The sequence below is a fragment of the Janthinobacterium sp. JF4 genome, from assembly GCF_059617925.1.
The window spans coordinates 170,978-400,290 of record NZ_JCAQAV010000002.1; the positions used below are offsets into that span (position 1 = coordinate 170,978).

Annotated in this window: 210 protein-coding genes, 5 tRNA genes, 1 pseudogene and 2 riboswitches (2 of these 218 running past the window's edge); of the genes and pseudogenes, 65 read left to right on the plus strand and 151 right to left on the minus strand. The window is 62.3% G+C overall.

The features are described 5' to 3' along the window. Window positions 1-415, plus strand: partial view of a Spy/CpxP family protein refolding chaperone gene (locus tag AC54AF_RS02560; RefSeq protein WP_496635183.1) — the 3' portion only. It extends 131 nt beyond the left edge of the window; only the last 415 of its 546 coding nucleotides appear in the window; its start codon lies beyond the left edge, outside the window; it ends in the stop codon at window positions 413-415. 87 nt (window positions 416-502) lie between these two features. Here AC54AF_RS02560 and dsbD read toward each other — a convergent pair whose 3' ends face one another. The 33 genes from dsbD to creB all read right to left on the minus strand — a co-directional run bounded on the left by dsbD (window position 503) and on the right by creB (window position 21,158). After that, the gene (gene dsbD, locus AC54AF_RS02565) at window positions 503-2,449 is read right to left on the minus strand and encodes a protein-disulfide reductase DsbD (protein WP_496635185.1); all 1,947 of its coding nucleotides are present in this window, start codon (window positions 2,447-2,449) and stop codon (window positions 503-505) included. 171 nt (window positions 2,450-2,620) lie between these two features. Continuing rightward, entirely contained in the window at window positions 2,621-3,013 is a 393-nt protein-coding gene (gene rplQ / locus AC54AF_RS02570; RefSeq protein WP_131688284.1) for a 50S ribosomal protein L17, read from the minus strand. A gap of 133 nt (window positions 3,014-3,146) precedes the next feature. Next, window positions 3,147-4,124: a DNA-directed RNA polymerase subunit alpha gene (locus tag AC54AF_RS02575; RefSeq protein ID WP_008444343.1), complete on the minus strand. Its 978-nt coding sequence runs from the start codon at window positions 4,122-4,124 to the stop codon at window positions 3,147-3,149. 111 nt (window positions 4,125-4,235) lie between these two features. Beyond that, complete coding sequence (gene rpsD / locus AC54AF_RS02580) at window positions 4,236-4,859, minus strand: 30S ribosomal protein S4 (RefSeq protein WP_010394478.1); 624 nt, start codon at window positions 4,857-4,859, stop codon at window positions 4,236-4,238. A 257-nt stretch (window positions 4,860-5,116) separates the two neighbouring features. Further along, window positions 5,117-5,521: a 30S ribosomal protein S11 gene (gene rpsK, locus AC54AF_RS02585; protein WP_010394475.1), complete on the minus strand. Its 405-nt coding sequence runs from the start codon at window positions 5,519-5,521 to the stop codon at window positions 5,117-5,119. A 17-nt stretch (window positions 5,522-5,538) separates the two neighbouring features. Next, window positions 5,539-5,904 (minus strand): 30S ribosomal protein S13, encoded by a 366-nt coding sequence (rpsM, locus tag AC54AF_RS02590; RefSeq protein ID WP_046681666.1) that lies wholly within the window; start codon window positions 5,902-5,904, stop codon window positions 5,539-5,541. Window positions 5,905-5,918: 14 nt separating this feature from the next. Then, window positions 5,919-6,032 carry a 50S ribosomal protein L36 gene (gene rpmJ, locus AC54AF_RS02595; RefSeq protein WP_010394471.1) on the minus strand — a complete coding sequence of 38 codons (114 nt, stop codon included), beginning with the start codon at window positions 6,030-6,032 and terminating at the stop codon, window positions 5,919-5,921. A gap of 42 nt (window positions 6,033-6,074) precedes the next feature. Next, window positions 6,075-6,293 carry a translation initiation factor IF-1 gene (gene infA, locus AC54AF_RS02600; protein WP_005663428.1) on the minus strand — a complete coding sequence of 73 codons (219 nt, stop codon included), beginning with the start codon at window positions 6,291-6,293 and terminating at the stop codon, window positions 6,075-6,077. An 18-nt stretch (window positions 6,294-6,311) separates the two neighbouring features. After that, the gene (secY, locus tag AC54AF_RS02605) at window positions 6,312-7,646 is read right to left on the minus strand and encodes a preprotein translocase subunit SecY (RefSeq protein ID WP_010394438.1); all 1,335 of its coding nucleotides are present in this window, start codon (window positions 7,644-7,646) and stop codon (window positions 6,312-6,314) included. A gap of 32 nt (window positions 7,647-7,678) precedes the next feature. Next, the gene (gene rplO, locus AC54AF_RS02610; RefSeq protein WP_034753211.1) at window positions 7,679-8,110 is read right to left on the minus strand and encodes a 50S ribosomal protein L15; all 432 of its coding nucleotides are present in this window, start codon (window positions 8,108-8,110) and stop codon (window positions 7,679-7,681) included. Between the two features lie 30 nt (window positions 8,111-8,140). Continuing rightward, window positions 8,141-8,320 carry a 50S ribosomal protein L30 gene (gene rpmD / locus AC54AF_RS02615; protein WP_010394435.1) on the minus strand — a complete coding sequence of 60 codons (180 nt, stop codon included), beginning with the start codon at window positions 8,318-8,320 and terminating at the stop codon, window positions 8,141-8,143. A 10-nt stretch (window positions 8,321-8,330) separates the two neighbouring features. Continuing rightward, the gene (gene rpsE, locus AC54AF_RS02620; RefSeq protein ID WP_010394433.1) at window positions 8,331-8,849 is read right to left on the minus strand and encodes a 30S ribosomal protein S5; all 519 of its coding nucleotides are present in this window, start codon (window positions 8,847-8,849) and stop codon (window positions 8,331-8,333) included. A gap of 9 nt (window positions 8,850-8,858) precedes the next feature. After that, entirely contained in the window at window positions 8,859-9,221 is a 363-nt protein-coding gene (gene rplR, locus AC54AF_RS02625) for a 50S ribosomal protein L18 (RefSeq protein ID WP_071079767.1), read from the minus strand. Between the two features lie 13 nt (window positions 9,222-9,234). Then, window positions 9,235-9,768, minus strand: coding sequence for a 50S ribosomal protein L6 (gene rplF / locus AC54AF_RS02630; RefSeq protein WP_034778281.1), 534 nt, complete (start codon window positions 9,766-9,768; stop codon window positions 9,235-9,237). A 10-nt stretch (window positions 9,769-9,778) separates the two neighbouring features. Further along, complete coding sequence (rpsH, locus tag AC54AF_RS02635) at window positions 9,779-10,174, minus strand: 30S ribosomal protein S8 (RefSeq protein WP_034753208.1); 396 nt, start codon at window positions 10,172-10,174, stop codon at window positions 9,779-9,781. Window positions 10,175-10,188: 14 nt separating this feature from the next. Further along, window positions 10,189-10,494, minus strand: a complete 306-nt coding sequence (gene rpsN, locus AC54AF_RS02640) for a 30S ribosomal protein S14 (RefSeq protein ID WP_010394423.1) — start codon at window positions 10,492-10,494, stop codon at window positions 10,189-10,191. A 2-nt stretch (window positions 10,495-10,496) separates the two neighbouring features. Beyond that, entirely contained in the window at window positions 10,497-11,036 is a 540-nt protein-coding gene (gene rplE, locus AC54AF_RS02645) for a 50S ribosomal protein L5 (protein ID WP_010394421.1), read from the minus strand. A gap of 6 nt (window positions 11,037-11,042) precedes the next feature. Continuing rightward, entirely contained in the window at window positions 11,043-11,357 is a 315-nt protein-coding gene (gene rplX / locus AC54AF_RS02650; protein ID WP_034753204.1) for a 50S ribosomal protein L24, read from the minus strand. A gap of 9 nt (window positions 11,358-11,366) precedes the next feature. Then, window positions 11,367-11,735, minus strand: coding sequence for a 50S ribosomal protein L14 (rplN, locus tag AC54AF_RS02655; RefSeq protein ID WP_008444317.1), 369 nt, complete (start codon window positions 11,733-11,735; stop codon window positions 11,367-11,369). 253 nt (window positions 11,736-11,988) lie between these two features. Next, the gene (gene rpsQ, locus AC54AF_RS02660) at window positions 11,989-12,261 is read right to left on the minus strand and encodes a 30S ribosomal protein S17 (RefSeq protein ID WP_010394415.1); all 273 of its coding nucleotides are present in this window, start codon (window positions 12,259-12,261) and stop codon (window positions 11,989-11,991) included. Next, on the minus strand, window positions 12,258-12,449 hold the full coding sequence (gene rpmC, locus AC54AF_RS02665) for a 50S ribosomal protein L29 (RefSeq protein WP_010394412.1): 192 nt from the start codon (window positions 12,447-12,449) through the stop codon (window positions 12,258-12,260). The genes rpsQ and rpmC overlap by 4 nt, the downstream gene beginning before the upstream one ends. Window positions 12,450-12,461: 12 nt before the next feature. After that, a complete protein-coding gene (gene rplP / locus AC54AF_RS02670) occupies window positions 12,462-12,881 on the minus strand; it encodes a 50S ribosomal protein L16 (protein ID WP_034753201.1) in 420 nt (139 codons plus the stop codon). A 2-nt stretch (window positions 12,882-12,883) separates the two neighbouring features. Continuing rightward, on the minus strand, window positions 12,884-13,708 hold the full coding sequence (gene rpsC, locus AC54AF_RS02675) for a 30S ribosomal protein S3 (RefSeq protein ID WP_034753199.1): 825 nt from the start codon (window positions 13,706-13,708) through the stop codon (window positions 12,884-12,886). Between the two features lie 9 nt (window positions 13,709-13,717). Further along, entirely contained in the window at window positions 13,718-14,050 is a 333-nt protein-coding gene (rplV, locus tag AC54AF_RS02680; RefSeq protein WP_170840583.1) for a 50S ribosomal protein L22, read from the minus strand. Beyond that, on the minus strand, window positions 14,047-14,322 hold the full coding sequence (gene rpsS, locus AC54AF_RS02685; RefSeq protein WP_008444295.1) for a 30S ribosomal protein S19: 276 nt from the start codon (window positions 14,320-14,322) through the stop codon (window positions 14,047-14,049). The genes rplV and rpsS overlap by 4 nt, the downstream gene beginning before the upstream one ends. A gap of 10 nt (window positions 14,323-14,332) precedes the next feature. Further along, window positions 14,333-15,160 carry a 50S ribosomal protein L2 gene (rplB, locus tag AC54AF_RS02690; RefSeq protein WP_034753198.1) on the minus strand — a complete coding sequence of 276 codons (828 nt, stop codon included), beginning with the start codon at window positions 15,158-15,160 and terminating at the stop codon, window positions 14,333-14,335. Further along, a complete protein-coding gene (gene rplW / locus AC54AF_RS02695) occupies window positions 15,160-15,477 on the minus strand; it encodes a 50S ribosomal protein L23 (RefSeq protein ID WP_010394398.1) in 318 nt (105 codons plus the stop codon). Before rplW ends, rplB begins: the two co-directional genes overlap by 1 nt. Further along, window positions 15,474-16,094 carry a 50S ribosomal protein L4 gene (rplD, locus tag AC54AF_RS02700; protein ID WP_034753197.1) on the minus strand — a complete coding sequence of 207 codons (621 nt, stop codon included), beginning with the start codon at window positions 16,092-16,094 and terminating at the stop codon, window positions 15,474-15,476. Before rplD ends, rplW begins: the two co-directional genes overlap by 4 nt. 3 nt (window positions 16,095-16,097) lie before the next feature. Further along, entirely contained in the window at window positions 16,098-16,754 is a 657-nt protein-coding gene (gene rplC / locus AC54AF_RS02705) for a 50S ribosomal protein L3 (RefSeq protein ID WP_010394393.1), read from the minus strand. Window positions 16,755-17,079: 325 nt separating this feature from the next. Continuing rightward, the gene (locus AC54AF_RS02710; protein WP_496635188.1) at window positions 17,080-17,268 is read right to left on the minus strand and encodes a hypothetical protein; all 189 of its coding nucleotides are present in this window, start codon (window positions 17,266-17,268) and stop codon (window positions 17,080-17,082) included. A gap of 247 nt (window positions 17,269-17,515) precedes the next feature. Continuing rightward, the gene (gene creD, locus AC54AF_RS02715; protein ID WP_496635190.1) at window positions 17,516-18,907 is read right to left on the minus strand and encodes a cell envelope integrity protein CreD; all 1,392 of its coding nucleotides are present in this window, start codon (window positions 18,905-18,907) and stop codon (window positions 17,516-17,518) included. A 101-nt stretch (window positions 18,908-19,008) separates the two neighbouring features. After that, the gene (creC, locus tag AC54AF_RS02720) at window positions 19,009-20,430 is read right to left on the minus strand and encodes a two-component system sensor histidine kinase CreC (protein ID WP_496635192.1); all 1,422 of its coding nucleotides are present in this window, start codon (window positions 20,428-20,430) and stop codon (window positions 19,009-19,011) included. After that, complete coding sequence (gene creB / locus AC54AF_RS02725; RefSeq protein ID WP_496635194.1) at window positions 20,427-21,158, minus strand: two-component system response regulator CreB; 732 nt, start codon at window positions 21,156-21,158, stop codon at window positions 20,427-20,429. The genes creC and creB overlap by 4 nt, the downstream gene beginning before the upstream one ends. 175 nt (window positions 21,159-21,333) lie before the next feature. Here creB and AC54AF_RS02730 point away from each other — a divergent pair, with 175 nt between their 5' ends. Then, window positions 21,334-21,882: a tetratricopeptide repeat protein gene (locus AC54AF_RS02730; RefSeq protein WP_496635196.1), complete on the plus strand. Its 549-nt coding sequence runs from the start codon at window positions 21,334-21,336 to the stop codon at window positions 21,880-21,882. Window positions 21,883-21,900: 18 nt separating this feature from the next. On the opposite strand, the gene AC54AF_RS02735 is transcribed toward AC54AF_RS02730, so the two are convergent. The 6 genes from AC54AF_RS02735 to rpsL form a co-directional block, all read right to left on the minus strand. Then, entirely contained in the window at window positions 21,901-22,746 is an 846-nt protein-coding gene (locus AC54AF_RS02735; RefSeq protein ID WP_496635198.1) for a DUF817 domain-containing protein, read from the minus strand. A gap of 215 nt (window positions 22,747-22,961) precedes the next feature. Continuing rightward, window positions 22,962-23,279: a 30S ribosomal protein S10 gene (gene rpsJ, locus AC54AF_RS02740; RefSeq protein WP_010394389.1), complete on the minus strand. Its 318-nt coding sequence runs from the start codon at window positions 23,277-23,279 to the stop codon at window positions 22,962-22,964. A 179-nt stretch (window positions 23,280-23,458) separates the two neighbouring features. Continuing rightward, window positions 23,459-24,649: an elongation factor Tu gene (tuf, locus tag AC54AF_RS02745; RefSeq protein WP_034753125.1), complete on the minus strand. Its 1,191-nt coding sequence runs from the start codon at window positions 24,647-24,649 to the stop codon at window positions 23,459-23,461. A 72-nt stretch (window positions 24,650-24,721) separates the two neighbouring features. Next, the gene (gene fusA, locus AC54AF_RS02750; protein ID WP_131689162.1) at window positions 24,722-26,827 is read right to left on the minus strand and encodes an elongation factor G; all 2,106 of its coding nucleotides are present in this window, start codon (window positions 26,825-26,827) and stop codon (window positions 24,722-24,724) included. A 108-nt stretch (window positions 26,828-26,935) separates the two neighbouring features. Then, on the minus strand, window positions 26,936-27,406 hold the full coding sequence (rpsG, locus tag AC54AF_RS02755; protein ID WP_010394377.1) for a 30S ribosomal protein S7: 471 nt from the start codon (window positions 27,404-27,406) through the stop codon (window positions 26,936-26,938). Window positions 27,407-27,558: 152 nt separating this feature from the next. After that, on the minus strand, window positions 27,559-27,942 hold the full coding sequence (gene rpsL, locus AC54AF_RS02760) for a 30S ribosomal protein S12 (protein ID WP_010394376.1): 384 nt from the start codon (window positions 27,940-27,942) through the stop codon (window positions 27,559-27,561). 425 nt (window positions 27,943-28,367) lie between these two features. Between rpsL and AC54AF_RS02765 the strand changes: the two genes are divergently transcribed. Continuing rightward, complete coding sequence (locus AC54AF_RS02765; RefSeq protein ID WP_496635201.1) at window positions 28,368-30,293, plus strand: phosphoethanolamine transferase; 1,926 nt, start codon at window positions 28,368-28,370, stop codon at window positions 30,291-30,293. Between the two features lie 10 nt (window positions 30,294-30,303). Here AC54AF_RS02765 and AC54AF_RS02770 read toward each other — a convergent pair whose 3' ends face one another. Further along, window positions 30,304-31,890, minus strand: a complete 1,587-nt coding sequence (locus tag AC54AF_RS02770) for a MutS-related protein (protein ID WP_496635203.1) — start codon at window positions 31,888-31,890, stop codon at window positions 30,304-30,306. A gap of 241 nt (window positions 31,891-32,131) precedes the next feature. Here AC54AF_RS02770 and AC54AF_RS02775 point away from each other — a divergent pair, with 241 nt between their 5' ends. The 8 genes from AC54AF_RS02775 (at window position 32,132) to AC54AF_RS02810 (ending at window position 41,056) form a co-directional block, all read left to right on the plus strand. Further along, window positions 32,132-33,397, plus strand: a complete 1,266-nt coding sequence (locus AC54AF_RS02775; RefSeq protein WP_496635205.1) for an efflux RND transporter periplasmic adaptor subunit — start codon at window positions 32,132-32,134, stop codon at window positions 33,395-33,397. 27 nt (window positions 33,398-33,424) lie between these two features. Then, window positions 33,425-34,141: an ABC transporter ATP-binding protein gene (locus tag AC54AF_RS02780; protein ID WP_496635207.1), complete on the plus strand. Its 717-nt coding sequence runs from the start codon at window positions 33,425-33,427 to the stop codon at window positions 34,139-34,141. A gap of 9 nt (window positions 34,142-34,150) precedes the next feature. Further along, window positions 34,151-35,473, plus strand: a complete 1,323-nt coding sequence (locus AC54AF_RS02785; protein WP_496635209.1) for an ABC transporter permease — start codon at window positions 34,151-34,153, stop codon at window positions 35,471-35,473. A gap of 28 nt (window positions 35,474-35,501) precedes the next feature. Then, complete coding sequence (locus AC54AF_RS02790; protein ID WP_496635211.1) at window positions 35,502-36,740, plus strand: ABC transporter permease; 1,239 nt, start codon at window positions 35,502-35,504, stop codon at window positions 36,738-36,740. Window positions 36,741-36,768: 28 nt separating this feature from the next. Further along, window positions 36,769-38,121, plus strand: coding sequence for a sigma 54-interacting transcriptional regulator (locus AC54AF_RS02795; protein WP_131689167.1), 1,353 nt, complete (start codon window positions 36,769-36,771; stop codon window positions 38,119-38,121). 14 nt (window positions 38,122-38,135) lie between these two features. Then, window positions 38,136-39,452 carry a sensor histidine kinase gene (locus tag AC54AF_RS02800; protein WP_496635213.1) on the plus strand — a complete coding sequence of 439 codons (1,317 nt, stop codon included), beginning with the start codon at window positions 38,136-38,138 and terminating at the stop codon, window positions 39,450-39,452. A gap of 239 nt (window positions 39,453-39,691) precedes the next feature. Next, on the plus strand, window positions 39,692-40,216 hold the full coding sequence (locus AC54AF_RS02805; protein ID WP_496635215.1) for an FxDxF family PEP-CTERM protein: 525 nt from the start codon (window positions 39,692-39,694) through the stop codon (window positions 40,214-40,216). Window positions 40,217-40,276: 60 nt separating this feature from the next. Beyond that, window positions 40,277-41,056, plus strand: a complete 780-nt coding sequence (locus AC54AF_RS02810; protein ID WP_496635217.1) for a spermine/spermidine synthase domain-containing protein — start codon at window positions 40,277-40,279, stop codon at window positions 41,054-41,056. Between the two features lie 10 nt (window positions 41,057-41,066). On the opposite strand, the gene pdxR is transcribed toward AC54AF_RS02810, so the two are convergent. After that, window positions 41,067-42,551 carry a MocR-like pyridoxine biosynthesis transcription factor PdxR gene (gene pdxR, locus AC54AF_RS02815; RefSeq protein ID WP_496635219.1) on the minus strand — a complete coding sequence of 495 codons (1,485 nt, stop codon included), beginning with the start codon at window positions 42,549-42,551 and terminating at the stop codon, window positions 41,067-41,069. Between the two features lie 109 nt (window positions 42,552-42,660). On the opposite strand from pdxR, the gene AC54AF_RS02820 reads away from it, so the two are divergent. Together AC54AF_RS02820 and AC54AF_RS02825 are read left to right on the plus strand one after the other, a co-directional pair. Then, the gene (locus tag AC54AF_RS02820) at window positions 42,661-43,320 is read left to right on the plus strand and encodes a pyridoxamine 5'-phosphate oxidase family protein (protein WP_496635221.1); all 660 of its coding nucleotides are present in this window, start codon (window positions 42,661-42,663) and stop codon (window positions 43,318-43,320) included. 85 nt (window positions 43,321-43,405) lie between these two features. Beyond that, window positions 43,406-44,236 (plus strand): class I SAM-dependent methyltransferase, encoded by an 831-nt coding sequence (locus AC54AF_RS02825; RefSeq protein ID WP_496635223.1) that lies wholly within the window; start codon window positions 43,406-43,408, stop codon window positions 44,234-44,236. A 58-nt stretch (window positions 44,237-44,294) separates the two neighbouring features. Here the strand turns inward: AC54AF_RS02825 and AC54AF_RS02830 are convergent, their stop codons facing one another. From AC54AF_RS02830 to AC54AF_RS02845, 4 genes are all read right to left on the minus strand, one after another. Continuing rightward, on the minus strand, window positions 44,295-44,489 hold the full coding sequence (locus tag AC54AF_RS02830) for a hypothetical protein (protein WP_496635225.1): 195 nt from the start codon (window positions 44,487-44,489) through the stop codon (window positions 44,295-44,297). A gap of 277 nt (window positions 44,490-44,766) precedes the next feature. Further along, window positions 44,767-46,404, minus strand: a complete 1,638-nt coding sequence (locus AC54AF_RS02835) for a serine hydrolase (RefSeq protein WP_496635227.1) — start codon at window positions 46,402-46,404, stop codon at window positions 44,767-44,769. 22 nt (window positions 46,405-46,426) lie between these two features. Next, complete coding sequence (locus AC54AF_RS02840) at window positions 46,427-48,286, minus strand: M1 family metallopeptidase (protein WP_496635229.1); 1,860 nt, start codon at window positions 48,284-48,286, stop codon at window positions 46,427-46,429. A 118-nt stretch (window positions 48,287-48,404) separates the two neighbouring features. Further along, window positions 48,405-50,798 (minus strand): M1 family metallopeptidase, encoded by a 2,394-nt coding sequence (locus AC54AF_RS02845; protein ID WP_496635230.1) that lies wholly within the window; start codon window positions 50,796-50,798, stop codon window positions 48,405-48,407. Between the two features lie 145 nt (window positions 50,799-50,943). Next, a riboswitch (yybP-ykoY riboswitch) is annotated at window positions 50,944-51,113 on the plus strand. 21 nt (window positions 51,114-51,134) lie between these two features. On the opposite strand from AC54AF_RS02845, the gene AC54AF_RS02850 reads away from it, so the two are divergent. Together AC54AF_RS02850 and AC54AF_RS02855 are read left to right on the plus strand one after the other, a co-directional pair. Then, entirely contained in the window at window positions 51,135-51,710 is a 576-nt protein-coding gene (locus AC54AF_RS02850) for a TMEM165/GDT1 family protein (protein ID WP_496635232.1), read from the plus strand. Window positions 51,711-51,822: 112 nt separating this feature from the next. Next, entirely contained in the window at window positions 51,823-52,050 is a 228-nt protein-coding gene (locus AC54AF_RS02855) for a hypothetical protein (RefSeq protein WP_496635233.1), read from the plus strand. Here AC54AF_RS02855 and AC54AF_RS02860 read toward each other — a convergent pair. After that, window positions 52,036-60,663, minus strand: coding sequence for a glycoside hydrolase family 94 protein (locus tag AC54AF_RS02860; protein WP_496635437.1), 8,628 nt, complete (start codon window positions 60,661-60,663; stop codon window positions 52,036-52,038). The two genes, AC54AF_RS02855 and AC54AF_RS02860, sit on opposite strands and share 15 nt — an antisense overlap. A gap of 406 nt (window positions 60,664-61,069) precedes the next feature. Then, window positions 61,070-63,109, minus strand: a complete 2,040-nt coding sequence (locus tag AC54AF_RS02865; protein WP_496635235.1) for an aminotransferase class V-fold PLP-dependent enzyme — start codon at window positions 63,107-63,109, stop codon at window positions 61,070-61,072. A 153-nt stretch (window positions 63,110-63,262) separates the two neighbouring features. Here AC54AF_RS02865 and AC54AF_RS02870 point away from each other — a divergent pair, with 153 nt between their 5' ends. Together AC54AF_RS02870 and AC54AF_RS02875 are read left to right on the plus strand one after the other, a co-directional pair. Beyond that, window positions 63,263-63,760 (plus strand): Lrp/AsnC family transcriptional regulator, encoded by a 498-nt coding sequence (locus AC54AF_RS02870; RefSeq protein ID WP_046682091.1) that lies wholly within the window; start codon window positions 63,263-63,265, stop codon window positions 63,758-63,760. 196 nt (window positions 63,761-63,956) lie between these two features. After that, window positions 63,957-65,865, plus strand: a pseudogene (locus AC54AF_RS02875) (methyl-accepting chemotaxis protein). Here the strand turns inward: AC54AF_RS02875 and AC54AF_RS02880 are convergent. Continuing rightward, the gene (locus tag AC54AF_RS02880; protein WP_496635237.1) at window positions 65,828-66,340 is read right to left on the minus strand and encodes a thioredoxin family protein; all 513 of its coding nucleotides are present in this window, start codon (window positions 66,338-66,340) and stop codon (window positions 65,828-65,830) included. The pseudogene AC54AF_RS02875 and the gene AC54AF_RS02880 overlap by 38 nt on opposite strands. A 165-nt stretch (window positions 66,341-66,505) precedes the next feature. Here AC54AF_RS02880 and AC54AF_RS02885 point away from each other — a divergent pair, with 165 nt between their 5' ends. From AC54AF_RS02885 to AC54AF_RS02900, 4 genes are all read left to right on the plus strand, one after another. Further along, window positions 66,506-66,796, plus strand: coding sequence for a DUF3349 domain-containing protein (locus tag AC54AF_RS02885; protein ID WP_496635438.1), 291 nt, complete (start codon window positions 66,506-66,508; stop codon window positions 66,794-66,796). 80 nt (window positions 66,797-66,876) lie between these two features. After that, complete coding sequence (locus AC54AF_RS02890; RefSeq protein ID WP_496635239.1) at window positions 66,877-68,043, plus strand: HPP family protein; 1,167 nt, start codon at window positions 66,877-66,879, stop codon at window positions 68,041-68,043. Next, window positions 68,040-69,137 (plus strand): M48 family metallopeptidase, encoded by a 1,098-nt coding sequence (locus AC54AF_RS02895; protein ID WP_496635241.1) that lies wholly within the window; start codon window positions 68,040-68,042, stop codon window positions 69,135-69,137. The genes AC54AF_RS02890 and AC54AF_RS02895 overlap by 4 nt, the downstream gene beginning before the upstream one ends. A gap of 262 nt (window positions 69,138-69,399) precedes the next feature. After that, on the plus strand, window positions 69,400-71,211 hold the full coding sequence (locus AC54AF_RS02900; protein ID WP_496635243.1) for a DUF885 domain-containing protein: 1,812 nt from the start codon (window positions 69,400-69,402) through the stop codon (window positions 71,209-71,211). 71 nt (window positions 71,212-71,282) lie between these two features. On the opposite strand, the gene AC54AF_RS02905 is transcribed toward AC54AF_RS02900, so the two are convergent. The 19 genes from AC54AF_RS02905 to AC54AF_RS02995 form a co-directional block, all read right to left on the minus strand. Next, window positions 71,283-72,122: an HDOD domain-containing protein gene (locus tag AC54AF_RS02905; RefSeq protein ID WP_131689193.1), complete on the minus strand. Its 840-nt coding sequence runs from the start codon at window positions 72,120-72,122 to the stop codon at window positions 71,283-71,285. A gap of 76 nt (window positions 72,123-72,198) precedes the next feature. Beyond that, window positions 72,199-72,888 (minus strand): ArsR family transcriptional regulator, encoded by a 690-nt coding sequence (locus AC54AF_RS02910; RefSeq protein ID WP_496635244.1) that lies wholly within the window; start codon window positions 72,886-72,888, stop codon window positions 72,199-72,201. 422 nt (window positions 72,889-73,310) lie between these two features. Continuing rightward, window positions 73,311-77,552 carry a DNA-directed RNA polymerase subunit beta' gene (gene rpoC / locus AC54AF_RS02915; RefSeq protein ID WP_034753138.1) on the minus strand — a complete coding sequence of 1,414 codons (4,242 nt, stop codon included), beginning with the start codon at window positions 77,550-77,552 and terminating at the stop codon, window positions 73,311-73,313. A 108-nt stretch (window positions 77,553-77,660) separates the two neighbouring features. Further along, window positions 77,661-81,767: a DNA-directed RNA polymerase subunit beta gene (gene rpoB / locus AC54AF_RS02920; protein ID WP_496635246.1), complete on the minus strand. Its 4,107-nt coding sequence runs from the start codon at window positions 81,765-81,767 to the stop codon at window positions 77,661-77,663. Window positions 81,768-82,011: 244 nt separating this feature from the next. Continuing rightward, window positions 82,012-82,383 (minus strand): 50S ribosomal protein L7/L12, encoded by a 372-nt coding sequence (rplL, locus tag AC54AF_RS02925; protein WP_010394320.1) that lies wholly within the window; start codon window positions 82,381-82,383, stop codon window positions 82,012-82,014. 67 nt (window positions 82,384-82,450) lie between these two features. Then, window positions 82,451-82,990: a 50S ribosomal protein L10 gene (gene rplJ, locus AC54AF_RS02930; protein WP_034753621.1), complete on the minus strand. Its 540-nt coding sequence runs from the start codon at window positions 82,988-82,990 to the stop codon at window positions 82,451-82,453. A 320-nt stretch (window positions 82,991-83,310) separates the two neighbouring features. Further along, window positions 83,311-84,006, minus strand: a complete 696-nt coding sequence (gene rplA / locus AC54AF_RS02935) for a 50S ribosomal protein L1 (RefSeq protein ID WP_034753134.1) — start codon at window positions 84,004-84,006, stop codon at window positions 83,311-83,313. Further along, window positions 84,006-84,440, minus strand: coding sequence for a 50S ribosomal protein L11 (gene rplK / locus AC54AF_RS02940; protein WP_034783246.1), 435 nt, complete (start codon window positions 84,438-84,440; stop codon window positions 84,006-84,008). The genes rplA and rplK overlap by 1 nt, the downstream gene beginning before the upstream one ends. A gap of 115 nt (window positions 84,441-84,555) precedes the next feature. Beyond that, complete coding sequence (gene nusG / locus AC54AF_RS02945) at window positions 84,556-85,182, minus strand: transcription termination/antitermination protein NusG (RefSeq protein ID WP_034753130.1); 627 nt, start codon at window positions 85,180-85,182, stop codon at window positions 84,556-84,558. Then, entirely contained in the window at window positions 85,182-85,565 is a 384-nt protein-coding gene (gene secE, locus AC54AF_RS02950; protein ID WP_010394308.1) for a preprotein translocase subunit SecE, read from the minus strand. The genes nusG and secE overlap by 1 nt, the downstream gene beginning before the upstream one ends. Window positions 85,566-85,597: 32 nt before the next feature. Next, window positions 85,598-85,673 (minus strand) — tRNA-Trp (locus AC54AF_RS02955). Between the two features lie 66 nt (window positions 85,674-85,739). Further along, on the minus strand, window positions 85,740-86,930 hold the full coding sequence (tuf, locus tag AC54AF_RS02960) for an elongation factor Tu (protein ID WP_034753125.1): 1,191 nt from the start codon (window positions 86,928-86,930) through the stop codon (window positions 85,740-85,742). 88 nt (window positions 86,931-87,018) lie between these two features. Next, a tRNA-Thr gene (locus AC54AF_RS02965) sits at window positions 87,019-87,093 on the minus strand. A 43-nt stretch (window positions 87,094-87,136) separates the two neighbouring features. After that, window positions 87,137-87,210, minus strand: a tRNA-Gly gene (locus AC54AF_RS02970). Between the two features lie 63 nt (window positions 87,211-87,273). After that, a tRNA-Tyr gene (locus AC54AF_RS02975) sits at window positions 87,274-87,358 on the minus strand. Between the two features lie 233 nt (window positions 87,359-87,591). Beyond that, on the minus strand, window positions 87,592-89,238 hold the full coding sequence (locus AC54AF_RS02980) for a response regulator (RefSeq protein ID WP_496635249.1): 1,647 nt from the start codon (window positions 89,236-89,238) through the stop codon (window positions 87,592-87,594). Window positions 89,239-89,371: 133 nt separating this feature from the next. After that, complete coding sequence (locus tag AC54AF_RS02985) at window positions 89,372-90,967, minus strand: DUF3369 domain-containing protein (RefSeq protein WP_496635251.1); 1,596 nt, start codon at window positions 90,965-90,967, stop codon at window positions 89,372-89,374. A gap of 63 nt (window positions 90,968-91,030) precedes the next feature. Next, window positions 91,031-92,113, minus strand: a complete 1,083-nt coding sequence (locus AC54AF_RS02990) for a J domain-containing protein (protein ID WP_496635253.1) — start codon at window positions 92,111-92,113, stop codon at window positions 91,031-91,033. Window positions 92,114-92,262: 149 nt separating this feature from the next. Continuing rightward, complete coding sequence (locus AC54AF_RS02995; protein ID WP_496635255.1) at window positions 92,263-93,414, minus strand: class I SAM-dependent methyltransferase; 1,152 nt, start codon at window positions 93,412-93,414, stop codon at window positions 92,263-92,265. A 102-nt stretch (window positions 93,415-93,516) separates the two neighbouring features. Between AC54AF_RS02995 and AC54AF_RS03000 the strand changes: the two genes are divergently transcribed. From AC54AF_RS03000 to pepF, 4 genes are all read left to right on the plus strand, one after another. Next, on the plus strand, window positions 93,517-94,302 hold the full coding sequence (locus AC54AF_RS03000; RefSeq protein ID WP_496635257.1) for an SDR family oxidoreductase: 786 nt from the start codon (window positions 93,517-93,519) through the stop codon (window positions 94,300-94,302). A 213-nt stretch (window positions 94,303-94,515) separates the two neighbouring features. After that, a complete protein-coding gene (locus tag AC54AF_RS03005) occupies window positions 94,516-94,914 on the plus strand; it encodes a dihydroneopterin aldolase (RefSeq protein ID WP_046682033.1) in 399 nt (132 codons plus the stop codon). 5 nt (window positions 94,915-94,919) lie between these two features. Continuing rightward, window positions 94,920-95,882, plus strand: coding sequence for a tRNA 2-thiocytidine(32) synthetase TtcA (ttcA, locus tag AC54AF_RS03010; RefSeq protein WP_496635439.1), 963 nt, complete (start codon window positions 94,920-94,922; stop codon window positions 95,880-95,882). Window positions 95,883-96,055: 173 nt separating this feature from the next. Further along, window positions 96,056-97,933 (plus strand): oligoendopeptidase F, encoded by a 1,878-nt coding sequence (gene pepF, locus AC54AF_RS03015; RefSeq protein ID WP_496635259.1) that lies wholly within the window; start codon window positions 96,056-96,058, stop codon window positions 97,931-97,933. A 43-nt stretch (window positions 97,934-97,976) separates the two neighbouring features. On the opposite strand, the gene kefC is transcribed toward pepF, so the two are convergent. The 8 genes from kefC to hppD all read right to left on the minus strand — a co-directional run bounded on the left by kefC (window position 97,977) and on the right by hppD (window position 113,186). Then, the gene (kefC, locus tag AC54AF_RS03020) at window positions 97,977-99,803 is read right to left on the minus strand and encodes a glutathione-regulated potassium-efflux system protein KefC (RefSeq protein ID WP_496635261.1); all 1,827 of its coding nucleotides are present in this window, start codon (window positions 99,801-99,803) and stop codon (window positions 97,977-97,979) included. Between the two features lie 62 nt (window positions 99,804-99,865). Next, on the minus strand, window positions 99,866-100,438 hold the full coding sequence (locus AC54AF_RS03025) for a dual specificity protein phosphatase family protein (protein WP_496635263.1): 573 nt from the start codon (window positions 100,436-100,438) through the stop codon (window positions 99,866-99,868). A gap of 10 nt (window positions 100,439-100,448) precedes the next feature. Next, on the minus strand, window positions 100,449-101,582 hold the full coding sequence (locus AC54AF_RS03030; RefSeq protein WP_496635440.1) for an MGDG synthase family glycosyltransferase: 1,134 nt from the start codon (window positions 101,580-101,582) through the stop codon (window positions 100,449-100,451). A 123-nt stretch (window positions 101,583-101,705) separates the two neighbouring features. Next, on the minus strand, window positions 101,706-103,481 hold the full coding sequence (locus tag AC54AF_RS03035; protein WP_496635265.1) for a M14 family metallopeptidase: 1,776 nt from the start codon (window positions 103,479-103,481) through the stop codon (window positions 101,706-101,708). A gap of 125 nt (window positions 103,482-103,606) precedes the next feature. After that, window positions 103,607-106,330 (minus strand): TonB-dependent receptor plug domain-containing protein, encoded by a 2,724-nt coding sequence (locus AC54AF_RS03040; protein WP_496635267.1) that lies wholly within the window; start codon window positions 106,328-106,330, stop codon window positions 103,607-103,609. Window positions 106,331-106,493: 163 nt separating this feature from the next. After that, complete coding sequence (locus AC54AF_RS03045) at window positions 106,494-107,996, minus strand: S41 family peptidase (RefSeq protein ID WP_496635268.1); 1,503 nt, start codon at window positions 107,994-107,996, stop codon at window positions 106,494-106,496. Between the two features lie 118 nt (window positions 107,997-108,114). Further along, the gene (locus AC54AF_RS03050; protein WP_496635270.1) at window positions 108,115-111,711 is read right to left on the minus strand and encodes an indolepyruvate ferredoxin oxidoreductase family protein; all 3,597 of its coding nucleotides are present in this window, start codon (window positions 111,709-111,711) and stop codon (window positions 108,115-108,117) included. A 347-nt stretch (window positions 111,712-112,058) separates the two neighbouring features. Then, window positions 112,059-113,186, minus strand: coding sequence for a 4-hydroxyphenylpyruvate dioxygenase (gene hppD / locus AC54AF_RS03055; protein ID WP_034783523.1), 1,128 nt, complete (start codon window positions 113,184-113,186; stop codon window positions 112,059-112,061). 125 nt (window positions 113,187-113,311) lie between these two features. Between hppD and AC54AF_RS03060 the strand changes: the two genes are divergently transcribed. Beyond that, the gene (locus AC54AF_RS03060; RefSeq protein ID WP_034753092.1) at window positions 113,312-113,836 is read left to right on the plus strand and encodes an Lrp/AsnC family transcriptional regulator; all 525 of its coding nucleotides are present in this window, start codon (window positions 113,312-113,314) and stop codon (window positions 113,834-113,836) included. Here AC54AF_RS03060 and AC54AF_RS03065 read toward each other — a convergent pair. The 4 genes from AC54AF_RS03065 to AC54AF_RS03080 form a co-directional block, all read right to left on the minus strand. Beyond that, window positions 113,828-114,532 (minus strand): GNAT family N-acetyltransferase, encoded by a 705-nt coding sequence (locus tag AC54AF_RS03065; protein WP_496635272.1) that lies wholly within the window; start codon window positions 114,530-114,532, stop codon window positions 113,828-113,830. The genes AC54AF_RS03060 and AC54AF_RS03065 overlap by 9 nt on opposite strands. 87 nt (window positions 114,533-114,619) lie before the next feature. After that, complete coding sequence (locus AC54AF_RS03070) at window positions 114,620-115,717, minus strand: tRNA nucleotidyltransferase/poly(A) polymerase-related protein (protein ID WP_496635274.1); 1,098 nt, start codon at window positions 115,715-115,717, stop codon at window positions 114,620-114,622. A 10-nt stretch (window positions 115,718-115,727) separates the two neighbouring features. Then, window positions 115,728-116,444 carry a glutathione S-transferase family protein gene (locus AC54AF_RS03075; RefSeq protein ID WP_496635276.1) on the minus strand — a complete coding sequence of 239 codons (717 nt, stop codon included), beginning with the start codon at window positions 116,442-116,444 and terminating at the stop codon, window positions 115,728-115,730. Between the two features lie 22 nt (window positions 116,445-116,466). Next, window positions 116,467-118,413: a lytic transglycosylase domain-containing protein gene (locus tag AC54AF_RS03080; protein ID WP_496635278.1), complete on the minus strand. Its 1,947-nt coding sequence runs from the start codon at window positions 118,411-118,413 to the stop codon at window positions 116,467-116,469. A gap of 65 nt (window positions 118,414-118,478) precedes the next feature. Here AC54AF_RS03080 and AC54AF_RS03085 point away from each other — a divergent pair, with 65 nt between their 5' ends. Next, window positions 118,479-119,078 carry a 5-formyltetrahydrofolate cyclo-ligase gene (locus AC54AF_RS03085; protein WP_496635280.1) on the plus strand — a complete coding sequence of 200 codons (600 nt, stop codon included), beginning with the start codon at window positions 118,479-118,481 and terminating at the stop codon, window positions 119,076-119,078. A gap of 15 nt (window positions 119,079-119,093) precedes the next feature. On the opposite strand, the gene metF is transcribed toward AC54AF_RS03085, so the two are convergent. From metF to metK, 4 genes are all read right to left on the minus strand, one after another. Beyond that, entirely contained in the window at window positions 119,094-119,924 is an 831-nt protein-coding gene (gene metF / locus AC54AF_RS03090; protein WP_131687971.1) for a methylenetetrahydrofolate reductase [NAD(P)H], read from the minus strand. After that, window positions 119,911-120,267, minus strand: a complete 357-nt coding sequence (locus tag AC54AF_RS03095) for a phage holin family protein (protein WP_131687970.1) — start codon at window positions 120,265-120,267, stop codon at window positions 119,911-119,913. The genes metF and AC54AF_RS03095 overlap by 14 nt, the downstream gene beginning before the upstream one ends. An 81-nt stretch (window positions 120,268-120,348) precedes the next feature. Continuing rightward, window positions 120,349-121,773: an adenosylhomocysteinase gene (gene ahcY / locus AC54AF_RS03100; protein ID WP_496635283.1), complete on the minus strand. Its 1,425-nt coding sequence runs from the start codon at window positions 121,771-121,773 to the stop codon at window positions 120,349-120,351. A 24-nt stretch (window positions 121,774-121,797) separates the two neighbouring features. After that, a riboswitch (S-adenosyl-L-homocysteine riboswitch) is annotated at window positions 121,798-121,866 on the minus strand. Between the two features lie 296 nt (window positions 121,867-122,162). Further along, on the minus strand, window positions 122,163-123,329 hold the full coding sequence (gene metK, locus AC54AF_RS03105) for a methionine adenosyltransferase (RefSeq protein WP_034783537.1): 1,167 nt from the start codon (window positions 123,327-123,329) through the stop codon (window positions 122,163-122,165). Between the two features lie 188 nt (window positions 123,330-123,517). Here metK and AC54AF_RS03110 point away from each other — a divergent pair, with 188 nt between their 5' ends. From AC54AF_RS03110 to dapF, 3 genes are read left to right on the plus strand one after another with little or no spacing between them, the layout of a single operon-like run. Next, entirely contained in the window at window positions 123,518-124,387 is an 870-nt protein-coding gene (locus tag AC54AF_RS03110; RefSeq protein WP_496635285.1) for a lysophospholipid acyltransferase family protein, read from the plus strand. Continuing rightward, window positions 124,384-125,259, plus strand: a complete 876-nt coding sequence (locus AC54AF_RS03115) for an LpxL/LpxP family acyltransferase (RefSeq protein ID WP_077398734.1) — start codon at window positions 124,384-124,386, stop codon at window positions 125,257-125,259. The genes AC54AF_RS03110 and AC54AF_RS03115 overlap by 4 nt, the downstream gene beginning before the upstream one ends. An 11-nt stretch (window positions 125,260-125,270) precedes the next feature. Next, complete coding sequence (gene dapF / locus AC54AF_RS03120) at window positions 125,271-126,134, plus strand: diaminopimelate epimerase (RefSeq protein ID WP_496635287.1); 864 nt, start codon at window positions 125,271-125,273, stop codon at window positions 126,132-126,134. Between the two features lie 24 nt (window positions 126,135-126,158). On the opposite strand, the gene AC54AF_RS03125 is transcribed toward dapF, so the two are convergent. After that, a complete protein-coding gene (locus AC54AF_RS03125) occupies window positions 126,159-127,661 on the minus strand; it encodes a tetratricopeptide repeat protein (protein ID WP_496635289.1) in 1,503 nt (500 codons plus the stop codon). A 415-nt stretch (window positions 127,662-128,076) separates the two neighbouring features. On the opposite strand from AC54AF_RS03125, the gene AC54AF_RS03130 reads away from it, so the two are divergent. The 8 genes from AC54AF_RS03130 (at window position 128,077) to AC54AF_RS03165 (ending at window position 135,525) form a co-directional block, all read left to right on the plus strand. Beyond that, on the plus strand, window positions 128,077-129,096 hold the full coding sequence (locus AC54AF_RS03130; RefSeq protein WP_496635291.1) for a porin: 1,020 nt from the start codon (window positions 128,077-128,079) through the stop codon (window positions 129,094-129,096). A 179-nt stretch (window positions 129,097-129,275) separates the two neighbouring features. Next, entirely contained in the window at window positions 129,276-129,953 is a 678-nt protein-coding gene (locus AC54AF_RS03135) for a DUF484 family protein (protein WP_131687963.1), read from the plus strand. A 7-nt stretch (window positions 129,954-129,960) separates the two neighbouring features. Continuing rightward, window positions 129,961-130,908: a tyrosine recombinase XerC gene (locus tag AC54AF_RS03140; RefSeq protein WP_496635293.1), complete on the plus strand. Its 948-nt coding sequence runs from the start codon at window positions 129,961-129,963 to the stop codon at window positions 130,906-130,908. A 139-nt stretch (window positions 130,909-131,047) separates the two neighbouring features. Further along, complete coding sequence (locus AC54AF_RS03145) at window positions 131,048-132,130, plus strand: CobW family GTP-binding protein (RefSeq protein ID WP_496635295.1); 1,083 nt, start codon at window positions 131,048-131,050, stop codon at window positions 132,128-132,130. Window positions 132,131-132,611: 481 nt separating this feature from the next. Further along, a complete protein-coding gene (gene dksA, locus AC54AF_RS03150) occupies window positions 132,612-133,064 on the plus strand; it encodes an RNA polymerase-binding protein DksA (RefSeq protein WP_034753066.1) in 453 nt (150 codons plus the stop codon). Between the two features lie 222 nt (window positions 133,065-133,286). Further along, the gene (gene hslV / locus AC54AF_RS03155) at window positions 133,287-133,823 is read left to right on the plus strand and encodes an ATP-dependent protease subunit HslV (protein ID WP_034753065.1); all 537 of its coding nucleotides are present in this window, start codon (window positions 133,287-133,289) and stop codon (window positions 133,821-133,823) included. Between the two features lie 136 nt (window positions 133,824-133,959). Further along, window positions 133,960-135,312, plus strand: a complete 1,353-nt coding sequence (hslU, locus tag AC54AF_RS03160) for an ATP-dependent protease ATPase subunit HslU (RefSeq protein ID WP_131687960.1) — start codon at window positions 133,960-133,962, stop codon at window positions 135,310-135,312. Between the two features lie 18 nt (window positions 135,313-135,330). Next, window positions 135,331-135,525 carry a hypothetical protein gene (locus tag AC54AF_RS03165; RefSeq protein ID WP_496635298.1) on the plus strand — a complete coding sequence of 65 codons (195 nt, stop codon included), beginning with the start codon at window positions 135,331-135,333 and terminating at the stop codon, window positions 135,523-135,525. Window positions 135,526-135,678: 153 nt separating this feature from the next. On the opposite strand, the gene AC54AF_RS03170 is transcribed toward AC54AF_RS03165, so the two are convergent. After that, entirely contained in the window at window positions 135,679-136,293 is a 615-nt protein-coding gene (locus tag AC54AF_RS03170; protein WP_496635300.1) for an outer membrane protein, read from the minus strand. 167 nt (window positions 136,294-136,460) lie between these two features. On the opposite strand from AC54AF_RS03170, the gene AC54AF_RS03175 reads away from it, so the two are divergent. Continuing rightward, window positions 136,461-137,246, plus strand: coding sequence for a helix-turn-helix domain-containing protein (locus AC54AF_RS03175; RefSeq protein WP_034783557.1), 786 nt, complete (start codon window positions 136,461-136,463; stop codon window positions 137,244-137,246). Here AC54AF_RS03175 and AC54AF_RS03180 read toward each other — a convergent pair. The 17 genes from AC54AF_RS03180 to gpmA form a co-directional block, all read right to left on the minus strand. Beyond that, window positions 137,219-139,474, minus strand: coding sequence for a patatin-like phospholipase family protein (locus tag AC54AF_RS03180; protein ID WP_496635302.1), 2,256 nt, complete (start codon window positions 139,472-139,474; stop codon window positions 137,219-137,221). The genes AC54AF_RS03175 and AC54AF_RS03180 overlap by 28 nt on opposite strands. A 58-nt stretch (window positions 139,475-139,532) precedes the next feature. Next, a complete protein-coding gene (locus tag AC54AF_RS03185; RefSeq protein ID WP_496635304.1) occupies window positions 139,533-140,093 on the minus strand; it encodes a type II secretion system protein N in 561 nt (186 codons plus the stop codon). 16 nt (window positions 140,094-140,109) lie between these two features. Further along, window positions 140,110-141,330 (minus strand): type II secretion system inner membrane protein GspF, encoded by a 1,221-nt coding sequence (gene gspF / locus AC54AF_RS03190; protein WP_496635306.1) that lies wholly within the window; start codon window positions 141,328-141,330, stop codon window positions 140,110-140,112. Between the two features lie 10 nt (window positions 141,331-141,340). Continuing rightward, on the minus strand, window positions 141,341-142,762 hold the full coding sequence (gspE, locus tag AC54AF_RS03195) for a type II secretion system ATPase GspE (protein WP_077398708.1): 1,422 nt from the start codon (window positions 142,760-142,762) through the stop codon (window positions 141,341-141,343). 10 nt (window positions 142,763-142,772) lie between these two features. Continuing rightward, window positions 142,773-145,019, minus strand: coding sequence for a type II secretion system secretin GspD (gspD, locus tag AC54AF_RS03200; RefSeq protein ID WP_496635308.1), 2,247 nt, complete (start codon window positions 145,017-145,019; stop codon window positions 142,773-142,775). Beyond that, on the minus strand, window positions 145,016-145,792 hold the full coding sequence (locus AC54AF_RS03205) for a type II secretion system protein N (RefSeq protein ID WP_496635310.1): 777 nt from the start codon (window positions 145,790-145,792) through the stop codon (window positions 145,016-145,018). Before AC54AF_RS03205 ends, gspD begins: the two co-directional genes overlap by 4 nt. Then, a complete protein-coding gene (locus AC54AF_RS03210; protein ID WP_496635312.1) occupies window positions 145,789-146,322 on the minus strand; it encodes a type II secretion system protein M in 534 nt (177 codons plus the stop codon). Before AC54AF_RS03210 ends, AC54AF_RS03205 begins: the two co-directional genes overlap by 4 nt. Continuing rightward, entirely contained in the window at window positions 146,319-147,548 is a 1,230-nt protein-coding gene (gspL, locus tag AC54AF_RS03215) for a type II secretion system protein GspL (protein WP_496635314.1), read from the minus strand. The genes AC54AF_RS03210 and gspL overlap by 4 nt, the downstream gene beginning before the upstream one ends. 19 nt (window positions 147,549-147,567) lie before the next feature. Then, window positions 147,568-148,536 (minus strand): type II secretion system minor pseudopilin GspK, encoded by a 969-nt coding sequence (gene gspK, locus AC54AF_RS03220; RefSeq protein WP_496635316.1) that lies wholly within the window; start codon window positions 148,534-148,536, stop codon window positions 147,568-147,570. Beyond that, window positions 148,533-149,156, minus strand: a complete 624-nt coding sequence (locus AC54AF_RS03225; RefSeq protein WP_496635318.1) for a PulJ/GspJ family protein — start codon at window positions 149,154-149,156, stop codon at window positions 148,533-148,535. The genes gspK and AC54AF_RS03225 overlap by 4 nt, the downstream gene beginning before the upstream one ends. Then, a complete protein-coding gene (gspI, locus tag AC54AF_RS03230; RefSeq protein ID WP_034783570.1) occupies window positions 149,156-149,539 on the minus strand; it encodes a type II secretion system minor pseudopilin GspI in 384 nt (127 codons plus the stop codon). Before gspI ends, AC54AF_RS03225 begins: the two co-directional genes overlap by 1 nt. Continuing rightward, window positions 149,536-150,030 carry a GspH/FimT family pseudopilin gene (locus AC54AF_RS03235; protein WP_046681998.1) on the minus strand — a complete coding sequence of 165 codons (495 nt, stop codon included), beginning with the start codon at window positions 150,028-150,030 and terminating at the stop codon, window positions 149,536-149,538. The genes gspI and AC54AF_RS03235 overlap by 4 nt, the downstream gene beginning before the upstream one ends. 12 nt (window positions 150,031-150,042) lie before the next feature. Continuing rightward, a complete protein-coding gene (gene gspG, locus AC54AF_RS03240; RefSeq protein ID WP_035823835.1) occupies window positions 150,043-150,495 on the minus strand; it encodes a type II secretion system major pseudopilin GspG in 453 nt (150 codons plus the stop codon). 93 nt (window positions 150,496-150,588) lie between these two features. Then, entirely contained in the window at window positions 150,589-151,350 is a 762-nt protein-coding gene (locus tag AC54AF_RS03245) for a HesA/MoeB/ThiF family protein (protein WP_496635321.1), read from the minus strand. Window positions 151,351-151,438: 88 nt separating this feature from the next. Next, window positions 151,439-152,932, minus strand: coding sequence for a S41 family peptidase (locus tag AC54AF_RS03250; RefSeq protein WP_496635323.1), 1,494 nt, complete (start codon window positions 152,930-152,932; stop codon window positions 151,439-151,441). Window positions 152,933-152,979: 47 nt separating this feature from the next. Continuing rightward, the gene (locus tag AC54AF_RS03255; protein WP_496635441.1) at window positions 152,980-154,437 is read right to left on the minus strand and encodes a murein hydrolase activator EnvC family protein; all 1,458 of its coding nucleotides are present in this window, start codon (window positions 154,435-154,437) and stop codon (window positions 152,980-152,982) included. 77 nt (window positions 154,438-154,514) lie between these two features. Then, entirely contained in the window at window positions 154,515-155,261 is a 747-nt protein-coding gene (gene gpmA / locus AC54AF_RS03260; RefSeq protein ID WP_496635325.1) for a 2,3-diphosphoglycerate-dependent phosphoglycerate mutase, read from the minus strand. Between the two features lie 106 nt (window positions 155,262-155,367). Between gpmA and AC54AF_RS03265 the strand changes: the two genes are divergently transcribed. The 5 genes from AC54AF_RS03265 to AC54AF_RS03285 all read left to right on the plus strand — a co-directional run bounded on the left by AC54AF_RS03265 (window position 155,368) and on the right by AC54AF_RS03285 (window position 158,373). Continuing rightward, window positions 155,368-155,784, plus strand: coding sequence for a rhodanese-like domain-containing protein (locus AC54AF_RS03265; RefSeq protein ID WP_131687945.1), 417 nt, complete (start codon window positions 155,368-155,370; stop codon window positions 155,782-155,784). Between the two features lie 31 nt (window positions 155,785-155,815). Beyond that, entirely contained in the window at window positions 155,816-156,082 is a 267-nt protein-coding gene (gene grxC / locus AC54AF_RS03270) for a glutaredoxin 3 (protein WP_034753025.1), read from the plus strand. A 160-nt stretch (window positions 156,083-156,242) separates the two neighbouring features. Further along, window positions 156,243-156,719 (plus strand): protein-export chaperone SecB, encoded by a 477-nt coding sequence (gene secB, locus AC54AF_RS03275; protein ID WP_076565035.1) that lies wholly within the window; start codon window positions 156,243-156,245, stop codon window positions 156,717-156,719. A gap of 83 nt (window positions 156,720-156,802) precedes the next feature. Continuing rightward, on the plus strand, window positions 156,803-157,264 hold the full coding sequence (locus AC54AF_RS03280; RefSeq protein ID WP_131687944.1) for an SH3 domain-containing protein: 462 nt from the start codon (window positions 156,803-156,805) through the stop codon (window positions 157,262-157,264). Between the two features lie 68 nt (window positions 157,265-157,332). Then, window positions 157,333-158,373 (plus strand): NAD(P)H-dependent glycerol-3-phosphate dehydrogenase, encoded by a 1,041-nt coding sequence (locus AC54AF_RS03285; protein ID WP_496635328.1) that lies wholly within the window; start codon window positions 157,333-157,335, stop codon window positions 158,371-158,373. A gap of 24 nt (window positions 158,374-158,397) precedes the next feature. Here the strand turns inward: AC54AF_RS03285 and AC54AF_RS03290 are convergent, their stop codons facing one another. The 4 genes from AC54AF_RS03290 to mscL are packed head-to-tail and all read right to left on the minus strand — an operon-like array spanning window position 158,398 to window position 161,122. Next, the gene (locus AC54AF_RS03290; RefSeq protein WP_496635330.1) at window positions 158,398-158,742 is read right to left on the minus strand and encodes a cupin domain-containing protein; all 345 of its coding nucleotides are present in this window, start codon (window positions 158,740-158,742) and stop codon (window positions 158,398-158,400) included. A 15-nt stretch (window positions 158,743-158,757) separates the two neighbouring features. After that, window positions 158,758-159,450 carry a DUF2461 domain-containing protein gene (locus AC54AF_RS03295; protein ID WP_496635332.1) on the minus strand — a complete coding sequence of 231 codons (693 nt, stop codon included), beginning with the start codon at window positions 159,448-159,450 and terminating at the stop codon, window positions 158,758-158,760. Between the two features lie 21 nt (window positions 159,451-159,471). Continuing rightward, window positions 159,472-160,632 (minus strand): Do family serine endopeptidase, encoded by a 1,161-nt coding sequence (locus tag AC54AF_RS03300; protein ID WP_496635334.1) that lies wholly within the window; start codon window positions 160,630-160,632, stop codon window positions 159,472-159,474. Between the two features lie 40 nt (window positions 160,633-160,672). After that, window positions 160,673-161,122 carry a large conductance mechanosensitive channel protein MscL gene (gene mscL / locus AC54AF_RS03305; protein WP_131687941.1) on the minus strand — a complete coding sequence of 150 codons (450 nt, stop codon included), beginning with the start codon at window positions 161,120-161,122 and terminating at the stop codon, window positions 160,673-160,675. A 413-nt stretch (window positions 161,123-161,535) separates the two neighbouring features. On the opposite strand from mscL, the gene petA reads away from it, so the two are divergent. The 9 genes from petA (at window position 161,536) to AC54AF_RS03350 (ending at window position 168,308) form a co-directional block, all read left to right on the plus strand. Then, entirely contained in the window at window positions 161,536-162,144 is a 609-nt protein-coding gene (petA, locus tag AC54AF_RS03310; protein WP_034783594.1) for a ubiquinol-cytochrome c reductase iron-sulfur subunit, read from the plus strand. Between the two features lie 2 nt (window positions 162,145-162,146). Beyond that, window positions 162,147-163,559, plus strand: a complete 1,413-nt coding sequence (locus AC54AF_RS03315) for a cytochrome b N-terminal domain-containing protein (RefSeq protein WP_131687940.1) — start codon at window positions 162,147-162,149, stop codon at window positions 163,557-163,559. A gap of 36 nt (window positions 163,560-163,595) precedes the next feature. After that, window positions 163,596-164,360, plus strand: coding sequence for a cytochrome c1 (locus AC54AF_RS03320; RefSeq protein ID WP_496635337.1), 765 nt, complete (start codon window positions 163,596-163,598; stop codon window positions 164,358-164,360). 120 nt (window positions 164,361-164,480) lie between these two features. Continuing rightward, a complete protein-coding gene (locus AC54AF_RS03325; RefSeq protein WP_010394154.1) occupies window positions 164,481-165,092 on the plus strand; it encodes a glutathione S-transferase N-terminal domain-containing protein in 612 nt (203 codons plus the stop codon). 234 nt (window positions 165,093-165,326) lie between these two features. Then, the gene (locus AC54AF_RS03330) at window positions 165,327-165,839 is read left to right on the plus strand and encodes a ClpXP protease specificity-enhancing factor (protein WP_131687938.1); all 513 of its coding nucleotides are present in this window, start codon (window positions 165,327-165,329) and stop codon (window positions 165,837-165,839) included. A 26-nt stretch (window positions 165,840-165,865) separates the two neighbouring features. Then, a tRNA-Thr gene (locus AC54AF_RS03335) sits at window positions 165,866-165,941 on the plus strand. Between the two features lie 414 nt (window positions 165,942-166,355). After that, the gene (locus AC54AF_RS03340; RefSeq protein WP_496635339.1) at window positions 166,356-166,619 is read left to right on the plus strand and encodes a helix-turn-helix domain-containing protein; all 264 of its coding nucleotides are present in this window, start codon (window positions 166,356-166,358) and stop codon (window positions 166,617-166,619) included. Window positions 166,620-166,621: 2 nt separating this feature from the next. After that, window positions 166,622-167,953 carry a type II toxin-antitoxin system HipA family toxin gene (locus tag AC54AF_RS03345; RefSeq protein WP_496635341.1) on the plus strand — a complete coding sequence of 444 codons (1,332 nt, stop codon included), beginning with the start codon at window positions 166,622-166,624 and terminating at the stop codon, window positions 167,951-167,953. 148 nt (window positions 167,954-168,101) lie between these two features. After that, a complete protein-coding gene (locus tag AC54AF_RS03350; protein ID WP_070258640.1) occupies window positions 168,102-168,308 on the plus strand; it encodes a dodecin in 207 nt (68 codons plus the stop codon). Window positions 168,309-168,336: 28 nt separating this feature from the next. Here AC54AF_RS03350 and AC54AF_RS03355 read toward each other — a convergent pair whose 3' ends face one another. After that, a complete protein-coding gene (locus tag AC54AF_RS03355; RefSeq protein WP_131687935.1) occupies window positions 168,337-168,648 on the minus strand; it encodes a hypothetical protein in 312 nt (103 codons plus the stop codon). A gap of 161 nt (window positions 168,649-168,809) precedes the next feature. Here AC54AF_RS03355 and AC54AF_RS03360 point away from each other — a divergent pair, with 161 nt between their 5' ends. Both AC54AF_RS03360 and AC54AF_RS03365 read left to right on the plus strand, forming a co-directional pair. Then, the gene (locus AC54AF_RS03360; RefSeq protein ID WP_496635343.1) at window positions 168,810-169,184 is read left to right on the plus strand and encodes a hypothetical protein; all 375 of its coding nucleotides are present in this window, start codon (window positions 168,810-168,812) and stop codon (window positions 169,182-169,184) included. Between the two features lie 210 nt (window positions 169,185-169,394). Continuing rightward, the gene (locus AC54AF_RS03365) at window positions 169,395-170,384 is read left to right on the plus strand and encodes an EDSAP-1 family PEP-CTERM protein (RefSeq protein WP_496635345.1); all 990 of its coding nucleotides are present in this window, start codon (window positions 169,395-169,397) and stop codon (window positions 170,382-170,384) included. Window positions 170,385-170,451: 67 nt separating this feature from the next. On the opposite strand, the gene AC54AF_RS03370 is transcribed toward AC54AF_RS03365, so the two are convergent. From AC54AF_RS03370 to AC54AF_RS03435, 14 genes are all read right to left on the minus strand, one after another. Then, the gene (locus tag AC54AF_RS03370) at window positions 170,452-171,534 is read right to left on the minus strand and encodes a LytR C-terminal domain-containing protein (RefSeq protein ID WP_496635347.1); all 1,083 of its coding nucleotides are present in this window, start codon (window positions 171,532-171,534) and stop codon (window positions 170,452-170,454) included. Between the two features lie 11 nt (window positions 171,535-171,545). Further along, window positions 171,546-172,484 carry a type II secretion system F family protein gene (locus AC54AF_RS03375; RefSeq protein WP_496635349.1) on the minus strand — a complete coding sequence of 313 codons (939 nt, stop codon included), beginning with the start codon at window positions 172,482-172,484 and terminating at the stop codon, window positions 171,546-171,548. Between the two features lie 13 nt (window positions 172,485-172,497). Further along, complete coding sequence (locus tag AC54AF_RS03380; protein ID WP_496635351.1) at window positions 172,498-173,475, minus strand: type II secretion system F family protein; 978 nt, start codon at window positions 173,473-173,475, stop codon at window positions 172,498-172,500. 11 nt (window positions 173,476-173,486) lie between these two features. Continuing rightward, window positions 173,487-174,833 carry a TadA family conjugal transfer-associated ATPase gene (locus AC54AF_RS03385; RefSeq protein ID WP_077408925.1) on the minus strand — a complete coding sequence of 449 codons (1,347 nt, stop codon included), beginning with the start codon at window positions 174,831-174,833 and terminating at the stop codon, window positions 173,487-173,489. A gap of 50 nt (window positions 174,834-174,883) precedes the next feature. Further along, window positions 174,884-176,053, minus strand: a complete 1,170-nt coding sequence (locus AC54AF_RS03390) for an AAA family ATPase (protein WP_131687929.1) — start codon at window positions 176,051-176,053, stop codon at window positions 174,884-174,886. Window positions 176,054-176,105: 52 nt separating this feature from the next. Continuing rightward, entirely contained in the window at window positions 176,106-176,711 is a 606-nt protein-coding gene (locus tag AC54AF_RS03395; RefSeq protein WP_496635353.1) for a TadE/TadG family type IV pilus assembly protein, read from the minus strand. After that, entirely contained in the window at window positions 176,701-177,183 is a 483-nt protein-coding gene (locus AC54AF_RS03400) for a TadE/TadG family type IV pilus assembly protein (protein ID WP_496635355.1), read from the minus strand. Before AC54AF_RS03400 ends, AC54AF_RS03395 begins: the two co-directional genes overlap by 11 nt. Next, window positions 177,180-178,604, minus strand: a complete 1,425-nt coding sequence (locus AC54AF_RS03405; protein WP_496635357.1) for a TadE/TadG family type IV pilus assembly protein — start codon at window positions 178,602-178,604, stop codon at window positions 177,180-177,182. The genes AC54AF_RS03400 and AC54AF_RS03405 overlap by 4 nt, the downstream gene beginning before the upstream one ends. After that, window positions 178,594-178,896, minus strand: a complete 303-nt coding sequence (locus AC54AF_RS03410; protein WP_496635359.1) for a hypothetical protein — start codon at window positions 178,894-178,896, stop codon at window positions 178,594-178,596. Before AC54AF_RS03410 ends, AC54AF_RS03405 begins: the two co-directional genes overlap by 11 nt. Before the next feature lie 16 nt (window positions 178,897-178,912). Further along, window positions 178,913-180,355 (minus strand): type II and III secretion system protein family protein, encoded by a 1,443-nt coding sequence (locus AC54AF_RS03415; RefSeq protein ID WP_496635361.1) that lies wholly within the window; start codon window positions 180,353-180,355, stop codon window positions 178,913-178,915. A gap of 27 nt (window positions 180,356-180,382) precedes the next feature. Beyond that, window positions 180,383-181,240, minus strand: a complete 858-nt coding sequence (gene cpaB / locus AC54AF_RS03420) for a Flp pilus assembly protein CpaB (protein ID WP_496635363.1) — start codon at window positions 181,238-181,240, stop codon at window positions 180,383-180,385. Continuing rightward, complete coding sequence (locus AC54AF_RS03425; RefSeq protein WP_496635365.1) at window positions 181,237-182,610, minus strand: ATP-binding protein; 1,374 nt, start codon at window positions 182,608-182,610, stop codon at window positions 181,237-181,239. Before AC54AF_RS03425 ends, cpaB begins: the two co-directional genes overlap by 4 nt. Before the next feature lie 93 nt (window positions 182,611-182,703). Next, the gene (locus tag AC54AF_RS03430; protein WP_131687921.1) at window positions 182,704-183,237 is read right to left on the minus strand and encodes a prepilin peptidase; all 534 of its coding nucleotides are present in this window, start codon (window positions 183,235-183,237) and stop codon (window positions 182,704-182,706) included. A 54-nt stretch (window positions 183,238-183,291) separates the two neighbouring features. Next, a complete protein-coding gene (locus AC54AF_RS03435; protein WP_034752975.1) occupies window positions 183,292-183,474 on the minus strand; it encodes a Flp family type IVb pilin in 183 nt (60 codons plus the stop codon). Window positions 183,475-183,955: 481 nt separating this feature from the next. On the opposite strand from AC54AF_RS03435, the gene AC54AF_RS03440 reads away from it, so the two are divergent. Continuing rightward, window positions 183,956-185,002: a GGDEF domain-containing protein gene (locus AC54AF_RS03440; RefSeq protein ID WP_496635367.1), complete on the plus strand. Its 1,047-nt coding sequence runs from the start codon at window positions 183,956-183,958 to the stop codon at window positions 185,000-185,002. On the opposite strand, the gene AC54AF_RS03445 is transcribed toward AC54AF_RS03440, so the two are convergent. Continuing rightward, window positions 184,999-186,225 (minus strand): HD-GYP domain-containing protein, encoded by a 1,227-nt coding sequence (locus tag AC54AF_RS03445; RefSeq protein ID WP_496635369.1) that lies wholly within the window; start codon window positions 186,223-186,225, stop codon window positions 184,999-185,001. The genes AC54AF_RS03440 and AC54AF_RS03445 overlap by 4 nt on opposite strands. 137 nt (window positions 186,226-186,362) lie before the next feature. Between AC54AF_RS03445 and AC54AF_RS03450 the strand changes: the two genes are divergently transcribed. After that, on the plus strand, window positions 186,363-187,304 hold the full coding sequence (locus tag AC54AF_RS03450; RefSeq protein ID WP_496635371.1) for a LysR substrate-binding domain-containing protein: 942 nt from the start codon (window positions 186,363-186,365) through the stop codon (window positions 187,302-187,304). A 193-nt stretch (window positions 187,305-187,497) separates the two neighbouring features. Further along, the gene (locus AC54AF_RS03455; RefSeq protein ID WP_496635373.1) at window positions 187,498-191,094 is read left to right on the plus strand and encodes an indolepyruvate ferredoxin oxidoreductase family protein; all 3,597 of its coding nucleotides are present in this window, start codon (window positions 187,498-187,500) and stop codon (window positions 191,092-191,094) included. A 53-nt stretch (window positions 191,095-191,147) separates the two neighbouring features. Here AC54AF_RS03455 and AC54AF_RS03460 read toward each other — a convergent pair whose 3' ends face one another. Beyond that, on the minus strand, window positions 191,148-192,158 hold the full coding sequence (locus tag AC54AF_RS03460) for a substrate-binding domain-containing protein (protein WP_496635375.1): 1,011 nt from the start codon (window positions 192,156-192,158) through the stop codon (window positions 191,148-191,150). Window positions 192,159-192,602: 444 nt separating this feature from the next. On the opposite strand from AC54AF_RS03460, the gene AC54AF_RS03465 reads away from it, so the two are divergent. Then, entirely contained in the window at window positions 192,603-192,935 is a 333-nt protein-coding gene (locus tag AC54AF_RS03465; RefSeq protein WP_496635377.1) for a hypothetical protein, read from the plus strand. A gap of 1 nt (window position 192,936) precedes the next feature. Here the strand turns inward: AC54AF_RS03465 and AC54AF_RS03470 are convergent, their stop codons facing one another. Beyond that, window positions 192,937-193,992, minus strand: a complete 1,056-nt coding sequence (locus AC54AF_RS03470) for an MBL fold metallo-hydrolase (protein ID WP_496635379.1) — start codon at window positions 193,990-193,992, stop codon at window positions 192,937-192,939. A 157-nt stretch (window positions 193,993-194,149) separates the two neighbouring features. Between AC54AF_RS03470 and AC54AF_RS03475 the strand changes: the two genes are divergently transcribed. Then, window positions 194,150-194,773 carry a TetR/AcrR family transcriptional regulator gene (locus tag AC54AF_RS03475; RefSeq protein WP_496635381.1) on the plus strand — a complete coding sequence of 208 codons (624 nt, stop codon included), beginning with the start codon at window positions 194,150-194,152 and terminating at the stop codon, window positions 194,771-194,773. On the opposite strand, the gene AC54AF_RS03480 is transcribed toward AC54AF_RS03475, so the two are convergent. Both AC54AF_RS03480 and AC54AF_RS03485 read right to left on the minus strand, forming a co-directional pair. Further along, window positions 194,746-195,843 (minus strand): WD40/YVTN/BNR-like repeat-containing protein, encoded by a 1,098-nt coding sequence (locus AC54AF_RS03480; RefSeq protein WP_496635442.1) that lies wholly within the window; start codon window positions 195,841-195,843, stop codon window positions 194,746-194,748. The genes AC54AF_RS03475 and AC54AF_RS03480 overlap by 28 nt on opposite strands. 14 nt (window positions 195,844-195,857) lie before the next feature. After that, the gene (locus tag AC54AF_RS03485; protein ID WP_496635383.1) at window positions 195,858-196,127 is read right to left on the minus strand and encodes a ubiquitin family protein; all 270 of its coding nucleotides are present in this window, start codon (window positions 196,125-196,127) and stop codon (window positions 195,858-195,860) included. Between the two features lie 92 nt (window positions 196,128-196,219). Between AC54AF_RS03485 and AC54AF_RS03490 the strand changes: the two genes are divergently transcribed. Then, the gene (locus AC54AF_RS03490) at window positions 196,220-196,528 is read left to right on the plus strand and encodes a hypothetical protein (RefSeq protein WP_436479090.1); all 309 of its coding nucleotides are present in this window, start codon (window positions 196,220-196,222) and stop codon (window positions 196,526-196,528) included. A gap of 25 nt (window positions 196,529-196,553) precedes the next feature. Here the strand turns inward: AC54AF_RS03490 and AC54AF_RS03495 are convergent, their stop codons facing one another. From AC54AF_RS03495 to AC54AF_RS03555, 13 genes are all read right to left on the minus strand, one after another. Then, complete coding sequence (locus tag AC54AF_RS03495; RefSeq protein WP_496635385.1) at window positions 196,554-198,221, minus strand: outer membrane protein assembly factor BamB family protein; 1,668 nt, start codon at window positions 198,219-198,221, stop codon at window positions 196,554-196,556. A gap of 118 nt (window positions 198,222-198,339) precedes the next feature. Beyond that, window positions 198,340-198,630, minus strand: coding sequence for a 2Fe-2S iron-sulfur cluster-binding protein (locus AC54AF_RS03500; protein ID WP_496635387.1), 291 nt, complete (start codon window positions 198,628-198,630; stop codon window positions 198,340-198,342). 16 nt (window positions 198,631-198,646) lie between these two features. Beyond that, window positions 198,647-199,795 (minus strand): Gfo/Idh/MocA family protein, encoded by a 1,149-nt coding sequence (locus AC54AF_RS03505; protein ID WP_496635389.1) that lies wholly within the window; start codon window positions 199,793-199,795, stop codon window positions 198,647-198,649. Between the two features lie 9 nt (window positions 199,796-199,804). Next, window positions 199,805-200,857: a sugar phosphate isomerase/epimerase family protein gene (locus AC54AF_RS03510; RefSeq protein ID WP_496635391.1), complete on the minus strand. Its 1,053-nt coding sequence runs from the start codon at window positions 200,855-200,857 to the stop codon at window positions 199,805-199,807. A gap of 93 nt (window positions 200,858-200,950) precedes the next feature. Beyond that, window positions 200,951-201,886 (minus strand): substrate-binding domain-containing protein, encoded by a 936-nt coding sequence (locus AC54AF_RS03515; RefSeq protein ID WP_226938862.1) that lies wholly within the window; start codon window positions 201,884-201,886, stop codon window positions 200,951-200,953. An 88-nt stretch (window positions 201,887-201,974) separates the two neighbouring features. After that, on the minus strand, window positions 201,975-202,994 hold the full coding sequence (locus tag AC54AF_RS03520) for an ABC transporter permease subunit (protein ID WP_131687905.1): 1,020 nt from the start codon (window positions 202,992-202,994) through the stop codon (window positions 201,975-201,977). Next, window positions 202,975-204,462 carry a sugar ABC transporter ATP-binding protein gene (locus AC54AF_RS03525; RefSeq protein WP_496635394.1) on the minus strand — a complete coding sequence of 496 codons (1,488 nt, stop codon included), beginning with the start codon at window positions 204,460-204,462 and terminating at the stop codon, window positions 202,975-202,977. The genes AC54AF_RS03520 and AC54AF_RS03525 overlap by 20 nt, the downstream gene beginning before the upstream one ends. After that, window positions 204,462-205,487, minus strand: a complete 1,026-nt coding sequence (locus AC54AF_RS03530; protein ID WP_496635396.1) for a LacI family DNA-binding transcriptional regulator — start codon at window positions 205,485-205,487, stop codon at window positions 204,462-204,464. The genes AC54AF_RS03525 and AC54AF_RS03530 overlap by 1 nt, the downstream gene beginning before the upstream one ends. A gap of 190 nt (window positions 205,488-205,677) precedes the next feature. After that, the gene (locus tag AC54AF_RS03535) at window positions 205,678-206,589 is read right to left on the minus strand and encodes a glycerophosphodiester phosphodiesterase (protein ID WP_496635398.1); all 912 of its coding nucleotides are present in this window, start codon (window positions 206,587-206,589) and stop codon (window positions 205,678-205,680) included. Next, window positions 206,564-208,168 (minus strand): hypothetical protein, encoded by a 1,605-nt coding sequence (locus AC54AF_RS03540; protein WP_496635400.1) that lies wholly within the window; start codon window positions 208,166-208,168, stop codon window positions 206,564-206,566. The genes AC54AF_RS03535 and AC54AF_RS03540 overlap by 26 nt, the downstream gene beginning before the upstream one ends. 1 nt (window position 208,169) lies before the next feature. After that, the gene (locus AC54AF_RS03545) at window positions 208,170-209,027 is read right to left on the minus strand and encodes a hypothetical protein (protein ID WP_496635402.1); all 858 of its coding nucleotides are present in this window, start codon (window positions 209,025-209,027) and stop codon (window positions 208,170-208,172) included. A 33-nt stretch (window positions 209,028-209,060) separates the two neighbouring features. After that, window positions 209,061-210,086 carry a hypothetical protein gene (locus AC54AF_RS03550; protein ID WP_496635404.1) on the minus strand — a complete coding sequence of 342 codons (1,026 nt, stop codon included), beginning with the start codon at window positions 210,084-210,086 and terminating at the stop codon, window positions 209,061-209,063. After that, entirely contained in the window at window positions 210,083-210,847 is a 765-nt protein-coding gene (locus AC54AF_RS03555) for a hypothetical protein (RefSeq protein WP_496635406.1), read from the minus strand. The genes AC54AF_RS03550 and AC54AF_RS03555 overlap by 4 nt, the downstream gene beginning before the upstream one ends. 187 nt (window positions 210,848-211,034) lie before the next feature. Here AC54AF_RS03555 and AC54AF_RS03560 point away from each other — a divergent pair, with 187 nt between their 5' ends. The 4 genes from AC54AF_RS03560 to AC54AF_RS03575 all read left to right on the plus strand — a co-directional run bounded on the left by AC54AF_RS03560 (window position 211,035) and on the right by AC54AF_RS03575 (window position 215,387). Continuing rightward, complete coding sequence (locus AC54AF_RS03560; RefSeq protein WP_496635408.1) at window positions 211,035-212,405, plus strand: caspase family protein; 1,371 nt, start codon at window positions 211,035-211,037, stop codon at window positions 212,403-212,405. Between the two features lie 85 nt (window positions 212,406-212,490). After that, entirely contained in the window at window positions 212,491-213,315 is an 825-nt protein-coding gene (locus tag AC54AF_RS03565; protein WP_496635410.1) for a hypothetical protein, read from the plus strand. Between the two features lie 31 nt (window positions 213,316-213,346). Further along, window positions 213,347-214,075, plus strand: coding sequence for a hypothetical protein (locus AC54AF_RS03570; RefSeq protein ID WP_496635412.1), 729 nt, complete (start codon window positions 213,347-213,349; stop codon window positions 214,073-214,075). A 46-nt stretch (window positions 214,076-214,121) separates the two neighbouring features. Continuing rightward, window positions 214,122-215,387 carry a DUF6445 family protein gene (locus AC54AF_RS03575; RefSeq protein WP_496635414.1) on the plus strand — a complete coding sequence of 422 codons (1,266 nt, stop codon included), beginning with the start codon at window positions 214,122-214,124 and terminating at the stop codon, window positions 215,385-215,387. Window positions 215,388-215,445: 58 nt separating this feature from the next. On the opposite strand, the gene AC54AF_RS03580 is transcribed toward AC54AF_RS03575, so the two are convergent. The 12 genes from AC54AF_RS03580 to AC54AF_RS03635 all read right to left on the minus strand — a co-directional run. Then, window positions 215,446-216,387 (minus strand): LysR family transcriptional regulator, encoded by a 942-nt coding sequence (locus AC54AF_RS03580; protein ID WP_131689644.1) that lies wholly within the window; start codon window positions 216,385-216,387, stop codon window positions 215,446-215,448. 93 nt (window positions 216,388-216,480) lie between these two features. Continuing rightward, window positions 216,481-217,455, minus strand: coding sequence for a glycoside hydrolase family 43 protein (locus AC54AF_RS03585; protein WP_496635416.1), 975 nt, complete (start codon window positions 217,453-217,455; stop codon window positions 216,481-216,483). Between the two features lie 4 nt (window positions 217,456-217,459). After that, the gene (yjfF, locus tag AC54AF_RS03590; protein ID WP_496635417.1) at window positions 217,460-218,434 is read right to left on the minus strand and encodes a galactofuranose ABC transporter, permease protein YjfF; all 975 of its coding nucleotides are present in this window, start codon (window positions 218,432-218,434) and stop codon (window positions 217,460-217,462) included. Then, window positions 218,431-219,510 carry an ABC transporter permease gene (locus AC54AF_RS03595; RefSeq protein ID WP_496635418.1) on the minus strand — a complete coding sequence of 360 codons (1,080 nt, stop codon included), beginning with the start codon at window positions 219,508-219,510 and terminating at the stop codon, window positions 218,431-218,433. The genes yjfF and AC54AF_RS03595 overlap by 4 nt, the downstream gene beginning before the upstream one ends. Next, window positions 219,507-221,048: a sugar ABC transporter ATP-binding protein gene (locus AC54AF_RS03600; protein ID WP_496635419.1), complete on the minus strand. Its 1,542-nt coding sequence runs from the start codon at window positions 221,046-221,048 to the stop codon at window positions 219,507-219,509. Before AC54AF_RS03600 ends, AC54AF_RS03595 begins: the two co-directional genes overlap by 4 nt. 9 nt (window positions 221,049-221,057) lie before the next feature. Continuing rightward, complete coding sequence (locus AC54AF_RS03605; protein ID WP_496635420.1) at window positions 221,058-222,032, minus strand: ABC transporter substrate-binding protein; 975 nt, start codon at window positions 222,030-222,032, stop codon at window positions 221,058-221,060. A 158-nt stretch (window positions 222,033-222,190) separates the two neighbouring features. Next, window positions 222,191-223,216 (minus strand): arabinan endo-1,5-alpha-L-arabinosidase, encoded by a 1,026-nt coding sequence (locus AC54AF_RS03610; protein ID WP_496635421.1) that lies wholly within the window; start codon window positions 223,214-223,216, stop codon window positions 222,191-222,193. A 65-nt stretch (window positions 223,217-223,281) separates the two neighbouring features. Then, window positions 223,282-224,826, minus strand: coding sequence for an alpha-N-arabinofuranosidase (locus AC54AF_RS03615; protein WP_496635422.1), 1,545 nt, complete (start codon window positions 224,824-224,826; stop codon window positions 223,282-223,284). Window positions 224,827-225,038: 212 nt separating this feature from the next. After that, entirely contained in the window at window positions 225,039-225,806 is a 768-nt protein-coding gene (locus tag AC54AF_RS03620) for an SDR family NAD(P)-dependent oxidoreductase (protein ID WP_496635423.1), read from the minus strand. 34 nt (window positions 225,807-225,840) lie between these two features. After that, window positions 225,841-227,418, minus strand: coding sequence for an aldehyde dehydrogenase (NADP(+)) (locus AC54AF_RS03625; protein WP_496635424.1), 1,578 nt, complete (start codon window positions 227,416-227,418; stop codon window positions 225,841-225,843). Next, window positions 227,415-228,407, minus strand: a complete 993-nt coding sequence (gene araD1, locus AC54AF_RS03630; RefSeq protein WP_496635425.1) for an AraD1 family protein — start codon at window positions 228,405-228,407, stop codon at window positions 227,415-227,417. The genes AC54AF_RS03625 and araD1 overlap by 4 nt, the downstream gene beginning before the upstream one ends. Before the next feature lie 12 nt (window positions 228,408-228,419). Further along, on the minus strand, window positions 228,420-229,313 hold the 3' portion of the coding sequence (locus AC54AF_RS03635) for an IlvD/Edd family dehydratase (protein WP_496635426.1). Its footprint extends 849 nt past the window's final position; only the last 894 of its 1,743 coding nucleotides appear in the window; its start codon lies beyond the right edge, outside the window; the stop codon is at window positions 228,420-228,422.

Below are 229,313 nucleotides of genomic sequence, written 5' to 3' on the forward strand. Positions count from 1 at the left end.
GCAACATGACGGCCAGCGCGGCCAGCACCGCGGTGGCAACCCGGCCGAGCGCATGGCCAAGTACCAGGCCCGCCTGCACGACAAGCTGAAGCTGACGGCCGCGCAGGAACCGGCCTGGGCCACTTTCACGGCCGCCAATGCGCCGAAAAAACCGATGGGCGACTGGAAAGCCAGGCGCGAAGCGATGGCCAAGCTGTCGGCGCCGGAACGCATGGAGCAATGGATCGCCATGTCAAAGGAACGCATCGCCGGCCAGGAAAGCCGTCTGGCCTCGCTGAAAACCTTCTACGCCGTGCTGACGCCGGAGCAAAGGAAAGTGTTTGACGACAGCGTGCCTGGCGGCAAGCACGGCGGCCATCGCGGTGGCCACCATGGCGGTCACCACGGCATGCAGCAGCATCCCAAAGCCGGGTAGGTCGGATTAGGTCCGCAGGACCGTAATCCGACAACTTTGTTGGCGTGTACGGTGGTGTCGGGTTACGCCCTTACGGGCTAACCCGACCTACTCGTCGAGCTTGCGCAAGGAAGTCAGGAACGTCGATGCATTCTGGAAGCCGATCACGCGCGACTGGGCGATTTCCTGCCCCTGCCGGTTGAACATGATGATGCCCGGCGGGCCGAACAGCTGGAAGCGTTTCAGCATGGCCTTGTCGTCCGCGTCATTGGCCGTCACGTCCACCTGCAGCAGCACGGCTTGCCCCATCTTCTCGCGCACGGCGGGATCGACGAAGGTCAGCTTTTCCATCTCGATGCACGACACGCACCAGTCCGCATAAAAATCCAGCAAGGCCGGCTTGCCATTCAGCTGCGCCAGCGCCGCATCGAGCTGCGCCACGGTCTTTACGCGCGTAAACGGTTGCGCGTGGACTTGGCCACCACCGAGGTGGGCCAGCGGCGCCAGCGGGTCGCGGCCACCGCTGGCAACGCCCACCAGCTGCATCGCGCCCAGTACGGCAAAGACGAGGCCGAAGGCCTTGCCGATCCAGGCGTTCTGCGCGCCGCTCTTACCCATCAGCAAATACATGCCGTAGCCGACGAACAGCACCGTCCAGCCCAGCATCTGCACGGCGCCCGGCAGCACGGGCGAGACCAGCCACCAGGCCACTCCCAGTTGCAGCACGCCAAAGAAGCGCTTGACGGCATCCATCCAGGCGCCGGCACGGGGCAGCAAGGTGCCAGCCGACACGCCCACCAACAGCAAGGGCACGCTCATGCCCACCGCCATGGCAAACAGGGCACTGCCGCCGATGACGACGTCGCGCGTCTGGCTGATGTACAGCAAGGCGCCGGCCAGCGGCGCAGCCACGCATGGCCCCACGATCAGGGCGGAAATGGCGCCCATGACGAACACGCCTGCCAGGCGGCCCGACGATTGCTGGTTCGATACGGACGTCAGCTTGCCTTGCAGGAAAGCCGGCACCTGCAGTTCATACAAACCGAACATCGACAGCGCCAGGCCGGCCATCAGCAGGGCAAAGAAACCCAGCACCCAGGGGTTCTGCAGCTGGGCCGCCAAGCCTTCGCCCGCCAGCCCGGCCGCCACGCCCAGCGCCGTATAGACGATGGCCATGCCCAGCGCGTATGTCAGCGACAGCAGCAAGCCGCGCGAGCGGCTGACCTTGGCGCCATCGCCGATGATGATCGATGACAGGATAGGCACCATCGGCAGCACGCACGGTGTAAACGCCAGGCCCAGGCCCAGCAGCATGAACAGGGGCACGATGACGAGCAGCTTGCCGCCCTTCAGTGCCGCTTCGATCTTGCCCATCTCGCTTTGCGCGGGCGCGGCGCTTGCCGCCACGGGGGCCGCCGCTACCGTCTCGGGCATGCTGGTGATATCGGCCTGCGGAATGCTCAGCACGGATACCCCAGGCGACGCTTGCGCCTGCGGCCCGTTGACGGCTGCCGTGTCGACTGCCGGCGCGGAAGGCAAGGCAAATTTCGACGGCAAGCCGCCCGGCGCCATGCTCTGGCCGCCGCCACCGCCCACCAGCTGGGCCGTCGCATCCTGCGGCGCATAGCACAAGCCCTTGTCGGAGCATCCCTGTCCCGTCGCCTTCAGGGTGAACGCCCCGGCCGCCTCCACGGGAATCGTGATGGTGAGGGTCTTGCGGAACGTTTCCACGTTCTTCTGGAAGGTGTCGTCGAACTTGACCTTGCCAGCCGGATACACGGGCGTGCCCAGCTTGGCGCCCACGGCCTCGAACTTGAAGCGCTCGTGGTACATATAGTAGCCATCGGCAATTACATAGGTGACGGCGATGGTGGACGGATCCTGCATGCGGGCAGAAAATTTGAAAGCCAGCTCGGGATCGAGGAATTCATCGTCGGCAAGGGCATGATTGCTGCCAAAGACGGCCATGGCCAGCAGCAAGCAGGTGGCAAACCAGATCAGCAGTTGATGCAGGGGAGCGGCGCGCGCGGTGGCGCTGGAGGGGAAACGGGACATGAACGACCTTTTTCTGCGGCATCAGCTGTGCCATTCAACAAGAGACGCGCGGGGCGTGCAGTGGCTGCAGGGCCGGCGCGAAAGAAGAATAGTACACCGCAGCAAAGATAGCTGCAGCAGAAAACAAAAAAGCCAGGCTAGGCCTGGCTTTCTTAGATGCAATTGCCGGGATTACTCGCCAGCAACTTCAACTGCTTCGGTCGTATCTGGACGATCCATCAGTTCAACGAACGCCATAGGAGCGTTATCGCCGACGCGGAAACCCATTTTCAGGATACGCACATAGCCGCCGTTACGGTTGGCGTAACGTGGGCCCAGTTCAGCGAACAGCTTCAAGACCATTTCACGATCGCGCAGGCGGTTGAAGGCCAGACGCTTGTTTGCCAGGCAGTCAGTTTTGCCCAAGGTCAGAATTGGCTCGACAACGCGACGCAGTTCTTTTGCTTTTGGCAGGGTGGTTTTGATCGCTTCGTGACGCAGCAGCGATACTGTCATGTTGCGCAGCATTGCCAGACGGTGGGACGAGGTACGATTCAGTTTACGGAGGCCGTGACCGTGACGCATGATAAATCCTTTCGGTGAGTGTTTAAATTCCAGCTCTTCGATCGATGAAGCTAGTGCAACATCGCGGGCCGGTTTGGTGCTTCAAAATAAAAGCCTGGGACACCTGTCCCAGGCAGTTTGCTACAACTACGAATTACTTTTCCAGGCCGGCAGGCGGCCAGTTTTCCAGCTTCATGCCCAAGGTCAAGCCGCGCGATGCCAGCACTTCCTTGATTTCGTTCAGGGACTTGCGGCCCAGGTTTGGCGTTTTCAGCAGTTCGTTTTCCGAACGTTGGATCAGGTCGCCGATGTAGTAGATGTTTTCCGCTTTCAGGCAGTTCGCCGAACGCACGGTCAACTCCAGGTCGTCGACTGGACGCAACAGGATAGGATCGACCAGCGGAGCACGCGATGGCGCTTCGGCGGCAGCTTCCGTGCCTTCCAGGGCAGCGAACACATTCAACTGGTCCACCAGGACGCGGGCCGACTGGCGGATCGCTTCTTCCGGCGAGATCACGCCGTTGGTTTCGATGTTGATGATCAGCTTGTCCAGGTCGGTACGCTGTTCGACGCGAGCCGATTCAACGAAGTACGAGACACGGCGCACTGGCGAGAACGACGCATCCAGAATGATGCGGCCGATGGTCTTGTTCGTGTCTTCCGACAGGCGACGCACGTTGCCAGGAACGTAGCCGCGGCCTTTTTCAACCTTGATCTGCATGTCCAGCTTGCCACCAGCGGTCAGGTGGGCGATCACGTGGTCAGGGTTGATCAGTTCGACGTCATGCGGCAGGTCGATGTCGGAGGCCAGGATGGCGCCTTCGCCTTCTTTTTTCAGGGTCAGGGTTACCGAATCGCGGTTGTGGACTTTGAAAACCACACCCTTCAAGTTCAGCAACAGATCGACGACGTCTTCTTGCACGCCATCGAGGGAAGAATATTCGTGGACGACGCCAGCGATCGTCACTTCGGTCGGCGCGTAGCCTACCATCGACGACAGCAGAACGCGGCGCAACGCGTTACCCAATGTGTGGCCGTAGCCGCGCTCGAACGGTTCCATCACGACCTTGGCGTGACCTGCCCCGAGAGCTTCAACATCGATAATACGTGGCTTCAACAAACTGTTTTGCATGAAATGTCCTTTTCAATACCCTCGGCTCATTACACCGATAAGGCTGATGGCATTAGTGAAACGCCCACTTTACAAAAGCAAAGTGGGCGGAGATCTTGCTACTGACTACTATTAACGCGAGTACAGCTCGACGATCAGCGATTCGTTGACGTCGTTAGCGATTTCGTTACGCTCTGGCAGGGACTTGAAGGTGCCTTCCATTTTCTTGGCATCAACCGAAACCCAGCTAGGCATGCCAACTTGTTCAGCCAGCGACAGTGCTTCAACGATACGCACTTGCTTTTTCGATTTTTCACGAACAGCAACGATGTCGCCAACTTTGACCGCGTACGAAGCGATGTTCACAACGATACCGTTCACGGTAAACGCTTTGTGGCTGACCAATTGACGCGCTTCAGCGCGGGTCGAGCCAAAGCCCATGCGGTAGCAAACGTTGTCCAGACGCGTTTCCAGCAACTTCAACAGCGTTTCGCCGGTGTTGCCTTTACGACGGTCTGCTTCAGCGAAGTAGCGGCGGAATTGACGTTCCAGCACGCCGTACATGCGCTTGACTTTTTGCTTTTCGCGCAGTTGGTTACCGTAGTCCGAGGTGCGGGCGCCGGATTTGACACCGTGCTGGCCTGGTTTGACGTCCAGTTTGCACTTGCTGTCCAGCGAGCGACGTGCGCTCTTCAGGAACAGGTCAGTACCTTCACGGCGGGAGAGTTTTGCTTTAGGTCCGATATAACGTGCCACGATACTTCCTTTTTTTAATGATAACGCCCCAGCCACATGCATGATCAAACACGCTGCTGCGGTTAGGCGCTAGTCTGACTCAGCTTCAATCAGACGGTGGCTGAAAACGAAAAACCCGCCAAATGGAATTTGACAGGCAAGAACAGCCGGGCAGTATAACCGTTTCCGGCTCCCTGCTCCAGCGATTTCACACAACTGTACTGAGTTACAACAGATAGCAAAGCAGCTGGCGCCGAAGCGCCCTCTGCAGCACTATCTTAGATACGACGACGTTTCGGTGGACGGCAACCGTTGTGCGGTACCGGCGTCACGTCCTGGATCTCGGTGATCTTGATGCCCAGGTTGTTCAGCGCGCGAACGGCGGATTCACGACCAGGACCTGGGCCCTTGATACGTACTTCCAGGTTCTTGACGCCACACTCAACAGCCACTTTACCAGCGGCTTCCGCGGCGACCTGCGCTGCGAACGGGGTCGATTTACGCGAACCCTTGAAGCCTGCACCGCCGGAGGTAGCCCACGACAAGGCATTGCCTTGACGATCGGTGATGGTAATGATGGTGTTATTGAACGAAGCGTGGACATGTGCAATGCCTTCAGCGACGTTCTTTTTAACTTTTTTACGCACGCGTGCTGATGCGGCGTTATTTTGCGACTTAGCCATAATTATTCCCTAGCGGATTATTTTTTCAGCGATTGAGCGGCTTTACGCGGTCCCTTGCGGGTACGTGCGTTCGTACGCGTACGCTGGCCACGGCAAGGCAGACCCTTACGATGACGCATGCCGCGGTAGCAACCCAGATCCATCAAACGCTTGATGTTCATGGACAGTTCACGACGCAGATCGCCTTCGACGATGAATTTACCTACTTCATCGCGCAGTTTTTCCAGTTCGCTGTCATCCAGATCTTTGATCTTTTTGTTGGTTGCTACACCGGTCGATGCACAGATTTTCTCTGCGCGTGGACGGCCCACACCGTAGATGGCCGTCAGGCCGATAACGGTATGCTGATGATTTGGGATATTAACCCCTGCAATACGTGCCATTTGTTATTCCTCGATTAACCTTGACGCTGCTTGTGACGTGGTTCCACGCAGATTACGCGGACTACGCCTTTGCGCTTGATGATCTTGCAGTTGCGGCAGATCCGCTTGACTGATGCGAGAACTTTCATTTTGGGGCTCTTTCTTTCGCTTCTTTGGTTTGATTCAGTGTGTTACTTGGTACGGAACACAATGCGGGCTCGGCTCAGGTCGTACGGCGTTAACTCCACCGTCACCTTGTCTCCAGGGAGAATGCGAATATAATTCATCCGCATTTTACCTGAAATATGCCCGAGCACCACGTGTCCGTTCTCCAGCTTCACTCGAAATGTTGCATTTGGGAGATTCTCAAGAATCTCGCCCTGCATCTGTATGACGTCGTCTTTTGCCATTCGGTATGTTTACCGCGCTTAACGCGTCGGAATTCCGCCCTTGAAATTTGCTTTGCGCAGCAGCGAATCATATTGCTGCGACATCACGTAGTTCTGTACTTGCGCCATGAAATCCATGGTGACAACTACAATAATCAATAAAGAAGTACCGCCGAAATAGAATGGTACTTTCCACTGGGCTTGCATAAATTCCGGCAATAAACACACCAGGGTGATGTAGACTGCGCCGGCAAGTGTCAAGCGTGTCAGGATCTTGTCGATGTAACGGGCTGTCTGCTCGCCTGGACGGATCCCGGGAATGAACGCACCGCTTTTCTTCAAGTTATCCGCTGTTTCCTTGCTGTTAAACACCAGCGCTGTATAGAAGAAACAGAAAAACACGATCGCCACTGCGTACAACAGCGCATGGATAGGCTCACCAGGCCCCATCGATGCTGCCAAATCTTTCAAGAACCGCACCGCAGGGTTAGCGTTGTCGGCGCCCTTTGAAAACCAGTCCACGATAGTGGCCGGAAACAAGATGATCGAAGAAGCAAAGATCGGCGGGATCACGCCGGCCATGTTCAGCTTCAACGGCAAATGGCTGGTTTGACCGCCATAAATCTTGTTGCCTACCTGGCGCTTCGCGTAATTGACCAATATTTTGCGCTGACCACGTTCGACGAATACAACGAAGTACGTTACCAGTGCTACCAGGATCACGATGAAAATCGCGCTGAAGCTGCCGATCGAACCATTCGACACCTGAGTGAACAAGCCACCCAACGCCGACGGCAGACCTGCTGCAATCCCGGCAAAAATGATGATCGAGATGCCATTCCCCAAGCCACGCTCGGTAATTTGCTCACCCAACCACATCAAAAACATTGTTCCGGTCAACAAAGTGACGACCGTCACGAAGCGGAATGCAAGACCAGGTTCCAACACCAGACCAGCTTGCGACTCCAGTGCGACTGCAATGCCCAACGCTTGGAACAGTGCCAGGGCAACCGTGAAATACCGGGTGTACTGGGTGATCTTGCGACGACCTGCTTCGCCTTCTTTTTTCAACGCTTCCATCTGCGGTGACACGATCGACAGCAATTGCATGATGATCGAGGCCGAGATATAAGGCATGATACCCAGCGCAAACACTGTAAAACGAGACAAGGCACCGCCCGAGAACATGTTGAACATGCCCAGGACGCCGCCTTCGTGCTCCTTGAACAGCGAGGCTAATTGTGTCGGGTCAATCCCGGGAACCGGGACGTGAGCACCGATACGATAAACCACCAATGCGCCAAGCAAAAACCAGAGCCGTCCCCAAGGGAAACCGGCCGCTGCACTTTTAGCAAGTTGTGGATTAGTCGCCAATTTTCGCTCCGATCAAGCTGTTAGCGGTCAACTCAGGCTACCGAGCCGCCGGCTGCTTCGATGGCGGCTTTCGCGCCAGCGGACACTTTCAAGCCCTTCAAATTCACCGCTTTGGTGATTTCGCCGGACAAGATCACGCGCACGTCACGGGCCAACACGCCCAGAACGCCAGCTTGCTTCAAGACCAGAATGTCGACATCGCCAACAGCCAGGTTGTTCAGATCGGACAGGCGCACTTCAGCTTTGAAGGTTGCGTGCATCGATTTGAAACCGCGCTTAGGCAGACGGCGTTGCAGAGGCATCTGACCGCCTTCGAAACCGACTTTATGAAAGCCGCCCGAACGCGATTTCTGACCTTTGTGACCACGACCCGAGGTTTTACCCAGGCCGGAGCCGATACCGCGACCGACGCGACGCTTGTAGTGCTTAGCGCCTTCGGCTGGTGCAATAGTATTCAATTCCATGATTTGCTCCGTTCGTGTAAGCCCGAAGGCTTACCCGACAACTTTAACGAGATACGATACTTTATTGATCATGCCGCGTACGGATGGGGTGTCTTGCAATTCGGAAACCGAATTTACACGACGCAGACCCAGACCGCGCACGGTAGCGCGATGCGATTCGCGCGTACCGATCAAGCCCTTGACCAATTGCACTTTGACTGTGTTTGTCATTTTGTCCACCTTAAGCCAGAATGTCTTCGACCGACTTGCCGCGTTTGGCAGCGATATCGGAAGCAGTGCTCATTTTCGACAGGCCGTCCAGCGTAGCGCGTACCAGGTTGTATGGGTTGTTCGAACCGGTGGATTTCGCCACCACGTCCGTCACGCCCATCACTTCGAAGATAGCGCGCATGGCGCCACCAGCGATAACGCCAGTACCAGGCTTAGCTGGGTTCATCAGGACCTTGGAGGCGCCGTGACGACCAACAACCGTGTGATGCAAGGTGCCGTTTTTGAGCGGTACTTTGATCAGGTTGCGACGGGCTTCTTCCATTGCCTTCTGCACGCCAACTGGCACTTCTTTCGATTTGCCCTTGCCCATGCCGACGCGGCCATCGCCATCACCAACTACGGTCAGCGCGGCGAAACCCATGATACGACCACCCTTGACCACTTTGGTCACGCGGTTGATCGCGATCATTTTTTCGCGCATGCCATCATCCGGCTTGTCGCTTTGCATTTTTGCTTGCATTTTTGCCATGATTGATCCTTAGAACTTCAGACCGGCTTCGCGTGCGGCTTCTGCCAACGCTTTCACACGGCCGTGGTAACGGAAACCGGAGCGGTCAAACGCAACTTCGGTAATCCCTGCTTTCAACGCTTTTTCAGCGACGCGCTTGCCGATCAAGGCTGCAGCAGCGGCATTGCCGCCTTTGCCGGATTGGCCTGCCAGTTCAGCGCGAACTTCCGCTTCAGCCGTCGAGGCCGAAACCAGGATTTTTGCATCCGGGCTGATCAGGTTGGCGTAAATGTGCAGGTTGGTGCGATGCACCGACAAGCGATTTACTTTCAATTCCGCAATCTTGATGCGGGTTTGGCGTCCGCGGCGAAGCCGTGATTCTTTCTTATCCATCGTCAGCCCCTAATTACTTCTTCTTGGTTTCTTTAAGCTTAACCACTTCGTCCGCATAGCGAACGCCCTTGCCTTTATAAGGCTCAGGAGCGCGGTAAGCACGAACTTCAGCGGCTACCTGGCCAACCTGTTGACGGTCGATACCTTTAATCAGGATCTCGGTCGGGGTTGGTGTTGCGCAGGTAACGCCAGCTGGCATGTCATGCACTACAGGGTGCGAGAAACCCAGGGACAGATTCAACTTGTCGCCTTGAGCTTGCGCCTTGTAACCCACGCCTACCAGGTTCAGCTTTTTCTCGAAACCCTTGGTGACGCCAACAACCATGTTGTTGACCAGTGCGCGCAGCGTGCCGGACATGGCATTGGCTTCGCGGCTGTCGTTCGCCACGTCGAAACTCAGGGTTCCTGCATTGTTTTCCACTTTGACCTGGCCGGTGAGGGCCTGGGAAAGTACGCCCAGCGGGCCTTTTACGGTGATCGCTTGTGCGGAGATGGCGACTTCGGCGCCAGCTGGCACTACGATAGGCATTTTAGCTACTCGAGACATGTGTAACTCCTTAAGCCACGTAGCAAATAACTTCGCCGCCGACACCGGTAGCGCGTGCTTTGCGGTCAGTCATGACGCCTTGCGGAGTCGACACGATCGCCACACCCAAGCCATTCATCACAACAGGGATCTCGTCTTTACCCTTGTAGACGCGCAGACCCGGACGGGACACGCGCTCCAAGCGCTCAATAACGGGACGGCCAACATAATACTTCAAACCGATTTTCAGTTCCGCTTTGCCACCAGCTTCGGCAACAGCGAAATCTTCAATGTAACCCTCGTCCTTCAGGACGCTGGCAATCGCAATTTTGACTTTCGACGATGGCATGGCCACGGTCGTCTTTTGCACGCCTTGTGCATTGCGAATGCGGGTCAGCATATCGGCGATAGGATCGCTCATACTCATTGCATATTCTCCTATTACCAGCTTGCTTTTGTCATACCCGGAATTTCACCACGCATGGCGAATTCACGGAGCTTGATACGACCCAGACCGAATTTACGGAATGTGCCGCGCGGACGACCAGTGATGGCGCAACGGTTACGTTGACGCGTCGGGTTCGAGTTACGTGGCAGCGCCTGCAATTTCAGGCGAGCTTCGTAGCGCTCTTCTTCCGATTTCGATTGGTCATCGACGATGGCCTTGAGAGCTTCGCGCTTAGGGGCGAATTTCGCCACCAGGTCAGCACGCTTGATCTCACGATTAATCAGTGACAGTTTGGCCATGATCAGTTCCTGAAAGGGAATTTAAAGGCGGCGAGCAAAGCTTTGGCTTCGTCATCGGTCTTAGCGGTTGTCGTGATGCTGATATTCATACCGCGCAACGCGTCAATCTTGTCGTATTCGATTTCAGGGAAAATGATCTGTTCCTTGACACCGATGTTGTAGTTGCCACGACCATCAAATGCACGGCCGTTCACACCACGGAAATCGCGTACGCGCGGCAGAGCCACGGTAATGAAGCGATCCAGGAACTCGTACATGCGAGCGCCGCGCAGGGTGACCATCGTACCGATCGGGTAACCTTCACGGATTTTGAAGCCTGCGATCGCTTTGCGGGACTTGGTGGTCACTGGCTTCTGGCCGGCGATCTTGGTCAAGTCAGCAACTGCGTGCTCGAGAACTTTTTTATCCGCGATAGCCTCACCAACACCCATGTTCAGGGTGATCTTGGTCAGGCGTGGAACTTCCATTACCGACTTGTAACCAAACTTGCTGGTCAGGTCGGCAACGACTTTTTCTTTATAGAATTCTTGGAGACGTGCCATGATTTCTTAAGCCTTCACTACTTCGCCGGAGGATTTAAAGATGCGGACTTTCTTGCCGTCCACTTCTTTGAAACCCACGCGATCTGCCTTGCCAGTCGCTGCATTAAACAATGCAACGTTGGACACGTGAATTGGCATGGTCTTATCGACGATACCACCAGTTACGCCAGTCATCGGGTTTGGCTTAGTCGCTTTTTTAGCGATGTTAATGCCGTCAACCACGATATGTTCAGCATCGATACGCTGCTGTACCACACCACGTTTGCCCTTGTCTTTCCCGGTCAGAACGATGACTTCGTCGTTTTTACGAATCTTATCCATTACGACTCCTTACAGGACTTCCGGTGCCAGGGACACGATTTTCATGAACTTCTCAGTACGCAGTTCGCGTGTGACAGGTCCAAAAATACGGGTACCGATCGGTTCCAGCTTGGCGTTCAACAGAACGGCGGCATTGCCGTCGAACTTCACCAGGGAACCGTCTTGGCGGCGAACACCTTTAGCGGTGCGCACAACCACGGCGTTATAAATTTCACCTTTTTTGACACGGCCACGTGGCGCAGCAACCTTAACGGTTACCTTGATCACATCGCCAATGCCAGCATAACGGCGCTTGGAGCCGCCCAATACCTTGATGCACATTACTTCTTTGGCACCGGTATTGTCAGCCACTTCGAGCCGGCTTTCAGTTTGAATCATAGTATTCTCTTTCCCAACTTAAGCCGAAGAATCCACACAATGTAGACCCACGGTCAGTCTTGGTCCCGCCAGAGCCGCCCTGCTGGGCTTCACTGTTTGGGTGCATGACCTTCATACATCAACTGACCGCGAATGCTACTGTCTGTGGCCAGACACTTTGCGGCGTTACATGAACGAAGCCCGCAAGTATTACATACAATTTGCGGGCCTGCAAGTACTAATTAAAAGCCACCGCCGAAACGGTGGTTTTTATTTAAACGGTTGGTGCGGCTTGAACCACACGTGTCACCGTCCATGCCTTCGTTTTGGAGATCGGGCGACCTTCCTGGATCTCGACCGTATCACCGGCCTTGACTTGGTTGGTCTCGTCATGCGCGTGATACTTGTTCGAGCGCATGATGATCTTGCCATACAAAGGATGTTTTACGTGGCGCTCGATCAGAACGGTAACGGTCTTGTCCATCTTGTCCGAAACCACTTTACCGATCAGCGTGCGCTTGAGCGACTGTTTCACTGGTTCGTTCATTTGGCTTCCTTCAGATTCATTACCGTCTTCACACGCGCGATATCGCGGCGTACCTTCTTGAGCTGCGAAGTGTTGCTCAGCTGCTGCGTAGCGATTTGCATGCGCAGGCCGAACTGTGCCTTCAACAGGTCATTCAGCTCTTTTTGCAGAGCTGGCTGGTCCTTGCCGCGGAGTTCAGATGCTTTCATATACAACTCCAATTATTGGCCGACTTGGCGGATGACAAACGTCGTCGCCAGTGGCAGTTTAGCGGCGGCAAGACGGAATGCTTCCCGTGCCAGCGCTTCATCAACGCCATCCATTTCGTACAGTACTTTGCCTGGCTGAATTTCAGCGACGTAGTACTCAGGATTACCTTTACCGTTACCCATACGGACTTCAGCCGGTTTGTTCGAAATCGGTTTGTCCGGGAAAATACGGATCCAGATACGGCCACCGCGCTTGATGTGACGCGTCATTGCACGACGCGCCGCTTCAATTTGACGCGCAGTGATACGACCGCGCGCAACTGCCTTCAGACCGAATTCGCCAAACGACACGGCGGTGCCGCGGCTGTGCGAAATACCGGTATTACGGCCTTTCTGCTCTTTACGATACTTTCTGCGTGCTGGTTGCAGCATGATTATTCTCCTGCTTTCTCAGCTGGTGCTGCTGCGGCGGCCGGTTTAGCGGCGGTACGCACACGTGCACCTGGTGCTGTGGATGGTTTCGCACCGGCACCGGCTGGACGTGGACGGCCAGCTGGCTTGCCATCGTCACGGCGTGGGCCGCGGCTTTTCTTCTCGTCAGCTGGGGTATCGATGACTGGTGCATCGCCGTTAGGCGCGCGGTCACCCTTGTATACCCACACCTTGACACCGATGATGCCGTAGGTGGTCGACGCTTCGCTGGTACCGTAGTCGATATCGGCGCGCAGGGTATGCAGAGGCACGCGGCCTTCGCGGTACCACTCTTTACGCGCGATTTCGATACCGTTCAGACGGCCGGACGACATGATCTTGATACCGAGAGCACCCAGGCGCATTGCATTTTGCATTGCACGCTTCATGGCGCGGCGGAACATGATCCGTTTTTCCAGCTGCTGAGCGATCGAATCGGCGATCAGTTGCGAGTCGATTTCTGGCTTGCGAATTTCTTCGATGTTCACGTGAACAGGTACGCCCATGATCTTGGTCAGCGCGGACTTCAGTACTTCGATGTCTTCGCCTTTTTTACCAATGACCACGCCTGGACGCGAGCTGTAGATCGTGAAGCGCGCGTTCTTGGCTGGGCGCTCGATAACGATGCGGCCAACGGAAGCGTTCTTCAGTTTCTTTTTCAGGTAAGCACGTGCTTTCAAGTCTTCGTTCAGCATGGCAGCGAAATTACCGTTGCCTGCATACCAGCGCGAAGCCCAGTTACGGGTGACCGCCAGACGGAAACCGGTTGGATGAATTTTCTGACCCATCGTGGCTCCTTAGTTACCGACAGTCACGTAAACGTGACAGGATTGTTTCGAAATACGGTCGCCACGGCCTTTTGCACGCGCGGTGAAGCGCTTCAGGACGGGGCCCTTTTCGACGTAGATCGTTTTCACGAACAATTCGTCGATGTCCGCACCATCATTGTGCTCGGCATTCGCAATAGCGGATTCCAGAACGCGTTTGATGATCGCAGCACCTTTTTTCGGGCTGAATTGCAAGATGTTGAGTGCAGCGTCAACTTTCTTGCCACGGATCAGGTCAGCAACCAGGCGGCCCTTTTGGTCCGACAGGCGCACACCTTTGAGGATAGCTTTAGTTTCCATTATTTCTTAGCCTTTTTGTCAGCTGCATGGCCCTTGAACGTACGGGTCAGTGCGAATTCGCCGAGCTTGTGACCAACCATGTTTTCGGAAACATAAACCGGCACGTGCAGCTTGCCGTTATGAACCGCGATCGTCAGGCCGATAAAGTCAGGCATGATTGTCGAACGACGCGACCAGGTTTTGATTGGCTTTTTGTCTTTGGCTGCTTGCGCGGCTTCAACTTTTTTCACCAGGTGGGCGTCACAGAACGGCCCTTTTTTCAATGAACGTGTCATGTGCTACCCCTTATTTCTTGCCGCGGCGCGAGACGATCATGGAAGTAGTACGCTTGTTGCTGCGTGTTTTCTTACCCTTAGTCTGTTGGCCCCAAGGCGAAACTGGATGACGACCAGCTGCTGTTTTACCTTCACCACCACCGTGCGGGTGATCGACCGGGTTCATGACCACACCGCGAACGGTAGGACGAACACCGCGCCAGCGCATCGCGCCAGCCTTACCGATTTTACGCAGGCTGTGCTCGGCATTGCCGACTTCACCAACCGTTGCACGGCACTCGATGTGCACGCGACGTACTTCACCCGAGCGCAGACGCACTTGAGCGTAGGTACCTTCACGTGCCATCAGCACAACGCCAGCGCCGGCGGTACGTGCCATTTGGGCACCTTTACCTGGCAGCATTTCGACGCAATGCATCACGGTACCGACTGGGATGTTACGGATTGGCAAGCAGTTACCCGATTTGATCGGTGCCTCCGAACCGTTCATCACGCTGTCGCCAACGGCCATGCCTTTGGTTGCGATGATGTAGTGACGTTCGCCGTCGGCGTAGCACAGCAGAGCGATATTCGCGGTGCGGTTTGGATCGTATTCGATACGTTCCACTTTCGCTGGAATACCATCTTTGGTGCGCTTGAAGTCGATCAAGCGGTAGTGTTGCTTATGACCACCACCGATATGACGGGTGGTGATGTGACCGTTGTTGTTACGACCAGCGGTCTTGGATTTCTTTTCAACCAGGGCAGCGAACGGACGACCTTTGTACAGGTCGGCATTCACCACCTTCACCATGCCGCGACGGCCTGGCGAGGTTGGTTTCATCTTAACGAGTGCCATTATGCAGCCTCCTCGGAGAAGTTGATTTCCTGGCCAGGCTTCAGGCACACGAAAGCACGCTTGGTATGGTTACGACGACCGTTGAACTTGCCGGTGCGCTTTTGCTTACCTTCGCGGTTTGCAGTTTGCACGGACAGAACTTCAACCTTGAACAGCAGTTCGACCGCTGCCTTGATTTCAGGCTTGGTTGCATCCGGCAGTACGCGGAATACAATTTGCTCGTTCTTTTCCGCGACCATGGTGGCCTTTTCGGAAATCACGGGCGCCAACAGCACCTTCATCAAGCGTTCTTCGCTATGTTTCAAAATCGCGCTCATGCCAGCATCTCCTCAATCTTGGCCAATGCAGCTTTGGTGACCAGGATCTTCTTGTAGAACACCAGGGACATCGGGTCTGCGTGACGTGGCTCAACGACGAGTACGTTAGGCAGGTTGCGCGATGCCAGTTCCAGGTTTTCGTTCAGAACGTCGGTGATGATCAGAACCGAATCAAAGCCCAGGCCGTTCAATTTTTGCGACAGCAGCTTGGTTTTTGGCGCGTCGATCGTCAGATCGTCGATGACGATCAGGCGCTCTTCGCGAGCCAGCTGCGACAGGATCGAGCAGATACCTGCGCGATACATCTTTTTGTTCACTTTGTGGGTGAAGTTTTCGTCAGGCGAGTTCGGGAAAATCCGACCACCGCCGCGCCACAGTGGCGACGACGACATACCAGCACGAGCGCGGCCGGTACCTTTTTGGCGCCATGGCTTTTTCGTCGTGTGGTGAACTTCTTCACGGTCTTTTTGCTTGCGGTTACCACTACGTGCATTCGCTTGATAAGCGATGACGACTTGGTGGATCAGCGCTTCATTGTAGTCACGGCCGAAAATCGTATCGGCTGCAGCAACGTTCGAGGCGGCTTGACCTTGCGCATTCAGAAGCTTGAGTTCCATCGTTTAAGCTCCCTTCTTGGCTTTGGTTTTGATGGCTGGCGAGACAACTACCTGGCCATTTTTCGCACCTGGAATCGCGCCTTTGACCAGCAACAGCTGACGGTCGGCATCGATACGGGCGATCACGAGGTTCTGGATCGTACGGTTAACGTCACCCAGATGACCGGTCATGCGCTTACCAGGGAAAACGCGACCTGGATCTTGTGCCATACCGATGGAACCTGGAACGTTGTGCGAACGCGAGTTACCGTGCGTTGCACGGCCAGAAGCGAAGTGGTAACGTTTGATAACGCCTGCATAGCCTTTACCGATGGTAACGCCTTGCACGTCGATCTTTTGACCGACTTCGAACAGGGAAGCAGCGACAACATCGCCAGCTTTCAGTTCAGCGGCTTTAGCAGCGTCGACACGGAACTCTTTCAACAGAGTACCGGCTTCAACACCAGCTTTAGCGTGATGACCAGCAACAGCTTTGGTCACGCGGGAAGCGCGACGTTGACCGAATGCGACCTGAACAGCGGAGTAGCCATCTGTTTCAGGGGTTTTGATTTGCGCAACACGGTTGTTCGATACGTCCAACACGGTGACCGGGATCGAATCCCCTTCATCCGTGAAAATGCGCATCATACCAACCTTGCGACCGAGAAGGCCTAGGCTCATTTTTTCTCCATTCCCACCTGCGATTGGGCGGGGCTTGTTTAACTACAAAGTAACGTAGGACTCAAAAAAGACGAATCCATACCGAAGCCGGCTAGTATATAGCACAAAAACCCTTGACGCAACAAGTTAACACGAGGTATGTCAAAGTGTTGCGCGACGCCCCTGCGGGAGTTGTCGGCGCGCCGGGAAAACGCTGCCGCAAGGCAACTTGAGGGACGCAAAGCACGGCGGCATGCGGCCTCGCGGGCGATGGCGGAAACACACAGGGCGCGCCATGGCATGCGCGCCCTGCTCTTCTCATCCCGGGCTTGGCGCCCGGAAAAACTTATTGCTGACAATTGATCAGGCAATGCTCGTACAGGTCCTCGCAAATGGGGCTGCCACCGAGGTGCGCCCGGCAATTCGCCACTTTTTGCCCGCACTCGCTGTAGCACTGCGTGACATCGCCGGCAGCAAACGCATACGAGGCGCCCAGGCCGAGCGCAAACAGGAAAGCCATCGTCTTCTTGATCATATTTCATCTCCGTTTATCAGATGGAAGAACAACCTGGGCGACACGCCATCCTCGTACCGCCCCGGGCAGACGCTGCGGCGCCGGCAATTATTTAAAAAGCAATGCCAATAGCATACCGTAAACAATACCAACTAACTACCAATTAATGATGCCGCGTGCTTCCTATCCCAAAATTGAAAAAGCCAGCCCGGACACATCACCGTCCGGGCTGGCTGCAAGCATGGCGGCCCGTGGAGCCCGATTCCCCCTACTCTTGCGGCACCCCTTTGCCGATCTGATACCAGTCCACCTTGCGCGTCGCCACCATGATGGCTGCCAGCACGGCGAACAACAGGATACTGCCCATCACCAGCGCATTGTTTTCCGAGCTGAGCAAACCATACAGGGCGCCATACAGCACGGTCAGGGCCACACCGAAGCCGATGCCGCGCCAGGCGTTGTGCAGCACGTGCACCAGATAAAAGCTGGTCAGAACGATACAGGCGGCGCTGGCGATCAGGTAGGCGGCCAGGAAGGCGATGTGCTCGGCCAGGCCTACCAGTAGCAGGAAGAAGATGACCAGCGACAAACCCACCAGCAGATACTGCACCGGGTGGATGGGCAGGCTTTTCAGGATTTCAAAGATGAAGAAGGCGGCAAAGGTCAGCGCCACGAACAGCAAGCCATATTTCGTGGCCCGGTCCGATTGCGAGTACACGTTCACCGGCTCGATGAAACCGACACTGAAGCGATCGATCTGGCCCAGCGGCGCGCTGTCGGGCACCTTGAATTCCCCCTCGATGGTGCTCAGCTGCGTTTGCGCATTGGTGGCCAGCGACGAGATATTCCACGCCACATTGAACCCCCGGGCATCGATCTGGCGGTTCTTCGGCGACGGCAGGAAGCGCCCGCCAAACTGCGGATGGGGCCAGTTCGACTTGATGCTGATCTGGCTGTTCTTGGCCACCGGCACGAAGTGCTGGCGTTCGATGCCATCGAGCCCCAGGTCAAAGCTGAAGCGCACCTGCTGCGGCGCCGCCAGAGGCATGGCGCCCAGCGGCGCATGCAGGCCGCTGCGGAAGGCAAACAGGTCGGTGCCCTGCTCGAACTCGATCTTCCGGCCGCCCCAGTCGATTTTCGGGATATTGCGGATGCCGCGCACGTCCTCGATGGACAGGGCCACGAAAGGCGTGCCCAGGGTCACGCGCGAGTCCGGCGTCTTGCGCGGCAGCTGGCTGCTGGCCGGCACCGTAAAGTCGCCCTTGAACGCATGCTGGCCGCTGTAGACCAGCACCTGGTGAATGCCGCGGTAGCGCCGATCCGTCTCAATGTTGCCGTTGATCTGCAGATCGTTCGGATACACGAGCAGGCGGCGCTGCACCATACGGCGCAGCAACTCCGTGCGCACAGGCGATTTCGCTTCCTTGTCATCGCCCCTGGCCACTTCCACGCGCTCTTCGTACTGCTCCGTGTAGGGAATCACCAGGATGGGGCCGATGATGGTTTGTTCGCGCACCGAATCGGCGGCGATGCTGTTGACGGCTTCCTGGCGGAATTCCATCCGCTCCTTGATCGTTTCCTGAATCATCAGCAAAGGCAGGCCGATCAGCAACATCAGGCCGAACACGATCAACGCTTTGACGAATAGAGTTTTTTGCATGGCGCATCCTTGAAGTAAGGATGACAGTGTAAAAAAACCATGTGCGCTGAATGTGCGTTGCGTGTGAAGTCCGGAAATAAATACGGTTAAATGCCGCCCAACTACACCAGCGGCAGGCACAGGCGCGCGCAGGCGCCGCCCTCGGCATGATTGAGCACCTCGACCGTGCCACCATGCAGGGAAGCGACTTCGCGCACGAAGGGCAGGCCCAGGCCCGTGCTCTTGCCGGCGCTCGGGCGCGGCAAGGAATAAAAGCGCTCGAAGACGCGCTCGAGCGCATACGCGGGGATGCCTGCGCCCCGGTCGCGCACGGCAATTTCCACCTGGCTGCCCTGGCGCCGCGCCGTCAGGTCGATGCAGCTACCCGGTGGCGCAAAGCCGGCCGCGTTGTCAAGCAGGTTGCCCAGCGCCTGGCGCAGCAGCAGGGCGTCCCCGGCCACGCTCCCCTCTTCCGCCTGCAATTGCAGGCGCACGCCGCGCGCCGTCAGGGTGGCGGCCGCGTCCTGCGCCACTTGCGCCAGCAGGGGCGCCAGGGCGATGCGCTCGGGGCTATCCAGGCGCTGCTGCTTTTCCACGCGCACGAGGGCCAGCAGCTTGTCGATCAGCTGCCGCTGGCGCGCATTCTGTTCCAGGATGCTGGCCAGGAACTGGCGGCGCTCGGCCGGCGGCATGTCTTCCTGCAGCAGTTCGGCCGAGGCCTGGATGGCAGCGATCGGGCTTTTCAATTCATGCGCCAGGGTGTGCATCAGCTGCTCCACATATTCCTTCCCTTCCAGGCGCGTGCGCATGGCGTCGAGCGCCCGCCCCAGGGTGCCGATCTCGTTCCTGCCCAACGCCGGCAGCGCCACCTTGCGTCCCGCCTCCACGTCGCCGATGTAATGCATCAGCTTGCCCAGCGCATGGTGCAGCCACCAGGCGAATGCCAGGCCGATCAGCAGCGATAGCAACAGCAGCACGGCGCCACGCTGCAGGATCTTGCGCTGGCTGCGTTCGACAAACGCTTGCACGCTGGCATTCGGCTTGGCCACCGTCAGCACGCCGATCACCTCATTGCCGTCACGGATCGGCGCGGCCACGTGCATCACCGTCGACATCTCGTCGTCGGGCCGGCTGCGCGTGCTGCGCGCGCCATACTTGCCCTGCAAGGTCAGATACACGTCATTCCAGCGCGAATAGTCGCGCCCCACGTCGCGCCCGCTGGAATCGAACAGCACGATGCCGCGCCGGTCCGTGATATAGATGCGGTAGTCGAGCGTGCGCTTGCGCACGCCATTGATATTGACGTCCACGCCATGGCGCGCGTAGTCCTGCATGCGTTCGGCCACGGGCGACTGCGCCAGCGTGTCCGCCTTCAAATCGGGCGCAACCAGGCTGGCCAGCAGTTGCGAGGTATCGACCAAGGTATCTTCCAGGGTCGAGCGCACGCCCGGCTTGACCTGCTCCATGAAGACGTTCAGCAAGAACCACGCGGCCAGACCCACGATCAGGAAGTAGCCCAGCAGGATGCGCAGGCCGATCTTCATGTACCGGCCAGGCTGTAGCCGAGGCCACGGTGGGTGTGGATGGGGTCGACCTGCGCATCGACGGCGCGCAGCTTGGCGCGCAGGGATTTGATGTGCGCGTCGACGGTGCGCTCGAGCGTGTCGGGCGCACCGCTCCACACGCGTTCCATCAGTTGCGCACGCGACAGCACGTGGCCTGGATGCGCGAGCAGGGTTTTCAGCAACAGGTATTCATAGCGGGTCAGGTCCAGCGGCTGACCGTGAAACAGTACTTTCGCCTCCAGCGCGCGCAACTCGAAGCGCGCCGGCGCGGTCACGGCAACAGGCGCGGCTATCGTCATGCCAGTCTCGCGCGGCACCTGGGCGACGCCTGCGCGGCGCAAGATGACGCGGATGCGCGCCACCAGTTCGCGCGGCGAAAACGGTTTGGTGACGTAATCGTCGGCGCCGATTTCCAGGCCGACGATACGGTCGATCTCGTCGCTGCGGGCCGTCAGGAAGATCACCGGCACCTCGGAAAACTGGCGCAGCCGGCGGCACACCTCCAGCCCGCTCATGTCGGGCAAGCCCACGTCGAGCACCACCAGAACGGGCATCTGCGCGGCTTCGCCGGGCGTTGGGCGCAACGCGGCCAGGGCTTGCTCGCCCAACATCACATGGCGCGGCGTCAAGCCGTCCGTGCGCAAGGCATAGGCGATGCTGTCGGCAATCGCCTGTTCATCTTCCACGATCAGGACAGTCTTGGACATGGTGGCGGCACGCAATAGTGGACAGACCCGGAGTATCCCTGAAGCACGCAAGCGGCGTCAATCGCGCGCCTTGCCGTGCGCCGGCAAAAAGCCACCCGCCCCAAAACACTTATAGTATATTTATCACAGCATGACTCCACTGATACACCGTGTCCAGCACCCGTCCGAGGAGACTATGAAGAACCATACCATCAGCCTGCTATGCGCAGTCAGCCTGCTGGCCGCCTGCGCGGCGCCAGCGACGCTCACCACCTCCAACGCGCAACAAGACGCCTGCAACGCGGCCGAACTCAAAGGCCAGTTTGGCGAAGCGGAACTGGCTTGCGTACAGGCGCTGCGCAGCGCCGAGCAGGCCGGGGCCAGCGCGGATATCCTCTCGCAGCGCCAGTACAACCTGGGCCGCATCAAGCGCCTGCAGGGCAAGAATGCCGAAGCGGAGCAGCTATACCGGCAAGCCCTGGCCACGGAAGAAACGGCGCAGCCGCGCAGCGATGCGCGCGTCGGCCGCCGCATGGTGGAACTGGCGTCGGCGCTGGCCGCGCAAGGCAAGTGGCAGGAAGGCACCGGCTATCTGGAACGCGTGCTGCCGCTGCTGCCGAAGCTGTCGCCCGCCTCGCGCACGTATTCGGCGCAAGTGCTGCGCCAGTACGCCAGACAGCTGCAAGGCGGTCCGCAGGCGACACTGGGCAATCGCTTTGAAGCAGTGGCCGCCAGCCTGCAATAAGAGACTCCCGGACCCGGCCTAGGGTTGGGCGACGTGGATGCTGGCCTTGATGTGCTTGAGGTGGGCCACGATGGTGAACGTCATCACCACCAGCAGCGACCATGAACTCCATTTGCTGACATGCACCACCGACCAGGCGCCAAGCTGATTCGGATAGCGCCACACGCCCCAGAAGGTGCTGATGTTTTCAGCCAGCCAGATGAAAAAGCCGACCAGCACGAAACCGAGCAGCAAGGGCATGCTGCGGTCGCGGTCGAGCGGGCGGAACACCACGGTCGTGCGCGCGTACAAGCCCAGGGCGCAGGCGGCCAGATACCAGCGATAGTCGCCGATGTAGTGATGGGTGAAGAAGTTGGCGTAGATCAGCAGCGCGATCAGCACCGCCATCCAGTATGGCGGATGGTGGCGAATCCGCATGTCGAGCAGGCGCCATGTCTGGATGATATAGCTGCCGACGGCCGCATACATGAAGCCGGAAAACAGGGGCACGCCGAACACCTTGGTATAGGCGAAGTCGGGATAGCTCCATGACTGGATCGCCCCCGATACCTTGAATACCTCCAGCGCGAAGCCGACCGCATGAAACAGGCAGATGGCTTTCAATTCATCCCACGTTTCCAGTCCGCTCCACAGCATCGCGCCCTGGATCGCCAGCGCCGCCAGCAGCAGCACGTCATAGCGCGGCAGGCCGAACAGGCCGGCGCGCGGCACCAGGAACACGGTAGCGAAAAACAGTCCCACGAACAGGCACGACCTCGCCTCCTTGATGCCGAAATACAAAAATTCGGCCAGGAAGCGCGACCAGCCGCGCAAGCGCTGACGGGGAGTCGCATTTAACAGGTGGGTATCGAGGACATTAAGCATGCAGCAACTTTATCGGCCGTCCGCGGCGCTGTAAAGCGATTTTGCACCGGCACGCAGGGGCCGCCAGTGCTGGGCAGGCACCAATAGCAATGGGGCCGGGCGCACTCACGATCGTGAGCAGGCCCGGCCCCATCATCAGGCAGCGGGACACCCCGCCGGCCTGGAACAGCTGTCAACACCTGGCGCTACGGTGTTGTCAGCTGCCCTGGAAACTCTTATTGCAGTTTGATTTCGACATCAACACCAGCTGGCAGGTCCAGCTTCATCAGCGCGTCAACGGTTTTATCCGTTGGGTCAACGATGTCCATCAGGCGTTGGTGCGTACGGATCTCGAACTGATCGCGCGAAGTTTTGTTGACGTGCGGGGAACGCAGCACATCGAAACGTTGAATACGGGTAGGCAGTGGTACTGGGCCTTTGACGACAGCGCCGGTGCGCTTCGCGGTTTCAACGATTTCCAGAGCGGACTGGTCGATCAGTTTGTAATCGAAAGCCTTCAGGCGGATACGGATTTTTTGGTTTGGTGCCGACATGATATTTCCTTAAAAGAACGAACCGCGCGGTCTGCACGGCAATGAGGTCATACGGGAATTTCTGACGCAACAACCGTCAGGGTCGACATGATAGCACCAAAATGCTTGCCAACCCCGGCAGTTGGATAAAAAGAAGGGCGCCGGGCGACGACGCGTCTTCTTTTATGCAGGCTTAAGAATTAAGCCAGGATTTTTGCAACAACACCAGCGCCGACGGTACGACCGCCTTCACGGATAGCGAAGCGCAGACCTTCTTCCATCGCGATCGGGTTGATCAGCTTGACGGTGATCGACACGTTATCGCCTGGCATGACCATTTCTTTGTCTGCTGGCAACTCAATCGAACCGGTTACGTCCGTCGTGCGGAAGTAGAACTGTGGACGATAGTTGTTGAAGAATGGCGTATGACGGCCGCCTTCGTCTTTCGACAGAACATAGATCTCGCCGGTGAAGTGAGCATGCGGCTTGATCGAGCCTGGCTTTGCCAGAACTTGACCACGTTGCACGTCTTCACGCTTGGTGCCGCGCAGCAGCAGACCAACGTTGTCGCCTGCTTGACCTTGGTCCAGCAGCTTGCGGAACATTTCCACGCCGGTGCAAGTCGTTTTGACGGTATCGGTGATACCGACGATTTCGATCTCTTCGCCGACTTTGACGATGCCGCGCTCGATACGACCGGTTACAACCGTACCGCGACCCGAGATCGAGAACACGTCTTCTACTGGCATCAGGAACGCACCGTCAACAGCGCGCTCTGGCGTTGGGATGTAAGCATCCAGCGCATCGGCCAGACGCAGCACTGCGTCAACGCCCATTTCGCCTTCTTTGCCTTCCAGCGCCATACGTGCCGAACCTTTGATGATTGGCAGGTCGTCGCCTGGGAATTCGTACTTCGACAACAGCTCGCGCACTTCCATTTCAACCAGTTCCAGCAGCTCTGCGTCGTCGACCAGGTCGCACTTGTTCAGGAACACGATGATGTACGGAACGCCAACTTGGCGGGCCAGCAGGATGTGTTCGCGGGTCTGTGGCATTGGGCCGTCAGCTGCGGAGCACACCAGGATCGCGCCGTCCATCTGGGCAGCACCGGTAATCATGTTTTTGATGTAATCGGCGTGGCCTGGGCAGTCAACGTGCGCGTAGTGACGCGTTTCCGTTTCGTACTCGACGTGGGCGGTGTTAATCGTGATACCGCGCGCTTTTTCTTCTGGTGCCGCATCGATCTGGTCGTATGCTTTAGCTTCGCCGCCGAATTTCTTCGACAGAACCGTTGCGATTGCAGCGGTCAGCGTGGTTTTACCGTGGTCGACGTGGCCGATGGTGCCGACGTTGACGTGCGGCTTGGTCCGTTCGAATTTACCTTTTGCCATTTTATTCTTCCTTAGAACAATGATTTAAATGTAGGGACCGGCATTCTCGTGAAAGCCGGCCCGGAACTTCTATTACTTAGCTTTCGAGCTTACGATTGCTTCAGTCACATGCTTAGGTGCTTCAGCATAGTGCTTGAATTCCATCGTGTAAGTCGCACGACCTTGGGTCGACGAACGCAACGACGTGGCGTAACCGAACATTTCCGACAGAGGCACTTCGGCCTTGATGATCTTGCCGCCACCGCCAGCAATTTCATCCATACCTTGCACCATGCCGCGACGCGACGACAGATCGCCCATCACGGTACCGGCGTAATCTTCCGGCGTTTCCACTTCCACGGCCATCATCGGCTCCAGGATGACTGGCGATGCTTTGCGGCAGCCATCTTTGAATGCCATCGAAGCGGCCATGCGGAATGCATTTTCGTTCGAGTCAACATCATGGTACGAACCGAAGAACAGCGTGACTTTCACGTCAACGACTGGGTAGCCAGCCATCACGCCCGAAGTCAGCGTGTCGCGCACACCTTTTTCAACTGCAGGGATGTATTCGCGAGGAACGGTACCGCCCTTGATCGCGTCAACGAATTCGAAGCCCTTGCCCGGTTCTTGCGGTTCGATCTTCAGAACCACGTGACCGTATTGACCACGACCACCCGATTGCTTGACGAATTTGCCTTCCGACTCTTCGCACACTTTACGGATCGTTTCGCGGTAAGCCACTTGTGGCTTGCCGACGGTCGCTTCAACGTTGAATTCGCGCTTCATGCGGTCAACGATGATGTCCAGATGCAACTCGCCCATACCGGCGATGATGGTCTGGCCCGATTCTTCATCGGTACGCACGCGGAACGATGGATCTTCTGCAGCCAGACGGTTCAGCGCCAGGCCCATTTTTTCCTGGTCGGCCTTGGTTTTTGGCTCGACTGCCTGCGAAATCACCGGCTCAGGGAAGACCATGCGCTCCAGAACTACGCTGGCTTTTTCGTCGCAAAGCGTATCGCCAGTGGTGGTGTCTTTCAGACCCACAACGGCGGCGATGTCGCCAGCGCGCATTTCCTTGATTTCTTCGCGTTCGTTCGCTTGCATCTGCACGATACGGCCGATACGCTCTTTCTTCTGCTTCACGGAGTTCAACACCGAGTCGCCCGAATTCAGGGTACCCGAGTAGCAACGGATGAAGCACAACTGACCGACGAACGGATCGGTTGCGATCTTGAACGCCAATGCCGAGAATTTCTCATTGTCGTCAGCTGCGCGCTCGACTGGCTGCTCGTCCTCGTCCAGACCTGGGACAGGTGGAATGTCGATTGGCGATGGCAGGTACTCGATGACCGCGTCCAACATGGCTTGTACGCCCTTGTTCTTAAAGGCGGTACCGCACAGCATTGGAACGATTTCGCTGGCGATGGTACGCTGACGCAGAGCAGCCTTGATCTCGGCTTCCGACAGGTCGCCTTCTTCCAGGTACTTGTTCATCAGGTCTTCCGACGCTTCAGCAGCGGCTTCCACCATGTTTTCGCGCCACTTGGCAGCTTCAGCCGCCAGGTTCGCTGGAATTTCGCCGTATTCAAACTTCATGCCTTGCGAAGCGTCGTCCCAGATAACCGCTTTCATCTTGACCAGATCGATAACACCGGTGAAGACGTCTTCAGCGCCGATAGGCATCTGAATAGGTACTGGGTTGGCTTTCAGACGCGAACGCATCTGATCGTAGACCTTGAAGAAGTTGGCGCCGGTACGGTCCATCTTGTTCACGAAGGCCAGACGTGGCACCTTGTACTTGTTAGCCTGACGCCATACCGTTTCCGATTGTGGCTGCACGCCGCCGACTGCACAGTAAACCATGCAGGCGCCATCCAACACGCGCATCGAACGTTCCACTTCAATGGTGAAGTCAACGTGGCCTGGGGTGTCGATGATGTTGATGTGGTGCGCTGGGAAGTTGTTTGCCATGCCTTTCCAGAAGCACGTAACAGCAGCCGAGGTAATCGTGATACCGCGCTCTTGCTCCTGTGCCATCCAGTCGGTGGTGGCAGCGCCATCATGGACTTCGCCCAGCTTGTGGTTCACGCCTGTGTAGAACAGGACGCGCTCGGTCGTGGTCGTCTTACCTGCATCGATGTGAGCGGAGATACCGATATTACGATAGCGCTCAATGGGGGTCTTGCGGGCCATAATTAATCCTAAATGAATGGACAAAACCGAGCAGCATTTTTTTGCAAAAATGAGCCCGGCCTCGAACAACAGATGCTTGACAGCCGCCTTGCGGTAGCTGGCTTTATATTAGAAGCGGAAATGCGAGAACGCTTTGTTCGCTTCAGCCATACGATGGACTTCGTCGCGTTTTTTCATCGCGCCGCCGCGGCTTTCAGCCGCTTCCATCAGCTCACCGCCGAGGCGTTGTGGCATCGATTTTTCGCTGCGCTTGTTAGCAGCTTCACGCAACCAACGCATGGACAGAGCCATACGACGGACTGGGCGAACTTCGACCGGCACCTGGTAGTTTGCACCACCGACGCGACGGGATTTCACCTCAACCAACGGCTTGGCGTTGTTGATTGCGGTAGCAAAAACTTCGAGTGGATCTTTGCCCGATTTTGCTGCGATGTGCTCGAAAGCACCGTAGATGATGTTTTCTGCAACCGATTTCTTACCGGACAGCATCAGCACGTTTACAAATTTAGCGACATCAGTGTTGCCGAATTTTGGATCTGGCAAAATTTCGCGCTTGGGTACTTCACGACGACGTGGCATATCAATTCCTTTCAATCTTCAGTTGAGCGCGCGTTCTTCGCACACTCGCGGACGACCATCATAGTCTTCCACTTACTCGACCAGATGCGGTCGACTACATTCACTTAGCTAGTTGCCACTGAGCGAAACTTGGGTTTGCTGCGTACAACTTATTACTTCTTGCCTGCTTTAGCGCGCTTGGTACCGTACTTCGAACGCGATTGCTTACGGTCTTTAACGCCTTGGGTATCCAGGGCACCGCGAACCATGTGGTAACGCACACCCGGCAAATCCTTGACGCGGCCGCCGCGCAACAGCACAACACTATGCTCTTGCAGGTTATGGCCTTCACCGCCAATGTACGAAATGACTTCGAAACCATTGGTCAGACGAACTTTAGCGACTTTACGCAGAGCCGAGTTTGGCTTCTTTGGAGTCGTGGTGTAAACACGTGTGCAGACGCCACGTTTTTGCGGGCTGTTTTCCAGCGCCGGCGATTTGCTCTTCACGGTCAAAGCGACGCGTGGATTGCGAATCAATTGATTGATGGTTGGCATCGTTATAAATCCAACAAAAAACTACGATTAATAACCCGGGCAAGATGCCCGGCGACTAAAACCTCGTCCCGCGTTCATCTACTGCGCACCGGAGGCGCCCGCAGCCACTCGATAAGGAGCGGCCATGAAATGCCAAGCAATACGTAAACGATGAGCAGAATAAAATCGAGAACTCGCTAGTTTAGACCTTGTGTTACAGGGGGTCAATCAGTTTACCGCTTTTTGCTATAAAAAAAGGCAAAAAAGCGGCACTTTTGTGGCATTTTGACTAATTTTTGGCCGCGGCACGCAGACGCCGGCACCTCGCGACGCTTGACGATTTGGCATTCTTTCTCTGCAACCAAGCATCAGGCGCGCACATTCTTGTATGACCGCAAGACAACAAAAGGATTGATAATAGCGGACATTTTTCGCTGCCCTCCCTTATGCCCTCCTTGCTTCGCCCCGCCAATCTGTTCCTGCTCCTGACGTATGCCTTGCTGACGGCCGTGCCCTTCATCCCGGTGCTGCTGGGGCGTGCGCTCGAGCATCCGTGGCAGATGCTCACCTTCGAGCTGCTGGCCTGGCTGGCCGTCTGGAGCGTGTTCAAGCGCCCCGCCTACTTCCACTGGCTGCTGGTGCCCGCCTTCCTGGCCCTGCCGACGGAAATCTACCTGTTCATCTTCTATGGCCAGGGCATTTCCACGCACCACCTGGGCATCATCTTCGAAACCAGCCCCAAGGAAGCAATGGAATTCCTCGGGCAAAAAGTGTGGCTGATGGGCGCCGTCATGCTGGGCGTGATCGCCTGGTGCGTGCTCGGCTGGTTTGCGGCCACGCGCACGCGCGACCTCGACTGGCGCGGCAAGACGCGCCCGGCCGCCTTCGCGCTGCTGATCCTGCTGGGCGGCTTCTGGTGGTATGGCTACGAATTCGGCTTCGACGCCAAGGTCCTGCACAGCGCTCCCGCGCCCGCCAAGGCCAGCCTACCGGCGGCCAGCGGCAAGGCGGTCGCCTCCGGCTTCGGCGACGCCAGCTCGGCCGGCGATGAAACGGCCGAGGAAGACGAGGAAAGCAGCAAGCCGGAGAACGCCAGCATCGCCGGCGCCGACGAAACGGGCCTGGGCTGGCCCAGCCTGCCCCACTGGGCGCGCCTGCCCTACGACGTCGACACCATCAGCAATTCCTGGCCCTTCGGCCTGGCCGCGCGCGGCTTCGATTTCTACAAGGAACGCACATACCTGGCCGAACTGGGACAGAAGAGCAGCAACTTCCGTTTCGGCGCACACCAGCAACAGCCCGATCCCAACCCGGAAGTGGTGGTCATGGTGATCGGCGAATCGTCGCGCTACGACCGCTGGAGCCTGAATGGCTATGAGCGCGACACCAATCCCCTGCTGAAGCAGGAAGCCAACCTGGTGCCGCTGGCCGACGTCATCACGGCCGTTTCCGCCACGCGCCTGTCCGTGCCCGTCATCATCTCGCGCAAGCCGGCCACGCAAAGCCTCAAGGATGGCTTCTCGGAAAAATCCTTCCTCACCGCCTACAAGGAAGCGGGCTTCAAGACCTACTGGCTGTCGAACCAGATTTCGTTCGGCCAGTTCGACACCCCCGTGTCCGTATTTGCCAAGGAAGCAGACGTGGTGCAATTCCTGAACCTGGGCGGCTTTACCAACAATTCGAACTTCGACCAGATCCTGTTCGATCCGTTCAGGAACGCGCTGGCCGACCCGGCGCCGAAAAAACTGATCGTGCTGCACACGCTGGGCAGCCACTGGAACTACAGCCAGCGCTATCCGAAATCGTTCGACAAGTGGCAACCGTCGCTGTTCGGCGTCGACAAGCCCGTCTACACGGACACGGCCATCAAGCCACAGCTCAACAACAGCTACGACAGCTCCATCCTGTACACGGACTGGTTCCTGTCGAACGTGATCGGCATGCTGAAGGACGGTGGCCAGCGCACCGCCCTGCGCAGCTCGCTCGTCTACGTGGCCGATCACGGCCAGACCCTGTACGACGGCACCTGCCGCCTGGCCTTTCACGGCCACAACACGCAGTTCGAATTCCACGTGCCCGCCTTCGTCTGGTACTCGCCGCAATTCCAGCGGCACTATCCGGACAAGGTGACGCAGCTGCAGCGCCATCAGAAGGCGCGCCTGTCGACGGAAAACATGTTCCACACGCTGCTCGACCTGGGCGACATCCGCTTTGCGGGCGAACAGCCCGAATGGAGCATCGCCAGCCCCCGCTTCAAGCAGCACAAGCGCTACGTCGACAGCTACGGCTGGACCAACTACGACAACGCCATCATCCGCGGCGATTGCCGCGAAGTGATCGACAAGAGCACGCCGGAAAAGCAGGAAAAGTAGCGCACGGCCATCAGGCCCGTTCGAGCACACCGCCGCAATCGGCCGGTTGCGCCATGTGCGTGCTGAGCCAGTCGAAGACGCGTCCGGCCTTGTCCGCGATGCCGGCGTCAAAACCGCGCTGCGCCAGCAAGGCGATGCCGTTGGTGGCCTGCAGCACGCCGGGCGCCAGCAGCAGTGCGCCAGTGTCGTCGCGGCGCACGCACCACGGCGCCAGGCAGTCTTCCAGCAACGGTCCCAGCACCAGGTTGTGCGACGAGACGATCACCAGGTGGCGCGCGGCCAACGAGTGCAGCACGGCGGCCGCCGCTGCCACCGATTCGAGGTGGTTCGTGCCGCGGAAGATTTCATCGATCAGGAACAAGGCCGGCGCACCACCCTCGGCCAGCGCCAGCAATTCGCGCGCGCGCCGCAGCTCGGCGATATAGAGACTTTCGCCGCCATCGAGCGAGTCTTCATTCTGCATGCTTGAATACAGGGGCAGCATGGGCACCTGGGCCGCCTGCGCATAGCAAAAGCCGAAGGCGCGCGCACTGATCAGATTGAGGCCCACGCCGCGCAACAGGGTACTTTTTCCCACCGCATTCTGCCCCGAAATGAAGGCGCCGCGGCCATCGAGCCGCAGCGACAGGGGCATGGCGCCCTCCAGCAGAGGATGCACCATGGCATCGAGCGACAACTGCAGCGCATCGGCTTCCTGCGCCCAGCAAGACTGCGCGCGACCCCGCATGTGGCGCGCCAGGGCCAGGTCCGCCTCCAGGTCGGCCAGCAGCAGGAAACTCTGGCGCAAGAAGGCGCGTTCGCGCCGCACCACGCGCAGGCTGTGAAAGTAGCGCCGGATATTGCCCAGCATGAGCCAGTCGTCATATTCGCTCAGCAGGGGAACCATCTTGATCCAGCGCACTGGCGTGATCTGCCGGTTGATCACGCCGGCAGCCCGCCCACCTGCTTGCAGGTCCGTCGTGAACGGAGTATCGAGCGCGCCCAGGCGGCCATGCACCAGCAGTATCTGCTGCAAGGTAAAGACACTGCGCTCCCACGGTTTGCAACGGTCGTAAAAGCGCATCTGCAACGCCATCAGCAAGAACCAGACGGGCAGCGCGACGGCCCATGCCAGCGGCGCAAACAGCCACGCGGCCAGCAGCGACACCAACAGCGCCAGGGTCGGCAGCAGCAGCCAACGGCTCCACCACGGTGGCGCTGGCGGCGGTGCGCCGCACAGCAGCGACGCCACTTCCATGTCTGCCGTGCGCAGCGGCTGCATGGCTTGCTCGATCGCCGTCTGCTGTGCCGGCGCGGCCAGCAAGGCCGCGATGCGCGCCCGCGAGGCGGCGCCCGCCGTGCCGCTTGCCAGGCGCTGATGCAATCGCTGCTGGCCAAGAATGCTGGTCTGCGTGGCAAGTTGCGCGTGGTAGGCGTCCAGCAGCATTTCATCCCACGTCTGTCTATCGAGCTGGGGCAAACCACCCTCGAGCCGCTGCAGCATGGCGATGTCGCTGGCGACAAATGGATAATCGAGTTCCGCCGGTTCGGGCAGGCTGGCAAACTGGCGCAGCCAGGGGCTCAGGCGGGCAAAAAGGGAGGGCGAAGGCGACATCATGCTCCAAAGAAGGGACCAGCATGGCGCCGCGCGCCATCACTGCCTGAGCCGCAGATCAGGTCGATTGACAGAATATCAAGATCCCTGGGCAACCGCCGCGGCCTTGCGGCGCGCGGACACCGCCTGGACGGCGCGGACACGGCGGACAGCCGGACACCAGAATGTTTCCCATTTAAAATCAACGGCTTAATAACTGGCACGGATCGTGCATTGGAAAAGGCATCCTTCACGAGACCTGACCATGATCCGCGATACTTCCTCCCAAGACGCCGTCCTGTCCGCCCCGCCGGGCCAGCGCCACAAGCAACGCGCCCTGCTGCTGGCCGGTGCCGTCATCGTCATCGGCGCTGCCATCGCTGTCGTGGCCGGCTGGCGCAACAGCGAGCATTCCGTCAACAGCAGCCGCCTGCGCATCGCCGACGTCACGCGCGGTACCCTGATCCGCGACGCGGCCGTCACTGGCCGCGTGGTCGCCTCGATCAGCCCCACCCTGTATTCGACCACGGTGGCCACCGTCACGCTGAAAGCGAAGGCGGGCGACACCGTGAAAAAGGGCGACATCCTGGCCGTGCTGGAGTCGCCGGACCTGTCCGATGCCCTCAAGCGCGAACAATCGAGCGTGCAGCAACTGGAGGCGGAAGTGGCGCGCCAGCAGATCCTGGCCAAGAAGCAGAAACTGCTGGCGCGGCGTGAAGCCGATACGGCCGAGATCGAGCGCCTGTCCGCGCAGCGCACGCTGGAACGCTATGAAAGCGTGGCGCAGGTGGGCATCATCGCCAAGATCGATTACCAGAAGGCCAAGGATGCCTTGAATTCGGCCGATATCCGCAGCAAGCACGCCTCGCAGGCGGCGGGCCTGGAAAGCGAAGACGTAAGCCTGGCGCTCAAGACCAGGGTGAATGAACTGGAACGCCAGCGCCTGGTGCGCGACAACGCCCAGCGCAGGGTCGATGAACTGACGGTGCGCGCGCCCGTCAACGGCTTTATCGGCACCCTGTCCGTGGCCAACCGCAGCGTGGTGCAAGCCAATACGGCCCTGATGACACTGGTCGACCTGTCGCAGCTGGAAGTCGAGCTGGAAGTACCGGAAACGTATGTGGCCGACATCGGCCTGGGCATGCGCGCCGAGATCGAAACGGGCGTCATCAAGGCGACCGGCAAGCTGTCGGCGCTGTCGCCCGAAGTGGTGAAAAACCAGGTGCTGGCGCGCGTGCGTTTCGACGGCGAGCAGCCGGCCGGCCTGCGCCAGAACCAGCGCGTGGCGGCGCGCCTGCTGATCGATGAAAAACCGAATGTGCTGATGCTGGCGCGCGGCTCCTTCGTCGAAGCCGAAGGCGGCCGTTTCGCCTACGTCGTGCGCGACGGCGTGGCGATGCGCACGCCGATCAAACTGGGCGCGACAAGCGTCACGGCAGTGGAAATCCTCGACGGCCTGAAGCTGGGCGACAAGGTGGTCGTCGCCGGTACGGAAAACTTCGCGAACGCGGCCCGCGTCTCGCTCAACTAACAACACTCATCCAACCAGGAGCCCTCCATGCTGCGCATGCAAAACCTGAGCAAAGTCTACCGCACCCACATGATCGAAACCCACGCGCTGCGCGGCTTTGACATCCATGTGCAACAAGGTGAATTCGTCACCGTCACGGGGCCGTCCGGCTCGGGCAAGACGAGCTTTCTGAACATCGCCGGCCTGCTCGAAGAATTCACGGACGGCGAATACCTCCTTGATGGCGTCAACGTCAGGGGCATGGACGACAATGCCCGCTCGCGCCTGCGCAATGAAAAACTCGGCTTCATCTTCCAGGGTTTTAATCTGATCCCCGACCTGTCGCTGTTCGACAACGTCGACGTGCCGCTGCGCTACCGGGGCTTCAACCGCGCCGAGCGCAAGGAGCGCATCGAGGAGGCACTGGCCAAGGTCGGCCTGGCGTCGCGCATGAAACACTATCCGGCCGAACTGTCGGGCGGCCAGCAGCAGCGCGTGGCAATCGCGCGCGCGCTGGCAGGCTCGCCCAAGCTGCTGCTGGCCGATGAACCGACGGGCAACCTGGACACGCAGATGGCACGCGGCGTGATGGAACTGCTGGAAGAAATCAACGCGCAGGGCACCACCATCCTGATGGTCACGCACGATCCGGAACTGGCGCTGCGCAGCCAGCGCAATGTGCACATCATTGACGGCCAGGTGTCGGACCTGGTGCAGCACCGCGCCTCGCTGTCGGCCAGGCCGCAGCACGCCGTGAGCGCGTAAGGAGAGACCATGTTCCGCTACTATTTCACGCTGGGCCTGCGCAGCCTGCGCCGCAACGGCGCCCTGACCGCGCTGATGGTGCTGACCCTGGCCGTCGGCGTGGCCGCCAGCGTCTCCACCGTCACCATCCTGCACGCCATGTCGGGCGATCCGTTGCCGCACAAGAGCGACCGCATGTTCGTGCCGTTGATCGACATCCTGCCCGTCAAGGGCTATGTGCCCGGTGAAAAACCGGGCTTTGCGCAAATGCAGATGAGCTATATCGATGCGCGCAATTTCATGGCCAGCAAAATCGGCGTGCGCCGCACCGTCATGTACGGCGTGGCCGGTCCGGTCGAGCCGGCGCGCAAGGATATCGGTTCCTTCCAGGCCCAGGGCATGGCGCCCACGCGTGATTTTTTCAGCATGTTCGAAGCCCCCTTTTTGTACGGCCAGCCGTGGAGCGAAGCCGATGACGCCAGCGGCGCCGACGTGATCGTCCTGAGCCGTGCACTGGCCGAAAAACTGGTTGGCACGAACAACCCGGTCGGCCAGCGCGTCACGGTGCTGGGCCGCCCCTACATGGTAACGGGCGTGCTGGCGACCTGGGACGTGGTGCCGCGCCCACACCGCATCATCGGCAGCAAGGGCGCTTTCGGCGCGGAAGACGAATTCTTCATCCCGTTTGCCAGCGCGATTCGCCACGAGACGGGACACGACGGCGGCATGAGCTGCAACGGCGAGCAGAACGCCCCCGGCTTCCAGGGCCGGCTCGGCTCAGGCTGCACCTGGCTGCAGTTCTGGTTCGAAATGGCCGGCAGCGGCGAGCGTGGCCAGTTGCAGCAGTATCTGGATGCCTATGCGGGCGAGCAGCGCAAGCTGGGACGCATGATGCGCAATGCGCCCAACAAGCTGTATGACCTGAACGAATGGATGGCCTTCCTGAAGGTGGTCGACAACGACAACAAACTGGCGGCCTGGCTGGCGTTCGGCTTTCTGTTGCTATGTCTGGTCAACACCATCGGCCTGCTGCTGGCGAAGTTTTCCGTGCGCGCCAGCGAAGTCGGCATCCGCCGCGCGCTAGGCGCCACGCGGCGCGACATCTTCCGCCAGTTCCTGATCGAAAGCGGCGTGATCGGCCTGGCTGGCGGGGTGCTGGGTCTGCTACTGGCGTTTGGCGCACTGGCCGTGGTCAGCCAGCAGTCGAAGGAACTGGGCACCGTGGCGCACATGGATGTGCCGATGCTGCTGCTGACGTTTGCCATGTCGGTGCTGGCGGCCCTGCTGGCCGGCCTGCTGCCCACCTGGCGCGCCTGCCAGGTGACGCCGGCGATCCAGCTCAAGTCCCAATGACACCCACTTATTCACTATGAGGTCCAGCATGGAAATCCGTCCCATCCTGTCGGCGCTGATGCGCAGCAAAACCGGCGCCATTCTGGTGGCCGTGCAGATCGCGATCAGCCTGGCCATCCTGGCCAACGCCCTGCACATCGTCAACCTGCGCCAGGCCGTGGCCGCACGGCCCACCGGCGTGGCCGCTGAAAACGACATTTTTTATGTCCATATCCAGAACATGAACCGCGGCAACCACCAGCGCCAGCTTGCCGAGCAGAAGCGCCAGACGGCCCTGCTGCGCGCTCTGCCGGGCGTGCTGTCGGTGGCGCAAACGTCGCAGGCCGTGCTGTCGCGCTCCGGCAACTCCACCGGCGTGTCGGCCAAGCGCAACCAGGTCACGTCCAGCGCCACCATCTCGACCTATGTCACCCCCGATTCGCTGGTCAAAACTTATGGCTTGAAGCTGGTGGAAGGACGCGACTTCCTCGCCGACGAAGTGCCCGAGATCGATGAAGATGTCGACGACAGCTACCCCAAGGTGGCCATCGTGACGCGCGCGGCGGCGCAAAAAATCTGGCCGGGCGAAACCAGCTTTGTTGGCAAGACGCTGTACCAGGGCACCGGCGCCGATGATCCCGAGCTGCGCGTGGTCGGCGTCGTCGAGCGGCTGCAGACACAGGTCGGCCAGGTCAGGGCTGAAGGCGAATACTCGATCCTGCTGCCGGCGCGCCTGACGGGTGGGCGCGATTCGCTGCTGTATGCGGTGCGCGCCGAGCCGGGCCAGCGCGACCGCCTGATGCAGGAGGCCGAGCAAGCCATCCGCACTTCCAGCAGCGATCGCCTGCTGGTCCGCACCGATACCCTGGAACAGCACCGCACGTCACGCTACCGGGCCGACCGCGGCCTGTCGTGGATGCTGATCGCCGTATCGACCCTGCTGCTGCTGGTCACGGCCAGCGGGATCGTCGGCATTGCCAGCCTGTGGGTAACGCAGCGCAGAAAACAGATCGGCGTGCGGCGTGCGCTCGGTGCCCGCCGCATCGACATCCTACGCTATTTCCTGACGGAGAATTTCATGATCACCAGCGTCGGCGTGGCGTGCGGCGTGCTGCTGGCCCTGGGCTTGAATCAGCTGCTGGTCAGCCAGCTGGAAATGGCGCGCCTGCCACCTGGCTACCTGCTGGCCGGCGCGCTCGTGTTCTGGCTGCTGGGCGTGGGCGCCGTGTACGGCCCGGCATGGCGCGCGGCGAGTATTTCGCCGGCCACTGCCACCCGCAGTACCTGAGCCGGCACCTGAATGATATGCTGCGCGCATGCCTACCGTACTGATTATTGACGACAATGCCGCCGTGGCCATCGCGCTGGACGTGCTGCTCTCCCTGCACGAAATCGACGCCGTGCGCGCCGCTTCGCCCGAGGAAGGCCTGCAGCTGCTCGAGCGCCACGCCATCGACCTGGTGGTGCAGGACATGAACTTCACGGCCGACACCACCTCGGGCGAGGAAGGCAGCGCGCTGTTCCACGCGATCCGCGCGCGCTACCCCGACCTGCCCGTGATCCTGCTGACGGCATGGACCCAGCTCGACGCGGCCGTCGACCTGATCAAGTCCGGTGCGGCCGACTACCTGGCCAAGCCATGGGATGACCGGCGCCTGATCGCTTCCGTGCAAAACCTGCTGGAACTGGGGCAGGCCAACCGCGCGCTGCGCCAGCGCGTGGTGGCCGAGCAGCGCCAGCGCCACGCCCTGGAACACGACTTCGACTTGCGCGGCATGGTGTGGCAAGACCCGGCCACCGAAAGAGTGGTGCACCTGGCGTGCCAGGTGGCGCGCGCCGACGTGCCCGTGCTCATTTCCGGGCCGAACGGCAGCGGCAAGGAACGCATCGCCGCCATCGTGCAAGCCAATTCGCAGGTCGCCAGCGGTCCCTTCGTCGTGCTCAATTGCGGCGCCGTGCCGGTCGAGCTGATCGAGGCGGAACTGTTCGGTGCCGAGGCGGGCGCCTACACCGGCATCACCCGCGCACGCGATGGCAAGTTCGACGCGGCCGACGGCGGCACCCTGTTCCTCGACGAAATCGGCAACCTGCCGCTGGCCGGGCAAATGAAACTGCTGCGCGTGCTGGAAACGGGACGCTTCGAGCGCCTCGGCTCGAACCGCGAGCGGCAAGTGAAAGTGCGCGTCATCAGCGCCAGCAACGCCGACCTGCCGGCGATGATCAAGGCCGGCACGTTTCGTGAAGACTTGTTCTACCGCCTGAACGTGATCGAACTGCGCCTGCCGCCGCTGGCCCAGCGCCCGCTCGACATCCTGGTGCTGGCGCGGCATTTCCTGGGCAGCGAAAAAACCCTGGACGCCCAGGCGCAGGCCACCCTGCTGGCCCACGGCTGGCCAGGCAATGTGCGCGAACTGAAAAACGTCATGCAGCGCGCCAGCCTGTTGACGGCCGGCTCGCTGATCGGCGCGCAGGAAACGGGCTTGCCGCTGGCGGGCGTGCCATCGCTGCATGCGCCGCAGGATGGCGCCGCGACGGAGCCGGACCGCGACAGCGTCGCCGCGGCCCTGGCACGCGCCCACGGCGTGGTGGCGCAGGCGGCACAGGAACTGGGGCTGTCGCGCCAGGCCCTGTACCGGCGCATGGAACGCCTGGGCATCGCGCGCGGCTGATGGCATACCGCCCCATGCGCCTTTCCCTGCTCACGCGCTGGACGTCGCTGATCGTCACCTTGCTGGTGCTGGGCATCGTCATCGCCCTGCTGCTCGGGCATTTTTTGCCTGGCCAGCCGCTGCTGGTGCTGGCGGGTACCCTGCTGTGCGTGCTGCCGGTGGCCGTCATCACCATCCGCGCGCAGCTGCAAGCGATGCTGTCGCTGTTTCGCGCCTTGAGCGGCACGGTGACGAGCTACCAGGACGGCGACTTCGGCTTCAGCTTGCGCTGGCCGCAGAACGATGAACTGGCCGACCTGGTGGCGGCCCACAATGCGCTGGGCGACGTGCTGCGCAAGCAGCGCCTGGACCTGGTGCAGCGTGAACTGCTGCTCGACACCATGGTGCAAAACACGCCGGTGGCCATGCTGCTGGTGGCCGAGGGCAGCGCCATCGTCTACGCCAACCTGGCCGCGCGCCAGTTGCTGCACCACGGCCGCCGGCTCGAAGGACGTCATCTGGCCGACATCGTGCGCGAGGCGGCGCCGGCCCTGGCCGAAGCGCTGGCACGCCGCAACGACGGCTTGTTTACCAGCGGCGAAGGGGAACAGGAAGAGGTGTATCACCTGGCGCGGCGCAGCTTCAGCCTGAACGGGCGCAAGCACGAACTGCTGCTGTTGCGCCAGCTGACCCTGGAACTGCGGCGCCAGGAAGTGCAGACCTGGAAAAAAGTCATCCGCGTCATCAGCCATGAACTCAACAACTCACTGGCGCCGCTGGCCTCGCTGGCCCATTCCGGCGCCGAGCTGGTGCGCCGCGGCCAGACGGAGCGCCTGCCGCAGATCCTGGCCACCATCGAGGAGCGCACGCGCCACCTGGAAACCTTCATCCTCGGCTATGCACGCTTTGCCAAGCTGCCCGCGCCGCGCCTGGCGCCGTGCGAATGGCAACCTTTCCTCGACGGCCTGGCCTCGCAGGCGGCCTTCACGCTGGACGGCGTACCGCCCGCACAGGCGGCCGTGTTCGATGCGGCGCAAATGCAGCAGGCGCTGCTGAACCTGCTCAAGAATGCGCTGGAATCCGGTTCGCGGCAAGAGCATATCGGCCTGCACGTCAGCCAGGCGCAAGGGCAGCTGCGCATCGAAGTGCGCGACCGCGGGCCGGGCATGAGCGGCGCCGTGCTGGAAAACGCCCTGGTGCCGTTTTATTCCACCAAGCGCAGCGGCACGGGACTTGGCCTGGCGCTGGCGCGCGAAATCGCCGAAGCGCATGGCGGACGCATCACCCTCGCCAACCGCGAAGGTGGCGGCCTGGCGGTAACCTTGATTCTTCCCTTGCTGGACAGAAATTAGTTACTGGCGTAACGATTTTTTCATCACACACTGCGCAATTATTTTTCGGTGCAATATTGATAATTAGAGTTTTTAATATTGCAACTTCGCGAGCACCATGCCCGTGTGTTAGAAATAAGCTATTTAAGTTTTCATAATGATATAAAAATAGCTGATTGACAATGAAATGTCTTGGCGATAATTTGTCAACGCGGTACGGTTTTTTTTGAAACATTAATCGTTTTTTCGCGGGGATAAACATGAAACTAAAATCACTCATCGCAGCGGCAGTACTGAGCGCTGCTTCCATCGGTAGCGCCAACGCCACCGCCTACGTGGTCAATCTCGTCAATACCACCGGCGATCTGTGGACAAGCGGTTTCAACGCCGTGCCCAGCCCGCTCGGCGACTTCACGGATACCTTTACGTTCACACCCAACGCGGTCTTCGGTTCCACCGCGCAAGCCTTCCTGGCCAACCTGTCCGTCACGGGCTCGGACAGTTCCTCCATCAGCTTCACCAGCGCCGACCTGAACGGCATAGGACTGACCGGCTTTGGTGGACCTACCGTCTTTGGCTATGCCCAGGGTGAAGTACTCGCACCAACGAGCATCCTGTTCAATGGCCCGCTGGTCCTGACCGTGATGGGCAACACCAAGGGCGGCAGCTATGGCGGCGTCTTCAACCTGAACCTGGCTCCCGTTCCTGAACCGGAAACCTATGGCATGCTGCTGGCCGGCCTGGGCATACTGGGCTTCCTGGCACGGCGCCGCAAGCAATCTTGATCGCCCCACCCAAAAGACGCCTCGGCGTCTTTTTTTTCATCCGGCTGCTAAACTGGCGCCATGACGACCGACTTTACCTCTACCAGCCATACCGCTTTCAGCCACCCGGGCCACCCGCCTGCCACCACCACCGAACACCGCGGCATCCGCTACCTGCACCTGGGGACCAAGTGGGTGCAGGGCGCCATGCGCCTGGACAAGCCCGACGCCATCGAGCTCGAATACGTGCAGATGATGATGATGTGGATGCTGTTCAAGACGCAGCCCAAACGCATCGTGCAGCTGGGCCTGGGCAGCGCCGCGCTGACCAAATTCAGCTACCGCCGCTTTCCCGACGCCGCGGTCACGGCCATCGAACTCAATCCGAACGTGATCGCCATCTGCGGCGCCCAGTTCGCGCTGCCGCCGAACGACGCGCGCCTCGACGTGCGTGAAATGAATGCGCTCGACTTCGTGCTCGATCCGGCCAACCACGGCACGGTCGATGCGCTGCAAGTGGACCTGTACGACGAGGACGCGCGCGGTCCCGTGCTCGACAGCCCCGAGTTCTACCAGGCCTGCCACGACTGCCTGACGGACGACGGCATCATGTGCACGAATGTCTTCGGCGACTTCCCCAACTACGACAAGAATTTGCAGGCGATGGAACTGGTCTTCGACGCCGTCGTCTGGGTGCCGGAGATGGAAGATGAAAACATCGTCGTTCTGGCCTTCAAAAAATCGCCATCGCTCGACTTCAGCGATTTATACGAACGCGCCGCCGCCATCAAGAAGCAGTTCAACCTGCCCGCCAAGAACTGGGTCAACGGCTTGAAGCAGTGGATGCAGAACCAGCAATAAGGTAGCTGCATCACGCCGGCAGCAGCGCGCCCAGGCGGCGCACCAGGCCATCCATGTTCTCGGCCGGCACCTGCGCATAACCGAGCAGGAAACCGTTCCAGCCGGCGCCCTCGCTCCTGCTCTCGCCCGTGCCATGCGCGGACAGGGCCAGCGCCACGATGCCGTCTTGCGCGGCGCGGCGGCTCAGCGCCAGGTCATCCCATGCGCTGTCGTGAAAACGCAGCGCCAGGTGCATGCCAGCCGTGCCGCCATGGATGGCCGCGCCCCCGCACGCATGGCGCTGCAAGGCCTCGCTCAAGGCGTCGCGCCGCTGGCGGTACAGGCGGCGCATGCGCCGCACGTGACGCGCAAACAGGCCGCTGCGCAGGAACTCGGCCAGCGCCAGCTGTTCGGCCACGCGGCCCCGCGCTGCGCCCTGCGCCTGCATCTGCGCGAAGGCCCCGGCCAGCGTGGCCGGCACGACGATAAAGGCGATGCGCAAGGCGGGAAACATGGTCTTGCTGAAGGTGCCCAGGTACACGACGGGCGCGTCGGCAACCAGTCCCTGCATGGCGGCCAGGGGCGGCCCGCCGTGGCGAAATTCGCTGTCATAATCGTCTTCGATGATCAGGGCGCCTGCGGCACGCGCGCGTTCGAGCAGCGCCATGCGGCGCGCGGGACTGAGCACGCTGCCCGTCGGATACTGGTGCGATGGCGTCGTGTAAATCAAGCGCGGCGGCGTATCGCGCCAGTCCTCGTCCGTCGGCGCGATGCCATCCATGTCGACGGCGATTCCGGTAACCTGCAAGCCGGCGCCACGGCCCGCCGCCAGCGCGCCGCCATAGCCGGGATGCTCGATCCATAAGGTATCGCCCTGGTCGGCGAAGGCGCGCAGGCAGACATCAAGGCTGCTTTGCGTGCCGTCCGTGATGAACACCTGGCCCGCATCGCAGACGACGCCGCGCGCGGCGCGCAGATGCTCGGCAATGGCCATGCGCAAGGACGGTTCTCCTGCAGGGTTGCCGTAATTGAGCTGGCGCGGCGTCAGCGCGCGCCATGCGCGGTCCAGCATGCGCCGCCACTGCGCCAGCGGAAATTCATCGAGCGCCGGCACGCCAGGCGCGAACGCGCCCATGGCGTCGGCAGGAAACACCACCGTCGCATTCCTGTCCTGTCCCGCCACGCCGCGTAAATGTTGTGCGCGGCGCGACAAGCCATCCTCGCTGCCGGCTGGCGGCGCCACCACCGGCTGGCCAACGTTGCCGGCGACGACGGTGCCGCGCCGGTCCGGCAAGACAAACCCTTCACTGGCCAGTTGCTCGTAGGCGTACAGCACGGTATTGCGCGCCAGTCCCAGTTCTGCCGCCAGCACGCGCGTGGCGGCCAGCCGCGTGCCTGGCGCCAGCTGGCCACCGCGGATCGCCGCGCGCAGGCATTCATGCAGCAGGCGCTGGCGCGGCCAGCCCCGCTCGCGGTGCGTGCGCTCGAATGCATTCAGCAGCAAAGCGAAATCCATGCGCCTCCCTTCATCGTGGCTCTACATTATTTATCAGTTCTGGATCTTTTTTCAGGGCCAGATGCCGATTATAGTGCGGCCTGTCTCTTCAACCAACCGGATTTCCGCCATGACCGCTACCGCCCTGCCTCCCAGCCCCCGTACCCGCGTGCGCCGCGTCGCCGAACTGGCCAGCTACGAGCAAGCCACCCTGTACGCCATCCTCGATGCCGCCTACCTGTGCCATATCGCCTTCCAGGACGAGCACGGAAACCATTGCATCCCGACCGCCTGCTGGCGCATCGGTGGCCACCTGTATATCCATGGCTCGAACGGCAGCCGCATGCTCAAGCAACTGCTGCGCGATACGGACGTGTGCGTGACGGTGAGCCATCTCGACGGCCTGGTACTGGCGCGCTCGGCCTTCAATCACACGATGAACTACCGCTCGGCGATGGTGTACGGGCAGTTTGAAAAAGTAAGCGATATCGGCCAGCAGCACGCGGCCATGGATGCGCTGATGGAAAAGCTGGCGCCGGGACGCCTGGCGCACGTGCGCGGCGGCAGCGCCAAGGAGTACGCGGCCACCACTGTGCTGCGCATCGCGCTCGACGAATGCGCCGTCAAGCAGCGCAAGGGCGGCCCGCTCGACGACGCGGGCGACATGGCGCATGCCGTCTGGACGGGCGAACTGCCTTTTACGCACGGCCGTGGCGCGGCCATCGCCGATGCGCTCAATACCAGCGCGCTGCCCGCGTATGCGGCCGCATGGAGTACGGAATCCGCTTGACCGGCCAGCGTGCTTGCCCGATGATCGGCGTTGATGGCGATCGCCACCAATTGAGCAACCGATCCAATGACGCATGGAGCATATGATGATGAAGCGAGTATCCCTGGCCGCGGCCCTGACGGTCATGCTGGCCTGCGGCGGCAGCGGTGCGGCACTGGCCGCCGATGCGGGCGACGCGGCCCTGAAGGCTGCCATCGCCGGCAGTGCGCGCACGCCGGCCAACGCGCTGCGCGACAGCGCCCGCCACCCGTATGAAACGCTGACGTTCTTCGGCATCAAGCCGACCATGACGGTGGTGGAACTGGCGCCCGGCGGCGGCTGGTACACGGAGATTCTGGCGCCCTACCTGCGCGATAACGGCAAGCTGATCGCCGCCGGCAACGACCCGCGGTCAAGCAGCGAAGGCGCACGCCGGGGCGCGGCGCGCTTCCAGCAAAAGCTCGATGCCAATCCCGCTGCTTTCGGCAAGGTGGAACTCGGCGCATTCGCGCCACCCACCACCTACCGCATCGCGCCCAAGGGCACGGCCGACATGGTGCTCACCTTCCGCAATATCCACAACTGGATACCGATCGGCGAAGCAGGCATGCAGACCCTGTTCAAGGAAGTCTATGACAGCCTGAAACCGGGCGGCGTGTTCGGCGTCGTCGAGCACCGCCTGCCAGCGAACAAGGCGCAGGACGCCACGGCCAGCAGCGGCTACCTGCACGAAGCGTATGTGATCAAGCTGGCCGAAGGCGCAGGTTTCAAACTGGCGGCCAAGTCGGACATCAACGCCAATCCGAAAGACACGGCGGACCACCAGGGCGGCGTCTGGGCGCTGCCGCCGACCTACGCCAACAAGGATGTCGATCGGGCCAAATACACGGCCATCGGCGAGAGCGACCGCATGACCCTGAAGTTCGTCAAGCCATAAAGAAAACGGCGGCGGGCCGATCCGGCGCGCCGCCATTGTCTTGTGCGCGCAACGCGCCTTACAGGTAAATGCCGTACACGCCGCACAGGCGCTTGACCAGGGTGCAGGAGCTGGCATCGCCGTCCACCACGCACGCGGTATAGGCTTCCTCGCAGGTTTCGCGGGTTGGCAAGGCATATGCGGAAGAACTGATGGCGCCGGCAAAACCGACGGCGGCACAAAAGACAAATACGGCTTTTTTCACATTGATCATTTTTATCCCATTCCCAAGAGTTGAGTCGTTCTAAAAACCACTGGAAGACAAAGACGCCAGCCGCCAGAAAGCGCCGGTCGACAGACGAATTTCATGGCGCACGAAAATAGTACCACCTAAAAAAGTTAGTAAATACGCAAACAAGAAAACAAGATAACGTTTCTTTTTCGTCCCATTTCATGGAATAAAAACCGGCCCGCCGCCTTCCTGCCGCACATTTGCATGGAAACAGGCGAAAAAAAACCGCAGCACAAGCTGCGGTTTTTGTATCGACACCTTATTTCTTCACTTCCTTCGGCTTCACCGGCACCAGGCTCAGGTCCTGGAAGTCGTAGCTGAAATCCGTCTCGGCCGACACGGGCGCCATTTTGACCCGGTCGATGCTGCCATCGGGATTGAGCGAGAACGTCACGTAGGCGTCGGCGTTGAAATTGCGCTCTTTCCAGCGCACGATGAAGGTGTCGTGCTGCCAGTGTTCCAGCTCGCCCGTCAGGTCCGGCGTGCGCGTGAAAGTGAGGATGTGTTTTTTCCCCTCCGGCTTGATGACGACCTTGCCATACCAGGCGTCTTCATACTCGCCGTCGTACGCCGCCAGCGGCAGCGATGGCTGCGATCTGGCCGCGCGCGCGCTCGATGCCTTGCCCTGCTTTTTCACTTCTTCGGCATGCTGGTCCTGCTCCACCTTGGCCACCAGCGCCAGCCAGTCCGACGGCGCCGCCTGCAGGTAATGGTCGAGGATGCGCCATTGCAGCGCCGTCATGGAACCGCCATTTTCCGCATTCGTGAGAATGGCCACGCCCAGCTTGGCTTCCGGCACCATCACCACGCGCGAATAAAATCCCTGCAGCGCGCCGCCGTGCATGGCGACCTTCATGCCCTTGTAGTCGCGCAGCTGGAAACCCAGGCCATACGCGCTGAAGTTCGGTTTTGTGGCGGCCAGCGGCGGTTTAGGCTCGGCAATCTTGATCGGCGTTTGCGCCGTCCACATCTCACGGGCCTGCTTTTCGCTGAACAGGCGCGCGTCCTTGCCATCCTTGTCTTTCACGCCGGCGATCTTGCCTTCGTCGAGCAGCACCATCATCCACTTGGCGATATCTTCCGCATTCGTGTTGATGCCGACGGCGCCCACGGCGTTCGGCACGGGCATGGATTTGACGGCGGCGATCTTGCCGTCGATCTTGCTGTGCGCATTGGCGACGTCGGGATTACCCACGTTTTCCGCCAGGCTGGTGGTGGTGCCCGTCATGCCCAGCGGCGCCAGGATGCGCTCATGCATGGCCTCGCCCCAGCTCTTGCCCGCCTTGTCGGCGATGATCTTGCCGGCCACGATATACAGCAGGTTATCGTAGGCATAGCTGTTGCGAAAACTCGTGGCCGGACGGATGTAGCGCAGCTTCTCGATGATCTCGTCGGTGGAAAACGTGGTGGTCGGCCACCACAGCAAGTCGCCCGCCCCCAGGCCCAGGCCACTGCGGTGCGTCAGCAAGTCGCGCACGGTCATGGCGCCCGTCACGTAGGAATCGTGCATCTGGAAGCCGGGCAAATGTTTGGTGACGGGATCGTCCCAGGCCAGCTTGCCATCGTCGACCAGCATGGCCAGCGCGGCAGCCGTGAAACCCTTCGAGTTCGATGCCACTTCAAACAGGGTCTGCGCATCGACGGCCGCCGGTTCGCCCAGCTTGCGCACGCCAAAGCCCCTGGCGGTGATGACCTTGCCATCCTTGACGATGGCGATCGCCATGCCGGGCACGTCGAACACTTTCAAGGCGGTGGCGACGTCACGGTCAAGATCGAAGGCGGGTGCCGGCACCGGCGCAGCGGCAACGACGGGTGCGGCGTCAAAAGCCAGCGCCGGCACAGTGATGCCGGAAAAAGCCAGCACGATGGCGGCAGCAAGACGGTTCATGGTATGCATGGTCAGGATGTCCAAATAAGGTTCAATGCGCTTGCGCGGCCATCAATTTATCGACGCTTTCCTGCGTCACCGGGTGGTAGCGCTCGCGCGCCTGCGCATACACGTCCTTGGCCCAGGCATGGCCTTGCGGCGTCTTCATCAAGGCGCTGTACAGGGGCACGACGAACTTCTGGCGGCCCACGCTCATCAGGAATGCCTGCAAGGGCTGGCGCACATCGTAGCCGGCGTTCACGGAGGCCAGGTAGAAGCGGTAAGCGACTTCATTGTTGCCGCTCTTGCCCACGCCGTAGACCTGGTCCAGTTCGCGCAATTGCGCCGCGCTGGCCTTGTTGTTGATGTCGTTCAGGAAGTGCATCGATTCGATGGCGATCCACTTGTCCATGCCCAGGTCCCTGGTGGACAGCTCGCCCTTGAGCCAGGCGTCGCGGTGCTGGTCGAGCAGCGCCAGGCGCGGCGAAACGACGCGCTGCGCGCTGGCCGGCACGCCGGTGCCATACAGCCATTCGTCGAGTTCCGCTTCCGGCATCACGTCCGGATGCTGCGCCAGCAGGTTCTTGCGCAGGTAGGCGATGAACTGCTCCGTCGTCACGCTCTGGAACGCGTGCTGGTCGAACCAGCCGCGCAGGAAGGGGTCGAACACGGCACGGCCGGCACGGCGCTCCATGGTGGCCAGGAACCAGGCGCCTTTCGGGTAGATGATGCCGTCGTCCGTGTACGTTTCGGCGGGATTGGCATCCGCTTCGCGCGTGATCAGCGCCGTTTTCGCCGCCGGCAATTCGCGGATCGAGGCGGCCAGTTCTTCCTGGTCGACCTGCACGCCCATCTGCGCCACTTCGCTGCCATACAACTGCTCGACGATGCGCGTGGTGACGTAGGTGGTGAAACCTTCGTTGAGCCACATGTGCTTCCACGAGGCGTTGGTGACCAGGTTGCCCGACCACGAGTGGGCCAGTTCATGCGCGATCAGGTCGACCAGGCTGCGGTCGCCCGCGATCATGGTCGGCGTGAGGAAGGTCAGGCGCGGGTTCTCCATGCCGCCGTAGGGGAACGATGGCGGCAGCACAATCATGTCGTAGCGACCCCAGCCATACGGGCCGTACAGCGCCTCGGCCGCCTGGATCATCTTTTCCGTGTCGGCCAGCTCGTATTCGGCCGCCTTGATGCGCGGCGGCTCGGCATACACGGCGGAGCGGGGGCCAAGTTTGCGCACTTCCAGTTCGCCGATGGCGATCGCCAGCAAGTACGAGGGAATCGGCTGCGGCATCCTGAATTTCCAGCCGCCCTTGCCCGTCGCCTTTTCATCATTCTCGGCGCTCATCACGACGCGCATGCCCGCTGGCGCATCGATGCGCGCGCTGTAGGTAAAACGCACGGCCGGCGTGTCCTGCGATGGCACCCACGAGCGGGCGTTGATGCTTTGCGACTGGCTGAACATGAAAGGCAGCTTGCCCGACATGGTCTGCTGCGGCGTGAGCCACTGCAGCGCGATGGCGTTCGGGGCCGTGTGATAGTAGACGCGCACCTTGCCCGGCTGGCCCGTGGTGGCGATGCGCAGCGCCTGGCCCTTTTCCGGGTCGGCCTTGTCGAGCTGGTACGGCGCCATCTGCCACGCGCCGCGCTTGTCCTGCACCTGCACTTTCGCGATCGACAGATCGCGCGTATCGAGCACCAGCGTGCGCGCCGCCGGATCGATCCAGTTCAAGGACAGCTCGGCATAGCCGGACAGGGTCTTTTGCTTGAAATCGGCTTTCAGGTCCAGCTGCAGGTCGCGCGTGCGCACCTGGTCGTAGCGCGCGTAGCTGAGGGGGTCGGCGTGCGCGGCCAGGGTCACCTGGCAAAGTAGCGCACAGCCCAGCGCGCGCAGGAAGGTCAAAGTTTGCATGGTCGTCTTTTGAATGATTTGCGAAAGCCCCGGTCCGTGTGCGCCGGGGCGTCGCGCAGAATAGCACTTCCGGCGCAGGCCGGCAGAAAAAAGCGCCGGACTGGCCGGCGCTGTTTCCCTATTTTGCTTCCGGCCTGGCCTCGGCCTTGGCCTCGGGCGTTTTCAGCGGCGTATTGAAATCCTTCATCAGGTTGTTCTTGTCGCGGTCCTGCTTGAACAATTCCAGGCGCGATGGCGTGATTTTTCTCGGCCAGGCGTTGTTGCTGGTGTCGATGTCGGCCGTCTCCCAGTACGGGTCCTGCACCAGCCCCACCATCGGCTCGTCCGTGATGATGACCTTGCTGATCTTGTGCGGCGCATGGCGCCACACTTCGGCCGGCACGCGCTCGACGATCTTCTTACCGCTTTTGAGTTCGATTTCCAGGATCAGCGGCATCACCAGGCCGCCCAGATTCGAAAAGTCGACCAGGTACAGGTGCTTGCCCATGTTGCGCTGTTCCAGCAGCTTTCTCTCCCACGACTCCAGCGTTTCCTGCTCTTCCGCATAGCTGTTGCGGTCCTTGTTGGTGACCGTGAATTCATCGTGGCGGTTATAGAAATCCTTCAGCGCCGGATCAACGTCGACCTTCTTCGGCAGCGCCTTGTTGCGCTGGTCCGAGATCGAGATGGGCTGCGCCGCCTTCTGCGCCTTCTTCCACGCTTTCTCGTCTTCCGGATTCTTCGTGCTCACGCCATATTCGCTGATGCCGTCGATGCTGATGTCGACCGCGTCGGTGGTATAGAACCAGCCGCGCCAGAACCAGTCCAGGTCCGTGCCGGAAGCGTCTTCCATGGTGCGGAAAAAGTCGGCCGGCGTGGGGCGCTTGAACTTCCAGCGCAAGGCATACTGCTTGAAGGCGAAGTCGAACAGTTCGCGCCCGAGGATGGTTTCGCGCAGGATGTTGAGCGCCGTGGCCGGCTTGTCGTAGGCATTCGCCGTGAACTGCAGCAAGGACTCGGAGTTGGTCATGATGGGCACCTGGTTCTGGCTGCGCATGTAGTCGACGATCTTGCGCGGTTCGCCATTCCAGGAAGGGAAATGCTCTTCCCACGCCTGCTCGGCCAGGTACTGCAGGAAGGAATTGAGGCCTTCGTCCATCCACGTCCACTGGCGCTCGTCCGAGTTGACGATCATGGGGAAATAATTGTGGCCCACTTCGTGGATGATCACGCCGATCAGGTCGTACTTGGCCGTCTTCGAGTAGGTGAGTTCCCCCGTCTTCTTGTCCTTCACGGGGCGCCCGCCATTGAACGCAATCATCGGGTACTCCATGCCGCCCACGGCGCCATTGACGGAAATCGCGTTCGGATACGGATAGTCGAAACTGTACTTGTTGTATTGCTCGATGGCGTGTACGACGGCGCGCGTGCTGTACTGCTGCCACAGCGGATTGCCCTCGTTCGGATAGTAGGACATGGCCATCACGCGCTTGCCGCCGCTATTCAGACCCTGCGCATCCCAGATGAACTTGCGGCTCGACGCCCACGCCACGTCGCGCACATTGGCCGCCTTGAAGTGCCAGGTTTTCATGCCCGTGGCGTTGCCCTTTTCCGCCGTCAGCGCCTCTTCCGGCGTGATCACCAGCAGCGGCGTATCGCTGCTCTTCGCCCGCGCCAGCCGCTCGCGCTGCACCGTGCTCAGCACGGCGGCAGGATTTTGCAGCTCGCCCGTGGCGGCCACCACGTGGTCGCCCGGCACCGTCAGGTACAGCTCGTAGTCGCCAAATTCCAGCGTGAATTCACCGGAGCCGAGGAACTGCTTGTGCTGCCAGCCGACGGCGTCGTAATACGCGGCCATGCGCGGGAACCACTGCGCGATCTGGAAAATCGCGTTCTTGTCGTCTTCAAAATATTCATAACCGGAGCGCTCGACCAGCACCTTCTGGTCATTGATCTGATACGACCAGTCGATGTTGAACGTGACGCTCTGGCCGGGCGCCAGCGCCACCGGCAGATCGATGCGCAGCATGGTCTGGTTGACGACATGCTGCAGCGACTTGCCGTTGGCCGCTTTCACGGCGGTGAGCTTGAAGCCGCCGTCAAATTCGCGGCCCGCATGGATGGCGCGCAAGTCCTCGAATTTCAGCGCTTCGTCTTCGTTGCCGCTCAACCAGGCCTGGCGCGAGGGTGCGCTCAGTACGCGGCGCTGGTCGGCATCCTGGCGCAAGCCATTCTGGTCCAGCTGCAGCCACAGATACGCGAGGCTGTCGGGCGAGCGGTTGTGATAGGTGATCTGTTCGCTGGCCGTGATGGCGCGCCCTGCCTCATCGAGCGTGGCGCGGATTACGTAATCGGCGCGCTGCTGCCAGTAGGCGTGGCCCGGCGCGCCGGACGCGGTGCGGTAGCTGTTCGGCGTGGGCAGCAGTTCTTCGAGCTGGCGGAACTTGTCGTCGAAGGGCGCGGCAGCGCACAGGCCGGGCAAGGGAGCAAACAAGGTCAGGCACAAGGCAAGCAGGCGAACGAGGAGCGGCATGGCGCATTCCATCTGGGAGTCGTGGACAGACTGCATTCTAAGTCGAGTCTGTTTTCAAATCGATCACTGTTGTCGAAGTCCCACACACCTGGCTGGGCCGCGCCCCGGCGGTAGTGGCGCCGGCGCGGGCATTGGCGTATGATGCGCCTCGAACATTGGGGAGTAGTCGTCCTGCGGTCCTGCCGTGGGAACCTGTATCAACATGATTGGCCCGCAGGCCATGGTGCAGGTGGTTGCAGAACTTGACGAGACCATTGATCCAGGGCGGCCGCATGGGCCGGAGTCGCCCGTGGATCATTGGTTAATTCGTCCGGCCCACGTACCTCTTGCAATCTCATGGAAGCATTCCTCATCTCCACCGGCATCGTCGGTCTCGCTGAAATCGGCGACAAAACCCAACTCCTGGCCTTTCTGCTGGCCGCCAAATTCCGCAAGCCCTTGCCCATCGTGCTGGCCATTCTCGTCGCCACCATCGCCAATCACGCGTTTGCCGCCGCCGTCGGCGCCTGGATCACCAGCATGCTGGGGCCCGACGTGCTGCGCTGGGTGCTCGGCGTCTCCTTCCTGGCGATGGCCGCCTGGACCCTGATCCCCGACAAGCTCGATGAAGACGAGACGAAGCTGGCCAGGTATGGCGTCTTCCTGACCACCCTGATCGCCTTCTTCATGGCGGAAATGGGAGACAAGACGCAGGTGGCCACGGTGGCGCTGGCGGCGCGCTACCACGACACCGTCTCCGTCGTGCTGGGCACCACCTTCGGCATGATGCTGGCCAACGTGCCGGCCGTCTACCTGGGCGACAGGATCGCCAACCGCGTGTCGCTGCGCCTCGTGCATGGCATTGCGGCGCTGGTGTTTGCCGTGCTGGGCGTGGCCACCCTGCTGGGCGCGGGCGCGGCCCTGGGCTTCTGACATCGCCTAAATAATTTCCCATTTACAATGTTCATGTCTATATTTACAATGTCGTCGACATGAACACTGGCGCGGTGCCACCTGGTGGCCGCCGCGCTGTCTTGAGGAATGTATGTATTTGAATGGAAACATGGCGGCGCTGTGCCTGGCCGCCTGCGCCTGCCTGCCCCACGCCGCCATGGCGGCACCCGCGAATCCTCCGACGGCATCGCAATCCGAACCCGAAGTAAGCACGCGCGACCTGCTGCTGTCCGGCGCCGGCCTGATCCTGCTGGCGGGCCGGCGCCGGCCCGAACACGCTACGTGGCAAGACCCGGCGCCAGATTTACACCAGCAATAACACCGCATACTCGCGGCCCTCGTCGCGCAGGGCGATGCTGTCGCCCTCCTGCGCCACGCCATCGAGCGACAGGCCCGCAGGCCGCCCCTGCGCCCGTTCCACCGTGATGGCATAGCTGCTGGCGCCGAAACGGTAATGCAGCTTGAAGCTGTCCCACTCGGCCGGCATGGTCGGCGCCATGCGCAGCACATTCGCTTCGCGCGTCAAGCCGAGCAGGGATTCGACGATCAGGCGGTACAGCCAGCCCGACGAGCCCGTGTACCAGCTCCAGCCGCCGCGCCCCACGTGCGGCGCCACGGCATACACGTCGGCCGTCACCACATACGGTTCCACCTTGTAGCGCGCTACCGCCTGCGCGTCAACGCCATGGCGCACGGGATTGATCATGCGCAGCAATTCCCACGCCTTTTCGCCATCGCCCATGCGGGCAAACGCCATCGCCGTCCAGATGGCCGCATGCGTGTACTGGCCGCCGTTCTCGCGCACACCCGGCACATAGCCACGGATATAGCCGGGATTGAGATCGGATTTGTCGAACGGCGGATCGAGCAGCTGGATCACTCCAGAGTCACGGCGCACCAGACGCGCATCGACCTGGCGCATGGCGCCGGCGACGCGCTCCTGGTTGGCCGCCCCCGACAGCACGCCCCAGCTTTGCGAAATCGAATCGATCTGGCATTCCTCGTTCGTGTGCGAACCCAATGGCGTGCCATCGTCGAAGTACGCGCGCCGGTACCATTCGCCATCCCACGCATGTTCCTCGACGTTGGCCGCCAGCTTCACGGCTTCGTCGCGGCAGAACCGGGCAAACGCCGCATCGCCGCGCAGCACAGCCACTTCGGCGAAACGCTGCAGCACTTCGTACAGGAAGAATGCCAGCCACACGCTCTCGCCCTTGCCATGCTCGCCCACCTTGTCCATGCCGTCATTCCAGTCGCAGGAACCCATCAGCGGCAAGCCGTGCACGCCCAGGCGCAGGCCATGGCGGATGGCGCGCACGCAGTGCTCGTACAGGTCTGCCGACTCGCCCGAGCGCACGGGCAAATCGTAATATGAATCCTCTTCCGGCTTGACGGCCCGCCCCTCGATGAAGGGCGCCACCTCCGACAGCACATTGACGTCGCCCGTGGCGATCACATAGCGGCAGGCGGCCAGCGGCAGCCACAGATAATCGTCGGAGCAATGCGTACGCACGCCCCGGTCCGACGGCGGATGCCACCAGTGCTGCACGTCGCCTTCGATAAACTGGTGCGCCGCGCACAACAGCAAGTGACCGCGCAGCAGCTGCGGCGCCGTGTGGATCATCGCCATCGCGTCTTGCAGCTGGTCGCGGAAACCGTAGGCGCCGCCCGACTGGTAATAGCCGCTGCGCGCCCACAGGCGGCAGGCGATGGTCTGGTACATCAGCCAGCCATTGGCGATCACGTCGAGCGACGGATCGGGCGTCTCGATGCGCACGGCCCCCAGGGTACTTTCCCAGTGCGCGCGTACCGCATCGAGCGCACCGCGGGCCGCTTCCTTGCCCGCATGGCGCTGCACCATGGTGCTGGCGTCGGCATTGCGGCGCCCGCCCACGCCGAGCAGGAAGACGATTTCGCGCTCCTGCCCGGGCTGCAGCTCGAACGGTACCTGGATCGCCGCGCACGGGTCCAGCCCCGTGCCCGCCTTGCCGGACAGGCGCACGCGGCGCAAGGCGGCCGGCTGCGCCAGACTGCCATTGCGGCCGATGAATTCATTGCGGTCGCAGGTAATCGAACGGATGCTGGCATCCGTATTGAAGAAGCCGACCCGGCCCGAAAACTCCGTATTGTAGTTATTGCGCGCAAACAGGGCGCCGCTGATCGTGTCGACCTCGGTGGCCACGTGCATGCCGGACTTGGCGCGCAAATCGGCCATCACCCATTCCACATAACCGGTGACGGACAGGCGGCGCGGCACGCCGCTGTCGTTGCGCACCTTGATCACCGAATACTTGACGGCCGCATCGAGCGCCACATACGTGCACAGTTCCGTGGCGATGCCGCCCTCGCTGTGTTCAAACACGCTATAGCCGAAGCCGTGGCGCGTCACGTAGTCGCCGCTGCCGCGCGCGGGCAGGGACGAGGGCGACCAGAACTGGCCAGTTTGCTCGTCGCGCACATAAAACGCTTCGCCGGACAGGTCGGACACAGGGTCGTTCTGCCATGGCGTGAGGCGGAATTCATGCGCATTCTCGCTCCACGTATACGCCTGGCCGGCTTCGGACACCACCGTGCCGAATTGCGCATTGGCCAGCACGTTCGACCACGGCGCCGGCGTCTGCTTGCCTTCTCCCGTGGTGATCACATATTCGCGCCCGTCGGGCGTGAAGCCGCCGAGGCCATTTTCCAGGATCAACTCGCGCTTTGTCGCCCGGTGCGGCACGCCGCCCTGTTCGCGGGCCGGATCCTGCAGCAGCGGCGGCATGCGCAGCACGGGGCTCGGTGGACGCTTGACCTGCTCGGCCAGGGTGCCGCGCAAGTCGCTGATGATGGCGCGCGCCACCGACTGCAGCAAGATGCGGTCTTCGTTGGCGATCTGCTCGGCCAGGCGCACGAAGATGCCACCCGGGCGGTCGATCGCCTGCGCATCGATGCCCGAGGCGATCAAACCCATGATCTGGTCGTGCAGCAGCTGGCGGTAGCCCGATTGTTCTTCGTACCAGATCACCAGATCCACGATCAGCCCCTTCAGGCGCCAATAGGCATGCGCCTGCACCATCTGGCGCGCCAGTTCGATATTGGCCGCGTCGCGTATCTGCAGCAGCACGATGGGCAAGTCGCCGGAAATGGCATACGCCCACAGCCCGGACTGGCCGCGCTGGTTCTTGATCAGGATGCTGGCCTCGGCGCGCAGGGTCGCATTCGGGTAGATCACGGCATTGGCCAGGCGCGCATACAGCTGCGCGTCCGCTTCGCTGGCATTCAACTGGCGCAGCACCACCTGGCTGTGCGTCCAGGCCAGTTCGAACACGCGGTCGGCCAGATGGCGGTCCTGGTATTTGTCGATCAGGTGCAGCGCCGCCTCGCGCTGCTCCACCATGCCGGTCACGCTGTCGACGGTGACGGCCTGGTCGGGTTCGAGGGTGATGACGTAGCGGATGGCCACGATGGGGTCGAGCACGGAGCCGTGGCCGCCACTGAGTGGCCCGCTGTCCTGCAGCGCCTGCGGCAGCTGCGCCGTGTTGCCGCGGCCGACGAAGCGCGCGCGGTCCGTCTCGAACGATACTTCGTAGCGGTCGATATCATGCACGGTCATCACATGCAGCAGCCACGGCATCTGCTCATCTTTCGAGCGGGGACGCCGCGTGCATAAAATCGCATTTTCATGCGCAAGGATTTCCGTCTGCACGAACAGCTTGCTGAACGCGGGATGGGCCGCATCGGCCGCTGCCGGCGCCATCACCACTTCGGCAAAACTGGTGATCTCGATGCGCCGCTGGCGGTTCGAATTATTGCTGATGCGCGTGCGGCGGATTTCAATATCGTCCTCGGGCGAGACGACAATTTCCGTGTACAGGTCCAGGCCATGGTCGGCCCGGCGAAATTCCGCCCGCCCCTCGGAAAAAATCACTTCGTATTTCTTCGGTTCCACCAACGTCGGCTGGTACATGGTGGACCAGACGGCGCCGTCGTCGAGGTCGCGCAGATAGCAGAAATTGCCCCAGTTATCGCGCGTGCAGTCCTCGCGCCAGCGCGTCACGGACAGGTCTTTCCAGCGGCTGTAGCTGCCGCCCGCATTGCTCACCATGACGTGGTAGCGGCCATTCGACAGCAGCTGCGTTTCCGGCACGGCGCTGTTGGCTTGCGTGAGGATGCGCATCGGCATGGCCTGCTCGGACGCGCCGCTGCGCAGCACGGCCAGCTCGGCCGTGTTCGAGTAAAACGCGCCGGCCTGCGGCGTGCGTTCCTGCAGCACCAGCAAGGCCGATTGCAGCAGCGGATCGGACTCGAAGCGGCGCTGCATCGGGCGATCGTGCAGCAGATAGCTGAGGGCCAGGAAACCCATGCCTTGGTGATGCACCATGAAGGAACGGATGATGGCGCTGCCCTGCCCGCGCGGCAGGCGCGCGGTGGTGAAATCGATGGCTTCAAAAAAGCCGTAGCGGCCCATGTAGCCGGCTGCCTGCATGCGCTGCAGGTTCTGGCACGACGCTTCCGGCTGCACCATCAGGCCCATCATGCTGGCATACGGCGCCACCACCAGGTCGTCGGCCAGGCCCCGCTTCAGGCCCAGTCCCGGCACGCCAAAGGCGCGGTATTGGTAATTCAGGCTGGCGTCGACCGTGTTGTAGCCGGACTCGGAAATCCCCCATGGCACGTCGCGCTGGCGGCCATAGTCGATCTGCGCCTCGATGACGGAGTGGTAGGTCTGGTCAAGCAGGGTATTCGGGTAGTTCGGCATCACCAGCAGCGGCATCAGGTACTCGAACATCGAGCCGCTCCACGACAGCAGCACGGGCTGGCCGGCCACCATGCACAGCTGGCGGCCGAGGGCAAACCAGTGTTCCTGCGGCAGCTGGCCCTGGGCGATGGCGATGAAGCTGGCCAGGCGCACTTCGGAAGCGAGCAAATCGTAGTAGCTGGGGTCGAGGCGCCGCTCGCTGACGTTGTAGCCGATGGCCAGCAGTTTTGTCGATGGGTTGTACAGGAACGCGTATTCGATCTGCGCGAAGTCGCGCGCCTGGCCCGCCGCATGGGCGATGTCGCGCATGTGGCGGCCCGCCTGTTCGCGGCCCTGCGCCAGCAAGGCTGCCAGCTCGGAAGGCAGGCCTTCCGGCGCCTCCAGGCTCGCCAGTTCGCGCAGGGTCGGCACGCGCATCAGCGCCGCATCGATACCCGCCTGCGCCGCCCACGGCGCCAGTTGCAGCAATTCGGCCAGCGCCGCGCGGCACTGGCGCGCCAGCGCGCCGCTCCACATGGACAGCTCGCCATCCTCGCTTTGCAAGGTCAGCGACAGCAGCGCGTCGGCGGCGCCATTCGCGGCGCCCAGGTAGGCATGCCATTCGGCCAGGCTGGCGGGCGCGGCCTGCGCCTGCAGCAGGCTCATGCTCTCGCGCATGGCCTTGCCTTCGCCTTCGGCGGCGATGAATTCCTGCAGCACCTGCGCCGTCGTGCGGATGCCCTGCACCACCTGCGCGCCGATGATGGGCGCGTCGTACAGTTCCACCAGCCCAGGCTGCAAGGTCAGCAGATGGCCGGCCAGGTTGCCACTGTCGACCGTCGAGATGTACATCGGTTGCAGCGCCGTCAGGGTCTGCGTGTCGTACCAGTTGTAGAAGTGGCCCTGGAAACGCTCCAGCTCACCCATGCTGTGCAGGGTGGCGCGGCTGCGCTCGATCAACTGGCCCAGCGTGAGATAGCCGAAATCGTAGGCCGTCAGGTTGGCCAGCAAGGCCAGGCCGATGTTCGTCGGCGAGGTGCGGTGCGCCACGACCAGGTTCGGATGCTCCTGCATGTTATCGGGCGGCAGCCAGTGGTCATCGGGCCCGACGAAGGTGTCGAAATACGCCCAGGTCTTGCGCGCCACGCCATGCAGGAAACGTCCCTGTTCGGCCGACAGGCGCGCCACGGCGCGCTCGATGGGGCGGCTGATCCACCAGGCGATGGCGGGCGCGGCCAGCCACAGCAGCAGCACCACGGCCGCCGCTGGCAACGCTTCAGGGCGCCAGGTCAGCAGGGCGCCGAAGGTGGCCAGCGCCAGCGCGGGCGAGCACCACATGGCGCGCCAGCTGTCGGCCTGCGAACCTGACGATACATGCAGGTTCGAGGCGCGCCAGTCGAGCAAGTGCTTGTGCGACACGCCCAGGCGCCACAGCGTGCGCGCGATGGCGTCCAGGCTGATCCACGCTTCGTACGGCAGGAAGACGAGGGTCAGCATGGCGTGCGAAAACTGCACGCCGCAGCGCCGCTCGAAAGCGGCCAGGTGCTGGCGCCACAGGGTGTCGCGTGGTTTACGCAGCAAATCGTACAGGGCCGAGAAGACGGGCGGCAGGAAGATGATGGCCAGCACGGCCGCGCTCCAGAAGGCCACGTGTGGCAAGAATCCCCACGCCAGCAGCAGCGACAGGGTGGTGGCCGGCGCCACGATGCTGCGGCGCAGGTTGTCGAACAGCTTCCAGCGCGACAGCATCGACAGGGGATTGCGTTCGCGCTTGCCGGCGCGGCCCGGCACCCTGCCCAGCAGCCAGCCCACCAGCTGCCAGTCGCCGCGGATCCAGCGCTGGCGCCGGCTCACGTCGGCGTCGTAGCGGGCCGGGTACTCCTCGTACAGCTGCGAGTCACTCAGCAGGCCGGCGCGCAGGTAGCAGCCTTCGAGCAGATCATGGCTGAGGATTTTATTGTCGGGCAGGCGCTGCCCCAGCACGCGCTCGAACATGTCGAGATCATAGATGCCCTTGCCGATGAAGGAGCCTTCATAAAACACGTCCTGGTACAGGTCCGAGACGGTGCGCGTGTAGGGGTCGATGCCCGGCTCGCCGCCGCACAGCAGCTCGTAGCGCGAGGCGTTCGCGCTGGGCAGCGCCACGGCTACGCGCGGCTGCAGGATGCCGTAGCCGGCCACCACGCGCGTGCCGGCCGCGTCGAGCACGGGGCGGTTCAGCGGGTGCATCATGGTGGCGATGAATTCGCGCGCCGCGTCGCGCGGCAGTTGCGTATCCGTGTCGAGCGTGATCACGTATCTGATCGTGCGCAGGCCGCGCAACTCGCCTTCCACCAGCGAGAATTTGTCGCGCGCGCCGCCGCGCAGGAAGGCGTGCAAGTCGGACAATTTGCCGCGCTTGCGCTCCTGTCCCATCCACGCATTCTGCTGCGAATTCCACAGCCGTGGGCGGTGCAGCAGCAGGAACGGCGCTACCTGGCCCAGTTCTTCGGGATCGGCCCGGCCGCCGTTGTCATTGACCTCCGCGCCCTCGACGCGGTATTTCTCGTTCAAGCCATGGATGGCCTCCTGCGCCTGGCGCAGCAAGGCTTCGTCGCCGGGCATCGTTTGCGCATCGGCGTCGACAAAGTCCGTCAGCAGGCAGAAACGCAGGTTCGGATCGCGGTTGGACAGGTAGCGTACTTCCAGCGCCTCGCACAGGGCCGCCACGTTCTGCTGGCTGTAGATCAGGGTAGGCACCACGACGATGCCGCACGCGTCCGACGGAATGCCGGCCTGGTAATCCATGCGCGGCAGCGGATGCGGCGCCGTCATCAGGGTCGCCAGCCAGTTCACCACGGCCACGGCCAGCTGGCTGCTGCCCAGCAGCGCCAAGGCGCCCAGCGCCGCCAGGGGCCAGCCCTGCACGCCATGGCGCACGGCGCGTTCGAGCAGCAGCGCGCTCGTCGCCAGGGTCAGGAAGCAGATGGCGCCCAGGTAGACGGCCAGCGGCGCGGCGCGCGCCGTCTGCTGCAGCGCCTCGCTGAAGGGCAGCTTCGCGCCGGCCTGCTTTTCCAGCACCAGCACGCCGCGTCCCACCAGGTAAAAGCCGATGTGGCCGCGGCGCGCATCGTTGCCGTTGCCATGCGTGTGCGCCAGTTGCACCACCATCTCGGCCACGTCCACTTCACTGCGCGCGCTGCGCTTGGCGATGCGTTCGATGGCGTGACGGTAGCTGTCGCGCGTGGCGAAATCCATCAAGCCATAGGTACCGGCCGGGTCCAGGCGCAAGGTTTGCTCGACCACGCTCATGGTTTCGACGAATTCCTGCCAATCCATGGTGCCGAGAAAACGCAGGCTGCCGATACTGTTGGCGATCGATACCTGGTCGGCCGCCTGCTGCCCGATCTCGGATTGGATCTGCTGCTCGATGGTGAGGCCCGACTCGGCCAGCTTGTGCGTCAGCCAGGACAGCGCCAGGGTCAGCGAGGAACTTTGTCCCTGCAGGCGGCGCGACAATTCGGCCACGAAGGCGCTGGTCATCGGCGGATTCGAGCGGGCCATGTCGGCTACCAGCAGGATCAAGCCGCTGGGATTGCGCTCGGCGATGTCCGTCATCTGGTCGGCCCAGGTATTGGCCAGGTCGCGCTGCATGCGGTCGTCGGCCACGCGCGCGGCGACACGGCGCAGGTTTTCGATCAGGGCCAGGCGCAGCATGATGGGCACGGCCCACAGTTCACCCAAGGTCAAGGTGGCCACGTCCTGGTAAGCCTCGATGAAATGGCACAGGTTTTCCAGGTCGACCCGGCCATCGCCATGCGAGATGATTTCCAGCGCGATCTTGTACACGCGCGGACAACCGGCGTCGGGACCCGACGTCAACCGTGGCAGCTCCTTGCTGTAGTTCTTCGGCAAATGGCGCCGCGTGGTGCGGATCTGCTCTTCGATCAGGTAAAAATTATCGAGCAGCCATTCCGAGGCGGGCGTGACCTGCCGCCCGCTCTTCACAGTGGCCGTCAGCTCGTTGACGGTGGCCGTGATCAGGGCCGCATTGTCGGCCAGGCGCGCCAGCAGGCGGTCGCGGCCGTGATGCCGTCCTACCGCATGGCCTGCGGCCACGTGCTTGCCGTGGGCGGCCATCTGCATGGCGCTGAATAATTCGGAACGCAGAGGCAAGGCATCGTCGCGCGCGGCGTCGAAGGTGTCCGGTGCAAGGGAATGCTCGCGGAAGATTTCCTTGAATTTGGAAATCTGTTGTTTGATCTGCTGCGTGACAACTGCTGTGTACTCTTTCAACTTGGCCTCGCTAGGTGCGCGCAGGCAGCCAGCGGCCACCGTCACGCAGGCCCAGTCTGGAAGAACACGATCGGACACTGGCGAAGACGGAAAGCGAAGCGCCGGAGCGTTGCGATGAATCTCAGGGTGCAGGGAGATTTTCTGAACTTCATCGTAGGTGGGCCATGCATGCAACACCGTGCGCTAGCGTACATACCCGGCGCTTTAGGGGCGTCCAGGCAAAGAAATCGGCGCATGGAATGGCAGAAACGTGCCGGAAGGAAATGAATGGGAGAAAAGGCACGACAGGCACCGTGCCGATGATGGCACGGTGCAATATTTCAAGGAGGAAATTTCAATCTGTTCAGGCCGCAATCGCCAGCGGGTGGCGCGTCGCATCGGCCATCGCCATGCCGCCGTTGAGTTGCCATGCCGCGCCGTGACCGAGGCGGCGCAGGCAGGCAGCGGCACGCGCGCTGCGGTTGCCGCTGCGGCAGAAAAAGACCAGCGGGCGCTGCGGCTGCTGCAACCATGCGGCCACCTGTCCCGCCAGGCGGCTCAGCGGTACGCTGCGCACCTCGCATCCCTCGAATACCGTGCCGGCGCAGGCCGCGTGTTCATACGCTTCGCGCACGTCGACGAGGATGGCGTCGGGATGCTGGCGCAGGAAGGCGGGCAAGGCAGCCGCATCGAGCTGCAGTTCGGCGGCCGGCACGCTACCGTCCCGCACGGTGCGCACGCTAGCGCAGATGCTGCCGTCATCGCCTGACGCGCACAGCACGGTGTCTTGCGTCATCAGCGCCGCATCGAGCAAGGGCGTCAGCGCCCCGGGCGCCAGCTTGCCGATGAAGGCGAAGCGCTGCTCCAGCAGGTACACATGGGTTTCACCACATTCGACGCGGCGCAGGCGCTGCTGGCCCAGTGCCAGCTCACCGTCGATATCGATGCGGCCCACCTGTTCGATGGCGAGTTCCTGCAGCAAGGCCAGGCGCGCCACGCCATGGTCGGTTGGCGGCGCCGTGTGCACGATGGCGCCCAGCGCCAGGTGCTGGCAACGGATGAAAGCGGCCAGGCGCGGCACCAGCGCGGCAACGGGATCGATGACGACACAACTGGCGCTGGCAGCGTCACTGAACAGCCAGGTGCACTGGCCATCAACGCTCAGCTGGATTATGCCGTCCTGCGCGCCGTCCTGCGGCGATGGCGCCAGCGCCGACGGCAGCAGGCAGCTGCTGCGCAGCGCTGCGCCGCAGCGCTCGATGCGCGCACAGGCGGTAATTATCGTCGCCGCGTCGATCAGGGGACCGAACGACAGGCGGATGGCCGAACTGGCGCGCCATTGCGGCACGTGCATCGCTTCCAGGACATAGCTGGGCAGGGCCTTGGCGGCGGAGCAGGCGCTGCCCGAGCTGACGCGCACGCGCGCCGCGTCGAACAGGTCCAGCAGCTCTTTTGAGGACAGGCCCGGCACGGAAAAATTGAGCGTCGTCGGCAGCGACAAGTCAAACGGCATGTTGAAAACAATGCCGGGGAAAGCGCGTTCCAGGCTGGCCACCAGCTGCTCGCGGAACGCGGCCAGGTCGGCGTGGCTGCGGAAGGTCTTGCCATCGTCGAGCGCGGCCAACACGGCGCCCAGCGCGGCGATACCGGCCATGTTCTCCGTGCCCGAGCGCAGGCCCGCTTCCTGGCCACCGCCCATCATCAGGGGCGTAAACGGCGCGCCGGCGCGCACATACAGCATGCCGATGCCCTTGGGCGCATACAGCTTGTGGCCGGAAAACGGCGCGTAGTCGATGCGCGTGGCGGCCAGGTTCAGCTTCAGCTTGCCCAGCGCCTGTACGCAATCGACCATCCAGTAGGCATCCGCGCCGCGTTCCTGCAGCAGTTGCGCGATGGCGGACAAGTCGCTGACGACGCCCGTTTCATTGTTCGCCGCCATCGTGCACAGCATGGCCGCGTCGCCGATCAGCGCATCGAGCGCCTGCAGATCGTGGCGCCCTTGCGCATCGACTGGCAGCTTGCGCACTTCCAGGTTCAGGCCCAATAGACGGTTCCAGTGCGCCAGGCTTTCCGGCACGGCCTTGTGCTCGGTCGCGCCATACAACAGCAGGCTGCCGATGCGCTTGCCCGCAGCGCGACGTTCGCGCAGCGCGCACAGGGCCGACAGCACGGCCGTCTGGATGCCTTCGGTGGCGCCGCTATTGAACATCAATCGCCCATCGCCCACGCCCAGCAGACGGCTGGCGCGCTGGCGCACGCCATCCATCATGGCCTTGGCCTGCAATCCCGTGGCGTGGGTACTGCTGGGATTGCCATAGCCCTGCTCCATCGCTTGCCGGGCGGCGGCAACGGCGGCGGGCAGCACGCAGGTGGTGGCATTGCTGTCGAGGTAGATTTCTTTCATGATGGCAGTCTGAGTATTCTATAAAAAGGGGGCAGCGCGGACGGCTGGAACGTCTGGATAGTCTACCGACCTGCCTCCGTTAAGATATGCCAAAAGACACTGCAACTACGCTACTATGCAGCATGTTCATACCATAAAAACCGGAAAAACAAAATGAATTCACCAAATGCTTCGCTCGACAAATTCGACTGCGCCATCCTGGCCGCCCTGCAGCAGGACGGCACCTTGTCGATCGCCGCCCTCAGCGAGAAGATCGGCCTGTCCAGCACGCCGTGCTGGAAGCGGGTCAAGCGCCTGGAGGAAGAGGGCTATATCGAGAGCCGCGTGGCCATCGTCAACCGGCAAAAAGTGGGCTTGCCCGTGACCGTCTTCGTCAGCGTGCGCACGGGACAGCACGATGAAAAATGGCTGCGCCGCTTCGCCGCTGCCGTCATCGTCTTGCCCGAAGTGCAGGAATTTCACCGCATGAGCGGCGACATCGACTACCTGCTGAAAGTCGTCACCACCGACATCAAAGGCTACGACACCTTCTACAAAAAACTCATCAAGGCAGTGCAACTGACGGGCGTGTCGTCCGCCTTTTCCATGGAACAGATCAAGTGCAGCACGGAATTGCCGCTGGAATTGATCGCCCACGGCTTGCCTGCCTGAACGTTTTTCCGCACTGCACGGGGGCGCATGAAAACTGCGCATGTTAACACCCCGTCATCGTTGCCATACGGCAACACTTCGGCATTAAATACGGCATTCCTGCCCTATATTCCCCCTATCCGTCGCTATACTGCGCACTGCCTGTGCCTGTTTGGCAAGCTCTGCCAGTCGCGCAGGCCCATTCCCAGGGTCGTCCATGCATCTGCTTCGCCACCTTTCCATCCAGAAAAAATTGATGTTCAGCATGGGTTTATGCCTGCTGCTGTTCATGGGCATCTCCTCGTTCCTCAGCGTACGCATGAGCAGCGATTATGTGCGCGAGCGCGTCGTCGGCCAGGAACTGCCAGCACAGGTGGGCGAAATCCGCAACGACGTGCTGCGCCAGATCAGCCAGCCGCTGGCGGTGGTGCAGACGATGGCCAATGATGTCTTCCTGCAAGACTGGGAAGACGCGGCGCTGGCCGAAAGCGGCATGGCCACCTTCCAGCGCTATGCCAGAATGCTCAAGGAAAAAAACAAGGCGGCCGTCGTCAGCTGGAGTTCACAAGCTGCGTCCAGGTACATGACCGATGCGGGCCTGATCCGCACGCTGGACAAGCAACAGCCCGCCGATCACTGGTTTTTCAGCATGCTCGACGAAAACAAACAGCACACGGTCAATCTGGACCGCGATCCGGCCTCGGGCAGTTTCATGCTGTTCCTGAATGCGCGTGGCCAGACGGCGGGGGACAAGGCCGTCATTGCGGGCATGGGCTTGAGCGTCGATGCCATGGCCGAGACCATCCGCAGCTACAAGGTCGGCCAGACCGGCCACGATCTACCTGGTGCGCGCCGACGGCAACCTGCTGATCCACCGCGATCCGGCCCTGGCTGACGGCAAGCATCAATTGAAGGACTTGCCCGGCTTTAGCACAGCACTGAGCAAGACCCTGCTGACAGGCAGCAAATACGCGCATGCCAGTTACGCGGCGCCCGCCGGCAAGCAGCTCGTGGCGGCCTCCTTCGTGCCGGAATTGAATTTGTACGTGATGGCCGAAGTGCCGGAAGCGGAAGTGCTGGGCAATGTCACGCGGTCGGCCCTGCTTGCCGCCCTGATCGCCGGCCTGGTCGGCGGCGGCATTGCCCTGTGCATCATTTATGTCATCAGCCGCGCCATCGCCGCCCCCGTCGCGCGGGCGGCCGACATGCTCGGCGAGATCGCCAGCGGGAATGGCGACCTGAGCCGCCGCATGCCCGTCGAATCGGAAGACGAGGTCGGCGCGCTGGCCGCCGCCTTCAACCGCTTCGTCGCGTCGCTGAACGTGACGATACGCGAAGTTAGCGACAGTACCGGGTCAATTGCCAGCGAATCGAGCCAGATCGCGTCGGGCAACCTGGACCTGTCGGCGCGCACAGAAACCCAGGCATCAAGTCTGGAAGAAACGGCGGCGGCCATGGAAGAGCTGACGTCGACCGTGAAACAGAACGCGGACAACGCGCGCCAGGCGAACCAGTTGGTGGTGTCGGCGTCGAGCCACGCCGTCAAGGGCGGCGAGGTGGTCGGACAAGTGGTGCAGACGATGGGCGCGATTACAGAAAGTTCGCGCAAGATCGCGGATATTATCGGCGTGATCGATGGCATTGCCTTTCAAACCAATATCCTCGCGCTGAACGCGGCCGTCGAGGCGGCGCGCGCGGGCGAACAGGGCCGCGGCTTTGCCGTGGTGGCGAGCGAGGTGCGCACCCTGGCGCAGCGATCAAGCCAGGCGGCGAAAGAAATCAAGGACTTGATCGTCGACTCGGGCCGCCAGGTGGAGGCGGGCAGCAAGCTGGTCGACTCGGCCGGCGCCACCATGCAGGACATCGTCGTCTCCGTGCAACGGGTCGCCGACCTGATGGGAGAAATCGCTTCGGCCAGCCAGGAACAAAGCCAGGGCATCGCGCAAGTCAATGCCACGATCACGCAGATGGATGACGCCACCCAGCAAAATGCGGCCCTGGTGGAGGAAGCGGCGGCGGCAGCCCAATCCTTGCAAGATCAGGCTGGCAGGCTGGCGCAGGTGGTCAGCGTCTTCAAGCTGGAAGAGCTTACAGCGCCGGCGCTTTCACGCTCGCTGCTTGCTTGAAGAAATCATAAATGCCGCTCTCGCTCATGCGGCGCGCATTCGCCAGTTCGCCGCCCTTGGTGGCGTACAGCACCTGCTTGCTGTCGCTCGATACGAGCACGGCAGCCGGGATGCCCTTCTTGAGCGGATTGCCATAGGCTTGCGCCACGTCCAGGTTATGGTCGAAGTTACCCACGTCGACCTTGACGACCTTGAACTGCTGCTGCATCAATTCGGCGTTCTTGCCTTCCTTCAAGGCCTTGTCGAGCGCGCGGCAATCCTCGCACCAGTTGGCGCCAAAGATCAGCAAGACAGGCACGTGGGCCGCCTTGGCCTCGGCCAGCGCGCGGGCCACGTCGGCCTTGGCATCGGCCGCCGCGTTGTACGGAAAATGCGGCGTGGCGACAGGGTTGCTTGGCGTCGGGGCGGCGGCAACGGCGGTGCCGGCAAGCAGCAGGCTGGCAAAGAAAAGGGAAACGAAACGGGAAACGCGCATGCGGGGCTCCTGAGAGAAATCGTGGGGCCAGCTGAACAGCAGCCAGCGGGCGTGATTGTTTAGAATATGCGTACCTGTAGGAAATATCCACCATTAAATTGCACTGTGCTTATGCGGAAAACGTATAAGCACGCATAAGCGCCACCACGGAGAAGCCGCTTGAGCATGCCAGATACCCTGCCCCAAACGCTGTCCTGCGCCGCGCGCATGCTGCGCAGCGCCTATCCCGGCGGCATGCCGGACACGGCGTATGTCGCCGTACTGGCCCTGCTGTATGAACACTTTTCCGACCGCAACCTGGCCGAGCTGATGGCCGCTGTCACGGGCAAGGATGCGACGCTGGTTCTGAACGATATTTATGCCTGCGCCAGCAGCAAACCGGCGCCGTCCGCCATCGCAGCGACCAGGACGCTGCTGACGCGGCACGGCTTGCAAGCCGTCTGCGCCGAGGATTAATGCCCTCCGGCAGCGAAATGGAACGCATGGGATAATATCGGGCTCAGACTGAGCAACGCGGCCCGAACGCGCCCTCCCCCATGACGACTTCTTTCCTGGCACGCTGGTTGCCGCAACCGAACAACGGCAGCCGCCGCGAACAAGCGCGCGCCTGCGCGGGCGCCATCTGCGGCTTGCTGTTGACCGGACTCATCTGCCATTTCCTGCTGGCCCCGGACAGCGCCAGCGTCTACCTGATCGCGCCCATGGGCGCTTCGGCCGTGCTGCTGTTCTGCCTGCCGGCCAGCCCGCTGGCGCAACCGTGGTCGGTGGTGGGCGGCAACGTGGTCTCCGGCCTGGTCGGCATGGCCTGCGTGAAATGGCTGGGATCCAGCGTGGGCGTGGCGGCGCTGGCTGCCTGCCTGGCCATCGGCGCCATGTTTGCCCTGCGCTGCCTGCATCCGCCGGGCGGCGCCGTCGCCCTGACCACCGTGGTCGGCGGCGCCAGCGTGCATGCGGCCGGCTTTGAGTTCGTCTTCATCACCGTGCTGTTCAATTCCGCCGTGCTGGTCGCCTGCGCCGTGCTGTACAACAACCTGACGGGGCGCCGCTACCCGCACATCCAGCAACTGGTGGCGCCGCATCCGCACGATACCAGGGATGAGGTGCCCAGCAACCGCCTGGGCTTTTCGTCCGATGACCTTGATGCCGTCTTGCGCCAGCACAGCGAAGTGCTCGACATCAGCCGCGACGATTTGCAAGCCATCTTCCTGCAAACGGAAATGCGCGCCTACCAGCGCCGCTTCGGCGTCGTCACCTGCGCCGACATCATGTCGAAGGACGTGCTCAGCGTGGAATTCGGCACGCCGCTCGATGTTGCCTGGCGCACCATGCGCGAGCACCAGGTGGGCGCCCTGCCCGTGCTGAACCGGGCGCGCCGCGTCATCGGCATCATCACGCAGACGGATTTCCTGCGCCATAGCGGCCTCGACGATTATCAGGGCATGCGCCAGCGCCTGCGCGGCCTGCTGCAGCGCAGCGGCCTGTCCCACAGCGACAAGCCGGAAGTGGTGGGCCAGCTGATGACGCCGTCGCCGCACACGGCCCGCCTGGGCACGCCCATCATCGATCTGGTCCCCCTGATGGCCGACGCCGGCTATCACCATATTCCCATCCTCGACGATGCAGAACGCCTGGCCGGCATCATCAGCCAGTCCGACCTGATGGCGGCCCTGTACGAAAGCCGCTTTGCCGAGGTGGCCGCATGAGGCCATTCCAGGCACTGCTGAGCGGCTCCGATGGCGGCCCGGCCGGCACGGTCGTCAGCGCGCATTTTTTCGGTGCGCAGCTGGCCATCGACGCCCCCGGCTCCAGCATCGACGTGGCGCGGCTGGTCGTCAGCGTGGGCGGCGTCGACGGCCCCGAACTGTTCCTGAACTGGCTCGACGAACAAGGACGGCAAGCGTCGCTGAAACCGCTCGGAGCGGAGGACATCGCCATCGTCTTGAAGGAAGCGCCGGCCGCGCTGCAGCCGCAACTGCAGCGCCAGTGGAGCGAGCGCCAGCGCAACCGGCGGCAAGTATCGGGCTGGCTGGCCGGTTTGACGGGAGCTGCCGTCGTCGCGGCCGCCCTGCTGTGGTGGCAAGGCGGCCATGCCGTCGGCGCGCTGGCGCGATGGATCCCCCTGTCGACAGAAAAACAGCTGGGCGAACTGGCCCTGTCGCAAGTGCGCGCGCAGGGCGGCATCAGCGAGCACGGCGTGGCGCAGCAAACGGTGCAGGAGATCGGCCGCAAGCTGACGGCCGGTTCGCGCTACGAGTACCGCTGGCTGGTCAAGCAGGACGACACGGTCAATGCATTTGCCATGCCGGGCGGCATCATCGTCGTGCATACGGGCTTGCTGCGCCAGGCGGGCGATCCGGGCGAACTGGCCGGCGTGCTCGCGCATGAAGTGCAGCACGTGGAGCAGCGCCATTCGCTGCGGCAAATGATCAGCAGCCTGGGCTGGGGCGCCCTGGTGGGCGTGACCATCGGCGACATCAGCGCCGTGGCCGCCATGCTGGCGCACCAGGCCGGCACCCTGTATTTCAGCCGCGACATGGAAGAAGAGGCAGACCGCCTGGGCTTGCTTGCCTTGCAGCGCGCACAGATCCGTCCCGACGGCATGCTGCGCTTTTTCCAGAAGCTCGATGACAAGGACAAGGCCAGCGTGCCGGGATGGATTTCCTCGCACCCGCAGACGGCGGCGCGCGCGCAGCACATCCGCAGCCTGATCGCCGCCACGCCCTGCCCCGCCTGCGTCCCATTGGCCAGTTCGCACTGGCCGGCCATGAAAGCGGCCCTGCCGCCTACGGCAAAATAGCAACATTCCTCCCGCACAATTTGTCCAAACGCACTGGGCAATGGCGTATGCTTACGCCCCGGCTGTTCCTTCGCGACCGGCCACCCCGACCCCGCCAAGAACGCCTATCAAAACCTACTGCGCGTCGTAATTTGCGGTCTGCGATGCTCACTGTACCTTCGTACAGTTGCGCTTCTCGACCACAACTTCCTTCCGCTCGCTACGGTTTTATTAGGCGTTGTAAGCCTCCGTTCATTCTCCTTCCTTACAAAGGACATCGCGCATGAAGCATCGTATTGCCGCCGGCACCCTCGGCACCCTGGCCATCTCCCTGTTGCTCGCCCATGCGCCCATGGCGCAAGCGGCCCGGCCCGCTGCAAACACCGTGGCCGTCAGCGCGCCGCAAGCCAAACAGCGATTGCAGGTCGTGGCCGATCAGTACTACGATGCGCTGGCCCGTTTCGAGCCGATCAACGCCACCGAGAGCGGCGACAACCGTTTTGACGACCAGCTCGGTTCAGCCATCGTGCCCGCCGCGCGCGCAAAACAGTTCGCCCTGTACCGCCAGTACCAGAAGACGCTGCGCAGCATTGGCCGCGCGCAGCTGTCGCACCAGGACCAGATCAACTACGATATCCTCGACTATGAACTGGCCACGGCACTGAGCTTCGAGCGCTTCCCCGAATACCTGCTGCCCTTGAACCAGATGGACAGCATGCCCGTCACCCTGGCCAATTATGCGGGCGGCGAGGCATCGCAGCCGTTGACCACGGTCAAGGAGTATGACGCTTACCTGAGCCGTATCGGCCAGTTGCCGGGCTGGATAGACCAGGCCATCGCCAACATGAAAGTGGGCATGCAAAAGGGTATCGTGCTGCCCAAGGCGCTGACGGAATCGGCCTTGCCGCAATTCAAAAAGCTCGTCAGCGCCACGCCGCAAGACAGCGTTTACTACACCCCCATCAAGAACTTGCCGGCCAGCTTTTCCGATGCGGACAAGGCGCGCCTGACGCAAACCTACACCGTCATCATCGGGGCCAAGCTGATGCCCGCGCTGCAGCGCCTGTCCACCTTCATGGAACGCGATTACCTGCCGGCCGGACGCACGAGCAGCGGCTGGAGCGCCCTGCCCGATGGCGCGGCCTGGTACCAGGCGCGCGTGGCCAGCAGCACCACCACGGATCTGAAACCGGAGCAGATCCACGCCATTGGCCTGAAGGAAGTGGCACGCATCCAGGAACAATATGCGATCGTCGGCCCGAAGATGGGCTACAACGGCCCGGCCGCCGGCTTGCCCGTGTGGGTCTCGCAGCAGGCGAAATACCGCCCGTTCAAGACGGAGCAGGAAGTGCTCGACGTCTACCGCAAGCTGAATGTGCTGCTCGACAGCAAATTACCTGCCCTGTTCACTCTGGTGCCGAAGGCGCCGCTGGACTTGCGCCTGGAACCTGAACTGAGCCGCGACACGGCCGCCGACCACTACACGGCGCCTGCCGCCGACGGTTCGCGCCCCGGCGTGTTCTGGTCCGTCGTCACGGATCCGAAACTGTATGGCGACACGGGCATGACCACCTTGTTCCTGCATGAAGGCAAGCCTGGCCACCATTTCCACCTGGCGCTGGTGCAAGAGATGGACTTGCCGAACTTCCGCCGTTTCGGCGGCAACAATGCCTTCTCGGAAGGCTGGGCCCTGTATGCGGAAACCCTGGGCAAGGAAATGGGCCTGTTCGACGACCCGGCCCAGTATTTCGGCCATTTGAACGACGAGATGCTGCGCGCCGTGCGCCTGGTGGTCGACACGGGCTTGCACACCAAGGGCTGGACGCGCGAGCAGACGATCAAGTACATGCGCGACACCCTCGGCTATGACGCCGTGGCGAAAAGCGAGACGGAACGCTACATGGCCTGGCCGGGCCAGGCGCTGGGCTACAAGATCGGCTCGCTGAAGATCGTCGAGCTGCGCCAGCGCGCGCAGCAGGCATTGGGAGACAAGTTCAGCCTGCCGAAGTTTCATGAAGTGGTGCTCGGCGACGGCACCCTGCCTTTGAAACTGCTGGAAGCCAAGGTCGACCGGTGGATCGCGCAGCAGAAGTAAAACGCAGCGCCTGAAGGCAAAACGGCAGCTCCTTGACGGGGTTGCCGTTTTTTTCGCCTGAGCGTTTGAGATTACACCAGCAGCGCGGCACTCATCGAGCGCACTTCCTCGTTTGACTCGGCCAGGATGCTTTGCAAGGTCTCGTTGTCGATAATGAAATCGATGACGGAATCGGAGGGCGTGAGCATTTCCACGTACGTCACCTGCAAGGGCGAGGGCACGGGCGACAGTTGCTTGGCCAACAATAAGGTGTCGAGCAGGGAGTCCGGCGGGATCGATAGCAAGCCGTCGCGCAAGCCTTCGATGGCTTCCCTCACGGCCAGCGGGATCAGCAGCTTCTTCATGACTTCGCGGGAGATGATCTCTTCGGCGGACTCCATCCAGTGATCCGCATCGTCGTCGAGCAGGCCGGGGAATTCATCGGCACGCGACAGCAGGTAAAAGCCGCCCACTTCATGCACGATGCCCGCGAACAGCGCCGTGTCGGCATCGACGTGCGTCACGCGGCGGGCAAGCACGTGCGCCAGCGCCGCCACGTGGGCCGTGTGCTCCCACAGCTGGGTCGCCTTCTGGCGCAGGACGGGATCGATGATCTTGCTGCCGAACTGGCGCACCACCATGGCTGCCACCAGCGCGTACAGATTGCGGTAACCCATGCGCATGACGGCAGCGCGCACGCTGGTCACGGGCGCCCCATCGCCACGGCTGTACACGGCCGAATTGGCCAAGGCCACAGTGCGCGCCGCCAGCAGGGGTTCGCCCAGGACCAGCTTGATGGCATGATCGATATGGCAATCCGGTTCAGCCAGGGCCAATTGCAATTGCAATGCGGAATTAACACTCGTGGGAAACGTTAATTCTCCGCGCACTGCCTGTGAAACAATTAAACCGAAAGCCTGTAATTTTTTCATCATACGCTCAATCCGCCTCAGATATTTTTCTGACTAGCAATTTCATGCATCAGAAATTGCATGCCATGCCCGGCCTTTAGAATACAGATGGCATGTCATTCGCTTGTATTGAAGAATCAGGTAATGCCAGCGCATGTAATAGCGATTCATCGCCGATGACAAACAATTTCGGCTGCTGTAGTACCTGCAGTAGAAATGGCTGGCCTTCACGCAGACGCCGGCGATAATCGGCCAGCGTATATAAATTGGGATTGATTTTACGCCTTAAGGTTCGCTCGGCCGGGGCCAATCCCGTCAACAGATCGCCATAATTGGCGTCTTCTCCCACCAGCAACAAATCGATGGCACTGCCAGGCATGTCCTGTCCCTTCGCCGTGGCGCCCGACACGAATGCCAGGTGCAACTGGGCACGCAAGGGTGCCAGGGTCATGCTGAGCACGCCGACGATGCCGAAGGTTTTCTGCACCAGTCCGCTCAACTCCGGATACACGAGGCTTTCCTTGTTGGGCCAGAAGCGCCGCACATTGCCGATCCGCTCCGACGTGATCAATCCGGAATCATGCAGGCGGCGCAGTTCCCGCTGCGCCGACGCGCTGCCCAGTCCCGTCAGGCGCATGATCTCGTTCAAGTGAAAGCCTTCATTCACGCGGACAAAGAGCAGTCCCAGCAGTTTCTGCTGGGCGGGAGTAAACAGGGCTTGGGCAATCATGTGCCAGATATTAGCATGAGCGCGCCGGAAATTGGCGTGGCAAGCGTGCTTTGCCACATGCCAACGGAGTGTGGCTGCGTGACGGCATCATGCATCATTGCCATGGTTTGCGCGCTCCAGCTCGATCGGAAAAACCGGCGGGCCATATCGCGCCGCTTTCTCTTTGCGTTCGCGCTGGAAGGCCACGGTAACGAATATAAAAAATGGCCCCAGGAATTTCTCCCTGGTGCCGTTCTGTTCAGCTAAGCACAGATGAATATACTTAATAGATTAAATAGTTAACGGATGACCGCTGCATGGCATACGCAATACTTTTTCTGATTAATTGAAATTTGTATCAATTAAATAATTGCAAATTCCCGGACAAATAAAGCGGACGGCGTCCATGCGATGGTAATTAATTGCAAATTGCACGCTGCTTGATAAAAATTAAAAAAGGCACCCGAAGGTGCCTTTTTGAAATCAGCTAGCAGCGCAGATTACGCTTCGTCGCCGTGGTGTTGCTGGGTCTCGATATCCTGCAGCGCTTCGGCAGCTTCGCCAGCCATCGAGGCTTTCTCGGCCAGCAGCAGCGCTTGACGCTCTTCCACTTCCCACGCTTCCTTCTCTTTGCGTGCGCGGTGGAAAGCCAGGCCCGTACCGCCAGGAATCAGACGACCGACGATGACGTTCTCTTTCAGGCCACGCAGACCATCGCGCTTGCCCATGATCGCCGCTTCCGTCAGCACGCGGGTAGTTTCCTGGAACGATGCGGCCGAGATAAACGAATCGGTCGACAGCGATGCCTTGGTAATACCCAGCAAGACGTTTTCGTAGGTCGCAGGAATCTTGTTCTCAACGGCCATGCGATCGTTCTCGTCCAGCAGTTCCGAACGCTCAACCTGCTCGCCAACGATGTAGTTGGTGTCGCCGGCATTGACGATCTGCACGCGGCGCAGCATCTGACGCACGATCACTTCGATGTGCTTGTCATTGATCTTCACGCCTTGCAGACGGTACACGTCTTGCACTTCGTCAACGATGTAACGTGCCAGCGCTTCGATACCCAGCAGGCGCAGGATGTCTTGCGGATCGGCCGGGCCGTCCACGATCATCTCGCCCTTGTTCACGACTTGGCCGTCATGCACCAGCACTTGTTTGTCCTTGGTGATCAAGAACTCATGCTTGTTGCCGTCCATGTCCGTGATTTCCAGACGCTGCTTGCCCTTGGTTTCTTTACCGAACGCAACCGTACCCGTGACTTCCGCCAGCATACCGGCATCTTTCGGCGAGCGCGCTTCGAACAGTTCTGCAACGCGTGGCAGACCACCGGTAATATCGCGCGTTTTTTGCGATTCGGTCGGGATACGTGCCAGCACTTCGCCCACCGATACCTGTTGACCGTCCTTGACCATGATCAGCGCGCCGACCTGGAAGCCGATCGCCACCGAGTGTTCGGTGCCGGCGATCTTGACTTCTTCGTTCGCGTCGTTGATCAGCTTGACTTGCGGACGCAACGTTTTCGTCAGCGAACCGCGACGTTTCGCATCGATCGCCACCAGGGTGGACAGACCGGTCACTTCGTCGACCTGACGGGCTACGGTGACGCCTTCTTCGACGTTCTCGAAACGCACTTGACCGGCGTATTCGGTAATGATCGGACGGGTCAGCGGATCCCACGTTGCCAGGGCCGTACCGGCCTTGATGACCATGCCGTCCTTGACGATCAGGGTCGCGCCGTACGGTACTTTATGACGCTCACGCTCACGGCCATGGTCGTCGGTGATCAGCACTTCGCCGGAACGGGAAATGACGATTTGCGCGCCCTTACCGTTCGTCACGTAACGCATGGTTGCCGTGAAGCGGATGGTACCGTTCGATTTGGCTTCCACCGACGATGCCACTGCTGCACGCGATGCCGCACCACCAATGTGGAACGTACGCATGGTCAGCTGGGTACCAGGCTCACCAATCGACTGCGCTGCCACCACACCGACGGCTTCGCCGGCGTTGACCAGCATGCCGCGGCCCAAGTCGCGGCCATAGCACTTGGCGCACAGGCCGAAGCGCGTGTCGCAAGTCAGTGGCGTGCGGACCTTGACTTCATCGATGGACAGACGCTCGATCTCTTCGACCATGTCTTCATCCATCAGGGTGCCGGCTTCGTACAGCGTTTCCTGGGTTTCAGGATTGACGACGTCATGCACCACCACGCGGCCGAGGATACGGTCACGCAACGGTTCGATGACTTCACCACCTTCGACCAGTGCCTTCATGACGGCGCCGTTCATGGTGCCGCAATCGTCCTCGATCACCACCAAGTCTTGCGTCACGTCAACCAGACGACGCGTCAGGTAACCGGAGTTAGCCGTTTTCAGCGCCGTATCGGCCAGACCTTTACGCGCACCGTGGGTCGAAATGAAGTACTGCAAAACGTTCAGACCTTCGCGGAAGTTCGCGGTAATCGGCGTTTCGATAATCGAGCCATCCGGTTTGGCCATCAGACCACGCATACCGGCCAACTGGCGAATCTGGGCTGCGGAACCGCGCGCGCCGGAGTCGGCCATCATGTAAATGGCGTTGAACGATTCTTGCGTCGACTTGGTGCCGTCGCGGCGGATCACGTCTTCAACTTTGAGCTGGTCCATCATGGCCTTGCCGACTTCATCCGAGGTTTTGCCCCAGATATCGACGACCTTGTTGTAACGCTCGCCGGCGGTCACGAGACCCGACGCGTATTGCTGTTCGATCTGCTTGACTTCCGATTCGGCCGTCGCGATCAGGGTCACTTTTTGCGGCGGTACCAGCATGTCGTCGACGCAGATCGAGATACCGGCGCGTGTCGCCAGGCGGAAACCCGATTGCATCAGTTTGTCTGCGAACACCACGGTGGCGCGCAGGCCGCACTTGCGGAACGACGTGTTGATCAGTTTGGAAATTTCTTTCTTTTTCAGCGCGCGGTTCAGGACGGAGAACGGCAGGCCTTTAGGCAGAATTTCCGACAGGATCGCACGGCCGATCGTCGTTTCGTAACGCGTTACCGTTTTCTCGAATTCGCCCGTTTCGGCGTTTTTCGGGTATTCGGTAATACGCACGGTGACGCGGGTCGTCAGTTCGACTTCCTTGTTGTCGTAGGCGCGGATCACTTCCGACACGTCAGGGAACATCATCCCTTCGTTCTTCGCATTGATCGCTTCGCGGGTCGCGTAGTACAGACCCAGCACGATATCCTGGGAAGGAACGATCGACGGTTCGCCGTTCGACGGGAACAGGATGTTGTTCGATGCCAGCATCAGGGTGCGTGCTTCCATCTGCGCTTCGATCGACAGAGGAACGTGGACCGCCATTTGGTCACCGTCAAAGTCGGCGTTGAATGCGGCGCAGACGAGCGGGTGCAACTGGATGGCCTTGCCTTCAATCAGGACTGGCTCGAACGCCTGGATACCCAGACGGTGCAGCGTCGGTGCGCGGTTCAACATGATCGGATGTTCGCGGATCACGTCTTCCAGGATGTCCCACACGACCGGCTCTTGAATCTCGACCAGCTTCTTCGCCGCCTTGATCGTGGTCGCCAGACCCATCAGTTCCAGTTTATTGAAAATGAAGGGCTTGAACAGTTCCAGCGCCATCAGTTTCGGCAAGCCGCACTGATGCAGTTTCAATTGCGGGCCCACGACGATGACGGAACGACCGGAGTAATCGACGCGTTTGCCCAGCAAGTTTTGACGGAAACGGCCGCCCTTGCCCTTGATCATCTCGGCCAGCGACTTCAGCGGACGCTTGTTGGCGCCGGTCATCGCTTTGCCGCGACGGCCGTTGTCCAGCAGCGAATCGACCGCTTCTTGCAGCATGCGCTTTTCGTTGCGCGTGATGATCTCTGGAGCGCGCAGCTCCATCAGGCGTTTCAGACGGTTGTTACGGTTGATGACGCGGCGATACAGATCGTTCAGATCCGAGGTCGCGAAACGGCCACCGTCCAGCGGTACCAGCGGACGCAGTTCCGGCGGCAGCACTGGCAGCACTTCCATGATCATCCAGTCAGGCTTGATGCCCGAACGTTGGAACGCTTCCAGCACTTTCAGGCGCTTCGCGTATTTCTTGATCTTGGCTTCGGATTTCGATTCCTTCAGTTCCACGCGCAGCGTTTCGGCATCGCGGTGGATGTCGATCGAGCGCAGCAGTTCACGGATACCTTCGGCGCCCATGAAGGCGGTGAAGTCGTCGCCGTACTCTTCGTACTTGGCGGCGTAGTCGTCTTCCGACATGATCTGGCACTTCTTCAGCGGGGTCATGCCTGGATCGGTCACGACGTATGCTTCAAAGTACAGCACGCGTTCGATATCCCGCAGGGTCATGTCCAGGACCATGCCCAGACGCGACGGCAGCGACTTCAGGAACCAGATGTGCGCGGTCGGCGAGGCCAACTCGATGTGGCCCATGCGCTCGCGGCGCACTTTGGCCAGCGTGACTTCGACGCCGCACTTTTCGCAGATGACGCCGCGGTGTTTCAGGCGCTTGTACTTGCCGCACAGGCATTCGTAATCCTTGATCGGGCCAAAGATCTTGGCGCAGAACAGGCCATCGCGCTCAGGCTTGAAGGTACGGTAGTTGATGGTTTCCGGCTTCTTGACTTCGCCGTAGGACCACGAACGGATTTTCTCAGGCGAAGCGAGACCGATCTTGATTGCATCGAAGGTCTCGTTGGTCTGTACTTGCTTGAATAGATCGAGCAGTGCTTTCATGTATCACTCCAGAGGTGATTAAATTTCTATATTCCTGAGACTACATTGCCCGGCGTGGTTTCCCAGCCGGGCTTTGTGTTTCCCAAACCAAATGACAAGTGCTGTCGTTTAGTTGCGTTCGAGGTCGATATCGATACCCAGCGAACGGATTTCCTTGACCAGCACGTTGAACGATTCCGGCATGCCGGCGTCGATCACGTGGTCGCCCTTGACGAGGTTCTCGTACACTTTGGTACGGCCATTCACGTCATCGGACTTGACGGTCAACATCTCTTGCAAGACATACGACGCGCCATACGCTTCCAGTGCCCAGACTTCCATCTCACCGAAACGCTGACCACCGAACTGGGCTTTACCGCCCAGTGGCTGTTGCGTTACCAGCGAGTAAGGACCGGTCGAACGCGCATGCATCTTGTCATCCACCAAGTGATGCAGTTTCAGCATGTGCATGACGCCGACAGTGACCTTGCGCTCGAACGCTTCACCGGTGCGACCGTCATACATGGTCACCTGGTTTTTCGAAGCGGTCATGCCCAGGTTCTTGGCGATGTCGTCCGGATACGCCAGGTCCAGCATGCGGCGGATCTCTTCTTCATTGGCGCCGTCGAACACTGGCGTGGCGAATGGAACACCTTTTTTCAGGTTTTCCGCCAGCTTCATGATCTCTTCGTCGTCGAAGTTATCCAGATCTTCCGCGCGGCCGTTGTCGTTGTAGATCGTCGTCAGGTACTTGCGCACTTGCTCGACCTTGGTTTGCGCCTTCAGCATTTCGCCGATGCGGATACCCAGACCCTTGGCAGCCCAGCCCAAGTGCGTCTCGAGAATCTGACCAACGTTCATCCGCGAAGGAACGCCCAGCGGGTTCAGCACAACGTCGGCTGGCGTGCCGTCGGCCATGTATGGCATGTCTTCCACAGGAACAATACGGGAAACCACACCCTTGTTACCGTGGCGACCTGCCATCTTGTCGCCCGACTGCAGGCGGCGTTTCACGGCCAGGTATACCTTGACCATTTTTTGCACGCCTGGTTGCAGCTCATCGCCTTGCGTCAGTTTCTTGCGCTTCTCTTCGAAGGCCAGATCGAACTGGTGACGCTTCTCGTTGATCGATTCCTTGATCGCTTCCAGCGCTACGGCTGCATCGTCGTCCGCAGGGCGGATGTCGAACCAGTGGTATTTGTCCAGATCGGCCAGGTACTCCTTGGTGATCTTGGCGCCTTTGGCCAGCTTTTTAGGGCCGCCGTTGACAACTTTGCCGATCAGCATTTTTTCCAGACGCTGGAAGGCATCGCCCTCCACGATACGCATCTGGTCGTTCAGATCCAGACGGAAGCGTTTCAGTTCGTCATCGATAATTTGCTGGGCGCGTTTGTCGCGCACGATGCCTTCACGGGTGAAGACTTGCACGTCGATCACGGTACCGATCATGCCCGAAGGCACGCGCAGCGACGTATCTTTCACGTCCGACGCTTTTTCGCCGAAGATCGCGCGCAGCAGCTTCTCTTCCGGGGTCAGCTGGGTTTCGCCTTTTGGCGTCACTTTACCGACCAGGGTGTCGCCGGCTTGCACTTCAGCGCCGATGTAGACGATACCGGACTCATCCAGACGTGCCAGCTGATTTTCAGCCAGGTTCGAGATGTCGCGCGTAATTTCTTCCGCGCCCAGTTTCGTGTCACGGGCCACCACCGACAACTCTTCGATGTGAATCGAGGTGTAGCGGTCGTCCTTGACGACGTTTTCCGAGATCAGGATCGAATCTTCGAAGTTCAGACCATTCCATGGCATGAAGGCCACGGTCATGTTCTGGCCCAGCGCCAATTCACCCAGGTCGGTCGATGCGCCGTCGGCGATCACGTCGCGCTTGGCAACACGGTCGCCCACTTGCACGATAGGACGCTGGTTGATGTTGGTGTTCTGGTTCGAACGGGTGTACTTGATCAGGTTGTAGATGTCGACGCCCACTTCACCAGCGGTGGCTTCGTCATCGTTGACGCGAATCACGACACGGCCCGCATCGATGTAATCGACGATACCGCCACGCAGCGCTTGCACGGTGGTGCCCGAGTCGACCGCAACGGTGCGTTCGATACCGGTACCGACCAGCGCTTTTTCCGGACGCAAGCAAGGCACAGCCTGGCGTTGCATGTTGGCGCCCATCAATGCACGGTTCGCATCATCGTGTTCAAGAAACGGAATCAGCGAGGCAGCGACGGAAACGATCTGGCCTGGCGCCACGTCCATATACTGGATGCGCTCTGGAGAGACCAGGATGGTTTCGCCGGCTTCACGGGCCGAGACCAGTTCATCGGACAGCATGCCTTCATCGCTGATGGTCGCATTCGCCTGAGCGATGATGTAGCGGCCTTCTTCGATGGCGGACAGGTAGTCGATCTGATCGGTAATCTTGGAGCCTTCGACCTTGCGGTATGGGGTTTCCAGGAAGCCGTATTCATTCAGGCGGGCATACAGAGCCAGCGAGTTGATCAGACCAATGTTCGGACCTTCCGGTGTCTCGATCGGGCAGACGCGGCCGTAGTGGGTCGGATGCACGTCGCGCACTTCAAAGCCGGCGCGTTCGCGTGTCAGACCGCCGGGTCCCAGAGCCGATACACGGCGCTTGTGGGTAATTTCCGACAGAGGATTGGTTTGGTCCATGAACTGCGACAGCTGGGACGAACCGAAGAACTCGCGAATCGCGGCCGAAATCGGCTTCGAGTTGATCAGGTCGTGCGGCATCAGGTTGTCCGCTTCGGCTTGGCCGAGGCGTTCCTTGACGGCGCGCTCAACACGCACCAGGCCGGCGCGGAATTGATTCTCGGCCAGTTCGCCCACGCAACGTACGCGACGGTTACCCAGGTGATCGATATCGTCGACTTCGCCGCGGCCATTGCGCAGTTCCACCAGGATCTTGATCACGGCCAGCACGTCTTCGTTCGACAGGGTCATGGCGCCGGTCAGTTCATCGCGGCCAATGCGGCGGTTGAACTTCATGCGGCCCACGGCCGACAGGTCGTAGCGGTCCGAGTTATAGAACAGGCCATTGAACAGCGCTTCAACGGAGTCTTCCGTTGGCGGTTCGCCTGGACGCATCATGCGGTAGATCGCCACTTTCGCAGCCATCTGGTCGGCGGTGTCGTCGATACGCAGGGTTTGCGAGATGTAGGCGCCCTGATCCAGGTCGTTGGTGTACAAGGTCTGGATTTCGGAAATGTTGGCATCGCGCAAGCGGCCCAACAGGTCTTCCGTCAGCTCATCGTTCGCGGACGCGACGACTTCGCCGGTGTCGCCATCGACGATGTTCTTCGCCAATACGCGGCCCAGCAGGTAGTCTTCCGGTACGGAAATGTGCTTGATGCCGGCAGCTTCGATATCGCGCACGTGTTTCGCGTTGATACGCTTGTCTTTCAGCACCAGGGTCTTGCCCGACTTGTCGACGATGTCGAAACGCGCCACTTCGCCGCGCAGACGCTCGGAGACGAATTCCATTTCCGCGCCTTCGGAGCGCAGGTTGAAATTGTCGAAGACGAAGAAGTTCGCCAGGATTTGCTCATGCGACATGCCGATGGCTTTGAGCAGGATCGTCACAGGCATCTTGCGGCGGCGGTCGACGCGGAAGAACAGGATGTCTTTCGGGTCGAACTCGAAGTCCAGCCACGAACCGCGGTAAGGAATGATACGCGCGGAGAACAGCAGTTTGCCGGACGAGTGGGTCTTGCCGCGGTCGTGCTCGAAGAACACGCCAGGCGAACGGTGCAACTGGGAAACGATAACCCGCTCCGTGCCGTTGATCACGAACGAACCGGTGGTCGTCATGAGCGGCAATTCGCCCATGTAGACTTCCTGTTCCTTCATCTCTTTGACGACGGGCTTGGTTGGCGATTCCTTGTCCAGGATCACCAGGCGCACTTTCGCGCGCAGCGGCGACGCGAACGTCAGGCCACGTTGTTGACATTCTTTGACGTCAAAGGCAGGATCGCCCAGAACGTACGACAAGAATTCGAGACGCGCAAAACCATTGTGCGACACGATAGGGAAAATCGAGGTGAAAGCCGACTGCAGGCCATCATTCTTGCGGCCGGACGGTGCTATGTCCTCTTGCAAGAAGCTATGATAAGACTCGAGCTGGGTCGCCAGCAGGAACGGAACGTGGTGAACGTTGGCGCGCTTCGCGAATGATTTGCGAATGCGTTTCTTCTCAGTAAATGAGTAGTGCATGGACACTCCGTGAGTGACAGAAAGGATAGAAAATTCAGGTTTTGCAAGTGTTCGTTTGCACCGCTGCGTGTGACACAGACGAAACCTCAAGGCTCTGCTTTCCGGCTTGAATCGAATAAAAACTGCTGCTACAACTACATGACAAATACGATGCAGACGACAAAGGAGCCAAAGTCGGATTCCCCCCCTTGCGAGGGGGAACCTCAGACTTTGACTCGGGCGCTAACTGCCGCCGGTACAGATATTACTTGATCGAAGCGGTTGCGCCGGCTTCTACCAGTTTCTTCTGTGCTGCTTCAGCGTCAGCTTTCGACACTGCTTCTTTCACAGTTTTTGGTGCGCCATCGACCAGGTCTTTAGCTTCTTTCAAGCCCAGGCCGGTGATTTCGCGAACTGCTTTAATGACGCCAACTTTGTTTGCGCCGAAGCTGTCCAGGATGACGTTGAATTCGGTTTGTTCTTCAGCAGCTGCTGCTGGGCCTGCTGCAGGACCGGCCGAAGCCATCGCTGCTGCGGACACGCCGAATTTTTCTTCGAATGCTTTAACCAGGTCGTTCAGGTCCATTACGGACATGGCGCTAACTGCTTCCAGGATATCGTCTTTGCTAATTGCCATTTTGAAACTCCTAAATTTATTACGTTAGTTACATCAGATTGGTACTGAGAGAAAAAAGCGCGCGCAATTAAGCGGCTGCTGGGGCTTCTTCTGCTGCTGCTTCTGCAGGAGCTTCGGCGCCTTCGCCTTTTTTCGCTGCCAGGGCAGCCAGACCACGTGCAAAGCCCGAAACCGGAGCCAGCATAACGCCCAACAACTGCGAAATGAGGACTTCACGGCTAGGAATGCTCGCCAACGCGGTGACAGCAGCTGTATCCAGCGGCTTGCCTGCGTAGTTACCTGCTTTGATGACCAGTTTGTCGTTGGTTTTAGCGAAGTCAGCGATGACTTTAGCTGCTGCAACGGCATCGGCCGAGATCGAGTAGATCAACGGGCCGGTCATGGCATCTGCCAGGCTGGCGAATGCGGTACCTTCAACGGAGCGACGAGCCAGAGTGTTTTTCAACACACGCAGGTACACGCCTTGGGCACGCGCTTTAGCACGCAGTTGCGTCAAGTGACCAACCTGGATGCCACGATATTCGGCCACGACGATCGTTTGCGCATTTGCTACTTGTGCGGAAACTTCGGCGACGACGGCCTTTTTGTCATTCAGATTGAGACTCACGGTCAACCTCCTTAAATGATGTTCGGCAATCACAACCGAGTGGTTGAGCGCCTTGCATCGGTTCGAACACGGCGTCCGAAGTCAAGAAGTACTAAACTGAGCGGATGGATTCACGCAGCATGAGGACTACAAAACTTGTTCGGGTACACCATCTGCGTTGGGCACTTGCCGTTGCCGGCAAGCCTATTAACCTTCTGCATGTGCGATCGCAGTCGGCCCAACGGTCTTTGATTGTCTGCCTGCCTGGTGCGAACACCGGGCAGACAGCCCAAAGATGCGCCCGCAGCGCCCGAAGGCGCTACAGGACTTGATTCTGTTACTTAAGCTGCCAGGCTAGCCTGGTCAACACGGACGCCAGCGCCCATGGTCGACGACAGCGAAACTTTGCGCAGGTACACGCCTTTGCTCGATGCTGGCTTGGCTTTGTTCAGTGCGTCGATCAGTGCGACCAGATTCGACTTCAGATCTGCGTCAGCGAACGATTTACGGCCGATGGTAGCGTGGATGATACCGGATTTGTCGGTGCGGTACTGAACTTGACCGGCTTTCGCGTTTTTCACGGCGGTAGCGACGTCAGGAGTAACAGTGCCAACTTTCGGGTTAGGCATCATGCCGCGTGGGCCCAGGATCTGACCCAGGGTACCAACGATACGCATGGTATCTGGCGAAGCGATAACGATGTCGAAAGGCATGTCGCCGGCTTTGATCTGCTCAGCCAGGTCTTCCATACCAACGATGTCGGCGCCAGCTGCTTTAGCAGCTTCCGCTTTTTCGCCCGACGCGAATACTGCCACGCGTACGGTTTTGCCGGTACCAGCTGGCAGCACGACGGAGCCGCGCACCACTTGGTCGGATTTCTTAGGATCAACACCCAGTTGTACCGATACGTCGATCGATTCATTGAACTTGGCCGTTGCGCACTCTTTGATCAGAGCGACAGCGTTGTCGAAAGCGTACACTTTGGTACGGTCGACTTTGGCTTTCAAAGCCTTGATACGTTTGGATAACTTAGCCATTATACAACACCTTCCACCGTGATACCAATCGAACGAGCGGAACCAGCGATGGTGCGTACAGCAGCATCCATGTCGGCAGCGGTCAGATCAGGGGTTTTCAATTTAGCGATTTCTTCAGCTTGTGCGCGGGTCAGCGTACCGACTTTGTCGGTATGTGGCTTCGGCGAACCTTTGGTGATCGCAGCAGCTTTTTTGATCAGGTAGGTTGCTGGAGGCGTCTTCATCACGAACGTGAAGGACTTGTCCGCAAACGCGGTGATCACGACTGGGATCGGCATGCCTGGTTCCATACCTTGGGTCTGCGCGTTGAACGCTTTGCAGAATTCCATGATGTTCAGACCGCGTTGACCCAGAGCTGGACCGATTGGTGGGGATGGGTTTGCTTTACCAGCTGGCACTTGCAGCTTGATAAAACCAATGATTTTCTTTGCCATGATGGCTCCTATCTTGGATTGAGTAGTAGCGCCCCGCCGATCCTACCCTGGCGGGGCTCCTCTGACCGGATTTTGCTGTTACTACCGCAACGCTCCTGGTGGCGCTTGATAATACTTAGACTTTTTCGACCTGGCCGAATTCGAGCTCTACCGGAGTAGCGCGGCCGAAAATGGTGACCGAGACGCGCACTTTGGATTTCTCGTAATTGACTTCTTCGACATTGCCGTTGAAATCGGTGAACGGACCATCCTTGATACGGACTTGCTCGCCCACCTCGTACAAGGTTTTTGGACGGGGCTTTTCAACACCCTCTTGCATCTGCTTCATGATGCCGTCGATTTCGCGCGCGGAGATCGGCGTCGGCTTGTTCGACTTGCCACCAATGAAACCGGTAACCTTGCTGGTGTTCTTGACCAAGTGCCAGCTCTCGTCCGTCATTTCCATTTCAACCAGCACATAGCCAGGATAGAAACGACGTTCGGTGACGGACTTCACGCCATTCTTGACTTCGACGACTTCTTCGATCGGCACCAGGATCTGGCCGAACTGGTCTTGCATGCCCGCGCGCTCGATGCGCTCGGTCAGTGCGCGCATGACGCTTTTTTCCATGCCGGAATAAGCATGCACGACATACCAGCGCTTGCTGCTGACTGGCACGCTCAGCGCTGCACCAGTGTCCGCTACCGGAGCGTCGCCCGGAACGGACTCGTCCGCCGCTTCATCATGCACATTTTCGCTCATTATTTTTTCCAACCCAGAATTACGTCATACAACAAAAACTCGAGCAATTTATCCGTGCCCCACAGGAAAATCGCCATGACCAGCACAAAGGCAAACACGATCGCAGTAATCTGCGTGGCTTCTTTGCGGGTAGGCCAAACGACTTTCTTGGTTTCGCGCACAGCTTCTTTGGCGAAATTGAGAAATTCACGGCCGGTCGTCGAGACATACAAGAGCGCAACAGCAATAACCAAACCAGCCACAAGCGCGCTTGCACGCACCAGAGCTGGTTGGCCTGCCAGGTAATAAAACCCGACTACTCCTGCAATCGCAGCCACTATTGCCAGCGCGACTTTTATCTTGTCACTCGACGTGCTAACGGTTTGCACGGATTGATTTGACATTTTTCTACTTTCGGTGCCCTGCACCTTGACGGTGGCAGGGACGGAGGGCATCGAACCCCCAACCTTCGGTTTTGGAGACCGACGCTCTGCCAATTGAGCTACGTCCCTACGTAAAACTTTCGAGGAGTGCTATTCTACCACCCAGGACGCCCCGGGTGGAAGCATAACATTTCCTTATGCGAGGATTTTTGCAACCACGCCGGCGCCGACGGTACGGCCGCCTTCACGGATAGCGAAGCGCAGACCTTCTTCCATCGCGATCGGGTTGATCAGCTTGACGGTGATCGACACGTTATCGCCTGGCATGACCATTTCTTTGTCTGCTGGCAACTCAATCGAACCGGTTACGTCCGTCGTGCGGAAGTAGAACTGTGGACGATAGTTGTTGAAGAATGGCGTATGACGGCCGCCTTCGTCTTTCGACAGAACATAGATCTCGCCGGTGAAGTGAGCATGCGGCTTGATCGAGCCTGGCTTTGCCAGAACTTGACCACGTTGCACGTCTTCACGCTTGGTGCCGCGCAGCAGCAGACCAACGTTGTCGCCTGCTTGACCTTGGTCCAGCAGCTTGCGGAACATTTCCACGCCGGTGCAAGTCGTTTTGACGGTATCGGTGATACCGACGATTTCGATCTCTTCGCCGACTTTGACGATGCCGCGCTCGATACGACCGGTTACAACCGTACCGCGACCCGAGATCGAGAACACGTCTTCTACTGGCATCAGGAACGCACCGTCAACAGCGCGCTCTGGCGTTGGGATGTAAGCATCCAGCGCATCGGCCAGACGCAGCACTGCGTCAACGCCCATTTCGCCTTCTTTGCCTTCCAGCGCCATACGTGCCGAACCTTTGATGATTGGCAGGTCGTCGCCTGGGAATTCGTACTTCGACAACAGCTCGCGCACTTCCATTTCAACCAGTTCCAGCAGCTCTGCGTCGTCGACCAGGTCGCACTTGTTCAGGAACACGATGATGTACGGAACGCCAACTTGGCGGGCCAGCAGGATGTGTTCGCGGGTCTGTGGCATTGGGCCGTCAGCTGCGGAGCACACCAGGATCGCGCCGTCCATCTGGGCAGCACCGGTAATCATGTTTTTGATGTAATCGGCGTGGCCTGGGCAGTCAACGTGCGCGTAGTGACGCGTTTCCGTTTCGTACTCGACGTGGGCGGTGTTAATCGTGATACCGCGCGCTTTTTCTTCTGGTGCCGCATCGATCTGGTCGTATGCTTTAGCTTCGCCGCCGAATTTCTTCGACAGAACCGTTGCGATTGCAGCGGTCAGCGTGGTTTTACCGTGGTCGACGTGGCCGATGGTGCCGACGTTGACGTGCGGCTTGGTCCGTTCGAATTTACCTTTTGCCATTTTGAACTCCTAATGATTTGATTAGATTGCTCAGGCACACGCCCGACGGTCTGGTTTGAATTGCTTCTGTGCTGCCTGCTGCGAATTCTGGTGCCCTTGACGTGGATCGAACACGTGGCCTCTCCCTTACCAAGGGAGTGCTCTACCACTGAGCTACAAGGGCTGTAATTTGTTGCATGCGATGCATCAAGCATCTGAACGGAAACTGGAGCGGGTGAAGGGAATCGAACCCTCGTCGTAAGCTTGGAAGGCTTCTGCTCTACCATTGAGCTACACCCGCGAGGTATCGTTCACTTTATCTTCACTTGCTTTTTGCTACTACCCAGTTTTCCTTGCAAAAACTTGGTGGAGGGGGCTGGATTCGAACCAGCGTACTCATAGAGAACAGATTTACAGTCTGTCGCCTTTAACCACTCGGCCACCCCTCCGCGGGAACCGCAGAGTATGAAGCATCTACTCACAACTGTCAACCTTATTTTCTGATGCCTGACTGCTGCATTTTCGTATAAAGAAGAAGTTGGCTGCTTCGGGGCGTGATTATAAGCTCCCGATTTGAGAATGTGCAAGGGTTGGCGCGAAAAAGTCGACTTTTTTTCGCATTTTTTTATCGCCCCTGCCCGCAAGCCGCATTTTCCCGTCATTCGCCCCGCATTTTCCTTCTTTACCGGGCGTCAGGCGGATGCATCCAGGAGTTGCCCAGAGGCTTATATTTACGCAATAGCTGCTGATGCAGGCCCGACAGTACGGGCAATTTGGGGTTGCGCGGGTCCAGGCGGCGCACGCCGGCGATAAACGTCAGCGCCTGCTGCCCCATGCGTTCATCCCAGCCTTCGTGCTCCAGGCATTTCAGCACGGCCACAGCCGCATTGAAGACCACTTGCGGATTGTCGGGCAGGCGCGTGACGGCTTCGCCCATCAGATCGACGGCGCCGCGGAAATCGCCCTCTCCCGCCCTGGCGGCGCCGGCCGCCACCATGTCGGCCACTTCCTGGCGGCTTTGCCGCGCCAGCGCCTTGGCCAGCTCTTCGCGCCCCGCCTGCTCGAACACGGCCATGGCGCGCGTCATGGCCGCGCTGTCGGGCGCATTGCGCATGACTTCGCGCATCACCTCGGCGGCGCCATCCTCGCGCCCGTGCGCCAGGCAGTGGCGCGCCAGTTCTGTTTTCAGCATGGTCGAGCCGCCCACGCTGTGGCGGTTGGCAGCCAGTGCCACGTCCAGCGATTGCTGCAGGCGCTCCTCGTTGCCCGTCTGCGCATGCAGCATGGCGCTGCACAGAGCGCTGCACAGCTCCGTATTCTTTTGCCCGCCCATCGACTTGTCGAGGTCGCGGATCACGGCGCCTGCCTGCAAGGGATCTCCCTTGCGCACCAGGGTCTGCACCAGGCGTACATGGTCTTCCGGATCGCGGAATTCCGAATACTTGGCCTTGCTGACCACCAATTTGAGGGATTTCTCCGCCATCTCGATATCGTCGGCCGCCAGGGCAGCCTCGCCCAGGCGGCGCAAGCGGCGCACGGCGTGCGGCGACAGGGCCACCGCTTCGCTCAAGGCCGCCTGCGCCAATTCCGGCTTGCCTTGCGCCAGATGCGTGCGCGCCAGCCAGTCATAGGCGTCGAGAAAACGCTTGTTGTTTTCCAGTAGCCCTTCCAGCGTGCCCTGCGCCGCTGCGTACTCGCCCAGCAGGAATTGCGTCTTGGCCTGGCCCAGGCGCGCCCAGCCGATGGACTTGGCTTGGTACAGGGCTGCGTAGATCGGCTCGGCGTCGGCCGCCTCGCCCAGCAGCAAATGCAGTTCCGCGCGCAGGCGCAGGAAATCGGTGGCGTAGCGGGGATACAGGCTGGCGCCCTCGGCGCAGGCGGCAATCGCCGCGCGCTCATTGCCCACGTCAATCAGCTCATACACGGGCACGAAGGCATTGCGCTTGTCCAGCGCGCGGCCGATGCGCTCAAGCATATTGTCAGCGGTGAACGGCTTGAGGATGTAATCGGTGGGCAACAGCTCGACGGCACTGACCACCTTGGCAAAGCTGCCTTCGCCCGTCACCATGAAAAACATGGTCGACGCGTGCATCAATTTGTGGTGGCGCAAGTCTTCCAGCATCTGCTGGCCATCCTGCCCGCCGTCGAGATCGTATTCGCACAGGATCAAATCATACGCTTTGCTGCCCAGCATGCGGATCGCCTGACCCGAACTGGCCGCGTCATCGATCTTCGCCAGGCCGCACAGGTTGAGCATATTGTGCAGGCTGGCGCGCATGCCCGGATGCGGCTCGATGATCAGTGCGCTAAGGCCCTTGAGTTCTTTCATGTCGTGATGTCCGAAAACTCCGCGGCGCGCCACACTGGTGCGTGGCGCCAGCCAGCATGAGGCTGCCGAGTATATGACGGCGCCGCGCGCAAGGGAATGGCGGCGCGCCGAAAAAGGCCAACGACGTTGCCGCTCAGGCGACGGCGCGCTCCGGATGCCACAGTTGCGGCTCATGGTCGATCAGTTCCAGCAACGCCGTCACCACTTCCGGATCGAACTGGCTGCCGCTGCGCTGCGCGATGTATTCGCGCACCTGCGGATACGGCCACGGTTCCTTGTACGGCCGCTCGCGCAGCAAGGCATCGAAGACGTCGACCACGGCGACGATGCGCGCGGCCACGGGAATGTCGCGCCCCTTCAGGCCATTCGGGTAGCCGGCGCCATCGAAGTGTTCGTGGTGGCCGCCGGCGATCTGCGCGCCATAGGTCAGGTAGCTGACGCCGTCGACCATGTTGGCGGCCCGCTCGAGGATGGTGCGCCCGACGCCGGCATGCAGCTGCATCTGCGCCCGCTCCTCGTCCGTATGCTTGCCCGGCTTGAGCAGCACGGCGTCCGGCGTGGCCACCTTGCCCACGTCGTGCAGGATGCTGGCCAGGCCGATCATGTCGAGCAGCTGCGGCGTCAGTTCATCCGGGTACACGCCGCGCTGCTGCATGCACCGGGCGATGGCGTCGGACAAGAGCTGCACGCGCCGCACATGGCCGCCCGTGTCGCTGTCGCGGAACTCGGCCAGGTCGGCCAGCGCCACCACGGTCGCTTCCTGCGCCTTGCGCAGCTGGCCGAACATGTACAGGTTGTCGAAGGCGGCGGCGATGCGCTGGCAAAACACTTCCAGCAAGTCGCGCTGGATCTGCGCCAGCGGCCACGGCGGCGTGACGGAGATGGCCAGCTCGCGGTTGCCTTCCGTGTGGATGAACAGCACATTGGCCGGATGCTCGAACTGGCTGCGCTTTTCCGCGAACGCCTTGGCGATGGTGGCGGTGAGCGCATGGTCGGCCGGCATGGCTTCCGCCTCGGCCAACATGGCATAGGTGCCCGTGGCGGCGACCACCTCGGGCCGCCCGGCGCCGCCCTGCATCAGGCACAGCACGCCGTCGGCACCCACGTCGAGGATGGCGCTGACCTGGTTGAGCACGCCGGAAGCGAATTCGCGCAGGGAATGGATCTGGTACAGATTGGTGGCGCCGGCGAGGATCTTGCCCAGGCCGATGCGGCTGCGCTCGAGCATCATCAGGCTCTCGTAGGCGCGCAGGGCCGAGATGACGGTGGTAAACAGCTTTTGCGTCGTCAGTTCCGTCTTGGCCTTGTAATCGTTGATGTCGTATTCGATGATGACGCGCTGCTCGGGCGCCTGGCCCGGCTGGCCCGTGCGCAGCACGACGCGCACGATGGAGTTGTTCAGGTCGGCGCGGATGCGCTTGGCGAGGATCAGGCCGGCATCATCCGTTTCCATCACCACGTCGAGCAGCACCAGCGCGATATCGGGCGTGTCGCGCAGGATGTCGTACGCTTCGCGGCCGCTGTAGGCGGAAAACAGTTCCAGTTCGCGGCCCTTGAAGCTGACATTGCGCAGCGCCAGCCGCGTGACCGCATGCACATCGACGTCGTCATCGACGATCAGGACACGCCACAGGCGCTGGTCGGGCGCGGCCAGCCCGGCAGGACTGGCCACCGGCTCATCTTCGTCGAGCAGCCAGTTATCATCTGCGTCGGCTTTGAGGTCGGTCATGAATACTCCTAAGGGATAAGTTCGATGTGGACGCTGCGTTAACGCCTATCAAGCATAATCAGATTAGATGCCGCTTACAACAGGATTCTGCGTACCGCCTTCGCCGGCGGACGGCACCGGCGCCGAGGCGCCGCCGCGCGTGGCGCCGCCACAATTGTCCTGGCCCGGCCCGACGGCCTGGTAGCGCACTTCATACTTGCCGGCGCTGAGCTGCTCCACCGTCAGCTTGTCATTGGCCAGGATGTACAGGTAGCGCACATTCGAGCGCCGCTCCTGGTCATACAGCTTGACGAAGACGGGCGCCGCATTGTTGCTGTTGTCGATGGTCAAGCTCAGTTCGTCGCCCTTGTTACCGATCGGGAAGCCATCCACATAGCCGGACTGCGCCGGCCAGGGCTCGCCATTCGGCGCCACCAGCGCCACGGACTGGCCCACGCCATCGCAGACGGGCTGGCTGGCTTTCAGGCTCAGTTGCGCCACGGCCAGCACGCGGATCTCGGGCGTCTTCGCTTGCGGAGGCTCGGGCGCATACGGCTTGCCCACCGCCCAGCTATCGACTGCCACGGCCTCGCCTTTCGATGGCGGCGACACGGCACTGGCCGCTGGCGCGGCCATTTCCCCATGGGGTGTGGCGCCATCGCGGGCCAGGCCGCTCCAGGCCGACGCCAGCGCGGCCGGCATGGGTTGCGAAGTATCGAGCATCAGCAAGGCGCCCAGCCAGCCCAGCAACAGGCAGACAAGCAAACTCAGCCACCAGCGCCAGTTGCGCCAGATGGGCTGCAAGCCGCGCCGCTGCTTGCCCTTCGGTGGCGGCACATCCTGCGCCCAGGCGTGCTCATGCGGCTGGGCATGGCCTTTCGCGCGGCCATCGCGGCTCTTGCCTTCTTCCTGGTGGGTGCTTTCCAGCCATTCGATTTCCCACTCCTCGGCGGCGATCCACTCGTCGTGCTCCTTGCGGCGTTGTGGATCGGATAAGGTGCCATAGGCGCTGTTGAGGATCGCCATGATGCGGGCGGCCTTTTCGTCGCCGGGATTCTTGTCCGGGTGGTATTTCTGGCTGAGGGCTTTGTACGCGGCACGTATGACTTCCTGCGGCGCCAGGCGCGCCACTTTCAGGTTGTCATAGTGTGTATGTATCTTTCCCATCGTTCTATCTTGAAATCGGTGCGCGGCGACGGGTTCTTGCAGGATGGAACCGTGCTGTGTCGGTCATCATATACGATATGACAAGATAATAACCACCGGCGGACAGGAAATTGCAGGGCGACACTGCCCTGCCTTGATATTGCAGGCGCTTACAGGCGGTGACTGCGGTCACTGGACAACAGGACTTCCGGCAATGCCACGCGGTGCCCCACTACCAGCACCTTGAACAATTCCCCCATCTCGGCGGGCGACACCAGCTTTTGCACGGCGCTCGCTTGCGGCAAATACGTTTTGACCTGCTCGGGATCAGTGCGCAACAGCAAGTCGCCGAGGCCGGAGCCCAGCAGGAAGGACGCCTGGTTCATGTAGGCGAGCACATCGAGACCCGCATCCTGCGCCGCCACCGCCATGGCCGTGAAATCGACATGGGCCGTGATGTCCTGCAAGCCGGGCAGATAAAACGGTTCCGCGTGGGCATGGTGGCGGTAATGGCACATCAGGGTGCCCGTGGCGCGCAAGTCCAGGTAATACTCGTGTGCAGGGAAACCGTAATCGAACAGCACAGCCGCGCCGCCCCTGCCATTGGTCAGCATGCGCGCCAGCGAACGCATGAAGCCGCAGGCCACGCCATGAATTTCCGTGACATAGCCGACCGGCAAGGCATCGGCGTCCGGCACCTGGGCGGCGATCTGCGCGGCCACGTCGGCGCCGGCCGGGCGTTCGACAAACACGAACTGGCCGTCGGCGATGCTGACGTCGAGTTCGCACCAGCCGGCGGGCGTCTTGCTGATCAGGTTGACGGGCATGGCGTCGAGCACTTCATTGCCGAATACGGCGCCCTCGAAACTGTCGGGGAAGCCGTCGAGCCACACCACTTGCGGGAAGCCAGCCAGCGCCAGCTCCTGGCGCGCGCGCAATTCGCCGGACAATTCGACGATCGCGTACTGTTCCACAGGGATGCCGGCCTTCGCCGCTTCCGTCAGGATATCAAAGGCCAGCTTGCCCGTGCCGGCGCCGAATTCGAGGATGCGCGGGGCCGTTTGCGCCATAATAGCGGCTGCCACATGGGCCAGCGTGGCGCCGAACAGGGGAGATATCTCCGGCGCGGTTGTAAAATCGCCATCTTTCCCCAGCTTGGCGGCACCGCCGCTGTAATAGCCGAGGTCAGGCGCATACAGCGCCAGCTCCATGAAGCGGACAAAGGGAATGGCGCCGTCATTGCGCGCGATTTCGGCGGCAATCTGGTGCTGCAAGGCATGGGACGCGGCCAGCGCGTCGCTATCGGGTGCGGGAAGAGACATACCCGCATTGTAGCGAATCGGCGGGCCACGGCGCCAGTATCAGCCTGAGTATCGGCCATGGCGGCCAGGCGCACTTCACACACAAGCACAGCAAATATAGACATGACTCCAGCATCGACACTGCCACACAGCACTCCCCGCGTCGCCCTCGTCACGGGCGCCGCGCGCCGCATCGGCCGCGCCATCGCGCTGGGCCTGGCGCGCGACGGCTGGGATATCGCCGTCCACTACCGCGACTCGCGCGAGGAAGCGCTCAGCCTCGTGGCCGAAATCGCCGCGCTGGGCCGCCGCGCGCAAGCGTTCCCCTGCGACCTGGCGCAGGAAGACGCCGTGCGCCAGCTGCTGCCGCAGGCGCAGGCGGCGCTGGGGCCCGTCACTTGCGTGGTCAACAACGCATCGTTGTTTGCATACGACAATGCGGGCGATTTTTCCTTCGCCGCCCTGGACGCCCACATGCACGCCAACCTGGCCGCCCCCATCCTGCTGGCGCAAGCGCTGTACCAGGCCACCCCGGCAGACGGGCAAGCCGTGGTCATCAACTTGCTGGACCAAAAACTGTACAATCTCAATCCTGATTTTTTGTCGTACACCCTGTCCAAGGCGGCGCTGCTGTCGGCGACCACCATGCTGGCCCAGGCGCTGGCGCCGAAAGTGCGCGTGGTGGGCATTGCCCCCGGCATCACCATGGTCTCCGGCGAGCAGACGGAAGCGAACTTTGCCAAGGCGCATGAGAACACGCCGCTGGGCCGCTCCAGCACGCCCGAGGATGTGGCCGACAGCGTCTGTTACGTGGCCGGCGCGCGCGCGCTGACGGGCACGACCCTGCTGGTCGATGGCGGCCAGCATTTGATCGGCTTGCCGCGCGACGTCATGTTTTTAACCAAATAATCAGCAGTCCTAAGTAATCCTCAGGAAATTATTGTGAATTTATGACGAACAGAACCGGATGCTATGCAAGGCGCCCGCTGCGACGCAGTGCGAGCACTGCTAGCAGCGGGCAACGCCGCAGAGCGCCGGTTATGGAAGTCAGAAATCACAATAATTTATTGGGGGTTACTTAGCAAACAACCAGCATTCCAGCATCCCCTAAAAGGTAAAACTATGTCGTCCGCCCTGTCTCACCCTCGCCTGGCCGATTGCCGCCGCCTGTTCCTGCGCAATTACGAAGTCCTCATCAACATCGGCGTCTACGACTTCGAGAAAAAGGGCGAGCAGCGCGTCCTCATCAACGTCGACCTGTACATTCCCCTGGCCCTGTCGACACCGAAGGATGACCAGCTGGAAGAAGTGGTCGACTATGACTTCATGCGCGAAACCATCGCCAAACGCATGGCGCAAGGCCATGTGCAGCTGCAGGAAAGCCTGGTCGACGACGTGCTCGCGGCCATGCTGGCGCACCCGCGCGTGCGCGCCGCGCGCGTGTCGAGCATGAAACCGGACGTGTATCCCGACTGCGAAGGCGTGGGCGTGGAAGTATTCAAGATCAAGGATGAAGCATGAGCAACATGAGCAATAGCGCAGTGATGGAAACGACGACGACGGCCGTGGAATTCCCGGCCAATGTGGAAGCGCAGAAACTGGCGCGCAAGAAGGCGGAAAAGATCGCCCTGGAAAACAACAAGCTGCACAAGCGCTTGTGCCGCCTGGTGGGGCAAGCCATCGGCGACTTCAACATGATCGAAGACGGCGACAAGGTGATGGTGTGCCTGTCGGGCGGCAAGGATAGCTACGCGCTGCTGGATATCCTGATGACCTTGCGCGAACGCGCGCCGATCCACTTCGACATCGTCGCCGTCAACCTGGACCAGAAGCAGCCGAACTTCCCGCCGGAAATCCTGCCCGCCTACCTGACGGAACTGGGCGTGGCCTTCCACATCGAAAACCAGGATACCTACAGCATCGTCAAGCGCCTGATCCCCGAAGGCAAGACCACCTGCTCGCTGTGCTCGCGCCTGCGCCGCGGCATTTTGTACCGCGTGGCCGACGAGCTGGGCGCCAACAAGATCGCCCTGGGCCACCACCGCGATGACATCCTGGAAACCTTCTTCCTGAATATGTTCTTCGGTGGAAAATTAAAGGGCATGCCGGCCAAGTTGCAGTCGGACGACGGCAAGCACATCGTCATCCGCCCGATGGCGTATGTGAAGGAAGAAGACACGCAGCGCTATGCGGAAGTCAAGGGCTTCCCCATCATCCCATGCGACCTGTGCGGTTCGCAGGAAAACCTGCAGCGCAAGCAGATCAAGGGCTTGATGCGCGAATGGGACAAGAAATTCCCCGGCCGCGTGGAAAGCATCTTCTCGGCCCTGTCGAACGTGGCGCCATCGCATTTGATGGACCCGAAACTGTTCGGCTTCAAGGATTTGAAGGCCGACGGCGTGGCCAGCCCCATGGGCGACATCGCCTTTGACGAAGAGCCATGCTCGACGCCGACGACGTTTGGCACCATTCCGTTGCAGCCGCTGTAAGCTCCTGTTGTTTCGCCGCCACCTTCCCGGTGGCGCAGCATCTTCCCCTGCCTCTTTCCCCGTGCGTGCATTTGATGTACCGTAGTCAGCTCTGCCGGTACGCGATGTGTCACGCGCGCATTCCTGCCCGGCAGTCAGCAAGCATTCTTCCGACAAACTCACTGGAATGAACCATGACGCCATCCACGCTCAAGCGCCCCCTGCTGTTCTCCCTGCTGGCCCTCAGCCTCTCCACCGCCTTTGCCGCCCCCACGCCGGTCGACCGGCAAGCCGACCGCTGGGACCTGACGGCGCTATATGCCAGCGACGCCGCCTTCGGCGCCGACGCGAAAAAGCTGTCGTCCCAGTTGCGGCAACTGGGCGCCTGCAAGGGGCAACTAGGCGCGTCGCCGGCCCGCCTGAAAAGCTGCCTCGACCTGTACGCGGAGGCGCGCAAGCGCGTCAACACGCTCAGCACCTATGCGGCGCAGTATTACGACCAGGATACGGGCGACAGCAAGGGCAACCAGCTGAACCAGCGCGCCGCCCTGCTGGGCAACGACTTCACCCAGGCGAGCACCTTTTTGCAGCCGGAAATCCTCGCCCTGGGCGGCAAGCGCATCGATGCCATGCTGGCCAAAGACCAGGGTTTGCAGCTGTACCGTTTTCAATTGAGCAACATGCTGCGCAGCGCGCCGCACACGCTCGACGCGGCTGGCGAACAGCTGGTGGCGCAGTTCGGCCTGGCAACAAGCTCGGCCGCCAGCGTCTACCGCACCCTGGCCAATGCGGAAATCCCGTGGCCGACCGTCACATTATCGGATGGCACGCAAGTACGGCTCGACCAGGCGGCGTATACCAAATACCGCGGCGACGACAAGCGCGCTGATCGCAAGCTGGTGTTCGACGCCTTCTTCGGCAAGTGGAAAGAGTATGAACGCACGTTCGGCGAAACCCTGTACGGCCAGCTGAAGACGGACGCCGCGTATGCGAAGGTGCGCCGCTATGCCGACTCGCAAAGCGCCGCGCTGGACGCCGACAACCTGCCGCCGGCCGTCTACCAGACCCTGATCGCGCAAACCAATGCCAACCTGCCCACCCTGCACCGCTACTTCAAGCTGCGCGCGCGCATGCTGGGCGTGAAGGACCTGGCGTATTACGACATCTATGCGCCGCTGCTGAAAAGCGAGCGCACCTTCCCCCTGGCCGAGGGCAAGCAGATGATGCTGGCCTCCGTCGCGCCGCTGGGCCCCGACTACGTCAAGGCGCTGACTGCCGCCGTGGACGCGCGCTGGATGGATGTGTACCCGCGCCCGCGCAAGGCGGCGGGCGCTTACATGAATGGCGATGCGTATGACGTGCATCCATTCGTGCTGCTCAACTACACGGACAATTACGAAGCCGTCAGCACCCTGACGCACGAATGGGGCCACGCCATGCACTCGGTGCTGGCCAACAAGGCGCAGCCGTCGATCTATGCGCCGTACAGCATCTTTGTGGCGGAAATCGCCTCGACGACGAACGAGGCGCTGCTGCTCGACGCGCGCCTGAAGCAGGCCAGGGACGACGACGAGCGCCTGCTGTACCTGGGCGCGGCGCTGGAAAACCTGCGCGGTACCTTCTTCCGCCAGGCCATGTTTGCCGAATTCGAGGCGGCCATCCACGCCAAGGTGGATCAAGGCGAATCGCTGACGGGCGAGCAGATGACGGCCATCTATGCCGATATCCTGAAGCGCTACCACGGCGAAGCACAGGGCGTCATGACCATCGATCCCGCCTACGCGCTGGAATGGGCGTACGTGCCGCATTTTTATCACGGCTTCTATGTGTTCCAGTACGCCACCTCGATCGCGGCGGCGCAGGATTTCGCGCAGCGCATCCTCGACAAGGAACCGGGCGCGCTGGCCGCCTACCTGAAGATGCTCAGTTCCGGCGGTTCGGCCTATCCGTACGATCTGGTGAAGGCGGCCGGCGTCGACCTGGCGTCACCGAAACCGTACCAGGCGCTGGCGGCGCGCATGAACGGCATCATGGACCAGATCGAGGCGATTGAAGCGAAGCGGGGGAGATAATGCTGGGGTCAGACCCCCTCTATTGTTAGCGCAAGCCTCTGTGTTAGCGGTGTTGAGGGTCTGACCCCGGAGTTTCCGCTCCTGCCGCCGCAAACGCCGCCGCATCGCTCTCGAACATGTCTTCCAGCTCCTCGCGCGCCTGGCGCGTGAGCGACATGACTTTTTGCTGGTCCTGGAAGTGCGGCGCCACTTCCAGCAGGGTCTTGAGGTTATGCCGGCCAAAGATGCCGGCCGCGCGCTGCGCGCGCTCCGCGCTGAAACCCACCTGCTGCAAGGTCTGCTCGCCCAGCAGCAAGGCCGCGGCGAACGTTTCGCGCTCGATCAGGGTCACGCCCCGCTTCATCAATTCATAGTAATGCGTGACGTTGCGCGCGCGCGCCAGAATCGTCAGTTGGGGCAGGCGCAGGCGCACGGCGTCGACCAGGGCCAGGCTGTCATCCACGTTGTCGATGGCGATCACCAGCGCCCTGGCCTTTTCGATGCCGGCCGCCACCAGCAGGTCCACGCGCGTGGCGTCGCCATAAAACACCTTGAAGCCGAACTTGCGCAGCAACTCGATCTGGTCCGGATCGTGGTCGAGCACCGTCACGCCGATTTTATTGGCCGCCAGCAGGCGGCCAATGATCTGGCCGAAACGGCCGAAACCGGCGATGACGATGGGGTTGTCCTGCGCCTCGATAGGGTCGTCAGGACGGCGCTTCTTGTCGCCTTGCAGGCGCGGCGCGACGAATTTGTCGTGCGCCAGCAGCAGCAAGGGCGTGGCCACCATCGACAGGGTCACCACCACGACCAGCAGCGCGGCCGTCTGCGGCGCGAACACATGCGCGGCCTCGGCGGCAGCAAACACGACGAAGGCGAATTCGCCGCCCTGCGACAGCAGCAGCGCGAAGAACAGCTGCTGGCCGCGGGGAATGTCGACAAACTTCGACAGCCCGTACAGCAAGGCGATTTTCACCGCCAGCAGGCCGGCCACCAGGGCCAGGATCAGCATCGGCTGGGCGCGCAGCACGCCGAAATCGACGGACATGCCCACGGCAATGAAGAACAGCCCCAATAACAGGCCCTTGAACGGCTCCAGGTCGGAAATGAGCTCATGGCGGTATTCGGAGTCGGCCAGCAGCACGCCCGCCATGAAGGTGCCCAGCGCCATCGACAGGCCCACCGATTCCATCAGCACGCAGATGGCGATCACCAGCAGCAGGGCGAAGGCCGTGAAGATTTCGCGCAAATCCGTTTTGGCGATGAAGCGCAGGATGGGGTTCACCAGAAAGCGTCCGCCGATCACCAGGGCGGCCAGCACGGCGGCCAGCTTGGCCACGCGCAGCCAGCCCGGCTCTCCGCTATGCGTGACCAGGCCGCCCAAGAGCGGTACCAGCGCGATCATGGGTATGGCGGCGATATCCTGGAACAGCAAAATCGAAAAGCCGGCGGAACCGGCCGGCGTAGCCATCAGCTTGCGTTCGCCCAGGGTGGCCAGCACGATGGCCGTCGACGACAGCGACAACCCCAGTGCACCGACCAGCGCCGTGCGCCAGTCCACGCCGAAGGCCATGGCCACGGCGCACAGCCCCGCGCTGACGACACCCACCTGCGCCCCGCCCCAGCCGAAAATCGGGCGGCGCAGCAGCCACAAGCGTTTGGGTTCAAGCTCCAGGCCGATCAGGAACAGCAGCAGCACCACGCCGAATTCGGAGAAGCTGAGGATCACCTCGACATTCTTGATCAGGCCCAGGCCCCAGGGACCGATGACGACGCCGGCCACCAGATAGCCCAGCACGGCGCCCATGCCCAGGCGCTTGGCCAGCGGCACCATGATGATGGCGGCCACCAGGTAAAACAGTATGTTGATGAGAAAGCTGTGGTGTTCCATGCGGATTCCGGAAAAACGTGATTGGAATCGCAATCATGCCTGAAGTGGCGCACCGGCGGGGGTCAAGGCTGCGGAGAGTCGATGCGCGCGCGTAGTTCGTCGACATTCACGCGCGACAGATAGCGTTCGATGTTTTTCCACACGGCGTGGTAGCCGTAACCGCCATTTTTCAGCTCGTCGATCGCCTTCTCGCGCGGCCAGCCCTGATACAGCATGCGGTACATGGCGGCCATCATGCCCGTGCGGTCGGCGCCATGCAGGCAATGCAGCAGCACCGGACCCTGCTGCCCGGCGGCGCGGATGGCACGCATGGTCGCTATCACATGCCGGTCGCCGATGGCCCAGGTATTGATGGGAATGCGGACGGCGCGAATGCCGCTGCCTTCCAGCACCTGCGTATCGGCGTGGAAGGAGCGCAGGCTGATCACGGTCTTCACGCCCAGCGCCTGCAGCTGGGCCACGTCGGCACTATCGAGCATGGCGCTGCGGTACAGGACGGGCGTGACCTGGTGCAGGTTGGACACCTGCGGCAGCGGCGTCGCCCAGTCCGGATGGCGTGGCGGCGATGATTGTGCCCCGGCAGGCGCGGCAGCCAGCCCCAGGGCGAGGGTCAAGAGTACTGCATGCAACATCATGGCTTCCTTGTTATTGAAGAACGGCGCCAGCGCGCAGCACCTGCGCCAGCACGTCCAGGGCGGCGCGCGGGCGGCCCAGCGCCAGCGCTTTTGCGCGCATGGATTGCAACTGCTCAGGATGATCGAGCAACAGGCGCACGCGGTATTCGAGGGTGACGGCATCGAATGCCTTCAGGGCCACGCCCTGCTCCAGCAGATAGTCGGCATTGCGCTCTTCCTGCCCGGGGATTGGCGAGTTGACGATCATGGGCAAGCCCAGGGCCAGGCATTCCGAGGTGGTCAGCCCGCCCGGCTTGGTGATCACCAGGTCGGCGCACGCCATCAGGCGCTCGACTTCGCCGGTAAAGCCTTGCGCCAGCAGGCGGCCCGGATACCGGCCGGCCAATGCCTGCAGCGCCGCCAGCGCGGCGGCGTTTTTCCCCGCCAGCACGATCAGCTGGAAGTCGCCTGGCAGCGCCAGCAGGCGCGCGGCGACCGTTTCAAGGCTGCCCAGTCCCGCCCCGCCGCCCATCAGCAAGATCGTCGTGCGCTGCGGATCGAGGCCGAATGCCTGCGCGCTGTGTGCCCGATCGGGCGCCTGCGCGAAGGCGGGCATGATGGGAATGCCCGTCACGTGGATGCGGTCGGCGGGGATGCCTTCGTGGCGCATGCGGAACGCCACTTCGTCGGTGGCGGCGAAATAGCCCTGCATCTGTTCGTGCACCCACATGCGGTGCAGGTCGAAATCCGTGACTTGCACCCATACGGGGCAGGCCAGCTGCCGCTGGCGCAGCGCGCGCGACAGCAGTTCGGCCGGCAGGAAATGCGTGCAGATGATGGCGTCGGGCTGAAAGGCGGCGATCCGCGCCATCAGCGCGCGCGTATTGAGGCGCTCGACGGCGCGGCGCAGGCGCTGCATCGAGCTGTCGCGCGGCGCATCGTGGGTGGCGTGATACAGGTAGCCCCACAGCGCGGGCGCCTTGTTGACCAGCTTGATATACAAATCCGTGTACAGCTTGCGAAATGCAGGCGTGACGAAATCCATCACATCGAGATGCAGGGCCAGTGCCGCGGGCCCGGCACCGTCATCGCGCGCCGCATACGCCGCGATGGCTTGCGCCGCGCGCAGGTGGCCGGCGCCGGCCGAGACGCTCAGGAGAAGAATTTTTTTTCGGTGTTTGCTGGGGCATGCGCTGGCGCTCCACGGGAATTTCTGACCTGGAAAGCAGGCACAATAGCATTTTCCGCGCCGCGCACATTGCCATTTCACAAGGCGGCGCGGCTTTCCCTATTTCTGCACCGGCGCGATATCCGTGCGCAGCACCGGATACAGGTTCAGGCGCTCATCCCAGGAAGCGTGGCGGCGGGCGAAGAACTCCAGGCGCGCGGCCGGGTTACTGGCGAACGCGGGATCGCTGGCCAGCTTCTGGTGGAACTGCGCCGCCAGCGCAGGGTCGGCCGCCAGCTGCGCGCGCGCCACGTCTTCGGCCACATATTCTTCCATGTACTCCTTGCGCTCGAAGGCCGTATTGAAACTGCCCCAGGCCAGCAGGGAATCGGGCGCGCGCGGCTCGAGCAGGGCCACGACCAGGCGCGCCTTGGCCTGGTTGACGGGCACGTACAGCGCGCCTGCGGCGACCACGCGCTCCTCTTTCTGCCACTCGCCCTGCACGGCCGCCGTCTGGCGTCCTTCGAACGACTGCGCGCCAAATTTCACCGTCGTGGCGCGGAAGGTTTCGACCGGCAGCTTGCCCTGCGCGGCAGCGAGCACCTGGTAGGACACGCCATGCTGGCGCAGTTTGGCCGCCACCATCTGCGCCTGCGCGGCGGGCACCAGGTAGCCGGCCTGCGGCGCGGCCTGCTGCAGGTCGGGCACGATCTCGTCGCGCAGGGGCACGTTCCAGATCTGCGGCGTGGTTTCATCGTAGCGCGTCATCAGCGCGCCCGACACTTCGGACGGCGTGCGCGTGTAGGCGTAGCCGCGAAAGGCGATCATGCGGCTCTTCTCGGTGGTTTTATACGTGAGCGGCAAGGTGCTGCCGGCCAGCTTGGCGGCGCGCGCGTCCGCCTCGAGCGCCGTTTGCCGCCACTGCGCGCCATGCTGGGCCACTTGCGACAGCAGCGAGACGATGGTGTTGCGGGTGATGCGCACGCGGGTCGGGTAATCCTTCCACGAATGGGTTTCTACCAGCATGCCGAAGCGATTGCGCAACAGGAAATATCCATGCGAGAAGCGCGGGTTCGGTGCCGAATCGACAAAGCCCGATTGCGGATTGTCGTTCTCGGCAAACGAAATGTAGAACGGCTTCGGGTCCGAGCCCTGCCTGGCCAGGTCGGCCAGGACCTGATCGCGCAAGGCCGTGCCGGCCACGCGCAGGGCCGCGTCGCCCGCATGCACGGGTTCGACCTGGATCGAGATATCGGGTTCGAACTGGGCGCCATCGGTGACGTGCAGGTCGACATAGGCCAGCGGATCCCAGGCGTTCACCAGCGCCAGCATGTGCTGCATCTCGGGCGTATCGGCCTTCATGTATTCGCGGTTCAGATTATAGTTTTGCGCCGTGCTGCGCCAGCCCATTTCCACGGGTCCGCGCTGGTTCGGCCGGTTCCACTGGCCGAAGCGCTCATGGCCATCGACATTGAAGACGGGGACGAACAGCAGCACCTGCTTGTCCAGCGCGCCGGGCGCCGCCTTGCCTTCCAGGACTTCGCGCAGGGCCAGGAAGCCCGCATCCTTGCCATCGATCTCGCCCGCATGGATGCCGCCCTGCACCAGCAGCACGGGCAGCTTGCGGCGCGCCGCCTCGGCCGGCGTCAGCGCGCCCGTGTTGGAAACGGCCAGCGCCAGCATGGGGCGGTTTTCCGGCGTGCGGCCAAATTCCACGCAGCGCACCTGCTTCGGATAGCGCGCCTGGAACTGGCGGCACAAGGCTTCCACTTCCGCATAGCGGCCCGTATTCAAAAAGCCCGAGCGCTCGGCCACCGTCGTCAGGGCGGGAGCGGCGTGCGCGCTGGCGGCAAACACGGTAAACAGGGCGGCGGACAGCAAGGCGTGGCGTAGCATGGGTCAAATTCCATCGAGAGAGGACAAGCGGGCAATTATAGAGTGGCCGTCGGATAAGAAGGCGCCGAAAAATAAAAAAGCCGGAACAGCATCCGCTGCTCCGGCCTGGCTCTGGCAAGCGTGAATTATGAACCGAAATGATAGTTGAATTCGACCCATCCCTGGCGGCCTTGCGGGCTGTAGCTGCCGACCGGATAGTACGGCCAGCCGCCGCTGTCGTCGCGCTTGATCTTGTCGAACACGTTGTTGACGATCAGCGACAAGGTGGCGCGGTCGCTGATGCGGTACACGGTGCTGATATTGGCCAGTGCCGTCGGCGTCAGGTAGCCGGTACCGGCGCCGTTCGGGATCTTGCTGTAGCGGCTGACCAGCAAGGTGTTCGACCAGTCGCCCGCAGCCCAGTTGACGCTCAGGTTCAACTTGTCGCGCCAATCCGAATTGTTCAGCGATTTGAGCTCGTCGATCTCTTCGTCGCCGGAAAATTGCTGCGATTTATTGCTCAGCACCTTGGCGTAATTGGCCTTGAAGGCAAAGCGGCCATAGTCCGCCGTGCGCAGCAAATACTTCACGCTGACGTCGATGCCGCTGCTGCTCTGCTTGGCCGCGTTGATCGGGTTGACGGTGATGGTCTTGATCTCGCCGGCGCGGTTCAGGGCATTGGCCGCGAAACGCTCAACGCGGCCCAGGGTATCGGCGCAGGTAGGCGAATTGATGTCGAGCTTGCCCAGGCGGCAATCGGCTTCGTCGCGCAGGATCTTGTCGGCGCTCAGGTTCGTCACCAGGTCATCGATCTTGATGTTCCAGTAGTCGAGCGAGACATCGAAATTGGCACTCGGCGACCAGACGGCGCCGACGCCGAACGACTTGCCTTTTTCCGACTGCAGATCGCGGCTGCCATTCTGCACGTAATCAGCGCCCGGCGACTTGTTTGCAAATTCACACTTGTCGATACTTTGACCGGCAGCGCCGCAGCGATAGTAATCGGTGGTGCTCGAGTAGTAACCGGTGCCGCGCGCCTTGTAGATATAGTTCATGTCTGGCGCGCGGAAGCTGGTAGCGTAGTTGGCGCGGAACAGCAGCTCAGGCGCGGGACGCAGTTCCAGGCCGCCGTTGTAGGTGAACTTGCCCTCATGGCGGCCGGCAAAGCTGTAGCGGTCGTAACGGCCGGCCAGGGTACCGGTCAGCTTTTCATGCAGCGGCAGGTTCACTTCCGCCCCCAGCGCATAGCGGGTACGCGTGCCGGCCGTGATATCGGATTTGGTGGCGACGTTGAAATAACCGTCGTTCAGGCGCGCATCGGGCACATTGCTGAAGCCCTGCTTGCCCACTTCGGCGATGGTGGCGATCTTCGCCGCGCCAGCGGGCAGCTGGAACAGGTCGCCATTCGTGGCCAGGCTCAGGGTATTCGTCCAGGCCTTGTCATCGCTGTCGGAATTGCCCGTGATGCTGTCGAATTCGGCCGCCGTCACGCGGCGCGACAAGCGGGCCGGATCCGGTGCGTAGATCGGCACGCCGGCAGCGTCGGTGCCCAGTTTCGGCCCAAGGAAGAAGCTGTCGATATTGGCCAGCGCGCGCGGCGTGTGGCTTTCGCTCTTGTACACCGAGGCGTTGTAGTTCGCCTCATACTGCCAGGATGACGTGCCGGGAATGCGGCCCTTGGCGCCCAGCGAAATGGCCGTGGCCAGGTCGTCCCACTTGCGGTTGTAGCGCTCCACGCCGCCCATTTCCTCGGGCGAGATATAGCGCGTCCACGCTTCATAGCGATTCGTATTCTGGTTGCGGAAATAGCTGCTGCCCGTCGACGACGACGTCCACGTCGGGCCGCGCGTATTGTTCTCCGTCGAGTTCTTGCCGATCAGGAAGTCGGCGAACAGGGTCGTTTCCGGCGACAGCTCATAGTTGGCGCTGCCAAACACGTTCTGGCTGCGGTTCTTGGTTTGCGTGGTCCAGTAGGTGGGGCCGACTTTCGGGCTGGCGCAATAGCTGCCGTTCTTCGCCTGGTACTTGACGACGCTGCCGCCAAACATGTCGCCGAACTGGCCGCAGGTGTCGCCCAGGTCCACATAGCTGCCGGAGGTGCCAGCCTGTACCACGCGGCGCGACGCAATATTCGTCGGCGCGCCCGAACGGGTGGCCATGAAGTCGCGCTGCAGGCTCGACAGCGGATCGCGCTGGCTCAGCTCCACGCTGAACAGGGTATGCAGCTTGTCGAAATTGCCGCCGCCCGTCAGCTGCACGCGCTGGTTGCCGGCGCCGCCACGCGAGGTACCGCCCAGCTTGACGTTGATATCGACGCCTTCCGTCTGTTTTTTCAGGATCACATTGACCACGCCGGCGATCGCGTCGGAACCATAAATGGCCGAGGCGCCGCCGTTGAGTATCTCGATACGGTCGACGATGCTCGACGGGATGTTCGCCAGGTTGGTGAAGTTGACCGTGCCTTCGTAGGCGACGGGAAAGTCGGCCAGGCGGCGGCCGTTCAGCAGGATCAAGGTGTGGTTCGGGCCCAGGCCGCGCAAGCTGATGGTATTGGCCGACGGCGTGAAGGTATTGCCGTAATCCTCGCCTTGCGTAAAGCCGCTGTTCTGCACCTGGTTGGTCAGCGCATCGAAGACGTTCTTGTACCCTTGTTTGGTGATTTCATCGCCCGTCAGGATGGTGACGGAAGACGGGCCTTCCAGGCTGGCGCGGGGAATGCGCGAACCGGTGACCACGACGGCTGGCGGGGTGGACGCCGGCTGCTGATCCGCTGCGGGCGCTTGCGTTTGCGCGTGCGCCTGCCATGCGGAACCGCCCAGGATGGCCAATACGGCTACAGTGAGAGGTGGTAACTTGAATTGTATAGGCATCTTTGCGCTTCTCAAGGTTAGGGAGAAGGCGAAAGATATCAAGATGCCAGCAATTACAGAACGAATGGATTCATCTTTCTATATATCAAAATTGTTATATAGAAATATTCTTGAGCAGGAAAATGCCAGGCACCCTGTCTGGCTCATGGCAGAAACATGCGCTTTAACGACGCATGATGGCAATTTCCTTGTAGGCCGGGCGCAGCAGGCGCGTGGCCGTATCGGCCGGACTCTCCACCGAATTCAACAACCTGAGCGCGCCCATGGCCGGTGTGCAGCTGCCGCTGCTGCGGTAGCGCAGCGCCGCCGCCAGCATGCCTTCGGCCGCGTCGCCCAGCTGGTGCTGGTAATCGTCCGCCACGTCGCAGGTCGGCGCCATGCCATCGGCAAAGTCGCCAAAGCCCTTGGCATTGACGCCCTGGAACTGCACCGCAAAATACGTGGTGCCGCAATTCGGCGCGGGAAAGAAACCGTAGGGCTTGCCGCACGTCGTGCCGCCGATCAGGTTGACTTGCACGCCCACCCCGCGCAAGCCGTTGATGATCGCTTCGCTGGCCGAACAGGTATTGGCGGTGGTCAGCAAGGTCACGCGCTTGAGGCCCAGGGAAGGCAGCGGCGTTCCCTTGGGCAGCGGGTTTGGCCCAAGAAAGCCCTGGCTTTGCGCATGGAATGGCACGGGCGCTGCCGGCCGCGTCTTGTCATTGGCCAGCACCTGCTCGAAGGTCTTGCCAGCGGTAACTTGCGGGCCGGCAATCATGTAAGCGAGTTCACTGGCGACATCCAGGTAGCCGCCGCCGTTGTAGCGCACATCGAGCACCAGGTCGCTGATGCCGGCCGCCTGGAAGCGGCGCATGGTCTCGACCAATTGGCGCTCGGCCACATTGTTATGCGTATTGAAGGTCAGGTAGCCCACCTTGCCCGTGGGCGTATCGATGATGCGTTCGTTTTGCACGGCGCTGGTGCTGACTTCCACCGCCTGCAGGCTCACGGAGATGGGCGCCCCGTTACGGCTGAACGACAGCGTGTGCGTGCCTTGCGCTGCAGGGAACAGGCCCGCGTAGATGATATTTATGCTGGCAGCATCGGGGGCATGGACGAAATCGACGCCATCGATGGTTTGCAGCAGGTCGCCGCGCTGCAAACCCGCCAGTGCCGCCGGCGAGCCCGGCTCGACGATCGAGATCACCGCCTTGCGCGGTGGCGCTTGCCGCGTCATGGCCAGCAGCATGCCGTAGCCCAACTCAATGCCGTTCTGCGCATTCTCCCACTCGGCCGTCGTATACGTGAAATGAAACCGGTCCTTGGGCTTGCCGGACGCCGTCGTGGCCGTGGATTTCAGCACGTCGAAATACGCGATGGGCGTGGTGAAGCTTTGCGGCAGGTAGGTGGTCGGCACTTCGCGATACCACAGATACGTTTCATCGATCCAGCTGCGCACCCACGTCTGTTCATTGAGCAAGGTGCCCGGCTTGTCGATGCTGCTGCCGCTGCGCGGCGCCTCGCAGCGGTTCGCCACCGTGGAGGAAGCGACCAGCGCCGTGGGGCCTGTCGGCGTCACGGGAGGGACGGCGGAAGCGCTGTCGCTGCTGCTACCGCCGCCTCCGCCGCAGGCACTCAACAACAAGACGAGAGGAACCGCCAGGGCGGAAAAGCGCAGGGAAGACATGACAAACTTTCCGAAAAGAAATTATCGAAAAATTATAATGTGTTTTGCAGGCAGGCGTTGTTTTCTTTGACACAATGGCGCCCGCAGGCGCCATTGCTACAGCGTGGAGTTCACCCCATCACGCCACGGTGGCCGCCACGGGCGCAGCCACGACGGGCGGCAGCGGCATCGGCGCGTTGAAGGCGATCAGCAGACTGGCTTCCTTCTCTTTCGCCGCCTTCAAATGACGCTCCTTCACGTGGCCATAGCCGCGGATGTCTTCCGGAATGCTGGCGATCGCCACGGCTTGCGCCAGCTTGGCCGTCGTCAGTTTCGGCAGCAAGCCGCCCACCGTCGCACGGTATTCCAGAATCAGCGCGCGCTCCATCTTGCGCTCGGCCGTATGACCGAACACGTCGAAGGCCGTGCCGCGCAAGCCCTTGAACTTGGCCAGCACGCCGAACGCCTTCAGCATCCACGGGCCGAATTCCTTCTTCACCAGATGGCCCTGGGCATCCGTCTTCGCCATGATCGGCGGCGCCAGGTGGAACTTGAGCTTGATGTCGCCTTCGAACATGGCGGCGATCTTCGCCTGGAAGGTGCCGTCCGTGTACAGGCGCGCCACTTCGTACTCGTCCTTGTAAGCCATCAGCTTGTATAAGTAGCGGGCCACGGCTTCCGTCAGGCGCAAGTGCGGGCCATTCAGGGCGCTTTCGGCGGCGCGCACCTGTTTGATGAAGTCCAGGTACTGCTGCGCATACGCGCGGTCCTGGTAGGCCGTCAGCAGGGCCACTCTTTTTTCGATGATGTCGTCGAGCGTGTCGATGCGCTTGAATTCCACCACTTTCGCTGGCGTCGTCATGCGCACCAGGCTGGCCGTATCGTGGGCGCCCGCGCGGCCCCAGTTGAAGGCGGCCTTGTTGAACGCCACCGAGACGTTGTTCAAGTCGATGGCCTTCATGATGGACGCTTCGGTGAGCGGCACTTTGCCCTTTTGCCAGGCATAACCGAGCATGAACATGTTCGTCGCGATCGAGTCGCCCATCAGCGCCGTGGCGATCTGCCCCGCGTCGATGAAGTCCACGTGGTCGCTGCCGCAGGCCTTTTCGATTTCCATGCGCGCGGAAGCACCGGGAAATTGCCAGTCCGGGTTTTTCACGAACGCGGCCGTCGACGAGCTGGTCGAGTTGATCATGGCCCAGCTGCGCCCTTCTCCCATGCGCGACAGGGCGTCGCGGCTGGCCGTGACGATCAGGTCGCAGCCGATGACGAGATCGGCAGCACCGGTGCCGACGCGCGTCGAGTGGATGTCTTCCTGGCGGTCCGCCAGGCGCACGTGCGACATCACGGGGCCGCCCTTTTGCGCCAGGCCGCTCATGTCCAGCACGGAACAGCCCTTGCCTTCCACGTGCGCCGCCATGGCCAGGATCTGGCCGACGGTGACCACGCCCGTGCCGCCGATGCCGGTAACCAGGATGCCGAACGGCTCGGCCGTCGAGGGAATGGTGGGTGTCGGCAAGGCCGGCGCGGCGGGCGCGTCCTTGTCGGCGGCAGCTGCCTTCTTCGGCTTTTTCAGGCCGCCGCCTTCCACCGTCACGAAACTGGGGCAGAAGCCCGTCGTGCACGAGAAGTCCTTGTTGCAGGACGACTGGTTGATCTGGCGCTTGCGCCCCAGTTCCGTTTCCAGCGGTTCCACCGACAGGCAGTTCGATTGCACGGAACAGTCGCCGCAGCCTTCGCAGACGGCTTCGTTGATGACGGCGCGCTTGGCCGGGTCCGGGTATTCATTGCGTTTGCGGCGGCGGCGTTTTTCCGAGGCGCAGGTCTGGTCGTAGATCATGGCCGACACGCCGGGCATGTCGCGCAGTTCGCGCTGCACGTCCATCAGTTCCGAGCGGTGGCGCACGGTGACGCCTTCGGCCCAGGCGTAATCGTCCGGGTATTTTTCCGGTTCATCCGTGACGACGATGATCGGACCGACGCCTTCGGCGGCGATCTGGCGTGAAATGATGGCCGGAGACAGAGGCCCGTCGAATTCCTGGCCGCCCGTCATGGCCACCGCATCGTTGAACAGAATTTTATAGGTGATGTTCACCTTGGCCGAGACGGCCGCGCGGATGGCCAGGATGCCCGAGTGGAAATACGTGCCGTCGCCGAGGTTGGTAAACACGTGCTTTTCATTCGTGAACGGCGCCTGCCCCACCCACGTGACGCCTTCGGCGCCCATGTGGGTAAAGGTCGACGTTTCGCGGTCCATCCACAGCACCATGTAGTGGCAGCCGATGCCGGCCAGCGCGCGCGAACCTTCCGGCACCTTGGTCGAGGTATTGTGCGGGCAGCCGGAGCAGAAGAATGGCGTGCGGTCCTTTTGCGGATCGGGTTTCACGCTGATGGCCTTGAGGACGTTTTCCTTCGCTTCCAGGTAGGCGATGCGTTCCTTCACGCGCTGCTCGACCGGGTGGCCCGCGTAATAGCGCGAGATGCGGCTGGCGATGGCGCGGGCGATCATGGCCGGGTTCAGCTCATACGTGGCCGGCAGCAGCCAGTCGCCATGACCGGTCCCCTTCTGGTTGCTCCATTCGCCCGTGTCGTCGAACTTGCCGACCACGCGCGGACGTTCGCCATCCTTGAGGTTGTACAGTTCTTCCTTCAGCGCGTATTCGAGGATCTGGCGCTTTTCTTCCACCACGAGGATTTCATCGAGACCCTTGGCGAATTCGTGCACGCCGTCCGCTTCCAGCGGCCAGGTCATGCCGATCTTGTACAGGCGGATGCCGATATCGGACGCCGTCTGTTCGTCGATGCCCAGATCTGCCAGCGCCTGGCGCGTGTCCAGGTAGGATTTGCCGGCCGTGATGATGCCGATGCGCGCCTTCGGGCTGTCCCAGATGATTTTATTGAGCTTGTTGGCGCGCGCATACGCCAGCGCCGCGTACCATTTGTAGCTGTTCATGCGCACTTCTTGTTCCAGCACCGTGTCGGGCCAGCGGATGTTCAGGCCACCGGCCGGCATCTCGAAGTCGGTCGGCAGCACGATCTGCACGCGGTCCGGGTCGAAGTCGACGGCGGCGCCCGACTCGATGATGTCGGTCACGCATTTCATCGACACCCATAGCCCCGTATAGCGGCTCATGGCCCAGGCGTGCAAGCCGTAGTCGATGTATTCCTGCACCGACGACGGGTACAGCACGGGGATGCCGCAGGCGTTCAGGATATGGTCGGACTGGTGCGCCGTGGACGACGACTTGGCCGCATGGTCGTCGCCGGCCAGCACCAGCACGCCGCCATGCTTGGCGGAACCGGCGTTATTCGCGTGCTTGAACACGTCGCCGCAGCGGTCGACGCCGGGGCCCTTGCCGTACCACATGCCGAACACGCCGTCGTATTTCGCGTCTTCGAACAGATTCGTTTGCTGCGTGCCCCAGACGGCCGTGGCGGCCAGGTCTTCGTTCAGGCCCGGGTGGAATTTGACGTGGTGTTCATCGAGGTATTTCTTGGCCTTGATCGCCGTCATGTCGACGGACGTCACAGGCGAACCGCGGTAACCGGTGATGTAGCCGGCCGTATTCAGGCCAGCCTTCAGGTCGCGCTCGCGCTGCAGCATCGGCAGGCGGATCAGCGCTTGCGTGCCCGTCATGAAGGCGCGGCCACGCTCAAGCGTGTATTTGTCGTTCAGGGAAATTTCGGACGCGTGCGCGCCCGGCTCAAGACTCGAGCCCTTGATTGGTGCATTCATTACTTGTCTCCATTATTCTCTGTGCTACGCGTGCAAAGTCGGTTGAACTCACACGTACCGGCTGTGCCTTGTGGACCATGCCGGTGCGGAAAAATGACTTGTTTGTCGTAGACTACCACAGGAAGGCGCGCAGTTCTTTGCTGCACTGCACTCCCGTGTTTTTACCTTTTGCTGCTTTTAGGCATGTCGGATTACGCTACGCTAATCCGACCTACCGGGCTGCTTTTTGCTGGCAATGTCGGATTACGCTGCGCCTCGGCGGCCCCGCTAATCCGACCTACCTGAGTGGCACGGGACGCGTAGGTCGGCTTAGCCGGAACGGCGTAAGCCGACAAACAGCGCCGAGCTTACGCCGCGTTCGTATCTTTCAGCACGCCGCGCTTGATCTGGTCCAGCTCGATCGACTCGAACAGGGCGCGGAAATTGCCTTCGCCGAAGCCCTGGTCGCCCTTGCGCTGGATGATCTCGAAGAAGATCGGGCCGATCACCGTCTGCGTGAAAATTTGCAGCAGCAGTTCGCGTTCGTTTTCCGTGCTGTGGCCATCGATCAGGATGCGCAGGCGGCGCAGTTCCTCCAGCTGCTCGCCATGGTTCGGCAGGCGGCGGTTGACCAGCTCATAGTAAGTTTCAATCGTGTCCTGGAAATCGATACCCGTGTCGCGCATGCCTTGCACGGAGCCGTAGATATCGTCGGTGCCCAGCGCGATATGCTGGATGCCTTCGCCATGATACTGGTCCAGGTATTCGGCGATCTGCGACTTGTCATCCGACGATTCGTTGATCGGGATGCGGATCTTGCCGCAGGGCGAAGTCATGGCTTTCGACTTCAGACCCGTATGCTTGCCTTCGATATCGAAGTAGCGCACTTCGCGGAAGTTGAACAGATTTTCATAGAAACCGGCCCATTCCTTCATGCGGCCACGGTGCACATTGTGCGTCAGGTGGTCGATATAGGTCAGGCCATGGCCGACGGGGTTGGCAACGGCGCCGGGAATGGCGACGAAGTCGACGTCATAGATGCTGATGTCGCCGATGCCGCCGGGAGCGGCCGCGTCCGGCTTGTCGGCGCCCTTGCCGCGCCAGCGGTCGACGAAGTACAGCAGCGAATCGCCCACGCCCTTGATGGCGGGAATGTTCAGCTCCATCGGACCCGTTTTATTGTCGAAGCCCCAGGCGCCCAGTTCCAGCGCGCGGCGGTACACGAAGGCCGCGTCGTCGACGCGGATGGCGATGGCGCACACGGACGGGCCGTGATGGCGGGCAAAACGTTGCGCGAACGAATCTTGTTCGGCATTGATGATGAAATTGATGTCGCCCTGACGGTACAGGGTCACATCCTTGTGGCGGTGGCGCGCGATGGCCGTGAAGCCCATGTTCTCGAACAGCTTGCCCAATGCTTTTGGGTCTGGTGCTGCATACTCGACGAACTCGAAACCATCGGTACCCATCGGGTTATCCCAAGGCTGAAATTGCATGATGTCTCCTCCAAGAAGTAGCGCACAGTATAGGCGTGGGTCACGGGCATTAAATGCCAAAGATCTCCCGAACAATCATGATTTGCGCAATAATATTGCGTGAAACAAGAACCACCGGAGGAAGCATGAGCAAAATTACGCTGGATAAAACGGATCGCAAGATCCTCGCCGTCCTGCAGGCCGATGGCCGCCTGTCGAATCAGGACGTGGCCGAGCAGGTCAGCCTGTCGCCGTCGCCATGCTTGCGCCGCGTCAAACGGCTGGAAGAAGCGGGCGTGATCCGCCAGTACGTGGCCCTGCTGGACCCGGAAAAGATCGGCCTGGGCTTGCTCGCCTACGTGAACGTGCGGCTGGAAAAGCACAGCGACGCCACCGCCCACAGCACGGCACGCGTGCTGGCGCCCAATCTGGTGACGAACACCTCGCCGCGCGCCGATTTTGCCGTGGCCGTGGCGCAATGGCCGGAAGTGGTGGCCTGCTATGCGATGACGGGCGAAATGGATTATCTGTTGCGCGTGCACGTGGAAGACATGGAACACTTTTCGCGCTTCATGATGGCGACCCTGCTGCGCCACCCGGCCGTGCTGGATGTGAAATCGAGCTTCGCCTTGCAGCGCATCAAGGATACGACGGCCCTGCCCTTACTGTGATGGCGGCCCGGGCTTCTTCTTGCGCCCCGGCAAGCGATCCCACAGTTTGAATGCGGCGCGCGCGTTCGCCTTGAACGTGTAGTCGAACATGGCAAACTGCTCCTGCACGGCTTCCTGCAGCATGCTGGTCGGGTTCGGCGGCAATAGTTTCAAATAAGCATCAGTTTCGCCATAATCGCGCTGGATTTCCATGCCCGCCTTCTTGGCGATATGCATCATCGTCTTGTTCGACGACAAACAATGCATGTACAGGGTATCGACATCGTTGTTGCGGCAGTGAATCGCCGCCCGCTCGAACAGTTTTGAACCGACACCCATGCCGCGCATGGATTTCGACACGGACACGCCAAACTCGGCCACCTGCTCCTTGTCCGTGACGACACTTTTCGCCGGCGACTTGTCCTTCGGCGCGAACGCCAGATGCCCCACGCCCACCAGCTTGAACAGGCTGTTGTAGACGCCGTAGATCATGTCGCGCGAGAAATCCATCTTCTGCACGTACTGGGCCACCAGTTCATCGGGCAAGGCACTGCCGAAGCGCAGCAGCCGGTCGCTTTTCTCCAGATTCAGGAAATGCTTCATCATGCGGCGCCGGTCGCGCTCATGCAACTGCTTGACGAGCACGCTCGGACGCCCTCCGCCGCTACGGCTGAGCCAGCGGCGAAACGGGTTTTGAAACAGCTTGGGTAAGGTCACGTCGACTCCTGGAAGCGGTGCTGCGGCACGTCAGGCCAATATTGTGCAGTGCAGCATTATGGCGCCATTGTAGCCTATTCCCGCCATTCAAGCCTGGGCCAGGAATGCCTGCACGGCCGCCACCCGCGCCGCATGGATGACTTCGGGGATGCGTTTCGGCTCCGTACACGCTTGCGCCAGCGCGCCCGCATTCACGCCGCGCGCCGCGTCGAGGCTACCCTGCAGCCGTGCCCCAGGCGCAAAGTCGCCGCTGGCCAGCCTGTCGCAAGCCACGGCCTGCAGCAGTTGCGCAAAGCGCTGCGGCTTGCGCCAGCCATCGCAGCGTTCGCACAAGGCGACGATGGCTTCGGCGCTCAGCGTCAACGCGCCATTGATATGCTCCAGCTCGCGCGCCGCCATGACGGCCAGCTCGCGGCACTCGTTGGGCACGCGCAGGCGCTCGCTCAGTTGTTCAATGGCATCTTTCGGCAGGTGCAGCAGCAGGGCGGCGAAGCGCACGGGCAAGTCAACGCCTTGCGCGGCGGCATGGTCGATCACCTGCAGCAAGCGCTCGCTGATGGCAATTTCGCCCATGATGCGCGCCAGCGCGCCACAGTCCCGCAGCACCGTCAGCATGCGCGACGGCCGCGCTTCCATCAGCCCCTTGGCCACTTCCTGCCACACGCGCTCGGCCACCAGGGCATCGACTTCGCCATCGGCCACCATCTGGCGCATCAGGTCCATGGTGGCGGGCGCGACAGTGAAAGTATGAAAACGGGCGGCGAAGCGGGCCAGGCGCAAGATGCGCACGGGGTCTTCGCCAAACGCGCCGGAAACGTGGCGGAAGATTTTGTTGCGAATATCCTCAATGCCGCCGAACGGGTCGGTCAACGTCCCGTCCCCGGCTTGCGCGATGGCGTTGATGGTGAGGTCGCGCCGCACCAGGTCGTCTTCCAGCGTGACGTCGGGCGCCGTGTGGAAGACAAAGCCCCGGTAGCCGGGGGCCGTCTTGCGCTCCGTGCGGGCCAGCGCGTATTCCTCCTGCGTCTGCGGGTGCAGGAAGACGGGGAAATCCTTGCCGACGGGGCGAAAACCCTGGCGCAGCATGTCTTCCGGCGTGGCGCCAACGACGACGTGGTCGTGGTCTTTCACGGGCAAACCCAGCAGTTGGTCGCGCACCGCGCCACCGACCGTGTAAATCTTCATAGAGCTTCTCTTATTCAGGTAATTCCGCGTCGTGCTTAGGCGCCACTTCCGTCTCCGCCAGCGCTTCCGTGATCCAGCGGGCCACGGCCGGGTGCGCCTGCACGCGCTCGCAATACGCGTTCAGCGCCGGCGCCAGGCTCACGCCATACGTGCGAAAACGCATGACGACGGGAGCAAAGTACGCATCGGCGATGGAAAAGTCGCCGAACAGGAACTGGTGGTGGCCAAAGCGAGACAGACACTCTTCCCAGATTTCGCTGATGCGGCCAATGTCGGCCTGCGCGGCGGCCGTGCGGCCCCGTCCCGGCAACTTCGCCTTGATGTTCATCGACATATCCGTGCGCAAGCCGGCGAAACCGGAATGCATTTCCGCGCAGACACAGCGCGCCATGGCGCGCGCGGCCACGTCTTGCGGCCACATGTGTTTATCGGGAAACTGCTCGGCCAGGTATTCGCAGATGGCCAGGCTGTCCCAGATCGTCATCTCGCCCGCCAGCAGCACGGGGACCCGGCCGCAGGCCGAATATTCGGCAATTTTCGTGGCCGTGTCGCTCTGGTCGAGCAGCACGCGCACTTCCTGGAACGGGATGCCGAAGGCCGTCATGGCCACCCACGGGCGCATCGACCACGATGAGTAATTCTTGTTGCCGATGATGAGGGTCAGACCCGGCTCGCGGGCGCTGGCCAGGGTTTGCGCCAGGCTGGGATCAAGGATGGTCGTTTGCATAATCAGCTATTCCAGGAAAGGTTCAAGGCAAGTCAGCCGCGATGGCGCCGTTTTTCGGTCCGACGGTGCCCAGGCGCGCTTTCAGCGACTGCGGGCGCTTCTCGAACAGGGCCGCATAATACGTGGCGTTGGCCATCACGTTTTTCACGTAACCGCGCGTTTCCGTGTACGGAATGATCTCGGCGAAAATGGCGCCTTCCAGCGGACTCTTCACGGTGGCGCGCCAGATGCGCAAGCGCCCCGGCCCCGCGTTGTAGGCGGCGCTGGCCAGCACTTGCGAACCGTCGAGGCCACCGAGCACCATGTTCAGGTAGTTCGTGCCCAGCAAGACGTTGGTGCGCACGTCGCTCAAAGTTTCCGTGACGAAATCGGTGAGGCCGATCTTCTTGGCCACATAACGGGCCGTCGACGGCATCACCTGCATCAGACCGGACGCGCCCACGTGCGACTGCGCATCCATGATGAAGCGCGATTCCTGGCGGATCAAGCCATACACCCAGGCTTTATCGAGGCCCAGGGTTTGCGTGGCCGGATGCATAACGTCGTCGTGCGGCGTCGGATAGCGCTGCGTATAGTCCACTTCCAGGCGCGTGCGGTCCGAAGTATTGACCATGCGGTCGAGCACATTGTTCTGGCGCGCAAATTCCGCGGCCGCCAGATGCTGGCGGTCCGTCATCGAACGCAATTCCCAGTTCCACTCGCGCGTGCCTTCGAAGCGCAAGCGCATGTTGAAAAATTTCAAGGCCCGCTGCAGTCCCGGATTGGCAGCCATGGCGGCGATTTCCGTCGGCGAGATCGGCTGGCCCGGCGGCGGCAGCACCAGATGGTTGCCCAGCTCTTCATTGGCCAGCAAGCCATAGAAATTCGATTGCTCGCTGATCGTGCGGTACAGCGTATCGGCCTGCACGTTCGGCCGGCCCGGCGTTTCCGCCTGATGTGCGCGCGCCAGCCAGTAGACCCAGGTGGGATCGGCACGCAGGGACGCCGGCATGGCCTGGATGCTGGCCTTCACCACGGGCCAGTTACCTTCACGCAAGGCGATACGCGTTTTCCACTGCATCTGCTCCTGCGTCAACGGGGCGCCATTGGTTTTTTGCCAATATTCAAACGCTTCCGGCGCCAGCGAATATGACGCCTGCAGGGCCAGGCTGGCCCAGCCGATGGCTTGCTCTTGCGGCGTCAGTTGCGAACTCGCCTTTTGCAGGGCCACGACGCCCAGCTTCAGGGTGCTTTTCGCCATGCGGCCCACGGCCACTAGGTACATCTCGTGATCGGCACGGCTGGCGCCCACGCCCTTCGCCAGCACCAGCGCCGGCAAATCGATGGCTTGCGCCATCTTCGCGTCGGACGCGCCCAGCAGCAGCGCGATGCGGCGCGCCGGGCCCGTGGCGTTGGTTTGGCCCGCCAGGCGAATCTGCGCCCACAGGTCATTCGCGTCGAACTGGCCGTTTTGCGCCAATGCCGCGATCAGGCTACCGCACGCTTCGCCATAGCCGGGCGGCGAGACGAGCAGATTGCGCGCCTCGGACGCCACGTTCTGCCCCTTGGCGGCGCGCGACATCAGCGCGTAGCACTTGAGCTGGGTGTCGTCATCGAGGGCGAATTGCGGGTATTGTTCATCAAACACGACCCAGTCGCGCTTGCGGCCCAGCTCCAGCAGCCAGTCGTTGCGGAAGCGGTCGGCGATGGCGCTGCCCTTGTAGCGGCTCAGGTAATCGCGAAATTGCGCCTCGCTCAACTGTTTGATGCGCGGTTTCAGCCGATAATAGTCAACATATGATGGAATCTGGTAATTCGTCAGGCGCCCCGCATAAAAGTCGGCTTTCTCGGCGTCATCCTTGCGCGCGGCGTCGCGCAGCAGCAGGAAGGCATCGTCCTCGCTGCGCGTGTCGGGGGCGGCTGGGGATACGGTGGCGGACGCCTGGGCCAGGGCGGCCAAGGGAGACAAGGCCGATGCAACACACAACATCGTGCCGGCAATCCATTTCAGTGGGGAAATCAATGTACGACTCTCAATCTTAACTTGATGGTGATATGAATAGCGACCCTAGAATAACATGCGATCCGGCTACACGGCCACCCATTGCGCCACAGGAAAAAGCTGGCCTGCGCAAAGCCCTGCTGGCGGCCCGGCGCGCCCTGCCCGACGCCGCGCGCGCGCGGTGGGATGCGGCCATCGCGCAGCGCCTGCTGGACTGGTGCGCGCAGGAAAACATCGAGGAACTGGGCGTGTACTGGCCCCTGCACGGCGAGCCGGACTTGCACGGCGCGTATGCGCAACTGGCCGCGCGCGGCGTGCAATTGAGCTTGCCGGTGGTGCTGGAAAAGCATGCGCCGCTGGCATTTTCCGACTGGACGCCCGGTGAAGCGATGGTCAAGGATGGCATGGGCGTGGCCGTGCCGGCCCAATTGCGCCTGCGCCCGGCGCCCGCCACCCTGCTGGTGCCCTGCCTGGGTTTTAATACGGAACGTTTTCGTCTCGGCTATGGCGGCGGGTATTACGACCGCACCCTGGCGGCCACGCCCCGTCCGCGCACTGTGGGCATCGCCTATGCCTGCCTGGCGGCAAGCTTTCCCAACGGCGAATACGACATCGCCCTCGATCACATCGTGACCGAGGGCGATCTGCTCTGAAGCATCAGATGGGGATTACTTGACCAGGCGCTGCCACAAGGCGGTCGTGGGCGCCGCCTGATTCATGCTATAGAAATGCAAGCCCGGTGCGCCGCCTTCCAGCAGGCGTTCGCACAGGCCCGTCACCACGTCCAGGCCAAAGGCCTTGATGGACGCGCTATCGTCGCCGAAGCTGGCCAGTTTCAGACGCACCCAGCGTGGAATTTCCGCGCCGCACATGTCCGAAAAGCGCATCAATTGCGTGTAATTCGTGATCGGCATGATGCCGGCCACGATGGGCACGTTGATACCCATCTTCTGTGTCTGCTCGACAAACTGGAAATACGCGTCGGCATTGTAGAAGTACTGGGTGATGGCCGCATCGGCGCCGGCCTGCACCTTGCGCGCAAACGCGTTCAGGTCGTCCTGCGGCGAACGCGCTTGCGGATGCACTTCCGGATAGGCGGCCACTTCGATATGGAAATGGTCGCCCGTCTCGGCGCGGATGAATTCCACCAACTCGTTGGCGTAGCGGAACTCGCCCGAAGCGCCATAGCCGCTGGGCAAGTCGCCGCGCAAGGCCACGATACGGCTCACGCCGGCCGCCTTGAAGTCGGCCAGCACGGCGCGGATCGATTCGCGCGAACCGCCCACGCAAGACAGATGCGGTGCGGCCTGTTCGCCGGCCGCCAGGATCTCGCGCACGGTGTCCAGCGTGCCTTGCTGCGTGGTGCCGCCGGCGCCAAAGGTCACCGAGAAATACTTCGGATGCAATTCAGACAATTTGATACGCGTGGCACGCAGCTTCTCCGCCCCTTCCGGGGTCTTCGGCGGGAAAAACTCAATACTGAAATTATGCTTTTCCATCGTCATTACTCAAAAGTAAGGTCGACAGGGCCCAGGAAATGATGCTGTACAGAATGGCACCACCCACGGCAGACCAGAAACTGGCGACATGGAAACCATCGATCACCTGCGCTACCAGCCAGAACATGAAGCCGTTGATGATCAAAATGAACAGGCCCAGCGACAGGAATGTCACGGGCAGGGTCAGCAGGATCAGCAAAGGACGGATCAGCGCATTGACCAGCCCCAGCACGGCAGCGGCCAGCAGCGCAGTCCAGCCGCTGCTCATCGTCACCGAGTGCATCAGGTAAGGGACGGCAAACAGGGCTGCCGCATTGATAAACCAAATCAGTAGCAAGCGCATTTCTCTAGCCTGTCAAAAGTAGGGTCAGGCCGGCGCCAGGCGCCGGCCCTCGGAGGGTGAACGACAGCCCCGGACTACCGATCAGTAACGGTAGTGTTCAGGTTTATAAGGGCCTTCTTGACGCACGCCAATGTAGTCGGCTTGCTCTTGCGTCAGTTCCGTCAGCTGCGCATTCAACTTTTTGAGTTGCAGGCGGGCGACTTTTTCATCGAGGTGTTTTGGCAGGGTGTACACGCCGACCGGGTAGTTGGCCGTGTTCGCGTACAGCTCGATCTGGGCGATCGTCTGGTTGGCAAACGACGAGCTCATCACGTACGACGGGTGGCCCGTGCCGCAGCCGAGGTTGACCAGACGGCCTTCGGCCAGCAGGATGATGCGGCGACCCGACGGGAAGATGATGTGATCGACTTGCGGCTTGATGTTTTCCCACTCGTATTGCTTCAACGAAGCGACGTCGATTTCATTGTCGAAGTGACCAATGTTGCAGACGATGGCCTGGTCTTTCATGCGCGTCAGGTGATCGTGCGTGAGGATGTGATAGTTGCCGGTGCAGGTGACAAAGATGTCGCCGTGTTCGCAGGCGTAATCCATGGTCACCACGCGGTAGCCTTCCATCGCCGCCTGCAGTGCGCAGATCGGATCGACTTCCGTCACCCATACTTGCGCCGACAGGGCACGCATGGCTTGGGCCGAACCTTTGCCCACGTCACCGTAACCGGCGATGACGGCCACTTTGCCAGCGATCATCACGTCGGTGGCGCGCTTGATGCCGTCGACCAGCGATTCGCGGCAGCCATACAGATTGTCGAACTTCGATTTCGTGACGGAATCGTTCACGTTGATCGCAGGGAACGCCAGCTTGCCTTCCTTGTGCATTTGATACAAGCGGTGCACGCCGGTGGTGGTTTCTTCCGTCACGCCGAGGATTTCCGGCAGACGCTTCGAGTACCACGTCGGGTCGACCAGCAAATGCTGCTTGATCGAGTTGAACATGCAGATTTCTTCTTCCGAACCGGGGTTGGCCAGCACCGACAGGTCGGTTTCCGCGCGCACGCCCAGGTGCAGCAGCAGGGTCGCGTCGCCGCCATCGTCGAGGATCATGTTCGAGTAGACGGCCTTGCCGTCCACGTTCGGCCATTCGAAGATGCGGTGCGTGTATTCCCAGTAGTCGTCCAGCGACTCGCCCTTGATGGCGAACACAGGCGTGCCGGCCGCAGCGATGGCGGCGGCAGCGTGATCTTGCGTCGAGTAAATGTTGCACGATGCCCAACGCACTTGCGCGCCCAGTGCTTCCAGGGTCTGGATCAGCACGGCGGTCTGGATGGTCATGTGGATGGAACCGGTAATGCGCGCGCCTTTCAGAGGCTGCGCAGCCGCGAATTCTTCGCGGATGGCCATCAGGCCAGGCATTTCCGTTTCAGCAATCTTGATTTCTTTGTTGCCCCATGCGGCCAAGGTGATATCGGCGATGGTGTAGTCGTGTTGCGATTTGAGTACGGCGTTCATCACGCCCTCCTTTCAGTTGAAAAAGGTACGTGAGCGCAGTTGCAGGATATTCCGAGCCTGGCGAATTTCTTCGTCGCAACGCTCCTCGGACGGGGGATTTTAACATTGCCAAGGCTGGCGCGCCAGCTTGTTCGCCATACATTGCCAGGTAACAACACATAAAAAAAGCGCCCGCGGCCAGCTGGCCGGGGCGCTTTTCTTGCAAGTCTGACTAAGTAATCCTCAGGAAATTATTGTGAATTTATGACGAACAGAACCGGATGCTATGCAGGGCGCCCGCTGCGACGCAGTGCGAGCACTGCTAGCAGCGGGCAAGCCTCGTCGGCCACCTTGCAGAGCGCCGGTTATGGAAGTCAGAGATCACAATAATTTATTGGGGGTTACTTAGATTACTTCAGGCCGGCAGCGTCGCGCAGCAGGGCGACCTTGTCGGTGCGCTCCCACGTGAATTCCGGCTCTTCGCGGCCGAAGTGGCCGTAGGCGGCGCTCTTCTGGTAGATCGGGCGCAGCAGGTCGAGCATTTGCACGATGCCTTTGGGACGCAAATCAAAGTGCGCCAGCACCAGCTTGGCGATTTCCGCGTCGGGAATCACACCCGTGCCTTCCGTGTAGACGGTGATGTTGATCGGCTTGGCCACGCCGATGGCGTAGCTGACCTGCACCTGGCATTGGCGCGCCAGGCCGGCCGCGACGATGTTTTTCGCCACGTAACGTGCCGCGTAGGCTGCCGAACGGTCGACTTTCGAAGGATCCTTGCCCGAGAACGCGCCGCCGCCGTGCGGGGCTGCACCGCCGTAGGTGTCGACGATGATCTTGCGGCCGGTCAAGCCGCAATCGCCTTGCGGACCGCCGATGACGAAACGGCCCGTCGGGTTGACGAGGAATTTGGTCTCCGTCAGCCATTCGCGTGGCAGGATCGGCTTGATGATCTCTTCGATGACGGCTTCTTCGATCTGCTTGTGCGAGATTTCCGGCGCATGCTGGGTCGACAGCACGACCGTGTGCACGCCGACGGGGCGGCCATCGACGTAGCGCAGCGTCACTTGCGATTTTGCATCCGGACGCAGCCATGGCAGGCGGCCATCCTTGCGCAGCTGCGACTGGCGCTCGACCAGGCGGTGCGCGTAGTGGATGGCGGCAGGCATCAGTTCGGCCGTTTCATCGCAGGCGTAGCCGAACATCAGGCCCTGATCGCCAGCGCCTTGATCCAGGTCAATTCCCGCACCTTCATCGACGCCTTGCGCGATGTCCGGCGACTGCTTGTCATAGGCCACCAGCACGGCGCAACCCTTGTAGTCGATGCCGTATTCCGTGTTGTCGTAGCCGATGCGTTTGATGGTTTCGCGCGCAACTTGAATATAATCCACATTGGCGTGCGTGGTAATCTCGCCAGCCAGCACCACCAGACCCGTGTTGCACAGGGTTTCGGCAGCCACGCGGGCGGCTGGATCCTGGGTCAGGATGGCGTCAAGGATGGCGTCGGAAATTTGATCGGCAACCTTGTCGGGATGGCCTTCCGAAACGGATTCGGAAGTGAAGAGATAGTCGTTTGACATTGCAAGCTCCTGATTACTATGTGAATGTTCTGTCGCAGTAAAGAGGATTTTGCCTGCGACGCTTTAGCGATATTTATATTCCGCTTCGCAAGTTGTCTATTAACTCAGCGGTTACTGCATACGTGGTATTTTACGCTTCTTAAAAAATTTTGGCACGGCAACACGCCATTCCTGGAAACAGCTTATACATGTTAGTCCCAATTTTCCGCTTCTTGTCCCTCTTTCCCCTGCCCGTCTTGCATGCCCTGGGCGCGGCGCTCGGCTGGGTGATTTACGCCATTTCCCCGTCCTACCGCCGCCGCATGCGCGAGAACATGCAGGGTGCGGGGTTTTCGCAACACTTGCACACGGCCGTGGCCGAAGCGGGCAAAAGCGTGCTGGAACTGCCCTTCATCTGGTGCGCCCCAGCCGCGCGCGTAGCGCGCCATGCGACGGTGGAAAATTGGGAACTGGTGGAAAAAGCGCTGCAGCACGGTCGCGGCATCGTCTTCCTGACGCCGCATCTGGGCTGCTTTGAAATCGTCGCCCAGCAGATCGCCCTGCGCACGCCGCTCACCGTGATGTACCGCCCGCCCAAGCGCGCCGCCCTGAAACCGCTGATCGAAGGGGCCCGCGCGCGCGAAAACCTGATGCTGGCGCCGGCCAACATGTCGGGCGTGCGCATCTTCGCCAAATGCCTGAAAAAAGGCCAGCCCATCGGCCTGCTGCCCGACCAGGTGCCGCAGGAAGGCGAAGGCGTGTGGGCCGATTTCTTCGGCCGTCCCGCCTACACCATGACCCTGCCGGCCAAGCTGGCGCAGATGGGCGGCGCCGAAGTCATCATCACCTACGCGGAACGCCTGCCGGGCGGGCGCGGCTATGTCGTGCATTTCGTGCCCTTCACCGAGTCGCTCGACAGCACCTCGGCGGAGCAGGCGCGCACCATCAATACGGCCATGGAACAATTGATCGCGCGCAGTCCCGCGCAATACCTGTGGAGCTACAATCGCTACAAGGTGCCGCGCGGCGCACCACCGCCCACGCCCGCCACGCCGGATGCCGCCAAGGAGCAGGCATGAGACTGCTGATCGCCTTCATGTGGCTGCTACACTGGCTGCCCCTGCCCATCCTCGGCCGCTTCGGCGTGGCCGTCGGCAGCCTGCTGTTCATCGCCATGCCCACGCGGCGCAAGATTGCCCTGACGAATCTGCGCCTGTGCATGCCGGAATTGACGGAAGCCCAGCGCGTGGCGCTGGCGCGCCAGCATTTCCAGGCGTATTCGCGCAGCGTGTGGGAACGCAGCATCCTGTGGTGGTCGTCGGAAGCGCGCCTGAACCGCCTGATCAAAAAGGTGCCCGCCTTCCCGGGCCAGCAGATCGCGGCCAAGCCGACCATCTTGCTGTGTCCGCACTTCGTCTGCCTCGACGTGGCCGGCGCCGCCACGGCCATGGAAATTTCCGCCTCGTCCATGTACGTGCAGCAAAAGAACGCCGCCTTCGACCAGGCCTTGCGCAACGGCCGTTCGCGCTTCAAGCCGCCCAAGCTGTTTACGCGCCAGGACGGCATCAAGACGATTCTGCGCGCCCTGCGCGACGGCTTGCCGTATTTCATGCTGCCGGACATGGATTTCGGCGAGAAGGATGCGGAATTCGTGCCCTTCTTCGGCGTGCCCGCCGCCACCCTGACGGCCACGGCGCGCCTGGCGCTGGCCGCCAAGGCGCAGGTGATTCCCGTCATCGCCACCTTCCTGCCCAACTACCAGGGCTGGCAAGTGACGTATTACCCGGCCTGGGACGATTATCCGGGCGACGACATCACGGCCGCCACGCGCCGCATGAACGAATTCATCGAGGAGCGCGTGCGCGAAGCGCCGGCCGAGTATTTCTGGACGCATAAACGCTTCAAGACGCGTCCGGAAGGCGAAGCATCGTTCTATAACCAGCACAAGTGATACGGCAGAACATGAAACTTCAATTTACCAAGATGCATGGCGCCGGCAATGACTTCATCGTCATCGATGCCATCCATCAAGATATCAACTTCACGCCGGCCCAGTGGCAGCGCCTGGCCGACCGCCGTTTCGGCATCGGCGCCGACCAGATCCTGGTGGTGGAAAAACCGCGCCTGCCCGGCTGCGACTTCCGCTACCGCATCTATAACAACGATGGCGGCGAAGTCGAACAATGCGGCAACGGCGCGCGCGCATTCGTCAAGTTCGTCAGCGAAAAAGGCTTGTCGAACAAGGACAGCATCCGCGTGGAAACCATGGCCGGCATCATCGCGCCGCGCCTGGAGGCGGACGGCAGCATCACGGTCGACATGGGCGCGCCCGTGCTGGAGCCACAGCTGGTGCCGTTCGATGCGGCTGGCCTCGCCGGTGTCGCACAAGGCGGCGACACCCTGTGGCCGCTGGACCTGGCGCTGCCGGGCCAAACATCTCCCGTGCTGGTGTCCGTCGTCTCGATGGGCAATCCGCATGCCGTGCAAGTGGTCGACGATGTCGATGCGCAAGACCTGGAAAAATCGGGGCCGCTGATCGAGCACCACCCGCGCTTTCCGCGCCGGGTCAACGCCGGCTACATGCAGATCGTCAACCGCCAGCACGTGAAACTGCGCGTGTTTGAACGGGGCGCGGGCGAAACCCTGGCCTGCGGCACAGGCGCCTGCGCCGCCGCCGTGGCCGGCATTCTGCGCGGCTTGCTTGATTCGCCCGTGCGCATCAGCGCGCGCGGCGGCGAACTGTCGATCGCCTGGCAAGGGCCCGGCCATCCCGTCCTGATGACGGGCCCGGCCGTGACCGTGTTCGAAGGCACGATCGAACTGTAGACGGGTGACAATGAGCAGTAAAAGTCAGGCCGCCAGGAACTGCTGTTCCTGCGCGACACCCTGTTCGGCCAGGTAGCACTTCAGGCGGTACAGGCGCTGCCGGTAATTGCCTTCCGGCCCCGCCACACCGCAATCGACGCGCTCGAACAGGCGCGCCACCTGATCGAGCAGCTGGCGCTCCTGCGCCGTGCGGATCAGCACTAGGCGCCGCTTGCCGCGCCCATGCGTGGCGCTGATGTCGATCAACAGACAATGTCCCTGGTCGGCCGCATGGATATCGAGCAGCAGCGCCTCGGCACGCGACAGATGGAAGCAGCGCGCCAGCTCCAGCCGCGCCGCCAGCAAGGGGTGGCTCTGCCCCAATTGCCGCAAATGTCCATCAACCTGCATGGCGGCGCACTGGCCCCAGTCGCCGGGTTCGCCTCGCGGCGCGATCTTCGCCAGCGCCGCCTCCGCTTCACCGCTGCCTTGCGCCTGCGCCTGCAGCAGCCAATACGCGGCCCGCACATCATTGTTGACGCCATCGCGCCGATTGCGCCAGGCATGCATGCCACACTCGAGCTGGGCCGGGCCATGCCCCAGGTCGGCGGCACGCTCGAGGCAGCAATGGGCTTCGACCACATTGCGCTGGGAAAATTCCGGTTTCGTGTAGATGCGCGACAGCACGAACCAGGCTTCGGCCAGCCCCTGCTCGCCAGCCTGCGTCAGCCAGCGCACGGCACGCTTGAAATTGGCCGCACCGTTGCGCGTGGCCAGCCGCTGGCCATGCGCATCCATGCGCGCATAGCCGAGCCCCAGCTCCAGCTGCGCCGTGCGATCGCCGCCATGCGCGGCCAGCTCGCAGCACTGCCAGCCTTCGGCATCGCCGCCAGGCGCCAATGCCTGGGCACAACGCGACAGCAATAGCACTTGCTGCGCATCGAGGACGATCGTGCGCGCCCCGGCCGCCGCCTGGCGCTGTAACAGCTGGCGCGCCAGCGGCAAGCCTTGCGCCAGGAAGCCTGCATGGTCGCCCTGGCTCCAGGCCTGCTCCAGCCCGGCATGCAGCGGCGTGTCGCCATTGAGGGCCAGTTCGCCAGCAAGGCTGGTATCAGGCACGGCGGCGGCAGACGATCCTTCTTGCATGGACAACAACCATTGCGCATCGGGCAAGCCGGCGCGCACGGCCGCGTCCAGCGCCACGCGCGCCTTGGCGCGCATGGCTTCACAGTGGCTGGCGGCATTGCCCAGCACCAGTTGCGCCAGCACCAGGCCCGCCTGCACCAGACCCGCATCGAACGCCTGCGCGTAATAGGGGATCAGCGCCTTGGCTGCCGGCTGCGCCAATTCGAACGGCACGTGCGTGCCAATCAGCAAGCACGCTTCCTCGCTATCTTCCTGGGCCGCCCGCGCCAGCCAGTGCAAGGCGGTGGGCAAGCTTTGCGGCACACCCTGACCAAACAGATACACCCGTCCCAACGCCAGCTGGCAAGCGACATCGCCCGCGCGTGCGCCCTTGATCAATCCTAATGTTTCGCGATTTGCCATCGATTCTCGATATTGAGTCAATGATTCTAATAATAGTGAACCGTCTCCAGGCCCATCCATGCAGGCCGTCCCTTAGTGTACCGTCCTTGTGTCATAAATCCGCCAAAGCCGCCTCAAGAACTTGATTCAACGCAACAATCGCCTGGCCCGAACGCGCCAATATGACAAGGCGCCGCGACCGTGACGATGGGAGAACGCGTGCCATCGGCGCAGGATCGGCAGAAACCGCGCGTTACAAAAATACAACAGGGGCATGCTGTTATGCCGCTTTTCACCAATCTTTTCACGCACATTTGACCAATCCCACACGTCTTGCGCGCCGACGAATTAAGGTTCATTCATCGAAACGCGACAGTTAGCGCATTTCAATCTGCTCGGATCTCGGACGGAACTCACTTTTAATAGGGAATAAGACATGAAAAAATCACTCGTTGCCCTCGCACTCTTCGGCGCCTTTGCCGCAACCGCACAAGCGCAGTCGTCCGTCCAAATCTACGGCACGATCGATGCAGGCCTGGGCAAGTCGACCGGTGACACCACCAAAGTCACCAAGCGCGACAACAACAAGCTGGGTTTCAAGGGCACGGAAGATCTGGGCAATGGCTTGAAAGCTATTTTCCAACTGGAAATTCGCTATGAATCCGATACGGGTACGCTGGAAAGCAACTCCCGTCCGCTGTTCCAGGGTCAAAGCCGCGTCGGCCTGCAAGGCAACTTCGGTACCGTGCGTCTGGGCCGTGGCCTGACCGCCTTCCAGGAATCGAGCACCGCGTTCGAACCATGGTCGGGCATGCCTACGCCAGCCGGTTTCCAGACCGACATCACGGTGGCCGCCTACAGCAGCGATCCGTTGAGCGCATCCGGCAATTCGCGTAACCGCTTCTCGAATGCCTTGTTCTACAACTCGCCAGTCTTCAGCGGCTTCCAGTTCAACGCCACTGTCGCCGCCAAGGAAGCCAACGGTAACGCCGCCGTTCCTGCAACGGCAGGCAACTACTTCGTGCCAGCCAATGCCGAGCCAGCGTCGAATCCATACTCGGTCTCGGCCACGTACAACTACGGCCAGTTCGCCGGTATGGCCGCGTATGAGCGCAATGGCCTGCAAGCCAAGCTGTGGTCGGTTGCCGCATCGTTCAATCCGGTAACGGAACTGAAACTGATGGCATCGTACCAACATCAGGATGACGGCAACTTCAAGATCGTCAATACGGACACCAAAGCATGGCTGGTTGGCGCCAACTACGACGTCGGCCCAGGCAAGGTTCGCGCCGGTTACGGTCAAAAAACGCCAGACGGCGTGACCAAAACCAAGCAAGCATCGCTGGGCTACGACTACAACCTGTCGAAGCGCACCTACCTGTACGCAGACATCTCGAACCGCAAGGCAGCAACGTCGATCACCTACATCGGCCTGGGCGTACACCACAACTTCTAATGGCCCGCCTGCCACCCTTCGCGGGTGACAGCTGACCAGGAAATGCAAAGCGGCATGGGCAACCATGCCGCTTTTTTCATGGGCGCACGGAAAATGCACGGGCGCCACGCCCTTTGCGCCTATGCCGGCGCACTCTCGGTTAGAATGAAGTGTTCAACTTTCACTGACAGATATTCTCAATGACCGCCACACTCGATTCCAGCACCGTCGCCCAGTACCTGAGCGAGCACCCGAATTTCTTCGAAGAGCATACCGCTCTGCTCGGCGAGGTCAAACTGAGCAGCCCGCTGACGGGACGCACCATCTCGCTGCAGGAGAGGCAGATGGAAGTGATGCGCGACAAGTACAAGGCGCTGGAACTGCGCATGTCCAAGCTGAGCCGCGTGGCCGAGGAAAATGGCGACATCGCCAGCAAGTTCCATGGCTGGAACCAGGCCATGCTGCAAGTGCGCAACGATGCGGACATGCCGCGCGTGCTGGTCGACGCCTTGCAAAGCAATTTCGACGTGCCCTACGTCAGCCTGCGCCTGTGGCAAGTGCTGCCGGAACACGCCAACGGCTGGTTCACGGAAGATGTCACGGCCGATGTGCGCATGTTCGCCAACAGCCTGCAAACGCCGTACTGCGGCAGCAACCGCGATTTCGAAGCCGTGCACTGGTTGCAGGCCGAGAAAATCGCATCGACCGTCATGATCGCCCTGCGCGCGCCCGGCACCACCGGCACCTTCGGCTTGCTGGTGCTCGGCTCGCCCGACAGCGAACGCTTTACGTCGAGCATGGGCACCGACTTCCTCGTGCACATCGGCGCCACGGCCAGCGCCGCCCTGGCCGCGCTGCGCGCCGGCGCGCCGGCCTGAGTCAGCCATGGGCGAGGCGCGCGGCAAGGCCGAGTGGCTCGATGCCTATCTGGCCCAGCTGGCCATGCAGCGCAAGCTGTCGCCGCATACGCTGGACGCCTACGGGCGCGACCTGCGCGCCTTGCTGGAACTGAGCGGCAATACGCCCTGGACGGCGCTGGCGCACAACGAAGTGCGCCGCTACACGGCCAAGCTGCACGCTGGCGGCCTCGACCCGCGCTCGATCGCCCGCAAGCTGTCGTCGTGGCGCGGCTTTTTCAACTGGCTCAGTGGGGAGACCAAGCTCGACGCCAACCCTGTCGACGGCATCCGCGCCCCCAAGCGGGCCAAAACGCTACCCAAAGCCCTGTCGGTGGATGACGCCGTGCGCCTCGTGGCGCCCGCGCAACACCAGCAAGGCGCGGCCGAGCCGGAACAGCTGTGCAACCGCGCCATGTTCGAACTGCTGTATTCGAGCGGCTTGCGCGTGTCGGAGCTGACCAGCCTGGACACCCATTACTGCAAGGCCGACGGCGGCCAGCCCGCCTCGCTGGGCTGGCTCGACATGGCCAGCTTCGAAGTCATCGTCACGGGCAAGGGCAGCAAGATGCGCAAGGTGCCCGTCGGCAAGGCGGCCCTCGTCGCCTTGACGGCCTGGCTGGGCGTGCGCCCGCCGGCAAGCGATGGCAGCGCTGCCTTGTTTTTAAGCACGCGCGGCACGCGCATCTCGCCGCGCGTGCTGCAGCTGCGCCTGAAGGCGCATGCGCTGGCGACGGACATTCCCGCGAATGTGCACCCGCACGTGCTGCGCCACTCGTTTGCTTCGCACGTGCTGCAATCGTCGGGCGACTTGCGCGCCGTGCAGGAAATGCTGGGCCACTCCAGCATCACCTCGACCCAGGTTTACACGGCCCTCGACTTCCAGCACCTGGCGCACGTGTACGACCAGGCACACCCGCGCGCCAAGCTCAAGTAGACAGCCGCGCCTGCTGACCAGCCTGATCCATATCAAGCGGATGGGCGCGTATTTGCAAGCTTTTGCAAAATTCCGGCATAATCGTCCGCATTCTTCCGCTTGCGCGGCGGCACCACCGATTACAGCATAGGCATCTCTCATGGCACTGATTCCAACCACCATCCTCACCGGTTTCCTGGGCGCCGGCAAAACCACCTTGCTCAACCGCATACTGCAGGAAGACCATGGCATACGCATCGCCGTGATCGAGAACGAGTTTGGCCAGGAAAACATCGATAATGAGATCCTGGTGCAAGATAGCAACGAACACATCATCGAGATGAACAACGGCTGCATCTGCTGCACCGTGCGCGGCGACCTGATCGTGGGCTTGACGGAACTGGCGCGCAAGCGCGACGCCGGCTTGCTGGCGTTTGACCGCGTCGTCATCGAAACGACGGGCCTGGCCAATCCCGGCCCCGTGGCGCAAACCTTCTTTGTCGACGAAGAAGTGGGCAGCCACTACATGCTCGACGCTATTATCACGGTAGTCGATGCTCGCCATGCCATGAAGCAACTCGATGAATATGAGGAAGCCCAGCGGCAAGTGGGTTTTGCCGACAAACTGCTGCTGTCGAAAACCGACCTCGTCAGTGAAGAGGACGTGGCCGCCCTGACGCGCCGCCTGAAGCGCATCAATCCCCGCGCGCCCATTGCCAAGGTCGATTTCGGCCGCGCGCCGCTGGCCGAGGTGCTCGACATTCGCGGTTTCAACCTGAATGAAAAGCTGGAGCTGGACCCGGATTTCCTGGCCACGGAAACGGCGCACGTCCACGATCATGACCATGCGCACGAGCATGCCGGCGAGAAAGCACATCATCATGAGCACAGCGACGCCTGCGCTACCGATTGCGGCCATGCCGACCACCACCATGCGCAGCACAGCGACGATATCGCCGCCTTTGTTTTCAAGAGCACGCAACCATTCGACAGCGCCAAACTCGACGAGTTCCTCGGCGGCCTGGTGCAAGTGTATGGCCCGCGCATGCTGCGCTACAAGGGCGTGCTGCTGATGCAGGGGGCCGAACGCAAGGTGGTATTCCAGGGCGTGCACCAGTTGATGGGCAGCGACCTGGGTGCCAAATGGGGCGAGAATGAAGTGCGCGGCAGCAAAATGGTGTTTATTGGCAAGAATCTACCAAAAGACATTTTTATTCGCGGACTCGAACAATGTTTGGTATAAACTAGCCGGGTTTTGCAAAGTATCCGTTGCAAAGCAGAAACAAAAGGGAAAGTTAAGCACGCTTTCCCGCTGTCCGACACCCATCTTGCTGGCATAAACCAACAAGTAGCCGTTTCTGATCGGCTGGTCAACAAATCGGGATGGCAATATAAGGCAAAGCGTGCCAAAATCAGCGACGAAAACGGCCCATGTCGTTCGCCTGTCATGAAATGCTGGCAAACTGCCGCTGGCCGCATGCAAGGCATGCAAGCGATCCACCCAACACGCCCGTTGTCGCGCGCATAGCGCGACTGGCATAGAGCGGTAAAAAGTTATCAACATGGCACCATAGCCTGCCGGTAATCCTGGCTCTCGCCGGCAAGCCAAGGTCGCACGCAGTACAGCGGGACAGCAATGCCAAGCGGAACCTGTACAGTTGCTCGGTATCGCCGCATCAACTGATCAATTTGAAAACTCTGTCGTATCGAAGGTAAGCGAAGTTATGACCAAAACTAATAAATCGACCCCGGCCGCCAACCAAGACATCCCTCTCATCAGCGAAGACCAAATTCGCGCCATGAGCGAAGATGACTACATGAATCCGGCACAACTGGCATTCTTCAAGGCGCGCCTGCAGCAGCTCGAAAAAGACCTGCTGAAAAACGCCGGCGAAACCACGGAACACTTGCGTGAAACCGTGCTCGTACCGGACCCTGCCGACCGCGCCACCATCGAGGAAGAGCATGCGCTGGAACTGCGCACGCGCGACCGCGAGCGCAAATTGCTGAAGAAAGTGCAGCAATCGATCGCCAGCATCGACGCCGGCGACTATGGCTGGTGCGAAGAAACGGGCGAGCCGATCGGCATCCCGCGCCTGATCGCCCGTCCGACCGCCACCCTGTCGCTGGAAGCCCAGCAACGGCGCGAACTGAAGCAAAAACTCTACGGCGACTGATCGCCCCTCCCCTTGCGCGGCCGCCCCGGCAGCTCCGCGATGGCGATAAAAAAGCACACAACCTCGGTTGCGTGCTTTTTTTTCGTCCCGCGCCGACTACACTGAAGCAGACGCGGCAGCGGCAAGTGCCGCTTGCAATTGCCTTTTCCATCCCCACTTTTGAGCCATGGGCGCGCAATCGCATGGCCTTGCACGCATCGGCACGAATCTTTTGAGGTCTCTATGGAACAATTTCACGGCACCACCATCCTCTGCGTCCGGCGCGGCAAGCAAGTCGCCCTGGGCGGCGACGGCCAGGTAACGCTGGGCAACATCGTCATGAAGGGCACGGCCCGCAAAGTGCGTAAGTTGTATCAGGGCAAGGTCCTGGTCGGCTTTGCCGGCGGTACCGCCGACGCTTTTACCTTGCTCGACCGCTTTGAAGGCAAGCTGGAAAAACACCAGGGCAATCTGCTGCGCGCCTCCGTCGAGCTGGCCAAGGACTGGCGCACCGACCGCGTGCTGCGCCGCCTGGAAGCGATGCTGCTGGTGGCCGACAGCGAGTCGACCCTGGTGATCACGGGCAATGGCGACGTGCTGGAACCGGAAGACGGCATCGGCGCCATCGGCTCGGGCGGCACCTATGCCCAGTCGGCCGCCAAGGCGCTGCAGGAAAACACGGACTTGTCGCCGGCCGACGTGGTCAAGAAATCGCTGACCATCGCCGCCGAGCTGTGCATCTACACGAATATGTCCCACATCATCGAGACCTTGGATTAAGAGTCCCCGAGAAAACGCCCATGGCTGCGTTGCCTGGCCTGGGCGTACAAAAAGGTACTGCCTGCGGCCAAGCGCCTTGCCCTGAACGTTTTTCGGGCACTCTACGCAAAAGAAAGATAGAAAGCCAACTATGATCATGAACATGACCCCGTCGGAAATCGTCACTGAACTCGACAAGCACGTGGTGGGCCAGGCCAAGGCCAAGCGCGCCGTCGCCATCGCCCTGCGCAACCGCTGGCGCCGCCAGCAGGTGGCCGAGCCCCTGCGCCATGAAATCACGCCCAAGAACATCCTCATGATCGGCCCCACGGGCGTCGGCAAGACGGAAATCGCGCGCCGCCTGGCCAAGCTGGCCGAGGCGCCGTTCATCAAGATCGAAGCGACCAAGTTCACCGAAGTGGGCTACGTGGGGCGCGACGTCGACACCATCATCCGCGACCTGATCGACATCGGCATCAAGCAGACGCGCGCGCTGGAAATGAAGAAAGTGCGCGCACGCGCCGAAGATGCGGCCGAAGACCGCGTCATCGACATCCTGGTGCCGCCGGCGCGCGACTTCGGCTTCACGCCGAATACGGCGGCGGCCGTGGATACGGGCAGCGGCGACAGCACGCGCCAGACCTTCCGCAAGCGCTTGCGCCAGGGCGAGCTCGATGACAAGGAAATCGAGATCGAGCTGGCCGAGGCGGGTCCGCAGATGGAAATCATGGCGCCGCCAGGCATGGAAGAAATGACGGAGCAGATCAAGTCCATGTTCTCGGGCGTGGGCGGGCAGCGCAAGAAGGCGCGCAAGGTCAAGATCCGCGAAGCATTGAAACTGCTGGTCGAGGAAGAAGCGGCCAAGCTGGTGAACGAGGATGAACTGAAGCAGAAGGCCATCCAGAACGTCGAGCAGAACGGCATCGTCTTCCTCGATGAAATCGACAAGATCGCCTCGCGCTCGGAATCGGGCGGCGCCGACGTTTCACGCGCCGGCGTGCAGCGCGACCTGCTGCCGCTGGTCGAGGGCACGACCGTCAACACCAAGTACGGCATGATCCGCACGGACCACATCCTGTTCATCGCCTCGGGCGCCTTCCACCTGTCGAAACCGTCGGACCTGATTCCCGAGCTGCAGGGCCGCTTCCCCATCCGCGTGGAACTGGAATCGCTGTCGATCTCCGATTTCGAGCGCATTCTCACCAGCACCGACGCCTGCCTGACGATGCAGTACGAAGCCTTGCTGGCGACGGAAAACCTGACCTTGCAATTCGCGCCGGAAGGCATCACGCGCCTGGCGGAAATCGCCTATGCGGTCAACGAGCGCACGGAAAACATCGGCGCGCGCCGGCTGCATACGGTGATGGAAAAGCTGCTGGAAGAAGTGTCGTTTACGGCCAGCGAAAACAGCAGCAGCACGGAAAACCTGCTGGTGATCGATGCCGCGTATGTCAACGAACGCCTGGAAGCGCTGTCGGTCAACGAGGACCTGTCGCGCTACGTGCTGTAAGAAGAAAAGGGGAAACCGATGGCAAACAAGGCATTGGCGACGCGGCAGAAAATGCAGTTCCGCGTCGAGCCCTCGCAAAAACCGCGCAACCCGGTCGCCACTGCAGCCCTGCAGCGCGCCGCCGGGGCACACGTGAAAACCGTGTCAGGCCAGCGCCAGCAGGAAAAACGCCTGCTGGCGAAATTGCTGTTGAAAATTGACGTCAAAGACTGATCTGGAAATGTCCATGGCAAGGCGCATGGACGAAGACAGTATGAGTAATACGGCGAGGCCGTGCAACGCCGCTATGGACATTTCAGGCCGCCCGCGGACACCCCTTTCTGGGGCGTCCGCCATCAGGCCACTGTGTGCCGCGGCATCATCCCCTTAGAAACGGTAGGACGCGCCCAGCGAAAACATGTCGACCTTGGTCGTTTGCTTGGCGCTGTACTTCACCGGCACGCGATCCCAGTCGAGGTGCAGCGACCAGTTCTTGTTCAGCGCATACGCCGCGCCGATGCCGTAGGTCAGGCCGATCTTGCTCTTCTTGTCCGAACCGCCGCCCAGATAATCGACCTTGCCCTGCGTGTAGGCCGCGCCGGCGCGGCCGCTCAGTGTAAACGCGTCAAACTGGTAACCGAGCACGCCCTGCATGCCGAGGCCCGTGAACTTGCCACGGCCAGCGCGCTTGCCGGCGCCCGTGTCGAAGCCGGACTTGACCTCGCCACCCATGTACCCCACCAGCTCAATCGAAGGCAGGGCCACGCCCCCCTGAAACGGCAGCGCGTCGAAACTGTAGCCCAGGTAGGCCTTGCCATTGCGCTTGCTGCTTTTGTCGCAATCGCTTTGTCCGGCGATGCAATCGAGGCCGCTGCTGGCGCGAAAGCCGTAGCTGGCGCCCGCATAGAACGGACCTGGTGCAGGCTCGGCTGCGGCGGCATGCAGGGGAGCGATGGCGGCCAGCGCCAGTATCGCTGCTGGAAAATGAAATTTGGAGAACATGGATAACCTCTACAAGTGGATGGATTGCCTGGTTGTAGCGCGCTGCGCGAGCCACAAGCGGGAGTGTCATCGCTTTTGCCGAAAAGTACTATCACCTTGTGCAAAGTGCCATTAACGGCTACATTCGGTACCGTCATCCGCTACCAAACTTGCATAAAGGAACTATCGTGAGTTCACCTGAACTGGTTTTGCGCGTACTGCGCACCCAACTGCGCGCCGCCGGCATCACGTACAAGGTATTGGCCGAACGCATCGGCATGAGCGAGTCGAGCGTCAAGCGCATGTTTGGCCAGCACGACATGTCGCTGTCGCGCCTGGCCCTGATCTGCAAGGCCTCTGGCATCGCCATGGAAGACGTGCTGCGCGGCGCGGCCGACATCACGCCGCATGCCGACACGCTCACCCTGGTGCAGGAAAAGTCGCTGGTGGCGCATCCGCGCCTGCTGCTGGTGGCGATCTGCTGCCTCGGTCACTGGAGCCTGGAGCAAGTGGTGGAAACGTATGCGCTGACGCAGGCCGAATGCATCGGCTGCCTGGCCGAGCTGGACCGGCTGGGCTTGATCGAACTCAAGCCGCTGAACCGCTACAGCCTGCGCGTCTCGAACGCTTTCCACTGGCTGGCCGACGGCCCGGTGCAGCAATACTTCCGCGAACACGTGGTGGCCGATTATTTCAGCGGGCATTTTGACGGCGCCGGCGAAACCCTGATGTGCATTCCGGCGCGTCTGTCGCTGTCGAGCGCGCAGGAGCTGGTGCAAAAGATCCGCCAGCTGGCCGAGGAACTGGCGCGGCTGCACCAGAACGACCGGCGCCTTGCGCCCGCCGAGCGCGACGGCTTTACCCTGCTGCTGGGGTTTCGTTCATGGGAATTTGCCGCCTTCACGGCCCTGCGCCGCAGCACGGCGTCCGCCGCCCCGGCGGCGCCTTACCAGACCGGTCCCAGGAACAGATAGAAGGTGCTCTCGCCGCCCTTGGACGCGCCAGAGGCCACGTACACGGGGCCGAAGCGGGTATCGACGGAGATGAAGGCGCTGCTGGCCTGCGTGAACTTGCTGCTCTTCCAGCGTTCGTTCTGGTCGAAGCCACCGCCCATTTCCAGCGAAAAGCCGGCCCGCACGGCGCCGCCCAGGGTGCTGGGCAGGGAACCGATGCGGCGCGCCATCACCACCCGCGCCAGGGCGATGCTGCGCCCGCTCACCGATTCAAAATCCGTGCCGGACAGGCGCAGGAAGCCGCCCAGGCTGAGCGGCGCCTCGCCGCGCTGCGCGCGCGCCCACTCGCCATACACGTGGCCGGCCCAGTTGCCATAGCCGAAAGCCTTCAATGCCGTCAGCGAAGAACGGCCCAGCGCCGCTTCGCCCGAACCCGTGGTCGAGGCGCGCGTCCAGGTGGCGTCGAGCAGCGCGCCGCGCGTGGGGAAACCCGGCGAATCGAGCGTATCGACGCGGAACTGGACGAACTGGGTGGTGCCCAGCACACGCGACTCGGGCTGCGCGGGATCGGCCGGGATCGCCAGCTTGCCCTTGATCTCCGTGCGCGTGACACCGATTTGCAAATCGCCCCAGGTGCCGAACTCGCGTCCCAGCACCAGCGCCGCCGTCTGGCCGTTATACGCCACGCGCGCGCTGCGCCGGCCCTTGTCGAACACGTCCATCGCCGACGAGGTGTACTGCAGCTGCGGCGCGATATACCAGGGGTTGCCTGCGCCCAGTGGCTGCCAGAACTGCACGCCATAGCCGCGCGCATTGCCGATCTGCGCCGTGCTGCGCAACTCGCCGCCCCAGCTGTTCAGATTCGAGCGCACGTGCAGCAGCTTCAGGGCGAAGCTGTTGCTGTCCCTGAAATCGCTGGACAGCTCCAGGCCCACGCGCAGGCGGTTGCTGGCCCACGGCGCTTCGACCGCCTTGATATTGACCGTGCGCTGGTCACCCGAATCGACCACTTCCGTCTCCACGCGCGCCACGTCGCCGCGGCCATACAGCTTGGCCGCCGCCTTGAGCACATCTTCCTGGCTGACCGCCTGCCCCTCCACCAGGCCCGATTGCGCCTGCAGGATGCGCGGATTGATGTCGCCTTCGCTCTCCACGGCCAGGCGCGTGAGCGGCAGGGCCACGTCCAGCAAGGCCGGCGCCGCCAGGCGCAACTGCTCGCGCGCCGCATACTGTTCCGGCGGCAGCGCCAGCGGCGCCAGGCGGGCGGCCAGCGCCTGCGCCGCCTGTTCGCCGGCGCGCATGGCGCGCGCATAGTTTTCAAAGTCGAGGAAACTGACGCCCGTCAGGTCCGGCGCCACCAGCACATCCTGCGGCCGCAATTCCTTGAGCGAGCGCTGCACGTTCTGTTCCGTGAGGATCTGCAGCATCTGCTGCGCCACGCCGATGGCGCTGCCCAGGTCTTTTTCCGGCGCCAGCGGCGTGCCCACGTTGACGGCGATGATGATGTCGGCGCCCATGGCGCGCGCCATGTCGACGGGCAGGTTGCGCACCAGGCCGCCATCGACCACCAGCCGGTTGTTTACGCGCACGGGGGCGAACACGCCCGGCACGGCCAGCGAGGCGCGCATCGACAGGAACAATGGCGTATCGACCAGTTCCACCAGCTCACCACTGACCAGGTCCGAGGCCACCGAGCGGAAGGGCAGCGGCAGCTGGCTGGCGGGACGGTCGCGCATGCCGGCCGGCAGCAGCCGGCTCAGGGCCATCTCCAGCGCCGCATTGCTGGCCGCGGCCGGCGGCGTGGAAATGCCGTTGCGGCTCACGCCAAATTCGATGCGCGACGGCAGCAGCAAATCTTCCTCGCGGCGGCGGAACGCCAGTTCGTCGCGCGGCGGACGGTCCGCCACCACGCGCGCCCAGTTGGTCTCGCGCGCCATCTTTTCCAGGTCCGCCACGGAAGCGCCGGCCGCATACGCGCCGCCCACCACGCCGCCCATGCTGGTGCCCACCACCATGTCGACCGGCACATGCAGTTCCTTGAGCACTTTCAATACGCCGATATGCGCCAGACCGCGCGCGCCGCCGCCCGACAGCACCAGGGCGATGCGCGGACGCGCCGCGACGGGCGTGGGGACGGCAAGGGTAGCAACGGGAGAAACTGTGGCGGCGGGGATGTCGGCTGCGGCAGCCGGCGGCAAGGCGCACAGCGCCGCCACGCAGCCCGCCAGGACGGCACGGATCGAGAACATGAAGACTCCTGTAGCGATGGCGGCACGGCGCCATCGGCAAAGTACGATAAGAACAGCGTTAATTCGACGGCGGCGGCACGCTGCCGCTCACTTGCGGCGCCGGCATCATGGTCGCCGGCCGCTGCTGCTCCATCGGCAGCGGTGGCGGCACCAGGTTCGTGACCGGCGCAGGGGGCGCGGCCGGCGTGGTGGCAGACACTAGCCCCGGCAAGGCCAGCGCCTTGTCGTCGGCCACCAGGTCGATGCGCTTGCTCACGCCGCCATCGCGCAGCAGCACGTGGCGCGCATGCACTTCCAGCACCGTCACGCCGGGCACCACCTCGGCGCCTGCCGGCAGGGCCACGGAAGGCTTGCCGTCGGTCGAGATGATGGCCACGCTGCCGCGGCCATTGCCGGCGGCGACCACGCCCTTGAGCTGGTAGTTGCTGGCTGTGGCCACGCTGACCTGGCCGCCGAACAGCGAGGCGCCCGCCTCCACGCTGGCGTCCTGCACCACCGGTACGGCGGGCGGATTGATGGGACGCTGCGGCGCCTTGAACAGCTGCATGGCCCAATAGGCCAGCGACACGGACAGCGCCACGACGGCGAGCAAACTTGTAACTTGGGGCAAACGCTTCATGGCTTCCTTGGGTTTCTTATCTGACGAGCTGATTGATTTCGATAATCGGCATCAGCACGGCCAGCACGATCAGCAGCACCACCACGCCCATCGCCAGGATCAGGGCCGGCTCCAGCAGGCCGGCGATCGTCAGGGTACGGCGTTCCAGGTCCTGCTCCTGCGCGCTGGCGGCCCGTTCCAGCATGGCCGGCAGCTCGCCCGTGATTTCGCCGGCGCGTATCATGTGGATCAGCATGGGCGGAAAATGCTTTTGCGCCGACAGCGCGCGCGCCAGGCTCACGCCCTCGCGCACGGCGCCGCTGGCCTCCTGCACCAGCTCCTGCATCGCCACGTTGGTGAGCGTGTCGCGGCTGGTGTCAAGCGCGCGCAGGATCGGCACGCCGGAACCCGTGGTGATGGCCAGGGTGCTGGCGAAACGCGCCGTGTTCAGGCTGCGCTCGAATTTTCCATACAAGGGCGCCGTCAGCAGCCAGGTATGCCAGCGCCGCTTCAGGGCCGGCTGCTGCAGCGCGCGACGCCAGGCGAACCAGGCGCCGACCAGAATCAGCGCCACGACGATGCCGTAGTGGCGCACGAAGTCCGACAGCGCCAGCATGATCACCGTCAGCATGGGCAGCTTCTGCTTGGTATTGGCGAACACGGAGACGATCTGCGGCACCACATAGGTAAGCAGGAAAATGACGATGGAAAACGCCACCACCGTGACGATGGCCGGATACGTGAACGCCAGCTTGACCTTCTGCACCAGCGCGTTGCGCCGCTCGATGTAGTCGGCCAGGCGCGAGAGCACGCGCGACAAATGGCCGATCTGCTCGCCCGACGCCACCAGGGCCCGGTAAATTTCCGCGAAATCGCGCGGATGGCGCGCCAGCACGTCGGAAAACGCGGCGCCGCCGATCACTTCCGAGCGGATCGAGGCGATCAGGTCGCGCAGATACGGCCGCTCGGCCTGTTCCAGCAAGGCGGAAAAGGCCTGCTCCAGCGGCAGGCCCGCTTCCAGCAGGCTGGCCAGCTGGCGCGTAAACAGGGCCAGCTCGGTGCTCGACAGGCGTTCGCCGAAGCCGCGCCGTTTGGTTACGCCGGCGGCGTCAACCTGCGCGGTGATCGGCTCGACGGCCAGCGGCACCAGGCCTTGCACGCGCAGCTCGGCGCGCGCGGAACGGGGACTGTCGGCATTGAGCACGCCCTTGCGGGTGGCGCCTTGCGCGTCGACGGCTTCATAGCGGAATGCGGGCATGGTGGCGGGCCTAGTCTTTGGTCACGCGCAGCAATTCAGCCTGCGTGGTGGTGCCGTCGCGCAGCCAGCGTTCGCCGTCGTCGCGCATGCTCGTCATGCCATCCTGCAGGGCCACCGCGCGCACTTCCGCTTCCGAAGCGCGATTGTGGATCTGCGCGCGGATCTGCTCCGTCGTGCGCAGCAGCTCATACACCCCCACGCGGCCCTGGTAACCCGTCTGGCCGCAATGCTCGCAGCCGACCGCCTGCCAGTATTGCCCGTCGAAGGTCTTGCAGGAACCGCACAATTTGCGCACCAGGCGCTGCGCCAGCACGCCGAGCAGCGACGACGACAGCAGGAACGGTTCGATGCCCATGTCGAGCAGGCGCGTGACGGCCGCCGACGCGTCGTTGGTGTGCAGGGTCGCCAGCACCAGGTGGCCCGTCAAGGATGCCTGCACGGCGATCTGCGCCGTTTCCAGGTCGCGGATCTCGCCGATCATGATCACGTCCGGGTCTTGCCGCAAAATCGCCCGCAGCGCCTTGGCAAAGGTCATGTCGATACGCGGATTGACTTGCGTCTGGCCCACGCCGGCCAGGTCGTACTCGATCGGGTCTTCCACCGTCAGGATGTTCGTGGTGGTGGCGTTGAGCATCGACAGCGCCGCATACAGGGTCGTCGTCTTGCCCGAGCCGGTCGGCCCCGTGACGAGCACGATGCCGTGCGGCTGCGTGATCAGGCCGTCGAACTGCCCCAGCATGGGCGCGCTCATGCCCAGGTGCTGCAGGTCGAGGCGGCCCGCTTCCTTGTCCAGCAAACGCAATACGGCCCGTTCGCCATGCCCGGTGGGCAGGGTCGAGACGCGCACGTCGACGGGCTTGCCGCCCACGCGCAGGGTGATGCGGCCGTCCTGCGGCAAGCGCTTTTCGGCGATGTCGAGCTGCGCCATGATCTTGATGCGCGAGATCAGCGAACCGTGGATGGCCTTGCGCGGACGCACCACGTCGCGCAGGCTGCCGTCGATGCGAAAGCGCACGACGGAGGTCTGCTCGAACGGCTCGATGTGGATGTCGGACGCGCCTTCGCGCAGCGCCTGCGTCAGCAGCGCGTTGATCATGCGGATGACGGGCGCGTCGTCGGACGATTCGAGCAAGTCCTCGATGGCCGGCACGTCCTGCAGCAGTTTTGTCAAATCCAGGTCGGCGTCGAATTCATCGGCCATCTGCGACGCGTCGCCGCCGCCGCCCGCGTAGGCGCCGGCAATGGCCGCATCGAGGTCGCCGCGCGGCAGCACCGTCAGCTGGATCTGGCCGAAACGGCGCGACACTTCGGCGATCGCCGCCGGCGCCGTCGATGCGGCCACCAGCACCTCGACGGGGGCGCCGTCGACGGCGCCGGGCCGCGCCAGCAGGCCGAAATCGCGCGCGTAGGCGTAGGGAAGCAGATTGCTCATGGCTGTCCCATCACTTCTGCGGCGGCTGCTGTTGCGGCTGCTGCTGATACTGCTGCAGCAACGGCTGCGGCGGCGTGGCCGCGTTGGCCGGCGCGCCTGGCGGCGGCGTCGGCGCCGGCGGCACGGGACGCGTCACCATGTTGCCGCCCACCGGCTGGCCATCCTGCAAGGCCGGCAGCACCGGCGTGCCCAGGTCTTTCAGCATCAGATTGCCCGTGGCCGGCACGGCGGCCGTCTCGGCCGAGCGCATGTAGTCGTAGCGGTCGGCCGCCAGGCTGCCGCTCTGCTCCTTGTTGCGCACGATGACGGGGCGCAGGAAGATCATCAGATTGGTTTTCTTGCGCTCGCGCGTCTGGTACTTGAACAGGTTGCCGATCAGGGGAATGTCGCCCAGGCCGCGCACTTTTTCCGCATTGTCGCCCGTGCTGTCCTCGATCAGGCCGCCCAAAACAATGATCTGGCCATCGTCGGCCAGCACATTGTTTTCGATCACGCGGTTGTTGATGGTGATGCCGCTGACGGCCGTCGACGTGGATTTGTCCACGCTCGACGTCTCGTGATAGATGCCCAGCTTGATGGTGCCGCCTTCGGAAATCTGCGGACGCACCTTCAGGGTCAGGCCCACTTCCTTGCGGTCGATGGTCTGGAACGGGTTCGTGTTGGTGCCGGCCGTGCTGGTGTACTGGCCCGTCAGGATAGGCACGTTCTGGCCCACCTTGATGGTCGCCAGCTCGTTGTCCAGCGTGATCAGGTTCGGCGTCGACAGGATGTTTGCGTTGCCGTCCGATTCCAGCGCATGCGCCACGGCGCCCAGGCCCAGCGCGCCGTTGATCTGCTTGAAGATGCCGACAGTCAGGCCGCCCGTCGGCAAGACCTTGCCGCCGCCCGTGGCGATGGCGGCGATGTTGTTGGTGGTGCCGGAGGCGAACGACTGCAGCGCGCCCACGCGGTAGTTGCTGCTGCTGTCGCCGGAAAGTCCCAGCCACTGCACGCCGAACTCGGATGCCTTGGCCGACGTCACTTCGACGATCAGCGCCTCGATGTAGACCTGCGCGCGGCGCACATCGAGCTGGTCGATCACGGCGCGCAGGTTGCGGTAGACGGCCTCGTTGCAGGTCAGGATCAGGGTGTTGGTGGAGGCGTCGGCCTGGATGAAGCCGGCCGCGCCGCCCGAGGACAGCTGCTGCGGCCCGTTGCTCAGCGACGCGCCGCCCGAGGTGCCGCTTTGCGTGTTGCCGCCCAGGCCAGTGCTGTTCATGCCGCCGCCCTGGCTATTCTGGTTGTTCGTATTCAGGCTGTTGCTGGTTGGCTGCTGCGCCGAGGCGGCCGTGCCGTCCGACGTCACCACCGAGCGCAGGGTCTGCGCCAGCTTGGTGGCGTCCGCATTCTTCAGGTACACCACGTGCACGTTGCCCAGCTGCGTGGTGGGCTGGTCCAGCTTCGAGATCAGCGACTTGGCCAGGTTGGCGCGCGCCGCCGACGGCGCGCGCAGCACCAGCGAATTGGTGCGCGGGTCGGCCAGCACGGACACCTTGCCCGCGTCGGCCCCTGCGCCGGCGCCCGCATTGCCGCCTTCCATCAGTTTGTTCACCATCGAAGCCAGGTCGGACGCGATGGCGTAGCGCACGGGGATCACGTCCAGGTCCGTCGAGGCGGGCACGTCGAGCGCGGCGATGATCTTCGCCAGGCGCTTGAGGTTATCCGCGTAATCGGTGATCACCAGCGAGTTGTTGCCCGGGTTGGCGTTGATCGTGTTGTTCGGCGAAATCAAGGGGCGCAGCACGGCCAGCAGGTTGGCCGACGATTCGTAGTTCAGGTAAAACACCTGGGTGGCGATCTGGTCGCCCTTCACCTGGCTGGCGCCGTTGCCCACCTGGGTCGGCACGGATTGCAGCTTGGCGTCCGCTTCCGGTACCACTTTCGCATAGCCGTCGCCGGAGACCACCGCATAGCCCTGCAGGCGCAAGGCCGAGGCCAGCAGCGCGAAGGCCTGCGTCTTGCTGATCGATTTTTCCGATACCAGCGTGATCGTGCCCTTGACGCGCGGGTCGATGACGAAATTGATGTTGGTGTAATGACCCACCGCCTTGATCACCGACTCGATGTCGGCGCCGACGAAATTGAGCGCCGCTTCGTCGCCAGGCGCGGCCCAGACGGGTGCCGGCATGCCGGCCACGGAACAGCACAGCAAGGCGGCGGCCGACAGGCGACGCAGCGAGAAGGTGGATTTATTTGGGCTCACGGATGGTTTTTTCATTGTCTGAACTCTAAGGCGATGATGTTTTTTTCGCTATTGCTACGGCGCTGTCCCAGCAAATTCAACAAACTCGCCAAGGTCTCTTCATATCCTGCTGCGGCCTGGGCCTGGCCGGAAAACTGCATGCGCCCCTGTTGCAGGCTGCCGCTGCCGTCGAGCAGCAGCGGTCCCTTGATGGAGCGCAGTGTCAACGTCGCCTGCTGCCCCTGCCAATCGAAATCGAGCTCGTAGCTGCCCAGCGGACGCAAGGACGACAGGCGCGAGGCCATGTCCGTCATCTGCAAGGTGGTGCGGCCGACGGCGGAAAACTGCTGGTTTTCCAGGGCCAGCTGCAGGGTGCTCCACGACAGGCGCATGCTGCCCGTCGGCGCCACGGTGTTCAACGGTGCGCCAAGGCCGCCCAGGCCATCGGCCGGCAGCAGCAGGGCCGCCGGGCTGACCTGCCAGTGCGACCACGAGCCGCGCAGGTTGACCGGCTGCGACAGCGCCAGCGCATTCTGCAGCTCCACGTCCACCGATCCCCACAGCACGGACGGCGAAATGCGCCAGCTGAAGCGCCCCGGCAGCAGCGGCGTCACGGCGCCGTTCGCGCTGGCCGCCCCACCGATGAAGGCCGAGCCGCGCCACAGGGTACCTTGCGCGTCGCCCAAGGTCAAACGTCCGCCCGTCTGCTTTTCCACGATACTGGCCACCCAGCCGGCCGGGAAAAACACCAGCAGGGTGATGCAGACGCTGACGACGATGGCCAGCAGCCAGCCAAGCAGGCGCATCATCGCGCCGCGCCCGGGCTCTGGTGCAGGCTCAAGCTGGCATCGACCAGCCCCGCCTTGCCCTGCGCCGTGATCTTCGCTTCCTGCACCGCCACGCGGCCTTCGCGGCGCAAGCCGTCCAGCCACAGCATGACGCTGGCAAACGGCACGCCGTTCAACTGCACGCGCGCGTACTCGCCCGTCAGCGACAGCGACTGCGGCGCCAGGCCGCGCGCCTTCAGCGACGCGTCGAGACTGTCGCGGCTCATGGGAGCGACCTGCACGGGCGCCTGGCGCGCCAGCTCGCCCGCTTCACGCGCCAGCGCCTGCAGCTGGGCCGCGTTCTGGCGCAGCTCGGGCAAGCTCTTTTGCAAGGCGATGCGGCCCATCCAGGCCGGCTCGAAGAATACGGCGTAGACGAGGGCCAGCCCCGCCACCACGCCGCCGATGGCCAGCAGCTTGCGCTCCTGCTGCGTGCGCTCGGCCCAGAAGGCCTGCACATTTTGCTGTTGTCCCGCCAGCGCGGCGCGCGCCTTGTTGACTGCTGCACTCATGCTTTTGCTCCCGTGGTCGGCGTGATCTTCCACACGCCCGGCGCCGTTTCATTCAAGACCAGCTTGCGCGCGGCCAGGCCATCGCGCACCTGCGACTGGGCGCTGGCGTCGACCATGTCCGGCTTCAGCCTGACGATCAGGCTGCGCTCGCGGTATTCCAGCGATGCCACCACGCCGCGCCCGACCAGACCGCCCAGCGCCTCGCCCAGCGCCGCGCTCATGCTCGTAAAATCATCCATGCTGGCTTGCCCGCCCTGCAGGCGGGCAGCGGCGATATTGCGCCGCATCTGCTCCGCTTCCAGCCCATACACGGGCGCTTCGTTCGGATACGCGGCCTTGAAGGTTTGCTGCATCGAGGTGCGCACAGTGGCGGCCTCGCGCTTCAGCCGCATCCATTCGATATTCATGCCGGCCAGGTTGACGATCACGGCCAGCAGCGCCAGACGGATGGGCCAGCGCCAGCGGCGCCATTCGGTGGCCGAGCCCGTCGCCGTGCCCAAGGCGCCGGCCAGGTCCAGTCCCGCGCCCTTGGCGCCGGCGATCCAGTGCGCCCAGTGGTCAGGCTCCAGCGTCACGCCCTCCATGCCGGCGGCCAGCTGCTGATACTGCGCCAGCTCGGCCTGCGCCACATACACCGTCAGCGGCACGTCGCCGGCAAACGCGCGCGTCGTCAGCAGCGCCTGCTGCGGCTGGGCCGGCAAGACCAGGCCCAGGCCCTCTTGCGGCGCCTGGCGCAAGGCCAGTTCCAGGCTGTCGCCGGCCGCATGCAAGGAAGCCGTCACGCTGCCCGGCTGCAAGGGCAGGCACAGTTGCGACGGCAGCAGCGCCACCTTGCGCGCGCCCTGCGCCAGCAAAGCCTTCACGAGTACCTCGGCCCAGGCGCGCTGCGCCACGGCGACCGTGCGCATGCCGGCAGCATCGGGCGCGCCGGCGGCCAGCAGGCAATCCTGGGTGTCGCCGAGGATGTGCTCTTCCACCAGGCCCGGCAAGGCCGCGCGCAGGCGGGCACCGGCCAGCGGCGGCGTTTTCAGGCGCAGCAGGGTCACGTCGGCGGCCGCCAGCAGCAGCACCACCTGCTTCGCGCCGGCGATCAGCTGGCCCAGGCTGCCCAGCGGCGCGCTGCCCTGCTGCAACAGGGCGCCGCCGTCGCCGGCCAACGCGAAGGAGCAGGCAGGCGCGCTGTCGGTGGACGCCTTGGCCGGGTGACGGATATACAGTATTGTCAAAGTGACTCGCTTTCAGCTGTTAATTTTCCCGCAGCCACACCAGGCTGGTGGTGCGCTGCGGATCCGTTTTACGATTGACGAGCGCCACGGCGTCGAGGGCGGCGCGGTCCAGTCGCACGCGGATGACGGTGAGGAAATAGCGGCTCTTCACGTCAAGCTCGATGCCGTCAATCAATGCGGCATTGATATTATTCTGGAAATTTAACTTATCGACAAACTTTTTACGCGGATTGCTCAAGGTCAGCGCGCTGGCCTCGGACAGCGACATCATCGTCACGGCCGCCAGCACCTCGGCCGGCGCCGTATTCACGTTCACTGCCGTGATTTCCGGCAGCACGATGATGAAATCGCGCAGCTTTTCGATGATTTGCGGCGTATAGCCGGGCACGGCCAGCAAGTCCTCGACCTGCGTGAAGGCCACCGGTTCGCTGCTGCCGCCCGTGGCGGCGGGGGCGGCGGGGGCCTTGCCATCGCTGCCGGCCGTGCGCGGTTTCGGCCGCGCGCGCAGCACGGCGTCGGCCGTCGCCTGCGCCAGGGAACTATCGAGCTGCATGTTTGACAATAGGCGCTGGTAGGCCAGCACCTGCTTCGGATTGATGCCGCCCGTGGCGTCGACCAGGTTGGTAATATTAAACCGCGCCTGCGCGTCGAGGGCGCGGCCCGAGACGGTGGCGTCGAATTTTTCCGTGTCGACCTTTTCGCGGTCCACATAATCGTCGAGCCGCGCTTCCTCGATGGGCGTGGCCCATACGCCATCAAGCGCCGTCAGCATGGGATTGTCCTGGCGCAGCCAGAAGCGGGCGAAGTCGACCATGCCGCGCATGGCCCACTGCGTCTGCAGACGCAGGCGCTGGTTTTCCATCGAACGCACTTGCACCTGCTGCTGCCAGAACAGGCTGGCGACGACGGTGATGGCCAGCGCCGTCAGCAGCAAGGCCGTGATGACGGCCACGCCGCGCTGGCGCGCGGGGAGCGAAAAGTGCTTCATCCCGGCCCCAATAGAAAGACTTTCGACAGGCCCGCGTCCTGGCCCGGCATCTGCAGGGTCACTTCCAGGCCCGGCACTTGCGTGGAGATGGTGGCGCCCGCCGTCAGCACGTTCCAGGCGCCATTGCTCCAGCCGCGCATGACCATGCTGTCGACGCCCTGCATCAGGGCCACGTCGGCGCCGGAGGTATCGGTATCGTCGCGCGCCGCCTGCCACAGGGTGTCGAGCACGGCCAGGTCGCGCGTGCCGTTCGACTCGCGCCGCGTCAGCACGCCGCCGCGCAGGCGGTAAGTGACCACTTGCAACTGCTGCGGCTCCTGTTCCGATGCGGCCAGGCGCACCAGGGTCAGGCGGTCATTTTCCGCCGACAGGTTGATGCGGCCATTCAGCAGGGTATTGCTCTGGCCGGCGCCGGCCAGGTGGTCGCAATCGCTCTGCATCTGGGCAAACGCCAGCTGCATGCCGCGCGCCTGTTCCAGCTGGCTGGTCAGCACTTCGCGCGAGCGCATGATGCTGTCCAGGCCGCGCCAGCCCAGCACGGCGACCATGGCCAGGATGCCGATCGCCACGAGCAGCTCGATCAGGGTGAACCCCTTGGCGGGAAGGTGACGGCGCGCCATCAGTCGTTAAAAGAAAGTAACACCAGGCGCACGATGCGCCGGGCCGGATACTGCGCGTCATAGACGTTGACGCGCACTTGCCGGATGCGGGGATTCGGCGTGGCCACCACTTCCTCTTCACAGATCAGTTTCAGATCGCCCTGCGGGCAATCGACCGTGCGCTTGCCCGTCTGCGGGAACGTCTTCGCCAGGCGCAAGCGCACCAGGTGATTTTCCGCCGACCAGGTGGCCATCATGGCGCTGCGCAAGCCGTCGCTGTTCTGCGTCAGGCTGCCGACGGCGCGCAGCGAGGCGCCCAGGGCCGTGCCGACGATGACGAGGGCGACCAGGACTTCCAGCAAAGTGAAGCCGCGCTGGCGGCCATGACGTGGGAGCCGCATCATTGCTCGACCGTGAAGTGGCCGATGCCGTCGGCGCGGATGGCCACGCTGCGCTCGCCGCTGGCCAGGGTCAGCACGAAAGGCTTGTCGACCGGTTCGCGGCCGAAGATGATGCGCAGCGGCTGGGCCACGCTGTTCGAGGGCTGCACACTGAGCAGCATGGGCGTGTTGGCAAACGCCCGCTCGCGCAGCAAATCGTCCTGCGTCACGGGTTGCCACAGCTTTTCATTGAGGACCAGGAAACGGTATTGATTTTCGTCAGCCTCGAATGCCACCTGCCGGCTGCGCACGATGGCTTCATCGCGCGCCAGCTGCAGCAGCAGGGCGATGCGCTCGGCTTCCTTCTGCAGGGCTTGCTGGCCATTCGGCATGGCGTTCAGCGACACCAGGCCCAGGGTGACGCCGATGATGACCATCACCACCAGCAGCTCGATCAGCGTGAAGCCGCTGGCGCGTGGCCGGGGCAGTGCGCGACCGGTGGTCATGGCGGGCATGCAATGGAAAACTTACAGTTCCCAGGAGCCGATATCGGCATCGTCGCCGCTACCGCCAGGCTGGCCGTCGGCGCCCAGCGAGATGATGTCGACTTCGCCCTTCACGCCCGGCGACAGGAACTGGTACGGGTTGCCCCATGGATCCTTCGGCATCTTTTCCAGGTAGCCGCCCGCCTTCCAGCCATTCGCGGCCGGTCCCGTGGTGGGTTTTTCGATCAGCGCCTGCAAGCCCTGCTCGGTAGTCGGGTAGCGCTGGTTATCCAGGCGATACAGTTTCAAGGCTTGCATCACGGTGGCGATGTCGACTTTCGCCGCCGCCACTTTCGACTCGCCCGTGCGGGCGATCAGCTTGGGCACCACCAGCGACGCGAGGATACCCATGATCACCACCACGACCATGATTTCGATCAAGGTGAAGCCGCGCGCGCGGCGCTGGCGTATCGGATGGTTTGCTGCGTTTTGCATAAGAAAGAGAGAAGAAGGTGAGTAATGAGAGCAGAGTATAAAGCGGAAATATGACAATGCCTGTCATATAGGGAAAAATTTGTGCGGAGGCTGTCAGGCCGGCAAGACCACTTCGCCGCAAACGGCGCAGCCGGGGTCGCGCGCGACGCGCATGCTGCTCCATTCCATGTGCAAACCGTCGAGCAGCAGCAGCCGTCCGGCCAGCGATTCGCCCACGCCCATGATGAGTTTCAGCGCCTCGGCCGCCTGCATGGCGCCCACCACGCCGACCAACGGCGCGAACACGCCCATGGTCGAGCACGCCTCGTCCGTGAACTGCTGCTCCTGCGGAAACAGGCAGGAGTAGCACGGCTGGGTGCCCGCGCGCGGGTCGAACACGCTCACTTGCCCATCGAAACGGATCACGGCACCCGACACCAGCGGCACCCTGGCCGCCACGCAGGCGCGGTTGACGGCATGGCGCGTGGCGAAGTTGTCGGTGCAGTCGAGCACCACCGTGGCTGACAAGACCAGTTCGGCCAGGCGCGCGCCGTCGAGGCGCTCCCGCAGGGCGACGATATCGATCTCGGGATTGATGCCGGTCAAGGTCTCGCGCGCCGACAGCACTTTCGGCTGCCCCACGCGCTGTGTGGTGTGGGCGATCTGGCGCTGCAGGTTGGTCAGGTCGACCGTGTCGTCATCGACAAGGGTCAGCTTGCCGACGCCGCTGGCGACCAGATACATGGCCGCCGGCGAGCCGAGCCCGCCCGCGCCGATCACCAGCACATGCGCGTCGAGCAAGGCTTGCTGGCCTTCGATGCCGATCTGATCAAGCAGGATATGGCGCGAATAGCGCAGCAGTTGGGCGTCGTTCATGGGGTCAGACCCGCCGGGGGGATGCGCCCCAATGGGGCACATCCCGATCGCGAAGCGACTGACCCCGGCACTTGCATTGGGTTAAGCATCACGGCTTCTGCACAGGAATCTTCTTATCGTCGGCCTTGATGTCGGACGCAATTTCCGGCTTGGCGCCGATCTTCTCCGCCTTCGGGTCCACCTTGGCCAGCTGTACCGGCAAGCCCTGGAAGTGGTTCAAGGCTTGCTGCAGCTGGAAATCGTCCTTGGCGCCGTATTCGAGCGGCTTGCGCTTTTTCGCCGTGGCGATCAGGCGCTGCTCTTCTTCCAATTGATCCTGCATGCCTTCCATGGTCGGCTTGGCCGCTTCCGGCATGCCATCGTTGCTGCTCAAGTGTTTTTCCAGGTCCGCCTCGCGCACGCGCAGGCTGTTCCAGCCATCGCCTTCGGCCGTTTCATCGACCAGCAAGTCGGGCACGATGCCGCGCGCCTGGATGGCCCGGCCTTTCGGCGTGTAGTAGCGGGCCGTCGTCAGCTTGACGGCCGTGTCGGCCGTGATCTGGCGCAAGGTTTGCACGGAACCCTTGCCGAACGTTTGCGTGCCGATGACGGTGGCGCGCCGGTAATCCTGCAAGGCGCCGGCGACGATTTCCGACGCGGAGGCGGAACCGGCATTGACCAGCACCACCAGCGGCACGGTTTTCAGCGCGGCCGGCAGCTTGGCCAGCGGGTCGGCCTTGGTGCCCGGCGGCGCATAGAATTCGCGGCGGCCATAAAACACCTGTTTCGATTCCGGCAGCTGGCCCTTGGTCGAGACGATGACGGAGTTACCCGGAAGGAAGGCTGTTGCCACGCCGATGGCACCCGGCACGACGCCACCGGGATCGTTGCGCAAGTCCAGCACTAGGCCCTTGAGCTTGGGGTCTTGCGCATACAGCGCGTTGATCTTTTTGACCATGTCATCGACGGTCGGTTCCTGGAACTGGGCGATGCGCAGCCAGGCATAGCCGGGCGCGACCATCTTGGCCTTGACGCTTTGCACGCGGATTTCCTCGCGCACGATGGGGAAGACCAGCGGGCGGCTTTCGCCCTTGCGCGACATCGTCAGCACCAGCTTGCTGCCGGGCTGGCCGCGCATCTTCTTGATGACCTCCTCCAGCTGCAAGCCTTTCAGCGGGAGGTTGTCGAGACGGGTAATCAGGTCGCCCGCCTGGATGCCGGCCTTGGCGGCAGGGCTGTCCTCGATGGGCGAGACGACTTTCACGTAGCCGTCTTCCATGCTCACTTCGATGCCGATGCCGACAAACTTGCCCTGCACGCTTTCGCGCATTTCCTTGAACGCATTTTTATCGAGGTACACGGAGTGCGGGTCCAGCGACGAGACCATGCCGGAGATGGCTTCCGTCAAGAGTTTCTTGTCTTCCACCTTCTCGACATAATCGGACTTGATCAAGCCGAAGACGTCGGACAGCTGGCGCAGCTCGTCGAGCGGCAGCGGGGCATTCGTGATTTTTTGCGCCACGGCCGGGAACTGCAGCGACATGCCGATGCCGGCCAGTACGCCCAGACCGATCAGGCCGATACTTTTGACTTTGATGCCCATGTCTTCTTCACAATCTACAAATTCGCTGCCGCAGCAATGGTGGGAACTTAAAACTTCACCCAGGTGGCTGGATCGAAGGCGCGGCCCTGATGACGCAGTTCAAAGTATAGCCCTGATTCCTCGTTGCCGCCGCTGTTGCCGGCGCTGGCAATGGCGTCGCCGCCCTTGACGGCGTCGCCCACCCGTTTCAGCAAGGACTGGTTATTGCCATAAATACTCATGTACTGGCCGCCGTGGTCGACGATGATCAAATTGCCGAAACCGCGCAGCCAGTCGGAAAACACGACACGGCCGCCGGCGATGGCGTGGATCTCGCTGCCTTCGCCCGTGCGGATGAACACGCCCTTCCAGCTGGGGCCGTCACCGCGCTTGCTGCCGAAGCGGGCCGCGATCTTGCCCGCCACGGGGGCGCGCAGCTGCCCTTTCAGGCTGGCAAAGGCGCCAGCTGGCGCGGCCGGGCCCAGGCTTGGACGTTCCGGTTCCGGCTTGGGTTCGGGCTTCGGTGCCACCTTGGCCACTTGCGGCGGCTCGTCGTCGTCGATCGGTTCCAGTTTCACGGGCGGCGGTGGCGGCGTTTGCGGCTTGATCTTGCCCGATTTGTTTTGTTGCTCTTTCGCCAGGCGTTCGCGTTCGGCCTGCGCCTGGGCAGCCTTGGCGCGCGCGGCCAGCAGACGCTCGCGTTTTTCCGCCGCGATCTTGGCGTCGGCGGCCGCTTTGGCGGCGGCGCGTTGTTCGGCCAGCAATTGCTGGCGTTTCTTTTCAGCTGCGGCGGCTGCGGCCTGTTCTTCGATCAGTTTCGCCAGCCTGTCGACCAGGTTGCCCATGCGCTGTTCGTCGCGCTCGACATTGCCCACTTCCTTGCGCTGGGCCACCAGGCGCTGCGACAAGCTCGTCAGCAAGGCGGCGCGGCGCGCCTTCTCTTGCACCAGCAGGGCCTTCTGGTCGCGCTCCTCCTGCGCGATTTCTTCCAGTTCATCCTTGGCGTTCTGCACGTCCGCCTGGTTTTTCTCCACCGCCAGCAAATTGGCGCGCAAGGCGTCCAGCAGGCGCGCCTGCGCCTGCGACACATACGCCATCAACTGCAAGTCGCGGTTGATGCGGTTCGGATTGTCGCCCGACAAGAGCAGCTTGATGCGGTCTTCGTTGCCGGCGACATATTGTTCACGAAGCAACTTTGACAGCTGCGCCTTTTGTTTCTCGACCGTGGCCGTCAATTGCTGGTGCTCTTGCCCCAGCGCATTGAGTTTCACGCCCGTCTCGCTTTGTTCCTGCGCCAGGTCGCGCAAGGCGCGGTTGGCGTTGGAAATGGCCTCTTCCGACTCGGCCAGGGTATCGGCCGCGTCGTCCTTGGCGCTTTCCGTGCGGCTGATGTCGCGCTTGAGCGCCGTCAGTTTTTGTTGCAATCCAGCACGTTGTGCTTCCGCGGCCGCCTTCTGCTTGCTGCGTTCGGTGGGCTTGGCGCCCTGCGCGGCACCGCTGGACAGCAGCAGCGCCAGGCACAGCATGGCACCGGCGCGCCACGCCGGCAGGGGTCGTTCAGCAGAGGGGGCGATGGCTGTGCCGCGGAAGAAAGACGACAAAATTACTTGGCCTTCCCTTGGTTCGCCACGGCCGCTTGCGCTGCCGCAATCGCTGCCGGGTCGCCCAGGTAGTAGTGACGGATCGGTTTCAGGTCGGCGTCCAGTTCATACACGAGCGGCTGGCCGTTCGGAATGTTCAGGCCGACGATGTCGCTGTCGCTGATGCCATCGAGCATCTTGATCAGCGCGCGCAGGCTGTTGCCATGGGCCGAGATGATGATCTTCTTGCCGGCGCGAATGGCCGGGGCGATTTCTTCATCCCAGGCCGGCATCACGCGCGCCACGGTGTCTTTCAGGCATTCGGTCAGCGGAATCGACTCTTTCGGCAAGCCGGCGTAGCGCGGATCGTTGAACGAGGCGCGCTCGTCGTCTTCCGCCAGCGGCGGCGGCGGCGTATCGTAGCTGCGGCGCCATACCAATACTTGCTCGTCGCCATACTTGGCGGCCGTCTCGCCCTTGTCCAGGCCTTGCAGGGCGCCGTAGTGGCGCTCGTTCAAGCGCCAGTCGTTCTTGATCGGCAAATACATCATGTCCATCTCGTCGAGCGCCAGCCACAGGGTGCGGATGGCGCGCTTCAGGACGGAAGTGTAGGCCAGGTCGAACGTAAAACCTTCCTGCTTGAGGATCTGGCCGGCGGCCCTGGCTTCGTTGACGCCCTTTTCCGTCAGATCGACGTCGGTCCAGCCGGTGAAGCGGTTATCGAGGTTCCAGGTGGACTCGCCGTGACGCATGAAAACGATTTTGTACATAGTTCTATCTTCTCAAGGGGTTCAAATCAAAAAAGCAAAACGTAAAAAGACCTCGTCCAGCTTCTATTTTATAATGCGCGGATTGACTTAAACCATTGGACCCTACGTGAAATTCATTATCGACCACATTTTTCTGTTTGCCATCGTCATTATTTCCGGCGGCGCCCTCCTCTGGCCACTGCTGTCGATGCGCGGCAAGCGCGCGACCGTGCTGGAAGTCACGCAGCTGATCAACCGCGGCAAGACCATCGTCGTCGACGTGCGCAGCGCGGAAGAATTCGCCACGGGCCACTTGCCTGACGCAAAAAATATTCCGCTGCCGGAACTGGCAAAACGCCTGGGCGAGCTGGAAAAATTCAAAACGCGCCCCATTGTAGTGGTTTGCCAGAAAGGTTCGCGTTCGGCAACCGCCGTTGGCCTGCTGGGCAAAGCCGGTTTCGCTGAGGCAACGAGCCTGGAAGGCGGCCTCGACGAATGGAAAAAGCAGGGTTTGCCATTGAAAACCTTGTCGCTGGCGAAGTAAGCCTGCGCCAGCACTCACATAAGGAAGCATCATGACCGTCCCAGTAATTGTGTATAGCACCGCCGTGTGCCCGTATTGCGTGCGCGCCGAGCGCCTGTTGGAATCGAAGGGCGTGGCCGTGCAAAAGATCCGCGTCGACCTCGACCCGGAAGAGCGCATCAAGATGATGGAACGCACGGGCCGCCGCACCGTGCCGCAGATTTATGTGGGCGACACCCACGTGGGTGGATTCGACGATTTGTATGCGCTCGATCAAGCCGGCAAGCTCGACCCCTTGTTAAATGGCACGGCAGCCTGATATAAAGCGGGTTCGAGAAATTGCTTGGTTTTTTGTCGTATTGTTTTGATACAATTGCCCTCGCACCTGATCTGGCCGTGCCTATCCGGCACGGTTTGAATACCGCAAGTACCATATTTGAACGGTGTGCCGTTCTTGTCCTTTACAACGAAAGCGTTCCATGTCCGACGAAAATCTGCAACCAGTCTTCCAAATCCAACGCGTCTACCTGAAAGACATGTCGCTGGAACAACCAAATTCCCCAGCTATTTTCCTGGAACAAGAAGCACCAGCCATCGAAGTGGCGCTGGACGTGGGCGCTGCGCCTCTGGCCGACGGCATCTTTGAAGCCACCGTGACCATCACCGTGACGGCCAAAGTCGGCGAAAAAGTCGCTTTCCTGGTTGAAGGCAAGCAAGCCGGTATCTTCGAAGCACGCAACATTCCTGCCGATCAACTCGATCCGCTGCTGGGAATCGGCTGCCCGAACATCATCTACCCTTACCTGCGCGCCAACATCGCCGACGTGATCACCCGTGCCGGCTTCCCGCCAGTGCACCTGGCCGAGATCAACTTCGAAGTATTCTACCAACAACGTCTGCAAGCAATCGCTGACGCTGCCGCCGCTGCCCCAGCAGGCGACGCGACGACGCACTAAGCTTCAGGCAAGACCCCGCCGGCCGTCAAGGCTGGCCTGACACGGCGGCCTGGCCGCCGTGTTTCGTTAAGGTTCAAAATATCATGTTGAAAAGTGCGCTCTTGAGCAAGTTCCGCTGGATGGCCGGCGCCGTGCTGCTGCTGGCGACCGCCGCCAGCCACGCCGTCGATTTCAAAACGGTGGGCGCAGCGCCCGTGATCCTGTACGACGCGCCATCGGCCAAGGGCGGCAAGCTGTACGTGGCGCCACGCGGCATGCCGCTGGAAGTCGTGCTCAGCTACGGCGAATGGGTCAAGGTACGCGACGCCAGCGGCGAAATGGCCTGGACGGAAGCGAAGGGCCTGTCGGCCAGGCGCAACGTCGTGGCGCGCGCCGCGAACCTCAAGGTTCGCGCCAGCCCCGACGACAACGCCTCGCCCCTCATCCTCGTCGACAAGGGCGTGCTGCTGGAAATGAGCGAACAGCCCAGTTCCGGCTGGGTCAAGGTGCGCCACAAGGATGGCCAGAGCGGCTACGTCAAGACCAGCGAAGTGTGGGGCCTGTAGGCGCCACCCTGCGCACCGGGGCAGCGGCCTGTTCGTCGCGCCCGTTTTTCCCGCCAGACTGAGGTCGCATGCAAGTTTCTCCCGATACATCTCCCGCCGCCAAGGCCCTTCCCCGCAAGATCACCATCCTCGGCGCCGGCGCCTGGGGCACGGCCGTGGCCATGGCCCTGGCCGGCCGCCACGACGTGCTGCTGTGGGGCCGCAATGGCGAAGCCATGGCCGCCATGGCCGCCAGCGGCGAAAACAGCTATTTGCCGGGCTTCCCTTTGCCGCCGCAACTGCGCATCAGCGCCGATTTCGACGCCGCCGTCGCGCATGCCGGCGGCGAACACGGCCTCTTGATCGCCGCCTGTCCCGTGGCGGGCTTGCGGCCCATGCTGCATCAATTGAAAGACAAGGCCATCGGCAACCTGGTGTGGCTATGTAAAGGCTTTGAAGGCGGCACGGGCCTGCTGCCGCACCAGATCGTGCAGGAAGTGCTGGGCGACAATATCCCTGGCGGCGCCCTGTCCGGCCCTTCATTCGCACAGGAAGTGGCGCGCGGCTTGCCGTGCGCGCTGACCATCGCCTCGCACAGCGCGGCCTTGCGCGGCACCGTCGTCTCGGCCTTGCATGGCGGCACCATCCGCGTGTATGCCAGCGAAGACCTGGTGGGCGTGGAAGTGGGCGGCGCCGTCAAGAACGTGCTGGCCATCGCCACCGGCGTGGCCGACGGCCTGGGCCTGGGCTTGAATGCGCGCGCCGCGCTGATCACGCGTGGCCTGGCGGAAATCACGCGCCTGGGCACGGCCCTGGGTGGCCAGACGGAAACGTTCATGGGCTTGACGGGCATGGGCGATTTGATTTTGACGTGCACGGGCGACCTGTCGCGCAACCGCCGCGTCGGCCTCGGCCTGGCGCAAGGCAAGGCGCTGGAGACCATCGTGGCCGAACTCGGTCATGTGGCCGAAGGCGTGCCGTGCGCCAAGGCCGTGCGCGAACTGGCGCGCCGCATGGGGGTCGACATGCCGATCACCAACGCGGTGGCCGGCGTGCTGTTCGATGGGGACTTGCCGCACGTGATGGTGCAGCAGTTGCTGTCGCGCGATCCGCGCGCTGAGGCGGCCTGAGGCGGCCTGAATCGCCAGGAGAACCTAGCGCCCCGCCTTGGCCATCAGGATCGTCAGCAGCACCAGGCTGTCTTCGCGCGCTTCCAGGGCGTGCGCCTGGCCGCCGAGCAGGTACAGCATCTGCCCCGGCCCCAGCAGGTGCACGCCGCCATGCGCTTCCACCGCCACCTGCCCTTGCAGGCACAGCAAGGTGATTTCACCGAGCACATGATGCTCGGGCATGGTCTTGCCCTTGGGCATGCACATGCGGATCAATTCCAGTTCATCCGTCCTGGCCAGCGCGATGGCGGAAAACTGCGACAGGTCGTCACCCTCCCTGCGCAGCACCTCGATCACCTGTCCTGAACTTGCGTGCTCCAGTGCCATCATGTGCTCCTTCAGCAATTACTCGGTGACTTCCTCCGGCTCTTTCGCGCCGCGCATCCACTCGACCAGCGGCCACGCATCCTGCAAGCCTTCCGCCAGCGTCGGCAGCAGTTTCTCGGGTGCGTTCACGGGCAGCGGCACTTCGGTCCAGACAAAAAAGCTCTTCAGCTTGATGAATTCGATATGTTCGGCGTCCGCCTCGAAACCCTTGGGCGGACGCTGCAACTTGCCCTCGTTCTGGATGGTGCCGAAGCGGGCTTTCAAGCGCTTATTTTTCAGCACTTTGGAAAAACCTGGCGCGTCGTTGACCATGTGTTCGCGCAGCGCCTTCAGGCGGCCAGGCGGCGGCATATATTCGCCGGCGCCGAACAGCAAATTTCCCTGGCCATCGATCTGCAGATAATACGTGGGGCCGCCCGCCTTGCTGGGACGGCGCATGTCGTTCGGCGCAATGGCGGCCGAAAAACGCGTTTTGTACGGGCTCTTGTCGTGCGCGAAACGCACGTCGCGGTTGATGCGGAACATGGCCTTCTTCGGATTGCAGTACTTCACGGCCGGGTCGAACTTGCCCAGCTCACCGATCAGGCTGGTGACCAGCGCGAGGAATTCCTCGCGCAGGATGTCGTAGCGGGGCTTGTTCATGACAAACCAGGGACGGTTGTTGTTGTCGCTCAGTTCACGTAAAAATTGGGTCAAATCACGCACATGCATGTGTCAAATTCCGATCTACAACTATTTGGAAAGCTCTTTCGGGATCGGGCGCTTGCCCACCATCACGTCGAGTGCCGCTTCGCGATTCTTGCGCAGCACCGTCATTTTAGCTTTTCCGCCGGGCGGCAGCTGGGCGATCAGGTTGAGCATTTCCGTCGTGTCGCCCACGGGCTTGCCATCGACGGCCAGCAGGATGTCGCCGGGCACGATGCCCGCCTTGTCGGCCGGGCCGTTGCGCACCACGCCGGCAATGATGGCGCCGCTGGTGCGCTGCAAGTTGAAGCTTTGCGCCAGCTCGGGCGTGATGTCCTGCGTTTCCACGCCGATCCAGCCGCGCACCACGTGGCCATCCTTGATGATGGCTTCCATCACCGTCTTGGCCGTCGAGACGGGAATGGCGAAGCCGATGCCGACGGAGCCGCCGCTTTGCGAATAAATCGCCGTATTGATGCCGATCAGATTGCCGCGCGTATCGACCAGGGCGCCGCCCGAATTGCCGAAGTTGATGGCCGCATCCGTCTGGATGAAGTTTTCAAAGCTGTTGATGTGCAGGTTGTTGCGGCCCAGGGCGGAGATGATGCCCATGGTCACCGTCTGGCCCACGCCGAACGGGTTGCCGATGGCCAGCACCGCGTCGCCCACGCGCGCCAGTTCCGACTGGCCCAGCACGATGACGGGCAGTTTGTCGAGGTCGATCTTGATGACGGCCAGGTCCGTTTCCGGGTCCAGGCCCACCACCTTGGCGGGCGCCTTGCGCCCATCGGTGAGCACCACTTCGATTTCATCTGCGCCTTCGACCACGTGGTTATTCGTCAGCACATAGCCTTCATGGCTGACGATGACGCCCGAGCCGAGGCTGTTTTTCAAGTCCTCGCCATCCTCGCCGTCCGGGTCGCGGTCGCCGAAGAAACGTTTAAAGAAAGGATCGCGCGCCAGCGGATGGACGCCGCGCTTGGGTACTTGCAGGGTGAGGATGTTGACGACGGCGGGCATGGCTCGCGCCGCCGCATCGCGGTAGGAACCGGGCGCCAGGCTGCTCGACGCCGTTTCCACCACGGGCACCGGTTTCGCGGGAGAGCCCAGTTGCTGTACCCGGCTGGCCGGGCGCAACGCGCCGTATACAAAGTACAGCGCCAACGCGATGGTCACGGTTTGCGCAAACAATAACCAGAATCGTCGCATACAGTTCTCTATCCAGATAGCCGGCCGGTGCCGGAACGACTTATTTTGCCAGATTGTTGCTGTTGCGTGCGTTCTGCTGCAGGGAGTCGCGGATTTCACGCAGCAGCACGATGTCTTCCGGCGTGACCGGTGCCGCTGCCGGCGCGACCGGTTCGCTGCGGCGGGCCTTGTTCATCAGGCGCACCATCTGGAAGATGATGAAGGCAAGAATGACAAAGTTGAGCAAAATGGTCAGAAAGTTACCGTAGGCCAGCACGGCGCCCGCCTTTTTCGCTTCCACCAGGGTCATCGTCGTAGCCTGACCATTCAGGGGCAGATAGTAATTGGCGAAATCGAGGCCGCCGAAAATGCGGCCGATGGGCGGCATGATCACGTCTTGCACCAGGGAATCGACAATCTTGCCGAAGGCGCCACCGATGATGACACCGACCGCCAGATCGACGACGTTGCCTTTCATTGCAAATTCTTTAAATTCCTTCATCATTGCCATGAATTTCTCCTTCGGATATGTATAAAAAACATGCCGATCATACTATTGATTCCCAGTGCCACCAACTTGTGGTTGTAGTCAAGACCAATTCCGGCACAGCCGGGCGCATCTAGTTCGAAAGAACTAGCCACCTCCTGCAAAAGTATATAAATTATGGTACAAGCAACGTTTTTGTTCTATTCGTTGTTTGCTTCACTTATAATTTGCGGTTGCCAGAAGTGGATTTTTCACTTCCGGATAATCAACAAGAAACTGGCACGGGCTGCGCCATTGGCCGAAGTTCCGCAGGGATGTTGCCACTTTACCGTACAAAGATGCGGGTTGCGGCAATCAGTGGGAAAGAGCTTCGGCGACGGGTTTTTCGCGGCTGCCACTCATAATAAAGATTCGCATTTTGACTGATTGGGGTTTGCATGAGTAACGAAAAGCAGGTCGATTCAGGCCGTCGCGGCTTGCTCGTCGCCACGTGCGCGGCGGGCAGTGTAGTTGGATTGGCAACCGCGGGAGCCTTGGTAAGCACCTTCCAGCCGTCGGAGCGCGCGAAAGCGGCTGGCGCGCCGGTCGAAGTAGACATCACCACCTTGCAACCCGGCGAAATGCGCACCGTCGAATGGCGTGGCAAGCCGGTCTGGATCCTCAAGCGCACGCCGGAAATGATCGCGTCGCTCAAGCAAACCGATGGCAAGGTCGCCGATGCCAATTCCCAGCGCAATCCGGCCGAATTCACGCCTGAATACTGCATGAACGAGGCGCGCTCCATCAAGCCTGAAATTCTCGTCGCCGTCGGCATCTGCACCCACCTGGGCTGCTCCCCTTCCTCGAAATTTACCCCCGGCCCGCAACCGTCGCTGCCCGATGACTGGGAAGGCGGCTTCCTGTGCCCTTGCCACGGCTCCACCTTCGACATGGCAGGCCGCGTGTTCAAGAACAAGCCGGCGCCGGACAACCTGCAAGTGCCGCGCCATATGTACCTGAGCGACACCAAATTGCTGATAGGTAAAGACGAGAAAGGCGAGGCTTGATCATGGCTGCTTTCAAAGAAACGAAGTTCCCTGCAGACGCTCCCGTCGCCGAAAAAGCGCTGGGCTGGGTCGATGACCGCTTTCCCCTGACCAAACTGTGGAATGACCAATGGGGCAAGTACTACGCCCCGAAAAACTTCAATTTCTGGTACATCTTCGGCTCGCTGGCCATGCTGGTGCTGGTCTTGCAGATCGTCACCGGCATCTTCCTGACCATGCACTACAAACCGGATGCGGCCCTGGCCTTCAATTCCGTCGAGTACATCATGCGCGAAGTACCGTGGGGCTGGCTGGTGCGCTACATGCACTCGACGGGCGCCTCGGCCTTCTTCATCATCGTCTACCTGCACATGACGCGCGCCCTGCTGTACGGCTCGTACCGCAAGCCACGTGAGCTGATCTGGCTGTTCGGTTTCGCCATCTTCCTGTGCCTGATGGCCGAAGCGTTCTTCGGCTACCTGCTGCCATGGGGCCAGATGTCGTACTGGGGCGCGCAAGTGATCGTCAACCTGTTTGGCGCCATCCCGCTGATCGGCCCTGACCTGTCGCTGTGGATCCGCGGCGACTACGTCGTCTCCGACGCGACCCTGAACCGCTTCTTCGCCTTCCACGTGATCGCCATCCCGCTGGTACTGCTGGGCCTGGTTGCCGCGCACTTGATCGCCCTGCATGAAGTCGGTTCGAGCAATCCGGACGGCATCGAAGTGAAAGAAAACCTGGGCGCCGATGGCCACCCGGTCGATTCGATCCCTTCGCATCCTTACTACACCGTGCATGACCTGTTCGGCGTGTCGATCTTCCTCGTCATTTTCAGCGCCGTCGTCTTCTTCGCGCCGGAAATGGGCGGTTACTTCCTGGAATACAACAACTTCCTGCCAGGCGACTCGCTGAAAACCCCGCTGCACATCGCGCCAACCTGGTACTTCACGCCGTTCTACTCGGTGCTGCGCGCCACCACGGCCGACTTCATGTACGTGCTGATGGGTGTCGTGGCCGCCTACGTGGTGTTCATCTGGCTCAAGTCGCGCCTGTCGACGAGCGTCAAGTCCATCATCGCCGGCATCGCCATCGTCGCCATCATCGGCATGCTGCCGCAGGTACTCGATGCGAAATTCTGGGGCGTGGTGTTCTTCGGCGGTTCCGTCGTGATCCTGGCTTTCCTGCCATGGCTCGACCATTCGCCCGTGAAATCGATCCGCTACCGTCCGACCTGGCACAAATACATCTATGCCATCTTCGGCCTGTCGTTCCTGATCCTCGGCTACCTCGGTACCCAGGCGCCAACGGATGCGAAAACCATCGTGTCGCAAGTGTGCACCCTGATTTACTTCAGCTTTTTCCTGCTGATGCCATGGTGGAGTGCAATGGGCAAGTTCAAGACCGTGCCGTCGCGTGTGACGTTTCACCCGCACTAAGCCGCTCTCACGCCACGCTCAAAGGACATACATCATATGAAGATTGCAAAAAAACTGCTCGCCATCCTGGCCTTCGTGCCTGCCATGGCTCTCGCCAGCGAAGGCGGCTTTCCGCTGGACAAGGCGCCTGACCGCCAGACCAACATGGCAGCGCTGCAGCATGGCGCCAAACTGTTCGTCAATTATTGCCTGAATTGCCACGCTGCCGTGTCGATGCGCTACAACCGCCTGCGCGACCTGGGCTTGACGGAAATCCAGATCAAGGAGAATCTGTTGTTCTCAGGTGAGAAAGTAGGCGACCTGATGACGACAAGCCTGGCACCGCAGGACGCCAAGGCCTTCTTTGGCGTCGTACCGCCGGATTTGTCGGTAATTTCGCGCGCGAAATCATCTTCCGCTGGCACAGGCGGCGACTACCTGTATACTTACCTGCGTACGTTCTATAAAGACGACACTCGGCCGACCGGCTGGAACAATATGGTCTTGCCGAATGTTGCCATGCCGCATGTGTTATGGGAGTTGCAAGGTATCCAGACTGCCAAGTTCGTGGAAGAGAATGATCCGCACGAAGCTGGCAAGAAGATCCACAAATTTGCCGGCTTCGAGCAGGTCAAGCCAGGCACGTTGAACAAGATCGAGTATGACAATGCGGTAGCCGACCTGGTCGGCTACATGGAGTGGATGGCCGAACCGGCACAGCAAACACGCAAGCGCCTGGGCGTGTGGGTGCTGCTGTTCCTGTCGGTCTTTGCTCTGCTGGCATGGCGCCTTAACGCGTCGTTCTGGAAGGAAGTCAAATAAGTGAGGCGCCGGCCATAGGCCGGTTTATGCCTGTTTCTGCGTTGTCCGCATGAGTGGACAAGCGACCTGGGGTGAGCCGTTCGCGGCTTCACCCCCTTTGTTTCTAAGGAACTATAAAAAATGATGGTTCTCTATTCGGGTACAACCTGCCCATTTTCGCAACGCTGCCGCCTGGTCCTGTTTGAAAAAGGCATGGACTTCGAAGTGCGCGACGTCGACCTGTTCAACAAACCGGAAGACATTTCGACCATGAATCCGTATGGCCAGGTGCCTATCCTGGTCGAGCGCGAACTGATCCTGTATGAATCGAACATCATCAACGAGTACATCGATGAGCGCTTCCCGCATCCGCAACTGATGCCGGCCGATCCGCTGATGCGTGCCCGCGCGCGCCTGATGCTGTTCAATTTCGAGAAAGAACTGTTCGTGCACGTGCACGTGCTGGAAAGCGAACGCGCCAAGAGCAACGACAAGGCCCACGACAAGGCCCGCGCGGAAATCCGCGACCGCCTGACGACCCTGGCGCCGCTGTTCCTGAAAAACAAGTACATGCTGGGCGACGAATTCTCGATGCTCGACGTGGCTGTCGCGCCGCTGCTGTGGCGCCTGGACCACTACGGCATCGAACTGTCGAAGACGGCTGCACCGCTGATGAAATACGCCGAACGCATCTTCTCGCGTCCTGCCTACATCGAAGCGCTGACGCCATCCGAAAAAGTGATGCGCCGCTAAAGATATCCCCATAAAGCTACTGCGCAGCCCGCTCTCGACTTGGCGTTACTCGCCGTACTCAAGTACGGCTGCGTTACTGAAGCCGATATCGGGCTTGCTCGCTACGCTTTCTGGGGCATCTCGGGCCAGCTGTCATTCTTGGTTCTTGTATTGATAGTTGTCCCATCGTTTCATTGAACTACCGGTGCGCCCGCCTCATGCTGACGGGGGCGCTCCCGCCTCACCGTGCCTACCATGTCTGAAATCTCAACCAAACCTTATATGCTGCGCGCCATCTACGAGTGGTGCACCGACAGCGGCTACACGCCTTATCTCGCGGTCAAAGTCGATTCGCGCACCACGGTACCGATGGAATACGTGAAAAAGGGCGAAATCGTGCTCAACATCAGCTTCGGCGCCACCAGCGGCCTGAAGATGGACAACGACGCCATCCGCTTCCACGCCCGCTTTGGCGGCGTCTCGCGCGAAATCTACGTGCCGGTCGACAACGTGATGGCCATCTACGCCAACGAAAACGGCCAGGGCATGGCTTTCGAACCCGTGCTGGGCAACGCTGACCCCGACGCGCAGCCGACGGACAGCCCGGCCTCCGCCGACGTCCCGCCGCCAGTGCTCGCCCCCGCCGCCAGCGCTCCAACCCTGTCGTCCGTACCGACCGGTTCCCCCGAACAACGCGACAGCGCCACGCCCGGCGACGACGAGCCACCAAAAAAAGGCGGCCGCCCGACCCTGACACGCATTAAATAGCGTATAATTCGCAACGCGCAGTTTTTGCCGACTTAGCTCATTTGGTAGAGCAGTTGATTTGTAATCATCAGGTGGCCAGTTCGAAACCGGCAGTCGGCACCAATAAATTCAAGCACTTAGCCCAATCCTCAGGATTGGGCTTTTTGCTTTCTGGACGCCATGTAACCGCTCAGCCGGCCGTTCACACGAACCGGTCGCAGAGGTCCATTTTCGGAGGACGCCCATACCCGCAATGTCTGCGGTTTTCTCCCCAAGTCTCCAACCGGATGAGACTGAATACATTTTCTACGACTGATTGAACAGCCAAGGCCGACCGTCACGTGATAGTCGGCCTTGGTACCTCCCGTACCTCGGTGAAACACGAGGAGAATCTGCAGCATCTTTTGGCCAACTGTTCGTTATCTCCTCTTTGTTTTATCTGCTTCTCGACTATTCCTGACATATCTGCTATGCAGATATCTTGACTTTATCCGTAATTCAGATAATATTGATATATCTGAATTACGGATACCACACATGTCCTTTTCGCCCACCACCCACCGTCTCCTCACGGCGTCGCAGCTCGGCCAGTTGCTCGCATCGACCCGCAAACGGCACAAGATCACCCAGGCGACTGTAGGCGCGCGTGTCGGCTTGAGCCAGAATCGCATCTCCTACCTGGAGAGCCATCCTGACGAAATCAGTGTCAAGCAGTTACTCAGCTGGTGCTCCGCACTCGAGTTGGAGCTGCAGTTGGGCGAGCGCGATACCTCCGCCACAAGCAATTCGGCCGAGTGGTAATCATGGGCCGCCGCTCACACAGCCAGACGCTCCATCTTTGGGCAAATGGCGACTATGTAGGACGCTGGACGGTCAAGGCCAACGGCGACTCCGAACTCCAGTACGATGCGTCCTGGCAAAGCTCAAGGCTCGGGCGCCCGATCTCACTGTCGCTGCCGTTCAATCTACGCAATGAACCGCTCAAGGGTGCCAGTGTTGCCAACTACTTTGAGGGCTTGCTGCCGGACAGTGACATCATTCGCAAACGCGTTGCGACCCGGTTCAAGACAGGCTCTCTCGAACCCTTCGACCTGCTCGCGGCTATCGGCCGGGACTGCGTCGGCGCCTTGCAGCTGCTGCCCGAAGGCGGCAAACCGGAAGGACTGGCCCAGGTCGATGGCATCGCCCTTGACGAGGAAGACATCGAGCGGCACCTGCTCGAAGCGGTCAGCTCGGAGCGACACGGCGCCACCGATGACGCCGACGATGATTTCCGCATTTCGCTGGCTGGCGCGCAAGAGAAGGACGCCTTCTTGTGGTGGGATGGGAAATGGATGAAGCCGCGTGGCGCGACGCCCACAACCCACATCTTCAAGCTTCCGATCGGGATGGTCGGCGGGAAAAAAGCCGACTTCACCACGTCGGTCGATAACGAGTGGCTATGCCTGCGGCTGTTCAAGGAGTACGGGCTGCCCACGGCAAATGCCGAGATTGCGACGTTCGGCGCGCAACGGGTGCTCGTCGTCGAGCGTTTTGACCGCGTGCGATCAAGCGATGGCAAGCAGCTGTTCCGGCTGGTTCAGGAGGATTTTTGCCAGGCGACGGGAACATCACCGCTGCTGAAATACGAAAATGACGGTGGGCCGGGATTAAAACAGATGTTTACCCTGCTGCAGCAATCGCAGCAGAGCGCTGCCGACATGCACACGCTGATGGCCTCCCAACTTCTGTTCTGGATGCTGCGCGCCCCCGATGGCCACGCCAAGAACTTCAGTATCCAGCTACTGGCGGGCGCCGGCCGGTTCAAGCTGACGCCCATCTATGATGTGATGTCCGGCTATCCTGTGATCGGCCCTGGACCCAACCAGTGGACCGAACGCAAGCTCAAGATGGCGATGGCGCTACTCGGAAGCAACCGGCACTACCTCGCGCATGGCATACAGCGGCGACACTTCAACAGCACTGCAAAAGCGGTCGGCTACGGCACGGACGCCGAACCGCTCCTGCTCGACTTCATTGCCCGCACACCCGCCATCGTAGACAAGGTCCGCAGCGAACTGCCTGTGGGTTTTTCGGAAAAGGTGGCCGACAAAATTCTGGGCGGCCTGCTTGCTTCAGCAGCCACCCTTCAATAGATGCCGCCAGCCTGAAGGGAAGGATTCTCGGCTTGCGCGCCCCATTGCTGCACCGCGCAATGACTATCAGCACATTTAGGCGCAAGATGAGCACGTGCTTGCGCAAAGCAGGCTCCCGATGTCTGGCTTGCCTACCTGGGGAAATATCATGTCCGCACACACTTACAAGCTGATCGAACTGGTCGGCACATCGACCGAGAGCAGCGATCAGGCGATACGCGATGCCGTTGCCAAGGCGGCGCTGACGGTCAAGCATATGGACTGGTATGAAGTGACCGAGTCGCGGGGACATATCGTCGATGGCAAGGTGGCGCACTTCCAGGTCACGCTCAAGGTCGGCTTCCGGCTCGAATAAAGGGATCGAGTAAGGCAGGGCGGCGCATTCAGCGCCGCCCTGCTACTGCCCGGCTCTCCAGCCACTCCCGGCCGCCGGCCTCCAGCGCGCTCTGAATGACCTTTTCCGGCAAGCTGTAGACGGTCGCCCAGCTGGCCCGGCCATCCTGCGTGTTGGCGGGAAAGCTGTGCGTCTCGATCGGCCAGTGGTATTTGCGTTTCAATGCCTTGACGATGGCGGCCAGCGAGACGCGGCCTTGCAGCGGTTCGGCGCCGGACTGGTCGCGGTTCGACAGCAGCACGGCCAGGACCTGGCCGCGGCCCGTGCGCGCGCCGGGGAAGGTGGGGGTTTTGTTTGCCATGGCCTATTTTACCGGGCAATGTCGGACGAGATGCGATGTGCCGCACCTTTGATCTGGCGCAAGCGCCGCAGCGGTTTTGCGGCCACGATGGGTATTTCGCCAGGCGTGCCGGCGCCCCTCTGGCAGCCTGGGCCACTCATCACGGGGCACAGGAGCCTATCATGCACAGCCTGAACATCCATGCCATGCAATGGCAACCCGTCGCCGATATTTCCGCCGTCGATCCGCTGCTGCCCGAGGATCTGGCCTGCTTTCACGCACTGCGCGACGTGCTGCAACGCTATGGCGCACTCGACCGCTTCGGCATTTCCCTGATCCACCGCCATTTCGACATCGCCGACGACGAGGAGCTGATGGAATACACGGATGCGGAAGCACGCACCCTGACGGTAAAACCTGTCAAGAAAAGCGACATCGACTGGCAGCACACGACGATTACCAACTGGAAATTGACGGAAGGCGAGGAAGTGGCGCGCATCGGTTGCGGCTGCGCGCGCAATTCGGGTGGCCACCTGGGCTATCACCGCGGCACCTGAGGCTGTCGGGCGCCACCCGCCAAGCAGCGTCGGCCTTTCTTACACTTCGCCCTATCCAGCCCAGTCCGCTTTGCACAAGTCGTTGATTCAATTTGTTTTTTTTGTGTGGCATGCAAACTGCTTATCCCTGTCTACAAGATGAATCCAGGCAAGTCACTCTGGATTCTTTGTCCCCGGTTTTTCCGAGACTGACCACGATAAGAGGCTGCGATGAACGTCGATCACACACGAAGCAAGACCCTGGGCTGGCTGGGCGCACTGGCGGCGGCCAGCCTGCTGGCCAGCGGCCAGGCGCAGGCCGGCGCGTACGGCCTGGCCGTCAACGAGTTGAACAATTTCCGCATCAGCACCAGTGCCGGTAGCTTGTCGCTGGCCGGCGCCAACCGCAATGCCAGCGATAGCGCGTTTTTCGAAGGCGGCGTCGCCGTCAATCCGCGCGCCGTCAATACGGGCCCGGCCGCCAACGCGGACGTATTGCAAGTATGTTCGGGCGGCGGCTGCAGCGGCTTGCCGCAAAATCACTACGCTCCCAGCCCCAGTTCCACCCTGGAGTTTGCCCGCGGCGATGCGCATGCCTTCGGCAACATGATCAATGGCGGCGCCACCGTGCAAGCCGTGGCGGAAGCACAGCGCAACACGGTCGGCGCCGCCACGGCCACGGCCGGCGACACCCTCACCGGCTCCGTCAACCTGACCCTGTCGAGCGCCGGTTTCATCACCTTCAGCTTCTTGGGACGGCGCGACCTGCGCACCAGCGTAACGACCATGGGCGACAAGTCGAACGTGTCGATCATGGATATCTTCAATATCTCCTGCAACAGCGCCAGCCCCGCCGGCTGCCTGTCGAACGCGAATGCCGATGGCGTGATCTTCCAGTTCGCGCCCGATGGCGATGCCAACAATGGCAGCGACGTCAATGGCAACCATACGGTTGGCAGCCTCGACCCGTTCAGCCTGAACATGACGGCCGGCACCAATGACCCGGCCACCGGACGCGCCTTCACGAATGGCTTTGCGATGTTTTCCCTGACCTCGAATTTCGCCCTGCCCGCCGGCAGCTATACCTTGAACTTTTCCAAGTCCACGCGCACCGACATCGTCGTCATCGATCCTCTGGCCGTGCCGGAACCAGGCACCCTGTTCCTGCTGGGCATGGGACTGGCGGCCCTAGCTTTTACGCGCCGCCGCCAGCCGAAATAATCAACCGTATGAAAAATACGCGGCGCCCGCAAAGGCGCCGCGTGTTTTTCATGCAGGCAGAAATGTTTTAACCGAGCCGCGCCAGCGCCTGGCGCGCCAGCTGCAATTGCTGCAGATAATAGCGGTGCAGCATGGCCGGATCGCTCAAGTCGCGCCCCAATACCAGGCGCAACTCGCTGGCAGGGCAATCGGCGGCCTGGGTCTGTATCTGGGTTTGTACCTGCAGCCCCAGCTGACTGGCCAGCTGGCGCGCCGCCAGTTCCTGTGCGGGCCGGTATTCGACGCGCGTGCGCGCCACCTGGAAGCTGGTTTCATTGGCCAGGCGCACCACCTGCACGGGACCACCGGCCAGGCTGCGCGCCAGCGCGGCGGCCAGGCCGGGCACGCCGTTGCCGTTCACAATTTCCAGGCGAGGACGCGGCACGGCAGCGGCCGGCATGGACCGCTCCGCTACGGCAGTGGCAGCGGGCACGCCGCGCACGGCCGCCGGCACGCGCTGCAAGCGGGCCATGCCGTCGCCTTGCGTGATCTCGATGCGTGCCATGGCGGGCGCATCCGGCAGCGGCGCGGCCACGGGCACACCCTGCGGTGACGCCTCCTTGCGCAAGACGGCCAGGTCGCGCCGCAAATCGTGTTCCTGCAAGCTGGCCGCCTGGCGCCGCATGACTGCCGCGCGCGCATGCTGTCCCAGCCGTTCCAGCACTTGCGCCAGGTGCCGCCAGGCCAGCGCATTGAACGGGTCGAGCAGACAGGCCTGTTCCAGCGCGGGCAAGGCTTGCGCATCGCGTCCGCTTAAATAATAGGCATGACCGAGATTGCTGAACAGATACGCCTGCTGCGGCTGCGGCGGACCCGCCTCCTGCGTCAGGGCCAGCCAATGGGCGATCGCCGCGTCATGTTCGCCGCGCTGCGCGTGCAACACGGCCAGGCCGTTGCGCGCATTCACATGGCGCGGCGCGGCGCGCAGGGCGTGCTCATAGGCCGCTTGCGCGGCGGGCAGGTCGCCCGTGTCAAAAAACCGGCGCCCCGCCACATAGGCGGCATCGGCGTCTAGCGCCGGCGGCAGCGGCGCGCGCGCCGTGTGGCTGGCACAGGCGCCCAGGCCCAGGCAGGCACAGGCGGCGGCCAGGCGGGAAATCGTCAAGCGCATGGTGACTCCTTTCAGCGGCTGGCCATGGCCGGCACGAGCACGCGATAGACTTCGATCACGGCCGGCCCCATGAGCACCAGCATGAGGGTGGGAAAGACGCAAAAGATCAGCGGGAACAGCAGTTTCAGGGCGATCTTCGCTGCCGCCTCTTCGGCCAGCAGGCTGCGCTTGCCGCGCAGGTTTTCCGAATGCACGCGCAGCGAATCGCCCATGCTGGTGCCGAAGCGTTCCGATTGAATCAGCATGGCAACGAGGGTATCGACATCTTCCACGCCGCTGCGCAAGGCCAGGTTGCGCAGCGCCTTTTCCTTAGAAAAGCCGGCACGCATTTCCATCAGCACCAGCTGCAATTCCTGCGCCAGCACCACGCTCTTGATGTGGATTTCGCCCGACACTTTGACGAGCGCGCGCTCCAGGCTCAGGCCTGCTTCCACGCACACGGTCAGCAAGTCGAGCGCGTCGGGGATATTTTCAAAGATGTCGCGCTGGCGCCGCTTGGCCGTGCTGGCCAGCACCAGGTTTGGCAGGTAATAGCCGATGGTGGCGCTGACGCACAGCAGCAACAGCAGCACGCTGCGCAACTGCGCCGCCATGGTGCTGGCCGCATACAGCCCCAGTACAGTGGGGAACAGCAGGGCCAGCACGCTTTTCGCGGCAAAATACAGGGCCGGCGCGCCGGCTTGCCGCCAGCCCGCGTTCATGAAGCGCGTGCGCAGCGGCGAGCGCTCCCAGCCCTCTTCCGGCAGCGACAGCTTGCTGAACGGCTGCGCCACGCGCGCCACGCGCTCCACCCAGCCCGTGTCGGCCACCGCCTCGCTGGCGGCCGGCGCCATGGCACCGAACAGGCGCTGGCGCAAGGCGCCGGGAAAGAAGATCAGCCACGCCAGCAGGGCCAGCGCCACCACCACGGCGAAGACGATCACGAGAAACAGCAGTTGTGCACCGCTCATGCCACCTCCTGTTTTATATGCGGATGCGGATCACATTGCGCATCCAGACCACGCCCAATGCCACCATGCCGGCCGCGTACCACAGCAGTTTGATGCCGCTGGGATCGGTCCACAGCAGGCGGATGTATTGCGGGTTGACGAGCGCCATGACGCCGATCATCACCACCGGCATCAAGCCCAGCACCCAGGCCGACATGCGCCCCTCGGCCGACAGCACGCGCACCTGTCCCAGCAGCTTTAAACGGGCGCGGATGATGCGCGCGATGCTGACCAGCACTTCGGCCAGATTGCCCCCCGATTCGCGCTGCACCAGCACGGCGATGACGAGGTAGCGCAAGTCCGTCAGCGGAATGCGCGCGGCCAGGTTTTGCAGCGCCTCGTTCATCGGCACGCCGTAATTGATCTCTTCGTGCGCCATCTTGAATTCGCCGCTGATCGGCTCATTGAGTTCATCGCCCACCATCTGCAGCACATTCGAAAACGAGTGCCCGGCGCGCAGGGCGCGGGCCAGGAAGTCGGCCGCCTCCGGCAATTGCGCCTCGATCTTTTTCAGCCGCGCCGCGCGCGCGCGCAGCACGACCATGCACGGCCCGCCACCGGCCACGCCCAGCAGCAGCAAGGCGCCCGGCAGCGGCATGGGCCAGATGGCCAGCCACAGCAGCGCCAGCAGCAACAGGGCGCCCGCGCCGCCCAGGAACTGCGCCACCGACCAGGACAAGCCCGATTGCAGCAGCAGGTGGTCGAGCTTTCCCGCCTGCGGCAGGCGCCGCAGCCAGCGCTCGAGGCCGGGTGCGCGCGCATAGCGGCGCTGCTTGAGGATGGAAACCCGCTCGCCGCCCGCCTCGCCGCGCGCCGCCATCAGCCGCAAGCGCCGGTTGATGCGGCGCGCCGCGCTGCCGTGCGTGCCCGACCACCACAGCCAGGCGCCTTCCACCATCAGGATGCAGGCGGCGAACAGCAGCACGGCAAAGCCGTAGAACACCAGGTCCATGCTTCCCCTCCTTATTCGTAGATGCGGTCGGGATCGAAGACGCTATCGGGTACGGGCGCGCCGAACATGCGCAAGCGCTCCGTGAAACGGGGCCGCACGCCCGTGGCGCAAAAGTGGCCCAGCACCTTGCCGGCGGCATCGACGCCCGTCTGCTCGAAGCGGAAGATTTCATGCATGGCGATGATGTCGCCTTCCATGCCCGTCACTTCCTGCAGGCTGACCAGCTTGCGCGCGCCGTCCGTCAGGCGCGACACCTGCATCACCACCGTCACGGCCGAACAGATCTGCTGGCGCGTGGCGCGCGGCGTCAGGTTCACGCTGGCCATGCCGACCATGTTTTCCAGCCGCGCCAGCGCGTCGCGCGCCGTGTTCGAGTGGATCGTCGCCAGCGAACCTTCATGGCCCGTGTTCATCGCCTGCAGCATGTCGAGCGCCTCGGCGCCGCGCACTTCGCCCAGGATGATGCGGTCGGGCCGCATGCGCAGCGCATTGCGCACCAGCGCCCGCTGCGATACTTCCCCCTTGCCCTCGATATTCGGCGGACGCGTTTCCAGGCGCACCACGTGCGGCTGGCGCAGCGCCAGTTCGGCCGCATCCTCGATGGTGACGATGCGCTCGCTGCCGGGGATGAAGCCGGACAGCACGTTGAGCAGGGTCGTCTTGCCGCTGCCCGTGCCACCCGAGATCAGGATGTTGACCTTGGCCTGGCCCAGCGCCTGCAGCACCTGCACCATGGGCGGCGTCAGGCTTTTGTAGTCGAGCAGATTGGCGATCGTCAAAGGCTGCACGGCAAAGCGCCGGATCGACAAAATCGGACCATCGACGGCCAGCGGTGGAATGATGGCATTCACGCGCGAACCGTCGGGCAGGCGCGCGTCGACCATCGGGCTCGATTCGTCGACCCGCCGTCCCACGCGCGAGACGATCTTTTCGATGATCTTCATCAGGTGCGCATTGTCGTGGAACGTCACGTCCGTCAGCTGCAGCCGCCCGCCCCGCTCCACATACACCTTGTCGCAGGTATTGACGAGGATGTCGGACACGCTGGCGTCGGCCAGCAAGGGTTCGAGCGGGCCAAAGCCCAGCATCTCGTGCTGGATGTCGAGCACCAGGCTATGCCGCTCGTGCTGGTTCAGGACGATGCGCTCTTCCTCGATCACGCGCTGCACCAGCAGCGCCAGCTCGTGCTTGAACTGCTCCGCCGTCAGGCGTTTCAAGCGTTCCAGGTCGATACGGTCGAGTATCGTCTGGTGCATGGTTTTCTTGAGTTCCTGGTAGGCGTGCAGCGCCAGCGCACCTTGTCCATTGGTGGCGGGGCGCACCGTTTCATTCGCCGCCAGGCGTTCGCGTAAAGTCATCTCGGCTCCCATGATGGCTCCCGGCGGGAGCCCTGACATCTCTGCATTCTCTAAGCCTCGCTGCGGCTGAACAGGCGGTCGAACAGGCCGCGGCTTTCCGTCACACGGCGCGCCGTCACCAGTTCCACCAGTTCGGCCAGGCTGCGCGCCACGGCGCTGGTACGCGACAGCTGCAGCAGCGGAATGCCCTGGTTGACGGAATCGGTGGCGGCGATGTAATCGTTGGGTACCGTGTGCACCACTTCCGCGCCCAGCGCCTGCTCCAGGTCCGCCAGGCGCAGGCGCCCGCCCTTTTCATAGCGGTTGACGATCAGGCGCAAGCGTTCGCCCGGATAGCCGAGCGAGCGGAAAATGTCGAGCAGGCGGCGCCCGTCGCGGATGTCGGGCAAGGCCAGCTGCAGCACCGGATAGATGGCGTCGGCGTTGTCGAGCGCGCGCAGCGACAGCGCATCGATCTGGCGCCCCACGTCGAGCACGATGTAGTCGTAGTGCTGGCGCGCCACGGCCAGGATGCGGTCCATGTGCTCGGGTTGCATGTCGACCTTGTGCGCCGGGTCGTCGGCCGCCGCCAGCACGCCGAAATTCGGCGTCACGTGCACCAGGCACGAGGCGAGAAAGGCGCCATCCATGCGCGCGATCTGGGCGCAGATGTCGGACAGGGTCATGGCCGGCTTCTGGTCCGAGACGTACAGGGTGGCGTCGCCGAACTGGCCATGCAGGTCGATCAGCAGCACCTTGCAGCCGGCCAGGCTCGCCAGCGCGTAGGAAAAATTCGTCGACAAAAAGGTGGCGCCGCTGCCGCCCTTGCACGAGATGAAAGCGAGCACTTTGCCGTCGCGCATCTGCGTCACGCCGGCCTGGATATCGACCCGGTCCATCGCCTCATGGAAGGCCTTGTGCACCAGCGGCAGCTGCAGCACTTCGCGCATGCCGGCGCGCATGGCGCGTATCAGGACATCCTGCTGCTGGCCGCGCGTGAGCAGCATCAGCACGGCCAGCGGATACTGGCGCGCCAGGCGCTCGAGCAGGTCGGCTTCGTCGGCATCGAGGCCGCTGGCGTCGACGATCACCAGCTCGGGCGCTTCGGGCAGCATGCGCTCGACGGCGTCGCGCAGGCCGCTGCGCCGCTCCAGCAGCCGCAGCACGGGCATGCGGGCCGCGCCTTGCGCAGCGATTTCATCGTGCAAGCTGGCGTCGCGGGTAATCATCAAGGCTTTCATCGCGCCTCCTTCATTCAAGGCAACACATTCGGCTGCGCCGGCGGATTGGCGCTCATGGACAAAAACCGGGATTGTCCGGATAGCCCAGCGACTCGGCCACCGCCATGGTGATCCCGCTGGGCAAACGTATGGCGCCTGCGCCGGAGGGAAACATCACCCCCAGCAGCGGCAGGACGGGCCGGTAGGGCACGCGCTCGCAGCGCGCGCCGACGCCGGGCAGGCACAGGCGCGCGCGCACGAAGCGGATGCAGCTGGCGCCATGCGGATCGTCCAGGCAATTGATGCGGTTGCGTTGCGGACAGCCCGGCAGCACCGTCACCGGCACCGCTGCCAGCGCGGCGCCGCCGCTGCTCTCCGACAAATAGTCGATGCGCACATGCGCGTCGCTGATGCCGCCGCCCAGCGGCAAGGTGCCGGGCGTGGCGCGCAGCACGGCGTGCGTGCGCACGGCTTGCAAGGCGCCGGCATTGCTGAAATCGGTGACGGCGGCGGTGCGCGCCGCGCGCCGGGTGATCTCATGCACCATGTTCCACACGTACACGGCGCGCGCCACTTCCAGCATGGCAAACAGGAACAAAAAGAACAGCAGCGCCAGCATGGCGAATTCGACGGCGAAGACGCCGCCCTGGCGCTGCCGGCTATGCAGGTTAGTTGACATAGCGCAATGTCGCGTTGGCGCGCAAGGGAATCGGCGCCAGCTGCGGCAGCCACTTGCGGGTCAGCTCAGGCAGGAAATCGACCGGCATGTCCACGGTGACCTTGATGCGCACCTGCAACGGCGCCGTCGCGTAGCTGCCGCAGCCATAGGAATCGTCGGCATACACGCAGTCCACGTTGACCCGGGCGGCCTCCATGTCCGGCCAGCTTTCCGCCATCGCCTCGACCACCATCTGCCTGGCCAGGGCGGCGCCCTGGTTCGCCGTGCCGATGCTGCCCATCTGTGGCAGCGGCATGGTCGCCATGTAGCGCGCCGCATCGTGCACGCTTTTTTGCAGGGCCGTGTACACCAGCAGCGCGCGGCCGAACAGCAGCACGAAGGGCAGCAGTCCCATGAAAAACAGCAGGATCAGCGCCAGCTCGATGGCGGCGACACCGCCCTGGCGGCGTGGCGCGCGGCCGGGCGGCTTCATTGCAGCAGCTCCGCCGGGCCGATCAGCGATCCCTCGGCTGCCAGGCCGGCAAATTCGGCGCTCAGCACGCCGTTGCTGGCCGGCGCCGTCATGAAGAAGCGGCCGATGCCCAATACCTGGGCCAGCACGTCGCTGCCGGCCGGCACGGGACAGGCCAGCAGTGGAATGTGCAGCAGGCGCTGCTGCGCCAAGCCCGTGTTGCCGGCCGGCGCCGTCTGGTACGCCAGCGTCAGGTACGGCGACTTATCGGTGGGATAGCTGGATTTGGCGGCCGGAGCGGCCGGCGTGGCCGGATACAGCTTGGGCCAGTCGGTGGTGGCAAACGGCGGATAACCGCCGGCCGGCTTCGGGTTGCTGTACCTGGCCGCCCTGGAAAACGACCACAGCGGCCCGTAACTGCCGACGGCGGGCGGCGTCGCATTCGATTCCGGATCGGCCACGGACAGCAGCGGATTGCCGGTGCTCAGCGCACTGGGCGCATCGGGCGCATTCGTCATCCACCAGTTCGCCGCCGTATTCGGATAGGCGCGGATATTCGTGTCGGACGGCGCCGTGACCGGATGGCAGCCGCTGCCCGCATGCTGGTTGAAGCGCGCATTGAAGGCCGTCCACAGCGCGGCCGGAAAAGGCCGGTGCACATGCACCTGGGCGCTGCCGATGCGCGGATACAGCACCGTGCCGCTGCAGACAAACGGCAACACGCTCGCTACGCTGACCTGCAACGACGGTCCCACCACACCCGGCCGGCCCAGCGGATTGAGCACGAAATGGTCGGCCGCAGGACCGTGCGGATTGAGCTGCAACAAGTTATACGCCACGCCGCGGCGAAAGCCATATTCCAGCAACTCGACGGCCGGCAGCAGTGCCGCATTCGTGCGCGGGCTGGCGGCGCTGGACGACAGCGCGCAGACAGCCAGCGGCATCAAGTGCAGGCTGGCCCGCCCCGCCACGGCGCGCGCGCCCGTGTCCAGGGTGCGCAGCGCCGGCGACCAGGCGCCGAGGAACGCCGTCGCCACCCGTCCCAGCACGGGATCATTGGCCTGCGTATCGACGCGCACGAACAGCGCCGCGGCGGCGTCGGGCACGGCGCCAGCCGCATGCCATTCGCTGGCGGGGGCGTCGGGCGCACTGGCGAAGCGGATGCTGGCGTCCGACAAAATGGCGCCTTCCATGCGGCGCCGCCATGCACTGCGGTCGGCCGCACTGCTCTTGGCCTTCGTCACGGCAGCAAGCAAGCCCTCGGGCGTGCCCACCAGTTCCGAGGCCGCCGCCATCGCCGCGTTGTCGGCCAGGTTCTGCAGTTCCGTCTTGCGGCCGATGACTTGTCCCACGTCCAGCGCCAGGCCGATAAAGCCCAGCACCACGATGAGCAGGATGGAAAAACCGATCAGCATCGCCCCGCGCTGGCGTCTATTTGCCATTGCCGCCTCCCAGCATGAATTGCACCGGCTGCGGCGCCTGGGCATTCGGTTCGGCAAACGACGCGCGGTAGCGCTGCATGACGGCCTGGGCGCTGGGGCCGTCGAGGCCGTCGGCCGGCGTGCGCCTGCCCGCGCTGGCCGGATCGCGCACCTGCTGCGCCATCGACAGGCGCACGGCGTCGCCGAAGCGCCGGTCCAGCTGCGGCGTGCTGCCGTGCGCGCAGGCGGCCAGCTGCAAAGCCAGGGCCAGGGCGGCCAAACGCCGCAGCGATATCAGGAACGCGTTCGGCATGGCGTATCTCCCCGTCTCATTTCAACTCGAAACCGTTGGCCGCGCGCGGTGGCGGCACGGACGGCGCCGCCGGGGGCACAGGCCCTTCCATCTTGCCGCCCAACATCAGGTCCATGCGCGACGGCGGCGCCAGCTGCGCCGTCGGCAGCACGGCATCGGCCGGCAAGGGTTTGACCAGGTGCGCGGTAATGACGAACAACAATTCCGTGCGGTCATGCTGGAAATCCGTGCTGCGAAACAGCGCGCCGAGGATCGGCACTTCGCTGAGCCAGGGCACGCCCGTGATGTTGCTCACCTGGTTGTTCTTGATCAAGCCGCCGATGGCGTAGCTCTGGCCGTCGTACAGCTGCACCGTGGTCGAGGCGCGCCGCGTCGTGATGACGGGCAAAATCGAGCGCCCGCTGACGCCGGCGGCGGAAATACCCACCCCCTCGCGCGACAGTTCCGACACTTCCGGCGCCACCTTCAAATTGATGCGCCCGCCCGACAGCACGGTGGGCGTAAAACGCAGGCCGACGCCGTATTCGCGCTCTTCCAGCGTGATCTTGTTGTTGTCCTGGCCGACGGGAATGAAGATCTTGCCGCCGGCCAGAAAACTGCCCTCCTGCCCGCTGATCGCCATCACCGTCGGCTCGGCCAGGATGCGCACCAGGCCATCCTGTTTCTGCGCCTCGATGGTCAGCTGCTGGCGGCCATTCGACTTGCGCAGGTCGAGCAAGCCATTGGCCGTGCCACTGAGGAAATTCGACAGCAAGGTGGTGGCCCAGCTGCCGGAAGCAAAACGCAGGGTGGCGCCCACTTCCAGCCGTTCCAGCAGCGACTTCGACACTTCGGCGATCTGCACGGCCAGCATCACCTGCTGCGGCGCGCTGACGTCGAGCATGTTGATGATGCGGCTGTTCGCGCTGCCAGCGCCGCCAGCGGGCGCCGTGGCGGCCGCCGGCATGGCGGCGCCATCGGCAGGCTTGGGCAGCGCCAGCGGTACCGTAGCGCGGCGCACGTACGCATGCGCCAGCTCGACGGCGCGCAGCACGGCGCCCGCATCCTGCACCGTGCCCGACAGCACCAGGGTGTCGGCCACGGCCGTCACGCGGATGGCTTTTTCTTCCGGCATCAGGGCCGCCAGGGTCGTTTGCAAGCCGCCCGGGTCCATGCTGACGCTGACGTTCACCACGCTGCACACGCCGCTGCGTCCCTGGATGATCATATTCGTGCTGCCCACGTCGACACCGACCACATACAAGGTGTCGGGCGCCACCAGCATGGCTTGCAGCACGGCCGGATTGCCGACGCTGCGGGCCAGCACCGCCTCGGGCAGGCGCAGCATGCTCGACTTGCCCACCTGCAGCTGCAGGTTGCCGGGCGAGGCCGCTTCACCACCGCAGCGCGGGCCAGGATCGGCCGCCGCGCCGGCAAGCGGCGACAGCAGGCAGCACAGTATCAGCAGGGCGCGGTTCATGAAGGTGTCCATGGTTGAGCAAGGCAGCTAAAAACATTCGCGCGACTGGCGCGTCCCGTCGATGACGCCGCTGCACTGGCGCGCCTGCTCCGGCGGCGCCGTCACCACGCGTACCGGACGCGGCGCTGCGGCCAGCACGGGCACCGCGAGAGGAGCGGACTCGTCGGCTTCGTGCGGTCCGCCCAGCAGGGTCAGCTTGGTGGCGCCCACCGTCACGCCCGGCTGCGGGTCGACCTGGTTGCGCAGCACCAGCGACAGGCTGCCCACGCTGCGCGCCAGGTCCAGGTTTTCCGCCTGTTCCGGCGTCACTTCCAGGGTCACCGCATTGACCACGCGCGGCTTGGTCTCGTCGCGCCCCACTTCCTGCGCCACGGCCAACACGAGGATGCGTTCGAGCACGATCTTGGAAATGTTGCGGCTTTGCGGAAACGCGCGGTCGCCGGCATCCTGCTGGGTACTCACGATGATGTCGACATAATTGCCCGGCAAGGCGAAGCCGGCCACGCCAATCACGTCGTTGACGCGCACGGTGATGGCGCGCCGCCCTTCCGTGATCAGGGCCGACAGGCCGCCCAGGGTGCCGGCCGGCGCCAGCTTGGCTTCGCTCAGCGGCTCGCCGCGCAGCACGCTGGTTTTCAGCACCCGTCCCGCCAGTTTTGCCGGGTCTTGCAGCGCGCCCTGCGGCAAGCTTTCCGCCGGCCACTCGGCCAGGCGCAGCATCTCGGGCGTCAGGCGCTGGCCCAGGTTGACATCGCTGGCGGCGACGACGATCTTGCCCTTGCCGGCCGGCGTCTGGCGCAGCAGCCAGTGCGAGGCCAGCAGCACGGCCAGCAAGCCCAGCACGACCGCCAGGCCCATCATCAGGAGGGCGCGCCGGTTCTTCATGCGATACGCTCGCACAGGCTGGCGGCCGGCATGTCGCAGCTGGCAAACAGGCTGCTCCAGGCCTGCTCCAGGGCAGCCACCGTCAGGCGCGCTTCGCTGCCGGCAAAGCCCGCAAAATCACCTATGCGCGCCAGCAATTCCTGCGGATAGCTGGCCAGCAACGGCCTTCCCTGCGCGCCATGCAAGTGCAGCAGATGGTTCAGGGCCAGCTCGTCGATGGCCATGCCGGCCAGCCGGCATTGCTGGCGGAACAGCGCGCGATAGGCGCTCTCTGCCAACGGCCCCACCTGCACCTTGTAGCCGATGCGGCGCAACAGGGCGGCGTCAAACAGTTCGCCCGGCGGCACGTTCGTGGCCAGCACGAGGGCATTGTCGAACGGCACGCTGATCTGCACGCCGCCGGGCAAGCCCAGCTGGTCGCTGCCGCGCGCCAGCGGCTGCATCAGCCGCGTCAGCAATTCCTGCGCGCCCAGGCGCTGGCGGCCCAGGTCGTCGATGATCAGCATGCCATTGTTGGCCCGCACATGGGGCGGCGCCTGGTAGCAGCCGCCGCTGACGTCATGGCGCAGCTCCAGCATGCCGGCGTCAAGCTCGGCGCCCACGTGAATCACGGGACGCTGGCACAGCACCCAGCGGATGTCCGTGCTGCGCCGCTCCAGCGCCTGGCGCGCATGACTGACGTGCTGCGGCGCGGGCGGCAGGTGCTGGGCCGGATCGTACAACTGGATGATGTCCTGGCCGACGACGATGGCGTACGGCACGGCGACGAGACCGTGCAGCAATTGTCCCAGCTGCAGCGCCAGGGTCGACTTGCCGCTGCCGGGCGGACCGTACAGCAGCAGCGAGCGTCCCGAATGCAGGGCCGCACCGACCACGTCGAGCATGCCCGGCCCCGCATGGGCGCCACCGAGCACGGCGGCCAGGTCATCGCTGCCGACGCGCTGCTCCTGCGCCAGCCACGACTGGCGCGCCACCATGGCGCGGTACGCTTCCAGGGTGACGGGCGCGGCGCCGATGTACGCGCAGCGCTCGAGGAAGGCACTGGCGCGCTGCTTGCCGGCGCTCGTCAGCTGGTACTGCACGTCGATCTCGGATTCGCCGCGCCAGGCCACTTCGGCCATCTGCTCCGCCACCATGAAATCGAGCACTTCGCGCAAGACATTGATCGACAGGCGCAAGCGCGTCGTCAGTGCGGACAGATGCGTCTTGCCGCTCACAAACATCAGCTTGGCGATCAGTTCAACCACCAGGGGCCGCTCGAGTCCCGTTTCACGCAAGCTCTTCGGCTGCGGAGGCAAGGGCGGCATCAGGTTCGCGTCGGCAGGGCGCGGCGTACTGTCGGTGCTCATGGAATAGTCGACCTCGGTCATGCTGCGTCTCCAAGCCGGTTAAGAGGGCATTCAACAGAATTCATTCTAGCGAGCGGGAACTGGTGCCCATTGATCAAGAGCAATGAATACCAATCAGAAATAATGCCGCCCTTGCACCACCAGGCAGCCCAGGGCAATGGCCAGTCCGTACGGCATGTTGCCCACGCTGGCGCCGCTGCCAAGTGCGTTTGGCGCCAGGGGAATGCCAGCCATGCGCGCGATCATCGGCCACAGCAGTTGCCGCAGATTGCCGAGGCAGGCGCGCCATTTTCCCTGCCAGGTGATCATCAGCACGGCCATCAGGCCGCCCAGGACAAAGGTGGCGAAACAGATCTGCAGCACGGGCCAGGGACCGGCAAAGGCGCCGGCCATGGCGATCAGCTTGACGTCGCCGGCGGCCATGCCGCGCAGCACGTACAACGGTAGAAACAGGAAAAATCCCGTCGCCATGCCGCCCAGCCACAGCGGCAGCACGTTTTGCGGCCACAGCCACAGGTGCAGCACCAGAGCGGCAAGGATGCCGGACAACACCACACCATTCGGTATCTTGCGGCGGATCAAATCACTGACGGCGGCCCCCGTCACGAAGCACAGCAACAGCAGGTCGAATACGGCATAGGCAGGCATGCGACACCTCCTGAAAGAAAACCCGCCACTGGCCGGCCAGCGGCGGGTACCCGCTTAGGGCGTCAACACCAGGTTCGACGAAATGTCGGTGAGGACGGCCAGCAAGTTGGTCTTGATCAGCAAGAAACCGGCCGTGATGGCGGTAGCCATCAACGCCGCAATCAAGCCGTATTCGATTGCCGTAATGCCATCCTCATCCTTGACAAACTGCTGTACTGCCGACAGGAAGGTATGCATGACAAGCTCCCAAAAGTGAATCACAAGTCCCTGACGCAATCGGGTGTGAAACATTGCCCATTCCTGCTAATATGTTTCCTGCCGTAAATTTCTGCGCCATTGCATTGACTATAAAGCGTCCACGTTTTGGCAAATTGACGCGCCACAAGTTTCCATATGGAAATTATCAAACCCTGTTGAGATGCCGGCTGACGCAAGCAAATGTTGCGATCCGGATTGAAAGCCTTCGTCAAGGCAAGTTTTTTGCAATGACGTGCATGAATCTCATGTATTTACATGAAATATTGCATACGTTAATTGCCTATTAGGCAAAAAGACATTATCCTGCTTAGCTCTTCTTTGGAAAGGCCTCTCGCCCGGCGGTACAGAGCGTCATGCCACCAAATAAATCTTGGCTTCTTGTAGACGGACGCGAACATGCTCTTGCTTGATGCAATGCTGGTATGACGACACTTGTGTGACTACTTTCCAGAGATCGACAATGGATTCCCTACTGAAACACATGGTGGACATGACCGGGCACCGCGACCACACGATGCTCGACATCTCCGTGATCTCGGCGGTCCAGGAACTCGCTGCCGCGTCGCAGACCCGTGTGCTGGCCCTGACCACCGTGCGTGGCCAGGTGTTCGTGCGGTCGCGGGCCATCATCGTGGCGGGCAGCGTGGCCCGCATGGAAGAGCATAACGACCCTACCCTGCCCGGCGAACCGCTGTCGGACTACCCGGCGCTGGCCGCCTGCATCAAGCGCCATGAAGCGAGCGCCGACACCCTGTGCGCCGACGGCCGCCACCTGCTGTGGCTGCCCATCTGGATCGGCGACCAGGTCACCACCTGCCTGGAAATCACCAACCCCACGCCGTACACGGGCGCCACCATCCAGGTGATCGGCGGCATCGTCAGCGTGTACCGCAATTTCCAGAACCTGCTCGACTACAGCGAACGCGATTCGCTCACCGGCTTGTTGAACCGCAAGACCTTCGACGACCAGCTGGCGAAAATCCTGCAAAGCCGCGGCGAACCGGAGGCGGAGAAGCCGCTGCCCGTCGATGCAGAACGGCGCCACCATACAGACACGGAACGGCAATGGCTGGCCGTGATCGATGTCGATCATTTCAAACTGGTCAACGATAAATTTGGCCACCTGTATGGCGATGAAGTGCTGATCCTGATCGCCAACCAGCTGCAATCGTCATTCCGCTCGCAAGACCGCATCTTCCGCTTCGGCGGCGAGGAATTCGTCGTGCTGCTGCGCTCGATCACCCTGGAAAATGCGCAGAAAATCATCGACCGCTTCCGCACCAATGTCGCCGCGCACGACTTCCCGCAAGTGGGCAGAGTGACCGTCAGCGTTGGCTTCGTCAGCATCAACGCCTACGAGGCCCCCGTCATCATCCTCGGCCGCGCCGACCAGGCCTTGTACTACGCCAAGAGCCATGGCCGCAACCTGGCTTGCCATTACGACGAACTCGTCGCCAAGGGCTTGCTCACCACCATCACCTCAAACGATACGGCGGAGTTCTTCTAGGCATCCGCCAGCGATAAAAAGCGCATGGGATCGACCTGCCACTTGGCAGCGGACTCATGGCCGACGATCTTGTCGGCGCCGCCAAAGCCGAAACCGCGCGACAGGTCAACCGTTTCCGGCTTGATGTAGGTCTTGCTCTTCGTACTGAAAAACACATTTACTTTGGGCGCCAGCAGATTGCTTTCGTGCGCCTCGACGACGACGGCCAGGCGGCCCGATTCCAGCATCACCATGGTGCCAACCGGATAGATCCCCACGCAGCGCATGAAATCCTGCGCGAACACGGGGTTGAAGTGGAATTTGCTCCACTCATAGATCTTGCGCAGGGCTTCGGCGGCGGCGATGCCCTTGTGATAGCTGCGGTCGGACGTCAGCGCGTCATACACGTCGACGATGGCGGCCATCTGCGCCAGTTCGCTGATGGCGTCGCCGGCCAGCTGGTCCGGGTAGCCGCTGCCGTCGCGCCGCTCGTGGTGGTGCAGGGCGATGTCGAGCGGAATGGCGCCCAGCTCGGGCGACTGGCGCAGGATGTCGTAGCCGTCGCGCGGATGGCGCTTGATCAGGGCAAATTCTTCCGGCGTCAAAGGGCCAGGCTTGTTCAGCACGCTATCGGGCACCAGCGCCTTGCCCGTGTCGTGCAGCAAGCCGCCCAGGCCGGCCTGGTGCGTCGTCGTGGCATCGAGTCCGCGCGAGCGGCAAAACGCCACCAGCAGCGCGCACACGCTGACGGAATGCAGGAAGGTGTAGTCATCCTTGCTCTTGATGCGCAGCAAGCCGACGAGGGCGCCGGGATTGCGCAGGATCGATTCGGTGATATCTTGCACGGTGTGCTGCACGCGGTCGATTTCGACAGCCTTGCCCAGGCGCACGTCGGCCATCACCGTGCGCACCAGGCTGGTCGCCTGCCGCCGCACCTGCGTGGCGCGCGCCAGTTCCATGCCCAGCGACACGCGCGTGACCACTTGCGGCGGCGTGGCGAGCTGCACCAGTTCGCGCTCGGTGGCGGCGCGCGCCTGCGCCACGCTGGGCGCGTCCTGCACGTCGAGACCCTTGCCGCTGTCGATCACCACGTCGTGGATGCCGGCCTGCACGATCTTGCGGATTTCATCGTCGCTGCGCAACAGGAAACGGTTGCGCACGAACGGATGCGTCATCCAGTCGCAGCTGAGGTCATGAATGTACATGCCTACTTTTAATTGAGACGAATCAACTTTCTTGAGCATGCAGTCATCCCACAAATACGCGGCTGGAGCACCGAAGGCGCTAAAATAAGTATAACAAAATTGTTATTCTGCTGGTCGCGTTCGGCGCTGCGGCGCAACACCCTGCTTTTCCGCTCAACGCACCGCTATTGGAACCCATGGAACTGCGCCAATTACGCTACTTTGTTGCCATCGCCGACCACGGCTCGCTGTCGCGCGCGGCCTTGACCCTGCACGTGGCGCAGCCGGCCCTGACGCAGCAGCTGCGCCAGCTGGAAGAGGAACTGGGCGTGCAGCTGCTGCACCGCTCGGCCCAGGGCGTGCTCAGCACGGACGCGGGCAAGGTGTTTTACGAACATGCGCAAGCGATCCTGAAACAGGTGGCCGACGCCCGCTCGGCCGTGACGCAAAGCGCCACGCGGCCATCCGGCAATGTTACCCTGGGCTTGCCACACAGCATCTCCGGCGCCCTGGCCCTGCCCCTGCTGCTGGCCGCGCGCGAACGCTACCCCGAGATCACCCTGCAACTGACGGAAGAAATCACGGGCAACCTCAATGAACAGCTCAAATCGGGCCGCATCAACCTGGCCGTGCTGTTCGACGATGGCCAGCTCACGCCCTTTGCCTGCAGCCCGCTGGTGGAAGAAGAGATGCGTTTTATCTGCCGCAGCGATTCGCCGTTCGCGCCCGCCGGCCATGCCGTGTCGTTCCCGCAGGCACTGAGCGCCACCCTGATCCTGCCGGGCCTGCAGCATGGCGTGCGTCCGCGCATCGACAGCCGCGCGCGCGAACTGGGCCTGGAGACGGCGAACGTGATCGAGATCAACTCGATCGCCATCCTGAAATCGGCCATCCTGGCCGGCATGGGCGCCACCATCCTGCCCGCCGCGCCCCTGCTGGCCGAACTGGACAGCGGCGCCATGCGCAGCTACGCCATCCACAGCCCCGTGCTGTCGCGCACGGTGGCCCTGTGCGCCTCGAAGAACATTCCCCTGACGAATGCGGGCAACGCCGTGAAGCACCTCGTGCTGCAAGTGGCCGCCGAGCTGTGCGGCAGCGGACGCTGGGTGGGGGCGAACGTGCTCTCGCCCATGCCATAAGTATTTCTTATACCTCCATCGTCAAAGCGTATTTGCCCACTCCCCTGACTCGTTCTACACTGACCACATTAACTATTTTAAATTTAAAATAGTTATGTGCCGCCCACACGCGGCCATCCCGTCTGCACAGCGCGCGCCTTACCGGGCGCGACCTTGTACAGCCGCTATCTGAAACACCCTTTTGGAGACAGCCATGTCCGTGACCACGGAAAACGGCTCCGCAGCGTTCGCTAGAAACGCCGGTGCCGCGCCCTCTACACCTCTTGAGCCTTCCCGTTTGACCAGCGTCAGCCTCGACGACAAATACACGGCCACTTCCGGCGCCATCTTCCTGTCCGGCATCCAGGCCCTCGTGCGCCTGCCCATGATGCAGCGCCTGCGCGACCAGGCTGCTGGCCTCAACACGGCCGGCTTCATTTCCGGCTACCGTGGTTCGCCCCTGGGCGGCCTCGATGAAAACCTGTGGAAAGCCAAGAAGCAGCTGGAAGCGCATCATGTGCAGTTCGTACCCGGCGTCAACGAAGACCTGGCTGCCACGGCCGTCTGGGGTTCGCAGCAGGTCGACCTGATCGGCCCGGCCAAGTACGACGGCGTGTTCGCCATGTGGTACGGCAAGGGCCCGGGCGTGGACCGCTGCGGCGATGTCTTCAAGCACATGAACCATGCGGGCACATCCAAATTGGGCGGCGTGCTGCTGGTGGCCGGCGACGACCATGGCGCCTACTCGTCGACCCTGCCGCACCAGTCCGACCATCTGTTTTCCGCATCGATGATCCCCGTCCTGTATCCGTGCAATGTGCAGGAATACCTGGACCTGGGCATCCACGGCTGGGCCATGTCGCGCTTTTCCGGCTGCACGGTGGCCTTCAAGGCCCTGGCCGACACGGTCGAATCGTCGGCCTCCATCGATGCCGACCCGTTCCGCGTGGAAGTCAAGATTCCGCAGGACTTCGTCATGCCCGAAGGCGGCCTGAACGCGCGCCTGTCGAGCATCCCGCTGGGCCAGCAGGCGCGCAACCAGGAAGCGCTGATGCAGGACTACAAGATCTATGCGGCCCTGGCGTACGCGCGCGAAAACAAGCTCAACCACACCACCATCGACAGCCCGAACGCCAAGCTGGGCATCATCGCGTCCGGCAAGTCCTACCTGGACGTGCTCGAAGCGCTGGAAGAGCTGGGCATCGACGAGCAGATGGCGGCCGACGTCGGCATGCGCCTGTTCAAGGTGGCCATGCCGTGGCCGCTGGAACCGGACAGCGTGCGCGAATTCGCGCAAGGCCTCGATGAAATTCTCGTCGTCGAAGAGAAACGCCAGATCGTCGAATACCAGTTGAAAGAGCAGCTGTACAACTGGCGCGACGACGTGCGCCCTAGAGTCATCGGCAAGTTCGACGAAAAAGGGGAATGGGTGGCGCCGCGCGGCGAATGGCTGCTGACCTCGAAGGCGGACTTTTCCGTCTCGCAAGTGGCGCGGGTCATCGCCAGCCGCATCGCGCGCCTGATATCCGATCCCGTCACGTGCGACCTGATCAAGGCGCGACTGAGTTTCCTCGACGCCAAGGACGCGGTCCTGAAAAAGGCCGTGAACACGCCTTTCCGCCCCGCCTTTTACTGCTCCGGCTGCCCGCACAACACGTCGACCAAGGTACCCGACGGCAGCCTGGCGCTGGCCGGCATCGGTTGCCACGTGATGGCCACCTCGATCTACCCGGAAATGAACAAGCTGACCACGCACATGGGCGGCGAAGGCGCGCCGTGGATCGGCCAAGCCGCGTTTTCCGAGCTGCCGCACGTGTTCCAGAACCTGGGCGACGGTACGTATTTCCATTCCGGCTACCTGGCCATCCGCGCCGCGCAGGCGGCCAAGGTGAACATCACCTATAAAATCCTCTACAACGACGCCGTCGCCATGACGGGCGGCCAGCCCGTGGACGGCCTCATCACCGTGCCCATGATGGCGCAGCAGGTGGCGGCCGAAGGCATCGCCCGCATCGCCCTGGTCACGGAAGATTTGAGCCGCTACAGCGACCGCAGCAACCTGCCCGCCCACCTGACCTTGCACGACCGCAAGGACATGGATGCCGTGCAGCGCGAATTGCGCGAAGTACAGGGTGTGTCCGTGCTGATCTACGATCAAACGTGCGCGGCCGAGAAACGCCGGCGCCGCAAGAAAGGCGAATATCCCGATTTGCCTAAGCGCATGGTCATCAACGACGCCGTCTGCGAAGGTTGCGGCGATTGCGGCGTGCAATCGAACTGCGTGTCGATCCTGCCGAAGGAAACGGAATTTGGCCGCAAGCGCACCATCGACCAATCCTCGTGCAACAAGGATTACTCGTGTGCCAAGGGCTTTTGCCCCAGCTTCGTCACCGTCGAAGGCGGCAGCCTGAAGAAGACCAAGACGGGTGCCGGCAAAGCGGGCGAGACGGACAACTTCGGCCCCCTGCCGGAACCGGTCCTGCCCGCCTGCGACGCGCCGTATAACATCCTGATCAACGGCATCGGCGGCACGGGCGTGATCACCGTCGGCGCCCTGATGGGCATGGCAGCGCACCTGGAAGGCAAGGGTGCCTCCGTGCTGGACATGACGGGCATGTCGCAAAAGAACGGCTCCGTCACCTCGCACGTGAAAATCGCCAGGTCTCCCGCGCACATCCGCGCTCAGCGCATCGCCACGGGCGAAGCGGATCTGATTTTAGGGTGCGACATGCTGACGGCCGGCGCGCAGGATGCCGTGTCGAAAATGCGTCCGGGCCGCAGCCTGGCCGTCGTCAACCTGCACGAGCAGCCACCGGGCACGTTTGCGCAGAATGCCGACTGGCAATATCCAACGGCGGAAGTACGCCAGCTGATCGAGGAATCCGTCGGCGGCGCGGACGCGGCCGACTTCATCGACGCGACCAAACTGGCCACCGCGCTGATGGGCGACTCGATTGCCGCCAACCTGTTCATGCTCGGTTACGCCTGGCAAAAGGGCCGCATCCCGTTGACGGAAGCGGCCTTGCTGCGCGCCATCGAATTGAACGGCGTGGGCATCGAGTCGAACAAGAAGAGCTTCCTGTGGGGCCGCCGCGCCGCCGTCGACGTGCGCCGTGTGACGCAGATCGCCACGCCGTCGCAAGCGATCATCGTGCAAATGCCGCAAAGCCTCGATAGCGTGATCAAGAAACGCGTGGAGTTCCTCACCGCCTATCAGAACGCCGCGTATGCGGACGGTTACCTGACCCTGGTGAAACAGGTGCGCGACCGCGAAAACACGCTGGGACTGGGGCAGAAACTGTCGACGGCTGTCGCCAAGAGCTACTTTAAATTGCTGGCCTACAAGGATGAATACGAAGTGGCGCGCCTGTACACGGATGGCCGTTTCGTGGAGCAATTGCAGCAGCAGTTCGAAGGGAATTTCTCCGTGAAATTCAACCTGGCGCCGCCGCTGTTCGCGAAAAAAGATGCCAAGGGCCACCTGGTGAAAGCGGAGTTCGGTTCCTGGATGTGGCGCGCCTTCAAGCTGTTGGCGAAAGCCAAGGGGCTGCGGGGCGGTACCTTCGACGTCTTCGGCTATACAGCCGAGCGCAAGATGGAACGCGCGCTGATCGTCGAATACCGCGAACTGCTGGCGGGCATGCTGGTCAACCTGACGGCAGACAACCTGGCCACCTGCGTGGAACTGGCATCGCTGCCCGAAAAAATCCGCGGCTTCGGCCACGTCAAGGAAGCGGCTGTCGCCACGTATCGTCGGGACAAGGCGAGATTGCTGGCCAAGCTGGCGGACGGCAGCAAGCACGCGGCCTAAGTTGGCAAGCTGGACTTGAAATGAAAACGCAGAGCCTTGGCTCTGCGTTTTTTTCATTCAGGGCAGCGTCCTACCGTCGCGCCCGGCAACAGCACCGGTTGCCAGATTTCCTGCAGCCGTTCCGGCGGCGTGCCGGCCAGCAGGGATTGCAGCATTTCGACCATCTTGGCGCCGGCGCGGCGCAAGTCGGGCTGATCGATGGTGGTGACGTTGATGCCGATCAAGGTATCTTCCACATTGCCCCAGACGATGACGGAGATTTCCTTGCCGATCTCGATGCCCGCATCCATCAGCGCGCGCACCACGCCCACGCCGGACAAATGGTTGTCGACGATGACGGCCGTGGGACGGGGCGAGCAGGCCAGCAATTGCTGCATGGCCTGGTAGCCGCTGCGGCGATCAAAAGTATTGTCGAGCAGATAGGCCGGGTCCAGCGGCAAGCCCGCTTGCGCCATGCAACGGATAAAGCTTTCCTTGCGCTCGTAGGCAAAATGCAGCTCCAGCGGCGCGCTCAGCAACGCGATGCGCTGGTGGCCATGCGCCGCCAGGAAAGACACGGCCAAGTCGATGCCAGTGTCATTGTCGTAGTCAAAATACGCATACGGCGCATCGATGCGCGTACGGCCATTCGCCACAAAAGGAAAGCCCACCTTCGTCAAATACGCGATGCGCTCGTCGACCACCTTGGTGCGGCCCACCACCAGGCCATCGACCTGACGCCCGCGCACCATGGTTTCATACGAAGGCTGTTCATTCTGCGGCGACACGGGGGCGATGATCAGGCTCATCTTTGACGCTTCGACGGCGTCGGACATGCCATTGACGACGGAAAGAAAGACGCTGTCGCCCAGGTCGCTGGGCAGCAGGGGATAGATCATGCCCAGCACATTGGTGCGGCCAACGGCCAGGCTGCGCGCCAGCGGATTGGGACGGTAGCCGACTTTCTTGGCGGCGGCCAGGACGATTTCACGGGTGCGGGAATTGACTTCCGGATAGCCGTTCAACGCCCTGCTGACTGTCGTTTTCGACATGCCGAGGGCAATTGCGAGGCTCTTGAGATTCATGTTAACTACCTGTCTGTATGGCAAAAGAAACCAACTCTGACCGTCCATTATAGCCCAGAGAGCCACACAGGCCGCGCATTCGCGTGCGCAGACATGGTATAAAAACAACAATACATTGACTATCTAAAAAACAACATTTTAAATGTGACTACTCTCTCCCTCTCCTCACAGCAGCACCGCCGATGGCAGAGAAACAATGAACAGAAGCGATAGCATGTACTCACTCCAACAAGAGCATCCTCCCTTTGGGCATGCCGCTTCCGCAACACAGGGCGCGCACGATAGCATTATCAAGAAAACATAATTTACTGGAACTGTGCGAGAATTTGCCCTACTCTTGATTCAGGTAAAGGTTACTGCTTGGCATGTTGCGCTTGGCGCAGCACATCGGCCCGGGTGGTCCCCTTGCCTGCACGCCTGGACATACTTTCAAAGGTGAACAATGTGGTCACGCTAAGCTCCGTCAACAACTTGCAAGCCTCGCTGGCCACAGCGCAACGCCGGGTCGAACAAGGCCAGAACCAGGTACAGCGCGACAGCGAACAGCTGGCGCAAAGCCGCCAGTTGCTGGCGCGGGAACAGGAAAGCTTGAGCCAGACGCAGCGCAGCAGCCAGCAAGCGCAGGCCGATGCGCCGGCCGCCATCAAGGCGCCGCAGCTGGACCAGGCGATCAAGGTGGCCGTGCCGCAGCAGCCGGCCCCCGCCGCGCCGAAAAGCACACCCCAGCTGAACGGCTATGGCCAGACGGTGGGGCGCCTGATCGACGTGACGGCGTAAATTACCGCAGCATCTCTTCTTCCAGCATCGCCAGCCACCATTTTTCGCCCTTCTTCGGCTGAGCCAGGTTGACCGCTTCGCCCATCTGCGGCGTGGCCAGGTGCACGCCCTGCTTCGCCGCCAGCCCCGTGATACGGTCGAACGGTTCATGCCAGGCGTGTAGCCCCAGGTCAAAGGTGCCGTTATGCACGGGCATCAGCCATTTGCCGCGCAAGTCCAGGTGGGCTTGCAAGGTCTGCTCCGGCTGCATGTGCACGTCCGGCCAGAGCTTGTCGTAGGCGCCCGTCTCGATCATGGTCACGTCGAACGGCCCGTACTGGTCGCCGATCTGTTTGAAACCGTCGAAATAGCCGGAGTCGCCGCTGAAAAACACGCGCACGTCCGGTGCGTCGATGACCCACGACGCCCACAGGGTTTGATTGCCGTCAAACAAGCCGCGTCCCGAGAAATGCTGCGAAGGCGTGGCGACGAGTTTCACGCCGGCAATCGTCGTGCTTTGCCACCAGTCGAATTGCCGCACCTTGGCCGCCGACACGCCCCAGGCGACCAGGGTGTCGCCCACACCCAGCGGCGCGATGAAGTGTTCGGTCTTGGCGGCCAGTTGCAGCACGGCGGCCTGGTCGAGGTGATCGTAATGGTCGTGCGACAGGATGACGGCCTTGATCGGCGGCAAGTCGGCGATGCTGATGGGTGGCTGATGGAAACGTTTTGGCCCTGCCCACTGCACCGGCGAGGCGCGTTCGGAAAACACGGGGTCGGTGAGGAAGAATTCATTGTTCAGCTTCAACAGCAGGGTCGAATGGCCGAGGCGAAACAGGCTGTTGTCGGGCGCGGCCAGCAACTGCGTCCGGGTCAAGGCTTGCACGGACACAGCCGCAGCCGGCACCGTGCTGTCGGGCTTGTCAAAGACAAATGTCCACAACAGCTTGAGCGTTGCTGCCGTGCCCAGCTTGTGCATCTGCACGGGATTGCGGAACTTGCCTTCGTGGCGTTGTAAGGACGAGGTTGAGGAAGAAGCGGGCGCCGCAGGCTCGGCGCGCAGGGTGCAAGAACTCATGACGATCAGAACTCCCAGAAAGAGGATATGGTGCAAATGCATATGCGGCCCAAGACAGAATGAATAAAGATTAAAGTACACTACACAGTGTAGTTCCTATCTCGAACAAAGTAAACCAGGAGGTGTAAAATATTGTTTTCAAAGGAGATTTCCCGCCATGGCCGCACCGCAACGCCTCACTGACCGCAAGCGCGTCGCCATCGTCGATGCCGCCATCGCCGAGTTTCGCGAGCACGGTTTTGATGCGACCAGCATGGACAGGATCGCCGCCACGGCAGCCGTTTCCAAGCGCACCGTGTACAACCATTTCCCCAGCAAGGACGAGCTGTTCGCGGAAATCCTGCAGCGCATGTGGGAAAGCAGCATGGCCCAGCCTGCCGTGCCCTATGTGGCCGACCAGCCGCTGCGCCCGCAAGTGCTGGCCCTGGTCGAGCAGAAAATGGGCTTGCTGTGCGACCCGGCCTTCATCGACCTGGCGCGCGTGATCTTTGGCGAAACCATCCACTCGCCCGAGCGCGCGCAAGCCATGGTGGCGCGCCTGAATGAAAAGGAAACCGGCCTGTATATCTGGATCCGCGCGGCGCAGCAAGATGGGCGCATCAAGGCCGGCGAGACGGTGGAAGTGGCGCACCTGCTGATGTCGCCTTTAAAAACCTTTGCCTTCTGGCCGCAGATCACCATGGGCGAGCCTCTGCTGGGCCCGGCACGCCGGCGCGAAGTGGCGGAACTGGCCGTCGATATCTTCCTGTGCTACTACGGCGTGGAAAAACAGACGGCATAAACGGGCGGCAAGTGGGCAGAGATGGTCTGCCAATGCTCGCCCTCGTCGGCGGAATACCAGGCGCCGCCCGTCGTCGACGCCATCAATAAACTGCGCCCATCGTCGGCCAGCGCCAGCCCGTGGCGGTAGATGAGGTCGTAGCAATGCTGCTGCGGCAAGCCCGCGCGCAACACCTCGAAAGTTTTCCCGCCATCGCGCGTGCGCGTCACGGCCAGCGCGCCATCAACAGGAATGCGCAGCACGTCCGCCTGTGCCGGCACGAACCAGGCCGTGTCGCCATCGCGCGGATGCACGGCCACGGCAAAGCCGAAATGCGACAGCGGCGCCGTCGTCACTTCCTGCCAGTGCCAGCCGGCATCGCGCGAGCGCCAGATGCCGTTATGGTGCTGGCACCACAGCGCCTCGGGCGTGCCGGCGCTGCGCACGATGCGGTGCGGGTCTTGCACGGCCTCGTTTTCATCGAGTTCGGGCGGCATGTAGTCGGCGCGCATGCCCGTCGCGCTCAAGGCCCAGCTGGCGCCGCCATCGCTAGTCTGCCACACGCCGCCGCAGGACACGCCGACCAGCACTTTGTTGCTGTCGCGCGGGTCGACGCAAATGCTGTGGATGCCGGGCACGTCATAGCCGCCGCCAAACCACTGCGCCCGCTGCGGCACGTGCCACAAGGATTCCACCAGCTGCCAGCTGTCGCCCCGGTCGTTTGAACGGAACAGGCCGCCAGGCAAGGTACCCGCCCACAGCACGCCGGGCTGGTCCGCGCCGCCGGCCGCCAGCGACCAGATCTGCCGCAAGGTCCAGTCCACGGTATCGCTGCTGCCTTCCGGTTTCGCGGGATAGGCGGGCACGGCGACTTCCTGCCACGCGCTGGCGCCCGCGTCGAGGCGGTGCAGTTTGGCGCCGAAATGGCCCAGGTTCAGGGCCGCGTACAGGGTGCCGTCGCGGCCATCGTGCAGCAGCATGGAGACGGGATCGCCGGCAAACTGCACCAGCGCCAGCTGCCAGGCACCGGCCGCATCGACATCGAACTGGAACAAGCCCTTGCGGGTGCCGAGATACGCGCGTTGAGCCATGCCTTGTCCCATGATTAACCTCCGGAAAGTGCCTGCAAGATATACACCTGGCTGTCGGGCCGCAAAGCGTCGTCGAGCACGCGCCGCTCGCGGCAGCGGGCGCCGTCGATGAAGATCACCACATTCGGTCGCAATGCGCCCTGCTCGTCGAGCACATAGCCGCGCAGGCGCGGCTGTAGCGCAAACGCGGCATCGAGGGCGGCGCGCAAGCGTGCGGCATCTACGTCCACCGTAGGGACGTCCAGATAGCGTGCCAGTTGTTGCGTAAAATGCAGATGCGCCATGCTGCCCTTCGACGTCGTCGGCCTCGACTCATTCTAGTCCCCTTTGCGGCCAATACAATTAAAATAGCGGCAAGCACACAAGGAGGCCAGGCATGACGATTACCCCGGAAGAACTAGCGGTGCTGATGCAGGAAGTGGAGGTGGCCGATCCCATCGATTTTGCCGACCTGCCCTTCGACGAGCAGGAATTGCGCGGCCTGATCGCCAACCACCTGTGCGAAATGGCCGACGCGATGGAAAGTTTCAGCCCGGAAGACCGCAACCTGGCCTTGCTGGCCGTGGCGGCCAAGCTGGTGCTGGAAAACCTCGTACTGCACGTGCAGCTGCTGCGCCGCCACGGCTTGCCCGTGAGCGACGGCGTGGACGCGCTGCTGCAGCGGCTGAAGGGCGGCAAGCCCTGACAGCCTGCCGCATCAGCGCCCTCGTTTACTGCAAGTTGATGGCCGTCACGCGCGACATGGCATTGCCGTTGTCACTCACCGAACGGATGTAGAGCACGCCATTGCGCGACAAGGCCAGCTTGCCGGCAATCCGGAAACTCCAGACCGCTTTTTGGCTGGCCAGGTCCAGCGCATACGTGCCCTGTTGACCGGCGACAAACAGCAGCTTGTTGGTCGCGATCAGGTCGCCGCCAAAGCGCTCTTCCTTGACCGCCGACAGGGGCCAGCTCCACAGCACGGCGCCCGTCGCCAGGCTGCGCGCTTCGAGCGATGCCGTGGCGTGATTGCCCACATACAACACGCCCTGCGCCGCTACCGGCTGCGTGGTGAACTGGCCGTTGACGCTCCAGCGTACCTGGCGGCTATCCGTATCGACCAGGGTCAGGCTGTTGTCAACGGGAAAACCAGCAGGAAGACGCTGGTTCAGCAGCAGCACGCTGTGCGCATCGGCCAGCACGGGTGCCTGATACAGGCTGGACCGGCTCAATCCAGTCACCACCTGTCCCGGCACGGCCACGCTCCATTGCTGCGCGCCATCGGCACGATTGAACGCGCGCAAGGTACCCGCCGTATTGCCGTACACCGTGCTGGCATTCACGGCCGGCGTCCACTCGTCGACATTGCCCAGCCTCGACAATCCCAGGCTACTTGACCACAGACTCCCGGCCGTCGTGGCATCGGCGCTGATGACGTCGTTATTGCCGCCGACATAGACGCTTGCACCAGCCAGCGTGGGAGCGGTCAGCGGCGAGGTCGCCGTCAGGATACCGTTCGTCTGCGGCTGCGTGGCGGTGGCCAGCTTGACGCCGCTCACGGCGTCAAACGTATGGACGCTGGCCAAGCCCGCCATCGCCAGGCGCGTGCCCGACACGCCAGGTGCGCTCAGTGCGCCATCGAGCGTTTGCGGCGTGCGCCATTGCACGCTGCTGTCGTGCTCGGACAGGGCTATCAAGGTATTGGTATAGATGATTTTCTTCGCATCCTGGCTATCGGCTGCGGATTGCTCCAGCGAGAAATACACGAGACCATTCGCGGCCACTGGCGGGCTCATACGATAAGTTTTTTCTCCGCCAGCGTATTCCCACGTCCAGCGGCGCGAAAATTTCGCCGCATCGACATCGACCGGTACCAGGCCCGTGTGCGCCGCATTGCCATTCGTGCCCTCCCAGTCGCCCGCACCGGGCAGCGCGGCCAGGGCCGGCATATTGCCCTTGAGTGGCGCGACCACCACCTTGTACGGGATGCTTTCGGGCAAATTCTTATATTCGAATTCGAACAAATTCAGGGGAGACAGCGTAATCCGTCCCGTGTAGGTGCCAGGCGCCAGGCCAGGCACGGGCTTGAAGGTCATGCGCCAGCTGTTGTCCGACAGTTTCTGATGATCCGATAGCTGGAAAACCGTCACGCCGTTCGCGTCGGTGGCGCTCCACAGCGGACGCTCGGCCAAATCGCTGCGCACCACCACGTTCACATCGGTACAGGCTTCACCCGGCGCCATATTGCAGTTGCTGCTCACTTCAGACAGGTACAGCACGCGGCGCTCTTCCGGCCCGAAGAGTCCGTCCCCGCCGCCACAACCGGCGATGAATGGCAACGCCAGCATCAGGGCAGGTAACGCGGCGGCACGGTACGCTCCTTGCATCGTTATAGTCATGTATCTTCCATGTTCGGGCTTTCCCATCCGCCACCATGGCAAGATGCAAAACCCATCAAATCTTTTAACATGAAGAAGTGTGAAAAAAATCACACATTGTCACCAGCGCAGGGTAACGTCAACGGTGGCGCACGGCCCGCGCCTGCAGGGAAAGATCGCTTTCGGCCACGGCCACGCAGGGCAGGATGCAGCCGTCGAGCCGTTCATCGGGGCTGATGCCGGGCCAGTCCACCGTGTAGCGTATCTTTCCTTCGGGCATGTGGCACAGGCAGGTACGGCAAGTGCCGTTGCGGCAGGAACTGAGCAGGCGGATGCCGGCCAGCTCGGCGGCGGCCAGCACGGTGGTGCCGGCCTGGGCCGTGAATTGCCAGCCTTGCGGAACGATGGTGATGGTAAAGGTCGCGCTCATGCGCCCAGTGTAACAGTCAGCTTGCCAAGGTCGTCCACTGCGCGCCCGCCGCATGGCTGCGCAGCACGGCTTCGGCAAAGGCCAGGCCGGCCACGCCATCGGTGACGGTGGGCAGCCAGCGCGCCGCCTCCGGTATCGGCGCCCCCGCCTGCAGAGCGCGAATACGCAAGGCCGCATCCAGGTACAGCTGGGCGAACGCTTCCAGATAGCCTTCCGGATGGCCGGCCGGCACACGCGTGGCGTGGCGCGCGGCCGCACTGTCGACCCGGCCCGGACGCAGCAGCTGGCGGTTGCCGCCCTGCGGCGTACACCACAGCGCGTTCGGTTGTTCCTGGTCAAAGTCCAGCTGCGCCTTGCTGCCGAACAGGCGCAATCGCACCGTGTTTTCGCAACCGGTCGCCACCTGGCTGGCCCACAGCGTCCCTTTCGCCCCGTTGGCATAGCGCAGCATCACCTGCACGTGGTCGTCCAGGGTACGGTTCGGTACAAACGTCGACAATTCCGCCAGCACGGCATGAGGCGTCAGTCCGCTGACAAACTGCGCCAGGTGATACGCGTGCAGCCCCACGTCGAGCAGGGTGCCGCCGGGGCCAGCTTTCAGCGGGTCGTTATGCCAGTTGCCCTCGTTCATGCCGCCAGCCGCGATCGCATCGGCCAGCCAATCCTGCGAATACTCGACTTGCACGAGGCGCAGTTCGCCGATCTCGCCCGCCTCGACCATGGCTTTCGCGTGGCGCAGCAGCGGGTAGCCGCTGTAGGTATGCGTGAGGGCAAACAGCACATTTTTCTGTTGTGCCAGCGCCGCCAGCGCCTGCCCCTCCGCCAGCGAGATGCCCAGCGGCTTGTCGCAGATCACGTGGATGCCCGCTTCCAGGAACGCCGTGGCGACGGGCGCGTGCAAATGGTTGGGCGTGACGATGGCCACGGCCTCGATGCCGTCCGCGCGCTGGCTTTCGGCCTGCGCCATGGCGCGGTAATCGCTGTAACAGCGCTCGGGCGCCAGGTGCAGCGCGGCGCCGCTGTCACGCGCGCGCTGCGGGTCGGACGACAGGGCGCCCGCCACCAGTTCATATTGATCGTCGATGCGCGCCGCGATGCGGTGCACGGCGCCGATGAATGCGCCCTGCCCGCCCCCTACCATGCCCAGCCGTAAGCGTCGCTGCATGTCGTCTCCTTATTTCAAGCCAAGCAAGTGATGAATTTGATCCTGGTCCACCGCACTGCCGGCGAAATCGTCGAACGCGTGCTCGGCCACATGGATGATGTGCTCGCGGATGAAACGCGCCCCTTCGGCCGCGCCATCCTCGGGATGCTTCAGACAGCATTCCCATTCCAGCACGGCCCAGCCCGGAAAGTCATACTGCGCCAGCTTCGAGAAAATCGCCTTGAAGTCGATCTGCCCGTCACCGAGCGAGCGGAAGCGCCCGGCCCGGTCTTGCCAGTCAGCATAGCCGCCATACACGCCCTGGCGTCCGTTGGGCCGGAATTCCGCATCCTTGACGTGGAAAGCCTTGATGCGCGCATGATAGATATCGATGAAGGCCAGGTAATCGAGCTGCTGCAGCACGAAGTGGCTGGGGTCGTACAAGATGGACGCGCGCGGGTGATCGTTGACGGCGGCCAGGAAGCGCTCGAACGTCACGCCATCGTGCAAGTCCTCGCCCGGATGCAGCTCATAACAGAGGTCCACGCCCGCCGCGTCAAACGCATCGAGGATGGGCAGCCAGCGTTGGGCCAGTTCCGCGAATGCCGTTTCCACCAGACCGGCGGGGCGCTGCGGCCATGGATACAGATAGGGCCAGGCCAGCGCGCCGGAAAACGTCACGTGCGCCGTCAAACCCAGGCGCTGCGAGGCGCTGGCCGCCCACAACAGTTGCTGCGTGGCCCAGGCCGTGCGGGCGGCGAGATTGCCACGCACGTGTTCGGGCGCAAAACCGTCGAACAGCGCATCGTAGGCGGGATGGACGGCGATCAGCTGGCCCTGCAAATGCGTCGACAATTCCGTCACCTGCAAGCCGTGGCGCGCCAGCAAGGCTTTCACATCGTCGCAATACTGCTGGCTGGCCGCCGCCTGCTCCAGGTCGAACAGCCGCGGCGCCGTCGGCAGCTGCAAGCCCTGGTAGCCCAGGCCGGCCGCCCATTGCGCCAGGTGCTCGAGCGAGTCGAACGGCGGCTCGTCGCCGAGAAACTGGGCCAGGAAAATGGCCGGGCCCTGGATGGTTTTCATGTCAATATCCTATTAGATAAAGCCGGGGTCAGACCCTCAATGCCACTAACGCAAAGGTCATTGCTAGCGCGCGAGGGGGTCTGACCCCAGAATTTAAAAAGGCGAGTTCGGAAAGTAAAACTGCTTGGCATTCTCGCGCGTGATCAGCACCGAGGGAATGATCGTGTTGGCCGGCAATTTATCACCTTTCAGGCGCGCTTCCGTCGTCAGCTTGATGGCGTCGTACATGAACTTCGGCGAGTAGGAGACATCGGCCACGATCAGCGGGTCGGAACCGTCCATGATCTTTTTCACGGCGCCCTTCGCGCCCGCGCCGCCGAACACTTGCTTGATGTCCGTGCGCTTGGCTTGCGCGATGGCCTTTTGCACGCCGATGGCCATGTCGTCATCGGCGGCCCAGACGGCGTCGATGTGCTTGAAGCGGGTCAGGTAATCCTGCATGACCTTGAAGGCATCGTCGCGGTTCCAGTTGCCGTACTTGGCGTCCAGCACCTTGATGTCGGGATGGCCTTTCATCACGGCAGAAAACGCATCGTAGCGCTCGTTGTCCAGGGTGGTTGGCATGCCGCGCAGCACGACGATATTGCCCTTGCCATTCAAACTTTTCGCCAGATACTCGGCCGGCAGCTTGCCAAAGGCCGTGTTGTCGCCCGCGATGTACGCATCCTGCGACTGCGTGTTCGTCAAGCCGCGGTCCACCACCGTCACGTACACGCCCTTGTTTTTGACTTGCGCCACGGGCTGCGTCAGCGAGGCCGATTCGATGGGAAAGATCACCAGGGTGTTGATCTTGTTCACCGTCAACATGTCCTGCAACTGGTTCGCCTGCTCGGGCGCCGTGGCGGCCGTCTTGACGATGATTTTCAGCCCCGGATGGGCTTTCTCCAGCTCCGCCTTGGCCTGGTTCGCCCACCACACGATGCCCGAGGTAAAACTGTGCGTGGCCGTGGGAATGGCCACGCCCACCACCAATTTCTCTGCGGCCTGCGCGCTCGGCAAGGCCCACGCCTGCATCACCAGCACCGCCATCCCTGCTACCCGTATAAAGCTTTTCATGCTGCTCTCCTCCAAGGTTGTGGGCGCCCGTTGGCCGCCCTTTCAGAACGCCGCTCTTGTTTTATTTGCGGCCTCGCTGCAGGAAGGCGACGGCGATGATCACCACGCCTTGCACTGCGGCATTCAGGTAGACACTGATGATGCTGGTCAAATTCAGGATATTGCTGATCACGGACAAGAGGATGGCGCCGATCACGGTGCCGACGATGCGTCCTTCTCCCCCTTTGAGGGCCGTGCCGCCGACGACGACGGCGGCGATGGCTTCGAGTTCCCACAGCAAGCCCGTCGTCGGCGTTGCCGAGCCCAGGCGCGGCACGTACAGCACCGTCGCGATGCCCACGCAGACGCCCAGCAGCATGTAGGTGGCGATCTTGACTCTGTCGACATGGATGGCCGCATAGCGCGCCACTTGCTCGTTGGAACCAATCGCCTGCACATGGCGGCCAAAAGTCGTGCGGTTGAGAATGATGGCACCGGCCGCCGCGACGAAGAGGAAAATCCAGATCGGTATCGGCGCGCCCAGCACGCTCGTGTAATACACGGGGCTGTACAGCTCGGACAGGGTGGCGTCCAGGGTCAGCGCGCCGCCGTCGGCCAGGTAAGTGAGCACGGCGCGGAAGATGCCGAGCGTGCCCAGGGTCACGATGAACGGCTCGATATTGCCTTTGCTGATGAGCAAGCCGTGCATCAGGCCAAAGCCGGCGCCCAGGATCAATGCCATGGCGATGCCCAGCACCAGCATGGTGATCGGCGCCAGGTCGCCGCCCGCCCCTTGCGCCAGCGCATTCATGAAATAGATCATGCAGCCGGCGATCAGGGCCGCCATCGAGCCGACCGACAGATCGATGCCGCCCGAGATGATCACGAAGGTCATGCCGACGGCGATGATGCCGATGAAGGCCGTGCGCGTGAGCACGTTCATCAGATTGTCCACGGTGGCGAAGTCGCCATTGAGCAAGGTGCCCGCGATGCACAGAGATAACAAGCCCAGCACGGGGCCAAAGCCCTTGATGCGCGCGCCGAAGCTGGCAACGGCAGCGGACAGGGGGGATACGGTGGTGTCAGTGCGTGCCGGTTGCATGGGCAATCAACTCCTCTTCGGTCAGGTGGTCAGCAGACAGGGTGGCTTGCAAGGTGCCGGCGCGCATCACGGCCACGCGGTGGCACAGGCCGATCAATTCGATCAGTTCGGATGAAATCACGATCACGGCGCGCCCTTCGGCGGCCAGGCGGTGTATCAAAAAGTAGATGTCGCGCTTGGCGCCCACGTCCACGCCACGGCTCGGCTCGTCGAGCACGACGACGCGCGGGTCCGAATGCAGGTATTTCGCCAGCGCCAGCTTTTGCTGGTTGCCGCCCGACAGCATGCGCGCGCGACTGTCCAGGTCGCCCGTGCGGATATTGAAGTCCAGCACCGCCTTGGCCAGCGCCTGCTTCTCCGCCTTGACATCGAGCCACGGCCGCGCATAGCGTTCCATCGTCATCATGGTGAGGTTTTCCCGTAAACCCAGGTTCACGTGCAAGCCCTTGCCCTTGCGGTCTTCGCTCAAATACGTCATGCCGTGCTGCATGGCTTGCTTGGGGGTACGGATATCCACGGGCTGGCCATTGAGTTCGATCTTGCCCGCGCTGCGCGGACGCAGCCCCAGCAAGGCTTCGAACGATTCCGTGCGTCCCGCGCCCACCAGTCCCGCAAAGCCCAGCACTTCGCCGGCGCGCACCTCGAACGACAGGTCTTTCGACCAGCCGGGCACGCACAAGCCGTCGACTTTCAGGAGCACGGGGGCATCGTTCGCCAGCGCCGCTTTCGCCGGGAACATGTCGGACAATTCGCGCCCCACCATCAGGTTCGCCATCTGCTGGCGCGTGAGGCTGGCCGTCGGTTCGCGCGTGACGAAACGCCCGTCGCGCATGACGATGACTTCATCCGTGTTGCGCTCGACTTCATCGAGCTTGTGCGAGATATACAGAATGGTGACGCCGTCCGCCTTCAGCTGGGCCATGACGGTAAACAATCGTTGGGTTTCCGACGACGTCAGGGTGGCGGTCGGCTCGTCCATGATCAGGAAGCGGGCGCGGCGTGACAGGGCCTTGGCGATTTCCACAAGTTGCTTTTCAGCGACGATGAGGTCGCGGATTTTCGTGTCGGGCGAGACATCCAGGCCCACCTGTTTCAAATAGCGCGACGCCTCCTCGCGCATGGCGGCCTCGTCGAGCAGCCAGCCACGCGTCTTTTCATGGCCGAGGAACATGTTCTGCGCCACCGTCAGGTGTTCGGCCAGGTTGAATTCCTGGTGGATCAGCACGATGCCGGCAGACTCCGCCGCGCGCGAGCTGGTGAAATGCCGGGGCTGGCCATCGATCAGCAGCTGCCCTTCGCTCACGGCTTCGTAGCCGGCGAGGATTTTCATCAGGGTCGACTTGCCGGCGCCGTTTTCGCCCAGCAAGCCATACACGCGCCCGGGCGACAGGGTAAAACTGACGCCATGCAAGACGCGCACGGGGCCGAAATCCTTGCACACCCCTTCGAAACCGACGGCAACGCTCACTATGCACTCCCTCGCAGAATTAATCGGTGTTGCAGCAGCACGCCAGGCACGCTGGCCGCAGGGTTGGCCAGGCGCTGCAGCAACAGTCTCGCCGCCGTCTCGCCCAGTTCGCGCATCGGCTGGGCGATGGTGGTGAGACCGGGGTCGATCTGCGCCGCGATGGCGATATCGTCGAAGCCGATCACGGCCACATCTTCCGGCACGCGTTTCTTCAGCTGGCGCAGCGCGCTCAAGACGCCGATGGCCAGGGTGTCGGAGACGGCAAAGATGGCCGTCGGCGCGTCGGGCTGCGCCATCATCCGCAAGGTGGCGGCCGTGCCCGCTTCATAGTCGAGGCTTTGCACAGTGTGCACCCACTGCGGCTGCACGGGCAGGCCGGCGGCGGCCAGGGTATCCAGATAGCCTTGCTGGCGTTGCCGCGCGTACAGATAGCGTTCATCGGAATTGATCAGGCCGATACGCGTATGGCCGCGCGCCAGCAGATGCGCGACGGCGTCGGAGGCGGCGCGGTGGTTGTCGATGCCGACATAGGGCACGGCCACGGCGGGATCGAATTCGCAGCACGCCACCCACGGCAGGCTGACGGATTCATGCGACAGGGCATGCTGCACCGTGTCCGGGTCGAGGCAAATGGCGCCGTCGGCGCGGTGCATGCGCAGCAAGTCGAAATACGAACGTTCGCGGCCCGCATCGGCGCCCGTGTCGCACAGCAGCACGAAATAGCCATGTTCGCGCGCCACCGTATCGATGCCGCGCACGATCTGCGCATAAAACGGGTTGCCAACGTCGGGCACCATGGTCAAGAGCATGCGGCTCTCGGCCGTGCGCAGGCTGCGCGCCAGGTGGTTCATGCGGTAACCCAGGGCCGCCACGGACGCCAGCACCTTGTCGCGCGTGGGCGCCCGCACTCCTGCCTGCTCGTTCATCACGCGCGAGACGGTGGCCACCGACACGCCCGCATGCGCGGCGACGGCGCTGATGGAGACGGTTTCTGTCGGCAAAAGAGAAGGAAGGGCTGACGGCATGGGGTTTTCACATAAATGTAATCGATTACATTTATAAGCCAGTCGCGCGCCCGATGCAAACATTATCGATGCTGCGCTGCGCAAAAGATGTGCAGAAAGCGGCCTTGTACGGGCCGTTGGAAAAGCTATTTCTGGGGCTGCAAGGCGTTCTGTTGCACGGCAAAACGCCGTGTCGCAGATCAGGGAGAACTTACTGCAGCATCGCGCAAAATGTTTCGGGATTGCCATCAAGAATGACGCCGCTGGGCCAGCGGTGGCTGCGCTGCTGGGCGCGCAGCAAGGATGCGGCCAGGGCCGAGTCGCCATCGACGGCGTAGACGAAGACGGGCATGCTCAGGCTGGCCGCATCCATCAGCAGATTCGGATTGGCATCCAGGCTGCGCGCATCGACGTGCACGCCGGCGGGCATGCCGATCTGCTGCTGCACGCGCCGCAGCCAAGGCTTGTCCAGCTTGGGCGGGCGGGCATTTTTCGCGATATAGCGGCTGACCCGGTTCGTACCGGCCGCCTGCGCATGGCGCGCGTCAAACACGAGCAGACCCAGGTAGCCCTGCGGATCGGCGCGGCGCGCGCACGCGAGGTTGTTTGGCACGCCCGAGGTCAAGAACCAGTTGCCATGCTTGATGTTCGCGCGCAACTGCCCCACCAGAGTGCTGATCGGCGCACACGACGACACGACATCCTTGATTTCCGCATTCAGGGTCTTGGCCGGGAAAGCCGTGGCCAGGTCGGCGACGTCGCTGACGAACGGCGGCGTTTCCGCCGTGGCCACGCCGCGGTTCTTCATGCTGGCGGCGCGCCAGTCGTCGGCCGTCAGCTGCTTGACGGTGCGGGGCGATCCCGTGTCGACGACTCTCCCCGTCAGCAGATCGTGGTGCACCACCCAGCTGCCGTCGCCCAGCAGCTGCAAATCCGTCTCGACGCCGTCCCAGGTGCCGAAATACGTGTTGCGCAGCGCGCTCAGCGAGTTTTCCGGCGCATTGCCGGCGCCACGGTGGGCGTGCACCTTCATGCCCAGGCAGTCGGCCTGGACAGCCGTGCTGGCCATGCTGAGCAGCAAGGCCAGCGCGGCCGCCTTATTGTTGTTGCGCGTGATAGCCATAGTCGATTCCCTGCAAAACATGGATGCGGATCGCTTCGTTGACGGGGTAGCTGTAGCCCTGCCCCACCGCCACGACGTGCGTGATATTGGCCAGGATGGCCTTGCCGGCGAGATTCCAGCGCGTGCTGTCGGGCTCGCCCTGGCGCGTCCAGTCCAGCATTTGCCGGAACAGCTCGCTGCGCGTGACGTTGTTGTCGAGCACCGACAAGATACCCCAGGTGCCCGCAAAGGCCGTCGCCAGCACGCCCGTGGCGATCCAGGCGGAACGGCGGCTCAGCTGCCCATCGGCCCCCGCCTGCTCGCCCCGGCGCATGACCAGCAGCAATAATACGACGGTGGCGATCAAATACAGCAATTTGGAAAAGTGGCCGATGGCACCCAGCAGCGAGAAGAACAGGGCCACGGGCGGCACGATGGCGGCGCGCGCCGCTTCCTTGCCTTCGTGGAAGAACCTGCCACCCGCTTCAAAATCCGCGCGGCTGGCGCGGTATTCCACCAGTTTTTCCGCCGTCTGGCGATCGAGGAACTGCTCGAACAGGCGCCCGAACTCGGCCGGACTGGCATACGATGCCTGCACCGTGGCGCCAGCCGGCAGTTTCAACGCTTCGCGCAATTGCGCCTGCACGCCGGGGCGCGCGACAAAGGCGGCAAACGGCAAGCCCGGCGGGATGCGCTCGCCGCGCACGGAGACGCCCTTGCTGGCCGCCTCGGCCGCATAGCGGCGCTTGACGGCGGCGCGGAAGCCCCGCTCGTCGTCGGTACGCCAGTTGGCGGGCACGGGCACTTTCTTGCGCACATTATTGACGACGGCCGCCTGGCGCCGCATCGGCACCGAATGCGGCTGCCAGCCACGGCGCGACAGGCTGCTCACGTATTCCTGCCACGAGGATTGCTGCTTGGCCAGCAAGCCGGGATCGCTGTCTGGGATGATGCCCGCATACAATTCCCACTTGCCGGCCAGCTCGCGCATGGCTTCCTGATATTTGTCATAGTAACCGGACGGGCCGCCCGCCACCTGGCGCACGTTGGCGCGCACCAGCTGCTCCTTGGCCGGCCCCATGCGCTCGTCAAGATGGCGCACGGACACGGCCAGAAAGGGGAACAGGGCCAGAAAGGACTTGCCTTCCGGCTTGGCGAACAGGGTGGGATCGTCGACCAGGCCCTGCAACTGCAAGCTGCCGCCTACCAGCGAACGCTGCAGCAATGTGGTGTTGAAGGCCATGCGGCGAAATTCCGCGTCGCGCGTATTGACCAGCACATTCACCGTGGTTTTCAGCACGCCGAAGACGACGCCGGCCGTCACCACGCAGCAGACGATGATCTTTGTCCAGCCGGGGCCGCTGCCATTGTTCTTCAGGCGGCGGCGCCACATCAGTTGCAGCACCACCAGCGCGGCGGCGATGCCGGACAGGCTGCGGCCATAGAATTCCACGCCTTCCACGTCTTCCGGCTTGACGTTGCCGCCCACCACGTCGAGCAGGCGGGCATTGAAGCCCAGTTCGAAACACAGGTAAATGATCGTCAGGACGATCAGGATCAGGGTCTGCCGGATCTGCAGACTGCGCAAACTCGCGGCCATCTTATTTCCTCAAATCGATGACGACGGGCTTGATTTCTTCGGCCTGGAAGATCATCGGCGCCGCCGGGGTAGGCGCCGCGCTGCGCGGCGCGGGCAGGCTGGTGGCGGCGGGCGCCGCTGCCCTGGCCGGGGTATCCTGGCGGCGCGGCTTGGCGCTGGCGCGTCTGCCCGCTTTCGGCGCGGCGGCCGGCGCCGGAGCGGCAGCCGGCGGCGCCGGGATCACGCGGCCGCTGTCGCCGCCGCTCCCAGGCAGGGTGGCGATGACGGGGCCGGTGGCGCGCAAGGCGTCGTCGGCAAACGGCTGGGCGCGCGTATCGACGCCGGGCGGCACGGCCACGCTGGCGTTGAGCAGGCGGTTGTCCGTGTAGATCATGCGCGACAGACGGTTGTAATTGGGAAAATCGATATTCAGCGATTTTGCGTCCGCCGCCAGCTCCACGCGGGGACGGTCCTTGCAATTGCCGACCGTCCACTGCAGCACGTCCGTGCCCTGGAAAGCCAGCACTGCATAGCGGTAGGCGCAGCCGCGCTCCTGGGTTTCGACGATCACCACGGTGCGCTCGCCCACGTTTTCCACGCGCGCCACGCGGGCCGTGATGGCATTGGCCAGCGGCACGACGCGGAAGGCCTGCGACAGCTTGATCGAATACTTGCCCTTCGGATCCTTGCGCAAGGTACCTTCCGTGCCGTCGCGCAGGCGGAAGGTGGAAAGCGGCGTGCCGAACAGCTCGGCCGTATCGAGGCCCACCATCACGCCGCCACGGCCATTCGGCGTCATGGCGCAGCCCGTCAACAGGACGCCGGCGGCCACGCCAGCCATCAGCTTGCGCCAGTGCGCGGATGCAAAATTCTTATACATTGTCATGCTAGATAACTTTCTCTTATTTCGGGGTCAGGGATTGATGACGGCCAGGGGATTGCCCGGTCCCGGTGGCGACAAGACTTTCTGGCGGTCGCGCGACAGGAGGGTAAAAGCGCCCAGGGTGTCCGGGCCGGCGACGATTTCCAGCTGCTCGCGCTGCAGCCAGGTGCGGATTTCCGCTTCGCTTGCCTCGGCGCGGAACAGCACGCGCGTGCGCACGCCCGTCTCGATGCCGCTACCACTGCCGCTGCGGAATTGCGCATTGCCAACCTCAGCGCCGTCTCTCGGCAGGAATAGCCACGCCGATTGCACCAGCATCACGCTGGCGGCCACGGCTGTGACAAGTTTGAGCCAGCGGTTCGCATTGGCCGCCCGCACGGGCTTCGCTACCGGTGCCAGCGCATCAGCCGTAGCGATCTGCAACTGCTGCAAGCCCTGGCGCAGCAATTGCCGGTAGGCCACGCGGCCATCCTTGCCCAGCTCAGTCGAGAGCGGCGTGCCCGTCAAGGCGTAATCGTCGCCGGGCAAGGCCACGCGGGCAATCACACCAGGCGCGCTAGGGGCAACATTCGCGCGGCCATGCCGCTCCAGCCAGCGCGCCGCCTGCAGGCGCTCCTGGCTGAACACGCCCAGGCAGGCGCCCAGGTCCGTCACGGCCAGGGTCACGGGCATGTCGCACAGCACCAGACCGGCACGCGGGTCGACCGGGGCGTCGCGCTCCTCGACCACGAGACCGCAGGCGTCCGCATACGCGGTGTCGGGCGTGACGAGCCAGCCGCGCCAGCACTGCCGCGTGCTGTCCCAGGCGTCGAGCAGCACGGCGCCAAAGCCGGGACAACGCGCCAGCAGGTGGATCTGCCCGCCGGCGATGGGGCGCCCGGCCAGCGGCGCGGCATCGCTGCGGCGCGCGAAGCGTTCCATCACGTGCTCCGGCACGGCGATGCCGCGCCACTCGGGGGTCTCGCCCGCCACCTCGCCGTCCAGCAGTTCGGCGGCAGACGGGGGCGACGGCAGGCGCGCGGCAACGATGGCCAGTGTGGGCGTCAATGCAGTCATGCCGGTGGCCTTTCATCAATGTTCGGGTGGGTGGACGCGGGGTCCAGGTGCAGGGATAACGCGGCCACGCACAAGATATCCAAAACTATTTGCGCCGCCTGCAAGTCGCGCGCAGACAGCGCATCGCCCACGCGCAGCTTGAGCAAGGTCAAGACCCAGCTGCCCAGCAGGGTGGCGCGGTGGGCCGGCGCGACGATCTGGCGTCCCGCGCTGTCGGGATCGCCCTTCTGCCGGTGCACGAGGCCCAGCTTGCCGCCGTGGTAATGCGCGGAAGCGATCTGCTCGGCCAGTTCCTTGACGGGCATGCCTCCGCAGCCGCAATGGCGCAGCAGCAAAATCAAGTCGCGCGGCAAGGTGGCGATGAACACATCGGCCGCTTCGCGTACCTGCAGTGGCGTGAGCCGGTAGTCGCGCAGCGGTTCGGCATAGGCGTCGGGCGCGCGCAGCTCGCAGCCTTCCTGCGCATCGGCATCTTCATCATCACGCTGCTTGCGCAGCTGGTCGATGATGAAGCGCTTGAAGTACAAAAACAGGGCGCCGACGTGGTGGGGCGCCGCCTCGCTGTCGCCGTGCAGGACTTTTTCGATGAAGAACTGGTGGCGCAAGTCGGCCAGCGAATCGCCCAGCGACGCCGCCTCGCGCGGGCGGCATGGGGTCAGCGCGGCGATGACGCGCTGGTAAAACTCGCCCAGTTCACCTTGTGTCAGCTGATGGCGGCGGGTCCAGAAAGCATGAATCCGTTCAAATTGTTCCGATTGCACAGCCGGTCCGATCGTGTGTTGGGGCGGCGCGCGCCACTGGCCGGGAGCGAGGCTGGCCGGTCAAGAGAAAATACGCTGGACAACAAGACAAACTTGTCAGTCAGGTAAAATGCATTTAGGCAATTTTCTCATACCGTACTGGAAATCGCTAACTTTTGTTACTTCCACGACAATTTCCGAGACCCCGATGCATCGCCTGATTCCCCTGTTTTTCAGCCTGTTCTTTTTACTGGGCAGCAACATGGCGCACGCCGCCGTGCCAGCGGCTGCCGGCAAGCGCATCGCCCTGGTGATCGGCAACGCGGCCTATCCGCAACCCTTATTGAATCCCGTGAACGATGCGCGCGCCATGGCCGAACGCCTGCGCCGCCTGGGCTTTGACGTGCTGTTGCGCACGGACATCACGGCGGCGCAGCTGCAAAAGGCGTCGGCCGAGTTTTCCACCCAGGCGCGCGGCGCCGATATCGCCCTCGTGTTTTACGCGGGCCACGGCGCGCAGGCGGGTGAAGCCAATTATGTGCTGCCGCTGGGCGCCAACATGCATGCGCTCAGCGCTGCCGCCATTGCCGTGCAAGGCGTGTCCGTCTCCAGCCTGGCGGGCGACTTGCAACGCACGGGCGCGCGCGGCGCCGTGCTGATCCTCGACGCTTGCCGCCAGGAATATACGCGCGGTGGCGCCGTGGCGGTCCCTGGCGGCGGCAATGCGGCCGGCCACGGCTTTGCAGATACGGCCGCTCCACGCGGCGTGGTGATCGCCTATTCGGCGGGGCCGGGTGCCCTGGCGCGCGATTTCTGGTCGCCCGATTCGCGCAACAGCCCCTACACGAGCGCCCTGCTCGACGCGCTCGACGCCCCGGGCTTGCCCATGGCCGACGTGTTTTCGCAAGTGGCGGCCAGAGTCGCCGCCATGACGCACGACGTGCAAAAGCCGCGCGTGTCGTTCGGCGAAACGTCGGCCCGCCTGGTGCTGAACATGGGCAGCGGCAAGGGCGTCAGCCAGCCGCCAGCCGGCGTGCTGGCATCGGGCAACAACGGCATGCGCGCCCCTGCCCCAGCGGTGGAAAAGCCGGCCGCACCCGGCGCCAAGGTGTGGCCAGGCAATGTGCTGCAAGACATCAACCATGAAATCCGCATGCAGATCGCGGCCCGCCCGTTTCCCCGCCAGCAGCTGGAAAAGCGCGCGCGCGGCGGCGATCTGGTGGCGCTGACGGCCCTCGGCTATGGCATCGGCGGTGGCGATGCCGGCGTCAAACAGCCGAAGATCGGCATGCAGTGGCTGGAAAAGGCGGCCGCCAAGGATTTCCCGATTGCCCAGACCTATCTGGCCGAATTGCTGATGGTCAAGGGCGACCCCGCGTCGCTGAAACGGGCCGGCGTGCTGCTGGACGCCGCCTCGCAGGCCGGCTACACGGCCGCCCATGCCTACAAATTCGACCTGGCACGGCGCACGGGCGCGCCGCCGCAAGACGCGGCACGGCATTTGCAGGACGCCTTCATGGGCTTGATGAAGGATTACCAGGGCGCCGCCAAAGACCTGATGCAGCCGCCGAAAAAATAACTCAAAATAATTTTGGATTTCCCTGAACTGCCTCCGTTATCCGTGGGTACATGCAATACAGCATGACAGTGACCAGGGAAATCCCATGCAAGCATCGAGCACGGCAGCAACCATTACCACCGGCCAACGGGGCCGCATCCTCGCCTACAAGCCCAGCGGACAAGGTTCCGTCAGCGTGGCCGGCATCCAGCATGCCTTCGACGTCAGTACCCACTGGCGCTCGGACGTGGCGCCCGCCATCAATGCCGTCGTCGACGTGCGCTTCGATGACGCCGGCAGCCTCGCCAGCGTCAGCGCCGTGGCGACGCAGCAACTGGCGCAGGAAGAGATGGCCGGCGCGGCCAGGCTGGCGCGCGACAAGGGCCAGCAGCTGTGGGGCCAGGCCGTCTCGGCGCTGGGCATCAAGGTGCTGGCGACTCTTGGCGTCCTGATCGCCGGCGCCTTTGTCTTCAACACCCTCGGCATCCGCCTGTTCGCCTCCGTTTCGCGCACCTACTGGCAACTGCTGGGCCTGTCCGCCGACAGCCTGGAAAGCTTTACCCGCGCTGGCGGCGGCGGTTTTACCTCCGCACAATGCTTCTTCCTGCTGGCCCTTGCCGGATGCTGCGCCACCATGGCCAGCAAGAACCCGAAAGCGGCGCTGGGCAAGTGCGCGCCGCTGCTGTTCGTCATCATCCACAGCAGCTTGCTGTTCATCCAGATCAAGGGCGCCGTCAGCGACGCGGGCAACGCCATGGGCGGCATCATGGGCAGCCGCGCGGCCCGCATGGCCGAGCAGATGGCCAGCGAAATGCTGGGGCAAGTGTGGCAGGGACTCTCGTTTGGCATCGGCTTTTACCTGGTGCTGGCGTCTTCGATCGTCCTGGCCGCTTACGGCGTCGGCGAATACAAACGTAAAACCATCGGCTAAATCACCTCACACATTCACTGAAGGAAATATCATGCAACGTACCCTCCCTGCCCTGCTCGCCATCGCCGTGATCCTGTCCGCCTGCGGCAAGACGGACAACGCCACACCGGTCGCCTCGGCGCCCGCCACCAGCGTGGCCGACATGGCCGCCAAGGCGCAAGTGAAGGCGGCGGCCGCCAGCCTGCCGCAAGCGGACCCGGCCACGCCAACGTCCAGCTATGTCGACATCACCAGCGGCAACCAGTTGATGTACAGCTACATCGCCCTGTCCGGCGTGCCGCCCGACTATGCGGCCGTGGCGCAGCGCATCTCGCGCGACTATGCGGGCAGCAACGATGCCTTCCGCAAGCAGGAAGTGCTCGACGCGCTGAAACCGCAGATCGATGCCAAGGTCAGCGAAGCGAAAACCAAACGCTACCTGCGCTACCAGATCAATGGCCAGGGCGCGCTCTCGCCGTACGCGATGGACAAGGCCGCCTTCCCCGCCAAGTTCGCCGAAGCGGGCACGTATTACTACATGTACGACAATGGCGACTACAAGCTGGCGTTCACGAATGGCGACGGCTACTCGCTGCTGAAAGTGGACCAGGACGCGGCGCGCAAGATCGAGGCGGCGCGCAGCGGCTACAAGGATTTCGCCATCATCGTGTATGCCTACGCCCAGGAAGCGGACATGGCCGGCAACCAGGTCAAGGCGCAGATCGTCAAGGTGGCGATCAAGCTGAACGGGGAAGAAATTTCCGTCAGCCAGGCGCGGTAGAACGGACTCGGTTACACTGTTCGCCACATTGCATCGGGATAGTGACATGGGCGAACAGACACTGGCGGAACAACATCTGGCGCGGGGCCAGCAACTGCAGCGGCAGGGCAAGCTGATCGAGGCGATCAACGCCTACCAGGCTGCTTTTAAACAGGACCCGGCCCTGGCCGAAGCCCAGCATTTCCAGGGCCTGGCGATGCTGGAGCTGGGCCAGGGCGCCATCGGCCTGGGTTTGCTGAAACTGTCGCTCAAGCAACAGCCCGACAATGCCCTGTTCCACTACAACCTCGGCAACGTGCTGCGCGGCACGGACAGCGAGGCGGCGCTGGCCAGCTACGCGACGGCGGCGCGGCTGGCGCCGCACGAGCACGACTTCGCCATCAGCCACGCTGAATTACTGCTGGGAAAACAGCGTCTGATGGAGACCATCGCCGAACTGGAACGGGCCCATGTCCTGCGTCCGCAGCGCTGGCAAACCCTGCAGGGCCTGGCCGAGCTGTATTACCGCACGGGACAGCAGGAACTGGCGCTGGCCCGCTACGCGCAAGCCCTGGCGCTGCACCCGGCGCTGGAACAGACGTGCCGCATCGGCTTTGCCAGCCCGCAAGCGGAACGCCCTGAAACGTTGACGACGCTCAATGTCGCGGACACCCTGCACGATTTTATCGGCGAAACCGACCTGCACATCGTCGACGATTTCCTGCCCGACGCGGCCGCATGGCGCGCCCAGGCGCTGGCTTTGCCGTTCGAGCAGCAGCGCTATGCGGGACAGAATTATCCGGGCAGCCAGACGGCGGGCCAGCCCAGTCAAGCCATCATGGAGCGCATCGCCACGGCGCTGGGCCGCCCCATCCGCTTCATTTCACCCGACAACGGCTCGTATCGCCTCAGCTATGCGGACGCGATGGCGCGCACGGATATCCACGTGGATAACGAGACGGGCAACAATTTCAACTTCTATGCGGGCGTGCTGTACCTGAACCCGCCCGAGCAGTGCCAGGGCGGCACCACCTTCTGGCGCCACCAGCCCAGCGGCTGGTATCGGAGACTGCCCGAAGCGGACGTGAAGGCGGGCGGCTACGCCAGCTTCAAGGACTTCCAGAAGCGCTGGCTGCCGAACAGTAAAGTACAGAAATTCAACGACTTGCAGGAACAGCGCGACAGTTGGCAAGCGCTGCTGGAAGTACCGATGCGCCATAACCGCCTGATCGTCTACAAGGGCCACTACTTTCACTCGATCAGCAATGTGTTTGGCGATACGCCGGAAAATGGACGATTGGTGCAGCTGTTTTTCTTTGAAGTGCCCGATTGAGCAGCGTAAATCCGGGGTCAGACCCGCCGGGTCTGACCCCAGCTCTTCAGCCGTCGGGTCAATACATATCTTGCGCCGTCGCCCGCACAGCTTTGAGCAGCATATCCGCCCCCGGCGACAGCAAATGATCCTGCTGGCGGATGATGCCGAACGCATCCATCTTGCACGGCAATTCGATGGGCAAAATGCTCAGCACGTTCAGTGATTCGTAGTAATGCGCCACTTCCGTCGGCATCACGTGCAGCGAATCCGTCTGCTGCAGCAGAGACGTAATCAAGAGCAAGGCGGTCGTGTCGACCACGTCGACGGGCGGCTCCAGGCTGGCGCGGCGGAACATCATGTCGAAGCGGTGGCGCAGGATGCTGCCTTGCGGCGGCAAGATCCACGGCTGGCCCGCCAGGTCCTTCAATTGCAAATTCTTGCGCGACAGCAGCGGATGGCCATTGCGGGCCACGGCGCTGGCCGGCTCTTCCGTCAATTCCTCGTAGATGAGGCCGGCGCTGCTTTCCTTTTCCAGGATGCGCCCGATCATGAAGTCCAAGGTGCCGTGCTGCAGCATGTCCATCAGGGTATTGCTGTGCTCCAGGTGCACGCCGATGCGCATCAAGGGCGCCTGCTGCTTGATGCGGGCAATCGCGCGCGGCAGCAAGGCCATGGCCGGCGTCATGATGACGCCCACTTCCACCTGGCCCGTGAGGCCCGACTTCAGGGCGACGATGTCGTCATGCGCCAGGGACAAGCTCGTCAAGGCCATGCGCGCGTGGCGTATCATCGTCTCGCCGTAGATGGTCGGCTCCATGCCGCGCGGCAGCCGGTCGAACAGGCGCACGTCGAGCATCTCTTCCAGGTCCTTGATTTGCTTGGACGCGGCCGGCTGCGTCATGTGCAATTCTTCCGCCGCACGGTGGATGTTGCGCTGCTCGTCAAGGGCGATCAACAGCAGCAATTGCCGCGTCTTCAGGCGGGCTCGCAAGAACCAGTTGGGGTTGAGGGTATCCATGAATAAATCATATCATGATCGATATCAGTTTCTAGCTGATATCGATATTACAGATATCGGTGTGTCTCCTTTTTGCGTGTCGTCCAGCAGCGTTCAGGATGCCTTGCAGGCGGCGCCGGGATTGGGTGCCGGGCCATCTGTCTGATGGATGAATTCGATGGTGCCGTCCGGCTTGTATTTCAGCTCTTCCACGGCCACGGAACGCCGGTACTCTCCGCCGCCAGGCAACTTGTCGTTGTGATAGAAGATGTAGGACTTGCCGTTGAATTCGATGATGGCCTGGTGGATGGTTTTCACGACGGCATTCTTGTCCATGATGGTGCCGCGGAAATGCCACGGGCCTGTCGGCGTCGGGCCCGTCGAATACGCCGTTTCTTCCGGGAAGTTGCGCGAGTACGACAGGTAATACGTCCCCGCATGCTTGTGCATATAGGCCGCTTCCGTGAACGCATCCATGCCAAAAGTCAAAATCGGGCCATCGAGCTCCGTCATGTTCGCATTGAGCTTGGCGTACTTCAAGACCGTGTTGCCCCAGTAAATATAGGCCTGGCCATCCGTGTCGATGAAGACGGCCGGGTCGATGTCATCCCAGGGTATGGCCGTCTGCTTCGTCATGTCGTTCGTGATCAGGGCGCTGCCGCGCGCGTCGACGAACGGCCCGGTCGGGCTGTCGGACACGGCCACGCCGATGGCCTTGCCGGGGATGGTCTTGTGGTCGACGGTCGAGTAAAAATAGTATTTGCTGCCGCGCTTGACGATGTCGCCGGCCCAGGCATCCTTGCCGGCCCAGGCAAACGTGGAAAAGCGCACGGGCGAGCCGTGGTCCGTCCAGTTCGCCATGTCGCACGAGGAATACACACGCCACTCGTTCATGCGATAGTCCGTGTCGGTAGCGCTGGCCTCATCGTGGCCGACGTACAAATACACCCTGCCATTGTCGACCAGCGCGGCAGGATCGCCCGTGTAGATATCTTTCACGATGGGATTGGCCGCCTGCGCGCCGAATGGGGCGCAGGCGAGCGCCGCCGCCATGCCGATGGCCGCGGCAAGTGTGTGTTGCTTGAACATCAGATTAACTCCCGTTGGTATTTTTCTGGCCCATGGCCATCAGTCTTTGCACGACGCAAAAGACAAACAGCAGGCCGCCGATGACGATCTTGGTCCACCACGAGCTCAGCGTGCCATCGAAGGCGATCAGGGTCTGGATGGTGCCAAGCACCAGCACGCCGGACAAGGCGCCCGCCACGTAGCCGTAGCCGCCGCTGAGCAGGGTGCCGCCGATGACGACGGCGGCGATCGCGTCCAGTTCCGTGCCTTGCGCATGCAAGCCATAGCCGGACAGCATGTAGAACGCAAACAGCACGCCACCGAGCGAAGCGCAAAATCCGCTGAAGGCATAGATCAGCACCTTGGTGCGGCCCACGGGCAAACCCATCATCAGGGCCGACTGTTCATTGCCGCCTATCGCATACACGGCGCGGCCGAACGGCGTGGCGTGCGCCAGCCAGATGGCCAGCAGCAGGGTCAGCACGGCAATGACCACGCCGGGCGAGACGAAGCCACCGAGAAATTGCAGCTGCGTCTGCGACATGGCCACGAACAGCGGATCATCGATGGTGATGGAATTGATGCTGATCAAATAGCACAGCCCTCGCGCCAGAAACATGCCGGCCAGGGTGACGATGAACGGCTGCAATTTGAAATAATGGATCAGCGCGCCCATGCTGGCGCCAAACACGGCGCCCAGCGCCAGCACGGTGGCGATCACCAGCAGCGGCGGCCAATGCGCCACGTTCAGCAGCCAGGCGGCGATCATGGTTGACAGGGCCAGCACGGAGCCGACGGACAGGTCGATGCCGCCGGAAACGATGACGAAGGTCATGCCAACGGCGATGACCAGCAAAAAGGCGTTATCGATCAATAAGTTAAAAATGACCTGCGTCGACAGCAGGCCCGGATAGGCGGCACCGCCCAGGCCCAGCATCACTACCAGCAGCAAGACCGTGACGAGCGAGGTGAAATACGGGGTGTGCAGCAAGCCCTTCATGCTTTTCTCCGATGCAGCAATTGCTTGAACTCCGACGATTGCGACAGGCAGACGAGGAAGACGACGACCGACTTGACGACCATGTTCACCTCGGGCGGCACGCCCAGCGAATAGATGGTGTAGGTCAGGGTCTGGATGATGAGCGCGCCGATCATGCTGCCCACGAGGCTGAACTTGCCGCCGGCCAGGGACGTCCCGCCCAATGTCACGGCCAGGATGGCGTCCAGTTCCAGCATCAGGCCCGCATTGTTCGCGTCGGCGCTCTTGATGTTCGAGCTGATCATCAGCCCGGACAGGCCCGCGCAGGCCGCGCAAAAGACGTAGACGAAAAAGATCAGGGTCGCCGTCCTGATGCCCGCCAGGCGCGCGGCGACGGGGTTGATGCCGACGGCCTGGATGAACAGGCCCAACGCGGTTTTCCGCATCAGCACGGCCGTGATGAGGAACACGGCAGCGACGAGGAACAGCGAGAACGGCAAGCCGAACAGGTAGCCGCTGCCGATGAAGAAGTACGGCTGATAGTAGACGGTGACGATCTGCCCATCCGTCAGCAATTGCGCCAGGCCGCGCCCCGCCACCATCAATATCAATGTCGCGACGATGGGCTGCAAACCGAGGCCCGCCACCAGCACGCCATTCCAGGCACCGCACAGCAGGGCCGCGCCCAGGGCGGCGGCCAGGGCCCAGCCCATGGGAATGTTGCTCACGTAGGTCGGCACGCCGTTGTCCATCACCATCGTGCCGCCGATCAGCATGGCGGCCACCGTGCCGGACAGGGCCACGACGGCGCCCACGGAAATATCGATGCCGCGCGTGGCGATGACCAGGGTCATGCCCAGTGCCGCCAGCATCAAGGGCGCCGCGCGGTTGACGATGTCGATCACGCTGCCATACAAATGGCCATCGCGAATTTCCAGATGGAAAAATCCGGGGATGGCAAAGAAGTCGACCAGCAACAGCAGCAACAGCGCGGCCAGTGGCCGGCTCAGGGGATGGTGTAACACGGTATGCAAGGACGTCCCCGTAGTGGAAGCCGGACGCGCCAGCGGCGCGCTCGATGGCGTGGATAAACTCATGTGGCGTCTCCGGCGATCACTTGCAGCACGGAACTATCGTCGAGCTCGCCGCGCGCATAGTCGCCACACGCCTTGCGGTCGCGCATGACGACAATACGGTCGCTGCAGCGCAGCACTTCCGGCAATTCGGACGAGATGAACAGGATGGCCATGCCCTTGCGGCAGAGTTTGCTGACATAACTCATAATTTCCTGCTTGGCGCGCACGTCGATGCCGCGCGTCGGTTCATCGAGAATCAGCATGGCCGGCGACGTCACCAGCCAGCGCGCCAGCAAGGCTTTCTGCTGGTTGCCGCCCGACAGGCTGCCGATCGGCGTTTCGATGCTGGCCGTCTTGATGCCGAGCGCCTTGACGTACTCGTCGGCCAGCGCCTGCTGGCGTTTGAAGGGGATGGCGCGCAGCAAACCGGTGCGGGCCTGCAAGGCCAGAATGATGTTTTCGCGCACGGACAGCGACAAAATCGCGCCCTCATGCTTGCGGTCTTCCGAGCAAAAGCCGATATCGCGCGCAATCGCGTCGCGCGGCACGTGGAACTGGCGCGGCTTGCCCTGCATGCTGATGGAACCGGAATCGGCCTTGTCGGCGCCGAACAGCAGGCGCGCCAGCTCCGTGCGGCCGGAACCGAGCAAACCTGCCAGGCCCAGCAATTCACCCTGGCGGATGTGGAAATCCATGGGCAGCAAGGCGCCCTTGCGACCGAGGCCCTGCGCTTCCAGCACCGTGGGACCAAAGCTGGCGGGGCCCGCCTCTTGCGCCAGATCAAGCGCCTGTTCCTGCGTGTCAGCCGCCACGCCGATCATCTTGTTCACCAGCGCCAGGCGCGACAGTTCGCTGCATGCGTATTCTCCCTCGCGCTCGCCATTGCGCATGACGGTGATGCGGTCGGAGATGGCGTAGGTCTGGTCGAGAAAGTGGGTCACAAAAAGAATCGCCATGCCCTGCTCGCGCAGGCGGCGCAGCACGGAAAACAGCAGATTGACTTCCGCCTCGTCCAGGCTGGACGTGGGTTCGTCGAGAATCAGCACGCGGGCCGAAATGTTCAGCGCGCGCGAAATGGCCACCATTTGCTGGATGGCCAGCGGAAAGCTGGACAGTTGCGCCGTGACATCGATATCGATCTGCAATTGCTGCAGCAAGGCACGCGCCTGTTGCTGCATGGAACGCCAGTCGATGATGCCCAAGCGGCGCGGATAGCGGCCGATAAAGATGTTTTCCGCCACCGACAGGTTCGGACACAGATTGACTTCCTGGTACACGGTGCTGATGCCGAGCAGCTGCGCATCCGAGGTCGAGGCGGGGGCGATGGGCTTGCCCTCAAACAGGATCTGGCCGCTGTCGGGCGTATACACGCCCGTCAGCACCTTGATCAGCGTCGATTTCCCCGCGCCATTTTGCCCCATCAAGGTATGCACTTCACCCGGATACAGGCGCAGGGCAACGTCGCTGAGGGCTTTGACGCCGGGAAAGGACTTGCTGATGCCGCACAACTCCAGCAAGGGAGCCGGCGCGGCCATGTGATGCGCTTGCGTCTTCATCATGCGGCAAACTTAGTACTTACGGTTCGGGAATTCCTTGGCTGCCACCTCGGCAGGGAACACGCCTTCCACCGTCGTGATGCGCGCTGGCACGGGTTTGCCGGCCACCACGTCGCGGGCGATCGACATCAGTTGCGGGCCCAGCAGCGGGCTGCACTCGACGGTGACGTTCAGCTTGCCGGCGATCATCGCCTCGAACGCGCCTTTGACGCCATCGATCGAGATGATGATGATGTCCTTGCCCGGTTTCATGCCCGCTTCTTCGATGGCCTGGATGGCGCCGATGGCCATGTCGTCATTGTGCGCGTACAGCACGTTGATCTTCTTGCCTTCGGCCTTCAGGAACGCTTCCATCACTTCCTTGCCCTTGGCGCGCGTAAAGTCGCCCGTTTGTGAACGGATGATCTTCAGCTTGGGATTCTTGCCGATGACTTCCTGGAAGCCTTCCTTGCGGTCGATGGCCGGCGCGGAACCCACCGTGCCCTGCAGCTCGACGATGTTCAGCGTGGCATCCGGGGTTTTCTTGGCGTGCTCGAGTAACCATTGCCCGGCGCGGCGGCCCTCTTCCACGAAGTCGGAGCCGATGAAGGTGACATACAACGATTTGTCGGCCACGTTGACGGCGCGGTCCGTCAAGATGACGGGGATCTTGGCGGCCTTGGCTTCGCGCAGAACCGTGTCCCAGCCCGATTCGACGACGGGCGAGAAGGCGATCACGTCAACCTTTTGCGCGATGAACGAGCGCAGGGCCTTGACCTGGTTTTCCTGCTTCTGCTGGGCATCGGCAAATTTCAGGGTGACGCCATCTTTCTTGGCGGCCTCCTTGATGGAGACGGTATTGGCGGTGCGCCATTCGCTCTCGGCGCCTACCTGCGAAAAGCCCATGACGAGCGGCTTGGCGGCGAAGGCGGACGAAGTAGCGAAGGTGGTGGCGGAAAAGGCCAACAGCATGGCGCTGGCGAGGAGTGTGCGGCGTGTCAATGTCATTCTTGTCTCCAGTTTTTTTGGAATACCATCACAGCCGGATGCCGGATGGGCGGTTTTTTATGAACCCATGGTAGGAGAAAGCAACATAGCCATCCAATCAATTCTTTTTCGCTTGCGATACCGATTTGCGTATCACCTGGCGCACATCTCCCGCCCTCTCAGGGTGTGGCGGCCGGCAATTCGCGGCTGTGATAACGGTTCAAGTCGAGCGGATCCACCTGCGGCCAGCCATCCTTGTCCCACGTCATGGGCAGGATCTTGAGTTTTTGCAAGTAATTGTCCGCCGTTTCATACGCGTGCAGCACCAGATAATCCTTGCCGTCAAACGTGTACGCGCTGTTGTGGCCCAGGCCTTGCCAGTCCTTGTCGCCTTTCAACACCACCGTGCCGCCGCCCTGCGCCATGTCGCGCCCGTTCTTGTCCAGGTACGGGCCTGTCACACTTTTCGAACGCCCCACGGCCAGGTGATACGTGCTTTTTTCCTTCTGGCAGCACAAGCCCCAGGAAACAAAGAGAAAAAAATCGTTACCGCGCTGGAAGATGAACGGCGCCTCGATTTCCTCCGGTGCGGGCTTGAATTCACCGGCGCGCGGCGGCAGGGGGACGCGTCGAGCCAGGGAATGCCACTCCTGCGGTTCCGCAATGCGGGTCCGGTCCTTGTTGAGTTTCACCAGCTTGATGCCGTTCCAGAACGAGCCGAACGACATCCATGGCGTGCCCTTGGCATCGGTGATGATGTGCGAATCGATGGCGTTCCACTCGTCGCGCTCGGGCACGGATTGCAGCAGCATGCCCTGGTCGACCCAGCGGTAGTCGGGCGAGCGGGGGTTCAAGGTGGCGTTGACGGTCACGCCGATGCCCGAAGTGTTCTTGCCGAAGCCGGAGACCGAGTAATACAGGTAGTATTTGCCGTCGTGGAATTGCACGTCGGGCGCCCAGATATGGTCGTCGAACGACGGCGCGGCCTTTTTCGCCCACGTGGGCTGGCCCGCGAAGACGCGCCCTTCCGGCTGCCAGTCGCGCATATTTTTTGAGCTGTAAAAGGTGATGCCGGGGCCCGTGCTGTACAGATAATACGTGTCGCCTTCCTTCGCCATCACGGGGTCGTGCACGCTGACCTGGGCCGCCTGGACGGGGTTGAAGGCAAGCATGGCCGCCAAAGCCATCATTGTCGAAAATTGCATCGTGTTCTCCACATGGCCAGCCGGCCCGTCATGCGGGCCGGCTGGATACATCAACATCGGCAGGTTTATTCGACCGCCACCACCACCACGGCCTTGGCCGGGATAGACACGGTCAGCTTGCCGCCTTGCGCCTTGGCATTGAACGCCACCGGCTGCACGGCTTGCGGTTGCGCAAAGCTGTTAACGGCATCCATCTTGCCTGCAGTCAGTACGCGGCCCGTCACGCTGGCCACTTGCTTGCCCGCCAGCGCCACGCGCACGTCGACGGCCTTGTGCGGGTTCGTATTCACCAAAGACAAGTAAACCTTGCCATCCTTGGCGCGCGCGGCCGAGGCGCTCACTTCAGGAATGCTGACCTTGCCCAGGCTGTACTTGCCATTGCCAACGATGGCAACCGGCAAGGTTGTGGCATCCTGGAACGGCACGTACATTTCAAACGCGTGATATGTGGGCGTGAGAAAATATTTATCCTTGTCCGTGACGATCATCGCCTGCAGCACGTTGACCATTTGCGCGATATTCGTCATGCGCACGCGGTCCGCATGGGCATGGAAAATATTGAAGTTCAAGGCGGCCACCAGGGCGTCGCGCAAGCTGTTTTGCTGGAACAAAAAACCCGTGTTGGTGCCCGGCTCGACGTCGTACCACGTGCCCCATTCATCGACGTACAAGCCCGTCTTTTTCGAGGGATCGTTCTTGTCGATGGCGGCGATATTGTTCTTGATCAAGCTATCGATGCGCAGGGTGCGGCTGAGGGTGGAAATCCATTCATTTTCACCAAAGCCCGTGGCGGCGCCCTTCTTTTCCCACACGCCGGTCGGCACCGTGTAGTAGTGGAAACTGATGGCGTCCATCATGTTCGGCTTGATTTCGCGGCTCAGGGTGCTGGACCAGCTGATGTCGTCGTCATTGCCGCCGCTGGCGATGAATTTCGGGCGCGCGCTTTCCGGCGTCTTCATGAAGGTGTGATAGTGCTTGTACAGGTCGGCGTAGTATTGCGGGCGCATGTTGCCGCCGCAACCCCAGGCTTCATTGCCGATGCCAAAGTAATCGACCTTATACGGCTGCGCGCGGCCATTCTTGCGGCGCAGCTCGGCCAGGGTCGACTTGCTGTCCGACGTCATGTATTCGAGCCATTCGGACATTTCCTGCGGCGTGCCGGACCCGAGGTTGCCGTTGATATAGGTTTGCGCGCCCAGGAGCTCGGCCAGGTCGAAGAATTCATGCGTGCCGACGGCATTCGACTCTTCCACGCCGCCCCAGTTGGTGTTGACCTTGGTCGGGCGCCTCTCGCGCGCGCCGATGCCGTCCTTCCAATGGTATTCATCGGCAAAGCAGCCACCCGGCCAGCGCACCAGGGGCACGTGCAACTGTTTCAACGCGCCCAGCACGTCATTGCGCCAGCCCTTGGTGTTCGGAATCGGCGAATCCGGCCCCACCCACATGCCTTCGTAGATGCCCGTGCCCAGATGCTCGGCGAACTGGCCGTAGATGTTCTTGTTGATCACGTAGCCGGGCTTGGCCACGTCGATGGTGACATTGACGGGTGCGGCAAAGGCACTGCCGGCGACGAGGCTCAAGGCCACGATGCTGGTATGGATACGTTTCATGCTGTCTCCTGTTTTTGAGTGAAAAGCAAGGGCCGGGATCAACCCCGGCACAATCTGGAATGGCGATGCCTCTCCTGCCGCGGGTTGGAGGCATACACGAATGGGGGTAAGGCGGAAAGGCCAGCAGCCGACAAAACGCCCAGGGCTAGGCGCAGGGGCGAAGACAGTACGCTAGTACGGCGAGCCCCTGCAACAACGCCCTGGACGTTTTGTCAGACCCAGCCGGCGTCGACGATGAATTCCTGACTGGAGCACATCGCGCCATCGTCCGATGCCAGGAACAACACCATGGCGGCGATGTCCTGCGGCATCAGCTTGCTTGGCAAGCATTGGCTTTTCCTGATTTCCACTTCGGCCGCGTCGTCGACCCACAGCTCGATCTGGCGCTGCGTCATGACCCAGCCCGGGGTGACCGTGTTGACGCGGATATTGTGGGCGCCATAATCGCGCGCCAGGCCCCGCGTGAGACCCACGACGGCCGCCTTGGTGGTGGCATACACGGGGTAGCCGCCCGACTTCATGTGCCACGAGATCGAGCTGACGTTGATGATGGACCCGCCGCCCTTGCGCTTCATGCCCTCGAAGACGGCCTGGCACGTGAAGAACATGGGACGTTGATTGATCGCAATACGCTCGTTCCAGTATTCCAGGGTGACGTCCTGCGCCTGGTGGCGCTGGTCGTTGGCCGCATTGTTGACGAGGATATCGAAGTCGCCCAGTTGATCGGCCAGTTCGGCCATGACGGCTTGCAAGGAGGCAATATCCGTGATGTCGCAATGGCGGAACAAGGGTGCAGTCCAGCCCGCTTCAGCCAGGCGGCGGCACAAGGCCTCGCTCGCTTCCACGGCGATATCGACAAACGCCACCAGCGCGCCCTGGGCGGCAAACTCCGCCACCAAAGATTCGCCGATGCCGCTGCCGCCACCCGTGATGAACACGCGCTTGCCCTGCAAGCTGCCATATTTCGCCAATTGCTTCATCTTGTCTCCACCTGTGTATTTTTATTTTTTATGATTAAAGTTTACCGAGCACGCCATCGTGACGGCGCCAGATACCGAGCGGATTATCGTCGCGCAACGCTTCCGGCAGCAAGTCCTGCGGCAGGTTCTGATACGACACGGGACGCAGGAAACGGTTGATGGCCGCCGTACCCACCGAGGTGCTGCGGCCGTCCGACGTGGCCGGGAACGGGCCGCCGTGCACCATGGCCGTCGACACTTCCACACCGGTCGGGAAACCGTTGGCCAGGATGCGGCCCACGCGGCGTTCCAGCGCGGGCAGCAAACGGCGCGCATCAATCATGTCGCCGGCATCCATCTGCAGGGTGGCCGTAAGCTGGCCTTCCAGGCTTTCCGTAATCGCCAGCAACTGTTCGATGTCGCGGCAAGCCACCAGCAAGGAAGCCGGGCCGAAGACTTCGTCGCGCAAGTCGTGCCTGGCCAGGAAGGCCTCGCCCGACGTGACGAACAGGGCGGCGGCGCCCTTGCCTTCCTCGCCCGTGTTGCGCACCAGCGGCGTCACATCCGCGTGCTGCGCCAGGGCGGCCACGCCTTTCGCATAGCTGCTGGCGATGCCTGCCGTCAGCATGGTGGCGGCCGGCGCCGGCGCCAGTGCTTCGGCGGCGGCGGCGGCGAAGGCCGTGAAGTCAGGCCCCTCCAGGCCCAGCACGAGGCCGGGATTGGTGCAGAACTGGCCCACGCCCATCGTCAGCGAAGCAGCAAAACCGCTGGCAATGGCCGCGCCACGGGCGGCCAAGGCTTGCGGCAGCACAAACACGGGGTTGATGCTGCTCATTTCCGCATACACGGGGATCGGCTGCGGGCGCTCCGCCGCCACCTTCATCAGGGCGATGCCGCCCGAACGCGAACCCGTGAAGCCCACGGCCTGGATGGCCGGGTGCGCCACCAGGGTTTGGCCGATGCCATTGCCTGTGCCTGTCAGCAAGGCGAATACGCCAGCTGGCAGCTGGCAGAGGGCAATCGCTTGCACAATCGCGCGCGCCACCAGTTCCGACGTGCCCGGGTGGGCCGAGTGGGCTTTCAGGACGACGGGACAGCCGGCCGCCAGGGCCGAGGCCGTATCGCCGCCGGCCACCGAGAAGGCCAGCGGGAAGTTACTGGCTGCAAACACGGCGACGGGACCCAGGCCGATCATGCGCAAACGCAAGTCAGGACGCGGCGGCACGCGGTCCGGCAGCGGGCTGTCGATGCGCGCATCGGTCCAGGAACCCTCGCGCAGCAAGCCGGCGAACAGTTTCAATTGACCGACCGTGCGGCCACGTTCGCCCTCCAGGCGCGCGCGCGGCAAGCCGCTTTCCGTCATGGCGCGCACGATCAGCTCGTCGCCCAGTTCGCCGATTTGCGCGGCGATGGTGTCTAAAAAATCGGCGCGCTGCGCATCGGTGGTGGCGCGGAAGGGGTCGAACGCGGCTTGCGCCAAACGGCAGGCTGCGTCGATTTGCGCGGCGTCCACCATGTGGAAGGCGGGCGCGATGTGCGCGCGCGCGGCCGGGTCCCAGGCTTCGAAGGAGCCGCCATTGCCCTTGACGGCGACGCCGCCGATCAATGCGTCACCGGTGATATGGAAATTCATAATGTGCTCACTTTCGCAAATGCGGTTGGGAAGACGTCGAGGCGGTTGCGCAAGGCAGGGCCAAAGGCCGGCGCTTCGATTTCAAAGGTTTCGCCCGGCGCCACGCTCACGCCATCGGCAAAGCTCAAGGTGGCCGTGCCGAAGAAATGCACGTGCACGTCGCCAGGGCGCTTGAACAGCGGATACTTGAAGTGATGGTGTTCCAGGTTGGCAATCGTGTGTGACATATTGTCTTCGCCGCTGACAAACGCCTTTTCCCAGCGCACATTGCCGGCTGCGTCCAGCACGCGCGAGACGCCAGCGATGTGCGCGGGCAATTCGCCCACCAGCAGGGCCGGGCCCACGCTGCAGGCACGCAGCTTCGAGTGGGCCAGGTACAGATAGTTCTGGCGCTCCGTCACGTGGTCCGAGAATTCATTGCCGATGGCGTAACCAACCCGATACGGCTGGCCGTCGTCGCCGATCACGTACAGGCCTGCGATTTCCGGCTCTTCGCCGCCATCGAGGGCAAAGTCCGGCATGCGCAGCGGCTGGCCGCTGGCGCGCACGATGGAGCCGTCGCCTTTATAGAACCACTCGGGCTGGGCGCCTGCCGTGCCGTCAGCCGGCTTGCCGCCTTCCACGCCGAGGCGGAACATTTTCATCGAGTCGCTCAAGGATTCCGCATCGCCGCCGATCTTCTTGTGCATGGCGTCGCGCGCGCCGGCGCTGCCCAGGTGGGTCAGACCCGTGCCCGTCACGTAGCAATGCGCTTCATCGGCATGGTCGAGCGGCGCCAGCAGGCGGCCGCTGGCGGCCACGTCCGCATACAAGTGCGTGGTGTTGCCGACAGTGGCATTGACCAGCTCGGCCAGGTTGACCTTCTTGCGGATGGCGTCTTGCGCCAGCGCATACGTCGTGTTGTAGCCTTCGATGACGCGGATCTGGTCGTCTTGCAGCAGGCCGACGAGGCGCCCGCCATGTTCATTCGTAAATTGCAGCAACAGCATGATTTTCTCCGCTTAATGTGAATGGCGCGGCACGGCGGAACCGCGATTGCCGACCAGGAAGTCGAAATCGCAGCCTTCATCAGCCTGCAACACGTGTTCGATGTACAGCTGCTGGTAGCCGCTCTTCGGTCCGGGCGCGCTGCCCAGTTCGCGCTTCGCCAGGCGCTCGGCGATTTCCGCGTCGCTGATGTCGATGTTCAGGCTGCCGACGTGGCAATCGAGGGCGATCATGTCGCCATCCTTGACGATGCCCAGCGGGCCGCCCGCCATGGCTTCCGGCGCCACGTGCAGCACGACGGTGCCGTAGGCCGTGCCGCTCATGCGCGCGTCCGAGATGCGCACCATGTCGGTAATGCCTTGCGCCAGCAGCTTCGGCGGCAAGCCCATGTTGCCCACTTCGGCCATGCCGGGATAGCCTTTCGGGCCGCAGTTTTTCATGACCAGCACGGAGTTCGCGTCCACGTCCAGGTCGGGATCGAGGATGCGCGATTTATAGTGCTCGAAATCTTCGAAGACAACGGCCTTGCCACGGTGCTGCATCAGATGCGGCGAGGCAGCCGATGGTTTCAGGACGGCGCCACGGGGCGCCAGGTTGCCGCGCAGCACGCAAATGCCGCCATCGGCCAGCAGCGGGTTGTCCAGGGTGCGCACCACTTCATCGTTGTAGATCGGCGCTTCGACACAGTTGTCCCAGATCGACTTGCCGTTGACGGTCAGCGCATTCTTGTGGGGCAGCAAATCGCCCTCGCCCAGGCGGCGTATCACGGCCGGCAAGCCGCCCGCATAGTAGAATTCTTCCATCAGGAAACGGCCGGACGGCAGCAAGTCGACGATGGTCGGCGTGCCACGGCCGACCTTGGTCCAGTCTTCCAGTTCCAGCGGCACGCCGATGCGGCCAGCGATGGC

Bases quoted from the DNA above. Each gene is read 5' to 3' on its own strand.
- dsbD (WP_496635185.1), bottom strand. From the start codon at position 2,449: ATGTCCCGTTTCCCCTCCAGCGCCACCGCGCGCGCCGCTCCCCTGCAT.
- rplQ (WP_131688284.1), bottom strand. From the start codon at position 3,013: ATGCGTCACGGTCACGGCCTCCGTAAACTGAATCGTACCTCGTCCCAC.
- AC54AF_RS02575 (WP_008444343.1), bottom strand. From the start codon at position 4,124: ATGCAAAACAGTTTGTTGAAGCCACGTATTATCGATGTTGAAGCTCTC.
- rpsK (WP_010394475.1), bottom strand. From the start codon at position 5,521: ATGGCTAAGTCGCAAAATAACGCCGCATCAGCACGCGTGCGTAAAAAA.
- rpsM (WP_046681666.1), bottom strand. From the start codon at position 5,904: ATGGCACGTATTGCAGGGGTTAATATCCCAAATCATCAGCATACCGTT.
- rpmJ (WP_010394471.1), bottom strand. From the start codon at position 6,032: ATGAAAGTTCTCGCATCAGTCAAGCGGATCTGCCGCAACTGCAAGATC.
- infA (WP_005663428.1), bottom strand. From the start codon at position 6,293: ATGGCAAAAGACGACGTCATACAGATGCAGGGCGAGATTCTTGAGAAT.
- rplO (WP_034753211.1), bottom strand. From the start codon at position 8,110: ATGGAATTGAATACTATTGCACCAGCCGAAGGCGCTAAGCACTACAAG.
- rpmD (WP_010394435.1), bottom strand. From the start codon at position 8,320: ATGACAAACACAGTCAAAGTGCAATTGGTCAAGGGCTTGATCGGTACG.
- rpsE (WP_010394433.1), bottom strand. From the start codon at position 8,849: ATGGCAAAAATGCAAGCAAAAATGCAAAGCGACAAGCCGGATGATGGC.
- rplR (WP_071079767.1), bottom strand. From the start codon at position 9,221: ATGGATAAGAAAGAATCACGGCTTCGCCGCGGACGCCAAACCCGCATC.
- rplF (WP_034778281.1), bottom strand. From the start codon at position 9,768: ATGTCTCGAGTAGCTAAAATGCCTATCGTAGTGCCAGCTGGCGCCGAA.
- rpsH (WP_034753208.1), bottom strand. From the start codon at position 10,174: ATGAGTATGAGCGATCCTATCGCCGATATGCTGACCCGCATTCGCAAT.
- rpsN (WP_010394423.1), bottom strand. From the start codon at position 10,494: ATGGCCAAACTGTCACTGATTAATCGTGAGATCAAGCGTGCTGACCTG.
- rplE (WP_010394421.1), bottom strand. From the start codon at position 11,036: ATGGCACGTCTCCAAGAATTCTATAAAGAAAAAGTCGTTGCCGACCTG.
- rplX (WP_034753204.1), bottom strand. From the start codon at position 11,357: ATGGATAAGATTCGTAAAAACGACGAAGTCATCGTTCTGACCGGGAAA.
- rplN (WP_008444317.1), bottom strand. From the start codon at position 11,735: ATGATTCAAACTGAAAGCCGGCTCGAAGTGGCTGACAATACCGGTGCC.
- rpsQ (WP_010394415.1), bottom strand. From the start codon at position 12,261: ATGAACGAACCAGTGAAACAGTCGCTCAAGCGCACGCTGATCGGTAAA.
- rpmC (WP_010394412.1), bottom strand. From the start codon at position 12,449: ATGAAAGCATCTGAACTCCGCGGCAAGGACCAGCCAGCTCTGCAAAAA.
- rplP (WP_034753201.1), bottom strand. From the start codon at position 12,881: ATGCTGCAACCAGCACGCAGAAAGTATCGTAAAGAGCAGAAAGGCCGT.
- rpsC (WP_034753199.1), bottom strand. From the start codon at position 13,708: ATGGGTCAGAAAATTCATCCAACCGGTTTCCGTCTGGCGGTCACCCGT.
- rpsS (WP_008444295.1), bottom strand. From the start codon at position 14,322: ATGACACGTTCATTGAAAAAAGGGCCGTTCTGTGACGCCCACCTGGTG.
- rplB (WP_034753198.1), bottom strand. From the start codon at position 15,160: ATGGCACTCGTTAAGATGAAACCAACCTCGCCAGGCCGTCGCGGCATG.
- rplW (WP_010394398.1), bottom strand. From the start codon at position 15,477: ATGAGCGCGATTTTGAAACATAGCGAAGAACGCTTGATGAAGGTGCTG.
- rplD (WP_034753197.1), bottom strand. From the start codon at position 16,094: ATGGAACTCAAGCTTCTGAATGCGCAAGGTCAAGCCGCCTCGAACGTT.
- rplC (WP_010394393.1), bottom strand. From the start codon at position 16,754: ATGAGCCTAGGCCTTCTCGGTCGCAAGGTTGGTATGATGCGCATTTTC.
- AC54AF_RS02710 (WP_496635188.1), bottom strand. From the start codon at position 17,268: ATGATCAAGAAGACGATGGCTTTCCTGTTTGCGCTCGGCCTGGGCGCC.
- creD (WP_496635190.1), bottom strand. From the start codon at position 18,907: ATGCAAAAAACTCTATTCGTCAAAGCGTTGATCGTGTTCGGCCTGATG.
- creC (WP_496635192.1), bottom strand. From the start codon at position 20,430: ATGAAGATCGGCCTGCGCATCCTGCTGGGCTACTTCCTGATCGTGGGT.
- creB (WP_496635194.1), bottom strand. From the start codon at position 21,158: ATGTCCAAGACTGTCCTGATCGTGGAAGATGAACAGGCGATTGCCGAC.
- AC54AF_RS02730 (WP_496635196.1), top strand. From the start codon at position 21,334: ATGAAGAACCATACCATCAGCCTGCTATGCGCAGTCAGCCTGCTGGCC.
- AC54AF_RS02735 (WP_496635198.1), bottom strand. From the start codon at position 22,746: ATGCTTAATGTCCTCGATACCCACCTGTTAAATGCGACTCCCCGTCAG.
- rpsJ (WP_010394389.1), bottom strand. From the start codon at position 23,279: ATGTCGGCACCAAACCAAAAAATCCGTATCCGCCTGAAGGCTTTCGAT.
- tuf (WP_034753125.1), bottom strand. From the start codon at position 24,649: ATGGCAAAAGGTAAATTCGAACGGACCAAGCCGCACGTCAACGTCGGC.
- fusA (WP_131689162.1), bottom strand. From the start codon at position 26,827: ATGGCCCGCAAGACCCCCATTGAGCGCTATCGTAATATCGGTATCTCC.
- rpsG (WP_010394377.1), bottom strand. From the start codon at position 27,406: ATGCCACGTCGTCGTGAAGTACCCAAGCGCGAAATTTTGCCAGATCCA.
- rpsL (WP_010394376.1), bottom strand. From the start codon at position 27,942: ATGCCAACCATCAATCAATTGATTCGCAATCCACGCGTCGCTTTGACC.
- AC54AF_RS02765 (WP_496635201.1), top strand. From the start codon at position 28,368: ATGCCCTCCTTGCTTCGCCCCGCCAATCTGTTCCTGCTCCTGACGTAT.
- AC54AF_RS02770 (WP_496635203.1), bottom strand. From the start codon at position 31,890: ATGATGTCGCCTTCGCCCTCCCTTTTTGCCCGCCTGAGCCCCTGGCTG.
- AC54AF_RS02775 (WP_496635205.1), top strand. From the start codon at position 32,132: ATGATCCGCGATACTTCCTCCCAAGACGCCGTCCTGTCCGCCCCGCCG.
- AC54AF_RS02780 (WP_496635207.1), top strand. From the start codon at position 33,425: ATGCTGCGCATGCAAAACCTGAGCAAAGTCTACCGCACCCACATGATC.
- AC54AF_RS02785 (WP_496635209.1), top strand. From the start codon at position 34,151: ATGTTCCGCTACTATTTCACGCTGGGCCTGCGCAGCCTGCGCCGCAAC.
- AC54AF_RS02790 (WP_496635211.1), top strand. From the start codon at position 35,502: ATGGAAATCCGTCCCATCCTGTCGGCGCTGATGCGCAGCAAAACCGGC.
- AC54AF_RS02795 (WP_131689167.1), top strand. From the start codon at position 36,769: ATGCCTACCGTACTGATTATTGACGACAATGCCGCCGTGGCCATCGCG.
- AC54AF_RS02800 (WP_496635213.1), top strand. From the start codon at position 38,136: ATGCGCCTTTCCCTGCTCACGCGCTGGACGTCGCTGATCGTCACCTTG.
- AC54AF_RS02805 (WP_496635215.1), top strand. From the start codon at position 39,692: ATGAAACTAAAATCACTCATCGCAGCGGCAGTACTGAGCGCTGCTTCC.
- AC54AF_RS02810 (WP_496635217.1), top strand. From the start codon at position 40,277: ATGACGACCGACTTTACCTCTACCAGCCATACCGCTTTCAGCCACCCG.
- pdxR (WP_496635219.1), bottom strand. From the start codon at position 42,551: ATGGATTTCGCTTTGCTGCTGAATGCATTCGAGCGCACGCACCGCGAG.
- AC54AF_RS02820 (WP_496635221.1), top strand. From the start codon at position 42,661: ATGACCGCTACCGCCCTGCCTCCCAGCCCCCGTACCCGCGTGCGCCGC.
- AC54AF_RS02825 (WP_496635223.1), top strand. From the start codon at position 43,406: ATGATGAAGCGAGTATCCCTGGCCGCGGCCCTGACGGTCATGCTGGCC.
- AC54AF_RS02830 (WP_496635225.1), bottom strand. From the start codon at position 44,489: ATGATCAATGTGAAAAAAGCCGTATTTGTCTTTTGTGCCGCCGTCGGT.
- AC54AF_RS02835 (WP_496635227.1), bottom strand. From the start codon at position 46,404: ATGCATACCATGAACCGTCTTGCTGCCGCCATCGTGCTGGCTTTTTCC.
- AC54AF_RS02840 (WP_496635229.1), bottom strand. From the start codon at position 48,286: ATGCAAACTTTGACCTTCCTGCGCGCGCTGGGCTGTGCGCTACTTTGC.
- AC54AF_RS02845 (WP_496635230.1), bottom strand. From the start codon at position 50,798: ATGCCGCTCCTCGTTCGCCTGCTTGCCTTGTGCCTGACCTTGTTTGCT.
- AC54AF_RS02850 (WP_496635232.1), top strand. From the start codon at position 51,135: ATGGAAGCATTCCTCATCTCCACCGGCATCGTCGGTCTCGCTGAAATC.
- AC54AF_RS02855 (WP_496635233.1), top strand. From the start codon at position 51,823: ATGTATTTGAATGGAAACATGGCGGCGCTGTGCCTGGCCGCCTGCGCC.
- AC54AF_RS02865 (WP_496635235.1), bottom strand. From the start codon at position 63,109: ATGAAAGAAATCTACCTCGACAGCAATGCCACCACCTGCGTGCTGCCC.
- AC54AF_RS02870 (WP_046682091.1), top strand. From the start codon at position 63,263: ATGAATTCACCAAATGCTTCGCTCGACAAATTCGACTGCGCCATCCTG.
- AC54AF_RS02880 (WP_496635237.1), bottom strand. From the start codon at position 66,340: ATGCGCGTTTCCCGTTTCGTTTCCCTTTTCTTTGCCAGCCTGCTGCTT.
- AC54AF_RS02885 (WP_496635438.1), top strand. From the start codon at position 66,506: ATGCCAGATACCCTGCCCCAAACGCTGTCCTGCGCCGCGCGCATGCTG.
- AC54AF_RS02890 (WP_496635239.1), top strand. From the start codon at position 66,877: ATGACGACTTCTTTCCTGGCACGCTGGTTGCCGCAACCGAACAACGGC.
- AC54AF_RS02895 (WP_496635241.1), top strand. From the start codon at position 68,040: ATGAGGCCATTCCAGGCACTGCTGAGCGGCTCCGATGGCGGCCCGGCC.
- AC54AF_RS02900 (WP_496635243.1), top strand. From the start codon at position 69,400: ATGAAGCATCGTATTGCCGCCGGCACCCTCGGCACCCTGGCCATCTCC.
- AC54AF_RS02905 (WP_131689193.1), bottom strand. From the start codon at position 72,122: ATGAAAAAATTACAGGCTTTCGGTTTAATTGTTTCACAGGCAGTGCGC.
- rpoC (WP_034753138.1), bottom strand. From the start codon at position 77,552: ATGAAAGCACTGCTCGATCTATTCAAGCAAGTACAGACCAACGAGACC.
- rpoB (WP_496635246.1), bottom strand. From the start codon at position 81,767: ATGCACTACTCATTTACTGAGAAGAAACGCATTCGCAAATCATTCGCG.
- rplL (WP_010394320.1), bottom strand. From the start codon at position 82,383: ATGGCAATTAGCAAAGACGATATCCTGGAAGCAGTTAGCGCCATGTCC.
- rplA (WP_034753134.1), bottom strand. From the start codon at position 84,006: ATGGCTAAGTTATCCAAACGTATCAAGGCTTTGAAAGCCAAAGTCGAC.
- rplK (WP_034783246.1), bottom strand. From the start codon at position 84,440: ATGGCAAAGAAAATCATTGGTTTTATCAAGCTGCAAGTGCCAGCTGGT.
- nusG (WP_034753130.1), bottom strand. From the start codon at position 85,182: ATGAGCGAAAATGTGCATGATGAAGCGGCGGACGAGTCCGTTCCGGGC.
- secE (WP_010394308.1), bottom strand. From the start codon at position 85,565: ATGTCAAATCAATCCGTGCAAACCGTTAGCACGTCGAGTGACAAGATA.
- tuf (WP_034753125.1), bottom strand. From the start codon at position 86,930: ATGGCAAAAGGTAAATTCGAACGGACCAAGCCGCACGTCAACGTCGGC.
- AC54AF_RS02980 (WP_496635249.1), bottom strand. From the start codon at position 89,238: ATGAAAGAACTCAAGGGCCTTAGCGCACTGATCATCGAGCCGCATCCG.
- AC54AF_RS02985 (WP_496635251.1), bottom strand. From the start codon at position 90,967: ATGACCGACCTCAAAGCCGACGCAGATGATAACTGGCTGCTCGACGAA.
- AC54AF_RS02990 (WP_496635253.1), bottom strand. From the start codon at position 92,113: ATGGGAAAGATACATACACACTATGACAACCTGAAAGTGGCGCGCCTG.
- AC54AF_RS02995 (WP_496635255.1), bottom strand. From the start codon at position 93,414: ATGTCTCTTCCCGCACCCGATAGCGACGCGCTGGCCGCGTCCCATGCC.
- AC54AF_RS03000 (WP_496635257.1), top strand. From the start codon at position 93,517: ATGACTCCAGCATCGACACTGCCACACAGCACTCCCCGCGTCGCCCTC.
- AC54AF_RS03005 (WP_046682033.1), top strand. From the start codon at position 94,516: ATGTCGTCCGCCCTGTCTCACCCTCGCCTGGCCGATTGCCGCCGCCTG.
- ttcA (WP_496635439.1), top strand. From the start codon at position 94,920: ATGAGCAATAGCGCAGTGATGGAAACGACGACGACGGCCGTGGAATTC.
- pepF (WP_496635259.1), top strand. From the start codon at position 96,056: ATGACGCCATCCACGCTCAAGCGCCCCCTGCTGTTCTCCCTGCTGGCC.
- kefC (WP_496635261.1), bottom strand. From the start codon at position 99,803: ATGGAACACCACAGCTTTCTCATCAACATACTGTTTTACCTGGTGGCC.
- AC54AF_RS03025 (WP_496635263.1), bottom strand. From the start codon at position 100,438: ATGATGTTGCATGCAGTACTCTTGACCCTCGCCCTGGGGCTGGCTGCC.
- AC54AF_RS03035 (WP_496635265.1), bottom strand. From the start codon at position 103,481: ATGCTACGCCACGCCTTGCTGTCCGCCGCCCTGTTTACCGTGTTTGCC.
- AC54AF_RS03040 (WP_496635267.1), bottom strand. From the start codon at position 106,330: ATGCCTATACAATTCAAGTTACCACCTCTCACTGTAGCCGTATTGGCC.
- AC54AF_RS03045 (WP_496635268.1), bottom strand. From the start codon at position 107,996: ATGTCTTCCCTGCGCTTTTCCGCCCTGGCGGTTCCTCTCGTCTTGTTG.
- AC54AF_RS03050 (WP_496635270.1), bottom strand. From the start codon at position 111,711: ATGAATGCACCAATCAAGGGCTCGAGTCTTGAGCCGGGCGCGCACGCG.
- hppD (WP_034783523.1), bottom strand. From the start codon at position 113,186: ATGCAATTTCAGCCTTGGGATAACCCGATGGGTACCGATGGTTTCGAG.
- AC54AF_RS03060 (WP_034753092.1), top strand. From the start codon at position 113,312: ATGAGCAAAATTACGCTGGATAAAACGGATCGCAAGATCCTCGCCGTC.
- AC54AF_RS03070 (WP_496635274.1), bottom strand. From the start codon at position 115,717: ATGAAGATTTACACGGTCGGTGGCGCGGTGCGCGACCAACTGCTGGGT.
- AC54AF_RS03075 (WP_496635276.1), bottom strand. From the start codon at position 116,444: ATGCAAACGACCATCCTTGATCCCAGCCTGGCGCAAACCCTGGCCAGC.
- AC54AF_RS03080 (WP_496635278.1), bottom strand. From the start codon at position 118,413: ATGTTGTGTGTTGCATCGGCCTTGTCTCCCTTGGCCGCCCTGGCCCAG.
- AC54AF_RS03085 (WP_496635280.1), top strand. From the start codon at position 118,479: ATGAATAGCGACCCTAGAATAACATGCGATCCGGCTACACGGCCACCC.
- metF (WP_131687971.1), bottom strand. From the start codon at position 119,924: ATGGAAAAGCATAATTTCAGTATTGAGTTTTTCCCGCCGAAGACCCCG.
- AC54AF_RS03095 (WP_131687970.1), bottom strand. From the start codon at position 120,267: ATGCGCTTGCTACTGATTTGGTTTATCAATGCGGCAGCCCTGTTTGCC.
- ahcY (WP_496635283.1), bottom strand. From the start codon at position 121,773: ATGAACGCCGTACTCAAATCGCAACACGACTACACCATCGCCGATATC.
- metK (WP_034783537.1), bottom strand. From the start codon at position 123,329: ATGTCAAACGACTATCTCTTCACTTCCGAATCCGTTTCGGAAGGCCAT.
- AC54AF_RS03110 (WP_496635285.1), top strand. From the start codon at position 123,518: ATGTTAGTCCCAATTTTCCGCTTCTTGTCCCTCTTTCCCCTGCCCGTC.
- AC54AF_RS03115 (WP_077398734.1), top strand. From the start codon at position 124,384: ATGAGACTGCTGATCGCCTTCATGTGGCTGCTACACTGGCTGCCCCTG.
- dapF (WP_496635287.1), top strand. From the start codon at position 125,271: ATGAAACTTCAATTTACCAAGATGCATGGCGCCGGCAATGACTTCATC.
- AC54AF_RS03125 (WP_496635289.1), bottom strand. From the start codon at position 127,661: ATGGCAAATCGCGAAACATTAGGATTGATCAAGGGCGCACGCGCGGGC.
- AC54AF_RS03130 (WP_496635291.1), top strand. From the start codon at position 128,077: ATGAAAAAATCACTCGTTGCCCTCGCACTCTTCGGCGCCTTTGCCGCA.
- AC54AF_RS03135 (WP_131687963.1), top strand. From the start codon at position 129,276: ATGACCGCCACACTCGATTCCAGCACCGTCGCCCAGTACCTGAGCGAG.
- AC54AF_RS03140 (WP_496635293.1), top strand. From the start codon at position 129,961: ATGGGCGAGGCGCGCGGCAAGGCCGAGTGGCTCGATGCCTATCTGGCC.
- AC54AF_RS03145 (WP_496635295.1), top strand. From the start codon at position 131,048: ATGGCACTGATTCCAACCACCATCCTCACCGGTTTCCTGGGCGCCGGC.
- dksA (WP_034753066.1), top strand. From the start codon at position 132,612: ATGACCAAAACTAATAAATCGACCCCGGCCGCCAACCAAGACATCCCT.
- hslV (WP_034753065.1), top strand. From the start codon at position 133,287: ATGGAACAATTTCACGGCACCACCATCCTCTGCGTCCGGCGCGGCAAG.
- hslU (WP_131687960.1), top strand. From the start codon at position 133,960: ATGAACATGACCCCGTCGGAAATCGTCACTGAACTCGACAAGCACGTG.
- AC54AF_RS03165 (WP_496635298.1), top strand. From the start codon at position 135,331: ATGGCAAACAAGGCATTGGCGACGCGGCAGAAAATGCAGTTCCGCGTC.
- AC54AF_RS03170 (WP_496635300.1), bottom strand. From the start codon at position 136,293: ATGTTCTCCAAATTTCATTTTCCAGCAGCGATACTGGCGCTGGCCGCC.
- AC54AF_RS03180 (WP_496635302.1), bottom strand. From the start codon at position 139,474: ATGTTCTCGATCCGTGCCGTCCTGGCGGGCTGCGTGGCGGCGCTGTGC.
- AC54AF_RS03185 (WP_496635304.1), bottom strand. From the start codon at position 140,093: ATGAAGCGTTTGCCCCAAGTTACAAGTTTGCTCGCCGTCGTGGCGCTG.
- gspF (WP_496635306.1), bottom strand. From the start codon at position 141,330: ATGCCCGCATTCCGCTATGAAGCCGTCGACGCGCAAGGCGCCACCCGC.
- gspE (WP_077398708.1), bottom strand. From the start codon at position 142,762: ATGAGCAATCTGCTTCCCTACGCCTACGCGCGCGATTTCGGCCTGCTG.
- gspD (WP_496635308.1), bottom strand. From the start codon at position 145,019: ATGAAAAAACCATCCGTGAGCCCAAATAAATCCACCTTCTCGCTGCGT.
- AC54AF_RS03205 (WP_496635310.1), bottom strand. From the start codon at position 145,792: ATGATGCGCCTGCTTGGCTGGCTGCTGGCCATCGTCGTCAGCGTCTGC.
- AC54AF_RS03210 (WP_496635312.1), bottom strand. From the start codon at position 146,322: ATGAGTGCAGCAGTCAACAAGGCGCGCGCCGCGCTGGCGGGACAACAG.
- gspK (WP_496635316.1), bottom strand. From the start codon at position 148,536: ATGAAGCACTTTTCGCTCCCCGCGCGCCAGCGCGGCGTGGCCGTCATC.
- AC54AF_RS03225 (WP_496635318.1), bottom strand. From the start codon at position 149,156: ATGGCGCGCCGTCACCTTCCCGCCAAGGGGTTCACCCTGATCGAGCTG.
- gspI (WP_034783570.1), bottom strand. From the start codon at position 149,539: ATGATGCGGCTCCCACGTCATGGCCGCCAGCGCGGCTTCACTTTGCTG.
- AC54AF_RS03235 (WP_046681998.1), bottom strand. From the start codon at position 150,030: ATGCCCGCCATGACCACCGGTCGCGCACTGCCCCGGCCACGCGCCAGC.
- gspG (WP_035823835.1), bottom strand. From the start codon at position 150,495: ATGCAAAACGCAGCAAACCATCCGATACGCCAGCGCCGCGCGCGCGGC.
- AC54AF_RS03245 (WP_496635321.1), bottom strand. From the start codon at position 151,350: ATGAACGACGCCCAACTGCTGCGCTATTCGCGCCATATCCTGCTTGAT.
- AC54AF_RS03250 (WP_496635323.1), bottom strand. From the start codon at position 152,932: ATGGGCATCAAAGTCAAAAGTATCGGCCTGATCGGTCTGGGCGTACTG.
- AC54AF_RS03255 (WP_496635441.1), bottom strand. From the start codon at position 154,437: ATGCTGTGCCTGGCGCTGCTGCTGTCCAGCGGTGCCGCGCAGGGCGCC.
- gpmA (WP_496635325.1), bottom strand. From the start codon at position 155,261: ATGTACAAAATCGTTTTCATGCGTCACGGCGAGTCCACCTGGAACCTC.
- grxC (WP_034753025.1), top strand. From the start codon at position 155,816: ATGACCGTCCCAGTAATTGTGTATAGCACCGCCGTGTGCCCGTATTGC.
- secB (WP_076565035.1), top strand. From the start codon at position 156,243: ATGTCCGACGAAAATCTGCAACCAGTCTTCCAAATCCAACGCGTCTAC.
- AC54AF_RS03280 (WP_131687944.1), top strand. From the start codon at position 156,803: ATGTTGAAAAGTGCGCTCTTGAGCAAGTTCCGCTGGATGGCCGGCGCC.
- AC54AF_RS03285 (WP_496635328.1), top strand. From the start codon at position 157,333: ATGCAAGTTTCTCCCGATACATCTCCCGCCGCCAAGGCCCTTCCCCGC.
- AC54AF_RS03290 (WP_496635330.1), bottom strand. From the start codon at position 158,742: ATGATGGCACTGGAGCACGCAAGTTCAGGACAGGTGATCGAGGTGCTG.
- AC54AF_RS03295 (WP_496635332.1), bottom strand. From the start codon at position 159,450: ATGCATGTGCGTGATTTGACCCAATTTTTACGTGAACTGAGCGACAAC.
- AC54AF_RS03300 (WP_496635334.1), bottom strand. From the start codon at position 160,632: ATGCGACGATTCTGGTTATTGTTTGCGCAAACCGTGACCATCGCGTTG.
- mscL (WP_131687941.1), bottom strand. From the start codon at position 161,122: ATGGCAATGATGAAGGAATTTAAAGAATTTGCAATGAAAGGCAACGTC.
- petA (WP_034783594.1), top strand. From the start codon at position 161,536: ATGAGTAACGAAAAGCAGGTCGATTCAGGCCGTCGCGGCTTGCTCGTC.
- AC54AF_RS03315 (WP_131687940.1), top strand. From the start codon at position 162,147: ATGGCTGCTTTCAAAGAAACGAAGTTCCCTGCAGACGCTCCCGTCGCC.
- AC54AF_RS03320 (WP_496635337.1), top strand. From the start codon at position 163,596: ATGAAGATTGCAAAAAAACTGCTCGCCATCCTGGCCTTCGTGCCTGCC.
- AC54AF_RS03325 (WP_010394154.1), top strand. From the start codon at position 164,481: ATGATGGTTCTCTATTCGGGTACAACCTGCCCATTTTCGCAACGCTGC.
- AC54AF_RS03330 (WP_131687938.1), top strand. From the start codon at position 165,327: ATGTCTGAAATCTCAACCAAACCTTATATGCTGCGCGCCATCTACGAG.
- AC54AF_RS03340 (WP_496635339.1), top strand. From the start codon at position 166,356: ATGTCCTTTTCGCCCACCACCCACCGTCTCCTCACGGCGTCGCAGCTC.
- AC54AF_RS03345 (WP_496635341.1), top strand. From the start codon at position 166,622: ATGGGCCGCCGCTCACACAGCCAGACGCTCCATCTTTGGGCAAATGGC.
- AC54AF_RS03350 (WP_070258640.1), top strand. From the start codon at position 168,102: ATGTCCGCACACACTTACAAGCTGATCGAACTGGTCGGCACATCGACC.
- AC54AF_RS03355 (WP_131687935.1), bottom strand. From the start codon at position 168,648: ATGGCAAACAAAACCCCCACCTTCCCCGGCGCGCGCACGGGCCGCGGC.
- AC54AF_RS03360 (WP_496635343.1), top strand. From the start codon at position 168,810: ATGCACAGCCTGAACATCCATGCCATGCAATGGCAACCCGTCGCCGAT.
- AC54AF_RS03365 (WP_496635345.1), top strand. From the start codon at position 169,395: ATGAACGTCGATCACACACGAAGCAAGACCCTGGGCTGGCTGGGCGCA.
- AC54AF_RS03370 (WP_496635347.1), bottom strand. From the start codon at position 171,534: ATGCGCTTGACGATTTCCCGCCTGGCCGCCGCCTGTGCCTGCCTGGGC.
- AC54AF_RS03375 (WP_496635349.1), bottom strand. From the start codon at position 172,484: ATGAGCGGTGCACAACTGCTGTTTCTCGTGATCGTCTTCGCCGTGGTG.
- AC54AF_RS03380 (WP_496635351.1), bottom strand. From the start codon at position 173,475: ATGGACCTGGTGTTCTACGGCTTTGCCGTGCTGCTGTTCGCCGCCTGC.
- AC54AF_RS03385 (WP_077408925.1), bottom strand. From the start codon at position 174,833: ATGACTTTACGCGAACGCCTGGCGGCGAATGAAACGGTGCGCCCCGCC.
- AC54AF_RS03390 (WP_131687929.1), bottom strand. From the start codon at position 176,053: ATGAAAGCCTTGATGATTACCCGCGACGCCAGCTTGCACGATGAAATC.
- AC54AF_RS03395 (WP_496635353.1), bottom strand. From the start codon at position 176,711: ATGTCAACTAACCTGCATAGCCGGCAGCGCCAGGGCGGCGTCTTCGCC.
- AC54AF_RS03400 (WP_496635355.1), bottom strand. From the start codon at position 177,183: ATGAAGCCGCCCGGCCGCGCGCCACGCCGCCAGGGCGGTGTCGCCGCC.
- AC54AF_RS03405 (WP_496635357.1), bottom strand. From the start codon at position 178,604: ATGGCAAATAGACGCCAGCGCGGGGCGATGCTGATCGGTTTTTCCATC.
- AC54AF_RS03410 (WP_496635359.1), bottom strand. From the start codon at position 178,896: ATGCCGAACGCGTTCCTGATATCGCTGCGGCGTTTGGCCGCCCTGGCC.
- AC54AF_RS03415 (WP_496635361.1), bottom strand. From the start codon at position 180,355: ATGAACCGCGCCCTGCTGATACTGTGCTGCCTGCTGTCGCCGCTTGCC.
- cpaB (WP_496635363.1), bottom strand. From the start codon at position 181,240: ATGAAGAACCGGCGCGCCCTCCTGATGATGGGCCTGGCGGTCGTGCTG.
- AC54AF_RS03425 (WP_496635365.1), bottom strand. From the start codon at position 182,610: ATGACCGAGGTCGACTATTCCATGAGCACCGACAGTACGCCGCGCCCT.
- AC54AF_RS03430 (WP_131687921.1), bottom strand. From the start codon at position 183,237: ATGCCTGCCTATGCCGTATTCGACCTGCTGTTGCTGTGCTTCGTGACG.
- AC54AF_RS03435 (WP_034752975.1), bottom strand. From the start codon at position 183,474: ATGCATACCTTCCTGTCGGCAGTACAGCAGTTTGTCAAGGATGAGGAT.
- AC54AF_RS03440 (WP_496635367.1), top strand. From the start codon at position 183,956: ATGGATTCCCTACTGAAACACATGGTGGACATGACCGGGCACCGCGAC.
- AC54AF_RS03445 (WP_496635369.1), bottom strand. From the start codon at position 186,225: ATGCTCAAGAAAGTTGATTCGTCTCAATTAAAAGTAGGCATGTACATT.
- AC54AF_RS03450 (WP_496635371.1), top strand. From the start codon at position 186,363: ATGGAACTGCGCCAATTACGCTACTTTGTTGCCATCGCCGACCACGGC.
- AC54AF_RS03455 (WP_496635373.1), top strand. From the start codon at position 187,498: ATGTCCGTGACCACGGAAAACGGCTCCGCAGCGTTCGCTAGAAACGCC.
- AC54AF_RS03460 (WP_496635375.1), bottom strand. From the start codon at position 192,158: ATGAATCTCAAGAGCCTCGCAATTGCCCTCGGCATGTCGAAAACGACA.
- AC54AF_RS03470 (WP_496635379.1), bottom strand. From the start codon at position 193,992: ATGAGTTCTTGCACCCTGCGCGCCGAGCCTGCGGCGCCCGCTTCTTCC.
- AC54AF_RS03475 (WP_496635381.1), top strand. From the start codon at position 194,150: ATGGCCGCACCGCAACGCCTCACTGACCGCAAGCGCGTCGCCATCGTC.
- AC54AF_RS03480 (WP_496635442.1), bottom strand. From the start codon at position 195,843: ATGGCTCAACGCGCGTATCTCGGCACCCGCAAGGGCTTGTTCCAGTTC.
- AC54AF_RS03485 (WP_496635383.1), bottom strand. From the start codon at position 196,127: ATGGCGCATCTGCATTTTACGCAACAACTGGCACGCTATCTGGACGTC.
- AC54AF_RS03490 (WP_436479090.1), top strand. From the start codon at position 196,220: ATGACGATTACCCCGGAAGAACTAGCGGTGCTGATGCAGGAAGTGGAG.
- AC54AF_RS03495 (WP_496635385.1), bottom strand. From the start codon at position 198,221: ATGACTATAACGATGCAAGGAGCGTACCGTGCCGCCGCGTTACCTGCC.
- AC54AF_RS03500 (WP_496635387.1), bottom strand. From the start codon at position 198,630: ATGAGCGCGACCTTTACCATCACCATCGTTCCGCAAGGCTGGCAATTC.
- AC54AF_RS03505 (WP_496635389.1), bottom strand. From the start codon at position 199,795: ATGCAGCGACGCTTACGGCTGGGCATGGTAGGGGGCGGGCAGGGCGCA.
- AC54AF_RS03510 (WP_496635391.1), bottom strand. From the start codon at position 200,857: ATGAAAACCATCCAGGGCCCGGCCATTTTCCTGGCCCAGTTTCTCGGC.
- AC54AF_RS03515 (WP_226938862.1), bottom strand. From the start codon at position 201,886: ATGGCGGTGCTGGTGATGCAGGCGTGGGCCTTGCCGAGCGCGCAGGCC.
- AC54AF_RS03520 (WP_131687905.1), bottom strand. From the start codon at position 202,994: ATGCAACCGGCACGCACTGACACCACCGTATCCCCCCTGTCCGCTGCC.
- AC54AF_RS03530 (WP_496635396.1), bottom strand. From the start codon at position 205,487: ATGCCGTCAGCCCTTCCTTCTCTTTTGCCGACAGAAACCGTCTCCATC.
- AC54AF_RS03535 (WP_496635398.1), bottom strand. From the start codon at position 206,589: ATGGCTATCACGCGCAACAACAATAAGGCGGCCGCGCTGGCCTTGCTG.
- AC54AF_RS03540 (WP_496635400.1), bottom strand. From the start codon at position 208,168: ATGGCCGCGAGTTTGCGCAGTCTGCAGATCCGGCAGACCCTGATCCTG.
- AC54AF_RS03545 (WP_496635402.1), bottom strand. From the start codon at position 209,027: ATGTATAAGAATTTTGCATCCGCGCACTGGCGCAAGCTGATGGCTGGC.
- AC54AF_RS03550 (WP_496635404.1), bottom strand. From the start codon at position 210,086: ATGACTGCATTGACGCCCACACTGGCCATCGTTGCCGCGCGCCTGCCG.
- AC54AF_RS03560 (WP_496635408.1), top strand. From the start codon at position 211,035: ATGCATCGCCTGATTCCCCTGTTTTTCAGCCTGTTCTTTTTACTGGGC.
- AC54AF_RS03565 (WP_496635410.1), top strand. From the start codon at position 212,491: ATGCAAGCATCGAGCACGGCAGCAACCATTACCACCGGCCAACGGGGC.
- AC54AF_RS03570 (WP_496635412.1), top strand. From the start codon at position 213,347: ATGCAACGTACCCTCCCTGCCCTGCTCGCCATCGCCGTGATCCTGTCC.
- AC54AF_RS03575 (WP_496635414.1), top strand. From the start codon at position 214,122: ATGGGCGAACAGACACTGGCGGAACAACATCTGGCGCGGGGCCAGCAA.
- AC54AF_RS03580 (WP_131689644.1), bottom strand. From the start codon at position 216,387: ATGGATACCCTCAACCCCAACTGGTTCTTGCGAGCCCGCCTGAAGACG.
- AC54AF_RS03585 (WP_496635416.1), bottom strand. From the start codon at position 217,455: ATGTTCAAGCAACACACACTTGCCGCGGCCATCGGCATGGCGGCGGCG.
- yjfF (WP_496635417.1), bottom strand. From the start codon at position 218,434: ATGAAGGGCTTGCTGCACACCCCGTATTTCACCTCGCTCGTCACGGTC.
- AC54AF_RS03595 (WP_496635418.1), bottom strand. From the start codon at position 219,510: ATGAGTTTATCCACGCCATCGAGCGCGCCGCTGGCGCGTCCGGCTTCC.
- AC54AF_RS03600 (WP_496635419.1), bottom strand. From the start codon at position 221,048: ATGATGAAGACGCAAGCGCATCACATGGCCGCGCCGGCTCCCTTGCTG.
- AC54AF_RS03605 (WP_496635420.1), bottom strand. From the start codon at position 222,032: ATGACATTGACACGCCGCACACTCCTCGCCAGCGCCATGCTGTTGGCC.
- AC54AF_RS03610 (WP_496635421.1), bottom strand. From the start codon at position 223,216: ATGCAATTTTCGACAATGATGGCTTTGGCGGCCATGCTTGCCTTCAAC.
- AC54AF_RS03615 (WP_496635422.1), bottom strand. From the start codon at position 224,826: ATGAAACGTATCCATACCAGCATCGTGGCCTTGAGCCTCGTCGCCGGC.
- AC54AF_RS03620 (WP_496635423.1), bottom strand. From the start codon at position 225,806: ATGAAGCAATTGGCGAAATATGGCAGCTTGCAGGGCAAGCGCGTGTTC.
- AC54AF_RS03625 (WP_496635424.1), bottom strand. From the start codon at position 227,418: ATGAATTTCCATATCACCGGTGACGCATTGATCGGCGGCGTCGCCGTC.
- araD1 (WP_496635425.1), bottom strand. From the start codon at position 228,407: ATGCTGTTGCTGCAATTTACGAATGAACATGGCGGGCGCCTCGTCGGC.